Source organism: Aeromicrobium sp. Root236 (assembly GCF_001428805.1).
Lineage (GTDB): Bacteria > Actinomycetota > Actinomycetes > Propionibacteriales > Nocardioidaceae > Aeromicrobium.
In genome coordinates this window covers 1,288,143-1,505,818 of the sequence record NZ_LMIS01000001.1, presented here as the reverse complement: position 1 = coordinate 1,505,818, position 217,676 = coordinate 1,288,143, and the positions used below count along the sequence as shown (strand labels likewise).

At 69.7% G+C, this 217,676-nt stretch carries 232 protein-coding genes, 1 tRNA gene and 1 pseudogene (2 of these 234 cut by a window edge); 113 read left to right on the top strand and 121 right to left on the bottom strand.

What is annotated here, in order from left to right; translation table 11 throughout:
* On the bottom strand, positions 1 to 549 hold the 5' end (the start) of the coding sequence (galK, locus tag ASE12_RS07565) for a galactokinase (RefSeq protein WP_082582146.1). The gene continues 549 nt to the left of window position 1, outside the view; 549 of the gene's 1,098 nt are visible here — the first part of the coding sequence; the start codon lies at positions 547 to 549; its stop codon lies beyond the left edge, outside the window.
* Between the two features lie 35 nt (positions 550 to 584).
* On the opposite strand from galK, the gene trpS reads away from it, so the two are divergent.
* A complete protein-coding gene (gene trpS / locus ASE12_RS07560) occupies positions 585 to 1,607 on the top strand; it encodes a tryptophan--tRNA ligase (protein WP_157412844.1) in 1,023 nt (340 codons plus the stop codon).
* Positions 1,604 to 2,131: a 2'-5' RNA ligase family protein gene (locus ASE12_RS07555; RefSeq protein ID WP_056398922.1), complete on the top strand. Its 528-nt coding sequence runs from the start codon at positions 1,604 to 1,606 to the stop codon at positions 2,129 to 2,131. Before trpS ends, ASE12_RS07555 begins: the two co-directional genes overlap by 4 nt.
* Positions 2,132 to 2,137: 6 nt before the next feature.
* Here ASE12_RS07555 and ASE12_RS07550 read toward each other — a convergent pair whose 3' ends face one another.
* Together ASE12_RS07550 and ASE12_RS07545 are read right to left on the bottom strand one after the other, a co-directional pair.
* Complete coding sequence (locus ASE12_RS07550; RefSeq protein ID WP_056398919.1) at positions 2,138 to 2,800, bottom strand: hypothetical protein; 663 nt, start codon at positions 2,798 to 2,800, stop codon at positions 2,138 to 2,140.
* Between the two features lie 31 nt (positions 2,801 to 2,831).
* Entirely contained in the window at positions 2,832 to 3,737 is a 906-nt protein-coding gene (locus ASE12_RS07545) for a LysR family transcriptional regulator (protein ID WP_056404634.1), read from the bottom strand.
* An 81-nt stretch (positions 3,738 to 3,818) separates the two neighbouring features.
* Between ASE12_RS07545 and ASE12_RS07540 the strand changes: the two genes are divergently transcribed.
* The 6 genes from ASE12_RS07540 (at position 3,819) to ASE12_RS07515 (ending at position 10,836) form a co-directional block, all read left to right on the top strand.
* Positions 3,819 to 4,634 carry a hypothetical protein gene (locus ASE12_RS07540; protein ID WP_200954981.1) on the top strand — a complete coding sequence of 272 codons (816 nt, stop codon included), beginning with the start codon at positions 3,819 to 3,821 and terminating at the stop codon, positions 4,632 to 4,634.
* Positions 4,635 to 4,661: 27 nt separating this feature from the next.
* A complete protein-coding gene (locus ASE12_RS07535) occupies positions 4,662 to 6,554 on the top strand; it encodes a fumarate reductase/succinate dehydrogenase flavoprotein subunit (protein ID WP_056398914.1) in 1,893 nt (630 codons plus the stop codon).
* Entirely contained in the window at positions 6,555 to 7,316 is a 762-nt protein-coding gene (locus tag ASE12_RS07530; protein ID WP_056398911.1) for a succinate dehydrogenase/fumarate reductase iron-sulfur subunit, read from the top strand.
* A 169-nt stretch (positions 7,317 to 7,485) separates the two neighbouring features.
* Positions 7,486 to 8,142, top strand: a complete 657-nt coding sequence (locus ASE12_RS07525) for a succinate dehydrogenase cytochrome b subunit (RefSeq protein WP_056398910.1) — start codon at positions 7,486 to 7,488, stop codon at positions 8,140 to 8,142.
* 1 nt (position 8,143) lies between these two features.
* Positions 8,144 to 10,093, top strand: a complete 1,950-nt coding sequence (locus ASE12_RS07520) for a fumarate reductase/succinate dehydrogenase flavoprotein subunit (protein ID WP_056398907.1) — start codon at positions 8,144 to 8,146, stop codon at positions 10,091 to 10,093.
* Positions 10,090 to 10,836: a succinate dehydrogenase/fumarate reductase iron-sulfur subunit gene (locus ASE12_RS07515; RefSeq protein WP_056398905.1), complete on the top strand. Its 747-nt coding sequence runs from the start codon at positions 10,090 to 10,092 to the stop codon at positions 10,834 to 10,836. Before ASE12_RS07520 ends, ASE12_RS07515 begins: the two co-directional genes overlap by 4 nt.
* A 66-nt stretch (positions 10,837 to 10,902) precedes the next feature.
* On the opposite strand, the gene ASE12_RS07510 is transcribed toward ASE12_RS07515, so the two are convergent.
* From ASE12_RS07510 to ASE12_RS07495, 4 genes are all read right to left on the bottom strand, one after another.
* Positions 10,903 to 11,409 (bottom strand): hypothetical protein, encoded by a 507-nt coding sequence (locus tag ASE12_RS07510; protein WP_056398903.1) that lies wholly within the window; start codon positions 11,407 to 11,409, stop codon positions 10,903 to 10,905.
* Entirely contained in the window at positions 11,406 to 12,404 is a 999-nt protein-coding gene (locus ASE12_RS07505; RefSeq protein ID WP_056398902.1) for a hypothetical protein, read from the bottom strand. Before ASE12_RS07505 ends, ASE12_RS07510 begins: the two co-directional genes overlap by 4 nt.
* Before the next feature lie 75 nt (positions 12,405 to 12,479).
* Entirely contained in the window at positions 12,480 to 13,118 is a 639-nt protein-coding gene (locus ASE12_RS07500; protein WP_056398899.1) for a response regulator transcription factor, read from the bottom strand.
* Positions 13,115 to 14,338, bottom strand: coding sequence for a sensor histidine kinase (locus tag ASE12_RS07495; RefSeq protein ID WP_056398898.1), 1,224 nt, complete (start codon positions 14,336 to 14,338; stop codon positions 13,115 to 13,117). Before ASE12_RS07495 ends, ASE12_RS07500 begins: the two co-directional genes overlap by 4 nt.
* A gap of 92 nt (positions 14,339 to 14,430) precedes the next feature.
* On the opposite strand from ASE12_RS07495, the gene ASE12_RS07490 reads away from it, so the two are divergent.
* On the top strand, positions 14,431 to 14,841 hold the full coding sequence (locus tag ASE12_RS07490; RefSeq protein ID WP_056398895.1) for a MarR family winged helix-turn-helix transcriptional regulator: 411 nt from the start codon (positions 14,431 to 14,433) through the stop codon (positions 14,839 to 14,841).
* A 79-nt stretch (positions 14,842 to 14,920) separates the two neighbouring features.
* Positions 14,921 to 16,213 carry an MFS transporter gene (locus ASE12_RS07485; RefSeq protein ID WP_056398893.1) on the top strand — a complete coding sequence of 431 codons (1,293 nt, stop codon included), beginning with the start codon at positions 14,921 to 14,923 and terminating at the stop codon, positions 16,211 to 16,213.
* Between the two features lie 3 nt (positions 16,214 to 16,216).
* Here ASE12_RS07485 and ASE12_RS07480 read toward each other — a convergent pair whose 3' ends face one another.
* Positions 16,217 to 16,525, bottom strand: a complete 309-nt coding sequence (locus tag ASE12_RS07480; protein WP_056398891.1) for a hypothetical protein — start codon at positions 16,523 to 16,525, stop codon at positions 16,217 to 16,219.
* 82 nt (positions 16,526 to 16,607) lie between these two features.
* On the opposite strand from ASE12_RS07480, the gene ASE12_RS07475 reads away from it, so the two are divergent.
* From ASE12_RS07475 to ASE12_RS07430, 10 genes are all read left to right on the top strand, one after another.
* Entirely contained in the window at positions 16,608 to 17,774 is a 1,167-nt protein-coding gene (locus tag ASE12_RS07475; RefSeq protein ID WP_056398888.1) for an amidohydrolase, read from the top strand.
* Positions 17,775 to 17,921: 147 nt separating this feature from the next.
* Entirely contained in the window at positions 17,922 to 19,001 is a 1,080-nt protein-coding gene (locus tag ASE12_RS07470; protein ID WP_235508866.1) for a BMP family protein, read from the top strand.
* A gap of 109 nt (positions 19,002 to 19,110) precedes the next feature.
* Positions 19,111 to 20,622, top strand: coding sequence for an ABC transporter ATP-binding protein (locus ASE12_RS07465; RefSeq protein ID WP_235508865.1), 1,512 nt, complete (start codon positions 19,111 to 19,113; stop codon positions 20,620 to 20,622).
* Positions 20,619 to 21,707, top strand: a complete 1,089-nt coding sequence (locus tag ASE12_RS07460; protein ID WP_056398879.1) for an ABC transporter permease — start codon at positions 20,619 to 20,621, stop codon at positions 21,705 to 21,707. The genes ASE12_RS07465 and ASE12_RS07460 overlap by 4 nt, the downstream gene beginning before the upstream one ends.
* Positions 21,704 to 22,945 carry an ABC transporter permease gene (locus ASE12_RS07455; protein WP_056398878.1) on the top strand — a complete coding sequence of 414 codons (1,242 nt, stop codon included), beginning with the start codon at positions 21,704 to 21,706 and terminating at the stop codon, positions 22,943 to 22,945. The genes ASE12_RS07460 and ASE12_RS07455 overlap by 4 nt, the downstream gene beginning before the upstream one ends.
* A gap of 5 nt (positions 22,946 to 22,950) precedes the next feature.
* On the top strand, positions 22,951 to 23,364 hold the full coding sequence (locus ASE12_RS07450; RefSeq protein ID WP_369797242.1) for a cytidine deaminase: 414 nt from the start codon (positions 22,951 to 22,953) through the stop codon (positions 23,362 to 23,364).
* Positions 23,361 to 24,578, top strand: a complete 1,218-nt coding sequence (locus tag ASE12_RS07445) for a cytochrome P450 (RefSeq protein ID WP_056398877.1) — start codon at positions 23,361 to 23,363, stop codon at positions 24,576 to 24,578. Before ASE12_RS07450 ends, ASE12_RS07445 begins: the two co-directional genes overlap by 4 nt.
* Positions 24,575 to 25,858 (top strand): thymidine phosphorylase, encoded by a 1,284-nt coding sequence (locus ASE12_RS07440; protein WP_056398876.1) that lies wholly within the window; start codon positions 24,575 to 24,577, stop codon positions 25,856 to 25,858. Before ASE12_RS07445 ends, ASE12_RS07440 begins: the two co-directional genes overlap by 4 nt.
* A gap of 10 nt (positions 25,859 to 25,868) precedes the next feature.
* On the top strand, positions 25,869 to 26,324 hold the full coding sequence (locus tag ASE12_RS07435) for a MaoC family dehydratase (RefSeq protein WP_056398874.1): 456 nt from the start codon (positions 25,869 to 25,871) through the stop codon (positions 26,322 to 26,324).
* 12 nt (positions 26,325 to 26,336) lie between these two features.
* Positions 26,337 to 27,419 carry an adenosine deaminase gene (locus ASE12_RS07430; protein ID WP_056398872.1) on the top strand — a complete coding sequence of 361 codons (1,083 nt, stop codon included), beginning with the start codon at positions 26,337 to 26,339 and terminating at the stop codon, positions 27,417 to 27,419.
* Positions 27,420 to 27,491: 72 nt separating this feature from the next.
* On the opposite strand, the gene ASE12_RS07425 is transcribed toward ASE12_RS07430, so the two are convergent.
* From ASE12_RS07425 to ASE12_RS07405, 5 genes are all read right to left on the bottom strand, one after another.
* Positions 27,492 to 28,547 carry a 2-oxoacid:ferredoxin oxidoreductase subunit beta gene (locus ASE12_RS07425; RefSeq protein ID WP_056398869.1) on the bottom strand — a complete coding sequence of 352 codons (1,056 nt, stop codon included), beginning with the start codon at positions 28,545 to 28,547 and terminating at the stop codon, positions 27,492 to 27,494.
* A complete protein-coding gene (locus tag ASE12_RS07420) occupies positions 28,544 to 30,400 on the bottom strand; it encodes a 2-oxoacid:acceptor oxidoreductase subunit alpha (RefSeq protein ID WP_056398867.1) in 1,857 nt (618 codons plus the stop codon). The genes ASE12_RS07425 and ASE12_RS07420 overlap by 4 nt, the downstream gene beginning before the upstream one ends.
* A gap of 156 nt (positions 30,401 to 30,556) precedes the next feature.
* A complete protein-coding gene (gene lon, locus ASE12_RS07415; RefSeq protein WP_056398865.1) occupies positions 30,557 to 32,887 on the bottom strand; it encodes an endopeptidase La in 2,331 nt (776 codons plus the stop codon).
* 96 nt (positions 32,888 to 32,983) lie between these two features.
* Positions 32,984 to 33,340: a cupin domain-containing protein gene (locus ASE12_RS07410; protein ID WP_056398862.1), complete on the bottom strand. Its 357-nt coding sequence runs from the start codon at positions 33,338 to 33,340 to the stop codon at positions 32,984 to 32,986.
* 148 nt (positions 33,341 to 33,488) lie between these two features.
* Positions 33,489 to 34,751: a choice-of-anchor P family protein gene (locus ASE12_RS07405; protein WP_157412843.1), complete on the bottom strand. Its 1,263-nt coding sequence runs from the start codon at positions 34,749 to 34,751 to the stop codon at positions 33,489 to 33,491.
* Positions 34,752 to 34,943: 192 nt separating this feature from the next.
* Here ASE12_RS07405 and ASE12_RS07400 point away from each other — a divergent pair, with 192 nt between their 5' ends.
* Positions 34,944 to 37,118, top strand: coding sequence for a thiamine pyrophosphate-dependent enzyme (locus ASE12_RS07400; protein ID WP_056398857.1), 2,175 nt, complete (start codon positions 34,944 to 34,946; stop codon positions 37,116 to 37,118).
* Here the strand turns inward: ASE12_RS07400 and ASE12_RS07395 are convergent.
* The 5 genes from ASE12_RS07395 to ASE12_RS07375 form a co-directional block, all read right to left on the bottom strand.
* The gene (locus ASE12_RS07395) at positions 37,115 to 37,882 is read right to left on the bottom strand and encodes a class I SAM-dependent methyltransferase (RefSeq protein ID WP_056398856.1); all 768 of its coding nucleotides are present in this window, start codon (positions 37,880 to 37,882) and stop codon (positions 37,115 to 37,117) included. The genes ASE12_RS07400 and ASE12_RS07395 overlap by 4 nt on opposite strands.
* Positions 37,883 to 37,913: 31 nt before the next feature.
* Complete coding sequence (locus ASE12_RS07390) at positions 37,914 to 38,453, bottom strand: DUF488 family protein (RefSeq protein WP_056398855.1); 540 nt, start codon at positions 38,451 to 38,453, stop codon at positions 37,914 to 37,916.
* Between the two features lie 79 nt (positions 38,454 to 38,532).
* The gene (locus ASE12_RS07385; protein ID WP_056398854.1) at positions 38,533 to 39,501 is read right to left on the bottom strand and encodes a hypothetical protein; all 969 of its coding nucleotides are present in this window, start codon (positions 39,499 to 39,501) and stop codon (positions 38,533 to 38,535) included.
* Between the two features lie 47 nt (positions 39,502 to 39,548).
* Positions 39,549 to 40,064, bottom strand: coding sequence for an RNA polymerase sigma factor (locus ASE12_RS07380; protein WP_056398853.1), 516 nt, complete (start codon positions 40,062 to 40,064; stop codon positions 39,549 to 39,551).
* Between the two features lie 154 nt (positions 40,065 to 40,218).
* Entirely contained in the window at positions 40,219 to 40,791 is a 573-nt protein-coding gene (locus tag ASE12_RS07375; protein WP_056398852.1) for a uridine kinase, read from the bottom strand.
* 89 nt (positions 40,792 to 40,880) lie between these two features.
* Here ASE12_RS07375 and ASE12_RS07370 point away from each other — a divergent pair, with 89 nt between their 5' ends.
* Positions 40,881 to 42,398, top strand: coding sequence for a hypothetical protein (locus tag ASE12_RS07370; protein WP_162255471.1), 1,518 nt, complete (start codon positions 40,881 to 40,883; stop codon positions 42,396 to 42,398).
* Here the strand turns inward: ASE12_RS07370 and ASE12_RS07365 are convergent.
* Genes ASE12_RS07365 through deoC form a run of 3 tightly spaced genes read right to left on the bottom strand, consistent with a single transcriptional unit; the run spans position 42,395 to position 45,635 of the window.
* Positions 42,395 to 43,258 (bottom strand): aldehyde dehydrogenase family protein, encoded by an 864-nt coding sequence (locus ASE12_RS07365; RefSeq protein ID WP_056398850.1) that lies wholly within the window; start codon positions 43,256 to 43,258, stop codon positions 42,395 to 42,397. The genes ASE12_RS07370 and ASE12_RS07365 overlap by 4 nt on opposite strands.
* The gene (locus ASE12_RS07360) at positions 43,255 to 44,697 is read right to left on the bottom strand and encodes an aldehyde dehydrogenase family protein (protein WP_056398849.1); all 1,443 of its coding nucleotides are present in this window, start codon (positions 44,695 to 44,697) and stop codon (positions 43,255 to 43,257) included. Before ASE12_RS07360 ends, ASE12_RS07365 begins: the two co-directional genes overlap by 4 nt.
* A 5-nt stretch (positions 44,698 to 44,702) precedes the next feature.
* On the bottom strand, positions 44,703 to 45,635 hold the full coding sequence (gene deoC, locus ASE12_RS07355) for a deoxyribose-phosphate aldolase (RefSeq protein ID WP_056398847.1): 933 nt from the start codon (positions 45,633 to 45,635) through the stop codon (positions 44,703 to 44,705).
* Between the two features lie 287 nt (positions 45,636 to 45,922).
* Here deoC and ASE12_RS07350 point away from each other — a divergent pair, with 287 nt between their 5' ends.
* Complete coding sequence (locus ASE12_RS07350) at positions 45,923 to 48,709, top strand: 5'-nucleotidase C-terminal domain-containing protein (protein ID WP_082582143.1); 2,787 nt, start codon at positions 45,923 to 45,925, stop codon at positions 48,707 to 48,709.
* 78 nt (positions 48,710 to 48,787) lie between these two features.
* The gene (locus ASE12_RS07345; protein WP_056398845.1) at positions 48,788 to 52,135 is read left to right on the top strand and encodes an ExeM/NucH family extracellular endonuclease; all 3,348 of its coding nucleotides are present in this window, start codon (positions 48,788 to 48,790) and stop codon (positions 52,133 to 52,135) included.
* Positions 52,136 to 52,143: 8 nt separating this feature from the next.
* Here the strand turns inward: ASE12_RS07345 and ASE12_RS07340 are convergent, their stop codons facing one another.
* The gene (locus ASE12_RS07340) at positions 52,144 to 53,079 is read right to left on the bottom strand and encodes an AraC family transcriptional regulator (RefSeq protein ID WP_056398844.1); all 936 of its coding nucleotides are present in this window, start codon (positions 53,077 to 53,079) and stop codon (positions 52,144 to 52,146) included.
* 80 nt (positions 53,080 to 53,159) lie between these two features.
* Here ASE12_RS07340 and ASE12_RS07335 point away from each other — a divergent pair, with 80 nt between their 5' ends.
* Positions 53,160 to 53,615, top strand: coding sequence for a DUF1772 domain-containing protein (locus ASE12_RS07335; RefSeq protein WP_235508864.1), 456 nt, complete (start codon positions 53,160 to 53,162; stop codon positions 53,613 to 53,615).
* A 3-nt stretch (positions 53,616 to 53,618) separates the two neighbouring features.
* Here ASE12_RS07335 and ASE12_RS07330 read toward each other — a convergent pair whose 3' ends face one another.
* The 4 genes from ASE12_RS07330 to ASE12_RS07315 all read right to left on the bottom strand — a co-directional run bounded on the left by ASE12_RS07330 (position 53,619) and on the right by ASE12_RS07315 (position 57,534).
* Positions 53,619 to 54,155 (bottom strand): hypothetical protein, encoded by a 537-nt coding sequence (locus ASE12_RS07330; RefSeq protein WP_056398842.1) that lies wholly within the window; start codon positions 54,153 to 54,155, stop codon positions 53,619 to 53,621.
* Positions 54,156 to 54,333: 178 nt separating this feature from the next.
* Complete coding sequence (locus ASE12_RS07325) at positions 54,334 to 55,953, bottom strand: phospho-sugar mutase (RefSeq protein ID WP_056398840.1); 1,620 nt, start codon at positions 55,951 to 55,953, stop codon at positions 54,334 to 54,336.
* Positions 55,954 to 55,963: 10 nt separating this feature from the next.
* The gene (locus tag ASE12_RS07320) at positions 55,964 to 56,743 is read right to left on the bottom strand and encodes an NAD(P)-dependent oxidoreductase (protein WP_056398836.1); all 780 of its coding nucleotides are present in this window, start codon (positions 56,741 to 56,743) and stop codon (positions 55,964 to 55,966) included.
* Positions 56,743 to 57,534: a purine-nucleoside phosphorylase gene (locus ASE12_RS07315; protein ID WP_056398834.1), complete on the bottom strand. Its 792-nt coding sequence runs from the start codon at positions 57,532 to 57,534 to the stop codon at positions 56,743 to 56,745. The genes ASE12_RS07320 and ASE12_RS07315 overlap by 1 nt, the downstream gene beginning before the upstream one ends.
* Before the next feature lie 96 nt (positions 57,535 to 57,630).
* Between ASE12_RS07315 and ASE12_RS07310 the strand changes: the two genes are divergently transcribed.
* The 4 genes from ASE12_RS07310 (at position 57,631) to ASE12_RS07295 (ending at position 63,901) form a co-directional block, all read left to right on the top strand.
* Positions 57,631 to 59,001 (top strand): NAD(P)H-quinone dehydrogenase, encoded by a 1,371-nt coding sequence (locus ASE12_RS07310; RefSeq protein WP_056404626.1) that lies wholly within the window; start codon positions 57,631 to 57,633, stop codon positions 58,999 to 59,001.
* A gap of 160 nt (positions 59,002 to 59,161) precedes the next feature.
* Positions 59,162 to 61,807: a SpoIID/LytB domain-containing protein gene (locus tag ASE12_RS19725; RefSeq protein ID WP_082582142.1), complete on the top strand. Its 2,646-nt coding sequence runs from the start codon at positions 59,162 to 59,164 to the stop codon at positions 61,805 to 61,807.
* Between the two features lie 40 nt (positions 61,808 to 61,847).
* A complete protein-coding gene (locus tag ASE12_RS07300; protein ID WP_056398833.1) occupies positions 61,848 to 63,482 on the top strand; it encodes an N-acetylmuramoyl-L-alanine amidase in 1,635 nt (544 codons plus the stop codon).
* 44 nt (positions 63,483 to 63,526) lie between these two features.
* Positions 63,527 to 63,901, top strand: coding sequence for a hypothetical protein (locus ASE12_RS07295; protein WP_056398830.1), 375 nt, complete (start codon positions 63,527 to 63,529; stop codon positions 63,899 to 63,901).
* 3 nt (positions 63,902 to 63,904) lie between these two features.
* Here ASE12_RS07295 and ASE12_RS07290 read toward each other — a convergent pair whose 3' ends face one another.
* A complete protein-coding gene (locus ASE12_RS07290) occupies positions 63,905 to 65,674 on the bottom strand; it encodes a biotin carboxylase N-terminal domain-containing protein (protein WP_082582141.1) in 1,770 nt (589 codons plus the stop codon).
* Between the two features lie 145 nt (positions 65,675 to 65,819).
* Between ASE12_RS07290 and ASE12_RS07285 the strand changes: the two genes are divergently transcribed.
* Complete coding sequence (locus tag ASE12_RS07285; RefSeq protein ID WP_056398827.1) at positions 65,820 to 66,986, top strand: acyl-CoA dehydrogenase family protein; 1,167 nt, start codon at positions 65,820 to 65,822, stop codon at positions 66,984 to 66,986.
* 21 nt (positions 66,987 to 67,007) lie between these two features.
* Complete coding sequence (locus tag ASE12_RS07280; RefSeq protein ID WP_056398824.1) at positions 67,008 to 67,976, top strand: serine/threonine-protein kinase; 969 nt, start codon at positions 67,008 to 67,010, stop codon at positions 67,974 to 67,976.
* Here ASE12_RS07280 and ASE12_RS07275 read toward each other — a convergent pair.
* A complete protein-coding gene (locus ASE12_RS07275; RefSeq protein WP_056398820.1) occupies positions 67,973 to 69,883 on the bottom strand; it encodes a VWA domain-containing protein in 1,911 nt (636 codons plus the stop codon). The genes ASE12_RS07280 and ASE12_RS07275 overlap by 4 nt on opposite strands.
* A 114-nt stretch (positions 69,884 to 69,997) precedes the next feature.
* Between ASE12_RS07275 and ASE12_RS07270 the strand changes: the two genes are divergently transcribed.
* The 3 genes from ASE12_RS07270 to ASE12_RS07260 are packed head-to-tail and all read left to right on the top strand — an operon-like array spanning position 69,998 to position 72,266.
* On the top strand, positions 69,998 to 70,489 hold the full coding sequence (locus ASE12_RS07270; RefSeq protein ID WP_056398816.1) for a transcriptional regulator: 492 nt from the start codon (positions 69,998 to 70,000) through the stop codon (positions 70,487 to 70,489).
* 56 nt (positions 70,490 to 70,545) lie between these two features.
* Positions 70,546 to 71,214 carry a hypothetical protein gene (locus ASE12_RS07265; RefSeq protein ID WP_056398813.1) on the top strand — a complete coding sequence of 223 codons (669 nt, stop codon included), beginning with the start codon at positions 70,546 to 70,548 and terminating at the stop codon, positions 71,212 to 71,214.
* The gene (locus ASE12_RS07260) at positions 71,214 to 72,266 is read left to right on the top strand and encodes a hypothetical protein (protein ID WP_056398810.1); all 1,053 of its coding nucleotides are present in this window, start codon (positions 71,214 to 71,216) and stop codon (positions 72,264 to 72,266) included. The genes ASE12_RS07265 and ASE12_RS07260 overlap by 1 nt, the downstream gene beginning before the upstream one ends.
* Positions 72,267 to 72,324: 58 nt before the next feature.
* On the opposite strand, the gene ASE12_RS07255 is transcribed toward ASE12_RS07260, so the two are convergent.
* Genes ASE12_RS07255 through ASE12_RS07235 form a run of 5 tightly spaced genes read right to left on the bottom strand, consistent with a single transcriptional unit; the run spans position 72,325 to position 75,692 of the window.
* Positions 72,325 to 72,546 (bottom strand): hypothetical protein, encoded by a 222-nt coding sequence (locus ASE12_RS07255; protein WP_056398807.1) that lies wholly within the window; start codon positions 72,544 to 72,546, stop codon positions 72,325 to 72,327.
* A gap of 44 nt (positions 72,547 to 72,590) precedes the next feature.
* Positions 72,591 to 73,184 (bottom strand): nucleoside triphosphate pyrophosphatase, encoded by a 594-nt coding sequence (locus ASE12_RS07250; RefSeq protein WP_056398804.1) that lies wholly within the window; start codon positions 73,182 to 73,184, stop codon positions 72,591 to 72,593.
* Positions 73,181 to 73,846, bottom strand: coding sequence for a hypothetical protein (locus ASE12_RS07245; RefSeq protein ID WP_157412842.1), 666 nt, complete (start codon positions 73,844 to 73,846; stop codon positions 73,181 to 73,183). Before ASE12_RS07245 ends, ASE12_RS07250 begins: the two co-directional genes overlap by 4 nt.
* 2 nt (positions 73,847 to 73,848) lie before the next feature.
* Positions 73,849 to 74,103 carry an acyl-CoA carboxylase subunit epsilon gene (locus tag ASE12_RS07240; protein ID WP_200954979.1) on the bottom strand — a complete coding sequence of 85 codons (255 nt, stop codon included), beginning with the start codon at positions 74,101 to 74,103 and terminating at the stop codon, positions 73,849 to 73,851.
* A complete protein-coding gene (locus ASE12_RS07235; RefSeq protein ID WP_200954978.1) occupies positions 74,100 to 75,692 on the bottom strand; it encodes an acyl-CoA carboxylase subunit beta in 1,593 nt (530 codons plus the stop codon). Before ASE12_RS07235 ends, ASE12_RS07240 begins: the two co-directional genes overlap by 4 nt.
* A gap of 51 nt (positions 75,693 to 75,743) precedes the next feature.
* Between ASE12_RS07235 and ASE12_RS07230 the strand changes: the two genes are divergently transcribed.
* The 5 genes from ASE12_RS07230 to purE are packed head-to-tail and all read left to right on the top strand — an operon-like array spanning position 75,744 to position 79,709.
* Complete coding sequence (locus ASE12_RS07230; protein WP_056404616.1) at positions 75,744 to 76,553, top strand: biotin--[acetyl-CoA-carboxylase] ligase; 810 nt, start codon at positions 75,744 to 75,746, stop codon at positions 76,551 to 76,553.
* A 13-nt stretch (positions 76,554 to 76,566) separates the two neighbouring features.
* The gene (locus tag ASE12_RS07225) at positions 76,567 to 77,079 is read left to right on the top strand and encodes a PH domain-containing protein (protein ID WP_082582140.1); all 513 of its coding nucleotides are present in this window, start codon (positions 76,567 to 76,569) and stop codon (positions 77,077 to 77,079) included.
* Positions 77,066 to 78,055: an adenylate/guanylate cyclase domain-containing protein gene (locus tag ASE12_RS07220; RefSeq protein WP_056398796.1), complete on the top strand. Its 990-nt coding sequence runs from the start codon at positions 77,066 to 77,068 to the stop codon at positions 78,053 to 78,055. Before ASE12_RS07225 ends, ASE12_RS07220 begins: the two co-directional genes overlap by 14 nt.
* A gap of 9 nt (positions 78,056 to 78,064) precedes the next feature.
* Entirely contained in the window at positions 78,065 to 79,201 is a 1,137-nt protein-coding gene (locus ASE12_RS07215) for a 5-(carboxyamino)imidazole ribonucleotide synthase (RefSeq protein ID WP_082582139.1), read from the top strand.
* Entirely contained in the window at positions 79,194 to 79,709 is a 516-nt protein-coding gene (purE, locus tag ASE12_RS07210) for a 5-(carboxyamino)imidazole ribonucleotide mutase (RefSeq protein ID WP_056398793.1), read from the top strand. Before ASE12_RS07215 ends, purE begins: the two co-directional genes overlap by 8 nt.
* Before the next feature lie 3 nt (positions 79,710 to 79,712).
* On the opposite strand, the gene ASE12_RS07205 is transcribed toward purE, so the two are convergent.
* Both ASE12_RS07205 and ASE12_RS07200 read right to left on the bottom strand, forming a co-directional pair.
* On the bottom strand, positions 79,713 to 80,333 hold the full coding sequence (locus tag ASE12_RS07205) for a pyridoxamine 5'-phosphate oxidase family protein (RefSeq protein ID WP_056398790.1): 621 nt from the start codon (positions 80,331 to 80,333) through the stop codon (positions 79,713 to 79,715).
* 10 nt (positions 80,334 to 80,343) lie between these two features.
* Positions 80,344 to 80,937: a hypothetical protein gene (locus tag ASE12_RS07200; RefSeq protein WP_056398787.1), complete on the bottom strand. Its 594-nt coding sequence runs from the start codon at positions 80,935 to 80,937 to the stop codon at positions 80,344 to 80,346.
* Between the two features lie 102 nt (positions 80,938 to 81,039).
* On the opposite strand from ASE12_RS07200, the gene ASE12_RS07195 reads away from it, so the two are divergent.
* Both ASE12_RS07195 and ASE12_RS07190 read left to right on the top strand, forming a co-directional pair.
* Positions 81,040 to 82,191, top strand: a complete 1,152-nt coding sequence (locus ASE12_RS07195) for an acyl-CoA dehydrogenase family protein (protein WP_056398784.1) — start codon at positions 81,040 to 81,042, stop codon at positions 82,189 to 82,191.
* A gap of 32 nt (positions 82,192 to 82,223) precedes the next feature.
* Entirely contained in the window at positions 82,224 to 83,855 is a 1,632-nt protein-coding gene (locus tag ASE12_RS07190) for a helix-turn-helix transcriptional regulator (RefSeq protein ID WP_056398782.1), read from the top strand.
* Here the strand turns inward: ASE12_RS07190 and ASE12_RS07185 are convergent.
* Both ASE12_RS07185 and ASE12_RS07180 read right to left on the bottom strand, forming a co-directional pair.
* Positions 83,811 to 84,380 (bottom strand): hypothetical protein, encoded by a 570-nt coding sequence (locus ASE12_RS07185; RefSeq protein WP_056398777.1) that lies wholly within the window; start codon positions 84,378 to 84,380, stop codon positions 83,811 to 83,813. The two genes, ASE12_RS07190 and ASE12_RS07185, sit on opposite strands and share 45 nt — an antisense overlap.
* A 30-nt stretch (positions 84,381 to 84,410) precedes the next feature.
* Entirely contained in the window at positions 84,411 to 84,884 is a 474-nt protein-coding gene (locus tag ASE12_RS07180; RefSeq protein WP_056398774.1) for a hypothetical protein, read from the bottom strand.
* 93 nt (positions 84,885 to 84,977) lie between these two features.
* On the opposite strand from ASE12_RS07180, the gene ASE12_RS07175 reads away from it, so the two are divergent.
* On the top strand, positions 84,978 to 85,877 hold the full coding sequence (locus tag ASE12_RS07175; protein ID WP_235508863.1) for an aminoglycoside phosphotransferase family protein: 900 nt from the start codon (positions 84,978 to 84,980) through the stop codon (positions 85,875 to 85,877).
* Here the strand turns inward: ASE12_RS07175 and ASE12_RS07170 are convergent.
* A complete protein-coding gene (locus ASE12_RS07170) occupies positions 85,874 to 86,461 on the bottom strand; it encodes a TetR/AcrR family transcriptional regulator (protein WP_056404610.1) in 588 nt (195 codons plus the stop codon). The two genes, ASE12_RS07175 and ASE12_RS07170, sit on opposite strands and share 4 nt — an antisense overlap.
* Positions 86,462 to 86,518: 57 nt before the next feature.
* On the opposite strand from ASE12_RS07170, the gene ASE12_RS07165 reads away from it, so the two are divergent.
* From ASE12_RS07165 to ASE12_RS07150, 4 genes are read left to right on the top strand one after another with little or no spacing between them, the layout of a single operon-like run.
* The gene (locus ASE12_RS07165) at positions 86,519 to 87,016 is read left to right on the top strand and encodes a DUF2867 domain-containing protein (protein ID WP_056398771.1); all 498 of its coding nucleotides are present in this window, start codon (positions 86,519 to 86,521) and stop codon (positions 87,014 to 87,016) included.
* Positions 87,017 to 87,044: 28 nt separating this feature from the next.
* Complete coding sequence (locus ASE12_RS07160) at positions 87,045 to 87,716, top strand: VOC family protein (RefSeq protein ID WP_056398769.1); 672 nt, start codon at positions 87,045 to 87,047, stop codon at positions 87,714 to 87,716.
* Positions 87,717 to 87,753: 37 nt separating this feature from the next.
* The gene (dapE, locus tag ASE12_RS07155; protein ID WP_056398766.1) at positions 87,754 to 88,815 is read left to right on the top strand and encodes a succinyl-diaminopimelate desuccinylase; all 1,062 of its coding nucleotides are present in this window, start codon (positions 87,754 to 87,756) and stop codon (positions 88,813 to 88,815) included.
* Positions 88,812 to 89,549: a TIGR00730 family Rossman fold protein gene (locus ASE12_RS07150; RefSeq protein WP_235508862.1), complete on the top strand. Its 738-nt coding sequence runs from the start codon at positions 88,812 to 88,814 to the stop codon at positions 89,547 to 89,549. Before dapE ends, ASE12_RS07150 begins: the two co-directional genes overlap by 4 nt.
* A 73-nt stretch (positions 89,550 to 89,622) precedes the next feature.
* On the opposite strand, the gene ASE12_RS07145 is transcribed toward ASE12_RS07150, so the two are convergent.
* From ASE12_RS07145 to folP, 4 genes are all read right to left on the bottom strand, one after another.
* Positions 89,623 to 90,822 carry an ABC transporter permease gene (locus ASE12_RS07145; RefSeq protein WP_056398762.1) on the bottom strand — a complete coding sequence of 400 codons (1,200 nt, stop codon included), beginning with the start codon at positions 90,820 to 90,822 and terminating at the stop codon, positions 89,623 to 89,625.
* A gap of 76 nt (positions 90,823 to 90,898) precedes the next feature.
* Positions 90,899 to 91,597: an ABC transporter ATP-binding protein gene (locus ASE12_RS07140; RefSeq protein WP_056398759.1), complete on the bottom strand. Its 699-nt coding sequence runs from the start codon at positions 91,595 to 91,597 to the stop codon at positions 90,899 to 90,901.
* Positions 91,597 to 92,613 (bottom strand): efflux RND transporter periplasmic adaptor subunit, encoded by a 1,017-nt coding sequence (locus tag ASE12_RS07135; protein ID WP_056398756.1) that lies wholly within the window; start codon positions 92,611 to 92,613, stop codon positions 91,597 to 91,599. Before ASE12_RS07135 ends, ASE12_RS07140 begins: the two co-directional genes overlap by 1 nt.
* 138 nt (positions 92,614 to 92,751) lie before the next feature.
* Positions 92,752 to 93,564: a dihydropteroate synthase gene (gene folP / locus ASE12_RS07130; RefSeq protein ID WP_056398750.1), complete on the bottom strand. Its 813-nt coding sequence runs from the start codon at positions 93,562 to 93,564 to the stop codon at positions 92,752 to 92,754.
* Between the two features lie 76 nt (positions 93,565 to 93,640).
* On the opposite strand from folP, the gene ASE12_RS07125 reads away from it, so the two are divergent.
* Positions 93,641 to 94,207: a DNA-3-methyladenine glycosylase I gene (locus ASE12_RS07125; protein ID WP_304439347.1), complete on the top strand. Its 567-nt coding sequence runs from the start codon at positions 93,641 to 93,643 to the stop codon at positions 94,205 to 94,207.
* A 45-nt stretch (positions 94,208 to 94,252) separates the two neighbouring features.
* Positions 94,253 to 94,846: a hypothetical protein gene (locus tag ASE12_RS07120; protein WP_157412841.1), complete on the top strand. Its 594-nt coding sequence runs from the start codon at positions 94,253 to 94,255 to the stop codon at positions 94,844 to 94,846.
* On the opposite strand, the gene ASE12_RS07115 is transcribed toward ASE12_RS07120, so the two are convergent.
* Positions 94,843 to 95,643 (bottom strand): enoyl-CoA hydratase-related protein, encoded by an 801-nt coding sequence (locus ASE12_RS07115; protein WP_056398742.1) that lies wholly within the window; start codon positions 95,641 to 95,643, stop codon positions 94,843 to 94,845. The genes ASE12_RS07120 and ASE12_RS07115 overlap by 4 nt on opposite strands.
* A 108-nt stretch (positions 95,644 to 95,751) precedes the next feature.
* Here ASE12_RS07115 and ASE12_RS19720 point away from each other — a divergent pair, with 108 nt between their 5' ends.
* The 3 genes from ASE12_RS19720 to ASE12_RS07105 are packed head-to-tail and all read left to right on the top strand — an operon-like array spanning position 95,752 to position 96,791.
* Positions 95,752 to 95,913: a DUF3117 domain-containing protein gene (locus ASE12_RS19720; RefSeq protein WP_082530405.1), complete on the top strand. Its 162-nt coding sequence runs from the start codon at positions 95,752 to 95,754 to the stop codon at positions 95,911 to 95,913.
* Positions 95,913 to 96,275: a hypothetical protein gene (locus ASE12_RS07110; RefSeq protein ID WP_056398740.1), complete on the top strand. Its 363-nt coding sequence runs from the start codon at positions 95,913 to 95,915 to the stop codon at positions 96,273 to 96,275. Before ASE12_RS19720 ends, ASE12_RS07110 begins: the two co-directional genes overlap by 1 nt.
* A gap of 9 nt (positions 96,276 to 96,284) precedes the next feature.
* Complete coding sequence (locus tag ASE12_RS07105; protein ID WP_157412840.1) at positions 96,285 to 96,791, top strand: hypothetical protein; 507 nt, start codon at positions 96,285 to 96,287, stop codon at positions 96,789 to 96,791.
* On the opposite strand, the gene ASE12_RS07100 is transcribed toward ASE12_RS07105, so the two are convergent.
* On the bottom strand, positions 96,788 to 97,444 hold the full coding sequence (locus tag ASE12_RS07100; RefSeq protein WP_235508861.1) for an O-methyltransferase: 657 nt from the start codon (positions 97,442 to 97,444) through the stop codon (positions 96,788 to 96,790). The genes ASE12_RS07105 and ASE12_RS07100 overlap by 4 nt on opposite strands.
* A 122-nt stretch (positions 97,445 to 97,566) precedes the next feature.
* On the opposite strand from ASE12_RS07100, the gene sigE reads away from it, so the two are divergent.
* Both sigE and ASE12_RS07090 read left to right on the top strand, forming a co-directional pair.
* On the top strand, positions 97,567 to 98,133 hold the full coding sequence (gene sigE, locus ASE12_RS07095) for an RNA polymerase sigma factor SigE (RefSeq protein ID WP_056398736.1): 567 nt from the start codon (positions 97,567 to 97,569) through the stop codon (positions 98,131 to 98,133).
* Entirely contained in the window at positions 98,133 to 98,975 is an 843-nt protein-coding gene (locus tag ASE12_RS07090; RefSeq protein ID WP_056398733.1) for an anti-sigma factor, read from the top strand. The genes sigE and ASE12_RS07090 overlap by 1 nt, the downstream gene beginning before the upstream one ends.
* 79 nt (positions 98,976 to 99,054) lie before the next feature.
* On the opposite strand, the gene ASE12_RS07085 is transcribed toward ASE12_RS07090, so the two are convergent.
* Genes ASE12_RS07085 through ASE12_RS07070 form a run of 4 tightly spaced genes read right to left on the bottom strand, consistent with a single transcriptional unit; the run spans position 99,055 to position 101,844 of the window.
* Positions 99,055 to 99,372: a sec-independent translocase gene (locus ASE12_RS07085; RefSeq protein WP_056398730.1), complete on the bottom strand. Its 318-nt coding sequence runs from the start codon at positions 99,370 to 99,372 to the stop codon at positions 99,055 to 99,057.
* Between the two features lie 9 nt (positions 99,373 to 99,381).
* Complete coding sequence (locus tag ASE12_RS07080; protein WP_056398727.1) at positions 99,382 to 100,521, bottom strand: Mrp/NBP35 family ATP-binding protein; 1,140 nt, start codon at positions 100,519 to 100,521, stop codon at positions 99,382 to 99,384.
* 58 nt (positions 100,522 to 100,579) lie between these two features.
* Positions 100,580 to 101,515 (bottom strand): TIGR01777 family oxidoreductase, encoded by a 936-nt coding sequence (locus ASE12_RS07075; RefSeq protein WP_056398724.1) that lies wholly within the window; start codon positions 101,513 to 101,515, stop codon positions 100,580 to 100,582.
* 59 nt (positions 101,516 to 101,574) lie between these two features.
* Positions 101,575 to 101,844, bottom strand: a complete 270-nt coding sequence (locus ASE12_RS07070) for a Fe-S cluster assembly protein HesB (protein WP_235508965.1) — start codon at positions 101,842 to 101,844, stop codon at positions 101,575 to 101,577.
* A 102-nt stretch (positions 101,845 to 101,946) separates the two neighbouring features.
* Here ASE12_RS07070 and ASE12_RS07065 point away from each other — a divergent pair, with 102 nt between their 5' ends.
* Together ASE12_RS07065 and ASE12_RS07060 are read left to right on the top strand one after the other, a co-directional pair.
* Complete coding sequence (locus tag ASE12_RS07065) at positions 101,947 to 103,629, top strand: ABC-F family ATP-binding cassette domain-containing protein (protein ID WP_056398720.1); 1,683 nt, start codon at positions 101,947 to 101,949, stop codon at positions 103,627 to 103,629.
* A 60-nt stretch (positions 103,630 to 103,689) separates the two neighbouring features.
* Positions 103,690 to 104,139: a hypothetical protein gene (locus ASE12_RS07060; RefSeq protein WP_056398717.1), complete on the top strand. Its 450-nt coding sequence runs from the start codon at positions 103,690 to 103,692 to the stop codon at positions 104,137 to 104,139.
* 6 nt (positions 104,140 to 104,145) lie between these two features.
* On the opposite strand, the gene ASE12_RS07055 is transcribed toward ASE12_RS07060, so the two are convergent.
* Genes ASE12_RS07055 through ASE12_RS07030 form a run of 6 tightly spaced genes read right to left on the bottom strand, consistent with a single transcriptional unit; the run spans position 104,146 to position 110,304 of the window.
* Positions 104,146 to 104,646: a DUF1003 domain-containing protein gene (locus ASE12_RS07055; protein WP_056398713.1), complete on the bottom strand. Its 501-nt coding sequence runs from the start codon at positions 104,644 to 104,646 to the stop codon at positions 104,146 to 104,148.
* Positions 104,639 to 105,919, bottom strand: coding sequence for a magnesium transporter MgtE N-terminal domain-containing protein (locus ASE12_RS07050; RefSeq protein WP_056398711.1), 1,281 nt, complete (start codon positions 105,917 to 105,919; stop codon positions 104,639 to 104,641). Before ASE12_RS07050 ends, ASE12_RS07055 begins: the two co-directional genes overlap by 8 nt.
* A 59-nt stretch (positions 105,920 to 105,978) precedes the next feature.
* Positions 105,979 to 106,401: a DUF1810 domain-containing protein gene (locus tag ASE12_RS07045; RefSeq protein ID WP_056398707.1), complete on the bottom strand. Its 423-nt coding sequence runs from the start codon at positions 106,399 to 106,401 to the stop codon at positions 105,979 to 105,981.
* Entirely contained in the window at positions 106,398 to 108,758 is a 2,361-nt protein-coding gene (locus tag ASE12_RS07040; RefSeq protein ID WP_056398703.1) for an FdhF/YdeP family oxidoreductase, read from the bottom strand. The genes ASE12_RS07045 and ASE12_RS07040 overlap by 4 nt, the downstream gene beginning before the upstream one ends.
* A 47-nt stretch (positions 108,759 to 108,805) precedes the next feature.
* Positions 108,806 to 109,243 carry a hypothetical protein gene (locus ASE12_RS07035; RefSeq protein ID WP_056398700.1) on the bottom strand — a complete coding sequence of 146 codons (438 nt, stop codon included), beginning with the start codon at positions 109,241 to 109,243 and terminating at the stop codon, positions 108,806 to 108,808.
* 5 nt (positions 109,244 to 109,248) lie between these two features.
* Positions 109,249 to 110,304 (bottom strand): alpha/beta hydrolase, encoded by a 1,056-nt coding sequence (locus ASE12_RS07030; RefSeq protein ID WP_056398698.1) that lies wholly within the window; start codon positions 110,302 to 110,304, stop codon positions 109,249 to 109,251.
* Between the two features lie 156 nt (positions 110,305 to 110,460).
* Here ASE12_RS07030 and ASE12_RS07025 point away from each other — a divergent pair, with 156 nt between their 5' ends.
* Positions 110,461 to 111,816, top strand: a complete 1,356-nt coding sequence (locus ASE12_RS07025; protein ID WP_235508860.1) for a wax ester/triacylglycerol synthase family O-acyltransferase — start codon at positions 110,461 to 110,463, stop codon at positions 111,814 to 111,816.
* A gap of 60 nt (positions 111,817 to 111,876) precedes the next feature.
* On the opposite strand, the gene ASE12_RS07020 is transcribed toward ASE12_RS07025, so the two are convergent.
* On the bottom strand, positions 111,877 to 112,350 hold the full coding sequence (locus ASE12_RS07020; RefSeq protein ID WP_056398693.1) for a nuclear transport factor 2 family protein: 474 nt from the start codon (positions 112,348 to 112,350) through the stop codon (positions 111,877 to 111,879).
* 82 nt (positions 112,351 to 112,432) lie between these two features.
* Between ASE12_RS07020 and ASE12_RS07015 the strand changes: the two genes are divergently transcribed.
* Together ASE12_RS07015 and ASE12_RS07010 are read left to right on the top strand one after the other, a co-directional pair.
* Positions 112,433 to 112,849, top strand: coding sequence for a DUF6234 family protein (locus tag ASE12_RS07015; RefSeq protein WP_056398691.1), 417 nt, complete (start codon positions 112,433 to 112,435; stop codon positions 112,847 to 112,849).
* A 231-nt stretch (positions 112,850 to 113,080) separates the two neighbouring features.
* Positions 113,081 to 113,386 carry a hypothetical protein gene (locus tag ASE12_RS07010; RefSeq protein ID WP_056398689.1) on the top strand — a complete coding sequence of 102 codons (306 nt, stop codon included), beginning with the start codon at positions 113,081 to 113,083 and terminating at the stop codon, positions 113,384 to 113,386.
* A 27-nt stretch (positions 113,387 to 113,413) separates the two neighbouring features.
* On the opposite strand, the gene ASE12_RS07005 is transcribed toward ASE12_RS07010, so the two are convergent.
* Positions 113,414 to 113,599 carry a hypothetical protein gene (locus ASE12_RS07005; protein ID WP_056398686.1) on the bottom strand — a complete coding sequence of 62 codons (186 nt, stop codon included), beginning with the start codon at positions 113,597 to 113,599 and terminating at the stop codon, positions 113,414 to 113,416.
* A gap of 56 nt (positions 113,600 to 113,655) precedes the next feature.
* Here ASE12_RS07005 and ASE12_RS07000 point away from each other — a divergent pair, with 56 nt between their 5' ends.
* The 6 genes from ASE12_RS07000 to ASE12_RS06975 all read left to right on the top strand — a co-directional run bounded on the left by ASE12_RS07000 (position 113,656) and on the right by ASE12_RS06975 (position 118,755).
* The gene (locus ASE12_RS07000; RefSeq protein ID WP_056398682.1) at positions 113,656 to 114,528 is read left to right on the top strand and encodes a DMT family transporter; all 873 of its coding nucleotides are present in this window, start codon (positions 113,656 to 113,658) and stop codon (positions 114,526 to 114,528) included.
* Positions 114,529 to 114,632: 104 nt separating this feature from the next.
* A complete protein-coding gene (locus ASE12_RS06995; protein WP_056398680.1) occupies positions 114,633 to 115,823 on the top strand; it encodes an acyl-CoA dehydrogenase family protein in 1,191 nt (396 codons plus the stop codon).
* Positions 115,824 to 115,832: 9 nt separating this feature from the next.
* Entirely contained in the window at positions 115,833 to 116,312 is a 480-nt protein-coding gene (locus ASE12_RS06990) for a general stress protein (protein WP_056398677.1), read from the top strand.
* Positions 116,309 to 117,346: a MaoC family dehydratase gene (locus ASE12_RS06985; RefSeq protein ID WP_056398673.1), complete on the top strand. Its 1,038-nt coding sequence runs from the start codon at positions 116,309 to 116,311 to the stop codon at positions 117,344 to 117,346. The genes ASE12_RS06990 and ASE12_RS06985 overlap by 4 nt, the downstream gene beginning before the upstream one ends.
* Positions 117,333 to 117,917 carry a histidine phosphatase family protein gene (locus tag ASE12_RS06980; RefSeq protein WP_235508859.1) on the top strand — a complete coding sequence of 195 codons (585 nt, stop codon included), beginning with the start codon at positions 117,333 to 117,335 and terminating at the stop codon, positions 117,915 to 117,917. The genes ASE12_RS06985 and ASE12_RS06980 overlap by 14 nt, the downstream gene beginning before the upstream one ends.
* A 13-nt stretch (positions 117,918 to 117,930) precedes the next feature.
* Positions 117,931 to 118,755 carry a PHP domain-containing protein gene (locus ASE12_RS06975; protein WP_056398667.1) on the top strand — a complete coding sequence of 275 codons (825 nt, stop codon included), beginning with the start codon at positions 117,931 to 117,933 and terminating at the stop codon, positions 118,753 to 118,755.
* A gap of 77 nt (positions 118,756 to 118,832) precedes the next feature.
* Here the strand turns inward: ASE12_RS06975 and ASE12_RS06970 are convergent, their stop codons facing one another.
* The 4 genes from ASE12_RS06970 to ASE12_RS06955 are packed head-to-tail and all read right to left on the bottom strand — an operon-like array spanning position 118,833 to position 121,738.
* Positions 118,833 to 119,531: an FAD-binding oxidoreductase gene (locus tag ASE12_RS06970; RefSeq protein WP_082582135.1), complete on the bottom strand. Its 699-nt coding sequence runs from the start codon at positions 119,529 to 119,531 to the stop codon at positions 118,833 to 118,835.
* Complete coding sequence (locus ASE12_RS06965; RefSeq protein ID WP_056398664.1) at positions 119,528 to 120,142, bottom strand: sulfite oxidase-like oxidoreductase; 615 nt, start codon at positions 120,140 to 120,142, stop codon at positions 119,528 to 119,530. The genes ASE12_RS06970 and ASE12_RS06965 overlap by 4 nt, the downstream gene beginning before the upstream one ends.
* Complete coding sequence (locus ASE12_RS06960; protein ID WP_082582134.1) at positions 120,142 to 120,978, bottom strand: alpha/beta fold hydrolase; 837 nt, start codon at positions 120,976 to 120,978, stop codon at positions 120,142 to 120,144. Before ASE12_RS06960 ends, ASE12_RS06965 begins: the two co-directional genes overlap by 1 nt.
* A 1-nt stretch (position 120,979) precedes the next feature.
* Positions 120,980 to 121,738, bottom strand: a complete 759-nt coding sequence (locus ASE12_RS06955; RefSeq protein WP_056398658.1) for an SDR family oxidoreductase — start codon at positions 121,736 to 121,738, stop codon at positions 120,980 to 120,982.
* Positions 121,739 to 121,799: 61 nt separating this feature from the next.
* Between ASE12_RS06955 and ASE12_RS06950 the strand changes: the two genes are divergently transcribed.
* Entirely contained in the window at positions 121,800 to 122,576 is a 777-nt protein-coding gene (locus ASE12_RS06950; protein ID WP_056398655.1) for a ParA family protein, read from the top strand.
* Between the two features lie 17 nt (positions 122,577 to 122,593).
* Here ASE12_RS06950 and ASE12_RS06945 read toward each other — a convergent pair whose 3' ends face one another.
* Entirely contained in the window at positions 122,594 to 124,048 is a 1,455-nt protein-coding gene (locus tag ASE12_RS06945) for an MFS transporter (protein ID WP_056398652.1), read from the bottom strand.
* A gap of 114 nt (positions 124,049 to 124,162) precedes the next feature.
* Positions 124,163 to 124,825: a PadR family transcriptional regulator gene (locus tag ASE12_RS06940; protein ID WP_056398650.1), complete on the bottom strand. Its 663-nt coding sequence runs from the start codon at positions 124,823 to 124,825 to the stop codon at positions 124,163 to 124,165.
* A gap of 100 nt (positions 124,826 to 124,925) precedes the next feature.
* Between ASE12_RS06940 and ASE12_RS06935 the strand changes: the two genes are divergently transcribed.
* On the top strand, positions 124,926 to 125,597 hold the full coding sequence (locus ASE12_RS06935) for a L,D-transpeptidase (RefSeq protein ID WP_157412839.1): 672 nt from the start codon (positions 124,926 to 124,928) through the stop codon (positions 125,595 to 125,597).
* 75 nt (positions 125,598 to 125,672) lie between these two features.
* Here ASE12_RS06935 and ASE12_RS06930 read toward each other — a convergent pair whose 3' ends face one another.
* Positions 125,673 to 127,091, bottom strand: coding sequence for a DEAD/DEAH box helicase (locus ASE12_RS06930; protein ID WP_056398645.1), 1,419 nt, complete (start codon positions 127,089 to 127,091; stop codon positions 125,673 to 125,675).
* 113 nt (positions 127,092 to 127,204) lie between these two features.
* On the opposite strand from ASE12_RS06930, the gene ASE12_RS06925 reads away from it, so the two are divergent.
* Positions 127,205 to 127,903, top strand: coding sequence for a ferritin-like fold-containing protein (locus ASE12_RS06925; protein WP_056398641.1), 699 nt, complete (start codon positions 127,205 to 127,207; stop codon positions 127,901 to 127,903).
* Positions 127,904 to 128,030: 127 nt separating this feature from the next.
* Here ASE12_RS06925 and ASE12_RS06920 read toward each other — a convergent pair whose 3' ends face one another.
* From ASE12_RS06920 to ASE12_RS06895, 6 genes are read right to left on the bottom strand one after another with little or no spacing between them, the layout of a single operon-like run.
* On the bottom strand, positions 128,031 to 129,260 hold the full coding sequence (locus ASE12_RS06920; protein ID WP_056398639.1) for an RNA polymerase sigma factor: 1,230 nt from the start codon (positions 129,258 to 129,260) through the stop codon (positions 128,031 to 128,033).
* A gap of 4 nt (positions 129,261 to 129,264) precedes the next feature.
* Positions 129,265 to 129,609 (bottom strand): YciI family protein, encoded by a 345-nt coding sequence (locus tag ASE12_RS06915; protein WP_056398636.1) that lies wholly within the window; start codon positions 129,607 to 129,609, stop codon positions 129,265 to 129,267.
* A 53-nt stretch (positions 129,610 to 129,662) separates the two neighbouring features.
* Positions 129,663 to 130,199, bottom strand: a complete 537-nt coding sequence (locus tag ASE12_RS06910; protein WP_056398634.1) for a GrpB family protein — start codon at positions 130,197 to 130,199, stop codon at positions 129,663 to 129,665.
* Between the two features lie 3 nt (positions 130,200 to 130,202).
* A complete protein-coding gene (locus ASE12_RS06905; protein WP_056398632.1) occupies positions 130,203 to 130,565 on the bottom strand; it encodes a hypothetical protein in 363 nt (120 codons plus the stop codon).
* Positions 130,566 to 130,575: 10 nt separating this feature from the next.
* Entirely contained in the window at positions 130,576 to 130,836 is a 261-nt protein-coding gene (locus ASE12_RS06900; RefSeq protein ID WP_235508858.1) for a DUF3107 domain-containing protein, read from the bottom strand.
* Positions 130,833 to 131,483 (bottom strand): TetR/AcrR family transcriptional regulator, encoded by a 651-nt coding sequence (locus tag ASE12_RS06895; RefSeq protein WP_056404603.1) that lies wholly within the window; start codon positions 131,481 to 131,483, stop codon positions 130,833 to 130,835. The genes ASE12_RS06900 and ASE12_RS06895 overlap by 4 nt, the downstream gene beginning before the upstream one ends.
* A 127-nt stretch (positions 131,484 to 131,610) precedes the next feature.
* Here ASE12_RS06895 and moeZ point away from each other — a divergent pair, with 127 nt between their 5' ends.
* From moeZ to ASE12_RS06875, 4 genes are all read left to right on the top strand, one after another.
* Positions 131,611 to 132,783, top strand: coding sequence for an adenylyltransferase/sulfurtransferase MoeZ (gene moeZ, locus ASE12_RS06890; RefSeq protein WP_056398631.1), 1,173 nt, complete (start codon positions 131,611 to 131,613; stop codon positions 132,781 to 132,783).
* A 122-nt stretch (positions 132,784 to 132,905) separates the two neighbouring features.
* Positions 132,906 to 133,202 carry an MGMT family protein gene (locus tag ASE12_RS06885; protein WP_056398629.1) on the top strand — a complete coding sequence of 99 codons (297 nt, stop codon included), beginning with the start codon at positions 132,906 to 132,908 and terminating at the stop codon, positions 133,200 to 133,202.
* 29 nt (positions 133,203 to 133,231) lie between these two features.
* The gene (locus tag ASE12_RS06880; RefSeq protein WP_056398628.1) at positions 133,232 to 136,429 is read left to right on the top strand and encodes an ATP-dependent DNA helicase; all 3,198 of its coding nucleotides are present in this window, start codon (positions 133,232 to 133,234) and stop codon (positions 136,427 to 136,429) included.
* On the top strand, positions 136,426 to 139,596 hold the full coding sequence (locus tag ASE12_RS06875; RefSeq protein WP_056398626.1) for an ATP-dependent DNA helicase: 3,171 nt from the start codon (positions 136,426 to 136,428) through the stop codon (positions 139,594 to 139,596). The genes ASE12_RS06880 and ASE12_RS06875 overlap by 4 nt, the downstream gene beginning before the upstream one ends.
* Here ASE12_RS06875 and ASE12_RS06870 read toward each other — a convergent pair.
* Positions 139,593 to 140,258 carry a TMEM175 family protein gene (locus ASE12_RS06870; protein ID WP_056398622.1) on the bottom strand — a complete coding sequence of 222 codons (666 nt, stop codon included), beginning with the start codon at positions 140,256 to 140,258 and terminating at the stop codon, positions 139,593 to 139,595. The genes ASE12_RS06875 and ASE12_RS06870 overlap by 4 nt on opposite strands.
* 60 nt (positions 140,259 to 140,318) lie before the next feature.
* Between ASE12_RS06870 and nudC the strand changes: the two genes are divergently transcribed.
* The gene (gene nudC, locus ASE12_RS06865; protein WP_056398619.1) at positions 140,319 to 141,176 is read left to right on the top strand and encodes an NAD(+) diphosphatase; all 858 of its coding nucleotides are present in this window, start codon (positions 140,319 to 140,321) and stop codon (positions 141,174 to 141,176) included.
* Here the strand turns inward: nudC and ASE12_RS06860 are convergent.
* Positions 141,173 to 141,421, bottom strand: a complete 249-nt coding sequence (locus ASE12_RS06860) for a mycoredoxin (RefSeq protein ID WP_056398616.1) — start codon at positions 141,419 to 141,421, stop codon at positions 141,173 to 141,175. The genes nudC and ASE12_RS06860 overlap by 4 nt on opposite strands.
* 75 nt (positions 141,422 to 141,496) lie before the next feature.
* On the opposite strand from ASE12_RS06860, the gene ASE12_RS06855 reads away from it, so the two are divergent.
* On the top strand, positions 141,497 to 143,542 hold the full coding sequence (locus ASE12_RS06855) for an ATP-dependent DNA helicase UvrD2 (protein ID WP_056398613.1): 2,046 nt from the start codon (positions 141,497 to 141,499) through the stop codon (positions 143,540 to 143,542).
* On the opposite strand, the gene ASE12_RS06850 is transcribed toward ASE12_RS06855, so the two are convergent.
* Complete coding sequence (locus tag ASE12_RS06850) at positions 143,539 to 144,885, bottom strand: ABC1 kinase family protein (protein WP_369797171.1); 1,347 nt, start codon at positions 144,883 to 144,885, stop codon at positions 143,539 to 143,541. The genes ASE12_RS06855 and ASE12_RS06850 overlap by 4 nt on opposite strands.
* 91 nt (positions 144,886 to 144,976) lie before the next feature.
* On the opposite strand from ASE12_RS06850, the gene ASE12_RS06845 reads away from it, so the two are divergent.
* Positions 144,977 to 145,729, top strand: coding sequence for an SDR family NAD(P)-dependent oxidoreductase (locus tag ASE12_RS06845; RefSeq protein ID WP_056398606.1), 753 nt, complete (start codon positions 144,977 to 144,979; stop codon positions 145,727 to 145,729).
* Between the two features lie 2 nt (positions 145,730 to 145,731).
* On the opposite strand, the gene ASE12_RS06840 is transcribed toward ASE12_RS06845, so the two are convergent.
* Both ASE12_RS06840 and ASE12_RS20500 read right to left on the bottom strand, forming a co-directional pair.
* Positions 145,732 to 146,619 (bottom strand): hypothetical protein, encoded by an 888-nt coding sequence (locus ASE12_RS06840; RefSeq protein ID WP_157412838.1) that lies wholly within the window; start codon positions 146,617 to 146,619, stop codon positions 145,732 to 145,734.
* A gap of 189 nt (positions 146,620 to 146,808) precedes the next feature.
* Positions 146,809 to 146,967, bottom strand: coding sequence for a DUF5679 domain-containing protein (locus ASE12_RS20500; protein WP_200935378.1), 159 nt, complete (start codon positions 146,965 to 146,967; stop codon positions 146,809 to 146,811).
* Positions 146,968 to 147,409: 442 nt separating this feature from the next.
* Here ASE12_RS20500 and ASE12_RS06835 point away from each other — a divergent pair, with 442 nt between their 5' ends.
* Positions 147,410 to 147,910 carry a M48 family metallopeptidase gene (locus ASE12_RS06835; protein WP_056398600.1) on the top strand — a complete coding sequence of 167 codons (501 nt, stop codon included), beginning with the start codon at positions 147,410 to 147,412 and terminating at the stop codon, positions 147,908 to 147,910.
* On the opposite strand, the gene ASE12_RS06830 is transcribed toward ASE12_RS06835, so the two are convergent.
* The gene (locus ASE12_RS06830) at positions 147,861 to 148,412 is read right to left on the bottom strand and encodes an NUDIX hydrolase (RefSeq protein WP_056398598.1); all 552 of its coding nucleotides are present in this window, start codon (positions 148,410 to 148,412) and stop codon (positions 147,861 to 147,863) included. The genes ASE12_RS06835 and ASE12_RS06830 overlap by 50 nt on opposite strands.
* Positions 148,409 to 149,725, bottom strand: coding sequence for a zinc-dependent metalloprotease (locus tag ASE12_RS06825; protein WP_056398595.1), 1,317 nt, complete (start codon positions 149,723 to 149,725; stop codon positions 148,409 to 148,411). Before ASE12_RS06825 ends, ASE12_RS06830 begins: the two co-directional genes overlap by 4 nt.
* Before the next feature lie 67 nt (positions 149,726 to 149,792).
* Between ASE12_RS06825 and ASE12_RS06820 the strand changes: the two genes are divergently transcribed.
* From ASE12_RS06820 to ASE12_RS06800, 5 genes are all read left to right on the top strand, one after another.
* Positions 149,793 to 150,254: a molybdenum cofactor biosynthesis protein MoaE gene (locus tag ASE12_RS06820; protein ID WP_056398592.1), complete on the top strand. Its 462-nt coding sequence runs from the start codon at positions 149,793 to 149,795 to the stop codon at positions 150,252 to 150,254.
* A 9-nt stretch (positions 150,255 to 150,263) separates the two neighbouring features.
* Positions 150,264 to 151,334, top strand: a complete 1,071-nt coding sequence (locus tag ASE12_RS06815) for a PDZ domain-containing protein (protein ID WP_235508856.1) — start codon at positions 150,264 to 150,266, stop codon at positions 151,332 to 151,334.
* The gene (locus ASE12_RS06810) at positions 151,325 to 151,834 is read left to right on the top strand and encodes a PPA1309 family protein (protein WP_200954977.1); all 510 of its coding nucleotides are present in this window, start codon (positions 151,325 to 151,327) and stop codon (positions 151,832 to 151,834) included. The genes ASE12_RS06815 and ASE12_RS06810 overlap by 10 nt, the downstream gene beginning before the upstream one ends.
* Before the next feature lie 29 nt (positions 151,835 to 151,863).
* On the top strand, positions 151,864 to 154,782 hold the full coding sequence (locus ASE12_RS06805; protein ID WP_056398589.1) for a UPF0182 family protein: 2,919 nt from the start codon (positions 151,864 to 151,866) through the stop codon (positions 154,780 to 154,782).
* A 57-nt stretch (positions 154,783 to 154,839) separates the two neighbouring features.
* Positions 154,840 to 154,916 (top strand) — tRNA-Met (locus tag ASE12_RS06800).
* Positions 154,917 to 154,964: 48 nt separating this feature from the next.
* On the opposite strand, the gene ASE12_RS06795 is transcribed toward ASE12_RS06800, so the two are convergent.
* The 4 genes from ASE12_RS06795 to ASE12_RS06780 all read right to left on the bottom strand — a co-directional run bounded on the left by ASE12_RS06795 (position 154,965) and on the right by ASE12_RS06780 (position 159,672).
* Complete coding sequence (locus ASE12_RS06795; RefSeq protein WP_056398586.1) at positions 154,965 to 155,609, bottom strand: response regulator transcription factor; 645 nt, start codon at positions 155,607 to 155,609, stop codon at positions 154,965 to 154,967.
* Positions 155,606 to 156,781 carry a sensor histidine kinase gene (locus ASE12_RS06790; RefSeq protein WP_235508855.1) on the bottom strand — a complete coding sequence of 392 codons (1,176 nt, stop codon included), beginning with the start codon at positions 156,779 to 156,781 and terminating at the stop codon, positions 155,606 to 155,608. Before ASE12_RS06790 ends, ASE12_RS06795 begins: the two co-directional genes overlap by 4 nt.
* 3 nt (positions 156,782 to 156,784) lie before the next feature.
* Entirely contained in the window at positions 156,785 to 158,899 is a 2,115-nt protein-coding gene (locus ASE12_RS06785; RefSeq protein WP_056398585.1) for an MMPL family transporter, read from the bottom strand.
* A 185-nt stretch (positions 158,900 to 159,084) separates the two neighbouring features.
* Entirely contained in the window at positions 159,085 to 159,672 is a 588-nt protein-coding gene (locus tag ASE12_RS06780; protein ID WP_056398583.1) for a TetR/AcrR family transcriptional regulator, read from the bottom strand.
* A gap of 75 nt (positions 159,673 to 159,747) precedes the next feature.
* Here ASE12_RS06780 and ASE12_RS06775 point away from each other — a divergent pair, with 75 nt between their 5' ends.
* The 4 genes from ASE12_RS06775 (at position 159,748) to ASE12_RS06760 (ending at position 163,196) form a co-directional block, all read left to right on the top strand.
* Positions 159,748 to 160,407, top strand: coding sequence for an FMN-dependent NADH-azoreductase (locus ASE12_RS06775; protein WP_056398580.1), 660 nt, complete (start codon positions 159,748 to 159,750; stop codon positions 160,405 to 160,407).
* Positions 160,404 to 160,733: a multidrug efflux SMR transporter gene (locus ASE12_RS06770; protein ID WP_056398576.1), complete on the top strand. Its 330-nt coding sequence runs from the start codon at positions 160,404 to 160,406 to the stop codon at positions 160,731 to 160,733. Before ASE12_RS06775 ends, ASE12_RS06770 begins: the two co-directional genes overlap by 4 nt.
* Positions 160,734 to 160,824: 91 nt before the next feature.
* Positions 160,825 to 162,015 carry an epoxide hydrolase family protein gene (locus tag ASE12_RS06765; RefSeq protein ID WP_056404594.1) on the top strand — a complete coding sequence of 397 codons (1,191 nt, stop codon included), beginning with the start codon at positions 160,825 to 160,827 and terminating at the stop codon, positions 162,013 to 162,015.
* Complete coding sequence (locus ASE12_RS06760) at positions 162,012 to 163,196, top strand: epoxide hydrolase family protein (RefSeq protein ID WP_056398574.1); 1,185 nt, start codon at positions 162,012 to 162,014, stop codon at positions 163,194 to 163,196. Before ASE12_RS06765 ends, ASE12_RS06760 begins: the two co-directional genes overlap by 4 nt.
* A 58-nt stretch (positions 163,197 to 163,254) precedes the next feature.
* Here the strand turns inward: ASE12_RS06760 and ASE12_RS06755 are convergent, their stop codons facing one another.
* The 4 genes from ASE12_RS06755 to ASE12_RS06740 form a co-directional block, all read right to left on the bottom strand.
* Entirely contained in the window at positions 163,255 to 163,776 is a 522-nt protein-coding gene (locus tag ASE12_RS06755) for a hypothetical protein (RefSeq protein WP_056398571.1), read from the bottom strand.
* Positions 163,777 to 163,960: 184 nt separating this feature from the next.
* Positions 163,961 to 165,430: an MFS transporter gene (locus ASE12_RS06750; RefSeq protein WP_082582127.1), complete on the bottom strand. Its 1,470-nt coding sequence runs from the start codon at positions 165,428 to 165,430 to the stop codon at positions 163,961 to 163,963.
* On the bottom strand, positions 165,423 to 166,070 hold the full coding sequence (locus tag ASE12_RS06745; RefSeq protein ID WP_056398564.1) for a TetR/AcrR family transcriptional regulator: 648 nt from the start codon (positions 166,068 to 166,070) through the stop codon (positions 165,423 to 165,425). The genes ASE12_RS06750 and ASE12_RS06745 overlap by 8 nt, the downstream gene beginning before the upstream one ends.
* Before the next feature lie 45 nt (positions 166,071 to 166,115).
* Complete coding sequence (locus tag ASE12_RS06740) at positions 166,116 to 166,667, bottom strand: hypothetical protein (RefSeq protein WP_056398560.1); 552 nt, start codon at positions 166,665 to 166,667, stop codon at positions 166,116 to 166,118.
* Between the two features lie 112 nt (positions 166,668 to 166,779).
* On the opposite strand from ASE12_RS06740, the gene ASE12_RS06735 reads away from it, so the two are divergent.
* Together ASE12_RS06735 and ASE12_RS06730 are read left to right on the top strand one after the other, a co-directional pair.
* Positions 166,780 to 167,343: a TetR/AcrR family transcriptional regulator gene (locus ASE12_RS06735; RefSeq protein WP_056398557.1), complete on the top strand. Its 564-nt coding sequence runs from the start codon at positions 166,780 to 166,782 to the stop codon at positions 167,341 to 167,343.
* Between the two features lie 35 nt (positions 167,344 to 167,378).
* A complete protein-coding gene (locus ASE12_RS06730; protein ID WP_056398554.1) occupies positions 167,379 to 167,720 on the top strand; it encodes a DUF1801 domain-containing protein in 342 nt (113 codons plus the stop codon).
* Positions 167,721 to 167,723: 3 nt separating this feature from the next.
* On the opposite strand, the gene ASE12_RS06725 is transcribed toward ASE12_RS06730, so the two are convergent.
* Both ASE12_RS06725 and ASE12_RS06720 read right to left on the bottom strand, forming a co-directional pair.
* Positions 167,724 to 168,107, bottom strand: a complete 384-nt coding sequence (locus ASE12_RS06725) for a VOC family protein (protein ID WP_056398551.1) — start codon at positions 168,105 to 168,107, stop codon at positions 167,724 to 167,726.
* A 52-nt stretch (positions 168,108 to 168,159) separates the two neighbouring features.
* Positions 168,160 to 168,918, bottom strand: coding sequence for an endonuclease/exonuclease/phosphatase family protein (locus ASE12_RS06720; protein ID WP_056398550.1), 759 nt, complete (start codon positions 168,916 to 168,918; stop codon positions 168,160 to 168,162).
* A gap of 60 nt (positions 168,919 to 168,978) precedes the next feature.
* Between ASE12_RS06720 and ASE12_RS06715 the strand changes: the two genes are divergently transcribed.
* Positions 168,979 to 169,545, top strand: a complete 567-nt coding sequence (locus tag ASE12_RS06715; RefSeq protein WP_235508854.1) for a hypothetical protein — start codon at positions 168,979 to 168,981, stop codon at positions 169,543 to 169,545.
* Here the strand turns inward: ASE12_RS06715 and ASE12_RS06710 are convergent.
* Positions 169,542 to 170,036, bottom strand: coding sequence for a nitroreductase family deazaflavin-dependent oxidoreductase (locus tag ASE12_RS06710; protein ID WP_056398547.1), 495 nt, complete (start codon positions 170,034 to 170,036; stop codon positions 169,542 to 169,544). The two genes, ASE12_RS06715 and ASE12_RS06710, sit on opposite strands and share 4 nt — an antisense overlap.
* 1 nt (position 170,037) lies before the next feature.
* Complete coding sequence (locus ASE12_RS06705; protein ID WP_056398543.1) at positions 170,038 to 170,541, bottom strand: pyridoxamine 5'-phosphate oxidase family protein; 504 nt, start codon at positions 170,539 to 170,541, stop codon at positions 170,038 to 170,040.
* A gap of 101 nt (positions 170,542 to 170,642) precedes the next feature.
* On the opposite strand from ASE12_RS06705, the gene ASE12_RS06700 reads away from it, so the two are divergent.
* The 3 genes from ASE12_RS06700 (at position 170,643) to ASE12_RS06690 (ending at position 172,577) form a co-directional block, all read left to right on the top strand.
* The gene (locus ASE12_RS06700) at positions 170,643 to 170,984 is read left to right on the top strand and encodes a DUF2200 domain-containing protein (protein WP_056398541.1); all 342 of its coding nucleotides are present in this window, start codon (positions 170,643 to 170,645) and stop codon (positions 170,982 to 170,984) included.
* Between the two features lie 85 nt (positions 170,985 to 171,069).
* Complete coding sequence (locus ASE12_RS06695; RefSeq protein WP_056398538.1) at positions 171,070 to 172,101, top strand: Gfo/Idh/MocA family protein; 1,032 nt, start codon at positions 171,070 to 171,072, stop codon at positions 172,099 to 172,101.
* Positions 172,098 to 172,577, top strand: a complete 480-nt coding sequence (locus ASE12_RS06690; RefSeq protein ID WP_056398534.1) for a heme-degrading domain-containing protein — start codon at positions 172,098 to 172,100, stop codon at positions 172,575 to 172,577. Before ASE12_RS06695 ends, ASE12_RS06690 begins: the two co-directional genes overlap by 4 nt.
* Here ASE12_RS06690 and ASE12_RS06685 read toward each other — a convergent pair.
* The gene (locus ASE12_RS06685; RefSeq protein WP_082582443.1) at positions 172,564 to 173,217 is read right to left on the bottom strand and encodes a TetR/AcrR family transcriptional regulator; all 654 of its coding nucleotides are present in this window, start codon (positions 173,215 to 173,217) and stop codon (positions 172,564 to 172,566) included. The genes ASE12_RS06690 and ASE12_RS06685 overlap by 14 nt on opposite strands.
* Positions 173,218 to 173,274: 57 nt before the next feature.
* Between ASE12_RS06685 and ASE12_RS06680 the strand changes: the two genes are divergently transcribed.
* Genes ASE12_RS06680 through ASE12_RS06665 form a run of 4 tightly spaced genes read left to right on the top strand, consistent with a single transcriptional unit; the run spans position 173,275 to position 177,557 of the window.
* A complete protein-coding gene (locus ASE12_RS06680) occupies positions 173,275 to 173,958 on the top strand; it encodes a class II aldolase/adducin family protein (protein ID WP_056398528.1) in 684 nt (227 codons plus the stop codon).
* Positions 173,955 to 174,899 carry a carbohydrate kinase family protein gene (locus tag ASE12_RS06675; protein ID WP_235508853.1) on the top strand — a complete coding sequence of 315 codons (945 nt, stop codon included), beginning with the start codon at positions 173,955 to 173,957 and terminating at the stop codon, positions 174,897 to 174,899. Before ASE12_RS06680 ends, ASE12_RS06675 begins: the two co-directional genes overlap by 4 nt.
* A 37-nt stretch (positions 174,900 to 174,936) precedes the next feature.
* A complete protein-coding gene (locus tag ASE12_RS06670) occupies positions 174,937 to 176,445 on the top strand; it encodes an NAD(P)/FAD-dependent oxidoreductase (protein ID WP_082582126.1) in 1,509 nt (502 codons plus the stop codon).
* Positions 176,445 to 177,557 carry an SMP-30/gluconolactonase/LRE family protein gene (locus ASE12_RS06665; protein ID WP_056398525.1) on the top strand — a complete coding sequence of 371 codons (1,113 nt, stop codon included), beginning with the start codon at positions 176,445 to 176,447 and terminating at the stop codon, positions 177,555 to 177,557. The genes ASE12_RS06670 and ASE12_RS06665 overlap by 1 nt, the downstream gene beginning before the upstream one ends.
* A gap of 55 nt (positions 177,558 to 177,612) precedes the next feature.
* Here ASE12_RS06665 and ASE12_RS06660 read toward each other — a convergent pair whose 3' ends face one another.
* Together ASE12_RS06660 and ASE12_RS06655 are read right to left on the bottom strand one after the other, a co-directional pair.
* The gene (locus ASE12_RS06660; protein WP_056398522.1) at positions 177,613 to 178,428 is read right to left on the bottom strand and encodes an ABC transporter permease; all 816 of its coding nucleotides are present in this window, start codon (positions 178,426 to 178,428) and stop codon (positions 177,613 to 177,615) included.
* A complete protein-coding gene (locus tag ASE12_RS06655) occupies positions 178,425 to 179,348 on the bottom strand; it encodes an ABC transporter ATP-binding protein (protein WP_056398520.1) in 924 nt (307 codons plus the stop codon). The genes ASE12_RS06660 and ASE12_RS06655 overlap by 4 nt, the downstream gene beginning before the upstream one ends.
* A gap of 158 nt (positions 179,349 to 179,506) precedes the next feature.
* On the opposite strand from ASE12_RS06655, the gene ASE12_RS06650 reads away from it, so the two are divergent.
* Positions 179,507 to 180,112: a glyoxalase gene (locus ASE12_RS06650; protein WP_056398518.1), complete on the top strand. Its 606-nt coding sequence runs from the start codon at positions 179,507 to 179,509 to the stop codon at positions 180,110 to 180,112.
* Positions 180,113 to 180,156: 44 nt separating this feature from the next.
* On the opposite strand, the gene ASE12_RS06645 is transcribed toward ASE12_RS06650, so the two are convergent.
* The 3 genes from ASE12_RS06645 to ASE12_RS06635 are packed head-to-tail and all read right to left on the bottom strand — an operon-like array spanning position 180,157 to position 182,202.
* Complete coding sequence (locus tag ASE12_RS06645) at positions 180,157 to 180,927, bottom strand: SCO1664 family protein (protein ID WP_200954976.1); 771 nt, start codon at positions 180,925 to 180,927, stop codon at positions 180,157 to 180,159.
* Positions 180,924 to 181,484, bottom strand: a complete 561-nt coding sequence (locus ASE12_RS06640; RefSeq protein WP_056398515.1) for a DUF3090 domain-containing protein — start codon at positions 181,482 to 181,484, stop codon at positions 180,924 to 180,926. Before ASE12_RS06640 ends, ASE12_RS06645 begins: the two co-directional genes overlap by 4 nt.
* 10 nt (positions 181,485 to 181,494) lie before the next feature.
* The gene (locus ASE12_RS06635; protein ID WP_056398511.1) at positions 181,495 to 182,202 is read right to left on the bottom strand and encodes a histidine phosphatase family protein; all 708 of its coding nucleotides are present in this window, start codon (positions 182,200 to 182,202) and stop codon (positions 181,495 to 181,497) included.
* 116 nt (positions 182,203 to 182,318) lie between these two features.
* Between ASE12_RS06635 and ASE12_RS06630 the strand changes: the two genes are divergently transcribed.
* Entirely contained in the window at positions 182,319 to 183,089 is a 771-nt protein-coding gene (locus tag ASE12_RS06630) for a phosphatase PAP2 family protein (RefSeq protein ID WP_162255470.1), read from the top strand.
* Here ASE12_RS06630 and ASE12_RS06625 read toward each other — a convergent pair.
* Positions 183,086 to 183,646, bottom strand: a complete 561-nt coding sequence (locus ASE12_RS06625; RefSeq protein ID WP_056398508.1) for an ABATE domain-containing protein — start codon at positions 183,644 to 183,646, stop codon at positions 183,086 to 183,088. The genes ASE12_RS06630 and ASE12_RS06625 overlap by 4 nt on opposite strands.
* Positions 183,647 to 183,780: 134 nt before the next feature.
* Between ASE12_RS06625 and ASE12_RS20345 the strand changes: the two genes are divergently transcribed.
* Both ASE12_RS20345 and ASE12_RS20340 read left to right on the top strand, forming a co-directional pair.
* A complete protein-coding gene (locus tag ASE12_RS20345) occupies positions 183,781 to 184,215 on the top strand; it encodes a VOC family protein (RefSeq protein WP_235508852.1) in 435 nt (144 codons plus the stop codon).
* Positions 184,212 to 184,508, top strand: coding sequence for a hypothetical protein (locus ASE12_RS20340; protein WP_056398502.1), 297 nt, complete (start codon positions 184,212 to 184,214; stop codon positions 184,506 to 184,508). Before ASE12_RS20345 ends, ASE12_RS20340 begins: the two co-directional genes overlap by 4 nt.
* Before the next feature lie 4 nt (positions 184,509 to 184,512).
* Here the strand turns inward: ASE12_RS20340 and ASE12_RS06610 are convergent, their stop codons facing one another.
* Both ASE12_RS06610 and ASE12_RS20665 read right to left on the bottom strand, forming a co-directional pair.
* Entirely contained in the window at positions 184,513 to 184,884 is a 372-nt protein-coding gene (locus ASE12_RS06610) for a hypothetical protein (RefSeq protein ID WP_157412837.1), read from the bottom strand.
* A gap of 72 nt (positions 184,885 to 184,956) precedes the next feature.
* Positions 184,957 to 185,079, bottom strand: coding sequence for a hypothetical protein (locus tag ASE12_RS20665; protein ID WP_255355461.1), 123 nt, complete (start codon positions 185,077 to 185,079; stop codon positions 184,957 to 184,959).
* A gap of 95 nt (positions 185,080 to 185,174) precedes the next feature.
* On the opposite strand from ASE12_RS20665, the gene ASE12_RS06605 reads away from it, so the two are divergent.
* The 3 genes from ASE12_RS06605 to ASE12_RS06595 are packed head-to-tail and all read left to right on the top strand — an operon-like array spanning position 185,175 to position 188,310.
* Positions 185,175 to 185,618, top strand: a complete 444-nt coding sequence (locus ASE12_RS06605; protein WP_056398496.1) for a MarR family winged helix-turn-helix transcriptional regulator — start codon at positions 185,175 to 185,177, stop codon at positions 185,616 to 185,618.
* On the top strand, positions 185,611 to 186,591 hold the full coding sequence (locus ASE12_RS06600; protein ID WP_056398493.1) for a zinc-binding alcohol dehydrogenase family protein: 981 nt from the start codon (positions 185,611 to 185,613) through the stop codon (positions 186,589 to 186,591). Before ASE12_RS06605 ends, ASE12_RS06600 begins: the two co-directional genes overlap by 8 nt.
* A 42-nt stretch (positions 186,592 to 186,633) precedes the next feature.
* A complete protein-coding gene (locus tag ASE12_RS06595) occupies positions 186,634 to 188,310 on the top strand; it encodes an FAD-dependent oxidoreductase (protein WP_056398488.1) in 1,677 nt (558 codons plus the stop codon).
* Here ASE12_RS06595 and ASE12_RS06590 read toward each other — a convergent pair whose 3' ends face one another.
* Both ASE12_RS06590 and ASE12_RS06585 read right to left on the bottom strand, forming a co-directional pair.
* Positions 188,311 to 188,817 (bottom strand): DoxX family protein, encoded by a 507-nt coding sequence (locus tag ASE12_RS06590; protein WP_056398486.1) that lies wholly within the window; start codon positions 188,815 to 188,817, stop codon positions 188,311 to 188,313.
* A gap of 30 nt (positions 188,818 to 188,847) precedes the next feature.
* Positions 188,848 to 189,543 carry a pyrimidine reductase family protein gene (locus ASE12_RS06585; protein ID WP_056398485.1) on the bottom strand — a complete coding sequence of 232 codons (696 nt, stop codon included), beginning with the start codon at positions 189,541 to 189,543 and terminating at the stop codon, positions 188,848 to 188,850.
* 51 nt (positions 189,544 to 189,594) lie between these two features.
* Here ASE12_RS06585 and ASE12_RS06580 point away from each other — a divergent pair, with 51 nt between their 5' ends.
* Positions 189,595 to 190,536: an endonuclease/exonuclease/phosphatase family protein gene (locus ASE12_RS06580; protein ID WP_056398483.1), complete on the top strand. Its 942-nt coding sequence runs from the start codon at positions 189,595 to 189,597 to the stop codon at positions 190,534 to 190,536.
* A 19-nt stretch (positions 190,537 to 190,555) separates the two neighbouring features.
* The gene (locus tag ASE12_RS06575; RefSeq protein ID WP_056398480.1) at positions 190,556 to 190,894 is read left to right on the top strand and encodes a UBP-type zinc finger domain-containing protein; all 339 of its coding nucleotides are present in this window, start codon (positions 190,556 to 190,558) and stop codon (positions 190,892 to 190,894) included.
* Here the strand turns inward: ASE12_RS06575 and ASE12_RS20005 are convergent.
* Positions 190,891 to 191,067, bottom strand: a complete 177-nt coding sequence (locus ASE12_RS20005) for a hypothetical protein (RefSeq protein ID WP_157412836.1) — start codon at positions 191,065 to 191,067, stop codon at positions 190,891 to 190,893. The two genes, ASE12_RS06575 and ASE12_RS20005, sit on opposite strands and share 4 nt — an antisense overlap.
* A gap of 94 nt (positions 191,068 to 191,161) precedes the next feature.
* Between ASE12_RS20005 and ASE12_RS06570 the strand changes: the two genes are divergently transcribed.
* Positions 191,162 to 191,488, top strand: coding sequence for a nuclear transport factor 2 family protein (locus ASE12_RS06570; RefSeq protein WP_056398477.1), 327 nt, complete (start codon positions 191,162 to 191,164; stop codon positions 191,486 to 191,488).
* A 1-nt stretch (position 191,489) separates the two neighbouring features.
* Here the strand turns inward: ASE12_RS06570 and ASE12_RS06565 are convergent, their stop codons facing one another.
* Both ASE12_RS06565 and ASE12_RS06560 read right to left on the bottom strand, forming a co-directional pair.
* Positions 191,490 to 193,097: a Na+/H+ antiporter gene (locus tag ASE12_RS06565; protein WP_056398473.1), complete on the bottom strand. Its 1,608-nt coding sequence runs from the start codon at positions 193,095 to 193,097 to the stop codon at positions 191,490 to 191,492.
* Between the two features lie 21 nt (positions 193,098 to 193,118).
* Entirely contained in the window at positions 193,119 to 193,538 is a 420-nt protein-coding gene (locus ASE12_RS06560; RefSeq protein ID WP_157412835.1) for a hypothetical protein, read from the bottom strand.
* Positions 193,539 to 193,567: 29 nt separating this feature from the next.
* Here ASE12_RS06560 and ASE12_RS20755 point away from each other — a divergent pair.
* Positions 193,568 to 194,434, top strand: a pseudogene (locus ASE12_RS20755) (GNAT family N-acetyltransferase); the annotation flags it as partial.
* Between the two features lie 78 nt (positions 194,435 to 194,512).
* Here ASE12_RS20755 and ykgO read toward each other — a convergent pair.
* The 9 genes from ykgO to ASE12_RS06515 all read right to left on the bottom strand — a co-directional run bounded on the left by ykgO (position 194,513) and on the right by ASE12_RS06515 (position 201,736).
* Positions 194,513 to 194,635, bottom strand: coding sequence for a type B 50S ribosomal protein L36 (ykgO, locus tag ASE12_RS20205; RefSeq protein ID WP_149689133.1), 123 nt, complete (start codon positions 194,633 to 194,635; stop codon positions 194,513 to 194,515).
* 59 nt (positions 194,636 to 194,694) lie between these two features.
* The gene (gene arfB, locus ASE12_RS06550; RefSeq protein WP_056398462.1) at positions 194,695 to 195,105 is read right to left on the bottom strand and encodes an alternative ribosome rescue aminoacyl-tRNA hydrolase ArfB; all 411 of its coding nucleotides are present in this window, start codon (positions 195,103 to 195,105) and stop codon (positions 194,695 to 194,697) included.
* Positions 195,095 to 195,709: a PadR family transcriptional regulator gene (locus ASE12_RS06545; RefSeq protein ID WP_056208275.1), complete on the bottom strand. Its 615-nt coding sequence runs from the start codon at positions 195,707 to 195,709 to the stop codon at positions 195,095 to 195,097. The genes arfB and ASE12_RS06545 overlap by 11 nt, the downstream gene beginning before the upstream one ends.
* A 156-nt stretch (positions 195,710 to 195,865) precedes the next feature.
* Entirely contained in the window at positions 195,866 to 196,297 is a 432-nt protein-coding gene (locus ASE12_RS06540; protein WP_056398460.1) for a CBS domain-containing protein, read from the bottom strand.
* A gap of 76 nt (positions 196,298 to 196,373) precedes the next feature.
* Positions 196,374 to 197,285, bottom strand: a complete 912-nt coding sequence (locus ASE12_RS06535) for an inositol monophosphatase family protein (RefSeq protein ID WP_056398458.1) — start codon at positions 197,283 to 197,285, stop codon at positions 196,374 to 196,376.
* A gap of 49 nt (positions 197,286 to 197,334) precedes the next feature.
* Positions 197,335 to 198,321, bottom strand: coding sequence for a ribosome small subunit-dependent GTPase A (rsgA, locus tag ASE12_RS06530; RefSeq protein WP_056398456.1), 987 nt, complete (start codon positions 198,319 to 198,321; stop codon positions 197,335 to 197,337).
* Between the two features lie 10 nt (positions 198,322 to 198,331).
* Positions 198,332 to 199,609, bottom strand: coding sequence for a 3-phosphoshikimate 1-carboxyvinyltransferase (gene aroA, locus ASE12_RS06525; protein WP_056398453.1), 1,278 nt, complete (start codon positions 199,607 to 199,609; stop codon positions 198,332 to 198,334).
* Between the two features lie 19 nt (positions 199,610 to 199,628).
* Positions 199,629 to 200,114 (bottom strand): DoxX family protein, encoded by a 486-nt coding sequence (locus tag ASE12_RS06520; protein WP_056398450.1) that lies wholly within the window; start codon positions 200,112 to 200,114, stop codon positions 199,629 to 199,631.
* 41 nt (positions 200,115 to 200,155) lie between these two features.
* The gene (locus tag ASE12_RS06515) at positions 200,156 to 201,736 is read right to left on the bottom strand and encodes a sigma-70 family RNA polymerase sigma factor (protein ID WP_056398448.1); all 1,581 of its coding nucleotides are present in this window, start codon (positions 201,734 to 201,736) and stop codon (positions 200,156 to 200,158) included.
* 123 nt (positions 201,737 to 201,859) lie between these two features.
* Here ASE12_RS06515 and ASE12_RS06510 point away from each other — a divergent pair, with 123 nt between their 5' ends.
* The 4 genes from ASE12_RS06510 to rsrA all read left to right on the top strand — a co-directional run bounded on the left by ASE12_RS06510 (position 201,860) and on the right by rsrA (position 204,301).
* Entirely contained in the window at positions 201,860 to 202,513 is a 654-nt protein-coding gene (locus tag ASE12_RS06510) for a hypothetical protein (protein ID WP_056398444.1), read from the top strand.
* Between the two features lie 35 nt (positions 202,514 to 202,548).
* The gene (locus ASE12_RS06505) at positions 202,549 to 203,280 is read left to right on the top strand and encodes an SOS response-associated peptidase (RefSeq protein WP_056398442.1); all 732 of its coding nucleotides are present in this window, start codon (positions 202,549 to 202,551) and stop codon (positions 203,278 to 203,280) included.
* A gap of 122 nt (positions 203,281 to 203,402) precedes the next feature.
* Positions 203,403 to 204,032 (top strand): sigma-70 family RNA polymerase sigma factor, encoded by a 630-nt coding sequence (locus ASE12_RS06500; RefSeq protein WP_056398441.1) that lies wholly within the window; start codon positions 203,403 to 203,405, stop codon positions 204,030 to 204,032.
* Positions 204,029 to 204,301, top strand: coding sequence for a mycothiol system anti-sigma-R factor (gene rsrA / locus ASE12_RS06495; protein WP_056398439.1), 273 nt, complete (start codon positions 204,029 to 204,031; stop codon positions 204,299 to 204,301). The genes ASE12_RS06500 and rsrA overlap by 4 nt, the downstream gene beginning before the upstream one ends.
* A gap of 53 nt (positions 204,302 to 204,354) precedes the next feature.
* Here rsrA and ASE12_RS20750 read toward each other — a convergent pair whose 3' ends face one another.
* The 5 genes from ASE12_RS20750 to ASE12_RS06475 are packed head-to-tail and all read right to left on the bottom strand — an operon-like array spanning position 204,355 to position 207,959.
* Positions 204,355 to 204,429 carry a 50S ribosomal protein bL37 gene (locus tag ASE12_RS20750; protein ID WP_369797015.1) on the bottom strand — a complete coding sequence of 25 codons (75 nt, stop codon included), beginning with the start codon at positions 204,427 to 204,429 and terminating at the stop codon, positions 204,355 to 204,357.
* A gap of 26 nt (positions 204,430 to 204,455) precedes the next feature.
* Positions 204,456 to 204,827, bottom strand: a complete 372-nt coding sequence (locus ASE12_RS06490) for a thioesterase family protein (protein WP_056398437.1) — start codon at positions 204,825 to 204,827, stop codon at positions 204,456 to 204,458.
* Between the two features lie 20 nt (positions 204,828 to 204,847).
* Positions 204,848 to 205,348, bottom strand: a complete 501-nt coding sequence (locus tag ASE12_RS06485; RefSeq protein WP_200954975.1) for a GNAT family N-acetyltransferase — start codon at positions 205,346 to 205,348, stop codon at positions 204,848 to 204,850.
* A gap of 1 nt (position 205,349) precedes the next feature.
* Positions 205,350 to 207,020 carry an acetolactate synthase gene (locus tag ASE12_RS06480; protein WP_056398431.1) on the bottom strand — a complete coding sequence of 557 codons (1,671 nt, stop codon included), beginning with the start codon at positions 207,018 to 207,020 and terminating at the stop codon, positions 205,350 to 205,352.
* A 21-nt stretch (positions 207,021 to 207,041) separates the two neighbouring features.
* On the bottom strand, positions 207,042 to 207,959 hold the full coding sequence (locus tag ASE12_RS06475; protein WP_235508851.1) for a DUF2785 domain-containing protein: 918 nt from the start codon (positions 207,957 to 207,959) through the stop codon (positions 207,042 to 207,044).
* Between the two features lie 39 nt (positions 207,960 to 207,998).
* Between ASE12_RS06475 and ASE12_RS06470 the strand changes: the two genes are divergently transcribed.
* Positions 207,999 to 209,453, top strand: coding sequence for a sensor histidine kinase (locus tag ASE12_RS06470; RefSeq protein WP_056398427.1), 1,455 nt, complete (start codon positions 207,999 to 208,001; stop codon positions 209,451 to 209,453).
* Positions 209,454 to 209,514: 61 nt separating this feature from the next.
* On the opposite strand, the gene ASE12_RS19710 is transcribed toward ASE12_RS06470, so the two are convergent.
* Entirely contained in the window at positions 209,515 to 209,766 is a 252-nt protein-coding gene (locus ASE12_RS19710) for a WhiB family transcriptional regulator (RefSeq protein ID WP_082530375.1), read from the bottom strand.
* A gap of 157 nt (positions 209,767 to 209,923) precedes the next feature.
* On the opposite strand from ASE12_RS19710, the gene ASE12_RS06465 reads away from it, so the two are divergent.
* From ASE12_RS06465 to ASE12_RS06455, 3 genes are all read left to right on the top strand, one after another.
* Positions 209,924 to 210,319 carry a hypothetical protein gene (locus tag ASE12_RS06465; protein ID WP_056398424.1) on the top strand — a complete coding sequence of 132 codons (396 nt, stop codon included), beginning with the start codon at positions 209,924 to 209,926 and terminating at the stop codon, positions 210,317 to 210,319.
* Positions 210,320 to 210,447: 128 nt separating this feature from the next.
* Positions 210,448 to 211,647: an NADP-dependent malic enzyme gene (locus tag ASE12_RS06460; protein ID WP_056398421.1), complete on the top strand. Its 1,200-nt coding sequence runs from the start codon at positions 210,448 to 210,450 to the stop codon at positions 211,645 to 211,647.
* A 22-nt stretch (positions 211,648 to 211,669) separates the two neighbouring features.
* Positions 211,670 to 212,638 (top strand): zinc-binding dehydrogenase, encoded by a 969-nt coding sequence (locus tag ASE12_RS06455; RefSeq protein ID WP_056398419.1) that lies wholly within the window; start codon positions 211,670 to 211,672, stop codon positions 212,636 to 212,638.
* A 79-nt stretch (positions 212,639 to 212,717) separates the two neighbouring features.
* Here ASE12_RS06455 and ASE12_RS06450 read toward each other — a convergent pair whose 3' ends face one another.
* The 4 genes from ASE12_RS06450 to ASE12_RS06440 all read right to left on the bottom strand — a co-directional run.
* Complete coding sequence (locus tag ASE12_RS06450; protein ID WP_056398416.1) at positions 212,718 to 213,446, bottom strand: AAA family ATPase; 729 nt, start codon at positions 213,444 to 213,446, stop codon at positions 212,718 to 212,720.
* Between the two features lie 31 nt (positions 213,447 to 213,477).
* Positions 213,478 to 213,654 carry a DUF6104 family protein gene (locus tag ASE12_RS20335; RefSeq protein WP_200935367.1) on the bottom strand — a complete coding sequence of 59 codons (177 nt, stop codon included), beginning with the start codon at positions 213,652 to 213,654 and terminating at the stop codon, positions 213,478 to 213,480.
* A gap of 3 nt (positions 213,655 to 213,657) precedes the next feature.
* Positions 213,658 to 217,422 carry a multifunctional oxoglutarate decarboxylase/oxoglutarate dehydrogenase thiamine pyrophosphate-binding subunit/dihydrolipoyllysine-residue succinyltransferase subunit gene (locus ASE12_RS06445; protein WP_235508850.1) on the bottom strand — a complete coding sequence of 1,255 codons (3,765 nt, stop codon included), beginning with the start codon at positions 217,420 to 217,422 and terminating at the stop codon, positions 213,658 to 213,660.
* Between the two features lie 228 nt (positions 217,423 to 217,650).
* Positions 217,651 to 217,676 carry the final stretch of a winged helix DNA-binding domain-containing protein gene (locus ASE12_RS06440; RefSeq protein WP_056398410.1) on the bottom strand. 1,021 nt of this gene lie beyond the right edge of the window, so only the last 26 of its 1,047 coding nucleotides appear in the window; its start codon lies beyond the right edge, outside the window; its stop codon occupies positions 217,651 to 217,653.

Sequence of the window (217,676 nt, the reverse complement as noted above, 5' to 3'; positions counted from 1 at the left end):
GACGGTCTCGGTGGTCGGCGGCGACTGGGCGGTGTCCATCAGCACCGCGTGCCCGGCCTCGCCGTAGAGCACCGCGAGCTGGTCCATGAGCCCGACGGGTGCGCCGACGAAGTCGTGCTCGGCGCGCTGCGCCAGGAGCGCCAGGTCGGTGCGGCCGAGGCCGTAGCCGTGCAGCTCGTTGAGCGCCGACGCGATGCCGCAGGTCAGCGCCGCCGACGACGACATGCCGGCGCCCGACGGGATGCGGGACTCGACGACGATGTCGGCGCCCTCGAAGCGATGCCCCGACGACATGAAGCTCCAGACGATTCCGGCGGCGTACACGGCCCAGCCGTCGAGGTCGCCGGGCTGCACGCCGGTGCCGAACGTGACCTTGGACGAGCCCGGCAGGTCGGACCACAGGTTGACCGTCTCGTCGTCGCGAGGCCGCACCTTGATCGTCAGTGAGCGGTCGATCGCCATCGGCAGGACGGGTCCGCCGTTGTAGTCGAGGTGCTCGCCAATCAGGTTCACTCGTCCGGGCACATCCCACCGGCGCACGTCTGTCACGCCCCGACCCTACGACGTACGTGGTGGCTGGCAGAATGCCGTCCATGTCCGCTGACCGTCGCCCCCGAGTCCTGTCCGGCGCCCAGCCGACCGCCGACTCGTACCATCTCGGCAACTACTTCGGCGCGTTCAAGCAGTGGGTCGCCCTCCAGGACGAGTTCGAGGCGTTCTACTTCATCCCCGACCTGCACGCGATCACGATCGAGTACGACCCGGCCGCGCTGCGCGAACGCACCTACATCGCCGCCGCGCAGCTGCTCGCCGCCGGCGTCGACCCGCAGCGCAGCGCGCTGTTCGCGCAGAGCCACGTGCCCGAGCACGCGCAGCTCGCCTGGGTGCTCAGCGGCATCACGGGCTTCGGCGAGGCGAGCCGCATGACGCAGTTCAAGGACAAGACCGTCAAGGGCGGCTCCGACTCCGCGAGCGTCGGCCTGTTCACCTATCCGATCCTCATGGCGGCCGACATCCTCGTCTACCAGGCCGACAGCGTCCCGGTCGGCGAGGACCAGCGGCAGCACGTCGAGCTGACCCGCGACCTCGCGCAGCGGTTCAACCACCGCTTCGGCGAGACGTTCACGGTGCCCAAGCCGCACATCGTCAAGGGCGTCTCGAAGATCTACGACCTGCAGGAACCGACCAACAAGATGAGCAAGTCGCAGTCGTCGCCCAACGGAGTGATCGACCTGCTCGACGACCCCAAGAAGGCCGCCAAGAAGATCCGCTCGGCGATCACCGACTCCGGCAGTGACATCCGCTTCGACGTCGCTGAGAAGCCCGGCATCTCCAACCTGCTGACGATCTACTCGGCGCTGACGGGCCAGTCGATCGACGAGATCGTCGCGCAGTACGAGGGCCAGCAGTACGGCGCCTTCAAGGTCGCGCTGGCGCAGATCGTGTCCGACTTCGTCGAGCCCTTCGGTGCGCGGACCCGGGAGCTCCTGAGCGATCGCGGCGAGCTCGACCGCATCCTCGCCAAGGGTGCCGAGCGTGCGCGCGAGGTCGCGTCGGTCACGCTCGACCTCGTCTACGACCGTTCCGGATTCGTGCGTCCGGTATGACCACGGACCGCCTCACGATCGGGATCGCGATCCCGGTGCCGGAGCCGTACGGCAGCCAGCTGCGCTCGATGCGAGCCGCCTTCGGTGACCCGATGGCCGAGACCGTGCCGAGCCACGTGACCCTGATCCCACCGGTCGACTACGCCCCGGACGAGCTCGATGACGTCTACGCAGCGCTTCGGCGTGCGTCGGCGACGATGCCGCCGTTCCCCATGCGGCTGCGGGGCACCGGCACGTTCCGTCCGGTGTCACCGGTCGTGTTCGTCGCGGTGAGCCAGGGCATCTCCTACACCGAGATGCTGGCCAAGTGCGTCCGTCGGGCACTCGACGCCCCCGAGCCGGAGTTCCCGTTCCACCCGCACGTCACGATCGCGCACAATCTCGACGACGCGAGCCTCGACCGGGCGTACGACGAGCTCAGCTCGTTCGAGTGCCAGTTCTCGGTCGACGAGTTCGCCCTCTACCATCACGACGACGTCGCGGGCTGGGTCCCGCAGCACACCTTCGCGCTCGGCCCCTCGTAGTCGCTGTCAGCTCGCGTCGTCCAGTGCGTCGAGCCGATCGAGCATCGTCTGCACCTTCTGCTCGAGCTTGTCCCGCGGCGGCCGGTCGTTGAACGCCAAGGTCGTGATCGCGACGACGTTCCGGCCGGTCCTGACGGTCACCAGGTCGAGGTTCATCGTGACGCCCTGGACGGTCCCGGTCGCCTGGAACGCGGCGGCCTCGTCGCCGAGGTCGGTGACCTCGGCCGGCGTGACCTCGACCTCGACGCTCGGGGTGCCGGATCCTCCGAGGGTGAACGCGTGGCAGGCGGAGATGTCCTTGAGGTGGGCACGCCACTCCTTGGTCGCCTTGGCGCTGCTGCCGTACGACTCGACGGTGTCGTCCATCGACGCCTGGTCGGCCCGGGAGAATGACGACTCGACGCTGGTCGGCGCCTTGTCGCCCGGGCCGTTCGCCAGTGCAGAGCACGACGGGTCGCCCTTGGTGATCGTGATGGCGGCGTCCGAGTCGTCGACGGGCACGGCCTTCCAGTCCGACTCGAAGTCGCCGATCGTGAGCAGCGCCTTCTGCGCCTGCACCTTCGACAGGGGAGCTGATGCGGCCGGCCCGTCAGATCCGCTGTCGCTGCCACCGCCACATGCGGACAGGGCGACGAGGGTGCCGATGCAGACGAGGCGGCGCATGCGCATCCCGGGAGCCTAGACCCGCCGGGCGCCCGTGTCAGACGATTCCGAGGTCCTCGGAGACGACGGTCTTGAGGTGCTTGAGCAGCTCGGACTTGAACGCGCGGGCGGCGAGCGGCAGCGCCTCGGTGCTGCGGTGCGCGAGGGCGATGACGCGCTCGAGCGAGGGACTGTCGAGCTGCGTGGCCTTGAGGTGCGGACGGGTCGTCAGCACCATGCTCGGCACCACGGCGTGACCGAGACCGGCCTGCACGAACCTGAGCACGGCGCTCATCTCGCCGCCCTCGACCGAGAGCTTCGGCTCGAAGCCCGCATCGGCGCAGGCGCCGAGCGTCACCTCGCGCAAGTCGTAGCCCTCGCGGAACATCACGAGGGGCAGGTCCTCGAGGTCGCGGATCTCGAGGCGGTCGGGGAGGTCCGCGTCGGCCGGGCTCGCCAGCACCAGGCGTTCGCGCAGGATCGGTGTCGTCTGGATGTCGGGATCGGCGTTGTGCAGCGGGACGATCAGCAGCGCGACATCGAGCCGGCCGTCGGCGAGCTCGCGGGTCAGCACGCGCGACCCGGCCTCCTGCACCTCGAGCTCGATGTCGGGGTAGGAGGCGTGGAACTCCTTGAGCGCCTCGGGCAGCAGCCCCTCGCACAGCGACGGCGTGGCCCCCATGCGTACGCGCCCGCGGCGCAGCGTCGCGACCTCGCGCACGGTGCGCTCGGCGCTCTCGCTGTCGATCAGGATGCGCTGGGCGTGCGGCAGCAGGGCCTCGCCGGCGCTGGTGAGCTCGATCGCGCCGCGGTTGCGGACGAACAGCGGCGTGCCCAGCGAGTTCTCGAGCACGCGGATCTGCTTGGAGAGGCTGGGCTGGGAGACCCCGGTCAGCTCGGCGGCGCGGGTGAAATGGCGCGTGCGGGCCACGGCGACGAAGTACGCGAGCTGCTGGATCTGCACGTCCGCCACGATAGTCGACGGCTATGAAAGGCGACCTCACAATGACTTGGCGGATGGGTACGCCGCCCTTACTGTGTGACGGTGGCCACACTGCGAACCACTTCGTCTCCGGAAGCCGGCGCGGGCCGGGCTGCGATCGCCGCCCGCACCCTGCGCACCGATCGCTGGTGGATCCCACCGCTGACGACCGCGGTCGGGCTGATCGCCTGGATCACGTACGCGACCGTGCGGGTGTTCCAGCAGAAGGACTACTTCGTCGGCGACTACAACTACCTGACGCCGTTCTACTCGCCGTGCATCTCCAACGGCTGCGTCCCGGAGTCCTCGCACTTCGGCACGTTCCTGCCTGATGTCTGGTGGCTGCCGTACGCCGCACTGACGCTGCCGTTCCTGCTGCTGTTCCGGATGACCTGCTACTACTACCGCAAGGCCTACTACCGGGCGTTCTGGTTCTCGCCGCCGGCCTGCGCGGTCGCCGAGCCCCACGCGAAGTACACCGGCGAGACCCGGTTCCCGCTGATCGGGCAGAACCTGCACCGCTACTTCTTCTACGCCGCGGTGCTGATCTCGCTGATCAACACCTACGACGCGATCAAGGCGTTCGAGACCGGTGACGGCGAGCTCGGCATCGGCCTGGGCAACCTCGTGCTGCTGGGCAACGTCGTCGCGCTGTGGGCCTACACCGCCTCGTGCCACTCGTGCCGCAGCATCATCGGCGGCCGGCTCAACCACTTCTCCCAGCACCCCGTGCGCTACAAGCTCTGGGGCTGGGTCACGCGGCTCAACGGCAAGCACATGCAGCTCGCGTGGCTGACGCTCGGCACCCTGGCCGTGACCGACTTCTACATCATGGCCGTCTCGGCGGGCTGGTTCTCCGACCCCCGCATCATCAACTGACACCCAACAGACCGAGAAGGGTCGTGCATGACCGAGATCGAACGACTGTCGTACGACGTCATCGTCATCGGAGCCGGTGGCGCCGGCCTGAGGGCGGCGATCGAGGCGCGCGAGCAGGGCAAGAAGACCGCGATCATCAGCAAGTCGCTGTTCGGCAAGGCCCACACCGTGATGGCCGAGGGCGGCTGTGCCGCGTCGATGGGCAACGTCAACGACAAGGACAACTGGATGGTGCACTTCGGTGACACCATGCGGGGCGGCAAGTTCCTCAACAACTGGCGCATGGCCGAGCTGCACGCCAAGGAGGCACCCGACCGCGTCTGGGAGCTCGAGACCTACGGCGCGGTGTTCGACCGTACGCCCGACGGCAAGATCAGCCAGCGCAACTTCGGCGGCCACACCTATCCGCGACTCGCGCACGTCGGCGACCGCACGGGCCTCGAGCTGATCCGCACGCTCCAGCAGAAGATCGTGTCGCTGCAGCAGGAGGACTTCGCCGCGACGGGTGACTACGAGGCCAGGATCAAGGTCTTCGCCGAGTGCACCGTCACCGACCTCACGAAGGACGGCGACCGGATCTCCGGCGCGCTGGCCTACTGGCGCGAGTCCGGCCGCCACCTCGTCTTCGAGGCGCCGGCGATCATCCTCGCGACCGGCGGCATCGGCAAGTCGTTCAAGGTCACCAGCAACTCCTGGGAGTACACCGGCGACGGTCACGCGCTCGCCCTGCGGGCCGGCGCGTCGCTCATCAACATGGAGTTCATCCAGTTCCACCCCACGGGCATGGTCTGGCCGCCGTCGGTCAAGGGCATCCTCGTCACCGAGTCCGTACGCGGTGACGGTGGCGTGCTGACCAACTCCGAGGGCAAGCGGTTCATGTTCGACTACATCCCGGACGTGTTCAAGGCGCAGTACGCGACGACCGAGGAGGAGGCGGATCGCTGGTACACCGATGCCGACAACAACCGTCGTCCTCCCGAGCTGCTGCCCCGTGACGAGGTCGCCCGCGCGATCAACTCCGAGGTCAAGGCCGGCCGCGGCACCCCGCACGGCGGTGTCTACCTCGACGTGTCGAGCCGGCTCAAGGCCGAGGTCATCGTCAAGAAGCTGCCGTCGATGCACCACCAGTTCAAGGAGCTCGCGGACGTCGACATCACCAAGGAGCCGATGGAGGTCGGTCCCACGTGCCACTACGTCATGGGTGGCGTCGAGGTCGATCCCGACACCGGCGCGGCCTCGGTCGCCGGACTGTTCGCGGCGGGCGAGTGCTCGGGTGGCATGCACGGCTCAAACCGGCTCGGCGGCAACTCGCTGTCGGACCTGCTGGTGTTCGGCCGCAGGGCCGGGGCCGGCGCAGCGCAGTACGTCGACTCGCTCGGCGCGCAGCGGCCGGCGATCAGCGACGACGACGTCCAGGTCGCGGCCCGCCGGTCCGTCGCCGCATTCGGTGACGGCGGGCAGGACGGGTCGGAGAATCCCTACACGCTGCACCAGGAGCTCCAGCAGACCATGAACGACCTGGTCGGCATCATCCGCAAGGAGGAGGAGATCCAGGAGGCGCTCGACAAGCTCGAGGGCCTCAAGGCGCGCGGCGAGCACGTCGTGGTCGAGGGTCACCGCCAGTTCAACCCCGGCTGGCACCTCGCGCTCGACCTGCGCAACATGCTGCTGGTCAGCGAGTGCGTCGCCAAGGCGGCGATCCTGCGCACCGAGAGCCGCGGGGGTCACACGCGCGACGACTACCCGACGATGGACCCCGAGTGGCGCCACGTCCTGCTGGTCTGCACGCTCAACGACGACGGCACGATCGACGTCGAGCGCAAGGAGCAGATCCCGGTGCGCGAGGACCTGCTCGACCTGTTCGAGAGCGATGAGCTCGGCAAGTACTTCACCACGGCAGAGCTGGGCGGAAGGATCTAGATGGGCAACCAGGAGCGCTTCCGCGTGTGGCGCGGCGACGACGAGGGCGGCGACTTCGCCGACTACGACGTCGAGGTCAATGAAGGTGAGGTCGTCCTCGACATCATCCATCGCATCCAGGCGACGCAGGCCCCGGATCTCGCGGTCCGCTGGAACTGCAAGGCCGGCAAGTGCGGCTCGTGCAGTGCCGAGATCAACGGCCGTCCGCGTCTGCTGTGCATGACGCGCATGTCGACGCTGCCTCCGGGTGAGCCGATCGTGGTCACTCCGATGCGTACGTTCCCGGTCATCCGCGACCTCGTCACCGACGTGTCGTTCAACTACGAGAAGGCCCGCGAGGTGCGGGCGTTCGTGCCGCCCGAGGGCGTCGCACCCGGCGACTACCGCATGCAGCAGGTCGACGTCGAGCGGTCGCAGGAGTTCCGCAAGTGCATCGAGTGCTTCCTGTGCCAGGACACGTGCCACGTGCTGCGCGACCACGAGGAGAACAAGCCCGCGTTCGCCGGGCCACGCTTCCTCATGCGGGTCGCCGAGCTCGACATGCACCCGCTCGACGCGGCGGCCGAGCAGGGCCTCAACCGCAAGGAGGCCGCGCAGGACGAGCACGGCCTGGGCTACTGCAACATCACCAAGTGCTGCACCGAGGTCTGCCCCGAGCACATCAAGATCACCGACAACGCGCTGATCCCGCTCAAGGAGCGCGTCGTCGACCTCAAGTTCGACCCGTTGATCCGGCGCAAGAAGCGCGCAGCGAAGGGCTGACCCCGTAGGGCATGGCGAATCGCGGGTCCATAGCCGATGGCTATGAACCCTTCCCTCACTATGCCTTTGCGGAAGTGCGCAACCGGTCCTAGGCTGGCGAGTTGTGGCGACTACCCAACTGAGCAAGCGACCGTCGGCCCGTAGGTCCACCGTCGCGCAGAAATACGCGATGGCGGTGTCCGGCCTCATCATGGTGGCCTACCTGCTGGCGCACATGTACGGCAACCTCAAGGCGTTCGCGGGGCCGGACTCGTTCAACGAGTACGCGCACCACCTGCGCACGATGCTGACGCCGATCCTGCCGCGCGAAGGCCTGCTGTGGATCATCCGCGTCGTGCTGCTGGCCGCGGTCATCATCCACGCCTACACGGCGATCAACCTGTGGCGGCGCAACAAGAAGGCGGCCGGCTACGTCGGCGCCAAGCGCTACCAGACCAAGCAGAACAAGACCGGCATCCAGCGGAGCTATGCCTCGTTCACGATGCGCTGGGGCGGCGTGACGATCGCGCTCTTCATCGTCTTCCACATCCTCAACCTGACGACCAACGACATCCATCCCGGCGGTGCCGCGGACACGCCCTACGGCAAGCTGCACAACAGCTTCCAGCACTTCTGGGTCCTGCTGGCCTACACCGTCGCGATGATCGCCGTCGGCTTCCACCTGTGGCACGGCTTCTGGAGCGCGCTGACGACGCTCGGCCAGAACTACAGCGCCAAGCGGCGCGACTCGTTCTGGAACTCGGCGGCGATCGTCATCGCCGCGCTCATCACGATCGGCTTCCTCGCGCCGCCGTTCGCCATCTACTTCTTCGGCTTGGGAGGCTGACATGACCACGAACGTCTCCGAACAGTTCCACGCCGTCGGCGAGGACATCCACGACACCAAGGCGCCTGCGGGCCCGATCGAGCGTCGGTGGGACGAGCGCAAGTTCAGCACCAAGCTCGTCAACCCGGCCAACCGCCGCAAGCTCAGCGTCATCGTCGTCGGCACCGGCCTCGCGGGTGCCTCCGCAGCCGCTACGCTCGGCGAGGCCGGCTACCAGGTCAAGAGCTTCTGCTACCAGGACAGCCCGCGTCGGGCGCACTCGATCGCCGCACAGGGCGGCATCAACGCGGCCAAGAACTACCGCAACGACGGCGACAGCATCTACCGGCTGTTCTACGACACGGTCAAGGGCGGCGACTTCCGCGCCCGCGAGTCCAACGTCTACCGCCTCGCCCAGGTGTCGGTGAACATCATCGACCAGTGCGTCGCACAGGGCGTCCCGTTCGCGCGTGAGTACGGCGGACTGCTCGACAACCGCTCGTTCGGTGGCGTGCAGGTGTCCCGTACGTTCTACGCCCGCGGCCAGACCGGCCAGCAGCTGCTGATCGGCGCCTACCAGGCGCTCGAGCGCCAGATCGCCGCCGGCACCGTCGAGATGAACACCCGGCACGAGATGCTCGAGCTCATCATGATCGACGGCAAGGCCCGCGGCATCATCGTCCGCGACATGGTCAGCGGCGAGATCGAGACGCACACCGCCGACGCCGTCGTGCTGGCCACGGGTGGCTACGGCAACGTGTTCTTCCTGTCGACCAACGCGATGGGTTGCAACGTCACCGCCACGTGGCGCGCGCACCGCAAGGGCGCCTACTTCGCGAACCCCTGCTACACGCAGATCCACCCGACCTGCATCCCGGTCAGCGGCGACTACCAGTCCAAGCTCACCTTGATGTCGGAGTCGCTGCGCAACGACGGCCGGATCTGGGTGCCCAAGAAGGCCGGCGACGACCGCGCCCCCAGCGACATCCCCGAGGACGAGCGCGACTACTACCTCGAGCGCATCTACCCGGCGTTCGGCAACCTGGTGCCGCGCGACATCGCCTCGCGCGCCGCCAAGTACCAGTGCGACGCCGGCAAGGGCGTCGGCCCCGGAGGACTGGGCGTCTACCTCGACTTCGCCGACGCGATCGCGCGCCTCGGCCGCCACGAGGTCGAGGCCAAGTACGGCAACCTCTTCGACATGTACGCGCAGATCACCGGCGAGAACCCGTACGAGCAGCCGATGCGCATCTACCCCGCGGTGCACTACACGATGGGCGGCCTGTGGGTCGACTACGACCTGCAGAGCAACCTCGAGGGCCTGTTCGTCGCCGGTGAGGCCAACTTCTCCGAGCACGGCGCCAACCGCCTCGGTGCCTCCGCCCTGATGCAGGGACTGGCCGACGGCTACTTCGTCCTGCCCTACACGATCGCCAACTACCTGGCCGACGGCCCGTACGAGAAGATCGACGACTCGCACCCCGAGGTCGTCGCCGCTCGCACGGCGGTCGAGGAGCGGATCGAGAAGTTCCTGTCGATCAACGGCACCCGCACGGTGGACTCGTTCCACAAGGAGCTGGGCCAGATCATGTGGGACTACTGCGGCATGGAGCGGACCGAGGAGGGCCTGATCAAGGCCATCAGCATGATCCGCGACCTCAAGGCCGACTTCTGGTCCAACGTCAAGGTCACCGGCGTCAACGAGGAGCTCAACCAGACCCTCGAGCGCGCCGGCCGCGTCGCCGACTTCTTCGAGCTCGGCGAGCTCATGTGCATCGACGCGCTCAACCGCCGCGAGTCGTGCGGTGGGCACTTCCGCGCCGAGAGCCAGACCGAGGACGGCGAGGCGCTGCGTCACGACGACGAGTTCGCGTACGTCTCGGCGTGGGAGTTCGGCGACGAGCAGCCCATGCTGCACAAGGAACCGCTGGAGTACGAGTACGTCGAGATGAAGTCCAGGAGCTACAAGTGAACATCACCGTCAGGGTGTGGCGTCAGAAGAACGCCGACGACAAGGGCCGGATGGTCACCTACGGCGTCGAGAACGTCAGCGAGCACATGTCGTTCCTCGAGATGCTCGACGTCCTCAACGAGCAGCTCACGCTGTCCGGCGACGACCCCATCGCGTTCGACCACGACTGCCGTGAGGGCATCTGTGGCATGTGCGGCGTCGTGATCAACGGCATCGCGCACGGCCCCGAGGTCACCACGACGTGCCAGCTGCACATGCGCAGCTTCGAGGACGGCGCCGTCATCGACGTCGAGCCGTGGCGTGCGGGCGCGTTCCCGGTCGTCAAGGACCTCGTCGTCGACCGTTCGGCGTTCGACCGGATCATCCAGGCCGGTGGCTACATCAGCGCGCCGACCGGTTCGGCCCCCGACGCGCACGCCGTGCCCGTCCCCAAGGACGACGCCGACCACGCGTTCGACGCGGCGACCTGCATCGGCTGTGGCGCGTGCGTCGCGGCGTGCCCCAACGGCTCGGCGATGCTGTTCACGGCCGCCAAGATCACGCACCTCGGCCTGCTGCCCCAGGGTCAGCCCGAGCGCGAGTCGCGGGTCATCGGCATGGTGGAGCAGCACGACCACGAGGGCTTCGGCAGCTGCACCAACATCGGCGAGTGCACGTCGGCGTGCCCCAAGGGCATCCCGCTCGACACGATCGCGCAGCTCAACCGCGATCTGCTCGGCGCCCTGGCGCACGGCAAGGCCTGATCCCACCTTTCGAAGCGTTGCGCAGGTTCTCCACGCCGGGAACCTGCGCAACGCTTCAAAACTCGGCTACCGGCGCCGTGCCTGCGGCGCGCGCCGGCGGCGCAGGTAGGCGACGGCCACCACCGCCAGCAGGGGGCCCCAGAGGAGCAGGGGCAGGTAGCAGAGGGTCACGATGACCGCCTGCGGGCCGTTGAAGTAGTCGTAGAACTCGCTGCCCGCCATGCCCCAGAAGACCCACGTCCAGAGCGCGGTCAGGACCGTGGCGCCGGTGATGGCCGGGACGAACGCGGCCAGAGGTCGTACGGGCCGGCCGCCGATCAACGGGATCCAGCGAGGCGCGACCTCGCCCCATGGCTGGACGAGACCGAGGGTCATCAGGGCCGCGCCCTCCGACACCAGCGTCAGCGAGACGATGTAGACCCGCATCCAGAAGCCGCCGACGTCGGCATTGGTCATCGGCAACCCGACGACGAGCGCGATGCGCCAGAGGCCGGACGGCAGGGTGAGGAGCGGTACGAGGTGCGCGATGCGGCGGGTCCGGGCCTCGCGTGGCCTGGTGTCAACGACTGTCATGCGTCCAGCCTGCTCATTCGCGGCGCTTCGCCCATCCCTCGCGGGAGCGATCCTGATCCCCCGCGGGAGCGGGTCCGCCGGTGGTACGCGATCGCGGCGACGCCCAGCGCCGCACCCCACACCAGGTACGCCGGGACGGCGACCCAGAAGAACGTCTCCGGCAGGTCCATCCGGCCATCCGGAGGGAACGGGTTGCGGCCGTGGAGCCGCTCGACGACCATCTGGCCGAGCATCACGCCGAAGTAGGTGACGATCATGACGGAGACTCCGGCACCGGGCCAGAGCACCAGTCGCCGAGGCACCCGCCGTCCGGCGAGCCCCACGACCCAGCGCGGCCACACCATCCCCCACGAGTGCACGAGCGCGAGCGGCAGGAGCGTCCCGGCGAGGACGAAGCAGCCCTCGAAGGCCATGCCCGACAGCGGCGACTCGTCGAACCCCACGACCGCTTGGGCACCGATCCGGGTGAGGCAGCCGGCCATCGAGACGTACGCCGCGACGTAGGCCCACCGTGGCGTGCGGTCCAGAGGTGTCATCGCCGCCTGCACGCGGTCGAGGCCGCGCTGGCGGATGCCGGACTGCTGCCGGAACGACCTGGCGGCGAGCGCGAGCAGCACCCCGCCAGACGCGCAGGCGACACGGCTGACCGCGCCAAGCGGGTAGCGGTCGATGCCCATGCCCGGGAACACGTTGCCGACCAGGTCGAGGACGAGCATCACCGAGGCGGCGACCAGGGCGACGGCCACGATCCCTGCACCGACCAGCACGGGAACCGCCTCCCGGCGACCCGGCCGCAGCATCGCGCCTGCCAGCGCAGCGGCGGCGCCACAGAGCGCGACGCTCCACCACCCGGTGAACACCACCAGGTCCGTGCCGATCGCCGAGACGTGCGACGGCAGGCCGTCGAGCTGCCAGTACGTACGCACGGCGCCGTAGCTCAGAGCCCACACCAGCGTGGTGCGAGCCAGGATGTTGTGCTGTTCGGTGGGTGACATGTCTCCACCGTCCTCGGGCAGGCGGCGTCCGCCATCGCTCGCACGAGGGAGCTCGCTGGCGCGCTCGGGGGAGATTCAGCGGGTCGCGATGAACCCCGTCTCGTACGCCTCGATGACCGCCTGGAGCCGGTCCCGGACCCCCAGCTTGGCCAGCACGTTGCTGACGTGGGTCTTGACGGTCTCGACCGTGACGAACAGGGCTGCGGCGATCTCGGCGTTGCTCGCGCCTTGGGCGACGAGGCGCAGGACCTCCTCCTCGCGCTCGGTCAGCGACCACGTCCGGGACCGCGGCGTGCTGAGGTGGCTCCCGGCCATCGACCGGATCGCCGCCGGGAAGAGCAGCGACTCGCCGCGGGCCACGACGCGGATCGCCTCGACGACCTGCTCGGGCCCGGCACGCTTGAGCAGGAACCCGCTCGCGCCGGCGCGCAGGGCGTCGTAGACGTACTCGTCGTTCTCGAACGTCGTGACGACCAGCACGTGCGGCGGCTCGTCGAACGCCGCGAGCAGCAGCTCGGTGGCCCGGATGCCGTCGATGCGCGGCATGCGCACGTCCATCAGCACGACGTCCGGCCGGTGCCGGCGTGCCAGTGGCACGACCTCGGTGCCGTCGACGGCCTCACCGACGACCTCGAGATCGGGCTCGGCGTCGATCACGGCAGCGAGTCCGCGCCGGATCAGCGGCTCGTCGTCGACGACCAGGACCGTCGTCATGCGTCCACCCGCATCGTCACGTCGAGCTCCCACCGGCCGTCGACCTCGCGTGCCTCGATCCCGCCGCCGTACGACCTGGCCCGCTCGGCCATCCATCGCAGGCCTCGGCCGCCGGAGGGCCGGGGAGCCGCAGGCGCCGCAGGCACGGGGTTCGAGACGTGCAGACGTACGACGCCGTCCTCGACCGTGACGCGCAGCGACACCGGGACCGGGCCGGCATGCCGCAGGGCATTGCCGAGGGCCTCCTGCACGACCATGAACGCGTCGCTCGACAACGGTTCGGGCAACGAGGCGACCGGGCCGGCGAGCTCGGTGTCGATCACCAGGCCGGCCGCGGCGCTCTGGCTGACCAACGAGTCGATGTCGGCCAGCGTCCTGCGGCGGCCCGGTGGTCCTTCGTCGCGCAGCGTCGCGAGGGCGCCGTCGAGGTCGGCCAGTGCCTGGCTCGCCGCCGCCTCCACCGCGGCGAGGGAGTCGCGGGCGAACTCCGGATCCGCGTCGAGCAGCTTGCGGGCGGCGCCGGCCTGCACGGCGACGACGCTGAGGGCGTGCCCGACCGAGTCGTGCAGGTCGCGCGCCAGGCGGTTGCGCTCCGACAGCTCACCGGTGACCCGTTCCATCTCAGCCAGGCGTGCCATCGACGACCGCCCGAGAAGTCGCGGCGCCACCCATGACATCAGGGCGCCGAGGGCGGCGGTGCCGTACGCGAACCCGACCAGGCAGCCGATCCCCAGGAGCGCCATGACCGGCCGTGACTGCCCCTGCCACGCCGCGTCGCCGCCCAGGTCGACGATCCCGATCGCGCCGAGCAGGAACGTCACGCCACTGGGCAGCACGATGAGCGTCGCGACGCCCACGAGACCTCCGGACACCAGGTGCAGGGCGAAGAACGCACCCGCCCGCACCCGGTCGGCTCCGCTGACGGACGACGGGATCAGCTCGGCGACCAGGGGACCGCGCAGCAGCTGCTTCGCCGCAACGACCTCGAGCTGCCGGACCGCCTCGAGCATCGCCGTCAACGCGATGGCGCCCGCCATCAGCGCGAGTCCGCCGGCGACAGCGGCCGTGACGGCTGCGGCTCCGTCGCCCCAGACGAGCATCGTGGGGTAGACACCGACGACGAGGTAAGGGGTGAAGACGGCAGCGCCGAGGACCAGGTAGACCCAGCGGCGCCACGTGCTCGACCCGAGGGGCCGCAGGACGATACGAGCCGGATTCACCCTTCGATGTTGCCACGCGGCAGGCCGCGTGAGATCCCCTGAGCGGGGGATATCCATTTTGGTTAGCATAGGTAATGAGGTATGCTAAGGATATGCCCACCGACTCACACCAGCTCGCTCGGTCGGTGGCCCGTCTCAACCGTCGCCTCCGCCAGGAGCGCCAGACGGACCTGACGCCGACGCAGCTCTCGGTCCTCGGCTCGATCCTCAAGCTCGGGCCGTCCACCCCGAGCGCGATCGCCGCCTACGAGAGGGTTCAACCGCCCTCCATCACCCGCACCATCACGTGCCTCGTCGACGAGGGCCTCGCGATCCGCGAGCCGCACCCCGATGACGGCCGCCAGGTGCTCATCTCGGTGTCCGACAAGGGCGATGCCGTGCTGGCCGAGGAGCGGCTGCGCCGCGACGAGTGGCTCGCGCAGCGCCTCGCCGAGCTCACGACCGCCGAGCGCAAGACCTTGAGGGAGGCGACCGCACTGCTGGAACGGTTGGCCGCGAGTTGACCACCCCACGAAGCCGCGGTCTGCGCCCGTTGAGCCTGTCGAAACGTGCTTTCGACAGGCTCAAGGACCGGAGTGTCCGATGAGCCCCACGTTCCGGGCCCTGTCGATCCGCAACTACCGCATCTATGCGATGGGCGCCCTCGTCTCCAACATCGGCACCTGGATGCAGCGCGTCGCGCAGGACTGGCTGATCCTGCAGCTGACCCACAGCGGCACGGCGCTCGGCATCACGACCGGGCTCCAGCTGTTGCCCGTCCTGCTCTTCTCGCCGATCGCCGGTGTCGTCGCAGACCGGGTGCCCAAGCGCACGGTCCTGCGGTTCACCCAGACCGCCATGGCCGTTCCTGCGGCGGTCCTCGGCGGCCTGGCGATCGCCGGGGTGGTCCAGGCGTGGCACGTCTACGTCCTGGCGTTCGTGTTCGGCATCGGCACGGCGTTCGACGCGCCGGCCCGCCAGTCGTTCGTCGTCGAGATCGTCGGCAAGGACGACCTTGCCAACGCCGTCGGCCTCAACTCCGCGTCGTTCAACTCCGCACGCATGATCGGTCCGGCCCTCGCCGGCGTCCTGATCGCCGCGCTCGGCTCGGGTGTCCGAGCCACCGGTTGGGTCATCCTGGCCAACGCGATCAGCTACGTCGCGGTCCTCGTCTCGCTGCAGCTCCTCGACGGGAGCCGCCTGCGGCCGTCGCCGGTCACCGGCACGCGCAAGGGCGCCGTCCGTGACGGGGTGCGATACGTACGATCGCGCCCGGATCTCATCCTGATCCTGACCTGCGTGTTCTTCGTCGGTACGTTCGGCATGAACTTCCAGATGACGAGTGCGCTGATGGCGACCGAGGTCTTCCACAAGGGTGCGGGGGAGTACGGCATCCTCGCGTCGATCATGGCGGTCGGCTCGCTGATCGGATCGCTCCTCGCGGCGCGGCGGTCGCGCCCCCGTCTGGCGTTCGTCGTGCTGGCCGGGGCTGCGTTCTCGATCGTCGAGATCGTCTCAGGACTGATGCCCGGCTACGGCTCGTTCGCCGCGGTCCTGCCTCTCCTGGGGCTGTGCGCCCTGACCATGATCACCTCGGCCAACGCGATGATGCAGATGACGACGAGCGCCGTGATGCGCGGCCGGGTCGCGGCGCTCTACCTCATGATCTTCATGGGCGGCACGCCGCTCGGCGCTCCCCTGATCGGCTGGGTCGGCGAGGAGTTCGGCGCCCGCTGGATGCTGATCGGCGGCGGCGCGGTCTCGCTGCTCGGCATCGCCGCCGGAACGCTGTGGTACCTGCACAAGCAGGACATCCACCGCCCGGAGCTCGAGACGTTCGCACGGGACATGCGCTGGACCGTGCGACGTCCCGTCCGGACCGCCTCCACGCCCTAGGGCTCAGAGGTGCTTGAGCACCTCGGCGCGAGCGGTCGCCAGCTCGGCGGCCGTGATCGTGCCCTTCGCGTGGAGCGCGTCGAGGTCGGCGAGCCGCTGCTCGACCGGCTTCTCGGACGCGAGTGCCTTGCTGTTGATCAGGGTCGTCATCGCCTCGGTCTCCATCGTCAGCGGGTTGACGCCCGCGTCGGAGGCCTTCTTCCAGTTCATGACCGTCAGCACGATGCCGCCGACGAGCACGAGGACCATGAGGACCGGAACGATCGTGAACATGGCGTCGAACGCTGAGTCGCCTGGGAAGCCGTCATCCATGCCGGCACCCTATCGGGCCTCCCCGGCGTCCATCCGCAGGCGGAGTGCCGGGGAGCCGGCGAATCAGCGATATCCTGAGCAGATGTCCTTGTCCGACGCACTCGCGCGATCCATCGATGTGGTCACGCCCGACCTCATCGAGGTGCGGCGTGAGCTGCACGCCTATCCCGAGCTCTCGTGGCACGAGGAGCGTACGACCGACCTGGTCGCGACGTGGATGGACAAGAGCGGCATCTCCTACGAACGCTTCGAGGGCACCGGGCTGATGGCCGAGATCGGCCCCGACGGCGGGCCGATCGTCGCGCTGCGCGCCGACCTCGACGGGCTGCCGGTGGTCGACACGTCCCAGGACCCGTGGAAGTCGAGCGTCCCGGGTGTCTCGCACTCGTGCGGCCACGACGTCCACGTCGCCGCGATGCTGGGGGCCGCCGTCGCGCTGGCCCAGGCCGACGCCGACCAGAAGCTTCCCGTGCGCGTACGCCTGATCTTCCAGCCCGCCGAGGAGGTCATGCCCGGCGGCGCGCTCAAGCTGCTGGCTGCCGGCGCCCTGCGCGGGGTCTCGCGGATCTTCGCGCTGCACTGCGACCCGTCGCTCGACGTCGGCCACGTCGGACTGCGCGAAGGCCCGATCACGGGCGCCTCCGACCACATCCACGTGCAGCTCAGCGGCCGCGGCGGACACACGTCCCGCCCGCACCTGACGGAGGACCTCACCTACGCCCTCGGCAGCCTGCTGACGCAGCTGCCCGCCGTGCTGTCCCGCCGATTCGATCCCCGCGCCGGCGCGAGCATGGTGTGGGGCCAGATCCACTCCGGCAACGCCGCCAACGTCATCCCGTCGACGGGCGAGCTCAGCGGCACCCTCCGCATGCTCGACGCCGCCGCCTGGCACCAGGCCGAGCACCTCGTACGCGGCCTGATCAGCGACATCATCGAGCCCTTCGGGGTCAGCGCCGACGTGACCTACACGCGCGGCGTCCCTCCGGTGGTCAACGACTTCGGCGCCACCGAGATCATGCGCCGTGCCGTCACCGAGGCGATCGGTCCCAGTGGCGTCGCCTCGACCGCGCAGAGCCTCGGCGGCGAGGACTTCGCCTGGTACGTCGAGGCCGTGCCCGGTGCGATGGGCCGGCTTGGCACCCGCACGCCCGACGGTCCGACGTACGACCTGCACCAGGGCAACCTGCGCATCGACGAGCGCGCGATCGCGATCGGCGCCAAGGTCCTCGCCTGCGCCGCGGTGTCCTGACCTCGCAGCCCTCGTCGGTGGCAGGTTACGAATCGGTATCAACTGCGCTGAATGTCGTCTTGTCGCTCCCCTGAGGACCCGTCGGGAACTAGGGTCTGAGGACGTGCCGGGCTCCCGGCTCCGTATCGAGGAGGAATTTTGCGTCGATTGACGAAGCTTTCCGCCGTCGCTGCCGTTGCCGCGCTCGCTCTTGCGGGCTGTGGGAGCAGCGACAGTGGCGGCAGTGACGGCGGCGGCAAGCCCGCCGCCAGCAAGGATGTCTGCAAGACGGCCAAGGGCGATGGACCGAAGATCGGTCTCGCCTACGACGTCGGCGGACGCGGCGACCAGTCGTTCAACGACTCGGCGTACGTCGGCCTCAAGAAGGCTGTCGACGAGTTCGACGCGACCTGCATCGAGGGTGAGGCGTCCGACGGTGAGGCCGAGTCCGCTCGTGAGGACCGCCTGCGCAACTTCGCCGAGAACGGCGCCACCGCGATCATCGGTGTCGGCTTCGCCTACAGCGAGTCGGTCAACAAGGTCGCACCTGACTTCCCCGACGTCCACTTCGGCGTGATCGACGGTTTCGATCCGGACAAGGACGCCAACGACAACGTCGCCTACCTCGGTTTCGCCGAGGAGCAGGGCTCCTACCTCGTCGGCGTGGCCGCTGCCGAGAAGAGCAAGAGCGGCACGATCGGCTTCGTCGGTGGCGTTCACAACGACCTCATCAAGAAGTTCGAGGCCGGCTACACCGCTGGTGCCAAGGCCGCCAAGCCCGGTATCAAGGTCGAGGTCTCCTACATCCAGGAGTCCGATCTCAAGGGCTTCGGCGATCCGGCCGGTGGCAAGGCCGCCGCGACGGGCGAGTTCGACAAGGGCGCTGACGTGGTCTACCACGCTGCTGGTGGCTCGGGCTCCGGTGTCTTCGACGCCGCGGTCGAGGCCGGCGACGGCAAGTGGGCGATCGGTGTCGACTCCGACCAGTACCTCACGGCGACCAAGACGCAGCAGCCGCACATCCTGACGTCGATGCTCAAGCGCGTCGACACCGCGACGTACGACTTCATCAAGTCAGTCGACGGTGGCAAGCCGCTGACGAGCTACCAGACGTACGACCTGAAGGCGGACGGCGTCGGCTACTCGACGTCAGGTGGCTTCGTGGACGACATCTCCTCTGACATCGACGGCTACAAGGCCAAGATCATCAGCGGTGAGATCAAGGTCCCGACGGTTCCCGGGAAGTAGCAGGACAAACCAGTAACCACGAGCCTGGGCTGGCGCGGTAGCGTTCAGCCCAGGCTCGTGCCCTTTTGTGTCGAGCCAGTGCATGTTGAATGTTGCGGGAGGAGTGTCCGTGCCATCTGAAGTGGATGCGGTGAAGCTGCGAGGGATCGGCAAACGGTTCCCCGGTGTGATCGCCAACCATGACGTCGACGTGACGATCCGCTCGGGCACGGTTCACGCCCTGATCGGCGAGAACGGCGCCGGCAAGTCGACGCTGATGAAGATCCTCTACGGGGTCCAGAGGCCCGACGAGGGCACGATCGAGATCGACGGCGCCGAGGTCACCCTGCGGACGCCGACCGACGCGATCGCGCATGGCGTCGGCATGGTGTTCCAGCACTTCATGCTCGCCGACAACCTGACCGTGCTCGAGAACATGGTGCTCGGCGCCGAGAAGCTGCACGGCATCGGTGACGACGCCCGGTCCGAGATCCGCCGCATCTCCGACCGCTTCGGCTTCGACCTGGAGCCCGACGTGCTGGTCGAACGGCTCGGCGTGGCCGCCCGGCAACGGCTCGAGATCGCCAAGGTCCTCTACCGGGGCGCCAAGATCATCATCCTCGACGAGCCGACCGCGGTCCTCGTGCCGCAGGAGGTCGACGCGTTGTTCGCCAACCTGCGCGAGCTGCGCAGTGCCGGCAACTCCGTGTTGTTCATCTCGCACAAGCTCGACGAGGTCCTCGCGATCGCCGATGACATCACCGTCATGCGTCGTGGCACGACTGTCGGCACGGCCGACCCCAAGACCGCGACCAAGCGCCAGCTCGCCGAGCTGATGGTCGGGTCCGAGCTGCCGTCGCCGGAGACCGAGGAGTCGACCGTCACCGACACCGTCGAGCTCGAGCTCCATGACGTGACGCTGACCGACGACTTCGGCCGCGACGTGCTGAGCGACATCTCGCTGACGATCCACCGCGGTGAGATCCTGGGCATCGCCGGCGTCGAGGGCAATGGCCAGTCCGAGCTCGTCGAGGCCATCATGGGCATGCACATCCCCACGGCCGGGCGCATCACGTTGAGTGGCGAAGACGTCACGCACTGGCACACGCGCAAGCTCCGTGAGGCCGGCATCGCCTACATCCCCGAGGACCGGCACCGGCACGGCCTGCTCCTGGACTCTCCCCTCTGGGAGAACCGCATCCTCGGCCACCAGACCGAGGCGCCCAACGTCAAGGGACCGTGGATCAACCGTTCCGGTGCCCGCAAGGACACGACGCGGATCATGGCGGACTACGACGTGCGCGCGCCGGGCATCGACACGCTGGCCCGGGCCCTGTCCGGCGGCAACCAGCAGAAGCTCATCGTGGGCCGCGAGATGAGCGGCAACCCCAAGCTCCTGATCGCCTCTCACCCGACCCGCGGCGTCGACGTCGGCGCGCAGGCTGCGATCTGGGGCCACATCAAGCAGGCCCGTCGTGCGGGTCTCGCCGTGCTGCTGATCTCGGCCGACCTCGACGAGCTGATCGGCCTGTCCGACACGATCCAGGTGATCCTGCGCGGCCGGTTCGTCGGCACGTTCGAGCCGTCCACCGTGACGCCGCAGGATCTCGGCGCCGCCATGACCGGAGGGGAGGCGGCATGAACGCCGTTCAGCTGCGCAGGATCGGGATGGCGCTGCTGGCTCCGGCCATCGCGATCGCCGTCTCGGTGCTGGTCACCACGATCGTCATCGCCGCTGTCGGCAGCTCGCCGGGCGACTTCTGGTCGGCGATGTTCAGCGACCCGACGCCGCGCCTGCGGGTCAACATCGTCAACCAGACCGCGATGATCTACACCTCCGCGGTGGCTGCCGCGATCGGCTTCCGCATGGGGTTGTTCAACATCGGCATCGAGGGGCAGTACCTCATGGCCTCGTTCGCGGCCGCGTCGTTCGCCGGGGCTGCCTACCTGGGTGGCTTCGCCAACGTGGCGGTCTCGATCATCATCGCCATGGCTGTCGGCGCCGCGTGGGCCGGGATCGCCGGCATCCTCCGGACGACCCGCGGGGTGAGCGAGGTCATCTCGACGATCATGCTCAACGCGATCGCGGTGACCTTGGTCGGCTATCTCGTCGACCGGCACGGCGTGCACGAGGGCAACACCGTGCACACCAAGACGATCGAGAGCGGCAGCATGGTCAAGGGCTTCACGCCCTACGAGGCCAGGGACGGGCAGATCTGGGCCCTGTCGATCCTGGCCGTGCTCGTCGGCGTCGGCTTCTGGGTGCTGCTCAACAAGACCCGCTTCGGCTTCGACCTGCGCGCCAGCGGGCAGTCGCAGACCGCAGCCCTCGCCTCGGGCGTCAACCCCAAGCGCATGATCGTGGTCTCGATGATGCTGTCGGGCGGCGTCGCCGGCCTGATCTGGCTGCCGGCGCTGTTCGGCGCGGCCGGGTCGTACGGCACGTCCTACCAGTCCCAGCTCGGTTTCACTGGGATCGCCGTGGCGCTGCTGGGCCGCAACCGACCACTCGGCATGCTGTTCGGCGCGGTCCTGTTCGCGTTCTTGTCGGCGCAGTCCAACACGCTGACGTTCGGCACCGACGTCTCGCCGAGCATCGTGCAGATCACCCAGGGCGTCGCGGTCCTCGCGGTCGTGGTGAGCTACGAGGTGGTCCGCCGATGGCGCGCCCGGCTCGAGCAGCGCGTCGTGGCCCAGGAGCTCGGCACCGTGGAGGCGACGGCATGACCACGACCCAGACGACGACACAGCCCGGCCTGCTCGCCCGATTGACCAAGAACTGGTTCTACCTCTCGCTGGTCGGCATCGCGGTGGTGTCCCTCGTGCGCATCGTGACCGACACCAACGACCTCGACTCGACCGGCACGATCCGCGCCGCGATCATCGCGACGTGCCCGATCCTCATGGCGGCGCTCGGCGGCCTGTGGGCGGAGCGTTCCGGCGTCGTCAACATCGGCCTCGAGGGCCAGATGATCCTCGGCACCTGGGGCGCGGCGTTCTTCACCTACCACTACGGCCCCTGGGTCGGCATCCTCGGTGCTGCGTTGCTAGGGCTCATCGGCGGACTGCTGCACGCGGTGGCGACCGTGACGTTCGGCGTCGACCACATCGTGTCCGGTGTGGCGATCAACCTGATCGGCGCCGGTGCGGCGACCTACCTGGCCGAGGCGATCTTCCCCGACTACGAGGGCGGCGGCCCCCGCCAGCTTGTCGGGCTGGACGCGCCCACGAACATCACGATCCCCGGCATCTCCGACGCCGCGGGCAGCGTGGCCGACCACCACTGGTTCTTCGTCTCGGACGTCGCGTCGATGGTCGAGGCGCTCACGACCAACATCTCGTCGCTCAGCCTGGTCATCTTCGGCCTGGTCGTCGCGTCCGCCCTGATTCTCTGGCGTACGTCGTTCGGCCTGCGGCTCCGCTCGTGTGGTGAGAACCCGCAGGCCGCCGAGACGCTCGGCGTCAACGTCTACCTCTACAAGTACATCGCCGTGCTGGTGTCCGGCGCGCTCGCCGGGATCGGCGGCGGCTTCCTCGCCCTGGTCTCCTCCAGCGGCTACAGCGCGAGCCAGACCGGAGGTCGCGGCTACATCGGCCTCGCCGCGATGATCTTCGGCAACTGGCGTCCGGGCGGGCTGCTCATGGGTGCCTTGACGTTCGGCTACACCGACTCGCTCCGCCTGCGTGACACCGATGCGGTGCACGCGCTGCTGCTGCTCGTCGCCCTGGCGCTGCTCCTGATCGCGGCGCTGCGAGTGGTGCGCGGGCAGGTCAACGGCGCGATCATCATGGGCGTCGCCGGCGCCGCGGTGCTGGCCTGGTTCCTGCTGACCGACTCGGTCCCGCGCGAGTTCACGGTCATGACGCCGTACGTCACGACCTTGTTCGTCCTGGCGCTCGGCGCTCAACGGCTGCGAATGCCCGCGGCCGACGGCCAGCCCTATCGCAAGGGAAGTGCGGGATAGTGGCGTTGGGAATTTCGGGTCCGGACGACCCGATCGACTGGGACTCGCTGGCGAAGTACGCGACCGAGGTCATGGGACGCGCCTACGCGCCCTACTCCGAGTTCAAGGTCGGGGTGGCCGGGCTCGTCGACGACGGGCGGGTCGTGCTGGGCTGCAACGTCGAGAACGCGGCCTACGGGGTCGGGCTCTGCGCCGAGTGCGGCATGGTGTCGGCACTGCACGCGACCGGTGGTGGGCGGTTGATCGCGGTGGCATGCGTGGATGCCAAGGGGGCCGCTCTGATGCCGTGTGGACGCTGCCGCCAGCTCCTGTGGGAGAACGGCGGGCCGGACATGCAGCTCATGACGCCGAGCGGGGTCAAGACCATGACCGAAGTGCTCCCGGACGCCTTCGGGGCCGACGACCTGGACCAGCGTTGACGCGTTACGCGGTCCAGCTCGACCCCGGCAACCCCGACTTCCTGCACGATCCCTACCCGGTGCTCGCCGCGCTGCGGGCGACCGGCCCGGTGCTGTGGCACGAGCCGATGGGCGTCTGGCTCGCGACGACCCACGAGGCCGTGAGCCAGGTCCTGCGCAACCGTGCGTTCGGCCGGCTCTGGACCGACTGGGAGCCGGCGGCGGAGATGGAGCCGTTCAACGCGCTCCACCGCAACCAGATGATGGAGAACGAACCCCCCGAGCACACGCGTCTGCGACGGCTCGTCGCCTCCGCATTCGGCCGTGGCCACGTCGAACGCATGAGGTCTCGAATCCAAGACCTGGCCACGGAGATGGTGGATGGGTTGTTCGGGCCCGGCGACGGCGAACGATCTCCCCAGCAGGTGGACATCCTCAGTCGCTACGCCGAGCCGATGCCGGTCTACGTCATCGCCGACCTGTTGGGCGTACCTCGGGAGGACCACGTACGCCTGCGTGCCTGGTCGCAGGCCATCGTCCACATGTACGAGCCCAACGTCGACGAGACGACGAGGGGCGAGGCGATCGCAGCGAGCACGGCGTTCTCCGACTACGTACGCGCCGTGGTCGCCGAGCGGCGAACGAACCTCGGCGACGACCTGATCAGCGACCTGATCACCGCGCGCGACGAGGGGTCCAAGCTGACCGACGACGAGCTCGTCGCCTCGGTCGTCCTGCTGCTCAACGCCGGCCACGAGGCCTCGGTCAACGTGTTCGGCAACGGCATCCACGCGCTGCTGAGCCATCGCGACCAGCTGGCCCGGGTGACCTCAGGCGACGTGTCGGTCGAGATCGCGCTCGAGGAGCTCATCCGGTTCGACGCGCCCCTGCAGCTGTTCGAGCGTACGGCCACCGCCGACGTCGAGGTATGCGGCGAGACGATCAAGGCCGGGCAGAAGGTCGCCTGCCTGATGGGCTCGGCCAACCGTGACGCCGAAGCGTTCACCGACGCGGACACGTTCGACGTGGGCCGCGATCCCAACCCCCATGTCGGCTTCGGCATGGGCCTGCACTTCTGCCTCGGAGCACCGCTCGCCCGGCTCGAGCTGCAGATCAGCCTGAAGACACTGCTCGACCGCTTCCCCGCTCTCACGCTGGCGGGCGAGGCGCCGCGCCGCCCGACGTGGGTGCTGCGCGGCTTCGAGCGCATCGACGTCCTAGGAGGACACGCATGACCGAACCCTTCGACGCCGTTGAGGTGATTGCGGCGAAGCGCGACAAGCACGAGCTCGACGATGCCCAGATCGACTGGGTCGTCGACGCCTACACCCGCGGCGTCGTCGCCGACGAGCAGATGTCGGCGCTCGCGATGGCGATCCTGCTCAACGGCATGAACCGCCGCGAGATCAGCCGCTGGACCCGCGCGATGATCGACAGCGGCGAGCGCATGGACTTCTCGTCGCTGTCGTGGAAGACCGCCGACAAGCACTCGACCGGCGGGGTCGGCGACAAGATCACCCTGCCGCTCGCGCCGCTCGTCGCCGCGTGCGGCATCGCCGTGCCGCAGCTGTCCGGCCGCGGGCTGGGCCACACCGGCGGCACGCTCGACAAGCTCGAGGCGATCCCCGGCTGGCGGGCCGCGCTGACCAACGACGAGATGATGGCGCAGCTCGAGGACGTCGGCGCCGTCATCTGCGCCGCCGGTCCTGGCCTCGCGCCGGCCGACAAGAAGCTGTACGCGCTGCGGGACGTCACCGGCACGGTCGAGGCCATCCCGCTGATCGCCAGCTCGATCATGAGCAAGAAGATCGCCGAGGGCACGGGCGCCCTGGTGCTCGACGTCAAGGTCGGCTCGGGCGCCTTCATGAAGACCGAGCCCATGGCGCGCGAGCTGGCCGAGACCATGGTCGCGCTGGGCAACGACGCGGGCGTCACGACGGTCGCGCTGCTCACCGACATGTCGACCCCGCTCGGGCTGACCGCCGGCAACGCGTGCGAGGTCGCCGAGTCCGTCGAGGTGCTCGCAGGCGGCGGCCCGACCGACGTCGTCGAGCTGACCGTCGAGCTGGCGCGCGAGATGCTCGCCGCCGCAGGCAAGGACGACGTCGATCCTGCGGACGTGCTCGCCAAGGGTCGGGCGATGGACGTGTGGAAGCGGATGATCTCGGCCCAGGGCGGCGATCCCGACGCCGCGCTGCCCACGCCCAAGGAGACGCACGTCATCAGCGCGCCGGCCTCGGGCACGCTGACCCGCCTCGACGCCCTCAGCGTCGGTGTGGCCGCCTGGCGGCTCGGTGCGGGCCGGTCCCGCCCGGGCGAGCAGGTGCAGGCCGCAGCGGGCGTCGTGATGCACGCCAAGCCCGGCGACCAGGTCACCGCCGGCCAGCCCCTGCTGACCTTGCAGACGGACACGCCTGAGCGGTTCGACCGCGCGGTTGCCGCCCTCGAGGGCGGGTACGACATCGGAGCAGGCCAGGTCGACGCGTCGTCGGTCGTCATCGACCGCATTCGTTAGGTTGTGAAGCATGCGCATCTTGAACAACAGCAAGGAGATCGCGGCCGCCGCCGGGCAGGAACTCGGCGTCAGCGAGTGGGTCGCGATCACGCAGGAGCGGATCGATCTGTTCGCGGACGCGACGGGTGATCGTCAGTGGATCCACGTCGATCCCGAGCGGGCCGCAGACGGGCCCTTCGGTGCCACCGTGGCCCACGGCTACCTCACGCTGTCGATGCTGCCGTTCCTCGGAGCGCAGGTCTACGCCTTCGCCGGCAACGTCGCCCGCGTCAACTACGGCCTCAACAAGGTGCGTTTCGTCTCGCCCGTGCTCGTCGGCTCCAAGGTGCGCAACCGGGTCGAGCTGCTCGAGGTCGAGGAGATCGAGAAGGGTCAGCGCGCGACGCTGCAGCACACCGTCGAGATCAAGGGCAAGGACAAGCCGGCCTGCGTGGCGGAGACCGTCGTCCTGCTCATGGCGTCATGACACGATGACCCTGTGAGCGCCACTTCCGAACAGATCGCCAAGGCCCCCAAGGTCGCCCTCCACGAGCACCTCGACGGGGGTGTCCGACCGGCGACGATCGTCGAGATCGCCGACGAGATCGGCCATGACCTGCCCGCCGATGACGCCGCGTCCCTCGGCGCGTGGTTCGAGGAGGCGTCGAGCTCCGGCTCGCTGGAGCGTTACCTCGAGACGTTCATCCACACGGTCGCGGTGATGCAGCGACCTGAGGACCTCGCCCGGGTCGCCCGTGAGGCAGTCGTCGACCTGGCCGCCGACGGCGTCGTCTATGCCGAGCTCCGTTGGGCCCCCGAGCAGCACCTGTCGGCGGGCCTCTCGCTGCCCGAGACCGTCGAGGCCGTGCAGGAGGGCATCGTCAAGGGCCAGGAGGAGGCCGCGGGCCTCGGCCATCCGATCGTCGTGGGGCAGCTCCTGACCGCGATGCGACATGCCAAGCGCGGCATGGAGATCGCAGAGATCGCCGTGGAGTACCGCGATCGCGGCGTCGCCGGCTTCGACATCGCCGGCGCCGAGGACGGGTTCCCGCCGATCCTGCACCTCGAGGCGTTCGAGTACCTCCGCCGCGAGAACGCGCACTTCACGATCCACGCCGGCGAGGCGTTCGGGCTGCCGTCGATCTGGCAGGCCATCCAGCGGTGTGGTGCGGAGCGCCTCGGCCACGGCGTACGCATCGTCGACGACATCGACTTCGACGCGCCCGGCGGGCCGACGCTCGGGCGACTCGCGGCCTACATCCGCGATCGCCGCATCCCGCTCGAGATGTGCCCGTCGTCCAACCTGCAGACGCACGCGGTGCCCAACATGCGCTCGATCGCCGATCACCCGATCGGCAAGCTCAAGGACCTCGGCTTCCGCGTCACGGTCAACTGCGACAACCGGCTCATGAGCGGTACGTCGATGAGCCGCGAGTTCCAGCTGCTCGTCGATGCGTTCGGCTACGACATCGCCGACCTGCGGTGGTTCACGATCAACGCGATGAAGAGCGCGTTCCTGCCGTTCGACCAGCGACTCGCGATCATCAACGACGTCATCAAGCCGCAGTACGCCGCACTCTGACCTCCGCGATTTGTGAGGTTGGAGGCGCTACGGCGCGTCTGAAGGGCCTGAAACTCCACACTTCGCGGAGGTTCAGGCCACGGTCCAGGCGTCGGGGCCGTCGAGCAGGTCCTGCAGCGAGGGCGGATCGCCGGCGAGCACGGCCTGCTCGCGGCTGAGGTCGTCGTACGTCGGCCGCTCGACCTGGCGGAACACGCCGATCGGCGCCCGGTGGACGACGCCGCTGTCGGTGATGCGCGACAGGGCGAACGCCGTGGTGGCGTCCTCCGCGTGCGCGTCATGCACCAGCACGTCGCCGGTGTTGGAGTCGTCGATCTCGACCACGTCGACGCCGCCGCCGGGCGTACGGACGACGCCGAGCCGGCCGTCGGCGCCGAACCGGATCGGCTCGCCGTGCACGAGGGGGATGATGGCGTCGTCGCGCGTCTCGGGGTCCTTGATCGCGTCGAACGCGCCGTCGTTGAAGATCGGGCAGTTCTGGTAGATCTCGACGAGCGACGTCCCGCGGTGCCGGGCAGCTGCCGACAGCACCGCCGTGAGGTGCTTGCGGTCGGAGTCGATCGTGCGGGCGACGAACGTCGCCTCGGCGCCGAGCGCGAGTGACAGCGGGTTGAGCGGGGCGTCGATCGAGCCGAACGGCGTCGACTTGGTGACCTTGCCGGGCTCGGACGTGGGGGAGTACTGGCCCTTGGTCAGCCCGTAGATGCGGTTGTTGAACAGCAGGATCGTCATGTTGACGTTGCGCCGCAGTGCGTGGATCAGGTGGTTGCCACCGATCGACAACGCGTCGCCGTCGCCCGTGACGACCCACACGCTGAGGTCGGCCCGGGTCGTCGCGATGCCGGTCGCGATCGCGGGCGCGCGACCGTGGATCGAGTGCAGGCCGTAGGTGTCGAGGTAGTAGGGGAACCGCGCGGCGCAGCCGATGCCGGAGATGAAGACGATGTTCTCGCGGCGCAGTCCCAGCTCGGGCATGAAGCCCTGCACGGCGGCGAGGATCGCGTAGTCGCCGCAGCCCGGGCACCAGCGGACCTCCTGGTCCGACGCGAAGTCCTTGCGGGTCTGCGGCTCGTCGGCAGTGGGTACGCCCTCAAGCCCCAGCCCGGGCATGCCGAGATCGGTGGTCATTCGCCCTCCTTGATGCACAGCTCGATGAAGTGCTGGCCGAGCTCGGCGGCACCGAACGGCATGCCGCGCACGGCGTTGTAGCCCTCCGCGTCGACGAGGTACTTGGCGCGCAACAGGCTGCGGAGCTGGCCGAGGTTCATCTCGGGCACGATGACCCGGTCGTACGCCGCCAGCACCTCTCCGAGGTTGGCCGGGAACGGGTTGAGGTGGCGCAGGTGGGCCTGCGCGATGCGGTGCCCCGCGACGCGGGCACGGCGGCAGCCGGCGCCGATCGGGCCGTAGGTCGATCCCCAGCCGATCACGAGGATCTTGGCGTGGCCGTCGGGGTCGTCGACCTCGACCTCGGGGATCGTCGCGGCGATGCCGTCGACCTTGGCCTGCCGGAGGCGCACCATGTGGTCGTGGTTGGCCGGGTCGTAGGAGATGTCACCGGTGCCGTCGGCCTTCTCGAGCCCGCCGATGCGGTGCTCGAGGCCGGCGACGCCGGGTGGCGCCCAGGGGCGGGCGAGCGTCTGCGGGTCGCGGGCGTACGGCAGGAACGCCGTGTCCGGGTCGGACGTGGCGAAGCCGGGCTCGATCCGCGGCAGTGACTCGACGTCGGGCAGGCTCCACGGCTCCGACCCGTTGGCGAGATAGCCGTCGGACAGCAGGATCACCGGGGTCCGGTAGGTGACCGCGATCCGGGCCGCCTCGATCGCGGCGTCGAAGCAGTCGGCGGGGGACTGCGGGGCGATGACCGGCACGGGGGCCTCGCCGTTGCGGCCGTTCATCGCCTGCAGGAGGTCTGACTGCTCGGTCTTGGTCGGCAGTCCCGTGGACGGCCCGCCGCGCTGCACGTCGATGATCACGAGTGGGACCTCGAGCATGACGCCGAGGCCGATCGTCTCGCCCTTGAGCGCGAGTCCCGGGCCCGAGGTCGTGGTGACGCCCAACGACCCGGCGAAGCTCGCGCCGAGGGCTGCGCCGACGCCGGCGATCTCGTCCTCGGCCTGGAACGTCGTGACGCCGAACGCCTTGTGCTTGGACAGCTCGTGGAGGATGTCCGACGCTGGGGTGATGGGGTAGGCGCCGAGGAACACCTGCAGGCCCGACAGCTGGCCCGCGGCGACGATGCCGTACGACAGCGCGGTGTTGCCGGTGATGTTGCGGTAGCGGCCGGACGGGATCACGGCGGGCTTGATGACGTAGGAGACCGCGAACGACTCGGTCGTCTCGCCGTAGTTGTAGCCCGTGCGCAGGGCCGCGACGTTGGCGTCGCGGACAGCCGGCGAGCCGGCGAACTTCTTGTCGAGGAACGCGATGCTGCCGTCGATCGACCGGCCGAACATCCAACTGACCAGCCCGAGGGCGAACATGTTCTTGGCCCGCGACGCGTCCTTGCGCGACAGGCCGAACTCCTCGACGGCGCCGACCGTCAGGCCGGTCAGGTCGATCGCGTGAAGCTGGTAGTCGCTCAGCGAACCGTCCTCGAGCGGGTTGGACTCGTAGCCGACGCGCTTGAGGTTGCGGTCGGTGAACTCGTGCGCGTCGACGATCGCCGTGCCGCCGGCCTGCAGGTCGCCGATGTTGGCCTTGAGCGCGGCGGGATTCATGGCGACCAGGACGTCGGGGTGGTCGCCGGGCGTCAGGATGTCGTAGTCGGCGAAGTGGATCTGGAACGACGAGACGCCGGGAAGGGTGCCAGCGGGTGCGCGGATCTCGGCGGGGAAGTTGGGCAGGGTCGACAGGTCGTTGCCGAAGTCGGCGGTCTCCTGCGTGAACCGGTCACCGGTCAGCTGCATGCCGTCGCCGGAGTCACCGGCAAAACGTATGACGACACGCGTGAGCTCTTCGGTCGACTTCGACGCCGTCATCGCCACCTGCCTTTGTGTGCTCTACAACACACCGTACCCACAACGTGGGCACCATATGGCCGTTGGGTCGATCAAAACGAGAACGTGTTCTAGATGCGAACGGTCCTTGAGCTTGCCGGAAGAACGTTCTCGACAAGCTCAAGGACCGAGGGGCCGCTAGGCGGCGACGGTCGCGCTGACCTCGGCCACCGGCTCGAGCGCCAGCGCCAGGATCTCCGCGACGTCGGCCACCGGGCGCACGTCGAGCTCGGCCAGGACGTCCTCGGGGACGTCGACGAGGTCGACCTCGTTGCGCGCCGGGATGAACACCGTCTTGAGCCCGGCTCGCTGGGCGGCCATGAGCTTCTGCTTGACGCCGCCGATCGGCAGCACGCGGCCGTTGAGGGTGACCTCGCCGGTCATGCCGACATCGGCCCGTACGTTGCGGCCGAGCGCCAGGGACGTCAGCGCCGTGACCATCGTGACGCCCGCGGACGGGCCGTCCTTGGGCACCGCGCCGGCCGGCACGTGCAGGTGGATCGCCCGCTCGAGCGTCGCCGAGTCGATGCCGATCGCGTCGGCGTGCGAACGTACGTAGGACAGCGCGATCTGCGCCGACTCCTTCATGACCTCACCCAGCTGACCCGTGATCGCGAGGCTGCGGTCACCGTCGTACGCGCTGGCCTCGATGAACAGCACGTCGCCGCCCAGGCCGGTCACTGCAAGTCCGGTGGAGACGCCCGGCACCGCCGTGCGCTCCTCCGACTCCGGCGTGAACCTGGGCCGGCCGACGTAGTCGACGAGGGTCTTCTCGTCGACGACGACCGGCTTGGCGACGTCGGGGTCGGTCAGCTTGGTCGTGACCTTGCGGAACACCTTGGCGAGCAGCCGCTCCATCTGGCGCACGCCGGCCTCACGCGTGTAGGACGCGGCGATCTCGCGCAGTGCACCGTCCGTGATCTCGACCTCGTCGGTCGTGAGGGCGGCCCGCTCGAGCTGCCGCGGGGCCAGGTACGTCCGAGCGATCGCGACCTTGTCGTCCTCGGTATAGCCGTCGAGCTGCACGAGCTCCATGCGGTCCAGCAGCGGCTGTGGGATCTGCTCGATGACGTTGGCGGTCGCCAGGAACAGCACGTCCGACAGGTCCAGGTCGAGGTCGAGGTAGTGGTCGCGGAACGTGTGGTTCTGCGCCGGGTCGAGCACCTCGAGCAACGCCGCCGCGGGATCGCCGCGGTAGTCGGCGCCGACCTTGTCGATCTCGTCGAGCAGCACGACGGGGTTCATCGAGCCCGCCTCGCCGATCGCGCGGACCAGGCGGCCCGGCAGCGCGCCGACGTACGTACGACGGTGGCCACGGATCTCGGCCTCGTCGCGGACGCCTCCGAGGGCGACGCGGACGAAGTTGCGGCCGAGGGCACGCGCGACGCTCTCACCGAGCGAGGTCTTGCCGACGCCGGGAGGCCCGACGAGCGCCATGACGGCACCCGATCCGCGGCCGCCCACGACCTCGAGGCCACGCTCGCTGCGGCGGGCGCGTACGGCGAGGTACTCCACGATGCGGTCCTTGACGTCGTCGAGGCCGTGGTGGTCAGCGTCGAGCACCTCACGGGCGCCCTTGATGTCGGCGTTGTCCTCGGTCTTGACGCCCCAGGGGAGCTCCAGGACCGTGTCGAGCCACGTGCGGATGTAGCCGGACTCGGGGTTCTGGTCGCTGCCGCGCTCGAGCTTGCCCACTTCTCGGAGGGCGGCCTTGCGGACGTCCTCGGGGAGATCGGCCTCCTCGACCCGGGCGCGGTAGTCCTGCGTGCCCTCCGGCTCGTCGTCGCCGAGCTCCTTGCGGATCGCGGCGAGCTGCTGACGCAGCACGAACTCACGCTGGTTCTTGTCGATGCTCTCCTGGACCGACTCGGAGATCTTCTCGTTGACCTCGCTCTCGGCGAGGTAGGAGCGGGCCCACTCGATCAGCAGGGTGAGGCGCAGCTCGACCTCGGGGGTCTCGAGGAGCTCGCGCTTCTGCTCGAGGTCGAGGTACGACGCGTAGCCCGCGGTGTCCGCGAGCGCGCCGGGGTCGGTGAGGCGCTGGACCGAGTCGATGACCTGCCACGCGTTGCGCTTCTGCAGGATCGTCACGAGCAGGCCCTTGTAGTCGCCGGCCAGCTCGCGTACGTGCTCGGTGATCGGCTCGTCGTCGATCAGCTCGGCCTCGACCCAGAGCGCGGCGCCCGGGCCGGTCACGCCGCCCTGGATGTGCGCGCGCTGCTCGGCCTGGATCACGGCGCCGGGCCCGCCGCCGGGGAGGCGGCCCACCTGCTGGATCGTCGCGATCACGCCGTGCGTGGCGTAGCGGTCCTCGAGGCGGGGGGCGACCAGGAGCCGGTCGTCGTTGCTGGTGCGGGCTGCGTCGACGGCCGCGCGGGCCGCGTCGTCGAGCTCGATGGGAACGACCATGCCGGGCAGGACGACGACGTCCTCGAGGGCCAGCACGGGGAACTTCTGCAGGTTGCTCACGGGTCTCTCCTCAGAGTTGAGTCTGATGGGCTCAACTGTGCGGAGGGCGTCCTCATTCCGCCGACAGGCCCGTGTTCGCTGTCGGCGGACCGGGGGTCAGTCGGCGACGGCGTACGCCGCGACGCCGGTGTCCACCAGGACGCACGGCTCGTCGCCGACGGTCCACGCGTCGTGACCAGGCTCGATCACCACGACGTCCCCCGGGCCCACCGTGAGCTCGGTCCCGTCGTCGGATCGCACCGTCATCTGCCCGGACAGGCAGAACCCCGTGTGCCGGGTCTGGCACGAGTCGGTGCCGGCGATCGGCTTGACGTCCTCGGACCATCGCCAACCGGGCTCGAAGACGCCACGGCCCATCGTGAAGCCTTCCAGCGTGATGACGTCCAGATGTCCGTGGGCCTTGAACGGGCGGGTCTCGTGCGGGTTGTCGATGTTGCGCGTCGAGGTGGTCATGAGGCTGCTCCTGATGGTCGATCCTTCGTGGCAGAAGGCCCCTGTCCCGATCATGCGCCTCGTTCGCGTCCGTGGGAAGGGGTGCATGGCACGGACCCGGACAGCGCAAGAGCCCGGCCCCCGAGGGCCGGGCTCCTGTGCTGGTGACTCAGTAGGTCAGTGAACCAGCCACGCCGACGTAGATCTCAGCGCCGGCCTTCAGGCCGCTCCTGGGGGACAGGAGGGTGATGTGCAGGCCGACCACCTGGGCGCCGATCGAGCTGTACGTCTGCTCGTTCACGACGACCTTGACGACGTTCGGCACGTTGATCACGGTGTTCGGCTGGGCCGACAACGTGATCGGCTTGCCGCCGATGACCAGGTTGACGATGTCGGACGACGCGGTGTTGATGCGTTGTCCCGGTCCGGTCTTCTGCGACCTGGCCTTGACCGAGACCGCCTTGGCCTTGATCAAGCCGTTCAACACGTTCACACCGGCGATCTCGTTGGTGTGGGTGACGTCGGCCGTCGTCGGGGTGCTGACGGAGTTGGCCGACGACTGGATCGCGCCGATGATCAGGACGAGGGGTACGTTGACCGCCGCCGTCTTGTTGTAGATCGTGTAGCCGTAGGTGCTGCCCGGAGGCGTCGCGACCAGGGCGCTCGGTCCTGCGATGACCTTGACGCTCGTGCCGAGGTTGACGCTGGCGTAGGTGCCGTAGCCGTAGCCGCCCACCTGGGTCGAGGTCGTCTCGCTCGGCGCAAGAGTGGAGGTCGTCGGGTTGATGATGATCGTCGTGCCGATCGGCGAGCCCTCGTACGCCTTGAGCAGGGTCACCTTGAGCGCCGAGCCCGTCACGGTGATCTTGCCGCCGACGATGTCGACCTTCTTCTCGTTGAGGATCACCGAGGCGATGCCCGGGAGGTCGACGCCGAAGTTGTTGTCGACGTTCAAGGGGATGTTCTTGCCCTTGATCGCGACGCCGACGAGCTCGGTGTCGCTGTCGCCGCTGAGCACGGTGCCGGTGCGCTTGGCCTGGGTGACGGTGGTCAGGGCGTTGACCTTGATGAGTCCGTTGAGCAGGTCGAGCCCGGCGGTCTTGGCGCTCGAGGTCTGCGTGATGTCGGTGCCGACCTTCTCGACCTTGGTCTCGGTCGACACGGCACCGGCGTTGAGCAGGGTGCCGACGTGGGCCGTGGCCACGCTGTTGGCGTTCTGCTTGGGGTACGTCGTGCCGCTGATGCTCGACGCGGCCGTGGCGTCGGACTCGACGGTGCTGCCGAGCACACGTACGTACGTGCCACCGGCGGCGCCGTAGTAGGCGTACGGGGTGTTGGGATCTGGGTCGGCGGCCTGCGCCGGCAGTGCGGCGAAGGCGACGGCCACCATGGTGGCCGTCGATGCCAGTAGGGCGATGGGACGGCGGGACATGGGGACCTCCGGAGGATCTCTCAGAATTCAGTCCCCCGACTGCCCGCGAAGGTCGCGGCCATATCGAACAACGAGTCACCTAGCCGTTGGTGACGGAGAAATGGGCCCCGTTTGGCGGGAAATTGGGCAAAAGCGTCATTTCGGCAGGTCAGGGCGCGGTCCGGGCGATCTGGGGCCGCGATACGTTGAGCTATGCCCGAGTCGATCGACGATCACGTCGTCCGGCGGTTGCGGGGTTGGTCGGCACCTCACGACGTACGCACGTCCGTCCCGGACCCCGAGAACCTGCTGGCCTACTTCGATGCGCAGCTGCAGAGCCGCCACCTCGACCTGGCGATTCGCTGGCTCCAGACGCAGGGTGAGGCGTTCTACACGATCGGCTCGGCCGGACACGAGAGCAACGCCGCGGTCGCCATGGCGTTGCGCCCGACGGACCCGGCACTGCTGCACTACCGGTCCGGTGGCTTCTATGCCGCCCGTGCCGCCCAGGTGCCCGGGTCGACCGCGATCGACGACGTGCTCAACGGAGCACTCGCCTCGACGAGCGACCCGATCTCCGGAGGTCGGCACAAGGTCTTCGGGCATCCACGGCTGAACGTCATCCCGCAGACCTCGACGATCGGCTCGCACCTGCCCAGGGCGTTCGGCCTCGCGTTTGCCCTCGGCCGGGCTCCTCGCTCCGAGGTCGTCCCGCCGTGGCCGCTCGACTCGGTCGTGGTGTGCAGCTTCGGCGATGCCTCGGCCAACCACTCGACCGCCGTCGGCGCGCTCAACGCCTCGGCATACTGCGCCCACCAGGGCGCGCCACTGCCGATCCTGTACGTCTGCGAGGACAACGGCATCGGCATCAGCACCAAGTCGCCGGCCGGCTGGGTCGAGCGGTCGCTGAGGTCGTGGCCGGCCATCGACTACGTCTCAGCGGACGGCGCCGACCCGGTCGAGCTGCTCGCCTCCGCGACGCGGGTGGCCGACCAGGTGCGATCCGAGCGGCGTCCGGCGATCCTGCACGTGCGCACGGTCCGGTTCATGGGTCATGCGGGCTCCGACGCCGAGATCGCCTACCGGTCGCAGCGTGAGATCGAGGACGACTACGCGCGCGATCCCGTGCTCGCCACGGCCGGAGCGCTGATCGATGCCGGTGTGCTGACCCCGGAGGCCGCGCTCGCGCGCTACGAGGACGCCCGCGCCACCGTGATGCAGCGGGCCAAGGCCTTGGCCGGTGCCCGCCGGCTCGCCGACCCCGAGCTCATCGCCGAGCCGATCACGGCGCGGCGGCCCCGGCAGGACGTCATCGCGACGCCAGAACGACGGCTCGCCGTGTTCGGCAACAGGCTGCCGGAGGACGAGGGCCCGTTGACGCTCGCGCAGAGCGTCAACGCCGCGCTCAAGGACGCGCTCGCGGCGCGTCCGGAGGCACTGGTGTTCGGCGAGGACATCGGCCGCAAGGGCGGCGTCTACGGCGTGACGCGGGGACTCCGCAAGGCGTTCGGGGCCAACCGGGTGTTCGACACCTTGCTCGACGAGCAGACGATCCTCGGCACGGCGCTCGGGTCCGCGCTCGCCGGGTTCCTGCCGATCCCCGAGATCCAGTACCTCGCCTACCTGCACAACGCGGAGGACCAGCTGCGGGGCGAGGCGGCGACCCTGCGCTTCTTCTCCAACGGGAGCTATCAGAACGGCATGGTCGTCCGCGTCGCCGGACTGGCCTACCAGAAGGGCTTCGGCGGGCACTTCCACAACGACAACTCCGTCGCGGTGCTCCGCGACATCCCCGGGCTCGTGCTGGCGGTGCCGAGCCATCCCGCGAGCGCTCCTCAGCTGCTGCGCGAGTGCCTGGCGCTCGCGGGTGAGGGGCGGGTCTGCGTCTACCTCGAGCCGATCGCGCTCTATCACCAGCGCGACCTCGAGGACGGAGACGGCGCCTGGACCGGCACGTACGCGCCACCGGCCGCCTGGCCGGGTGAGGCCACGGCCGAGCTCGGCCGGGTGCGGACCTACGGCGAGGGCCGCGACGTCCTGATGGTGACGTTTGGCAACGGGGTACGCCTGAGCCTGCGCGCCGCCGCGGAGCTGGCCCCGCACGGGATCGGCTGCACCGTGCTCGACCTGCAGTGGCTGTCTCCCTTGCCGCACGAGGAGCTGCTGCGCACGGCGGCCGGCTTCGACCGGGTCGTAGTCGTCGACGAGACCCGGCGCAGCGGTGGGGTCTCGGAGTCGATCATCACGGCACTGGTCGACGGCGGGCACACCGGCCGGATCGTGCGCGTGACCAGCGCCGACAGCTTCATCCCGCTGGGGCCCGCGGCCAACCACGTGCTGCTGTCGGAGGGCCTCATCACCGAGGTCGTCCGGCGGATCGTCGACTAGTCGGGCCGTCGGCCGCTGACCGCGACTGCCCGTGCGGTGAGGGTGAACGCCCCTGCCGGGTTGCCGAGCCGCCGGAAGCAGGCGTCGTGCACGCGGTCGACCTGGTCGGGCGGAAGCCGCGAGACGTACGCGCCGCCGGGACCCACACCGAGCAGGAACGGTGACCAGTAGTCGGCGAAGTCGGCGTACTCCGCGGAGACGACCAACTGCTCCGTGCGGATGTCCGTGAGTCCGGAACGCTGCCACAGGTCTCTGAGCTCGGGCGCGGTGATGTAGTGCATCGCGCTCGACTCGTTGCGTGCACCTGGATCGACGTCCTGCGCGGCCTGCCAGAACGTCATCAGCATCTGCATGCCGGCGGCGTAGTCCCACGTGCAGGCCGCAAGCGTCCCGCCGGGTCGTGCTACCCGGGCCATCTCGGCCACGCCGGCGTCGGCGTCGGGCAGGAAGTTGATCACGAGCTGCGCGACCACTGCGTCGAAGGTCTCGTCGTCCCACGGGAGATCGTCGGCCGGAGCCTGGCGGACGTCAGCAGCAGGTACGCGCCGCCGGCACGCCTCGGCGAACGGTTCGGAGGGGTCCGCCGCTGCGACCCGGGTGACGGCCCCGGCGAGCACCTCGGTCAGGGCGCCGGGACCGCAGCCGACGTCGAGCACCGAGTCGTCCGGCGTCAGACCGGCGAATGCTGTGAAGTCGTGCGCCAGGCGGTTGGAGTAACGGCCCATGTACTGGTCGTAGGAGGTCCTCGAGACGTCGAAGCTCATGGCTGCATTGAGCCACCAGCCGCCGGCCGGGTCAAGGACTGCCGTCCCACACCACGAGGTGGTCGCCGGTCACCCGTGCGCCGTCGGACGGCGGGTGCTCCGTGCGACGGCCGTCGTGCATGAGGTGCCGGACCGGCACGTCGGTGGTCAGCGCCACGACGTCCGCGACGATCCGGCGATGGCACCGCCACCACACGCTCTCGCTGCACATCACCGCGGTGCGATGCTCGGTGATGGACTCCAGCAGCTCGCGGAGCCCGTCCTCGAACTCCGGCGTGCGGGTGTGCTCGGCGTACGCCCGGAAGGCCGCGACCTGCCACCACGGATCGGCGGACGCTCCCGCCGACGAGGTGCGCCGACCGCCGAGGCGCGCGTCCCAGCGATAGCCGATGCCGTCGTCGGCGAGCCGCGCCTCGAGCGGCTCGCGCGCGACTCCGGGGTTGTGCCGGCTGCCGGGGAACCGGCGGATGTCGACCACGAGACCGACCCCGGCCGACAACAACAGCGCGCTGAGCTCGGTGCCGTCGAGTCGTCCGTGCCCGACGGTGAGGAGCTCGGGTCCCTCTGTCATGCGGCCTCCTGCCACCACCATGGCAGAGACGTGCCGGTCGCCCCGAGGGCCGACCGGCACGCCACGCGACTGTCGTCGCTCAGAAGCCCTGCTCGGCCCTGATCTGGCCTGCGAGGCGGGTCCACGAGACCGTCGCGGAGGGCTCGCTCTGCGCGTCGGACGCCACGGCGCCGCGGTCGACGACCCAGCGCAGCCCGGCCTTGGTCGGGTACCAGGTGAGCGGTGACGTCAGGCCCGTCGCCGTGTCGTCCATGCTGAGCGACGCGAGGTCCTCGGGCGTGGCCGGCGCGGGCTCGGTGGCGCGCTGGATAGCCCGCCGCATGATCCGGTCAGCCGCCGGGACGTCGGCGAACAGGTCGCTGGCGTGGACGGTGTGACCCGTGCGCTTGTCGATCACGGCAGCCGTCGACGTGGTCGTCGGCACCGCGCCGCCGAAGTCGTTGACCACGTCGAAGACGATCGACACCGCGTGACCGGCCTGGGCATCGGACCGCACCGTGATGGTCTGGCTGAGCTTGCGCGACGTCAGGCCGAGGTTGCGCAGCTGCTTGCGGTAGGCGTCGACCTCCGCGACGATCTTGGCGTTGGCGGCGTCCATCACCTGCTTCTCGAGCTTCGGTGTGCCGCCCGTGACCACGACGAGCGGATAGGTGCTCGTCGCCTTGGTGCCGCCGTCGATCAGCACGTTGTGCGGGGTGAACGATGCCTTCAGATGCGCATCGCCGCCGGGCCCGCCGTCGAACCTCACGACGTACGCGACGGGGGTGGTGTCGGGGCTCGACCCGCCGGGGATCGATGGCACGCCACCGATCGCGACGGCGAACGCGGCGGCGGTCGCGACCAGCGCGGCGACCGGCAGCGGTCGCACCCAGCGTGAGGAGCCGATGCGGCGTACGGGAGCGAGTCGGTCGCGGCGGGGCTGCGGTTCCGCCAGCGGCGCGTACGCGCGGAGGTCGTCGTGGTCGATCTGCTCGGACCGGGCGGTCAGGGCAGAGGCGAGGAGGTCCTCGAGCTCGCGGTCGGTGAAGCCGGTGTCGGTGGGGGTCATGTCAGTTCTCGTTCCTGGAGTCGTGGGGGAGGGGGAGGGTGTGGCGGTCAGTCATGTGGTCTCGCCGCCAGGGCAGTGCGCAGGGCCGCGAGGCCGCGGCTGTTGCTGGACTTGACCGTGCCGCGGGAGATGCCGAGCGTCTCGGCCACATCGGCCTCGGACAACGACGACCAGTGGCGCAGGACGAGGACCTCGCGCTGGCGCTGCGGCAACGTGCCGAGTGCCTCGATCACCTCGCGGTGCTCCTCGCTCAGCACCGCGGCCTCGTCGGCGCCGGGCGCGGTCGGGCTCAACGGCGGGACGTACGACCGCGCGGTGCGGCGCCGGCGCAGCACCGATCGTGCGGTGTTGACGACGCACGTACGGAGGTAGGCCCGCATGGCGGCCTCCGTCTCGAGCCGGTCCCACGCCTTGGCCACGCCTGCGAACGCGTCCTGGACGACGTCCTCGGCCGTCGCGACGTCGTCGACGAGCAGCATCGCGAGCCGCACCATGTGCAGCCGGTTGGCGCGATAGAGCTCGTCGAGCGTGGGCAGCTCGGCCGGGGGCGGCGCGACTTCCATGCGCAATGGTGGCACTTGGGGCGGGGTTCGTTGCGCGCCGAGCGGTGTCGGCGTGCGGGAACGGAATGTCGGGATGGACACGTGATCCTCATCGGTCGTAGGGATGAACCTTCATCCCTAAAGACGTCTGGAGGCCCCGGAGGTTGCCAGGCTTCTACGGCAGGGCGCGCAGCAGTGCCCGGGCCTCGCCAGGCGTCATCGGCTCGCAGCCGTGCGCGACGGCCTCGGCGACGATGCGGGGCTCGTCCTTGAGCAGCCGCCACCCCCGGCGTACGAGCACCCACGGCGACTTGCGGCCCTCACGCAGGTCGCGGGTGAGGCGCAGGGCGAACGTGATGACCCGGTGACGGCGCAGACAGATCGCGGCGTCGAGGATGCCGGCCTCGCGGCAGGCGTCGACGATGACCGGTGCGAACAGCCCCTCCGCGATGAACCGGCCGCCCGGCGCCGACAGCGTCTGCGTGCCGGTGCGCCGGCTCGCCGCGATGTCGTAGACCGGCACCTCGACCGCGCCCGCGGCACACAGCTCGGCGATCGTGCCGACGGCGTCGACCGAGCTCCACGACGCCGGATCGTCCCAGTCGACGATGCCCAGGCTGGAGCGCGGCATGTAGGGCTCGTCGATGTCGCGGTAGAAGTCGTCGAGGCGCAGCACCGGCCACCCGAGACGTTCAGCCAGGTGAGACTTGCCGGACCCCGAAGGCCCGGCGAGGATGACGACGCCCATGGGGCACCAGCCTAGGCCGTCCCTGAGGGTGACGAACTAGGGTCTAGGCCATGCTCTCGGGGTGGCAGGTACAGGTCAGGTTGGCGACGGTGGGATTCGTCGCCGTCGGAGTGTTCAGTGTGCTTCTGGCGACGCATGCGTGGGACCACTCGGAGGCCGGCGCCTTCGTGGCCTGGTCGACCGTGGCGACGGTCAGCGTCGCGATCGCGGTGCTCGCGCTGCTGCCGGGTCCCTGGCTGCCACGTGTCCTCGGCGTCGGCCTCGTGGTCGTCATCGTCGCGACCCTCATTGCCTGGGCCGGGGTGATCTCGCCGAGGCGTGACGTCTCGAAGGCGTACGACGGCGACAATGTCGGGTGGTCGCGGCTCGTCCCCAAGGACCAGCGCACCGGGGAGGATCGCGACCAGGTCAGCGTCATGACGGCGCTCTCGGACAAGCGAGTCGTCGTCACGCGCGACAAGCACGTGCTGGTGGTCGACCCGCGCAACGGCAGGACGATCAAGGCGTTCACCTCGAGCGCGTCGAGCACCTATGGGCTGGCCGTCGCACGGACGGTGGACGGATTCGTGATCCAGGACAGTCAGCGTCTCGCGTTCTACGACGCCGACGGCGATCCCTTGGGCGTCGTGCACGGCGACGCCCTCGTGGCCCGTGCGCCCGGCACGAGCGTCGTGGTGGATGACTGCGAGACGGGCGAGTGTTCGGCCGTTGCGTTCAACGACGCGGGTGACGAGCTGTGGCGGAGCAAGGGGTACGGACGTCCGGAGACGGTCCGTATCGCCGACGACATGCCGGCATGGCCAGTTGACCAGTTGGCGGTGGTTCCCACTGCCGTGGTGCTGACGCAGGAGGACGACGGGGTGCCGATGGGCGACCCGCGACCGTTCGACGTGCTCGCCGCCGACACCGGCAAGCGCGTGAGGTCGTTCACGGCGACGTACGCCGGGAGTGCCCTCACGCGAACCGGTCAGTCGCGTGTCTTCGCGGTCCAGCCGGATGCCGAGAATCCGGGAGACTGCACGGTGCTCGTCTGGGACGCAACCGAAGCAGTGCGGAGCGACTCCAAGGAGTGCGAGACGCCCGTGGGGGTCACCGGCGGCCACCTCGTCTTCAGCGGAGTGAGCTCATCGCGCATCATCGACCTGTTCGAGCCGCGGGAGTCGAGTGCGATCTCGCCGGCGGCCAAGGACGCCACGGAACGCCCACCGACCCTCACCGACACCGGGGTCGGCGGGACAGCCGTCCTGCGCATGAGGTTCTCCGGACCCACCACGACATGGTCCAGCAAGGTCGTGACCGGCGGAGCGTGGGAGGTCGGCTTCTCGAAGTGGTGGACCTACGCGACCCGCGGCGACGTCACCGGTGCCTGGGTCGGCGAGGCGTCCGTGCTGGTGTCGAGCAAGGTCGTTCGGTTGAACCCGTGGGACGAACCGAGCGAGGACGACCGGGAGATGACCGTGGTCGACATCGCGACCGGCAAGCGCATCGGTCGCCTTCGCGTCGACGCACGAGTCGACAGCTCGGTCGGGCTGCCCGACGGATCGTGGCTCGTGGCTCTCGAGGGCGGCCGGCTGCTGCGAGTCGGCGGGTCCGGCTCCGGCGGCTAGACGCCGATCGGGTGCCAGACCGTCTTGGTCTCGACGAGTCCTTCGAGACGGGCGAGGCTCGGCTCGGCGAGCCAGTCGACCGGCGCTGCCGGTGCCCGCAGCACGCGCTTGAGGTTGTCGGCGGCCGCGACCTCGAGCGACGCGGCGAGCTCAGGGTCGTCGACGCCGGCGAGGTCGAGCGCGTTGACGTCCATGTGCGACGCCAGCCATGGTGCGATCTCGGCGGGCTTGCCGGTCAGGATGTTGACGACGCCGCCCGGCAGGTCGGAGGTGGCCATGCACTCCGAGAGCGTCACGGCCGGCACGGGGTACTTCTCGCTGGCGATCACGACGACGGTGTTGCCCGTGACGATGGCCGGGGCGATGACCGACACGAGCCCGAGCAGCGGGCCGCTCGGCGCCACGGTGGCGACGACGCCGGTGGGCTCGGGCGTCGACAGGTTGAAGAACGGGCCGGACACGGGGTTGCCGTTGCCGAGCACCTGGACGTACTTGTCGGCCCAGCCGGCGTACCAGACGACGCGGTCGATCGCGGCGTCCACGTACGTCGTGGCCTTCTTGTCGTTGAGCCCCTCTGCGGCACGCAGCTGCTCGATGAACTGGTCGCGCCGACCCTCCATGACCTCGGCGAGCCGGTAGACGACCTGGCCGCGGTTGTAGGGCGTACGCGTGGACCAGCCGCCGAACGCCTTGCGGGCGGCGAGCACCGCGTCGCGGGCGTCCTTGCGCGAGGCCAGCGCCATGTTGCCGAGGAAGCCGCCCTTGGCGTCGACGGCCTCGAACGTACGGCCGGACTCCGAGCGGGGGAACGCCCCGCCGATGTAGAGCTTGTGCGTCTTGCGCACGTCGAGCCGAGTCATGCCGACGCTCCCTGCAGGTAGGCGGCGAGGCCGTGGCGCCCGCCCTCGCGGCCGTAGCCCGACTCCTTGTAGCCGCCGAACGGCGACGCGGGGTCGAACTTGTTGAACGTGTTGGCCCAGACGACGCCGGCGCGCAGCTGGTTGGCCATCGACAGGATCCGCGAGCCCTTCTCGGTCCAGACTCCGGCCGACAGCCCGTACGGCGTGTTGTTGGCCTTCTCGACCGCCTCGGCGGGCGTGCGGAACGTCAGGATCGACAGCACCGGACCGAAGATCTCCTCGCGGGCGATGCGATGCGCCTGGGTGACGCCGGTGAAGATCGTCGGCGCGAACCAGAAGCCGCTGTCGGGGATGTCGCACGGTGCGGACCAGCGCTCGGCACCCTCGGCGTCGCCGACGTCGGAGAGCTCCTTGATGCGAGCGAGCTGCTCGGCGGAGTTGATCGCGCCGATGTCGGTGTTCTTGTCGAGCGGGTCGCCGAGTCGCAGCGTCGACATGCGCTGCTTGAGCTTGTCGATGACCTCGTCGTAGACGCTCTCCTGCACCAGCAGGCGCGAGCCCGCGCAGCACACGTGGCCCTGGTTGAAGAAGATGCCGCCGACGATGCCCTCGACCGCCTGGTCGAGCGGGGCGTCGTCGAACACGATGTTGGCGGCCTTGCCGCCGAGCTCGAGCGTGACCTTCTTGGACGTGCCGGCGACCGAGCGCGCGATCGCCTTGCCGACCGCGGTCGAGCCCGTGAACGCGACCTTGTCGACGTCGGGGTGCTCGACGAGGGCCTGACCCGTCGCGCCGGCGCCGGTGATGATGTTGACGACGCCCTGCGGCAGCTCGGCCTGCTGGCACACCTCGGCGAACAGCAGCGCCGTCAGAGGAGTGGTCTCGGCCGGCTTGAGCACCACGGTGTTGCCGGCGGCGAGCGCAGGGGCGATCTTCCAGGCCAGCATCATGATGGGGAAGTTCCAGGGGATGACCTGGCCCGCGACACCGAGCGCCTTGGGGTCGGGGCCCAGGCCGGCGTGGCCCAGCTTGTCGGCCCAGCCGGCGTAGTAGAAGAACCACTGCGACACCAGCGGCAGGTCGACGTCGCGCGACTCCTTGATCGGCTTGCCGTTGTCGAGCGACTCCAGCACGGCGAACTCGCGGCTGCGCTCGGCCATGATGCGGGCGATGCGGTAGAGGTACTTGGCGCGCTCGCTGCCGGGCAGCTTGGACCAGACCTTGTCGTACGCCTGCCGCGCGGCCTTGACCGCCAGGTCGACGTCGTCGGCGGTCGCCTCGGTGACCTCGGCGAGCACCTCCTCGGTCGACGGGCTGATCGACTTGAACGACCCACCCTTGCCGTCGACGAACTCGCCGCCGATGTAGAGGCCGTAGGAGCTCTTGATGTCGACGATCGCGCGCGACTCCGGCGCCGGTGCGTACTCGAATTTCGTCATGGCAATCAGTCCAACGTCACGTAGTCGGGGCCGGAGTAGTGGCCGGTGGCAATCTTCTGGCGCTGCAGCAGCAGGTCGTTGAGGAGCGAGGAGGCGCCGAACCGGAACCAGTCGGGGTCGAGCCAGTCCTCGCCGGCGATCTCGTTGACCATCACGAGGTACTTGATCGCATCCTTGGACGTACGGATGCCGCCGGCGGGCTTGACGCCGACCTGGCGCCCGGTCTCGGCGCGGAAGTCGCGTACGGCCTCGAGCATCACCAGCGTGACCGGCAGGGTCGCGGCGGGCTGCACCTTGCCGGTGCTGGTCTTGATGAAGTCGGCGCCGGCCATCATCGCGAGCCATGACGCCTTGCGGACGTTGTCGTACGTCTGCAGCTCGCCGGTCTCGAAGATGACCTTGAGGTGCGCGTGCGAGCCGTCGGGACGGGCGCACGCCTCCTTGGTCGCGACGATCTCGTCGAAGACCAGCTCGTAGTTGCCGGTCAGGAACGCGCCACGGTCGATGACCATGTCGATCTCGTCGGCGCCGGCCTCGACCGCGTCACGGGTGTCGGCGAGCTTGATGTCGAGCGCGGCACGGCCGGACGGGAACGCCGTGGCGACGCTGGCCACGTTGAGGCCGGAGTCGCCGAGGGTGTCCTTGGCGATCTTGACCATGTCGGGATAGACGCAGACCGCGGCCGCCGACGGGCAGCTCGGGTCGGTGGGGTCGGGGCGCATGGCCTTGTTGGCCAGGGCGCGGACCTTGCCGGGGGTGTCGGCACCCTCGAGCGTCGTCAGGTCGACCATCGAGATCGCGAGGTCGATCGCCCAGGCCTTGGCCGTGGTCTTGATCGACCGGGCGCCGAGTCCGGCGGCGCGGGCCTCGAGCCCGACCTGGTCGACGCCGGGCAACCCGCCGAGGGTCTTGCGCAGGGACGCGGTGGCGCCAGTCACGAATCCTCCTGAAAGCGGTCACGTCGTCGGGACCACTCGTCAAGGTTAGTTCCTGCATGGGCCGTCCGGCGAATGGCGGGAAGCCGCTCGTGAGCCCTTCGACGCGTGAAACGTCTGTTGCAACCCAAACTTCACCGATTCGACACGTTTCGTCTTCGTAAATGCGTTGACAAGGTTTCTCAGCCGGGGTGAGGTGTCCCTACTCCACCTGCTGAGAATCTTCAGATTCCTCTCAGAGGTGATCGTCACGGGGGCGATCACGGTTTCGGGGCTCGAAAGGAACACCTGTGAAGTTCGCTTCTCGCCGTCTTCTTGCGACGGCTACTGCTGCCACGTTGCTGGCCGCTCCACTGCTGGTCAGCACTCCGGCTGACGCAGCAGACGACGTCACCCTCAACCTGATCGGCATCAACGACTTCCACGGTCGCATCGACGCCAACACGGTCAAGTTCGCGGGCACGGTCGAGAAGATCCGCCAGGAGGGCGGCTCCGACAACTCGCTGCTGATCTCCGCGGGCGACAACGTCAGCGCCTCACTGTTCGCCTCCGCGACGCAGGGCGACATCCCCACGATCGACGTGCTCAACGCGCTGCACCTCGACGCCTCGGCCGCCGGCAACCACGAGTTCGACAAGGGCGCCGACGACCTCGTCGGCCGGCTCTCCGACGCCGCCGACTTCCCGTTCCTCGCCGCCAACGTGTTCCGCAACGGCGCCCCGCTCCTGGACAAGTCGGCCACGTTCGACGTCAACGGCGTCTCGGTCGCCGTCGTCGGCGCGGTGACCAAGGAGACGCTGTCGCTGGTGAGCCCCGGCGGCATGACGGGCGTGTCGATCACCGACCCGACCGACGCGATCAACGACACGGTCGCCGAGCTCGAGGCCTCCGCCACCCCGCCCGACGTCATCGTCGCCTCGATCCACGAGGGCGCGCCCGACGGCACCCAGACGTACGCCTACGAAGCGGCGCACAGCGACGTGTTCAAGAAGATCGCCGAGGAGACGTCACCCGACGTCGACGCGATCTTCATGGGCCACACGCACCAGGCCTACACCTACGACGGTCCGATCCCTGGCGAGCCGGGCAAGACGCGACCGATCATCCAGACCGGCAACTACGGCTCCAACGTCGGCAACATCAAGCTGACCGTCGACGGCGACACCGGCGACGTGAAGTCGTACACGCAGGCCAACGTCGCCCGCGTCACGACCGACGACGCGACGCTCGTGCAGACCTACCCCGACGTGGCCACGGTCAAGACCATCACCGACGCCGCGCTGGCGGTCGCCGCCGAGCGCGGCAACCAGGTGGTCGCCACCCAGACCGCTGACATCACGACGGCGTTCGCAGGCGGCAAGCGCGACGACCGGACGAGCGAGTCCACGCTGGGCAACCTGGTGGCGGACGCCCTGCTGTCCGCGGTCGGCAAGACCCCGGCCGGTGCCGACATCGCCGTCACCAACTCCGGCGGCCTGCGTGCGGAGCTGCTCTACGCCGGGTCCACCCCGGCGACCGGCGCCAACGGTGAGATCACGTTCGCCGAGGCCAACGGCGTCCTGCCCTTCGTCAACAACCTCAGCACCACGACCCTGTCGGGTGCGAACTTCAAGAAGGTCCTCGAGCAGCAGTGGCAGCGCGACGTCGACGGCAACGTGCCGACCCGGGCCTACCTGCAGCTCGGCCTGTCCAAGAACGTCCGCTACACGTACGACCCGACGCGGACCGAGGGCGATCGCATCACCTCGATCTGGATCGACGGCGCGCCGATCGACCCGGCCAAGAACTACCGGATCGCGCTTCCCGCGTTCCTGACGACGGGTGGCGACAACTTCCGGGCCTTCACGCTCGGGACGTCGGTCGACAGCGGCCTCGTCGACTACCAGGCGTTCATCGACTATCTGGACGCCAGCTCGCCGGTCTCGCCGGACTTCGCGCGCCGCACGATGGCCGTGACCGGCGTCAAGAGCTCCTACGAGGCGGGTGACTCGGTCGCGGTGACGCTGCCGAAGCTCGACCTCACGTCGCTCGGCAGCCCGGCCAACACCTCGGTCACGGCGAAGCTGAAGTCCGGTGACACCACGACCGAGCTCGGCAGCTTCCCGGTCACCGCAGGCGCGGCGACCGTGGCGTTCGACCTGCCCGCCGGCCTGATCGGCCCGGCGACCCTCGAGGTCGAGGCGGCGCCGACCGGCTCCAAGGCCACCATCCCGCTGACGATCGACAAGGCGTCGTCGACGACCACCGCCACGGCGCCGGCCAAGGCCAAGACCGGGACGACGTTCACGGTCGAGGCGACGGTGGCCTCGGAGTCCGGCGTCACGCCGACCGGGACCGTGACGGTCAAGGACGGCTCGACCGAGCTGGCGTCGGGTCCGCTCGTCAACGGGTCCGCCTCGCTGGAGGTCAACGCGAGCAAGCTCAGCGCCGACGCCCACACGCTCACGGTGTCCTACTCCGGCGACGCGCTGCACGAGGCGTCGACGGGATCGACCGAGCCGATCGAGATCGTCAAGGGCGGATCGGGCTTCGGCGCGGTCGTCGCGACGACCAAGTACGGCACCTCGCCGGTCGTCCAGCTGACGGCCGACCCGGAGGCCTCCGGACTCGTCTACGTGACGTCCGCGGGCCAGCTGGTCGGCATGGGCTTCCTGACCGACGGCGCGGGCACGGTGACGCTGCCCAAGACCGGGTTCAAGCCGGGCACGTACGACCTCAAGGTCTTCTACGCCGGCGACGAGAAGTTCGACCCGACGAGCACGACGGCCACCCTCACGGTCACGAAGGCCGGCAGCAAGGCCACCAAGTCGTACTCGACGGCGAAGGTCGTCAAGAACAAGACCAAGGCCACGGTCAAGGTCAAGGTCAGCGCCACCGGGTTCACGGTGACGTCGGGAACCGTGAAGATCTACCGCGGCACTGCGCTCTACGGCTCCGCGACGGTCAAGAACGGGACGGCGACGGTCACGCTCAAGAAGTTCACGACCTCGGGCACGCAGCGCATGACCGCCAGCTACGGCGGCAACTCGTACGCGCTGCCGTCGACGACGTCCTTCACGATCAAGGTCGTCAAGTAACCAGCGCCTGGTGATCGCCCGGGGACGGCTGCGCGCCGTCCCCGGGCGACTCCGGATCCTTCTCGGAAAGAAGTCCTCATGAAGAAGTCCCTCGTCGCCCGTCTGGGTGTCGGCCTCGCGCTGGCTGCCTCGACCCTCGCGATGCCCAGCACTGCCGACGCCACGCCTGCGGGCGACAACGTCGTGATCAACGAGGTGTACGTCAACGGTGGCAGCACCGGCGCCACCTATGTCACCAAGTTCGTCGAGCTCTACAACCCCACGAGCAAGGCCATCGACGTCAACGGCTGGACGCTCCAGTACCGCACGGCAGCGGGCACGGGCAGCTTCAGCGGCGTGGTGCCGCTGGGCGACCATCACCTCGAGCCCGGTGGGACGCTCCTGATCAGCGGCGGCAGCAACAACCCGCCCGCGGCCGGGGCGGCGCTTCCGACACCGGACGTCGTGGGCACCGCCGCCAACGCCGCAGGAGGTGGAGGCACCTTCGCACTCTCGAAGTCGACTGCGGTGCTGAGCGGTGACCGCGCCACGGTTCTCGCGAACACCAACGTCGTGGACCTCGTCGGTTACGGCACCTCGACGACCAACGAGGGTGCCGCCAAGGCGACGGGCAACACCGTGGCCCTCTCCCTGAACCGCAGCGCCACCGGCGCCGACACCGACGAGAACGGGGCCGACTTCACGGCGGCCGCTCCCACGCCGGTCGCGTGCGGCACGGACTGTGACGGCGGGGGTGTCGATCCCGGTGAGCCCACCGAGGCGACGATCGCCGAGATCCAGGGCACCGGCACCGACAGCCCGCTGGCCGGCAAGAACGTGACGACCGAGGGTGTCGTCACGGCGGTCTACAAGAGCGGCGGCTTCTCCGGCGCCTACATCCAGACGGACGGCACCGGCGGGACCGTCGACCTGTCGACCCACAAGGCCTCGGACGGCATCTTCGTGTTCTCCTCGGCGTTCGCAGCTGCGGTCGACAAGGGCGACCTGGTCCGGGTGACCGGTGGGGTCAGCGAGTTCAGCGGCCTGACCGAGCTGTCGACCACAGCCGGCAGCTTCGAGAAGCTGACCGGGCCGGCCGAGGGCGTCGATCCCGCAGCCGTGTCGTTCCCGCTGACCACGGCGCAGAAGGAGTCGCTCGAGGGCATGCTCCTCGCACCGCAGGGCGACTTCACGATCACCGACAACTACGCGACCAACCAGTACGCCGAGATCGGGCTTGCTCCGGGCACCAAACCGTTCGACACCCCGACCAACGTCGTCGCCCCCGGCACGCCGGCGCTCGCGCTCCAGGCGCAGAACGCCGAGAAGCTCGTCACGCTCGACGACGGGGCCTCGCTCAACTTCTTCTCCGCCGGCAACCAGGGCACCGCGTTGCCGTGGCTGACCCCGGACAACGAGGTGCGGGCCGGTGCGCCGGTCGCGTTCGACGATCCCGTCGTCCTCGACTACCGCAACAACCTGTGGAAGCTTCAGCCGACCCAGCAGCTGGTCGCCGGCGGCGACGAGCCGGTCACGATCGGCAACACGCGCAAGGCGGCGCCCGAGCCGGTCGGCGGTGACCTCAAGCTCGGCACCTTCAACGTCCTCAACTACTTCACGACGACGGCGGCGGACTTCGTGGCGGGCGGTGGCTCCTGCACGTACTACAACGACCGCGAGGGCAACCACATCACGGCCAACACGTGCTCGCCTGACGGCCCGCGCGGTGCGGCTGACGACACCAACCTCGAGCGGCAGCAGGCCAAGATCGTCTCGGCGATCAACACGCTCGACGCCGATGTCGTCTCGTTGGAGGAGATCGAGAACTCCGCCGCGTTCGGCCTCGACCGCGACGACGCCCTGCACCACCTGGTGGCGGCGCTCAACACGGCTGCCGGCTCCGACCGGTGGGCCGCGGTCCCGTCGCCCGCCACGATCCCGGCCAACGGTGAGGACGTCATCCGCACGGCGTTCATCTACCAGCCGGCCAAGGTCGAGACGGTCGGCACGTCCACGGCGCTCGACGACCCGGCGTTCTCCAACGCGCGGGCGCCGCTCGCCCAGGAGTTCCGGCCGGCCGGCGGTGCGGCGTACGAGGACTTCCTCGTGATCGTCAACCACTTCAAGTCCAAGGGCTCCGGATCGGGCGTCGATGCCGACCAGCACGACGGCCAGGGTGCGTCCAACCACGCCCGCACGCTGCAGGCGCACGCGTTGATCGCCTTCGCCGCGGAGCGGGAGGCCGCCGCGAAGACCGATCGGGTGTTCCTCACCGGCGACTTCAACGCGTACAACGAGGAGGACCCGGTCGGCATCATCGAGGCCGGCGGCTTCGTCAACGTGCCACGCGAGCTGACCGACAAGGAGACCTACCAGTTCGACGGCGCGGTCGGCTCGCTCGACCACGTGTTCGCCTCGAGCGAGGCCTACGCCGACGTGACGGGCGCGGACATCTGGAACATCAACTCGTACGAGTCGGTGGCCCGGGAGTACAGCCGCTACAACTACAACGTCACCAACTTCTACAAGCCCAACCCCTACCGGGCGAGCGACCACGACCCGGAGATCGTCGGGTTCAAGACCGCCGAGGCGCCGGGACCGGTCGCCTCGACGACGACGGCGACCGCACCCGCGAAGGCGGCGTACGGCTCGACGTTCCAGGTCGCGGTCAAGGTCGGGGGCGGCGACGTCACGCCGACCGGCACCGTGACGGTCAAGGACGGGTCGAACGTCCTCGCCACCGGCGAGCTCGCCGATGGTGAGGCCTCGTTGGCGATCGACACGACGGAGCTGTCGGTCGATGACCACACGCTGACTGTCTCGTACGGCGGCGACGCCGGGCACGACCCGTCGTCCACCACGGTGGGCGTCGAGGTCGTCAAGGGTGAGCCGGACCTGGCGGCGACCGTTGCGACGACCAAGTACGGCAAGTCGGCGGTCGTCGACGTCACGGCGGAGGCGGGCGTCTCGGGACTCGTCACCGTCACCCAGGGCGGTGCGTTCGCCGGCATGGGATTCCTGATCGACGGGGCAGGCTCGGTCACGTTGGGCAAGACCGCGTTCAAGCCCGGCACGTACGAGCTGACGGTCGCCTACGGCGGCAGCCAGACATACAAGCCGGACACGACCACGGTGCAGCTGACCGTCGTCAAGGGCTCGACGACGATCAAGAAGGGCGCCGTCAGCGGCACGATCGTCAAGGACAAGACCCACGCCCGGGTCCCGTTCACGGTCTCGGGCTCCGGCTTCACGATCGGCTCGGGCACGGTGCGGGTCTATCTCGGCAGCCGGTTCATGGGCACGGCGCCGGTCTTCCGGGGCAAGGCGATCGTGGGGCTCTCGAGGTTCACGACCTCGGGCACCCAGAAGCTGGTCGCGAAGTACAGCGGGACGACCTACGCCGATGCGTCACAGGTGACGTTCACGCTGAAGGTCGCCAAGAGGTAGCCGGTCGCTCAGCCCACCATCGCCCGATGGTGGGCTGGGCTGATCCCGCGGACCCGTTTGAACGCGGTGCTGAGGGCGAACGGGCTGCCGTAGCCGACCTGCCTGGCGACCGCCGCGATCGTCAGGTCGGGCTCTCGGAGCAGGTCGGCGGCGAGGTCGAGCCGCAGGCTCGTGAGGTAGGCCATCGCCGGCTCGCCGAGCACGTTCGAGAAGCGCCGGGCCAGTGCCGCGCGGGACACGCCGACCTCGGCGGCGAGCGACGCCAGCGTCCACGGCCGGGCGACATCGTCCTCGAGGAGACGGAGGGCCGGGCCGAGCACCGGGTCCGAGGCGGCCCGGTGCCAGGCCGGCGCTCGTGAGGCGTCGCGGGTGAACCAGTCCCGCACGGCGGCGATCACGACGAGGTCCAGCAACCGGTCGAGGAAGACCTCCTGCCCGAGCTCGTCGCGCTGCATCTCGGCGCACAGCACGGCGACGAGCTCGCCGTTCCATTCACCCTCACGGAGCACGAACAGCTGGGGGAGGCTGCGCAGGAGCCGCGCGCTGATCGCCCGGGCGCTCTCGTAGGTGCCGGTGACGATCATCGTCGCGCCGTCCGGGTCGTTGCCCCAGGACCTCGTGCCCAGGGTCATGACGTCCTCGAGGCTGTTGCCCTCGGCATCGGTGCAGTGCTGGCCGGGGTTGATGAAGACCTGCGGCTCGGAGTCGGGCAGGTCCGCGACGGTGTAGGGCTCGGGACCACGGGCGACCATGACGTCGCCGGGCCCGAGGCGTACCGGCTCGCCACCCTCCGGCACGACCCAGGCCTCGCCGCGCACGACGATCGCGATCGACAGCGGCGCCTCGTCCTGGATCCGCAGGGACCACGGCGAGGTCATCACGGAGCGCATGAGGAAGGCGCCGTTGGCTCGAGGCCCGTCGAGGAGCCCGCTCAAGGTGTCCATGGGCCCAGCGTAGACGCTCACGTATGCACACGCGCGTCTTGGCCATGGATCGTCTCACCGATCACTGGTGTGATGAAGCCGTGACCAAGACCGCACTCACCACCGCGACCGCCCTCATGGGCCTGTCGGCCGGACTGTTCGCCACCTTCTCGTACGTCGTCATGCCGGGGCTCCGGCGGGCCTCGGACGCCGCTTTCGTCGACACCATGCGCGGCATCAATGTCGCGATCCTCAACCCCGTCTTCGCCCTCACGTTCGGCGGCGCGTTCTTCGTCGGCGTCCTCGCGCTGGTCCTGGGCTGGGGCGATGAGTCCCGGCCCTGGGTCGTCGCCGGCCTCGTCCTCTACGTCATCGGCGCGTACGTCATCACGTTCGCCGTCAACGTGCCGATGAACGACACGCTCGAGGCCGGCAAGGGCAGCGCGGCGTCACTGCGCGAGGCGTTCGAGGACAAGTGGACGATGTGGAACCACGCCCGCTCCGTGCTGACGACGGGTGGCTTCGTCTGCCTCGTCGTCGGCGTGCTCAAGGTCTGACCGTCAGGCCGGCCTGGGCTTGCGGTTGCGCTTGATCGCCACGACGAGCACGATCACGAACGCCGCGATGCCGGTCACCAGGGCCAGGACGCCCCCGACGACGCCGAACAGGACGTACCGGCCGATGCGGGGGTTGTCGGCGTATCCGAGCACCTCGCCCCCGGTGGCCTCGCACTGGACGAGGTGCTTCGACCCCGGCTCGCCCTTGACGATCCCGACCCTGCTCCACGAGAGGCCGCCGTCGGTGATGGTGACCTTCGACGCCGAGCCGGCATCGAGCGTCGACTCACCGGTGTCGACGTCCCTGGCGAGGCAGCTGATGGGGGTGTCCTGCGGCGAGACCCAGATCGCGACGCCTCGGTCGCCGATCGTGACCGTCGTGGAGCTGCCGTCGTCGAACGGAGTCACGGAGTAGCCCGCGACCGCCCGCCCGATCCACACCCCGAGGAGCACGAGGATCGCGGTGGCGACGACCGCCATGACGGTGGCCACGGCGTACCACCCGCGACCGGGACGCTTCGGCGTTGCTGGGACGGACATGCCGAGAGCCTAGGGGCGCCGCCGGCGTCGTGCCGGCGGATTCGGGCAGACGAGCGGTGCGCCCCGACGGTGGGCGGTGAGCTGGTCGCCCTTTGACGGGGCTGATGCACGACTGGCTCACCGCCGCTCGGCGGGATGGGCGACCGGGTCACCGCCGCTCGGTCTGACCACCCGAGACCTAGAGCCCCAGTGCCTCCGAGAGATCCTGCTTGATCCCGGCGATCGCTGCGTCGGCGATCTCGCGCGACGACTCGATCGACTCCTCGACCGGCACGACGACCTCGATGTAGCACTTGAGCTTGGGCTCGGTGCCCGACGGCCGAGCGATGATCCGGGTGTTGCCCTCGAGGCCGAGCCGGATGCCGTCCGTCGGCGGGAGGCCGTGATAGCCGTCGGCCAGGTCGTCGACCGACGTCACGGCGAGACCGCCGAGCGACGACGGGGGAGACGTCCGCAGCGTCTGCATCGCGCGGGCGATGATCGACAGGTCCTCGACGCGTACCGACAGCTGCGACGTCGCGTGCAGCCCGTGCTCGCGATAGATGGCGTCGAGCTGGTCGATCAGCGTACGACCGTCAGCCTTGAGCGCGGCCGCCATCTCGAGCACCGTGATGATCGCCGAGACGCCGTCCTTGTCGCGGGCGATGTCGGGGGCGACGCTGTAGCCGAGCGCCTCCTCGTAGCCGAACACCAGAGTGGGGATCTTGCCGAGCCATTTGAACCCCGTGAGCGTCTGCTCCCACGGCTGCCCATGCGCCGCCGCCTGCCGGCCGAGCAGGTCGGACGAGACGATGGAGGCTGCATAGGTGCCCTGCACGCCCTTGCGCAGCAGGAAGTCGCCGAGCAGCACGCCGACCTGGTCGCCGGTGAGCATCCGGTACGACTCGCCGTCGCGCACGCCCACGGCGCACCGGTCGGCGTCGGGGTCGTTGGCGACGATGATGTCCGCGCCGACCTCGGACGACAGCTTGAGCGCGAGGTCCATCGCACCGGGCTCCTCGGGATTGGGGAACGCGACGGTGGGGAAGTCGGGATCGGGCTCGGCCTGGTCACGTACGACGTGGAGCGCCGGGAAGCCCGCTCGCGACACCGCCTCGACGAGCGTGTCGCGGCCGACGCCGTGCATCGGCGTGTAGACCGCGACGATGTCGCGGGGCCCGTCAGACGGCAGCGCCACCACGGCCTCGACGTACGCCTCGGCGACTTCAGGACCCAGCAGCTCGTACGCCTCGCTGAGGGGCATCTCGTCGACCCGGCCGACGGCGTCGATCGCCGCCGAGATCTCGGCGTCGGCGGGCGGCACGATCTGGCTCGAGTCCTCGAGGTAGACCTTGTAGCCGTTGTCCTGAGGCGGGTTGTGCGACGCGGTGACCATGACGCCGGCGCTGCAGCCGAGGTGCCGGATCGCGAACGCCAGGACGGGGGTCGGCAGGTGCGTGGGCAGCAGGTGGGCGTGGACGCCGGCGCCCTCCATGATCTCGGCGGTGTCGCGGGCGAACACGTCGGAGTTGTGCCGCGCGTCGTAGCCGACGACGACGGACGGCTTGGAGCCGTGCTCCAGGAGGTAGGCCGCGAGGCCGGCCGCGGCCTGCGCGACGATGACCCGGTTCATCCGGTTGGGCCCGGCGCCGAGGGCGCCCCGCAACCCGGCGGTGCCGAACTGCAGCCGCTCCTTGAACCGGTCCTCGAGACCCGCCGTGTCGCCTGCGTCGATGAGGCCCTGCAGCTCCTCGACGGTGCGCGGATCGGGGTCCTGGCTCAGCCACTCGCGGGCACGGGCGAGGAGTTCGTCGGTCATGGGCTTCCCTTCAGAAGGCGGGTGGTAGCTGGAGCTGGCTGACGTGAGGTCCGCCCACGTACGCGTTCTCGGCGTCGTCCCCGGCGCTCGGCACGACGGTGCCGGCGTACGTCTCGGCGTCGTCCTGCGGGTCGTACCCCAAAGCACGGCCCGGACCCAGGTCCCACCAGCCACGCGTGTTGGCGGAGATGCCGTAGAGGACGTGGAAACCCGGCTCGGTGGCTCGGATCGCCGCGTCGGCCATGCGGACGGCGTCGTCGTGCGACAGCCAGGTCGAGAGCTCGCGGACGCTGGTCGGCCGCTCGCGGAACGAGCCGATCCGCATCGCGACCGAGCTGATCTCGCGGCGATCGGCGTAGAGACTGAGCAGCGCCTCGGCGGCAGCCTTCGCGACGCCGTAGTAGGTGTCCGGGCGCGGTCGCGCTTCGACCGTGAGCAGCTCGCCGGACGGGGTGTGCCCGACGGCGTGATTGCTGCTGGCGTACGCCATGCGGCCGACGCCGGCCGCGACCATCGCCTCGAGCAGGCGTCCAGTGCTGTGCACGTGCGACTCCAGGCTCGCGGGCAGCGACGCCTCGCCGGGATTGCCGGCCAGGTGGATCACCGCCTCGACGCCCGACACCGCCTCGGCGGCGACGGTCGGGTCGAGGCAGTCACCCGTGATCCAGCCGAGTGGCAGCGCAGGGCCGTCGACCAGGTCGAGGCCTCGGAGCTCGTGCCCGAGCCCGGGCAGCCCTCGTACGAGCGTGCGGCCGATCGAGCCGGCAGCGCCCGTGACGAGGACCTTCATCAGATCCTCGGCAGCACGTCGCCGAGCAGGGCGCCCATCCGCGTCGCCGCGGCCTTGCCGGCCTCGAGGACCTCTTCGTGGTTGAGCGGCTCCCCGGTCATGCCGGCCGCGGCATTGGTGACCAGCGAGATGCCGAGGATCTCCATGCCGGCGGCCCGGGCCGCGATGGCCTCGAGCGCGGTCGACATGCCGACCAGGTCGCCGCCGATCGTCCTGACCATGCCGATCTCGGCGGGTGTCTCGTAATGGGGGCCGGGCAGCTGGACGTAGACGCCCTCGTCGAGGCTCGGGTCGGCCTCCCGGCACAGTGCGCGCAGCCGCGACGAGTAGAGGTCCGTGAGGTCGACGAAGTTGGCACCCTCGAGCGGCGACGTCGCAGTCATGTTGATGTGGTCGCTGATGAGCACCGGGGTGCCGGGCGCCCACGCCGGGTTGAGCCCGCCACAGCCATTGGTCAGCACGAGCGTCTTGACGCCGGCGGCGGCCGCCGTGCGTACGCCGTGGACGACGGCGGCGACGCCCTTGCCCTCGTAGAAGTGGGTGCGGCCCAGGAAGATCAGCAGTCGCCGGTCACCCAGGCGGACTGAGCGGACGGTGCCGCCGTGCCCGGCCACCGCGGGGGCGCTGAACCCGGGCAGCTCGGCGAGCGGGATCTCGTGCTCGGCGGTGCCCAGCGCGTCGGCCGCCGGCAGCCACCCCGAGCCCATCACCAGGGCGATGTCGTGGTCGGCTCCGCCGGTGCGTTCGCGCAGTGCGTCGGCGGCCTGCTGGGCCAGCTCCTGAGTAGTCACCTGCCGTACATTACGACAGCGCTCGTGGCGCCGATCGGTGGCGACCTGCCCGGCGGCAGGTGGCGACCCGCTCGGCGGCAATGGGAGACTGATCCGGTGACCCATGTGACGATCGTCGGCGGCGGACCGGGTGGATACGAAGCGGCCCTCGTGGCCTCGAGGCTGGGCGCCGAGGTCACCCTCGTCGAGCGCGACGGCCTCGGCGGATCGACCGTCCTGACCGACTGCGTGCCGAGCAAGACGCTCATCGCGACCTCGGACCTGCTGACCGAGGTCGGCACGTCGGCCGAGCTCGGCGTGCAGCTGCCCAAGGACGTACGTGCCGACCTCGCGTCGGTCAACGCCCGGGTCCTGACGCTGGCGCAGGCGCAGTCCGACGACATCGCGCAACGCCTCACGACGAGCAACGTCACGATGATCGACGGCACCGCGACGGTCGAGTCCGCTGGTGTGGTCACGGCGACGACGGCCGACGGCGAGGTGCGCATCGAGACCGACGCGATCCTGCTTGCGACCGGCGCCCACCCGCGCATCAGCCCCGCCGCGCAGCCTGACGGCGAGCGCATCCTGACGTGGGAGCAGGTCTACAACCTCCAGGACCTGCCCGAGCACATGATCGTGGTCGGCTCGGGCGTCACGGGCGCCGAGTTCGCCAGCGCTTACAACGGGCTCGGCGCTGCGGTGACGCTCGTGTCGAGCCGCGACCGGGTGCTGCCGGGCGAGGACATCGATGCCGCCAACGTCATCGAGGCGGTCTTCAAGCGGCGCGGCATGACGGTCATGGGCAACTCGCGCATGGCGTCTGTCGAACGTACGAGCGACGGTGTGCGGGTGACGCTGACCGACGGGCGTACGGTCGACGGCTCACACTGCCTGCTCGCGATCGGCTCGATCCCCAACACCGAGGGCCTCGGCCTCGAAGAGGTCGGCGTCGCACTGAACGACAACGGCTTCGTCCACGTCGACCGGGTGTCCCGCACCAGCGTCCGCGGCATCTACGCCGCCGGCGACGTCACCGGGGTCCTGATGCTCGCCTCCGTCGCGGCCCAGCAGGGACGCATCGCGATGTCCCACCTGCTCGGCGACGCGGTGCACCCCCTCGACCTCGGCAAGGTCGCGAGCAACGTCTTCACGTCGCCCGAGATCGCCACGGTCGGGCTGTCGCAGCAGCAGGTCGACGAGTCCGATCTCCAGATCGACGTCGCGATGCTGCCGCTCGCGTCCAACCCACGCGCCAAGATGCAGGGCGTGCACGACGGCTTCGTCAAGATCTTCGCGCGGCGGGGGATGGGCATCGTCGTCGGCGGTGTCGTCGTGGCGCCGCGGGCCAGCGAGCTGATCCATGCGTTGTCGCTCGCCGTGTCGGCGTCCCTCACGGTCGACCAGGTGGCCGACGCGTTCACGGTCTACCCGTCGCTCTCCGGCTCGGTCGCCGAAGCGGCGCGGCGCCTGCACCGCCTCGGCTGACCGTCGCGGACCAGCCCCTGCAACCGCAGGAATGACACCGTTGTAGTTCGCCGGATCGGCGATTTTCGGTGGAACTTCGGGCAAAACTGTGAGCATAATCGGTCGGAAAACCTCATCAGTCACATGAGTCACACCCGTCACACAGGATCGGACTTCCCCCATGCTTTCCTGGCGTACGGCTCGGCGTACCCCGGGCTTCTCCGTCGCGGTCGTGCTGGTGCTCGGCGCGCTGATGCCGTCGGCCGCCCACGCAGCCGGCACGGAGGTGACGGCCGGAGCGCCCGGCAGGACCGCGGAGTCGCCGAAGGCGCCCAAGGTGGCGGAGCACAAGATCCCGACGCGCGCGGTGCCCAAGGCCGCCAAGCCCCACGTCGACCCCGAGCCGGGCGAACCCGCGCACCCGGGCGCGAACCACGTCGTGGCCGACCTGGTCGACACACGCGTGCACCCGTTCTCGATGTTCGGCGTGACGTGGAAGGGCGGCCTGCCCGCAGCCGACACCGTCGTCGAGGCGCGGTGGCGGACCAAGGGTGCGTGGTCGGCCTGGACCGAGCTCGACGTCGACCTCGCACCGGGTGAGGGCGGCCGGCCCGGCACCGAGGCGCAGTGGGTCGGCTCCGCCGATGCCGCCGACGTCCGCGTGCTCTCCAAGAGCAGTGCCCGTCCCGTCGACCTGTCGCTCACCACGATCGACGCGAGCACGGGCACGACAGACGCCGCGGCCTCATCCGCGACCACACCGACCACGACGAACGACGCCATCACCGCGGCAACCGTCAGCAAGCCGCCGATCATCCTGCGCTCCGCCTGGGGCGCCAGCCCCTCGGACTCGTGCGACAGCCCGCGCTACGGCAAGACGACGCTCGGCGCCGTCATCCACCACACGGCCGGCAGCAACACGTACACGAAGGCGGAGTCCGCGAGCATCGTGCGGGCGACGCAGGCGTACCACATGAAGGCTCGCGACTGGTGCGACATCGGCTACAACTTCCTGGTCGACAAGTACGGCCAGATCTTCGAGGGTCGCGCCGGGGGCATCGACAAGCCGGTCCGCGCCGCGCACTCGGGCAACGACGCGGTGAACCAGGAGACCATGGGCGTCTCGCTGATGGGTACGTACTCGGAGACCGAGCCGTCCGACGCGATGAAGTCCGCCGTGGTCAAGCTCGTCGCCTGGCGCTTCGCGCAGTACAAGATCCCGGCGAAGGGCACGTACTCGCTCGGCGGCAAGACGCTCAACCGGATCGCGGGACACCGCAACGTCGTCAAGACCGAGTGCCCCGGCGCGAAGGCGTACGCCTGGCTGTCGGCGAGCGGGGGACTGCGCGACCGGGTCGCGAGCGCCCTCGCCGGGACCGAGTCTGCGGCCACTGCCACGATCGGTGGTCGCGCCGCGACCAACGTGACCTCGACGGGCTTCGACCTGAGCTGGACGGCCTATCCGGGAGCGACGCGCTACCAGGTCCACGTGTCGACGTCCTCTACCCAGCCCACCACGTGTGGCACGTCCTGCCGGACGATCACGGCGCCGTCGACGGGCACGCCGAAGCTCGCGGTGCGCGACCTGGTGGCCGGCAAGACCTACTACGCATGGGTCCGTGCCATCAGCTCGGCCGGCAAGGCGATCACGGTGTGGCAGTCGACGCCCAAGACCGTCAAGCTGGCGACCGCGGCGACCGGTGACACCGTCACGGTGCCGAGCACGCGCAAGATCTCCCTGACGGGGCACGGGTACGGCCACGGCATCGGGATGAGCCAGTACGGCGCGGAGGGTGCCGCGCGGCAGGGCGTGGCGTACGACAAGATCCTGGCCCACTACTACCCCGGCACGAGGACGGGCTCGAAGACCGGCAACATCCGGGTGCTGATCTCGCAGGACACCAGCGACTCGGTCATCGTGGTCGGCCGCTCGGGCCTGACGTTCCGTGACGTGGCGGCGAAGAAGACGCTGGCGCTGCCCACGACCGCGAACGGCAAGACCATCACCCGCTGGCAGATCGTCCAGGTCGGTGACAACAAGACCAAGTCGGCGCTGCAGTACAAGACCACCGGCGGATATGCGACCTACCGGTCGACACGGTGGACGGGCGACGGCCAGATCGAGGGGCCCGCCTCCAGCTCGATCCTGTCCCTCGTCATGCCGGACGGATCGACCGTGAAGTATCGCGGTGCGCTGCGGTCGGCGGTGCCGTATGCGGGCTCGTGGAGCCGCAACACCGTCAACCTCGTGACGATCGAGAGCTACGTCAAGGGCGTCATCGCCGCCGAGATGCCGGCCAGCTGGCATCGCGAGGCGTTGAAGGCGCAGGCGGTCGCGGCCCGCACCTACGGGGTCCGCAGCATCCTGGCGTCGCGCTACTACGACATCTGCAGCACCACCTCGTGCCAGGTGTACGGAGGGGCGAGCCGGGAGACGACGGCCACGACGGCGGCGGTGACCGCAACGGCCGGCAAGATCCTCACGTACGACGGCAAGCCGGCCTTCACCCAGTTCTCGTCGTCGTCGGGCGGCTACTCCGCGCCGGGCAGCCAGCCGTACCTCAAGGCGGTCAGCGACGCGTGGGACAACTGGTCCGGCAACGCGAACCACACCTGGACCGCGACGGTCGAGGCCGCGAAGATCGAGAAGGCCTACTCGTCGATCGGGACGCTCAAGCAGCTCAAGATCACCAAGCGCAACGGCTACGGCGACTGGGGCGGGCGCGTCACCTCGATCGACCTCGTCGGCTCCGCCAAGACGGTCACGATCTCCGGCGACGCCGCTCGTACGGCTCTCGGACTGAAGTCGAGCTGGTTCAGGTTCTGACGTCTCGAACGTGACAGGTTCGCACGTTAGGGTCGAACCCATGCGTGCTTTCATCTCGGGAACGATCGCAGCACTCGCGGTCATGGCCTCGCTCTCGGCTCCGGCCCAGGCCGACGACACCCAGCTCCAGCCCAAGGCCGAGCCGGTCGATGTCGCCACGACGCGCGTGCCTGCCGTCACCGACACGGTCGCCAAGGCGGCCGAGCGGGCGGACGACGACGCGGCCGACCTGGTCGCACAGCTTCCGGCGCGACGCACCGACGACTTCGGCCTGGTCGGCGTCACGTGGACCCGCGGGTTCGATGACAAGGGCATGACGGTCCAGGTGCGGCTGCGCACGGACGGCGCGTGGTGGGACTGGGAGGAGCTCGACGTCGAGAGCGACGAGGGCGAAGGCGGCCGCGACGGCACCGAGCCGTTGTGGGCCGGGACGGCCGACGGGGTCGCCGTACGCGTGACCAGCCCGACCGGCGAACGTCCCAGTGGGCTGTCGGTCTCCACGATCGACCCGGGCGCGACCCCGGCCACCGCGAGCGCCGACAACGCCTTCTACGACGCTTCGGCCGCCGAGCCGATCGTCCCGGTCGCCGACGGTGCGCCGGCCTACACGCCCAAGCCGGCGATCATCTCCCGTTCGGGGTGGGGCGCCAAGAAGAACACCTACTGCGACGCGCCGCGTGCCGGCAACGAGACCCGCGGTGTCATCGTGCACCACACCGCGGGCTCCAACTCCTACACCAAAGCCCAGTCCGCGGGCATCGTCCGCGCCGTGCAGGCGTATCACATGAACGGCCGTGACTGGTGCGACATCGGCTACAACTTCCTGGTCGACAAGTACGGCCAGATCTTCGAAGGTCGCAACGGCGGCACCACCGTCCCGATCCGTGGCGCACACGCCGGCATCAAGTCGGTCAACACCTACACGATGGGCGTGTCGATGATGGGCACGTTCACGTCCACCGAGCCGACCGCTGCGACCAAGAGCGCGATGGTCAAGCTGATCGGCTGGCGGCTCGGCACGACGTTCCATCCGGCGATCGGCTCCTACGCCATCGGCGGCACCACCTATCAGCGCATCGCCGGGCACCGCGACGTCGTCAGCACGGCCTGTCCCGGCGCGAAGGCGTACGCCTGGCTGTCGGCGTCCGGAGGCCTGCGTGAGCGGGTCGCGGCCTACATCGCGGGCTACAGCAGCTCGATCAAGACGCGCGCGACGTTCCTCGGCCGCGACGTGACGGGGCCGGTGTTCATCGGTGAGACGGTGTTCGTGGGCGGTCGCAAGGCGCGCCTGCAGAAGCTCGACCTCTACGCCTCGACCCTCGGCACGTTCTCGGTGGCCAACTACTTCCGCACGACCTACAACTCGCTCAAGGCGCAGTCGGGCATCCTCGGCATGCCGGCGTCGGAGGCCCAGTCGACGTCCGTGGCGGGCGTCCAGGTGCAGCGCTACGCGCGCGGCAGCATCCATCGGGTCTATCGCAGCAGCCGCTACAACGCGTACGCGCTGTGGCAGGGCATCGACGCGAAGTACCGCGAGCTCGGCGAGTCCGCCGGTGCGCTCGGCCGGCCGACCAAGGGCGAGACGTCGCTGTCGGGCGGCCGGTTCCGGGCCTACTTCGAGCACGGCTACATCACCCGCGGGGCCAAGGGATCGATCGCCGTCACGATGACGTGAGGTCTGCCCGGGTCGCTGACGGCATGTCTGGGATACTCGACCGCATGACGGCCCTTCTCAAGTCGGTGGCGATCTCCGCTGCCGCCAACGCCGCGGCGCTGGCGCTGGCAGCCTGGATCTTCGACCGCTTCAACATCCGGTTCGGCTGGTTCGTCGTCGCGGTGGTCCTGTTCACCGCACTGACCGTCGTGCTGCGAGGGGTCGTGATCAGCACCGTCAACCGGTTCGCCCGTGGCTACACGATCGCCGGGGGACTGGTGCTGACCTGGCTCGGCCTGCTGCTGACCGACCTGGTCGTGCCGGCGAGCGGCTTCGCGATCGAGGGCGTCGGCACGTGGATCGGCGTCACGCTGATCGTCTGGGCCGCCGGGATCGCGTTCGGCGAGGTCGACTCCGCCCCGCCGCCGAAGCGGGCCTGAAGGCTACTCGGCGGTCTTGATCTCGGCGATGACCTCGCCGGAGGTCACGGTCGCGCCGACCTCGATCGACAGTCCGGTCACGACGCCGTCCTTGTGGGCGTTGATGGGCTGCTCCATCTTCATGGCCTCGACCACGACGATCTGGTCGCCCGCCGCGACGGTCTGGCCTTCCTCGACGGTGACCTTGACGACCGTGCCCTGCATGGGTGCGGTCAGCGAGTCGCCGCTGGCTGCGGCACCGGCCGCCTTGCCGCCCTTGCGCTTGGCCTTCTTGGCGCCGCCGCCGGCCGGGACGGCTGATGCGCCGAGGCCTCCGGGCAGCACGACCTCGACGCGCTTGCCGCCGACCTCGACCGTGACGCGCTCGCGCTCGTCCGGCTCCGCGGTCTCGGAGCTGCCCACGTAGGGCTCGAGCTCGTTGACGTAGTCGGTCTCGATCCACGTCGTGTAGACCTCGAAGTTGCCGTCAGCCGCCGTGAACGCCGGGTCGTCGACGACCGAGCGGTGGAACGGGATGACGGTGGGCATGCCGTCGACGACGAACTCGTCGAGTGCGCGGCGGGAGCGCTCGAGCACCTGCTGACGGCTCGTGCCGGTGACGATGAGCTTGGCGACCAGGGAGTCGAACGATCCGGGGATCGTCTCGCCCTCCTCGTAGCCGCCGTCGAGACGGATGCCGGGGCCCGACGGGGGTGCCCACTTGGTCAGGGTGCCGGGGGCCGGCAGGAAGCCGCGGCCGCCGTCCTCGGCGTTGATCCGGAACTCCATCGAGTGGCCGCGGATCTCGGGGTCGTCGTAGCCGAGCTCCTCCCCGGCGGCGATGCGGAACATCTCGCGTACGAGGTCGAGGCCCGTGACCTCCTCGGAGACCGGGTGCTCGACCTGAAGGCGGGTGTTGACCTCGAGGAAGCTGATCGTCCCGTCGCGGGCGACCAGGAACTCGCACGTGCCGGCGCCGATGTATCCGGCCTCCTTGAGGATCGCCTTGGACGAGGCGTAGAGCCGCTCGATCTGGTCGTCGGTCAGGTAGGGGGCGGGCGCCTCCTCGACGAGCTTCTGGTGGCGGCGCTGCAGGGAGCAGTCGCGGGTCGACACGACGACGACGTTGCCGTGCGAGTCGGCGAGGCACTGGGTCTCGACGTGGCGCGGCTTGTCGAGGAACTTCTCGACGAGGCACTCGCCACGGCCGAACGCGCTGATCGCCTCGCGGACCGCGGACTCGTAGAGCTCGGGGATCTCCTCGATCGTGCGGGCGACCTTGAGGCCACGACCGCCGCCGCCGAAGACGGCCTTGATCGCGACGGGCAGGCCGTTCTCCTTGGCGAACGCGACGACCTCGTCGGCGTCCTTGACCGCATCCTTGGTGCCGGGCGCCAGCGGGGCGTCGGCCTTGAGGGCGAGCTGCTTGGCCTTGGCCTTGTCGCCGAGGTTCTCGATGGCGTGCGGGGGCGGGCCGATCCAGATCAGCCCGGCGTCGATGACGGCCTGGGCGAACTCGGCGTTCTCGGCGAGGAAGCCGTAGCCGGGGTGGACGCTGTCGGCGCCGCTGCGCTTGGCGACGGCGAGGATCTTCTCGATCGACAGGTAGGAGTCGCCGGGCGTGGAGCCTTCGAGCGAGTACGCCTCGTCGGCGAGGCGTACGAACACCGCGTCACGGTCGGGCTCGGCGTAGACCGCGACACTGTCGATGCCGGCGTCCTTGCACGCACGGATCACCCGCACGGCGATCTCTCCGCGGTTGGCGATCAGGACCTTGGCCAGGGGCTTGCTCACTGAAGTGTTCTCCTCGATCCGACACGGTTGCCTGCCGCAGTCTAGGGCGTTCGAGGGCCGACGGCCTTATGAGGTTGGTTACGCGGAGGTGCGACCGGGGTGGCCGCGGTGGTTAACGATGGTTAACGGTTGTTAACATGCTGGCATGACTTTCGCCCTGTCCCGTGAGCACGAGACGTTCCGTCAGACCGTTCGCGAGTTCGCCGAGGCCGAGGTCGCCCCGCACGTAGCGGCGTGGGACAAGGACCACCACTTCCCGGTCGACCTCGTCAAGAAGATGGGCAGCCTCGGCCTCTTCGGCCTCACGGCCCCCGACGAGTTCGGCGGTGCCGACGGCGACTTCACGAGCCTGTGCGTCGCCATCGAGGAGCTCGGCCGCGTCGACCAGTCGATCGGCATCACGCTCGAGGCCGCAGTGGGCCTCGGCATCAACCCGATCCTCACGTTCGGCACGCAGGAGCAGAAGGAGCGTTGGCTGCCTGACCTCGTCGCCGGCCAGGCGCTCGCCGGGTTCGGCCTCACCGAGCCCGGTGCGGGCTCCGACGCCAGCGCCACCAAGACCAAGGCCGAGCTCGACGGCGACGAGTGGGTCGTCAACGGCGCCAAGCAGTTCATCACCAACTCCGGGAGCGAGATCACCTCTCTCGTGACGGTCACGGCCCGCACGGGTACGCGGGAGAACGGCTCGCCCGAGCTCTCCACGATCGTCCTGCCGTCCGGCACGCCGGGCTTCATCGTCGAGCCGGCGTACGACAAGCTCGGCTGGCACATCTCCGACACGCACCCGCTGTCGTTCGTCGACGCTCGGGTCCCTGCGGACCACCTGCTGGGCGAGCGCGGCCGGGGATACGCGCAGTTCCTCGCGACGCTCGACGACGGACGCGTCGCGATCGCGGCCCTGGCGGTCGGCTGCATCCAGGCCTGCCTCGACCTCTGCGTCCAGTACGCCGGTGAGCGCACGACGTTCGGTGTGCCGATCGGCACCAAGCAGGGCGTCGCCTTCCAGATCTCCGACCTCGCGGTCATGGCCCAGGCCGGTCGTGCGTTGACCTATCAGGCGGCCGCGCTCAAGGACGCCGGCGCACCCGCCAAGGAGTTCAAGCAGGCTGCGGCGATCGCCAAGCTCTACACGTCGGAGTCGGCGGTGACCGCGACGCGCATCGCGACCCAGGTGTTCGGCGGCTACGGCTTCATGGAGGAGTACCCGGTCGCCCGCTTCTACCGGGACGCCAAGATCCTCGAGATCGGTGAGGGTACGTCCGAGGTCCAGCGCATGCTGATCGCGCGCGGCCTCGGCCTGCCGGTCGAGTAGGGCACCACTAGTCTCGACCGGGTGGGGGAAGTCTTCGCAGGACGCTACGAGCTCGTCGACGTGCTCGGGTCCGGAGGCATGGGCACCGTCTGGCGGGTCTGGGACCTCCGCGACCGTACGTATCGCGCGGCCAAGATGTTGCGGCAGTCCGACAGCTCGTCGTTGCTCCGCTTCGTGCGCGAGACCGCGACACGGGTCGAGCATCCCCACGTGGTCGCACCGACCGGCTGGTCCGCTGAGGACGATCGCGTGCTGTTCGCGATGCCGCTCGTCGGCGGAGGATCAGTCGCCACGTTGCTCGGCGACTACGGTCCGCTGCCTGCCTCGTTCGTACGGACCCTCGTCCTCCAGCTGCTCGACGCGTTGTCAGCCGTGCACGCCGCCGGGATCGTCCACCGCGACATCAAGCCCGCCAACCTGTTGCTGGAGCCGACCGGGACCGGAGAGCCCCACCTGCGGCTCTCCGACTTCGGCATCGCGGCAGCGCTCGACGAGCCCCGGCTGACCCGGGCGTCCGACCTGGTGCACACCCCGGGCTACTCGGCGCCGGAGGTGGCAACCGGGGCCGACCCGGACCCCGTGCAGGATCTCTTCTCCGTCGGCATGGTCATGCAGGAGATGTTGACCGGCGTACGACCGGAGGCCTCCGCACCGCCCGGTCCGGCGAGCGGCGAGCTGGCTGCCGTACGCGCGCGGTTGGTGGCCCTCGACCCGCTCGCCCGCTACGCATCCGCCGCCGAGGCGCGCGAGGCGCTCGCGGCCACCGAGGTGGCTGACCCGGGCGACGACCCGATCGAGGTGTTCAGTCATCTGCCCGAGCTGCCCGCCGGTTGGGGTGCCGACGGGCCGGGGACCGGTGCGGCCCCGAACCGCCAACCCGTGCAGCTCCCACGTGAGCCGATGAGTGCCACGACCCGCCTGTACGTCCTCGCGGGGCTGTTGGCAGCCGCGGGCGTCGCCGCTCTGCTGCTCGCGGCGCTCACGCTCTAGGCCGAGACGCGCGCTCTGCGGAACACGACGAACGCTCCGCCGACCAGGACGACCCCGAGAATGCCGAGCCCGATCGGCAGCACCGGCAAGCCTCCGTCGTCGTCCTTCGCGGTTGCGGAGGCGCGGTCCTGATCGCTCGCGGTCTTGGTCACCTGACCAACCTTCTTGGGTGTTGACGTGTACTTCGGCGCTCCGGTCACGTCGCCGACAACGTTGACGTCGAACGTGATCGGCACCTGGTAGCTGACATTGGTTCGCTTGTCGGTGTCGGTGTGGATCACGATCGCGTACTTCCCGGCGAGCGCAGCTGCCGCGTCGTTCTCGACAGACGAGCCGCCGAGGAACTGCCGATTGTTGTAGCGGATCGGGGCCGTCATCGCCCTGGACTGCAGGTCGGTCTCGTTCGCGAGCTCGGCTCGGTTGTTCGTGATCTCCCCGGCGGAGTCCCTCGGTATGAGCTTGGTGGCGAGTGCCCGCGCCGGCGAGTAGATCTCGGTCGTGACGTAGGGACCGAGTGGTCCGACCTGCTCCTTGAGCGCCCCAGAGAGCTTGGGCAGGTCCACCTGCGACTGCAGGCTCTGTCCCCAGCCGACATCGACAAGGAAGATCTGTGTCTCGCCGGGCACGATCGTGTCCGTGTAGGCACCCGCCTGGATCGTCGGGGCGTTCGCGAAGGATGAGCCACCGATCAGGGCCGTGCGGCTCGTCGCCTTCGCCGGGATCTGGAACACGCCGTCGTCCTGCTTGCTCGGCAACGGAGCGCTCTTGTCGATTGCTGGCTCCTCGATGATGCGGATCTCGACCGGGAGGTCGTTGTTGCCGCCACCGTCGTACTTCTCGTATGTCCAGTCCCAGCCACGACGCACGCGGACCAGCAGGCCGTCGGGCTTGCAGTCGACCTTTGGCTTCGCCTTGTCGTAGCTCCAGCTGACGGACGGCGACAGGAGGCCTACCTGGGCCGCACCCAGATCGAGGGCGGAATCGCGTGCACAGAAGGAACCCGAGTCGGCGACGTCCTTGGCCCGGACGATGTCGACGTTGATCTTGTCATTGCCGCCAAGGGGCTGATTGATCGTCGCCGACACATGGAGGGTTGACGTCGGGTCGAAGTCGCTCAGTCGGTAGAACAGCTCGCGCTTCTTCGAGCCGGCACCGCCGAGGACATCACGCCAATCGCCGGCACTGATCTTCGGCGCCGTCGTCGCCTTCTGGCTGCCGGTGATCTTTCGGCCGATGGACTCGTACGGGCGGGCTGCTCGGGTCGCGAGCGTGTCGAGCGCGCTGACCAGGTCGTCAGCGTCCTGTGCGTCGTAGTAGCTGCCGTTGCCGGAGCCCGCTATGCATTGGAGCTGTTGACGGGCGCTGCCGGAGACGTCGAGCCCGACGACGTCGATGTGCAGCGAGATGCCGTCCTCCGCCAGCTGAGCGGCCACCTTGCACGGATCCGGGGAGCAGGTCGACTCTCCGTCAGAGACGAGCACGATCGTCCGGGACCCGCTCTTTCCGAGATCCTTGCCGGCCTGCTTGAGGGCGTAGCCGGTGGGCGTCTCGCCGTACGGCTTGTATGTCGCGACGGCGTCCTTGAGGTCGGAACGGTTGTCCGTGCCGAGGTCGACGGCTCGCTGCGAGTCTGTGCACGCGCCCTTGTCCTTGGCGGAGAAGACTTTTGCGCCATAGACCCGCAGCCCGACCTCCTGCTGGGCCGGCAGCTTGTCGATGACCGTGCCGAGGGCGTCCTTGGCGGCGGCGATCTTGGTCGTGCTGCCGGACTTCTCCTTCATGGACCCCGAGGAGTCCAGGACCAGCATGAGCTTGCCGGGATCCTCGCCGTCGGCGCTGGCCGGGAGGCTGAGGCCCAGACCGAGCAGGATGATGGTCAATGCGGCAAGGCCGGCCTTGCGGATCATGTGCTTCCCCCGATGTTTGCTAAAGCAAATAGTTCCTCGAGTCTCGTCCACACGATCTGCATATGTCAAGATGAAACTGTTTGCGAAGGCAAATCTCTTGACCTAGGGAGTGACATGGACGGGCGCGAGGCGCAGGCTCAACTCTATGGCGAACCGCTCGGCGACATCCTCAGCCGGTGCGGGAAGGCTCTTGGCCTCAACCAGTCGCGTCTCGCTGAGCTGCTGGGCATCTCGGCGCCCATGCTGTCCCAGCTCGTCAACGCGCACCGGGTCAAGATCGGCAACCCGGTCGCCGCACAGAAGCTGCAGGTCATGCACGACGCGGTCGGTGCCGTGCAGCGCGGCGACCTCGACGTGACGGGGGCGCTCGAACGCATCGCCGCGGTGCGGGGAGGCGGTGACATCCTGACGACCCGCCGCTCCACGAGGGACGAGTCGGCTCTCGACGTGCAGGCGATGTTCCGCAGCGTCGCGTCGGCCTCCGATCATCTTGCGGCTGCCGAGCTGATCGGCGGGCAGCACCCCGAGATCGCCGAGATGCTGCGCACCTATGGCGCCGGCCGGAGCGACGACGCGATCGCGCACTACGTGCGACACCGCGGGTGACGGCCTGAATCGGCAAACTGCCACGTGCCACCCGCCGTACTCCCTAGGGTGTCCGGATGAGTGACACCCAGCGGCTGGCCGACTACCGCGACTACTACTGGTCGCGGGCGCGGCGATCGGCCGCCAACCCGGTGTATCCGGAGACGGCTGCCGCGGAGCGGGCGATGGCCGAGGCCGTCGATGCAGCCTCCTCGATCGAGGACCTGCGTGCGACGGCGATCGAGCTGTCCATGGAGATGGGCCGCGCGCTCGCTCGTGACCAGGCCAACGCCCGGGCTGCGGTGTACGCCGAGACCGCGGAGACCGTACGGGCGCAGGGCCCCGCCGAGGTGCTCGCTAGTCTGGAGACGGCGGCGGATGCCCCGGCGCTCGCGTCGCTGCTTGCTGCGATCGAGCAACGCATGAGCATCGCGGTGACGGTCGACGAGCTGACACGACTGTGGGCCACGTCGCTGACGACATGGGAGAACGTCGAGGTGTGGCGCACCGCCCAGGTCCCGGACCGCTGGAAGGCAGAGCTCGAGACGTACGCGTCCGACGCGGTCGCGACGGCACAGGACTCGTGGTCGCAGGTCGAGGCGGAAGGCCGGCACCACCAGCCCGGTTGGTCCTTCGACCCGGAGGTGGCGCGCGCCGAGCGGCACCGTCGGCTCGTACCGGTCGCCGACGAGGTCTTCGAACGCCGCCTCGCCGAGCACGGTTCGCTCGTACTCGGAGGTCGCTGATGCCCGTCGATCCCACGATGGTGGACGCGATGCTCGGCACGTTCCGGGACCTGCTCGACGGCGTCCGGACGTCCGGGTCGACCGGGCAGGACGTCGGGGAGATGGCGGCTGCCCTCGCGGCGATGGAGGCGCTGGGGCAGGAGCTGAGCGACGTCGGCGAGTTCTCGGCGAAGTTGGCGGGTGGCGGCTACTACCAGCGGTTCACCGACGCGTACACACGAGTCATGACGGCGGCTGCGGGAGGTGGCAGCACCGGCGCGCCGGCGACGACCCCGGACGACGCGACCCTGCTGGCCCAGTCGCTCGAGGCGTACGAGGCCTCGTTGAGCCAGCTGCGCTCGATGACGGGACAGGAGGAGGCGATCGCGGTCCTGGAGCAGCTGCTCGCGCTCGGCCGCTCGGGCGTGACCTACCCGGTGTTCCTCCGCCAGGTCGACGAGGCCGGCCTCAACGAGGCCCTCGGCGGGACGATCACCCCGAGCAGGGAGACGCTCGCGGCAGCCGTCGAGCACTCCAGGTCGACGGGCGACGTCGCCCGTGAGGCGGAGGCGATCGCGTTGCTGGAGCGCCGGGACGCCCTGGCCGCGGCGTCGCCGACCGGCTCGGTCGACCCGTTCACGTTCGACCTGGAGCGGTTCCGCATCGCGGTGCAGCACGCTCCCGCGATCGCGCTGCGCGACGCCGTCGTGCAGCGGCTCCCACGCCTGCTGGATCTCGTCATCGACTGGCTCGACGCGCACACGACCTGGGCTGCGCACGACAGTCGCTTCACCGGCCCGAGTGCCGCCGAGACGCAGCGCCGGATCGAGATGGCGCGCGAGTGCAACCCGGGCTTCTACGCCGTACGCGCGGCGCAGTTCGCCGAGATGTTCGGCCCTTCGCCGTGGTGGCAGCGGCCGGAGCTGGAGCAGGAACGCGCGGCGGAGCGGATCCTCTGGACCGATGCGCGGATGCAGCTGGCCCTTGACGCGATCCCGGCGTGCGTACCCATGGCAACGGCGCCACCGGAGCTCGTGGCCCGCGCCGAGGCATTCGGCCCGAACGCGTTCTAGGTGGTCGGGCCTTGCATGCAGGCGACCGCCCGAGAAGGCCAGAACCGTGCGGGGAGACCTACAGGTTGGTCATCTTGGCGCAGGGGAGAGGTATGTGCTTGACCTCGTCGCCGAAGTCGACCTGAGCCGACTGGGTGCCCTGGAGGCTGACGATGCGGCCGAGACCGAACGTGTCGTGCGAGACTCGGGCCCCGACTTCGTAGACCTCGTCCGCGACCTCCGGCTTCGCCTGGAAGGGACTGGACGGGTGATAGCGGCGTCGCCGCGGTGAAGTTGCCATCGTCTGACCAGTCTCCCACTGTTTGGCAGCAGAGACCAACGGATTCATGTCTTGGGCAGTGACCAGAGGTCGGTCCAGGCGATGCCGAGGTCGCCCACGAGGTCGCGGAGCAGGGGCAACGAGAGCCCGACGACGTTGTGGTGATCGCCCTCGATCCCGGTGATGAAGGCGCCCCCGAGCCCGTCGATCGTGAACGCCCCGGCGACCTGCAACGGTTCGCCGGTCGCGACGTACGCGTCGATCTCGGCGTCGCTGATGTCGGCGAAGTGCACGATCGTCGATGCGGTCTCGACGAACTCCTCCTCGCCCCGACGCACGCAGTGGCCGGAGTGCAGGACACCGCTACGTCCCCGCATGCGGCGCCACCGTCCGGCGGCCTCGACCGGGCCCGCGGGCTTGCCGAAGATCTCGCCCTCGAACGCGAGCACCGAGTCGCACCCGATGACCAGCGCGTCGCCGTCGATCTGTGCCGCGACCGTGCGGCACTTGAGCTGCGCCAGGGCCGCGGCGAGGTTGGCGGCGTCGGTCGAGGTGATGCGCTCCTCGTCGACGCCGGACACGATGACCTCGGGCTCGATTCCGGCCGCCCGCAACGTGGCCAGGCGGGCTGGTGAGGCGGACGCGAGGATGACCCTCATCGCAGCGCTCCCTCGTCATAGCGGGTGCGTACGACCTCGAGACGCGACTCGGCCAGCAGGTCGTGGATCAGGGCGGCCGAACCACCGACTCCGGTCCAGGTGCCCTCGATGTTGGTCGTGACGAACCAGGCGTGGTCGGCGGGCCAGATGAGGTTGGGGCTGTTGATGTCGCGACTGATCGCGTGTCCATAGCTGGCGGCGCCCCACTCCCCGGCGGCGCTGAGAGGCCCACCGAACAGGAGGTAGTCGTGGAGGAACGTGACCTTGGGCCCCTCGAGCACCGAGACCGGGAACGCCGGTGGGATCGGTGGTGGCGGCTTCTCCTTGCCGAAGATCCGGCCGGGCCAGCGCATCGGGCCGCTGAACGCGGTGAGGAAGCCCACGGCCTCGCCGCCGTAGAGCTCGCCGTAGCCGTCCCACAACCCGAAGAAGCAGTCGTCGGCGGCTGTGGTGTGCCGAGCCAGCACCTCGCACAGCGCGTCGAGGAGGTGCTGCTCGAGGTGGCCCTCGTAGCGGTCGTCGCCGGGCCCCATCGGGCTGTGCAGCACCCGGACGTACGACTCGAAGCCCGACGGGCCGAGGTTGGCGCGCAGTGCCGGTGGTGCGTCGTCGCCGACGAACCACTCGGCCGGTGACACGTCGGCCAGCGGGCGCAGCGGCATCGTCAGCCGCCGAAGGCCGACCGGTGCCACAGGTCCGGGCCGACGCGGTGCGGCGTACGAGCCATGCGGGCCGGGTGGCCCCACTGCGACCGGACCTTGGGCTTGGTGCGGGCCGCCGCGTGGGCCGCGGCGGCGTTGCGGGCAGCGACGACCGCAACGAGCGCGGCCAGTTCCTCCGGCGTCAGGTCACCCTTGACGACGCGCAGGATCGGCTTGTGGCTGGTCTCGGCCGGCGACTCAGGCGTCTCGTCGGTCACAGCGGGATGTTCCCGTGCTTCTTGGGCGGCAGCGTCTCGCGCTTGGTCTTGAGCAGGCGCAGGGCCTTGACGACCTCGGCGCGGGTCTGTGCCGGCTCGATGACGGCGTCGACGTAGCCGCGCTCGGCGGCGAGATAGGGGTTGCAGAGCTCGTCCTCGTACGCCGTCATGAGCTCGGCCCGCTTGGCGTCCGGGTCGTCCGCCGCGGCGATCTCCTTGCGGTAGAGGATGCCGACCGCACCCGAGGCGCCGACCACGGCGATCTGGGCTGACGGCCAGGCGATGTTGATGTCAGCGCCGAGGTGCTTGGACCCCATGACGTCGTAGGCGCCGCCGTACGCCTTGCGGGTGATGACCGTGACGAGCGGGACCGTGGCCTCGGCGTACGCGTAGATGAGCTTGGCGCCGCGACGGATGATGCCGTCCCACTCCTGGCCGGTGCCGGGCAGGAACCCGGGCACGTCGACGAACGTGAGGACCGGGATGTTGAACGCGTCGCACGTACGCACGAAGCGCGCCGCCTTCTCCGAGGCGTCGATGTCGAGGCACCCGGCCAGCTGCATCGGCTGGTTGGCGACGACGCCGACGCTGCGGCCCTCGACGCGGCCGTAGCCGATGATGATGTTGGGCGCGAACAGCGGCATGACCTCGAGGAAGTCGCCGTCGTCGAGGATCGACTCGATCACGGTGTGCATGTCGTACGGCTGGTTGGCCGAGTCCGGCACGAGGGTGTTGAGCGCGAGGTCGGTCTCGGTGAGCTCGAGGTCGGCCACCTCGTCGTACGGCTCGGGCTCCTCCATGTTGTTCTGCGGCAGGTAGGAGATGAGCGCCTTGACGTACTCGAGGGCGTCCTCCTCGTCCGCGGCCATGTAGTGCGCGTTGCCGGACTTGGTGTTGTGCGTGCGGGCGCCGCCGAGGTCCTCCATCGAGACGTCCTCGCCGGTGACGGTCTTGATGATGTCGGGACCCGTGATGAACATGTTGGAGGTCTTGTCGACCATCACGACGAAGTCGGTGACCGCGGGGGAGTAGACGTGACCGCCGGCGTTGGTGCCCATGATCAGCGAGATCTGCGGGATGACGCCGGAGGCGTGCACGTTGCGCTTGAAGATCTCGCCGTAGAGGCCGAGCGAGACGACACCCTCCTGGATGCGCGCGCCGGCGCCTTCGTTGATGCCGATGATGGGGCAGCCGGACTTGATCGCCAGGTCCATGACCTTGGTGATCTTCTCGCCGTAGACCTGGCCGAGGCTGCCGCCGAAGATCGAGAAGTCCTGGCTGAACACGCACACCTGGCGGCCGTCGATCGTGCCGTAGCCCGTGATGACGCCGTCGCCGAGCGGTCGGTTCTCCTGCAGGCCGAACGCGGTGCTGCGGTGCCGGGCCAGGGCGTCGAGCTCGACGAACGAGCCCTCGTCGAGGAGCTGCTCGATGCGCTCGCGGGCGCTCTGGCGGCCCTTCTTGTGCTGCTTCTCGGCCGCGCGCTCGGCCATCTCGACCGTGGCTTCCTTCTGGCGTCGCTGGAAGTCCGCGAGCTTGCCGGCGGTCGTGTGGAGCTCGGGGTGGGCTTCGATCTCTTGTTCGGTCACGGGGGTCAGCGTAACGATCAGAGGCTCTGACCGGTATGTGAGTCTGTTCTCATGACTTATCGCGACCTGGACCGACCACCGCTCGACGCCGCTGCCCTGCGTGCCGCCGTCGCCGGGCCGGGCCGGTTCTGGACCGACATCGTCGTCACCCCCGAGACCGGCAGCACGAACGCCGACGTGGCAGCCGCCGCGCGGGCCGGGGCGCCGGAGGGCACGGTGCACACCACTGACCTGCAGACCGCCGGCCGCGGCCGGCTCGACCGGTCGTGGGAGTCGCCGGCCGGCTCGGGCGTCATCGTCTCGGTCCTGCTGCGCCCCGACGGCGTACCGGCGGCGCGGTGGGTCTGGCTGCCCCTCCTCGTCGGCCTGGCGGTCGACGCGACGGTGCACGAGTGCGGCGTCGAGTCCGGGCTCAAGTGGCCCAACGACGTGCTGGTCGACGGCCGCAAGATCGCCGGCATCCTGCTCGAGCGCGTCGACACGCCGCAGGGCTCCGCCGCGATCATCGGCGTGGGACTCAACGTGTCACTGCGCCAGGACGAGCTGCCGGTCGACACTGCCACGTCGTTGGCCCTCGAGGGCGCGACCGAGACCGACCGCACGATCGTCCTGAGAGCCTTCCTCCGCAACCTCGAGGCGCTCTACCGCGCCTGGGCCGCAGCCGGCGGCGACCCCGGCTCGGGCATCCGTGACTCGTACGTCCGGCGGTGCGTCACGTTGGGCACCCGGGTGCGGGTGAGTCTCCCCGACGGCAACGCGCTCGAGGGCCAGGCGACGGGGATCGACGAGCTCGGCCGCCTGTTGGTCGACGGCCAGGCGATCAGCGCGGGTGATATCACCCACGTGCGACCGGCGACGTGAGAAAATTACGGACATGAGCCTCCCCCGCAAGTTGATGATCGACGGCGAACAGGTCATCGCCACGACCCGCACCCACGTCAAGGTGCTGTTCCTGCCCTTCCTGATCCTGCTCGTCGTGGCCGGCGTCGGAGGCTGGGCGATCAGCCAGGTGGGTGACTCCGGCAGCGGCGTCCCGCGCTGGATCGTCGTGGCGGCGATGCTCGTCCTGATCCTGTGGGGCTCGGTGCTGCCGTTCCTCAAGTGGCTCACCTGGACCTACACCCTGACCAACAAGCGCATCGTCGAGCAGAAGGGGCTGCTGACCCGCACGGGTCGCGTCATCCCGCTGAGCCGCATCAACGACGTCGCGTTCGAGAAGAACCTCAACGACCGCATCCTCGGCTGCGGCACGCTGATCATCCACGACGCCAGCGAGCAGGCCGGGCTCGAGCTCAACGACATCCCGCACATCGAGGCGTTCCACCGCACCGTGACCAACCTCGTGTTCGAGAAGCACGACAAGACGGCGACGGATGAGTCGGTCTGAGCTTCGTGACGAGCTCGCCCGCCTGATCCTCGGCGGTGAGCTGACCCTCAGCAGCTCCGAGGTCGCCGACAAGGGCGGGCTGAGCCTCGAGGACGGGCAGCGGCTGTGGCGTGCCCTCGGCTTCCCGGACACCGGCGACGCGATCGCGTACGGCGAGCCCGACGTCGCCGCCGTGGCGACGGTTGCCGCCGCCATCGAGTCGGGCACGCTCGACGAGGAGACGGTCTACCGCATCACCCGGGCCCTCGGCACGACGATGTCGCGGCTCGCCGACTGGCAGGTCTCGACGCTCGTCGACCAGGTCGAGCACGACGTCCAGGGCGGCAAGGCCGCCAGCCGGCTGGGCGCCGCCGTGGGCCTCGCGACGGACGTGGCGCCGGGCTTCGAGCAGCTCATGATCTACGCGTGGCGCCGCCATCTCGCTGCTGCCGCGGCCCGCATCGAAGCCCTCGGGGCCGCTGACGAGGAGCTGCTGTCGACCGTCATGACCGTCGGGTTCGCCGACCTGTCGCGGTTCACCTCGTTGTCCAACGAGCTCGACGACTCGACCTTGGGAGCGCTCGTCGAGAACTTCGAGACCCGTTGCACCGACATCGTCACGGCTCACGGCGGCCGGGTCGTCAAGACCCTCGGCGACGCCGTCCTGTTCGTCATCGGCGACGCCCGCGAGGGCACACGTACGGCGCTCGACCTGGTCTCGCAGATCGCGTCGCGCGACGACATGCCGGACATCCGCGTCGGTCTCGCGACCGGATCCGCGATCAGCCGGCTCGGCGACGTCTTCGGCCCGCCGGTCAACCTCGCCGCGCGGCTGTCGCACGTCGCACGCAGCAACCGGGTGCTGATCGACGCGGCCACTGCGGCGAGCCTCGGCGACGAGTTCGACACCCGCACCCTGCCGCCTCGGCCGCTGCGGGGGTTCGGCAACGTCTCGCCCATCACGGTGAGCGAACGTCGCGGCTTCCGCTCCCGATAGGCTGGGCACGTGCCTTCACCTCAGCTCGCGGTCATCGGTGGTGGCCAGCTGGCTCGCATGATGCAGCAGGCCGCGATCGGCCTCGGCATCCGCATCCGGCTCCTCGCCGAGGCGCCTGACGTCTCGGCCGCCCAGGTCGTCCCCGATCACGTCGTCGGCGACTACACCGACCTCGACACGCTGCGTGCGATCGTGGCTGACGCGCCGGTCGTCACGTTCGACCACGAGCACGTCCCGCCCGAGCACCTGCGGGCCCTCGAGTCCGAGGGCCACGCATGCCGGCCCGGACCACACGCCCTGCTGTACGCCCAGGACAAGGCCGACATGCGGAGGCAGCTCTCCGGCATGGGCATCCCTGCTCCTTCCTGGGTCGCGCTGCCATCTCACGGCGGGCTCGAGGCGCTTGCCGAGTTCGGCTTCCCGGCCGTGGTCAAGACGGCCCGTGGCGGTTACGACGGCAAGGGTGTGTGGGTCGTACGCTCGACGGCCGACGCCGAGGAGGCGTTCGCGTCCGGTCGCCAGCTGCTCGCCGAGGAGCTCATCGACTTCCGGCGCGAGCTGTCCGCTCTCGTCGCCCGCTCGCCCTCCGGCGAGGTGCGCGCCTATCCCGTCGTCGAGTCGCGCCAGGCCGACGGGGTGTGCGCCGAGGTCATCGCCCCGGCCCCTGACCTCGACCCTGCGCTCGACGCCGAAGCCCGTGCGATGGCCGAACGGATCGCGACCGAGCTCGACGTCACCGGCATCCTCGCGGTCGAGCTGTTCGAGACCACCGATGGGCGGCTCCTGGTCAACGAGCTGGCGATGCGCCCGCACAACACGGGGCACTGGTCGATCGACGGAGCCGTCACGAGCCAGTTCGAGAACCACCTCCGCGCCGTGCTCGACCTGCCGCTCGGCGCCACCGATGCGCGTGCACCGTGGTCTGTCATGGTCAACATCCTGGGCGGCGCCGTCGAGGACCTCGAGGCGCAGCGCGCCGTGACCCTCGCCGCCGAGCCCGACGTCAAGATCCACCTCTACGGCAAGTCGGTCAAGGCCGGCCGCAAGGTGGGCCACGTGACGGCGTACGGCTCAGACCTCGACGACGTGCTCGCCCGGGCCCGCCGATCCGCAGCACTGTTCACCACAGGAGTGACCCATGACTGATCAGGCTCGTGTCGGCATCGTGATGGGCTCGGACTCCGACTGGCCGACCATGGAGGCCGCGGCCACGGCGCTCGGCGAGTTCGGCATCGCGTACGAGGCCGACGTCGTCTCGGCGCACCGCATGCCCGACGAGATGCTGGCCTACGGCCGCGAGGCGCATGCCCGCGGCATCGAGGTCATCATCGCCGGCGCCGGGGGAGCGGCCCACCTGCCCGGCATGCTCGCGGCTGTCACGCCGTTGCCGGTCATCGGCGTCCCGGTGGCGCTCAAGCACCTCGACGGCATGGACTCCCTGCTTTCGATCGTCCAGATGCCCGCGGGCGTGCCGGTGGCCACGGTGTCGATCGGCAACGCCCGCAACGCCGGCCTGCTCGCCGTACGCATCCTGGCGACGGGTGACGCGACGCTGACCGAGCGGATGCTCGCGTTCCAGGCCGATCTCGCCGACGTTGCCCGTGCTAAGGGCGAGAAGATCCGCAACCCTTCAGGTGGTCTCGGCTTCCGCTGACGGTCAGCTCGTGTAGAGCTTCTCCGCGTACTTCGGGCCGTAGTAGGCCTCGAGCTCCTCGATCGAGTCGTCGGGCCGCTCGAGGGACTTGGCGATCTGGGCGCGACTCGGCACCTGCTCGGGGTGCCACGTCTCGGGGTCCCAGAGCTTGGACCGCAGGAACGCCTTGGAGCAGTGGAAGAAGATCTGCTCGACGGCGACCTCGAGGATCACGGTCGGCTTGTGACCCTTGACGACCATCTGGTCGGCGTACGGAGCATCGGCCAGCAGCGTCGCCCGGCCGTTGACCCGCAACGTGTCGCCGCGGCCGGGGACGAGGAAGATCAGCCCGACGTGAGGGTTCTGCAGGATGTTGGAGAAGCCGTCGGCGCGCTTGTTGCCGGGTCGCTCGGGGATCGCGAGCGTCGTGTCGTCGACGACGTGGGCGAACCCGGCCGGGTCACCCTTGGGCGAGACGTCGCAGGCGCCGGACGCGTCGGAGGTCGCGACGAGGCACAGCGGCGAGGCCGCGAGCCAGGCGCGGTGCTCGGACAGGAAGACGTCGGAGTCCTTGTCGAGGACGCGTTGCATCGGTTCGCCGAGCAGGTCGCGCAGCTCGGCCTCGTTCGTGATCTCGGTGCGCATGACCAGAAATCTACTCGCGCACGTACGACGTCAGGGTGGTGAGTGTCGGCTTGCCTGGCGCTGACGCGAACCCGAAGCGTACGGGCGGCCGGACCGGAGCGAGCTCGCCCAGCTCCTCGCCCTCCCACGTCGCCCGGGCGTCGACCACGCGGCGGACGTCCGTCGCGGCGTACCACTCGGTGCGGCCGTTGCCTGCTGAGCCGTACGTGCGAACCCCCGGCATGAACCGGGCGGCAACGGGGTCACAGAGCTTGGCCCACGTAGCGGTGCGGCGCAGCGGTGGCGGCACGAGGCCGAGCAGGGGGCCGACCCACAGGCGCCGACCGGGCACGAACCGAAGCTGCAACGACCGGGTGTGGACCGACCACTCCGCGCCTCGTTCCACCGACACCGGCTCGATACGGACCTCGTCGAACGTGTAGGTCGACGCCACGAAGTCGGCGACGGTCTGCCGCGGTGCGATCAGGGTGCGGTGCCCGGCGGCGTCCTCGACCATGACGTCGGCGAACGCGCCGAACGGGCTCACGTCCCAGACGCCCACCACCAGACGTACGCCTGATGACGTCCCGAGGCCGGCGATGTGCCCGGTGAAGGAGCTCGTCATGCCGCCAGTGTGTCCGATGCCACCAGAGGATCGGTCGGAGGCGGTGTCGGCCGGAGGTATCATTACTAGGTCGTCCTACTATCGGGAGTCCACGTGTCCGACATGTTCGTCCTCTCCGAGGAGCACCAAGCCATCCGCGAGGCGGTCCGCGCCGTCGCCGAGGCCAAGATCGCCCCGTTCGCCGCTGATGTCGACGAGCAGGCCCGCTGGCCGCACGAAGCCGCCGAGGCGCTGCTCGCCGCGGACTTCCACGCGCCGCACGTGCCCGAGGCGTACGGCGGAGCGGGAGCCGATGCGCTCGCCACCGTGCTGGTCATCGAGGAGATCGCTCGCGTGGACGTGTCAGCGTCCCTGATCCCCGCGGTCAACAAGCTCGGCTCGCTGCCGCTGATGATCGCCGGCGACGAGCAGCTCAAGAAGAACTACCTCTCGCGTCTGGCCCACGGAGAGGGCTTCTCCTACTGCCTGTCCGAGCCCGAGGCCGGCAGCGACGCCGCCAACCAGAAGACCCGTGCCGTGCGCAGTGGCGACGACTGGGTGCTCAACGGCGTGAAGCGCTGGATCTCCAACGCCGGCGAGTCCGAGTTCTACACGGTCCTGGCGGTCACCGATCCCGAGAAGCGTACGAAGGGCATCTCGGCGTTCGTCGTCGAGAAGTCCGACGAGGGCGTGTCGTTCGGCGCCCCGGAGCGCAAGCTCGGCATCAAGGGCTCGCCGACCCGCGAGGTCTACCTCGACAACGTACGCATCCCCGGCGACCGCATCATCGGCCCGGAGGGCACGGGGTTCGCCACGGCGATGAAGACGCTCGACCACACCCGCGTCACGATCGCCGCGCAGGCCGTCGGCGTCGCCCAAGGGGCACTCGACTACGCGCTCGGCTACGTCCAGGAGCGCAAGCAGTTCGGGCACAAGATCGCCGACTTCCAGGGCCTGCAGTTCATGCTCGCCGACATGGGCATGAAGGTCGAGGCCGCCCGGCAGCTGACGTACGCCGCGGCGGGTCGCTCCGAGCGCGGCGACAAGGACCTGACGTTCTTCGGCGCCGCGGCCAAGGCGTTCGCCTCCGACACCGCGATGCAGGTCACCACCGACGCGGTGCAGCTGCTCGGCGGCTACGGCTTCACCCGCGACTACCCGCTCGAGCGCATGATGCGCGATGCCAAGATCACCCAGATCTACGAGGGCACCAACCAGGTGCAGCGCGTCGTCATGGCCCGCCAGCTCCTCGCGGGAATCCAGTCGACGCTCTGACAGGCGGCACTCCGCGGCACTAGCCTGCCGGGATGGACGACCTGGGCACCGTCGCGCGGGCGCTCGACCTGATGGGCCAGGGCAGGGCGCCGCAGGTGGTGGCCGAGCTCGAAGGGCAGGGCGGGTCGACGGCCCGGTCGATGACCGGCGTGGCGAGCTTCTGGCTGGGCGAGTTCGAGGCGGCCGAGCAGGCAGGTCGCGCCGCTGTCGTGGCGGCCGGCTCCGAGGTCGACCGCTGCCTGGCCCTGGCCGTGGTGGCGCTCGCGGATGCCGGCCTCACCGGGCCGACGCTCTCACCAGCGCTCGATGACGCCGTCGCCGTCCTGGGCCCGTCCAGCGGTGCGTTGGACGACTTCGTCCGCTACCTCGTCGCCGAGGCGGCGTTGACGCAGGCGCGTCTCGGCGTTGCGGCATCGGTGTGGGACGACTCGGTCACCGAGTCGTGGGTGGGGCACTCGTACCGGGCCATGATGCTGGCGACAGGTGCGCGGATCGCGGCGTTCGGTGGTCGTATCGACGAAGCGCAAGGGTCGGCTCGACGGGCCGTGGCGGCTGCCGACAGCGAGCGGGCCCGCCTCCTGACGCTGTCCGTGGCCGGGCTGGTGTCCGGCAACAGCGCTGACGCCATGTCGACCGCCACTCTGGTGGCTGAGATCGAGGCCGCCGGGCTCGCGGCCGACGACCACTTGAGCCGCGGGCTCCACCTGTTGGCGGCCTTTGCCGCGGTGGCGATCGGTGACGTCGCGCAGAGTGCCTCGCTCGTTCTCATCGCCGGCGGCGACGCGGGCCTGTCGCGGTTCACCGTCATCGACCGAGCCCTAGGCCTGGAGCTCCTGGTCGCTGCCGCGGCCGAGCTGGGCGACCGGGACGCCGCCGAGGCGTGGGGCGCGCAGGCGGAGGCTCTCGCGGACCATCCGATCGCCCGCCCGACGATCCAGCGGCTCGAGGCCCGTCTCGCCGAGATGGCCGGCGACCACGAGCGCGCGATCGCGCTGGCGGAGCAAGCGGCCGAGGGCTGCCGGGTGGATGGCCGGAACGTGGAGCTGGCCGAGACGGAGGTCGTCCTGGCGCGGGTCCGCCTCGCCGGCAACGACGTGTCGACGGCGGCTCGCTCGATGCGAGAGCTGGTGGCCGCCAGCGATCGACTCGGGCACCACGCCGTACGCAGGGCAGCCGGCCAGACCCTGGGTCGCGCAGGGCGTCGGCTTCCGCCGGTCATCGGCAACGGCTGGTCCGCGCTCTCGGCCAGGGAGGCCGAGATCGCCACCTTGATCCTGGCGGGTCGGGAGACGACCCAGATCGCCCGGCACCTGTTCATCTCGCCCCACACCGTGCGGGTGCACACGTCGCGAGTCCTCGCAGCGTTCGGTGTCGGCACGCGGCTCCAGCTCCTCGCGAGGGCGGGCGACCCCGCTCAACCTGCGGAGTCGCGCATGGGCGACGTGCTGACGCCGCGGCAGCGTGAGGTCGTTGCGCTCGTCGCCGAGGGGTTGTCGAACGCCCAGGTCGCCGATCGCCTCGACGTCAGCGTGAAGGCGGTCGAGAAGCATGTGTCTGCGGCCCTGCGCCGCTCTGGTGCCCGGTCACGTCTGGACCTGGCCCACGGCTGGGCCGCCGGCTCAGTGGAGCTTGTCGTCGGCGAGGACGAGGAGCTTGCGCCCTAGCTCTTCGAGGGCCGGCTGCTTGAGCCCCTCGGCCTGCTGGATCGTGACCAGGGCGATCACCTTGCCGTCGGTGGTGCCTCCGGCTGTCTGCAGGCTCTCGCCGCCGAAGACGGTCCCGAACGCGAGGAACGCCTTGCTGCCGACCCCGTCGACACTGACGACCTGGGGTGAGTCCATCGCGCCGGACGCGCCGGATTGTGCGCCGTCGAATCCGCCCGTGCCCGGATCGTCCGGGATCGCCGTGATCGAGCCCGAGACGGCGCGTGGGTCCTCCTGCTTGAAGCCGCACCCTCCGCCCGGCTGGGTCTCCGTGGTGACGGTGGCCCCGACGACCGTGCCGAGCTCCTCGGCCGTGAACGCCGTGCAGAGGTCTTCGGGGATCTTCGGTGCCGAGCTCGTGGCGGCTGCGGCGGGCTTGTCGGCCGCCGTGGGCTTGGCGCCATCGCTGCCGGACCCACAGGCGGTGAGCGCGACCAGCATGGTGGCGGCGGCGATGAGCGTACGGGCGGGCAGTGACAGGCGCATGGGTGTCGGTCCTTCGGCGGGTCGGATGGTTCAGGTGGCTTCGATCGGGTTGCTGAGACGGCCCCTGGCCCGCCTCAGCGCCCGATAGAACGTCGCGCGGCTCAGGTGCAGCTCACGCTGGGCAGCGAGATGCCCACCGTGTGGGTCGAGATAGCCACGCACGATCGCGGTGTGCATCAGCACGTCCGCCGCCGAGCTTCCGAACGCCAGGTCGACCCGCTCGCGTACGAGACGACGAGCGGCGTCGGCCCGCACAGGTGCGCTGCCCTCGCCGCCGGCGTACCCGCAGCCGGCCATCCAGTCGTCGTCGTGGAACCGGCGCACGGCTTCGACCAACGAGTCGTCCTGACGAGGCAGGAACGTGCGGATCAGTCCGACGACCTCGTCGGCCGCCGCCTCGATGACGAGCCGGTCCGCACCACTCAAAGGGCCGTCGCTCAGGCGTTGGACGACAAGGTCGTGCAAGCCCGCAGAGGGCTTGAACGCCAGCATGTCGACCGCCATGCAAGCAGGATGACCGCTGGTGGCGCGGCACGTCCGCAGGTTGGGGGTAGGGATGCGGCGTAATGGCCTCCGGCCGCCGCCTAGGCTCGTGGCGTGAGTCTGCTGCCGTTCGACCTGCCGCCGGCATTCCTGGCGGCGGCGACGCGCAGCCCCGAGTGGGCGGCCTGGGTCGACGGCGTCCCGCGCACCGTGCGCGAGCTGCTCGACGAGTGGGACCTGACGGTCGACGGCGAGCCGATGCACGGCTGGACGTCGCTCGTCGTGCCGGTACGCGCCGACGGCCGCGCGGCGGTGCTCAAGGTCGCCTGGCCCCACGAGGAGTGCCAGCACGAGATCCTCGCGCTGCAGCACTGGCACGGCAGGGGAGCGGTGCTGATGCTCCGCGCCGATCCGCGGCGCAACGCGATGCTGCTCGAACGACTGTCGACCCGCGACCTGACGCAGCTCCCCGACGTGGACGCGTGCGAGATCATCGCCGGTCTCTACGGGCAGCTGCACGTCCCTGCTCCGCCGCAGATGCTGACCTTGAGCTCGTACGTCGGCCGCTACACCGATGACCTCGCACGACTGCCGAGGGACGCGCCGATCCCACGCCGGATCGTCGATCAGGCCCTTCACCTCGGCCGTGACCTGGCTGGTGACCCGGCGACGAACGGCACGTTGATCCATGGCGACCTGCACTTCGAGAACGTGCTGGCAGGTGACCGGTCACCGTGGCTCGCGATCGACCCGCAGCCGGTCTCCGGCGACCCGCACTACGAGGTCGACATGCTGCTGTTCAACCGCTGGGACGAGATCGTCGCGTCAGGCGACGTGCGGGAGGCCGTGCGGCGGCGCTTCCACACTGCGGTCGACGTGGCGGGCCTCGACGAGGAGCGGGCCCGCGACTGGGTCATCGTTCGCGAGGTGCACAACGCGATGTGGGCGATCGAGGACGGCGAGACCGAACGGGTCACGACCGCGATCGCCATCATCAAGGCCGTCCAGGACTAGACCTCGGCGAGCGTCTCGACGATGCGGTCGACGTACGCCGTGAACGCCTTGCCCGTGGGCAGCTGACCCGGCGTCGCGTGGGCGAGCTGCGCGTGCCCGAGATAGGCGGCGTACGTCAGCCGTGCCCGGTCCCGTGCGTCTGCGGGCGACAGCCCCTGCTGCGCGAACAGCGACTCGAGCGTCGACATCCGGCGCTCGGTGACCCTCGCCAGGACCGGCGCGACCATCGGGTGGTCGGCGTGCGGCTGCAGCGCCAGCTCGACCGAGCCGGCGCCCGGGGTCCCGACGACGGCCTGCAGCACGAGCCGGAGCAGCAGCCGCAGCCGTTCCTCGTCGTCTTCAGCCTGCTCGACGACGGCGATGACCCCGTCGGTGTCGCGGCGCTCCCACTGGTCGAGCGCGGCGGCGATCAGGTCGTCGCGACCGGTGAAGTGCCAGTAGAAGCTGCCCTTGGTGGCGCCGAGAGTCTTCGCGATCGGCTCGACCGCGACGGCGGCCAGCCCGTGGCGCTCCAAGGCGGTCAGCGCGGCGGCGCTCCAGTCGTCCTTGGTCAGCGAGGCACGCGGGGTCTTGGCAGCAGGCATGTCCATACGCTACCGTATGGATGTCCTCCATACGGGGGCGTATGGAACGGAGTCAGCATGCGGAATCGGTTCGCCTTCGCCCGGGTCGCCGCGGTTCCTGTGCCGGCCACGCCGCTCCTGCAGGACGCGCTGCCGCGCGTCGACTGGTCCGATGCGTACGCCGTGCCGCGACCCGTGGGCAGCTCGTCGGACCCGCAGGACTGGGCCGACGCGGTGTTCCACGCACCACCCGTCTGGGTCGGCGCGCTGCTGCTCGCACGCGAGTCGCTCGTACGCCTCGTGGGCATCGACCGGGCCGGCAGCGGGGCGTTCGACCCCGTCGCACGTACGGACGACGAGGTGCTGCTCGGCATCGACCAGAGCCACCTCGACTTCCGGGCGTCGGTGCTGTGCGAGCCGGACCGGGTCGTCGTGAGCACGGTCGTCCACGTGCACAACCGGCGCGGTCGGGCCTACTCGGCGCTCGTCCGGCGCATCCACCCGGCCGTCGTACGAGCGATGATGCGGCGGGCGGCTGCGCGCGTCCCGACAGGGGGTACGCCGACGGCTCACTGAAGGGAACAGGCTGTGGCAGGCTGAATTCATGCCTCTCGTGACCTACCAAGCACTCTGCATCGACGCCACCGACGTCTCCGCGGTCAAGGACTTCTGGGCCAGCACGCTCGGCTACGAGATCGTCGACCACGACGACGGCGACGCCCACCTCGTGGGCTCCGAGCCTGGTGAGGAGGTGTGGCTCAACACCGTCCCCGAGCCAAGAACCGTCAAGCAGCGCGTGCACGTCGACGTACGCGCCGAGTCGATGGAGCCCTTCGCGGGATTCGAGCGCATCACCAAGGAGGGTGAGTTCCCCTGGACGACGCTGGCGGATCCCGAGGGCGGTGAGTTCTGCGTCTTCACCTACGACGAGCCGCCGGCCAAGAAGTTCAAGTCGACCGTGGTCGACTCGGCCGACCACGTCGCGATCTCCGACTGGTGGGCGGAGGTCATCGGCGGAGACGTGTCGCACGACGACGGCTACTCGCCGCTCGAGAACGTCCCGGGACTGCCGACCGAGGGCTTCGACTTCGTGCCGGTGCCCGAGCCCAAGACAGTCAAGAACCGCATCCACTGGGACGTCAAACTGTTGCCCGGCGTGACCTTGGACGACCTGGTCGCCGCCGGTGCCACGATCCTGACGCCCGCAGGCGAGGTGAAGTGGACCGTCATGGCCGATCCCGAGGGCAACGAGTTCTGCGTCTTCCCGAGCGAGTAACGGCCGGCGGTGCGGTGCCCCGTGGTGGAATGAACCCGTGCCCGCACTCGACCTGAACGCCGACGTCGTCAGCCTCACCGCCGCGCTCGTAGACATCCCGTCCGAGAGCCTCGACGAGGAGGTCATCGCCGACGCGGTCGAGGCGGCGTTGCGGCAGCTGTCGCACCTCGAGGTCGTCCGTGACGGCCACACGATCGTCGCTCGTACGTCACTCGGCCGTCCCGAACGCGTCGTGATCGCGGGGCACCTTGACACGGTGCCAGCCAACGGCAACCTGCCGTCACGGCTGGAGGGCGGGATCCTCCACGGCCTGGGCACCTGCGACATGAAGGGCGGTGTGGCGATCGCCCTGCTGATGGCCGCCCGCGTGCCCGAGCCGGTCCGCGACGTGACCTACGTGTTCTACGACGGTGAGGAGATCGCCGCGGAGCACAACGGCCTCGGCCGCCTCGCCCGCGAGCGGCCCGAGCTCCTCGCCGGCGACTTCGCGATCCTCATGGAGCCCTCCAACGCCGGCGTCGAGGCCGGCTGCCAGGGCACGATGCGAGCCGACATCCGTACGACCGGCGAGCGAGCCCACACGGCTCGTGCGTGGATGGGCAGCAACGCGATCCACGCACTGGCCCCGGTGCTCGACGGCCTCAACGCGTACGTGCCCCGCACCGTCGAGATCGACGGTCTGACGTACCGCGAAGGTCTCAACGCCGTGGCGATCAGCGGCGGCGTGTCCGGCAACGTCGTCCCCGACGAGGCCGTCGTGACGGTCAACTACCGCTTCGCACCGGACCGCAGCGAGGAGCAGGCGCACCAGCACCTGCAGGAGACGTTCGAGGGGTTCGGCCTGACGATCACCGACTCGGCCCCTGGAGCGCTGCCCGGCCTGTCACACCCCGCGGCGGCGGCGTTCGTCGCGGCCGTCGGCGGCGAGGTGCACCCGAAGTTCGGCTGGACCGACGTCGCGCAGTTCACGCTCCTGGGCATCCCCGCGGTCAACTACGGACCCGGTGACCCGACGTACGCCCACAAGGCCGACGAGCACGTACCCGTCGAGCACCTCCACCGGGTGCATGACCGACTCGAGAAATGGTTGACCGCATGACGACTGACAAGCCCCGGCCCGACCATCGCAAGGGTCCCGTGCGCCTGCGGGGTTCGCAGCGACCCACGAGCACGACGGACCAGAGGCTGCTCGACTCCCGTGGGCCGAGCGACTGGGTCCACACCGACCCCTGGCGGGTGCTGCGCATCCAGTCGGAGTTCGTCGAGGGCTTCGGCGCGCTCGCCGAGCTGGGTCCGGCGGTCAGCATCTTCGGCTCGGCGCGCACCAAGCCCGACGACCCGATGTACGAGGCGGGCCGGCAGATCGCCGCGAAGCTGTGCGGCGAGGGCTATGCCGTCATCACCGGCGGCGGCCCCGGCGCGATGGAGGCGGCCAACCGCGGCGCCAGCGAGTGCGGCGGGGTGTCGGTCGGGCTCGGCATCGAGCTGCCGCACGAGCAGGGCATGAACGAGTGGGTCGACCTCGGCATCAACTTCCGCTACTTCTTCGTGCGCAAGACGATGTTCGTCAAGTACGCCCAGGGCTACGTCGTCCTGCCCGGCGGCTTCGGCACGATGGACGAGCTGTTCGAGGCCCTGACCCTGGTGCAGACCCAGAAGATCACGTCGTTCCCGATCGTGCTCTTCGGCACCGAGTACTGGGGCGGGCTGATCGACTGGCTCCGCACGACGATGCTGACCGACGGCAAGATCGGCCAGCCCGACATCGACATGCTGCACCTCACCGACGACGTCGACGAGGCCGTCGCCTGGTTCGTCGCCAAGGACAGCTAGCCACACCCCGCGATGTGTGGTTGCAGGCGTCAAACCGCCCGGGTAGCGCCTCCAGCTTCACACATCGCGGCGGCTAGAACCGGATGGCGTCGATGATCTTGACGCGCACCGCGATGAGGGCGGGAAGCAGTCCGGCGAGGCTGCCGACGACGAGCGACACGACCAGGCCCAGCACCGCCGCCGAGATCGGGAACGGCGGGATGTCGGTCACGTTGGTGATGACGTGATCGGCGATCACCGGGCTGTTGACGATGCCGACCGCAGCGACGACGCCGACGAGCCCGGCCACGAACGTCGCCACGACGCTCTCCATCATGACCGAGAAGAACACCCGTGAGGTGGTCGCGCCGAAGCTGCGGCGGATGCCGATCTCGCGCACCCGCTGCTTGATCGTGACCAGGGCGATGTTGAGCAGGCTCATGGCGCCCAGCAGCAGGATCAGGGCGCTGATGCCGCCCACGACGTACTTGAACGTCTTGAACGACTCGCCGCGATCCGACGAGTCCTGGCGGTTGACCTGAACCTGGAGACCGGGGAGCTGCGACTTGAACTCCTTGACGACCGCCTTGCTCAACGGCTTCGCACCCTTGGGTGGCACCCACATCTGGAAGTTGACGTCGTACATCTGCTGGCTGGCCCCGAACCACCGGTCGTACGCGTCGAAGAGGATGTAGGCCGTCGGCTGGCCGGTCTGGTCGTCCTTGCGCACCTGGCCGATGATCGTCGCCGTGATCGGTGTCTCGCCGCCGAACGTCACGGTGGCCGGCAGCGAGTCGGGGCCGAGCCGCAGCGCCTTCATGAGCCGGGCGTCGACCACCACGGCGGGACTGAGGTTCTGCGCGTCCTTGGCGTCCAGCCACCTGCCCTGCACCGGCACGATGCGCCGCAGGTCGGCGTACGCCACGTCGACGGCGCGCAGCGAGACGTGCCGCGACCCGGTGGGCGCGGCCACCGAGGCGTCGGACTCGCCGATCGCCGAGTGGTAGGTGATGTCGAAGTCGTCCATGACCTTGCTGAACACGCGCCGGGACTCGGCGGGCGGCGGCGGTTCGCCGTTCTCGTTGCTGTAGGCGAAGAGCCCGTACGTCGTGGGGCGGCCGCCCTCGCGCTCGGCCTGCTCGACGAGGGCCTGCTTGGCGATGCTGCTGACCGCGACGGCACAGGTCAGGGCGCAGACCGCGACACCGACGCCGATCAGCGAGAGCAGCACGCGGAGCCGGTGGATGCGGAGCTCCTGCCACGCCTCCGCGATCGCCGCGGCGAGTCCGGTCATGCCGGCACCACCAAGAAGAGCMCACGATACGGCGGCACCGGCATGAGTGCCTGAATGATTCCCTCGCTGCGCTCGGTCATGCCGCCACGTCGACGAGGCTGTGCAGCCGGCCGCCCTCGAGGCGGAACCTCTGACGGGCCATCGCGGCGACGGCGACGTCGTGGGTGATCGTGATGAGCGCCGCCCCGGTCTCGTGCGTGATGCCGTCGAGCAGGCTCATGACCTCGGCGCCGGTCTCCAGGTCGAGCGCTCCCGTGGGCTCGTCGGCCAACACGATCTTGGGGCCTCGGACGATGGCCCGGGCGATGGCGACGCGCTGCTGCTCGCCGCCCGAGAGGCTCTCGGGCATCGAGTCGACCCGCCCGCCCAGTCCCACGCGCTCCAGCATCGTCCCGGCGATCTCGCGGCGCTTCCAGAACACGCTGCCGGGTGCGTACATCAGCGGCGCTGCGACGTTCTCGAGCGCCGTTCGGCCGGGCAGCAGGTTGAACTGCTGGAACACGAACCCGACGTCGCGGCCGCGGATGTGTGCGGCGGCGCGTGCCCGCAGCGTGCGGGTGTCGTGTCCGGCCCACGCGAGCGTGCCGGTCGTCGGACGGTCGAGCAGGCCCAGCAGGTTGAGGAGGGTCGACTTGCCGGTGCCGGAGCGCCCGATGATGCCGATGTGGTCGCCGGTCGAGACCGTGAGGTCGACGCCCGTGAGGATGTGCAGGTCGGTGTCGTCGGGCAGCTTGACGGTCCGCGTGACGTCGGTGAGTCGCAGCAGCTCGGACATCAGCCGACTCCCTGCCCCATGTCTGCGGAGACCTCGTCGGGTGATGCGCCCGGGACGAACTCGAGGATCTCCTCGCCCTCCTTGAGACCCTTGCGGATCTCGACGTTCTGCCCGTCGCTGAGCCCGAGGCGCACGCGGCGCGCGGTCGGCTCGCCGTTCGTGACGACCCAGACCGTGCCGCTGCCGACCAGGCCGCGGACCGCGGTGATCGGCACGACCAGGACGTCCTCGGCGCGCCCGGCGTTGATCGACATCGACATGGTCAGTCCGTCGAAGACGCGTACGTCCTCGGGCACGCGGCACGTGATGCTGGCACCTCCACCACCGTCACCACCCTCGCCCTCAGGTCCGGCGAAGTCGTCGGGGTTGGGCTGTCCGTCGTCGGTCGCACCGCCACCGCTGTCCGTCGTCTCGGTCGTCGGATCACCGATCGTGAGGTCGCCGCACTTGAAGGGCTTGGGGCCGCCCGTGATCGTGACCCGCGCGGACCGGGGCATGTGGAGCAGGCGGTACTGGTCGACCGGCTTGATCGAGCCGGCCGCGCGATAGGTGTCGAGCCGCACCGTCGCCACGGCGTCGCCCTTGGCAACCGGGTCGTCGAGCTCCTTCGCGTACGAGGCGATGCGGCCCGCCTTGGTCGCGAGGACGTTGTAGTAGTGGACCTGGGGCTTCGCCTCGTCCTCGTCGTCGCCGGTCGGTTCCTCGGTCTCCTCGGACTTGATCTGGAAGATCGGCTCGCCGACCTTGACCTTGGCGCCGACCGGGAGGAAGAAGTGGTTGACGACGCCGTCGTGGTCGGCCTTGGCGGTAACCGGGGCGTCGACCTCGATCGTGCCGCGCAGCGTGAGGGTGTTCTCGATCGTGCCGCGGCTCACCCCGGCGTTGCTGACCGGGATCTTGCCGGTCGGCGTCAGGCCGCTGCGGGGCGGCTCGGGATCGTCGTTGCCGAAGGCCATGACCGCCAGGCTGACGGCGATCGTGGCGAAGATCGCCACCCAGGCCACGGGCAGCACCACTTTGCGAAAGACTCTCACCGTTGTCGTTTCCTCGCTGTCGATGCAGGCCGATCAGCCTCCGGAACCTGCATCGTACGTGGTTCGTGACACCCATGACTCGAACTGGTGGAACGTGTTCCGTGTCGCCGGTCGGCAGGGTCAGGCGAGGCCCCGCCGGGCGACTGCCGGCGGGCGGTCGCCGCGGATCGAGGCGACCACGTCGAGGACCTGTCGCGTCTCGGCCACGTTGTGGGCGCGGAACACCCGTGCACCCAGCCACGCCGAGACCGCCGTGGCGGCGAGCGTGCCGGGCAGGCGGTGGTCCTTGTCGACGTCCAGCGTCTCGCCGATGAAGTCCTTGTTGGACACCGCCACCAGCACCGGCCATCCCGTCGCGACGAGCTCGTCGAGCCTGCGGGTGAGCTCGAGGCTGTGCCGGGTGTTCTTGCCGAAGTCGTGCGTGGGGTCGATCAGGATCCCGTCCGGGCGCACGCCGGCGTCGAGCGCACGCTCGGCCAGGGTCGTGACGGTCGAGATGACGTCGGCGACCACGTCGTCGTACGCCGAGCGGTGCGGGTCGGTGCGGGGGCCGATGCCGCCGGTGTGGCTGCACACCAGTCCGGCGCCGTGCTGCGCGGCGACCGCGGCGAGCTCGGGATCGTGGCCCGACCAGGTGTCGTTGACCAGGTCGGCGCCGAGGCCGCACAGCTCGTCGGCGACCTCGCTGCGCCACGTGTCGACGCTGATCACGAGGTCGGGGAAGCGCGACCGCGCCTCAGCCACGAAGTCGGCCGTGCGGCGGAGCTCCTCCTCGGCGTCGACATCGGGCCCATAGCCGGCGCGTACGCCTCCGACGTCGACGAGGTCGGCGCCGTCGCGCACGGCCTCGCCCAGACGTACGAGCGCGGGCTCGAGGTCGAACGTCGAGCCGTTGTCGTAGAACGAGTCGGGCGTGCGGTTGATGATCGCCATCAGTGCGTGCTCGCCGGGCCCGAACGTCCTCGTGCCCAGTCGCAGAGTGTCGGGGGCGGGTGGCAGAGTCACACTCGTGAGCGTAACGACCGATGCCGACCTCGTCGTGCGATGCCCGTGGGGCAATGATCCGGCGATGATCGCCTATCACGACGACGAGTGGGGCCGTGAGCTGCGCGGCGACCGCGAGCTGTTCGAACGTCTCTCGCTCGAGGCGTTCCAGTCCGGCCTGTCGTGGGCGATCATCCTGCGCAAGCGCGACAACTTCCGCGCGGCGTTCGCAGGCTTCGACCCCGAGGCTGTCGCCGCGTTCGGAGATGCCGATGTCGCCCGGCTGCTCGACGACGCCGGCATCGTGCGCAACCGGCTCAAGATCGAGGCCACCATCAGCAACGCCCGCACGCTGGTCGAGCTCGACGAGTCGTTCAGCGACCTGCTGTGGTCGTTCGCGCCGCCGCCGGCACCCGCGCCCACGTCCTACGCCGACGTGCCGGCCACCACCCTCGAGTCGATCGCGATGGCCAAGGCGCTCAAGCGCAAGGGCTTCCGGTTCTTCGGTCCCACCACGGCCTACGCGCTGATGCAGGCCACGGGCATGGTCAACGACCACCTCGCAGACTGTGTTGCCCGCACGCGTCCCTAGGCGTGCCTCCCCGATTTCGACGGCCTGGCGGCTTACCATCCGGACATGGCCTCATCGCGGAAAAACCCCCGGTCCCGCAGGGCGGTCGGCGCTGCCGCGCTGCTGATCTCGGCTGCCCTCGTGGCAGCTGCCGGCATCGTGGTGTCGACCGTGCCGGTGCTCATCGCGGCGACCGTCTATGCCGTCGTGACGGGCGCCTTGTCGGCCCGACTGCTCGCCAACGAGCTCGCCGACCGCCGTCGCGCATGGGCCCTCGAGCGTGCGGTCATCGTCGACGACAACCGCCGCGCTGCCGTGTCCCGGTCGCGTGAGCACATCGAGTTCGCCAACCAGATGGGCTCACGGCTCAGGCTGCGCGACGCCCAGCTCGCAGAGCTCCGCGACTCGCTGGTGACCTACGAGATCGACCTCGCCAAGGCGCGCGAACGCCTGTCGGAGGAACGCGCCCGCGTCGAGGCGCTCGAGGCCGACGCCACCTCGGCGAAGTCCGACCTCGAGTCGGCCAAGCTCGACCTCGCTCGTGCGCTCGACGCCCTCGCCGAGAGCGAGAGTGCCGAGCTGGACGCCCGGGCCCAGGTCCTGGCCTGGGAGGAAGCAGCGTCGGAGCAGGAGCGCCGACAGCACGACCGCTCCGCCTAGCGGCCGGTGAAGGTCGGCTTCTCCTTGGCGAGGAACGCCTGCACGGCGGCCACGTGATCCGCCGACGCTCCGGTCAGAGCCATCTTCTGGCCCTCGTGCTCGAGTGACGCCGGCAGGTCGTGGGTCGCCGAGAACGCCAGCGAGCGCTTGATCGCGCCGAGGGCCAGGGTCGGTCCGTCCGCGAGGGAGCGGGCGAGCGCAGCCACCTCGCCGTCGAACTCCTCGTCGTCGATGACCTTGGTGACCAGGCCCAGGGCGTACGCCTCGTCGGCCGGGATCGTCCGCGGCTGCATCAGCAGCTCGGTCGCCTTGCCGAACCCGACGAGCCGGGGGAGCGTCCACGACGATCCGGTGTCGCACGAGAGCGCGATGCCGGCGAACGCCAGGTTGAAGCCGGCTGAACGACGTACGAGCCGGAAGTCCGCGGCGAACGCCAGTGACGCGCCGGCGCCGGCGGCGACGCCGTTGACGGCGGCGATGACCGGCTTGGGCATCGTCGCGATCGCGGTGACCGTGGGGTTGTAGTGCTCGGCGACCGTGGTGCCCAGCGAGGCGTTGGCATCCTGCAGGTCGGCGACGTGCTCCTTGAGGTCCTGGCCGACGCAGAACGCCCGTCCCGTGCCGGTCAGGACGACGCAGCGCACGTCGCTGTCGGCTGCCGCGGCGTGCAGCGAATCGCGGAGCGCGACCTTGGTGGCGAGTGTCAGGCTGTTCATCCCTTCGGGCCGGTTGAGCGTCACCGTGCCCACGCCGTCGGCCACCTCGTAGGTGACAGGTGGTGCGCTGGGGTCGGTCATCTGAGCCTCCTGGTGGTACTGCGGTCGAACGTCCTCCGGCCATAGGCGATAATAGGAGGCACGCTTCCTGCCGTAGCGGTGGGAGCTCCAAGATCGAGAGGGGAACTGATGGCCGCCATGAAGCCACGGACCGGAGACGGCCCGATGGAGGTCACCAAGGAAGGGCGCTGCATCGTCATGCGCGTCCCGCTCGAGGGCGGCGGACGTCTCGTCGTCGAGCTCAACAACGAGGAAGCAGCCACGTTGGGCGACCAGCTCAAAGCCGTCTGATGTACGGGCTGACCGTTCGCTGGTCACTGGCCGACGCACCCAAGGGCACGCTCAAGGCCCTGCGAAGCTACGTCGAGGACGAGTCCTTCGCGAAGTTCGCGGCCCTCGACGGCCTGCGCTTCAAGACCTGGCGCGCCCGCAAGGGTGAGTGGTTCGAGGGCAGCTACGTCTTCGTGTCCGACGCGGCGCGGTCGGCCTTCCAGGAGTCGTTCGAGAAGGCCGCCGCCGACTCCGCCGGGTCCAAGATCATCGGCAGCGCACCGATCACGATCGAGCCCTACGAGGTGGTCGCGGTCGTACGCGGCCCCGCCGGCTTCCGCTCGTCAGCCAGCTTCGAGCACGACAAGCGCGACGACGACTGAGGCGCGTCGGTGGAACCCCAGACAGGTGACCCCCGGCCTCCGTTGCGCGAGGTGCGCTTCACGACGAAGCGTGACGCGAAGGCAGCAAGGTCGGCCGGCCTGGAGACATCCTTGGGCGGCCTCGTCGTCGCGGCACTGCCGATCTTCGTCTCGATGCCGTGGTGGGCAAATCCTCTGGTCGTCCTGGGCGGTGTCCTGATGCTGGCCTTCGCCGCTCACCTGCGGTGGACCGAGCCGGAGAGCGCCGCCGACACCGCACGTCTCGAGAGTGAGGGCGTCGCGGTGCGGGCGCAGATCGCGGACGTGGAGGACCTGCCTGACGTGGGCGTCCTGCACCGCATCGCACTCCACATACGCACTGACGGACTCGGCCCGTTCGAGGTCACCCACGTGTGCTCCAACACGGCGTGCCAGGACGCGGTCGCTCGGCACCGGCGGGGCCAGCCGGCTTCGCTAGCGGTGCTCGTGTCCCCGGAGGCCGGGGAGTGGATGGTCTCGCACCGACGCGCTGGCTAGGTGAGCAGCTGCGCGGCCAGCAGGCCGTCGCCGAGCGGCAGCAGCACGCTGCGGAGCCGCTCGTCGTTGCGGACCCGCTGCACGACGTCGCGGATCGCGGACGTCTCGGGGTCCCGCTGCGCGGGGTCGGCGACCCGGTCGTGCCACAGGGCGTTGTCGAACACGATGATGCCGCCGGGACGGACGAGCCGCATGGCCTGGTCGAGGTACTCGCCGTACTCGACCTTGTCGCCGTCGAGGAAGACGACGTCGTAGCCTGCATCGGTCAGCCGCGGCATGACGTCGAGGCCGGCGCCGGCGATCAGCCGGAAGCGTTGCGGGGCGTAGCCGGCCTCGGTGAACGTCTCGCGGGCGAGCCGCTGGTGCTCCGCCTCGAGGTCGACCGAGGTCAGGACGCCGTCAGGCTGCATGCCGCGCAGGAGCCACAGCCCGGACACGCCGGTGCCCGTCCCGATCTCGGCGACCGACTTGGCCTGCACCACCGAGGCGAGGAACGACAGCGCTGCACCGCCTCCGGGGCCGACCGGGATGACTCCGACGTCGTCCGACCGGCGCCGCGCAGCGACGAGGTGGTCGTCCTCGCTCAGGAAGTCCTCGGCGTACGCCAGGCTGGCTGCGGTGGTGATGGTCGGCTCCTCGGTCGTGGTGGTCAAGGTCAGACTATCCGCGTGAGCGCCGTTGGCTGCGGAGGCTCAACCATGTGATGCGTCGGGAATCTGGGGAACAGTCAGGCTTTTCCATGCGTTCTCTCAGGTACGGGGTGTTCGATCAATTCATGAAGGTAGACGACGTGACCACGGCAACGCTCAACTGGGACGACATCGTCGCGGAGCACTCCGCGCGGGTCTACAGGCTTGCCTACCGCCTGACCGGCAACCGCCAGGACGCCGAGGACCTGACGCAGGACGTCTTCATCCGGGTGTTCAAGTCGCTCGACACCTACGAGCCGGGCAACTTCCCGGGCTGGCTGCACCGCATCACGACCAACCTCTTCCTCGACCGCGTGCGCCGCAAGTCGCGCCTGCGCATGGACGGCTTCTACGAGGGTGCGGAGGAGAAGCTCCTGAGCTCTGAGGTGCTGCCCGAGTCAGCGGTCCACGACGCCAACTTCGACCCCGACATCGAGCTGGCCCTCGCGTCGTTGTCCGACGAGTTCCGCGTCGCGGTCGTGCTGTGCGACATCGAGGGCCTGTCCTACGAGGAGATCTCTGACGTGCTGGGCGTGAAGCTCGGCACCGTCCGTTCCCGCATCCACCGTGGTCGCACCCAGCTGCGCGAGACCCTGGCGCACCGTGCACCCCGCAAGGGCCGGACCCGATTCGTGGGCCCGGTCGGGATCTGATGGCTCATCTGGGTGCCGACGTCGCGGCGTTCGTGGACGGACAGCTGTCCGACACCGCGACGCGCGAGGCGCTCACCCACCTGCAGTCGTGCGATGACTGCGCCAAGGCCGTACGTCAGCAGCGCCTGCTGAAGTCCCGCATGTCGACCGTCGCGGCCCCTGAACCGCCGCCCGGCCTCCTGGCGTCGCTGTCGAGCCTGGCCGCCGCCCCTCCCGCGAATGACAGCTGGTGGGTCCGCGTGCGCCGCTCGGTCCCCTTCCGCGCCGGCGTCGTCCTGGTCAGCGCCTCGGTGGCGGTCGTCATGACCGCGTACGCCGTGGGTGGCGGCGACCAGCGCATCGGCGACGAGGTCGCTCCGCCGTTCAACCAGTACGCCGCCGACTTCTACGGCTCGACCGCGGTGCCGGCCGGTCACGTCATCGAGGACGCGACCATGACCGAGCTCGACGGCTCCGGCTGGCCGTGCCTCACGACGCTCGCCGGCGACATGCACCGGGTCTCCGGATCCTTCGCCGACCATGAAGAGGTCGTGGCCCTGAGCTACTCCAACGGCAGTCGCAAGCTCAACCTGTTCGAGCAGAACGGGTCGCTCGACCGCGACAGCCTCAACGACTTCGAGCAGACCCAGATGGGCGGCTCCGAGGTCTGGGTCCGCGAGGGGGAGCCGATGCTCGTGACGTGGGACGACGACGGCGTCGTCTACACGATCGTGACCGACGCGGACCGCCGCCGGGTCGAGCAGGCGGTGTCCCAGCTGCCGCGCGGCTCGCGCGACGAGACGCCGACAGAGCGCGTACGTGACGGGCTCGACCGCATGACCGCCTGGCTCGACGCCGCCTAGCCACGGAGATCTGGATTCGCGTGCACCACGCAGGTGATCGGCGTGGTGCACCAGGATCCAAATCTCGGGGACCCAGCGGCTAGGTCGACTCGGAGTCGAACGGCGGGGTCTCGCCGGGCCGCAGGATCCGCTGCTCCTTGGTCGGAGACGGTGTCGTGTCGTCGCCGAGGAAGTTCTTGCGCACGATCTCGCGGGGGTCGAGGTCGCGGAGGTTGAGGTCGGAGAAGTCCTCGCCCATCTCGCGGCCCAGGTCGTTCTTGGCGTTCTCGGCCATCTGGCGGAGCGTACGCACGAAGCCACCGGCCTGCTTGGCGATCTCGGGCAGTTTGTCGGGGCCGAACACGAGCAGGGCCACGACGAGGATGACGCCGATCTCGGGCAGCCCCATGCCGAACATGTGCGGCGCCTACAGCCTTCCGGCAGGGGCGAGACCCAGCTGCATGCCGGCCAGGCCGCGGGAACGCCCGCTCAGCTGGTCGGCAGCGCCCTGGAGCACCTTGGCGGCCTCGGAATCGGGGTCGGTCTCGACGATCGGGTCGCCGGCGTCGCCACCTTCGCGAAGGGTCTGGTCGAGCGGCACCTGGCCGAGCATCGGCACGTCGTAGCCGAACCGGCCGCTGAGCGTCTCGGCGACCTTGGCGGCGCCGCCGGACCCGAAGATCTCCATGCGCTCACCGCCGGGGACCTGGAGGTAGGACATGTTCTCGATGACGCCGACGACGCGCTGGTGCATCATCGAGGCCATCGTGCCGGCGCGCTCGGCCACGTCGGCGGCAGCGGGCTGCGGTGTCGTGACGACGACGACCTCGGCGTTGGGCAGGTGCTGGCCGAGGCTGATCGCCACGTCGCCCGTGCCCGGGGGCAGGTCGAGCAGCAGGGCGTCGAGGTCGCCCCAGTAGACGTCGCTGAGCATCTGCACGAGAGCGCGGTCGAGCATCGGCCCGCGCCAGGCGACGACCTGGTCCTTGCGGGGCTTGAGCATGCCGATGCTGATGACCTTCATGCCCTTGACCGGGACCGGCATGATCATGTCCTCGACCTGGGTCGGCTTGAGGTCGCCGACGCCGAGCATGTCGGGGATCGAATGTCCGTAGATGTCGGCGTCGATGATGCCGACCTTGAGGCCGCGCTTGGCCATCGCGAGCGCGAGGTTGACCGTGACGGTGGACTTGCCGACGCCGCCCTTGCCCGATGCGATCGCGAAGACCTTGGTCAGCGATCCCGGCTGGGCGAACGGGATCTCCTTCTCGGTGCGTCCGCCGCGGAGCAGCTCCTGCATGCTCTTGCGCTGCTCGTCGGTCATGACGCCCATGTCGACGACGACCGCGTGCGCGGGCGCGACGGTGGCGATCGCGGCGGTGATGTCGCGGTTGAGCGTGTCCTTGAGGGGGCAGCCTGAGACGGTCAGCAGGAGCCGTACGGTGATCTGCGATTCCTCGATCGTGATGCCGTCGACCATCCCGAGCTCGGTGATGGGTCGCTTGATCTCAGGGTCGTTGACCTTGCTGAGGGCTTCACGGACTTGCTCTTCGGTGACCACTGCCATGCCTCCATCGTACGGGGGCGGTCCTGCGGGAACGGCTGAGTGTGACCTAATCAGCCCGTCAGCCCAGTGCGACGGGCAGCAGGCCGCGGGGCGTGCGCCCGGCGATCTCGTCGAGGGCGAGGGTCAGCGAGGGGTACGCGAAGTCGAAGCCGGACTCACGAAGCACCCGGGAGTCGATCCAGCGGCTCTTGAGGACGAGCTCCGGCTCCGTGCGGATGACGCGTGCGCCGGCCTCGAGGGCCCAGGCCGGCAGCGGCACGCCCCGACGGCGACCGAGCGCCTCGCGGACGTGCCCCATCATCTCGGCGTTCGTCACGACGTCGGGAGCCGCGACGTTGACCGGGCCGATGACGTCGGGGTGCTCGAAGGCGTACGTGATGGCGGCGACGACGTCGTCGACATGGACCCAGCTGAACTTCTGGTCCCCGTCACCCATCGGCCCGCCGAAGCCCATCCGGGCGAGGTTGATGAACGGGTTGAGGGCTCCGCCGCCGGCTCCGAGGACGATCGACATCCGCAGCGCGACCTTGCGTACGGGAGTCGGCGCCGAGAACCGCTCGTGCTCCCACGCGCGGGCGACGGCGACCGAGAACCCGGTGCCGAGCTCGCTGGTCACCTCGTCCATCGGCCGGTCGCGGGCGTCGCGATAGATCGTGCCGGTGCTCGAGTTGACCCACAGCTGCGGTGGCCGGGCGGTGGTCGCCAGGGCGCGGCCGAGCGCGGCTGTGGTCTCGGTGCGCGACGCGAAGATCGCGTCCGCGTTGCGCTTGGTGTAGCGGCAGCTCACCGAGCGGCCCGCGAAGTTGACCAGCAGGTCCGCGCCGTCGAGGACGGCGGTCAGGCTCGCGGGATCGTCCCACGTCGCGTCGCTGGTCGCGCTGCGGCCGATCGTCCGTACGTCGACCCCGCGGTCGACCAGGGTGCGGACGAGGTGTTGGCCGATGTAGCCGGAGGCGCCGGCGACGACGGCGGTCTGCAGGTCTGAGTGGCTCATGCGCCCACCCTAGACCGTTATTTGAACATGTTCAATTCCGCTCCGGGGTGGGTGCCAGATCAGCCCTGCTCGCCGACGGCGAACTGCACCGAGCCGTCAGCGCCGACCTGCGCGTCGAGCACCTTGTCATCCAGCACGGCGGCCGCGCCGGCGTCGAGGAAGACCCGGGCGCCGTTCTCCTCGACGACCTGGTCACCGGGCTGGGACTCCGCGGTGGGGGTCAGGGTGAGCGCCTCGTCGGCGCCTTGGCTGATCCGGAGACCGGCCTGTTCCTCGGTCACGTTCTGTTCGACGATCTTCTGGACCACATCTGCTGCGGCATCGGTCATCGTGAGCACGTGCTTCTCCCGTTCAGTAGGTGATTGGGTGAATCACCCACTCTTGCTCGCGCGAGGTGCCGCTTCAAGTCGGAGGGCTGCGAGGATGTGGGGGTGGGACACCTCGACCTCAACTCCATCAGCTTCACGCTGTCCGACGGCCGACCCCTGCTCGACGAGGTCAGCCTGAGGGTCGGCGAGGGCATGAAGGTCGCCCTGATCGGCCCCAACGGCAGTGGCAAGACGACCCTGACCCGCATCGCGACGGGCGACCTCGAACCGCACGAGGGTGCCGTCACGATCTCCGGCGGTCTCGGCGTGATGCGGCAGTTCGTCGGCTCGGTGCGGGACGAGTCGACGGTCCGCGACCTGCTGGTCTCCGTCGCACCGCCAGCCGTCCGCAAGGCGGCAGCGGAGGTGGACCGCATGGAGCTGCTCATGATGGAGCACGACGACGAGCGCACCCAGATGACGTACGCGCAGGCGCTCGTCGACTGGGGTGACGCCGGTGGTTACGAGCACGAGGCGATGTGGGACATGTGCACGGTCTCGGCTCTCGGGGTGCCGTTCCAGAAGGCGCAGTGGCGTCAGGTCACGACCCTGTCGGGTGGCGAGCAGAAGCGGCTCGTGCTCGAGGCGCTGCTGCGCGGGCCCGAGCAGGTGCTGCTGCTCGACGAGCCGGACAACTACCTCGACGTGCCGGCCAAGCGCTGGCTCGAGAACGAGCTCGTCGAGTCGCCCAAGACCGTGCTGTTCGTGAGCCACGACCGTGAGCTCATCGAGCGGGTCGCCCAACGCATCGCGACGCTGGAGCCCGGCGCGGCCGGCAGCTCGCTGTGGGTGCACCCGGGACGCTTCTCGACGTACCTGCAGGCGCGCATCGACCGCAACGCCAAGCTCGAGGAGCGGCGGCTGCGCTGGGACGAGGAACGCGCCAAGCTCAAGGCGCTCGTCGTGATGTACCGGGCCAAGGCGGCCTACAACGCCGACATGGCCTCACGGCTGCAGGCGGCGGTGACGCGGCTCGAGCGGTTCGAGCGCGAAGGACCGCCCGAGGCCGTCCCGATCGCCCAGAACCTGCGGATGCGGCTCGACGGCGGGCGTACGGCCAAGCGTGCCGTGGTCGCGGAGCAGGTCGAGCTGACCGGGCTGATGAAGCCGTTCGACCTGGAGATCTGGTTCGGCGAGCGCGTCGCGGTGCTCGGCAGCAACGGCTCGGGCAAGTCGCACTTCCTGCGCCTGCTCGCGGGCGGCGGCTCCCGGCCCGACATCGAGCACGAGCCGGTCGGCGACGTCATCCCGCCGCCGGTCGACCACACCGGCATGGCCAGGCTGGGCTCGCGCGTACGCCCCGGCTGGTTCGCGCAGACCCACGAGCACCCCTCGCTGCTCGGCCGTACGCTCCTGGAGATCCTGCACCACGGTGACGGGCACCGTAAGGGCATGGGCCACGAGGGAGCGGCCAAGGCGCTCGACCGCTACGGGCTCGCCAAGGCCGGCGACCAGGTCTTCGAGCAGCTCTCGGGCGGTCAACAGGCGCGATTCCAGATCCTGCTGCTCGAGCTGTCGAATGCGACGCTCCTGTTGCTCGACGAGCCGACCGACAACCTCGACCTGCACTCGGCCGAGGCACTCGAGCAGGCGTTGTCGACGTTCGAGGGCACCGTCGTCGCGGTGACCCACGACCGCTGGTTCGCGCGAGGCTTCGACCGGTTCCTGGTGTTCGGCGCCGACGGTCGGGTCTACGAGTCCGACGAACCGGTCTGGGACGAGACGCGTGTCGCCCGCAACCGGTGAAACCGTCCGCAGGGTGGCGGGACTCGGGCATGATGATCGCAACGAGCGAGAGGTGACGTCGTGGTGTTCGGCGCGGGTCTGTCCGAGATCCTGATCCTGCTGGCGCTGGCGGGGATCGCGGTCCTGATCCTGCTGCCCGGCAGCGGTTCGACGTACGACGTGGCCGACGAGACGATCGTCCGCGGCGTCTCGCTGGAGACCGCCGACCAGGTGCTGTTCCGCGAGCTCAGCGAGGTTCGCGGGATGACGCTCGTCGAGGCCCACGCGGGCAGCTACACGCTCCAGCGCGAGTCCCGCCCCGGCTGGGCGTACGTCGTGGCGATCTTCCTGTTCCCCCTCGGTCTGGTGTTCCTGCTGATGAAGCAGGAGCAGCGGATCCAGGTCAGCCTCTCGGCCCATGAGTCGGGCTGCCGCCTGCGGGTCGTCGGAAGGGCGCGTCGTCGCGACATCGACCATGTCGCGTCGTGCATCAGCCGGGTGCTGCCCGTGCCGTCGCTGTTCACCTACTGACGCGGGTCAGTCCTTGGACTCGTCCTCGGCGTCGCGCTCGTCGAGGTCGGCCATCAGACCGCGCAGCTCGCCACGGATGAAGTCGCGGGTGGCCACCTCGCCGAGTCCGAGCCGCAGGCTGGCGACCTCGCGGGCGAGGAACTCCATGTCGGCGTTGGCCTGTGCGGTGGCGTCGCGGTCCTGCTCCTGCGTGACGCGGTCGCGGGCCTCCTGACGGTTCTGGGCGAGCAGGATCAGCGGCGCGGCGTAGGACGCCTGCAGCGACAGGATCAGCGTCAGGAAGATGAACGGGTAGTCGTCCCAGCGGTGCCGGTCGGGCCCGTAGGGCATGTTCCAGCCGATCCAGACCACGACGAAGACCGTCATCCACGCGATGAACGTGGCGGTGCCGAGGAAGCGGGCGGTCGACTCCGCGAACCGGCCGAAGCGCTCCGGGTCGGGCTCGCGGCGGGAGCGGAACGAACGGCGTACGGAACGCGGCTGGTCGAGGCGGGCGCGGTCAGCCATGCGTGACCACCTCCGAGCCCGCCCCGGGATCAGGCTGAGCGTCGTCCTGTTCTCGCCAGCCCTCAGGCAGCAGGTGGTCGAGCACGTCGTCGATGGTCACCGCCCCGAGCAGGTGGAAGTTCTCGTCGACGACCGGCAGCGCGACCATGTTGTAGGCGGCGAGCAGGTTGGCCACGTGCTCGAGAGACGCCTCGGGGCGCGGCCAGTCGATGTCGTTGTCGACGATCGCGCTGACCAGCGTGGACGGCGGCTCGCGCAGCAGAGCCTGGAAGTGCACGATGCCGAGGAACTTGCCGGTCGGCGTCTCGAGCGGCGGCCGGCACACGTAGACCATCGACGCGAGCGCCGGGATCAGGTCGGGGTTGCGGATGCGGGCCAGGGCGTCGGCGATCGTCGCGTCAGGCGGCAGCACGACGGGCTCGGTGGTCATCATGCCGCCGGCGGTGCGCTCCTCGTAGGTCAGCAGCCGGCGTACGTCCTCGGCGTCGTCGGGCTCCATCAGCGTCAGCAGCGCCTCGGCGGTGGCCGGAGGCAGCTCGCCGAGGAGGTCGGCGGCGTCGTCGGGGTCCATCTCTGTGAGCACGTCCGAGGCACGCTCGGGATCGAGCACGCCGAGGATCTCGACCTGGTCCTTCTCGGGCAGCTCCTCGAGCACGTCGGCGAGGCGCTCGTCGTCGAGCTCGGTGACGACCTCCATCCGGCGCTTGGGCGCCAGGTCGCGCAAGGCGTTGGCGAGGTCGGCCGCCCGCATCTCGTCCATCGTGGCGAGCAGGTGGGTCGCGCCCTGGCCGGCCTCCTCGGTGGTGAGGCCCTTGACCTGGTCCCACTCGAGCACCTGGTGCGGACCGCGGCGGCCGAACCGCTTGCCGCCGCCCTGGACGGCGACGTCGCTGACGTACCAGTCGCGGCGGGGATCCTGCTCCATCGCGAGGTCGTAGACCGTGCCCGACGAGCCGTCAGGCAGCGTCACCGTGCGGTCGAACAGCTCGTGGATCGCGAGGGTCTCGGTGCGGCGCTGCACGAACTTGCGGACGTTGAGGACGCCTGTCGTGATGATCTGGCCCGAGTCGAGCGACGTCACGCGGGTGATCGGCAGGAACACCCGGCGCCGGCCGAGCACCTCGACGACCAGACCCAGCACGCGAGGACGCTGGCGCGCGGAGCGTACGGCGACGACGACGTCGCGGAGCTTGCCGACCTGGTCGCCCGCGGGGTCGAAGACCGCCTGGCCCACGATGCGGGACAGGAAGATGCGTCCGGGCGTTGCGCTCACGCTCGAACTCTACCGTCGAGCCCTGCCCCGATCGTGGGACGTCAGCATGGCGGAGCGGTTCAGAGCAGGCGGAGCGTCGCGGGGTCGAGCTCGCCGCCGAAGTGCGTGGCCAGCAGCGCGTCGACCGCGGGGCCCTGCGGTCCGGCCTGGGCGAACAGCGTCAGCGAGGAGTGCAGCTTCTGCGCGTCGACCGGGCCGAGCACGTCGGTCATCGAGACCTCGCCCAGGGACACCAACGCCTCGCAGCACTCGTCGTAGCGCGGGCCGAGCACGGGGTGGCTGCCGTACGCCCGTGCCTCGTCGACGCCCGAGAGGGCGTATCGCACCGCCGTCTCGCTGCGGCCCAGCCCGGCGACCTGCGGGAAGACGAACCACATCCAGTGGCTCGTCTTGCGGCCGGCGCGCAGCTCGGCGAGCGCGCGGTCGTACGTGCCGCCGCCCTGCGCGTCGACGAACCGCTGGAGGTCGTAGGGGTCGGTCACGAGAGGTGCCGGGGCTGGCGGTCGGTCTTGTGCGAGTCGTCGGCGCCCACGTCGTCCTGCGCGGCACCCGCGTTGGCCTCGTCCTGGGTGGGGTGCGGCTCGAGGCGCACCATGACGGACTTGGACGTCGGCTGGTTGCTGCCGGTCGCCGTCGAGTCGAGCGGCACCAGAGGATTGGTCTCGGGGTAGTAGGCCGCCGCTGATCCGCGGGGCGTGTCGTACGAGACGATGCGGAACCGCTTGGCGACCCGCTTGACGTCGTCACCGTCCCAGCGCGAGACCAGGTCGACGAGATCGCCGTCGGCGAAGCCCTGCGCCGCGATGTCGTCGGGATGGACGAACACCACGCGGCGGCCGTCCTCGATGCCGCGATAGCGGTCGCTCAGGCCGTAGATCGTGGTGTTGAACTGGTCGTGGCTGCGCAGGGTCTGGAGCACCAGGTGCCCGTCCGGGACGTGCAGCAGCTCGATCGGCGACGGCACGAACTCGGCCTTGCCGCTCTTGGTGTCGAACGTACGGGAGTCGCGCGGGGGGTGCGGCAGCACGAAGCCGCCGGGGCGGTCGACGTTGTGCGTGTAGGACTCGCAGCCCGGCACGACTCGCGAGATGTGGTGCCGGATGAGGTTGTGGTCGATCGCCATCGCGGACCAGTCGATCCCGTGCCGTCGGCCGACCGTCGCCTCGGCGAGGCCGGCGATGATCGTGACCTCGGAGCGTACGTGCGGGCTGACCGGCGGGAGCACCCCGCGCGACGCGTGCACGGCCGACATCGAGTCCTCGACCGTGACGAACTGCTCGCCCGCCGCCGTCACCAGCTTCTCGGTGCGGCCCATGGTCGGGAGGATCAGGGCGGTGTCACCGCACTCGAGGTGCGAGCGGTTGAGCTTGGTCGACACCTGGACCGTCATGGCGGCACTGCTCAGAGCCTTGGCGGTGACCTCGGTGTCAGGGGCGGCCTGCACGAAGTTGCCGCCGAGGCCCATGAAGAACGTCGCCTTGCCGTCGCGGAGCGCGCGGATGGCGTCGACGGTGTCGAGGCCGTGCTCGCGAGGCGGGTCGAACCCGAACTCGGCCTGCAGGGCGTCGAGGAAGTGGTCGGGGACCCGCTCCCAGATGCCCATCGTGCGGTCGCCCTGCACGTTGGAGTGACCGCGTACGGGACACAGCCCGGCGCCGCGCTTGCCGATGTCGCCGCGGGCCAACGCCAGGTTGGCGACCTCGCGGATCGTCGCGACGGCGTTGCGGTGCTGCGTGAGCCCCATCGCCCAGCAGTAGATCGTGGCGTCCGAGGCCCGGATGAGCTCCGCAGCCTCGGTGATCTGGGCGCGCGTGAGGCCGGTGGCCGACTCGACGACGTCCCAGTCGACGGCGCGTACGTGCTCGGCCCACGCCTCGAATCCGTGGGTGTGGCGGTCGACGAACTCGTGGTCGACGGCGTCCCACTCCAGCAGGAGCGAGCCGATCGCCTGGAACAGGGCGAGGTCGCCGTTGATCTTGATCGGCAGGTGCAGGTCGGCGATGTCGGTGCCCTTGCCCACGACCCCACGAGGCTTCTGCGGGTTGCGGAAGTTGACGAGCCCGGCCTCGCGCAGCGGGTTGATCGCGATGATCTTCGCACCGCGACGCTTGGCGATCTCGAGCGCGGACAGCATGCGCGGGTGGTTGGTGCCCGGGTTCTGACCGGCGATCACGATGCACTCGGCGTCGTAGATGTCGCGCAGGCTGACGCTGCCCTTGCCGATCCCGATCGACTCGGTCAGCGCCGTGCCGCTGGACTCGTGGCACATGTTGGAGCAGTCGGGCATGTTGTTGGTGCCGTACGCGCGGATGAACAGCTGGTAGAGGAAAGCCGCCTCGTTGGACGCCCGGCCCGAGGTGTAGAAGATCGCCTCGTCGGGGGAGGCCAGCGAGTTGAGCTGGTCGCCGATGAGGCGCAATGCCTCCTCCCAGCCGATCTCCTCGTAGTGCGTGCCTCCGGGTCGCTTGACCATGGGGTGCGTGATGCGGCCCTGCTGGCCCAGCCAGTACTCGTCGTGGGCCGACAGGTCGGCGATGCTGTGCCGCGCGAAGAAAGCCGGATCGGCCCGTTCCTTGGTGGCCTCCTCGGCGACCGCCTTGGCACCGTTCTCGCAGAACTCCGCGGTGTGCCGGTTCTCGGGGTCGGGATCCGGCCACGCGCAGCTCATGCAGTCGAAGCCGTCGGCCTGGTTGAGCTTGAGCAGCGTCCTGGCGGTCGTGCGGAGGCCCATGTGCGACAGCGAACGCTGCAGCGACACGCGTACGCCGGTCACTCCCGCTGCAGTGCGCTTGGGGTCGTGGACCTCGAGCTCGTCCTCGTGGATCGTGTTGTCCGCCATGTCGGCTCTCCTCGCCTCTTTGCTTCGCGCTACCCGTATGCGCGGTCTCAACGCGTCAAATGGGGCGACGTGTGCCGGATCGTGGTGGCGATCTGGTCCGGCAGCGATATCTCGTCGGTCGGCACGAGGCGCACCACCACGGACTCGATCGCCCATCGCTCGATCGCGTGGTCGCCGTCAGCGAGGTTGAGGCGGCCGGCCTTGAGGGCGGTCGTGACCGCCTCCCAGTGCTCGGAGCCGGGCGCGACGACCTCGACGGTGGCCTTGACCTCGGCGACCAAGGCCCGCGTCGACTTGCTGCGCAGGCTCAGGATCACGGTCTGGTGCCGTTCGATGTCGGGCAGCGGCTGCTCGGACCCGCCCGCGACGACGCACACGGCGTCGCCGACCCATTCGTGCCACACCGCGCGCGTGTGTCCGGCGTACGAGATCCAGAGCAGTCCGGACTTCTTGGCGAGCTCGGCGACGAGGTCGGTGCGGTTCACACGGTTCAGCGTACGGCTGCGCGGCGGCGGCGCGAGGGCGCTGCGGTTGCCGGTGCGGCGACCGGGGCGGTGCCGGTGGCCTCGCGCTCGGCCAGGGCCTGGACGAACGTACCGATCTCCTCGATCGCCGTGCGCGCCTCGGGAACCCATGAAGCGGCGGCCTGGAACACGTGGACCTGGCGGTCCCACACCTGCAGGTCGCAGGGCACGCCGGCCGAGACGAGGCGGTTGGCCATGAGCTCGGCATCGGCCATCAGCACCTCGTTGGAGCCGATGTGGATCAGCGCGGGCGGCATGTCGGCGAGCGGCATGTTGACCGGGTCGACGCGGTGGCCGGAGATGCCACGACGGGTGTCCATGCGCAGCGACACGTCGGTGAGCTTGGCGACGGCGTTCATCGGGAACGTCTCGCAGCGGTTGGCGTTGCGATGTCCCTTCTTGCCTGCGGGGTCGAAGTCGAGCAGCGGCGAGATCGCGACGACGCCGGCCGGCTGGCCCCACCCCTTGTCCATGACTGCACGGGCGACGCTGAACGCCAGGTAGCCGCCGGCGGAGTCACCGGCGATCGTGATCTCCTCCGGCGCGTAGCCCTGCTCCAGCAGCCACCGGAACCCGTCGACGCCGTCGGCGACCGACTCGGTGATCGGCTCGTACGGCATCTGCCGGTAGCCGACGTTGAGCACGGGCTGCTTGGCGGCGTACGAGATGCGGGAGACAAGGCGGCGGTGCGTGTTGAGCCCGCAGGTGATGAACGCGCCGCCGTGGAAGTAGAGGATCGCGCCGCGGTTGCCGCCGTGGATGTCGGAGACGCCCTTGGCCTGCAGCCACTCGCTGCCGCAGTCGGCGAGGTCGACGGTGCGCCACATCGTGCCCTCGTGCACCGGCAGCAGCCGGGCGACCTGTTCGACCACGTTGGGCGGGAACACGTCGAACGGCAGCCGCGCCCACGCGCCGAGCAGGGGGCGTACGGTGTGGCGCAGCCCGAAGCCGAGAACACGGGACTGGATGCTCGCTCCGCGGAAGAACTGCGGTTGGGCGGCCAGCGACAGATGCGGAGCCATCGGAATCCCTTCAGACTGTGATGCAACAGCGGGTTACCCCGCTGGAGCGGTGAACAGTCGTTAACGAATACTTCACGCAAAGTGACTTGCGCCACATGTGATCGTTAGCGTACTGCCAGTACGTCCAACTTTTCGTGAGGATTGCCGATGTCGTTCATGCCACCCACGGATTCGATGTTCCTGCTGGCGGAGAACCGGGACCATCCGATGCATGTCGGCGGCCTGCAGCTGTTCGTCCCGCCCGAGGGCGCAGGGCCCGAATACGTGCGCGACATGCTCGACGCGTTCCGGCAGACCGACAACATCTCGCCCCTGTTCCGCAAGCGCCCGGGTGAGCCCGTCGGCACGCGCTGGAAGAGCGACGAGACGATCGACTACGACCACCACGTGCGTCACTCGGCCGTGCCCAGCCCCGGGCGGATCCGCGAGCTGCTGCAGCTGACGTCCCGGTGGCACGGCTCATTGCTCGACCGGAGGCGGCCGCTCTGGGAGGCGCACGTCGTCGAAGGCCTGCAGGACGGCCGGATCGCGGTCTACACCAAGGTGCATCACGCGATGGTCGACGGCGTCTCGGCGCTACGGCTGATGCAGCGGTCGCTGAGCGAGGACCCCGACGCGCAGGACTGCCTGCCGCCGTGGGCGCTGCCCGCTCGCAAGCCGTCGGGCGACAAGCGCGGCTTCGACCCGATGGCCCTCGTGCGTACGGGAGCGGGCGCTGCGGGTGACATCGCCGGGCTGCTGCCGGCCGGGCTCAAGATCGCCAACCAGATCATCCGCGAGGGTGACATCACGCTGCCACGGGCACCCAAGACGATCCTCAACGGCTCGATCGGCGGTGCCCGGCGATTCGCCGCCCAGTCGTGGGAGATCGAGCGCATCCAGCGGGTCGCCAAGTCCTCGGCGACGACCCTCAACGATGTCGTGCTCGCGATGGTGTCGGGTGCGCTGCGGGACTACCTGCTCGAGCAGCACGCCCTGCCCGACGAGCCGATGACCGCGATGGTGCCGGTGTCGCTGTCACTGCGGGCCGAGTCGGCCGGCAAGGACACCGGGACCGGCAACGCGACCGGGGCGATCATCGTCAATCTGGCGACGGACCGCGAGCAGGGCGCGACCCGCCTGGAAGAGATCTCGTACTCCTCGCGGCAGGCCAAGAAGATCCTCAGCGACCTCACGCCGACCCAGATCCTGGCGTTCTCGGCACTGCAGATGCTGCCGCTCGCCCTGACGCCGATCCCCGGATTCGTGAAGTACACCAACCCGCCGTTCAACGTCGTCGTCTCCAACGTCCCGGGGCCCAAGAACGACATGTACTTCAACGGCTCGCGGCTCGACGGGATGTATCCGGTGTCGATCGTCACCGACGGCCTCGCGCTCAACATCACGCTGACGAGTCGTGCGGGCTACCTCGACTTCGGCCTCATCGGCTGCCGCCGATCGGTCCCTCACCTGCAGCGACTGCTCACCCACCTCGAGACGGCACTGGCCGAGCTCGAGAAGGCCTGGGGCTGATCGCTGCAGCTCGCTGCAGCGACTGCTCACCCACCTCGAGACGGCACTGGCCGGTTGATCTCAACCTTGGGTTGCCCAGCGGTTGGCCAGCAGCTGGTGGCTGGGCGTGTCGTCGAGGGACTCCATCGACTCGTAGATCCGCTCGTACGACGTCTCGGCGATCCGCCATCCGTCCGCCTCGCGCCGATAGCGGTCGCGGTAGTAGCCGGCGCCGCGGATCAGCATCTTGAAGTCGGTCGCGATGACGGTGTCCTCGAACCCCCACGACCCTTCGGCGGTGTCACCGTCGACGTCGATCTCCGGGTGGTGAGCCACGTGCACCGTGATGATGCCGTTGGACAGCTTCTCGCTCATGAACCCGACGATCGCGTCACGGCCCTCGAGCGCGTCGAGCTCGCCGTACACCTTGGTGCCGTAGCGGCCGACGGCATCAGCGGTGAACGTGTCGGCGAACTCGTCCCAGAGCTTGAGGTCGAGCGACCGGAAGTAGCGGTACTTCAGCCGGCGAATGTCTTCGAGCGCTTCCAGGTCCATCCCGGAAGCATCCCAGCGCCCGTGCGCGAAAACAAGAACCCGTTCTAGTTCTGCCGCTTTCCTCACGCCTTAGGGTGTGCAGATGTCATCAGCCGCGGGGGAGACGGTCGACTCCCGATCGCGCCTGCTCCGCGCCGGCTGGGGCGGAGCGCTCGCGGCCGGCGCTGCCCTCGCGTTGGCGCTCGTCTATCAGCAGATCGACGTCTACTTCACGATCGGCGGTGACTCCGTCGTCCCGACACACGCGGAGAAAGCCAGGTACGTGTGGACCGCCACGGCCGGCCTTTCGGCCGTGGTGCTGAGCCTCGTGCTCGCCTTGATCGTCCCGAGCGGCCGCCGGGCCTGGTGGAGCGCGGCCGGCATCGTCGTCATGGTGATCGTGGCAGGGGTGTTCGCCGTGCCGCACGACCGATGGCGCCCGGAAGCGCCGACCTACGAGCCACCGACCAGCTACACGCCCTGCTACAGCGGCAGCCAGGACTGCGGCGCAGGAGGCTGAGTCCTGGGCTCCGCTGTCAGGCGGCGTATCGCACGTGGACGAGGAATGTGGCGAGGTCGTGTTCGGCGTCGGAGGGTGCGTGGTTGACACGTTGTTTCTGCGATCACCGGCGAAACCCCGGTCGCAAGGGCCGAACGCGGCGCCATCCGGTTCATGCCACCTGTGCCGCGCCGGCCGCGCTGACAGAATGCTCGGAACGAAGAATGGAGCGCTTTCGTGCGGCGACGCTGGATGGATTCATGGCTGGGAATCGACCCACTGGTTCCCGGCTCCCGCATACGCAACAAGGTCTTCTATGACCAGCGTTTGGGCTGCAGCTCCACGTACGCCAACGTGGTGGCCGCGGCACTCTTCCTGCTCTGTGTGCCCGTGGTGACGCTCGTCGTCGTGCTCAGGGACATCCGGCCTGGCGAGGCTCCGTGGTGGTTGATGATCGTCCCGGTCGTGTCCCTCGCCATCTGCGCACTCGACGTGCTCGGAACAACGCTCCTGGTCCGGAGGCTCAAGCGAAGGCAGGACCAGTCGGAGCTCTCCTAGGTCCGCACATCACGGGGGCCCCCGGACCTACAGCACCAGCAGGAGGACCCCGGCGATCAGGGCGACGTCGCCGGCGACCATCATCGGGAGGCCGTTGCCGCGGGCGACCTCGCCGGGGGCGAGCACCTGGCGGCGGGACGCGACGAATCGCAGGACGCCGAGCACCGAGGCGACGGCACCGAGGGCGATGAGGCAGATGGCGAGGGCAGTCATGGCGACATGGTGGCACGGGCCGACCGGTCGGGCAGGCATACCGGCAGACTGACCGGGTGAACGCCTTCCTCGCCATCGTCGCGATCCTGGGCGTCTCGGCGTCGGGGCCGCTGATGGCGGGGGCGAACGCTCCGGCGCTGGCGATCGGGTTCTGGCGCAACGCGCTCGGCACGGCTGCCGTCGCACCGTTCGCCGCGCGGACGATCCGGCGCGAGCTGACCGGCCTGGGCCGCGAGGGCTGGTACGCCACGGCGTTCGCGGGCGTGATGCTGGCGGTGCACTTCGCGACCTGGGTCAGCGCGCTCAAGATGACGTCGGTCGCGGCCGCCACGGCGATGGTCAGCATGCAGGTCGTGTTCGTCGTCGTGATCGACCTGCTGCGCGGCACCCGCACGCCACCCGCAGTCGTCGCCGGGGTCTCGATCGCGGTCGTCGGCGTGTTGGTCATCACCGGCGTCGACTTCTCGCTGTCGGCGCGAGCCGTCGCGGGCGACCTGCTGGCGCTGGTCGGCGGGTTGACCGCGGCGCTCTACCTGATGGCCGGCAGCCGGGTGCGCGAGACCGTGTCGACGACGTCCTACACCGTCGTCTGCTACAGCATCTGCGCCGTCACTCTGGCGGTGTCGTGCCTCGTCGCGCAGGTCGAGATGATCGACTTCTCGGGCCGCACGTGGCTGGCGATCGTCGGTGTCACGATCTGCGCGCAGCTCCTCGGGCACTCGGTGCTCAACCACCTGCTGGCGGTCATGAGTCCCGGCCTGATCTCGCTCCTGCTGCTGTTCGAGGTGCCGGGCGCGGCGATCCTGGCCGGCATCTTCCTCGACCAGACGCCCCCGGCCGGCGTGTACGTCGGGCTCGCACTGATCCTCGCCGGACTGGTCGTCGTGGTCGTACGCCGCCCGCCGCCAGAGGAAGTCCTGCCCGACTAAGTTAACGGTGGGTAACGAACGTCACCCCTCGCAGCGGACGACAGACGATTGGCCCGTCGGTACAGTCAGCAGGTCAACGCCGGCAACATTTGAGGAGCCCCGCGATGGGTCGTCTTGTCCGTACCGAAGGCCTGACCGAGATCCAGGAAGAGATCCTGAAGACGGTCCGTCAGTTCGTCGAGAAGGAGATCATTCCGGTCGCGACGGAGCTGGAGCACAAGGACGAGTACCCCACCGACATCGTCGAGGGTCTCAAGGAGCTGGGCATCTTCGGGATCATGATCCCCGAGGAGTACGGCGGACTCGGCGAGTCGCTGCTGACGTACGCACTGGTGGTCGAGGAGATCGCCCGCGGCTGGATGAGCGTGTCGGGCGTCATCAACACGCACTTCATCCTGGCCTACCTGCTCCGCCAGCACGGCACGGACGAGCAGAAGCAGAAGTACCTGCCCAAGATGGCCACGGGCGAGGTCCGTGGTGCGTTCTCCATGTCCGAGCCTGCGCTCGGCTCCGACGTCGCGGCGATCAAGACCAAGGCGACCAAGACCGACGACGGCTACGAGATCACCGGCCAGAAGATGTGGCTGACCAACGGCGGCTCGTCCAACCTCGTCGCAGTGCTGTGCAAGACCGACGAGGGCGACGACAGCGTCTACAAGAACATGACGACGTTCCTGGTCGAGAAGGAGCCGGGCTTCGGCGAGACGGCTCAGGGCGTCACGATCCCGGGCAAGATCGAGAAGATGGGCTACAAGGGCATCGACACGACCGAGATGATCCTGGAGAAGCACAAGATCTCGGCCGACCAGGTCCTCGGCGGCAAGCCCGGCCAGGGCTTCTACCAGATGATGGACGGCGTCGAGGTCGGCCGCGTCAACGTCGGCGCCCGTGCCGTCGGCATCGCCAACCGGGCGTTCGAGCTCGGCATCGCGTACGCCCAGCAGCGCGAGACATTCGGCAAGCCCATCGCCCAGCACCAGGCGATCCTGTTCCGCCTGGCCGAGATGGCGACCAAGGTCGAGGCGTCGCACGCGATGGTCGTGCGCGCGGCACGCGGCAAGGACTCCGGTGAGCGCAACGACGTCGAGGCCGGCATGGCCAAGATGCTCGCCGCCGAGTACTGCAACGAGGTGGTGCAGGACTCGTTCCGCATCCACGGCGGCTACGGTTACTCCAAGGAGTACGAGATCGAACGCCTCTACCGCGAGGCCGCGTTCATGCTCATCGGTGAGGGCACCTCCGACATCCAGAAGATGATCATCGGCCGCAGCCTTCTCAAGGACTACAAGCTCTAGGAGCAAGCCATGGCAGAGATCTTCTCGCTCGAGTACCCGCAGTCGCTCGGCGTGTTCGACAAGTACGCCGACGCGCAAAAGGCCGTCGACTACCTCTCGGACAACGAGTTCCCGGTCGAGAACGTGCTGATCGTCGGCACGGAGCTCAAGCAGGTCGAGCGCGTGACGGGCCGTCTGACGTGGGGCCGCGTGCTGATGGCCGGCGCCGGATCGGGCCTGTGGCTGGGCCTGTTCGTGGGCATCGTGGTCTCGGCGTTCTCCGAGGGCAGCAGCTTCTTGGCCACCGTTGCGGGGTGCGCCGTCATCGGCATCGTCTTCAGCGTGGTGTTCGCGGCCCTCGGCTACGGAGCCACCCGCGGCCAGCGCGACTTCAGCTCGGTGCAGAAGGTCGTGGCGACCAAGTACGAGGTGCTCGTCGAGCACAAGTTCCTCGCCCAAGGCCAGGAGCTGCTCGCAAAGCTGCCCGGCCGCGACCCGTTCGCCGTATGACGACGAAGACCAATCCCGGCAACTTCTTCGAGGACTTCGAGGTCGGCCAGGTCCTCCGGCACGCGACTCCGCGCACCGTCACCGAGGGCGATCGCGCGGCGTACGGTGCGATCTACCCGACCCGCTTCGCAGTGCCCTCGTCGGCGGAGTTCGCCGCTTCGGTCGGCCTGAGCCCGGCTCCCGTCGAGGAGCTCATCGCGTTCCACATCGCGTTCGGCAAGACGGTCCCCGACGTCTCGCTCAACGCCGTGGCCAACCTCGGCTATGCCGAGTGCCGCTTCCATCGCTCGGTCGTGCCTGGCGACACGATCGCGACGCAGTCGGAGGTCATCGGCCTCAAGCAGAACTCCAACGGCAAGACCGGGGTCGTCTACGTACGTTCGACGGCCACCAACCAGCGCGACGAGGTCGTGCTCGACTGGGCGCGTTGGGTCATGGTGCACAAACGTCATCTCGAGGCGCCCGCGCCCGAGACCGTGGTGCCGGACCTCGCGCCGGCCGTCGCTGCCGCCGACCTGGTGGTGCCGGCCGGGCTCGACTTCACGACGTACGACTTCGAGGCCGCGGGGGAGTCGCACCGCTTCGGCGACTACGAGGTCGGCGAGAAGATCGACCACGTCGACGGTGTCACGCTCACCGATCCGGAGCACATGCTCGCGACGCGGCTGTGGCAGAACACCGCCAAGGTGCACTTCAACACCGAGGCGCGGCCCGACGGCAACCGGCTCGTCTACGGCGGCCATGTGATCTCGCTGGCCCGCGCGCTGTCGTTCAACGGCCTCGCCAACGCGCAGCTCATCGCGGCGATCAACGCCGGCGCGCACGTGTCACCGGCCTTCGCCGGCGACACGGTCTATGCGTGGTCCGAGGTGCTCGACAAGGCCGACACAGCGGCACCGGGCGTCGGCGCGCTGCGCCTGCGGCTCGTGGCGACGAAGGGCCGTGACGAGTCCATGACCCTGCGGGGTGAGGACCAGAAGTACGCACCCGGTGTGCTGCTCGACCTGGATGTCTGGGCCCTTGTCCCGCACTGACGAGGTCGAGGACCAGCTCTGGCTGGTGCGCCACGGCGAGACGGAGTGGAGCCGCAGCGGCCAGCACACGTCCACGACCGACCTGCCGCTGACCGACAAGGGCGAGGCCGCTGCTCGTACGCTCGTGGGCCCGCTGTCCGGCATCGACTTCGTGCACGTCATGTCGAGCCCGCGCCGGCGCGCGATCCACACCGCCGAGCTGGCCGGATTCGCCGACCCGGAGGTCGACGAGGACCTCGCCGAGTGGGCGTACGGCGACTACGAGGGGCTGACGACCGCCGAGATCCGCAAGACCGTCCCGGACTGGAGCGTCTGGACGCACCCGTCGCCCGGCGGGGAGACCGCCGAGCAGGTGGCCGAGCGCCTCGACCGCGTCGTGGCGCGGGCACGCGCGGCCGACGGCAAGACCCTCGTCTTCGCGCACGGGCACTCCCTGCGCGCGCTTGCCGCACGCTGGCTGGGTCTCGACGTGTCCGAAGGACGGCTGTTCGCGCTCGACACCTCGACGATCTCCGTGCTCGGCGTCGACCGCGGCACTCAGGTCGTACGCCAGTGGAACTGCCTGCCCTGAGTAGCCTGACCTCGTGAAGATCGACCTCCACACCCACAGCGACCGTTCCGACGGCACCGACACCCCGACCCAGCTCGTCGAGAACGCCAAGGCGGCCGGCCTCGACGTCGTCGCCATCACGGATCACGACTCCACCGAGGGGTGGAAGGAGGCCGACAAGGCCGCCAAGCGGGTCGGCATCACGCTGGTCCACGGCATCGAGATCTCGACCAAGCTCGGCGGCAAGAGCGTGCACCTCCTGGGCTACGGGTTCGATCCCAAGGACAAGCCCCTCCTGCGCGAGCTCCGCAAGGTCATCGACGGCCGCAACTCCCGCCTGCCGGCGACCCTCGAGCGGCTGCGGGGCCTCGGCATCGACATCACCGCCCACGACGTACGCGTGAGGTCGACGAACGCCGCGGCGACGGGGCGCCCGCACGTCGCGGACGCGCTGATCGACCTCGGCGTCGTGCAGGACCGCAACGAGGCGTTCGAGCGCTACCTCAAGCCCGGCCGGCCCGCGTACGTCGACCGCTACGCCGCGGACCTGCCCACCGCGATCGGACTGCTCAAGGCTGCCGGCGGCAAGGCCGTCCTGGCCCACCCGTGGTCACGAGGCAGCCACCGGGTGCTGACCCGCGACCGGATCGGCACGCTCAAGGAGCAGGGCCTCGACGGGCTCGAGGTCGACCACAACGACCACGGCGCGGAGGATCGCGCCGCCCTGCGGCAGATCGCCCGCGACCTCGGCCTCGTGCGTACGGGCTCCAGCGACTATCACGGCACCGGCAAGATCGACTTCCCGCTGGGCCGCAACCTCACCGAGCCCGAGCAGTACCGCCGCCTCTTCGGCCTCTAGCCCGCCGAGATGTGGATCGAGATGCACCACCGATCGCCCCGCAGTGGTGCATTGGGATCCACATCTCGGAGCGGGGTCTAGCCCGTGGCGCCGAACTGCTCGACCCGCACGATGTCGCTGGGCACGCCGGCCTCGCCGAGGCTGCGGCCGACGAAGCTGACGAACCCGGCCGAGCCGCAGACGTACGCCCGCTCGATGCCCTTGGACAGCTCGGCCAGCTCGTCGGGATAGATGTGCGCGGCGACGCGATCGCCGTGGTTCTCCCGGGTCAGCGCGATGAACGCGCCGAACTCCTCGAGCTCCTCGATGTAGGGCAGCCGCTCGCGGGTCTGGGCCGAGGCGACGATCGTCAGGTGCGACGCGGTGCCCATGCGGCGGGCGTAGCGGAGCATCGAGATGAACGGCACGACGCCGGAGCCGCCGGCGACGCACAACGACGGGACCTCGCCGCCCCACACGAACCAGCGGCCGATCGGACCACGCAGCTCGAGCTCGTCGCCCGCCTCGACGACGTCGTGCAGGAACCCCGACACCTCACCGCGGGGCAGGCACTCCACCATCAGCTCGATCAGCGGGTCGGCGGGGTCCGACGCCAGGGAGTAGGACCGCTGGGCGGTGTAGCCGTCAGGCGCGCGCAGGCGTACGACGTAGTGCTGGCCGGGCACGTGGTCGTGCCGGTCGGCGACCTCGATCCGGAGCCGGACGTACGTCTCGCCGAACCGCTCGACCTCGCGGACCGTTCCGGTCGTCCACGAGCTCGCGATGGCTTCGGTCATGCGTCGCCCTGGTAGCGCTGCTCCAGCCACGGGTCGCCGCGGTCGTGGTAGCCGTTGCGCTCCCAGAAGCCCTGCTCGTCGTGGTCCATCAGCTCGATACGGGTGATCCACTTGGCCGACTTCCAGAAGTACAGGTGCGGCACGAGCAGGCGTACGGGACCGCCGTGCTCCGGCGCGAGCGGCTTGCCGTCGAACTCCCAGACGATCCACGCCTTGCCGCCGGTGATGTCGTCGAGCGGCAGGTTGGTGTTGTACCCCGTCGTCGAGGTCGCCATGACGTGCGTGGCCTCGGGCTTCGGCTTCGCGATCTCGAGCAACGCGTCGACGCTGACGCCGGCGAACGTGGTGTCGAACTTGGTCCACGTCGTCACGCAGTGGATGTCGCCGAAGTAGGACGACGAGGGCAGTGCATGGATGCCACGCCAGTCCCACGTCGTCGGCTTCTCGACGAGGCCGTCGACCGTCATGGTCCACGTCTCAAGGTCGATCGTCGGGGTGAGCTCGGCGGTGAGCACCGGCCAGGTGGCGCCGGTGTCGTACTGGCCGGGTGGCAGCCGGGTGTCGCCGCCGCGACGGGCACCGCCGGTGAATCCACGGGTGAAGTTGGCCATCAGGTGTTCTCCTTCAGGAACGGCAACCAGGCATCGAGCAGCGCTTGAGGATTCTCGACGGCGGGGGAGTGGGCGGCGCCCTCGACGACGTGGACGTCGGTGCCGAGCCGCCCGGCCATCGCCGCCTGGACGTCATGGGGCCACGCGTCGTCGTCGGCGCCTCGCCCGACCCAGAAGGGCAAGCCGGTCGCGGCGACCTCGTCGATGATGTCGGGCGCGTCGATCAGGTGCTGGGTGATCGCCTTGAGCGACGCCGGGGCGTTGGAGGTGAAGCGCTTGTCGAGGAACTCCGCGATGTCCGGTGCCAGCGTGGGATCGGAGGGCAGCGCTGCGCGGATCTCCGCAAGCGTCATGACGCCGAGCGCCTGCACGAGCGGGGTGAGCGGTGGCCGGCCCGGAGTCTCGCCGAGGGCGCCCGGGCCGGTGCAGAGCAGGCTCAGGCTGTGCCACGCGGACGGGTCGGCGACGGCGGCCTGCTGCGCGACGAGGCCGCCGAACGAGTGCCCGAGGAGGTGCGAACGGGCGGCGTCGGAGGCCATGCCCCTGAGCGCCAGGGCATCCGCGGCGAAGCCGTCCAGCGTGTAGTCGTCGTCGGGAGCGCCGGGCGTCTCGTACTGGCCACGTTGGTCGTATGCCGTGGCGTTGAACCCCGCGGCGGCCAGCAACGGCAGGAAGGCGGTGAAGTCCTCCTTGGAGCCGGTCCAGCCCGGGACCAGCAGGACGTGCCCGACGGCCCCGTCCGTGCGTACGGTGTGCGCTGCGAAGTTGCCGCGGCCGGTCTCGATCGTGACCGCGTGCACCCCCGGCGGGAGCACCAACGACCGTGGAGTGCTCATGTCACCGGCCGCGCTTCGCGATCCGCGTGACGAGCCCCTTCGGCATGTACTGCGCCAGCGCGGCCAGCACCTTGTAGCGGAAGGACGGGATCGACACGGACTTGCCCTTGTCGAGGTCCTTGAGCGACGTCGTGACGACCTTGTCGGCCTTGAGCCACATCCACTTCGGCACGCCAGAGACGTCCATCTCGCCGCGCTGGTGGAACTCCGTGCGGACGAAGCCGGGGCAGAGGGCCTGGACCGAGATGTTGACGTCGGCGTAGTGGATGTCGGCCCACTGCGACAGGTTGAGGAGCCAGGCCTTGTGGGCGGAGTAGACGCCGCGAGGGGTGAACGCCGCGACGCTCGAGACGTTGATGATCTGCCCACCGCCGCGGCCGGCCATGGTCTTGATCGCCGCGTCCATGAGGTGCATCGGCGCGCGCACGAGGAGGTCCAGCTGACGGTCCTCGTCGCTGATGTCGGTCGTGCCGAACCACCCGGCCAACGAGGCCCCCGCGTTGTTGACCAGCAGGTCGACCGGTCGGGTCGTGTCGGTGAGCTTGTTGACGGTCGCACGTACGCCCTCGGTGGTCGACAGGTCGGCCGTCACGACGTCGACCTCGACGCGGTGCTTGCTGCGCATCTGCGTCGCAAGGGCCTCCAGGCGCTCGGTCGTCCGGGCCACGATCACGAGGTCGTAGCCGCGCCGGGCCAGCTCCTTGGCGAACGCGTTGCCGATTCCTGAGGTTGCCCCGGTCACCAGCGCGCGACGTGTCATGGAGCAAGCATGCCAAACGCCTCAGCGCGCGAACGGCGAGGTCAGGCGACGTGATGACACAATGGCGACCGTGACGACGACTATCGCAGTGGCGAACCAGAAGGGTGGCGTCGCCAAGACCACGACAGTGGTGTCGCTCGGCGCCGCGCTGACCGAGCTCAAGCAGCGGGTCCTGCTCGTCGACGTGGATCCGCAGGGCAGCCTGACGTTCTCGCTCGGCATCGATCCCGAGGACCTCGACGTCACGGTCGCGGAGGTCCTGCTGGGCACCCGGCAGGCCGAGGACGCGATCGTCATCACCGACGACGGCATGCACCTGCTGCCGGCCAACATCACGCTGACCCAGGCCGAGGAGAGCCTCCTCGGCCGCACGGGCCGGGAGCAGCGCCTCCGGGTCGCGCTCGACAAGGTCGCCGACGACTACGACTGGATCCTGATCGACTGCCCGCCGACGCTCGGCATCCTCACGGTCGGCGCGCTGTCGGCGGCACAGAAGGTGCTGATCCCGCTGCAGGCCGAGACCCTGTCACACCGAGGCGTCGGTCAGCTGCTCGACACGATCCACGACGTACGCCAGTTCATCAACCCGTCGCTCGAGATCATGGGCGTCCTGCCCACGATGTACGACGGCCGCACCAAGCACGCGCAGAACGTGCTCGCGGCGATCCGAGAGACGTACGAGCTGCCGGTCGTGACGCCGCCGATCCCCAAGACGATCCGGTTCGCCGAGGCACCCGCGATCGGCCGCTCGGTGCTCTCCACCGCGCGGACGCACAAGGGCGCCGAGGCCTACCGCCAGGTTGCCGCCGGCATGCTCGCCGGCAACAAGAAGAAGTAGGTCCCGACGCCCAGGCGTCAGACCGCCTCGAGCAGCTCCGCCTGCTCGCGGGCGTGCCGCTGCACGGCCTTGCGATCAGGCAGGAACACCGTCGCGGCCGCCGACAGCAGGTAGCCGCCGGCTGCCCACCACGACGCCTCGACGAACCCGTCCCGCAGTCCGGCCTCGGTGAACGCGTCGCCGACGACGTGGAAGAACACCGCGCCGACGATCGCGATGCCGAGCGCGGAGCCGAGCTGCTGGAACGTGCTGTAGGTGCCGGATGCGGCACCGGCGTCGTCGGTCGACACCGTCGCGAGGGCGATGTCGATCAGCGGGACGACGAGCATGCCGAGGCCGGTCCCGGCCACCAGCAACGGCGGCGTGCCGTCCCACGCCCCGAACCCGGCGCCCTGGTCGGACACGACCCGGGCCAGCCACACGATCCCGGCAGCCTGGAGGACCGCGCCGGCGAACAGCACGATCTTGCCCAGCTTGAGGCCGAGCGGAGCCGAGATGCCGACGCCGATGAACGCGCCGAGGCTGAACGGCAGCAGCACCAGACCGGCGTGGACGGCGCTGAACCCGAGGCCGCTCTGGACGTAGATCACGAGGGTCAGGGCGAAGCCGGCCATGGCCGCCGAGCAGGCCGCCTGGGTCACGAGGCCCGCCGCGAAGCCGCGGTTGCCGAACAGGTGCATCGGCAGCAACGAGGACTGTGTGAGCCGTTCGGTACGTCGCTGGTTGGCGACGAACGCGGCGAGGACGACCGCAGCGCCGGCGAACATCGCCCAGATCCACAGCGGCCAGCCCTGCTCGCGGCCCTCGATCAGCGGGAAGACCAGCAGGAACACGCCGATCGTGGCGAGCACGAAGCCGGGCAGGTCGAGGCGGGTCGCCCGCTCCGACACGGTGTTGGGGACGTACCTGAGGGCCAGTGCGATCAGGACGATGCCGACCGGGATGTTGATGAGGAAGATGCTGCGCCAGCCGACGCCGAACGCGTCGTGCGTGATGAGCCAGCCGCCGAGCAGGGGACCGACCACAGCGGCGGTGCCGGAGACCGCGCCGACGATGCCGAAGACGTTCGCACGCTCCTTGGGGGCGTACATGACCTGGACCGTCGACAGCAGCTGCGGCACCATCATCGCCGCGAAGCCACCCTGCACGATGCGGGCGACGACAAGCGTGTCGCCGTTGCCCGAGAGGCACGCCGCGAGCGACGCGAGGGTGAACCCGGCGACGCCGAAGACGAAGACGCGTTGGCGGCCGAAGATGTCGCCGAGACGACCGCCCGTGATCAACAGGACCGCGAACGCCAGGGTGTAGCCGCCCAGGATCCACTCCAGGTGGGCCGGGCTCGCGTCGAGGTCTGAGCGGATGGCCGGCAGGGCGACGTTGACGATCGTCACGTCGAGCAGGTCCATGAACGCGGCGAACATCAGGACGGTCGTCGCGATGGCGCGCTTGGTGGATGGGACAGGGGTGTTCACAGTGTCTCCTTGTGGGTGAGAGACGCTCGCTACCCTGTGCTTGGGGCCGGGGTCGCTTGCGACTCGGTTTCCGATCCCCGGTCGATGCCAGTCGGCCGGGGATCACTGAAATCTCTAGGGGTCGATGCCGAGCAGGTGCCCGAACTCCTCCATGAGCTTGGCGGTGGCCTCCTCGCCGGAGTGCCCTGCGGCGCGCAGCTCGTGGATGCGGCGCCACATCTCGAGACCGCCGAGCCGGTCGTGCTCGATGTCGTCGACGAGCTTCTCGACGAATGTGATCTCCGCCCGGCGCAGCGCCTCGGAGTAGTCGCCCTCGACCATGAAGAGCTCGGGGAACCCCTCGGGAAGGTGCGCCCGCACGCCGTCGTACTGGTTGCTGTCCAAGCGCAGGGCCCGGAGTCGCAGCTTGAGCAGCTCGAGGGCCTCGTCCGGCGGGAGGGCGCCCATCAGGGAGAGGGCGGCCTCGAAGTCGGTGAACTGTGGTGTCGGGTCGCGCAGCATCTCGCTGAGCCACTCCCGCATCGCCGTCGCGCCCTCGTCGGTCAGCTCGTAGACGGTGCGCTCGGGGCGGTTGCCCTCCCGAAGGGTCTCGCGCGCGGCGATCAGTCCCTTCTTGCGCAGCGACTCGACGACGGCGTAGAGCGACCCGTAGTTGAGCCGGATGCTCTCCTCTTTGCTGCGTTGGCGCAGTGTCGAGGACATCTCGTACGGGTGCATGGGCTTCTCGAAGAGCAGCGTCAGCACCGCCAGGGACAAGGCGTTGGCTGGTCGCTTCATGACTCTCCTCAGTAGTACTCGTATGCGAATACTCTAACTAGAGTAATCTGGGTTTGGCAAGTCTCCGGAGTAGCGAGGAGATGCCGATTAGGATGTGAGCGTGTCCAAGCACCGCGCCTCCCATCGCATGGTCCGCCGTCGCGGCCGCGTGGGTGTGCTCGGTCTCGCGATCGGCGTCACGATGGCCGTCGGCGGAGCTGCCGTCGGCATCCTGCCGCAGCTCAAGCCCGATCCTGCTGCCAGGGACGCGCTGGCCTCCGCGCCGACCGCGATCGAGACTGCGAAGGTCGACACCGTCGTGATCCCGACACCGGCGCCCAAGCGTCGTGCTGCGGCCGCCAGCGTCACCGAGGTCGCCGACGTGCCCAAGGTGCCGGCGGGCTCCGGCACGGGCCGGCGCATCGTGTTCGACCAGAGCGACCAGCGGGTCTGGCTCGTCGACGACGGCAGCAAGGTCGCGCGCACCTACCTCGTCTCGGGCAGTCGTTTCGACAACCTGCAGCCGGGGTCCTACACCGTGCAGTCCAAGTCGCGGCACGCCGGCGCGTTCGACGGCAGCGGCTCGATGGAGTACTTCGTACGCTTCGCCACCGGCTACAGCGAGCCGATCGGCTTCCACTCGGTGCCCAAGGACAACTCGGGCAAGCTCGAGCAGACCAAGGCGCAGCTCGGCACGCCGCTGTCGGCCGGGTGCGTACGCCAGTGGCTGCCCGACGCCATCGCGCTGTGGGACTTCGCGCCCGTGGGCACGAAGGTCGTCGTCACCGCGTAACCACCAAGGTCCTTGAGCCTGTCGAGAGGACGTGCCTCCGACGAGCCCAAGGACCCAGTGGTCGCTGGAGTGGAGCTAGTCCGTCTTGGCGACGGGAGCACCGCCGCGCGAACGCGTGCGGTTGCGGTTGCGACGAGGACGCTGGGCGCCGTCGCTCTTCTCGCCGCCTGATGACTGCTGAGCCTTGGCCTCGCCGCCGCGTCCGCCGCGGTCTCCGCCGCTGCGCTCGCCGCCACGCCCGCCACGGTCTCCACCGCTGCGACCGCGTCCGCCGCCGCGCCCGTCGTCCTTCTTGGGCTCACGCGGCGACGGGTCCTTGATGCGACCCTTGACGCCACGGTCGATGCCGAGGTCGTGGAACAAGTGGTCCGACGTCGAGTAGGTCTCCTGCGGCTCGTCGAACGGCAGGCCCAGGGCGGAGTTGATGAGCTTCCAGCGCGTGATGTCGGCCCAGTCGACGAACGTCACGGCGATGCCTGAGGCGCCGGCGCGACCCGTGCGGCCGATGCGGTGGACGTACGTCTTGTCGTCCTCGGGGCAGTTGTAGTTGATGACGTGCGTGATGCCGGCGACGTCGATGCCACGGGCGGCGACGTCGGTCGCGACGAGGATGTTGATCTTGCCCTCGCGGAAGCGCGTCAGCGCCTTCTCGCGGGCCGGCTGAGCCATGTCGCCGTGCAGCGGCGACGCGGGGAAGCCGCGGTCGATCAGCTCGTCGGCGACCCGCTGCGCGGTGCGCTTGGTGCGGGTGAAGACCAGCACCTTGCCGACGTCGTCGGCCTGCAGGATGCGGCCGACGATCTCGGCCTTGTCCATCTCGTGCGCCTGCCAGACGAACTGGGCCGTGGCGGGCACCATCTGGGTGTCCTCGCCGGACTCCGCGCGGATGTTCATGGGGTGGCGCATGTGCTTGCGCGCCAGCCCGACGATCGCACCCGGCATGGTGGCCGAGAACAGCATCGTCTGGCGGGTCTCGGGCGTCTTGGCCAGCAGCGACTCGACGTCGGGCAGGAAGCCCAGGTCGAGCATCTCGTCGGCCTCGTCGAGGACGAGCGACTTGACGTGCGACAGGTCGAGCGCACCGCGGTTGGCGAGGTCGAGCAGACGGCCGGGCGTACCGACGACGATGTCGACGCCCGCCTTGAGCGCGTCGAGCTGCGACTCGTAGGGGACGCCGCCGTAGATCGTCAGGTTGCGGGTGCCGCGCTTCTTGGACGCGATCTCGATGTCGCTGGCGACCTGGATCGCGAGCTCACGCGTGGGGGCGACGATCAGGGCCTGCGGCTTGCCGGCGACGATCTGGTCGTAGTCGGCGTCGTGCGGCGCGACCGTGCGCTGGATGACGGGGATGCCGAACGCCAGCGTCTTGCCGGTGCCGGTGCGCGCCTGGCCGATAAGATCGGTGCCCATGAGGGCGACGCCGAGCGTCATCTCCTGGATCGGGAAAGCTTCTTGGATGCCGACGTCACTCAGTGCGTCGGCGATCTCGGGCATGACGCCCAGATCTTTGAACGTAGTCAGGGTCTTCTCGAATTCTTGAGACTCGTGGGATTTCAGGGTCCAGTCTATCGTCTGGCGCGGCCGGCCTTCCCGCTACGCTGCGAGGCATGGCTTCCAAGAACGATCCGCCGCCCTCCACGTTGGACGATCCGGTCTACCGGACGGGGGTGATCGAGCTGCTGGGCATCCTCGCGTACGGCGAGATCAGCGCCTGTGAACGCCTCGCCGAGGACGCCAAGATGGCGCCGGACCTCAAGACCAAGGTCGAGATCGCGGCAATGGCGACGGCCGAGTTCGGGCACTTCGAGAAGCTGCGCGACCGGCTCGTCCAGCTCGGCGAGGACCCGTACGAGGCGATGCAGGAGTTCGCGACGATCTTCGAGCGGTTCCACCGCCAGACGACGCCGTCGGACTGGCTCGAAGGGCTCGTCAAGGCGTACGTCGGCGACGGCCTGGCGGCCGACTTCTATCGCGAGATCGCGGCCTACCTCGACCCCGAGACCCGGTCGCTCGTGCTCGACACGTTGAGCGGCACGGGCCACTCCGACTTCGTCGTCGACGCCGTGCGCGGTGCGATCGACGAGGACCCGCGAGTCGGCGGGCGGCTCGCCCTGTGGGGCCGGCGGCTGATGGGCGAGGCGCTCAGCCAGGCGCAGACCGTCGTCGCCGAGCGCGATGCGCTGAGCACCGTGCTGGTCGGCGGCGTCGACCATCCCGGCATGGACCTGGCCGGCATCGGCCGGATGTTCACCCGGCTCACCGAGGCCCACGCCGCCCGCATGGAGAAGCTGGGGCTCGCCGCCTGACTGCTGAGCGGTGACCTGGTCGCCCATCGAACGGTTGAGCGGTGAGTGGGTCGCCTTTCAAGCAGCGAGAAAGGCGACCAGGTCACCGCCCCAGGACGTGAAAGGCGACCAGGTCACCGCCCGAGGCTCAGGAACGCCTGAGCTCCGCGGCGCGCTGCTCGAGCTGACGGCGCTCCTGTTCGGTCGGCGCGAGGTCGATCGCCCGCTCGACGGCGATCAGCGCCTCCTCCTGCAGCCCTGCGCGGCTCAGCAGGTCACCACGTGCGGCGGCGACGAGGTAGTGCCCGGCCAGTCGCGAGTCCTCCGCCGCCGACTCCAACGCCGCGAGTCCGGCGAGTGCGCCGTCGCTCATCCCGACGGCCACCGCCCGGTTGAGCGCGATCACCGGCGAGTCGGCGATGCCGAGCAGCTCGTCGTACAGCGCGACGATCGCGGGCCAGTCCGTCCGGTCCGCCGACCGCGCCGTCGCGTGCACCGCGGCGATGTCGGCCTGCACGGCATACGGACCCCGCACGGTCCAGCGGCGACGGAGCAACGCGAGGGCCTCCTCGATCTCGTCGTGGTGCCAGAGCGAACGGTCCTGGTGCTCGAGCGTCACCCGCTCGCCGTCGACCTCGCGGGCATCGCGCCGCGAGTGTTGCAGCAGCATCAGCGCCAGCAGCGCGCGCGTCTCGTCAGAGTCCGGCAGCAGCGCGACGAGCAGCCGGCCGAGCCGGATGGCCTCGTCGGCGAGGGAGCGGACGCTTGTCGCATACCCCTCGGTGAAGACGAGATAGACGACCGCCAGCACGCCGTCGATGCGCTCGGCGAGGTCATCGGTCGGTACGCGGTAGGGGATCCCGGCGTGCGCGATCTTGTTCTTGGCGCGCAGGAGCCGCTGCCCCATCGTGGCCTCCGTGGTGAGGAACGCCCGGCCGATCGCCTCGGTCGGCAGCCCTGAGACGACCTTGAGCGTCAGCGCCACCCGGGCCTCGAGCGCGAGAGCGGGGTGGCAGCACGTGAAGACCAGTCTGAGCCGGTCGTCACCCATCGGCGACGGATCGGCGTAGTCGTCGGTCAGCTCCTCGATCGCGGCCGCCTCCGCCAGCTTGCCCCGTTCGACCTGCACCCGTCGCAGCACGTCGATGGCGCGCCGTCGAGCCGTCGCGGTCAGCCACGCGGCGGGGTTGGCCGGTATGCCGTCACGCGGCCAGGTCAACAGCGCCCGCTCCGCAGCGTCGGACACCACGTCCTCGGCGAGGTCCCAGTCACCGGTCGTACGGATGAGGGAGGCGACGATCCGCAGCCGTTGCTCCGCCAACGCGTCGGCGAGGGCGCGACCGACGTCCTCGCCGGTCACGCCCCCGCCGGCCGGCATGTGCTCAGGCCTCGTCGAACGGCCAGAACGGCCGCAGCTCGATCGTCCCGGCAGCAACCATCGGGTGCGTCGCCGCGATCGCGATGGCCTCGTCGAGGTCGTCGCACTCGAGGACGTCGAAGCCGGCGATCCACTCGCGGCTCTCGGTGAACGGCCCGTCCGTGACGAGCAGCTCACCACCACGGCGGCGGACGGTCGTGGCGGCCTCCGGCGGGCGGAGTCGTTCACCGATCACCCGTTTGCCGGCCGCGTCGTTCCTGGAGACCCAGTCCTCGACCTCGTCAACGGCTGGGTCGGCCGGCCGGTCTGCGGCCTCAGGATCACTGACGACCATCATCAAGTACTTCATGCCTGCTCCTTCGTCGGATTCATCGTCGTACATGAGCACGACGAACGGGACCCCTAGGAATCCGACAGGATCTGCTCGACGACCGTGGATTTCTCGTCGGCGTAGTCCTGGACGTGCTCCCAGTGCTGGCCCGCGAGGCGTTGCTTGGTCGCGAGATAGCGCTCGAACGACGCCGGGTCGGTGCGTAGGCGGTCGCGGAACGTGATCATGCGGTCGTGCTCGGGGGAGCCGGCGGTGAAGACGTGCAGGTTGACCCGGGGGTCGTCCAGCCGCAGGAGCCGATGCTCGTGCCAGCCGGGCTCGCGGAGGTGCAGCACGTAGCCGAGCTGCTCGAGCGCCGGCACGTACGCCTGCTCGTCGGCGCTGTCCACGACGAGCAGGTTGATGTCGATGATCGGCTTGGCCGGCAGCCCCGGCACCGAGGTCGAGCCGACGTGCTCGACCGCCGTGGCGACGGGGCCCAGCGCCGTGCGGATGCCGGTCGCGAGGCCCTCGAACGTCGCGGGCCACTGCGGGTCGTACTCGCGCAGCTCGATCGTGCCGTCGACGCGCGTGGGTGGCAGGAGGTACTCGGTGGCGTCGTCGGCCATCGCCTAGCCCTCGAGCAGGACGCCGGACTGGCGGAACGCCGCCACGAGCTCGTCGACGACGCCGTTGAACTGCTTGACCGCCTTGGCTCGCCCCATGAGGCCGCCGGACATGCCGACGGACGGACGGGTCAGCCGGACGACGGTGCCGGCATCGATCGCGTGCAGCGCCAGGCCGACCTGCAGGTGCGGCGCGAACCCGCCCAGCAGGAGCTGCTTGCCCCGAGTGCCCTTCTCAGCGGTGCCCGACCACTCGTCGTGCCACGTGACGGCGAACCCGCGGCTCTCCAGCGCCTGGACGACGGAGGCCCGAGCGCGTGTCGGGTCGCCGGTGACCGGGATCTCCCGGGTGTCGACGGGTTCGGCCATCGGGATCGACCTACTTCGCAGCGGCGGTGACGGCTTCGCTCGCGGCGAGACCGAAACCGACCTTGCGGCCGAGGTCTGACGTGAAGTCGAGGTAGGCGACCTTGCTGGCTGGGACCGCGACCGTACGACCCTTGGTGTCGGTCAGGGTGAACACGGCGTCGTCCTTCATCGCCGTCTCCAGTGCCTTGAGCACGGCGTCGGGTGTCGACTCGGTTGCCACCGACAGCTCACGGGCGGCGTGCTGCACGCCGATCTTGACCTCCACGGTCACTCATCTCCTTTGATGTCATCTTCGTTGCGGGGGAATCCGCCGATGCCGCGCCAGGCGAGGCCGGCGACGAGCTGGACGGCTTCGCTGCGGGTCAGGCTCGAGTCCTGCGAGAGCCAGTTGCGGGCGCCGACATGACCCATGCCCACGAGGCTGACGGCCAGCAGGTGCGACGCGGCGACCGGCAGGCCGGTGTCCTCGCGGATGACCTCGGCGATCGCGGCGGCAGAGTCCTCGATGACGCGGTCGATCTGCTCGCGTACGGACGGGTCGCTCGTGAGGTCGGACTCGAACACGAGCCGGAACGCGGCGCCCTGGTCGGCGACGTAGTCGTACCAGAGCTCCATCGTCGCCTGGACGCGCTTGCGGTTGTCGGACGTCGACGCGAGAGCGGTCTTGACGCCGTCGATCACGGTGTCGCACGACGTCTCGAGCAGCGCGAGGTAGAGATCGAGCTTGCCGGGGAAGTGCTGGTAGAGCACGGGCTTGGAGACGCCCGCGCGCTCGGCGATCTCATCCATCGACGCGGAGTGGTAGCCCTGCTCGACGAACACCTCGAGCGCGACCTCCAGCAGCTGAGCGCGGCGCGCGGTGCGCGGCAGGCGGCTCGTGCGCGGACGCAGCGGGGTGGTTTCGGTCACGAGCCCCAGCGTAGTCGGTCGTGCCCGACATCCGGACGCCCGCCGGGGGCGTTGGCCGTACGGGGAACAATGGAGCGTGCGGGCGGTGTTATGCCGCCAGAACCGTTTGCAGCTCAGCAAGCACAGAGGAGAACCCGTGGTCGCCCCACTCGTGGAACCCGCCGACGAACTGACCATCGACGAGGTACGCCGCTACAGCCGGCACCTCATCATCCCCGACGTCGGGATGACGGGTCAGAAGCGGCTCAAGAACGCCAAGGTCCTCGTGATCGGCGCCGGCGGCCTCGGCAGCCCGGCGCTGCTCTACCTCGCCGCCGCGGGCGTGGGCACGCTCGGCATCATCGATGACGACGTCGTCGACGAGTCCAACCTGCAGCGCCAGGTCATCCACGGGCAGTCCGACATCGACAAGCCCAAGGTCGACTCGGCTGCGGAGTCGGTCGCGGAGATCAACCCGTACGTCAACGTGATCAAGCACCACGTGCGGCTCGACACCGACAACGTGCTGGAGATCTTCGCCGACTACGACCTGATCCTCGACGGCACCGACAACTTCGCGACGCGCTACCTCGTCAACGACGCTGCGGTGCTGCTCAACAAGCCGTACGTGTGGGGCTCGATCTACCGGTTCGAGGGCCAGGTGTCGGTGTTCTGGGCGCAGGAGGGGCCGCAGTACCGCGACCTCTACCCCGAGCCGCCGCCGCCGGGCATGGTCCCGTCGTGCGCCGAGGGCGGCGTGCTGGGCGTGCTGTGCGCGTCGATCGGCTCGATCATGGTGACCGAGGCGATCAAGCTGATCACCGGCATCGGCGACCCGCTGATCGGCCGGCTGATGGTGTACGACGCGCTCGAGATGCGCTACTCGACGCTCAACATCCGCCGCGACCCGACCGGCCAGCCGATCACCGGGCTGATGGACGACTACGAGGCGTTCTGCGGCGCGATCAGCGAGGAGGCTGCGGACGCGGCCGCCGACTCGACGATCTCGGTGACGACGCTCGACGGCTGGCTCAAGGAGCGCAACGACGGCGGGCGCGACTTCGTGCTGGTCGACGTACGCGAGCCGGGTGAGTACGAGATCAACAAGATCCCGGGCTCGATCCTGATCCCCAAGGGCGAGTTCCTCAACGGCAACGCGCTGGAGCAGCTGCCCGACGACAAGCAGATCGTCCTGCACTGCAAGTCCGGCGTACGTTCGGCCGAGGCGCTCGCGGTGCTCAAGGGTGCCGGCTACAAGGACTCCGTGCACGTGGGCGGCGGCGTCGTCGCCTGGGTCAACCAGATCGACCCCAGCCAGCCCTCGTACTGACCTCCGCTCTCGATGGGCCTGGGGGTCCCCCCACGAGCTCTGCGAGTTGGGCCTGACGTTTCTGTTGCGACACGCCGTGCCGCACCAGCGGAAACGTCAGGCTCAGCGCGTAGGAAAGCCCTATGGATCGTGAGTTCGTCGAGCGGGTGCTCGACCTCGTGGAGCGGATCCCGGTCGGCCGGGCCGTCTCGTACGGCGCGATCGCCGAGCACCTCGCCGCCGGCTACGGTCCGCGCTACGTCGGACGGGTCATGGCGATGGAGGGCCAGGCCGTGCCGTGGTGGCGCGTCGTCCGCGCCGACGGGGCGATGGCTCCGCCGCTGATGCCCGAGGCGCAGCTGCACTGGCTCGAGGAGAGCACACCCGTACGCAACGGCCGGGTCGACATGAAGAACGCCCTGTGGGACTTCGCCGACTGAGTGTCATCCCCGTCTGGTGAGATGGGGGCATGCCTGAGTACGTCCTGCAGCGGCCGAGCGCCGCGTCGAGCACCCCGCCGGTGCTCGACGAGAGCCAGCAGGCCGTGCTCGACCACTTCTCCTCCGGCGGCGGCCCGCTGCAGGTCCTGGCCGGGCCGGGTGCGGGCAAGACCACGGCGCTCGTCGAGCTGGTCGTCGACCGGGTCGAGAACGGCGGTCTGAGCCCCGACCAGATCCTGGTCCTCACGTTCAGCCGCAAGGCCGCACAGGAGATCCGGTCGCGGATCGCACGGCGCCTCGCCCGCACCACCAGCACGACGCCGGCGATGACCTTCCACGCGTTCTGCTACGCCCTCCTGCGGGCCGAGCAGTCGCCGACCGACTTCGCCAACCCGATCCGCCTGCTCAGTGCGCCTGAGAACGACGCCATGATCTCCGAGGTCCTGGCAGGCGTCGACGCCGAGCAGTGGCCCGCCGTCCTGCGGCCGGCGCTGCGCACCCGGGGGCTGGCCTCCGAGCTGCGTTCGCTCATCGCCTCGGCCCGCGCGCTGGGCATGGACGATGCCGACCTGGCCCAGGTGGCCAACCGCACCGATCGCGACGACTGGAAGTCGGCCGCCCGGTTCTTCGACGAGGTCACCGCCGTGGCGGCGCTGGCCAACACGATCGACCACACCGACCTGATCTTCGCGGTGGTCAACGCCCTCAAGGATCCCGAGGTACGCGACCGGTGGCGGGCCAAGCTCGCCCTGGTCGTGGTCGACGAATATCAAGACACCGACCCGCTCCAGGTCGAGCTCCTGCAGGCGCTGGCTGGCGACGGTCGTGACCTCGTGGTCGTGGGCGACCCCTACCAGTCGATCTACGGCTTCCGCGGTGCCGACGTGCGCGGCATCGTCGAGTTCCCTGACGCGTTCGCCACTGCCGCCGGCCCGGCGCCACGGCTGACCCTCGCCTACACCAATCGCTACGGCGACAACATCGCCGCGGCCGTGAGGTCGATCGTCGACAACAAGGGCGCCCTCGGCGCTGTCGACGGATCGGCCTACGCCGCCCTGCGCAACCCCACCAGCAAGGTCGACGACCCGGGCATCGTCGACGTGCGGACGTTCTCCACGCCGACGGCGGAGGCTGAGCACATCGCGCTGATGCTCCGCGAGGCCCACCTGCACGACCACGTCCCGTGGCGTGACATGGCGGTCCTCGTCCGGTCCGGTGCCCATCTGACCCGGATGCAGCGCGCGATGGTCGCCTCCAGCGTGCCGGTCGAGGTGGCCGGCGACGAGCTCCCGCTGGCGGTCGAGCCGGCCGTACGCACGCTGCTGTCCGCTCTGCACGCCGCCGACTCGTTGAGCCGCGGCGAGACGCTCACCCCCGATGTGGCCCACGCGCTGCTGACCGGCCCGCTGGGGCACCTCGACGCAGCCGGCGTCCGGCGCCTCGGTCGTACGCTCCGCAAGGCCGATGCCGCCGACGGCCAGACGCCCAGGGCGTCCCGGATCCTCATCGCCGAGGCGCTGGGCGACCCGACGCATCTGGCCACGTTGGAGGTGCAGGGGCCGCCGGCCCGTGCCGTCGAGGCCGCGACCAGGCTCAGCGAGCTGCTCCTCAAGGCGGCTGAGCAGATCAAGGACGGCGACCCGGCCGAGCAGGTGCTGTGGACGGTGTGGGACGGCACGAGGTGGCCCGCACGGTTGCAGACAGAGGCCGAGGGCGACGGCGACGGCAGTGCCCGGGCCAATCACGACCTCGACGCGGTGTGCGCGCTGTTCGCCGAGGCGGCCCGCGCCGAGGAGCGCGAGGCGCACCGCTCCGTGGCCGAGGTGGCCCGTGCCCTCGAGGCCCAGCAGATCCCCGCGAGCTCGATCGCCCAGAGCGGCGACTCGGGCGATGCGGTGCAGCTCATGACCGCGCACCGGTCCAAGGGACTCGAGTGGCCGCTGGTGGTGGTGGCGGGCGTGCAGGACGGCGAGTGGCCGGACCTGCGGGCACGCGGCAGCCTGCTGCAGGGCGACCGGCTCTCACCCGATGGCGTCCTGCCTCCGCCGTCGCCCTGGACCGCGGCGGCGGAGGAGCGGCGCCTGTTCTACGTGGCGTGCAGCCGGGCCCGGTCCCGGCTCGTCGTCACGGCGGTCGCCAGCGGATCCGACGAGGGAGACCAGCCCTCGCGGTTCGTCGGCGAGCTGCACGCGCACCTCCTCGGCGCGGCCGTCCGTACGCTCCCGGAGGCGGAGCCGCGCCCCCGCCGCTCCCTGTCGCTGCGTGGTGCGATCGCCGAGCTGCGCCGCATCGGCGAGTCCACCGATGACGAGGCCGTCCGCGCCCGGGTCGCCGCCCAGCTGGCCCGGCTCGCCGAGCACCCCTCCGGTCGCTCCGCGCACCCCGACCGCTGGTGGGGCCTGGCCGAGCGCACCACCAACGACGAACCGGTGCGTGACCCGGCCGAGGCGTTGCGGCTGTCCGGCAGCCAGATGAACACGCTCACCAAGTGCGCCCTGCAGTGGTTCGCCGGGCACGAGGCCAAGGGCGACCGGGGCACCTCGGCAGCGCAGGGATTCGGGTCCATCGTCCACGCCCTGGCGGCCGAAGCGGTTCGCAGCGGCGTCGAGCCCGATGTGGCCGAGCTGTCGGCACACCTCGATGCGGTGTGGGACGCGCTGGGTCTCGCGCCGTGGATCAGCGTCCGGGAGCGGCGCGAGGCGGTCGAGGCGCTCGAGAAGTTCGCCCAGTGGCACCGGGCCAACCCGCGCGAGGTGCTCGCCGTCGAGCACCCCTTCGACGTCACGATCGACATCGACGGCCGCGGGGCCAGGTTCATCGGTTCGATGGACCGCGTCGAGCGCGACGACGACGGCATCCACGTCGTGGACTTCAAGACCTCCAAGACCCCCATGACCGCCAAGGACGCGGCCGTCAACGCTCAGCTGGGTGTCTATCAGCTGGCCGTCGATGCCGGCGCCCTCGACGAGCTCGCTCCGGGTGACGGTCCGGCCGGCGCCGAGCTCGTCTACCTGCGCACCAGCACCAAGTCAGCCGCGACTCGCACCCAGCCCGGCGCCCCTGAGGGCACGACGACTGCCCGCGAGCAGGTCACCGAGGCGGTCCGCCTGATCGATGCCGAGGAGTTCGCCGCGACGGTCGGTGGGGCATGCGGCTACTGCGCGTTCAAGCGCATCTGCCCGGCACACGACGAAGGCGCGTCGATCCTCATCGAGGAGAAGCCATGACTGCGGCCCTGGTGCGCGACGAGCAGCACCTCAGCGAGATCCTCGACCGCCAGTTCTCGCGCGCCCAGCTCGACGCGATCACGCTCGGGCTGGACGCGCCGAGCTCGATCATCGCCGGCGCCGGCTCCGGCAAGACCACGGTGATGGCGGCCCGGGTGGTCTGGCTCGTCGGGCACCTCGGCATACCGCCAGAGCGCATCCTCGGCCTGACGTTCACCAACAAGGCGGCCGCCGAGCTGGGCCAGCGCATCCGGGCCAGCCTCGAGCTGTTGGGCGTCGACCACGCCGAAGCAGGCTGGGGTGAGGTCACGGCGTCGACCTATCACGCCTTCGCGGGCACCCTCATCGCCGAGCACGGGCTGCGCCTGGGCGTCGAGCCCGACCTGCGCGTCGTCACCGACGCGTCCCGGTTCCAGCGCTTCGCCCGTGCGATCGAGTCCTACGAGGGATCGCTCGACCTCGTCACGACCTACATCCCGCGACTCGTGCCCGACGCGATGAAGCTCGACTCGGAGCTCTCCGAGCACCTCGTCACCCCGGCGGCTCTGAGGGCCTACGACGAGGCCGTGATGGCCTGCGACGACTGGGGCCAGTCGGGCCACAAGGTCGTCGCACTGGCCGCGGCCACCGCGCGCAAGCGGTCCGAGCTCAGCCGGCTCGTCGACGCCTACCGCGCGGCCAAGCTCGCCGACGGCGTCATGGACTTCTCCGACCAGATGGCCTGGGGCGCCGAGCTCGCCAGGCTGCAGGCCGTACGCGACTCCATGCTTGAGAAGTACGACGTCGTCCTGCTCGACGAGTACCAGGACACGTCCGTCGCCCAGCGTGACCTGCTGGTGGGGCTGTTCGCCGGACTCCCGGTGACTGCGGTCGGCGATCCCGCTCAAGGCATCTACGGGTGGCGAGGGGCGGCAACCGGCAACCTCGAGGACTTCCTCGACGACTTCGCGATCGAGGGCGTGCCGGGCCGGCGCTTGACGTTGCGGCAGACCTATCGGTGCCGGCCCGAGATCATCGGTGCCGCCAACCACATCATCTCGGCGTTCTACGAGGACGCCAGGATCACCAAGAGCGTCGAGCCGCTGGTCTCCGGCAAGGAGCCGGGTGGCCGCGTCGAGGTCGCACTGCACTCGACGGTGTCCCAGGAGATCAGCGCCATGGTGCGCCAGATCGAGCAGATCCGCGACGAGGGCGTCGTCCCGTTGCGCAGCGTGGCGATCCTGGTGCGCGTCGCGGCCGAGAACGGCGAGATCGTCAAGGCGTTGCGCGACTCACACATCCCGTTCGAGATCGTCGGCCTGCAGGGTCTGCTCGCGCAGCCCGAGGTGCGGGACGTGGTGTCGCTGCTCGAGGTCGTCGACGACGTGACCGCCAACCCGGCGACCCTGCGGCTCCTCACTGGACCGCGCTGGAACATCGGCCCGCGCGACCTCGCACTGCTGGGCCGGCGCGCCTCGCAGCTGAGCCGGTCGGTCAGCCGCGACGACGAGTCCGAGCCCTCCTTGGCGGCCGACCTGGCGCACGCGGTCGAAGGCACGGACCCGACCGAGATCGTCGCTCTGGCCGATGCCCTGGAGGACCTCGGCGACCTGCCCTACTCCGACGCCGCCCGAGCTCGGTTCGCCGAGCTGTCCGGCATCATCACCTCGGTGCGCCGGCACAGTAGTGAGCCGCTGATCGACCTGGCGCGACGTGCCGTCCGGATGCTCGACCTCGACATCGAGCTCGAGGCCGGCGACGTCGAGGGTGCCGGCGACAACCTCGCCCTGTTCCTCGACGCGGTGGCGACCTATTCCGAGAGCGATCGCTACGCCTCGCTCGCGGGCCTGCTGTCCTACTTCAACGCCGAGGAGGTCTACAACCAGGGCATGGAGGTGTTCACCCCGTCCGAGGCCGAATCCGTCAAGCTCCTGACGATCCACCGGGCCAAGGGGCTGGAGTGGAACACCGTCTTCGTCCCGTTCATGTCCGCGACCGTGTTCCCCACGGGACAGGGCCGCGCCAACTGGATCACGACCGCGTCGGCCGTGCCGACCGCCTTGCGTGGGGACCGGTCGAGCCTGCCTCAGCTGGCCGATCGTCCGGAGGACTGGACCGACGACTCCCGCAACGTCCACGACGCTCGCAACAAGGAGCTGGGACACATGGAGGAGCGGCGCCTGGCCTACGTCGCCTACACCCGCGCCGAGGAACGTCTGGTGCTGTCGGGACACTGGTGGGGTCGCACCCAGATCAAGCCGCGCGGCCCGTCGGAGTTCCTGATCGCGACCCGTCAGTGGCTGATCGACAACGGTGCGGACGCGACGGTCTGGGCGCCCCAACCCGCTCCCGGCGCCACCAATCCGCACCTCGACACCGTGCAGCGCTCCGACTGGCCGACGGCTCCGCCGGTCCTGGCGCGCCGTCAGGCGCTGGCCTCGGCCGTCCGCGACACGCTCGAGCGCCCCGATCGGCCCGCGTACGACGTGGCCCTGTTGCCCGTCGACCGCCTCGACGAGCTGTGCGCCGACGTCGACCTGCTGCTCGCCGAGGCCGATGCCATGGCTGCGCAGCAACGTGTCGTGACCTTGCCCGGCTCGGTCTCGACCACCTCGATGCTCGGCCTGGCCGACGACGAGGCATCGTTCGCGCGTGAGCTGGCCCGCCCCATGCCGCGCCGCCCGTCACCTGCTGCGCGGTTCGGCACCCGCTTCCATGCGTGGGTCGAGGCGCACTACGGCCAGCAGGTGCTGCTCGACCCCGCGGAGCTGCCGGGACAGGGCGACGTGGACCTCAACTCCGACGCGGAGCTCGACGAGGTCATCAAGCTGTTCAGCGAGGGCGAGTACGGACAACGCGATCCCTTCGCCATCGAGGCGCCGTTCTCGATCGTCCTGGCAGGTCAGCAGGTCATCGGGCGCATCGACGCGGTGTTCGCCACCACGGCCGAGGACGGCCGCACCCGCTTCGAGGTGGTCGACTGGAAGACCAACAAGAAGCCGACGGCCGACCCGTTGCAGCTGTCGATCTACCGGCTGGCGTGGGCCGAGCTCAACGGCGTCGCGCCCGAGGACGTCACCGGGGCCTTCTACTACGTACGTCTGGGCAGGACGGTGCGCTACGAGGCCGACCAGCTGCTCGACAGGGCCGCTCTCGAGGCCCTGCTCCGTGGCAGCGACCCCGCCTAGCCGTTGACCGGAGTCAGGTCGGCGCCGCCGGGTTGCCACCGGCGGGCGAGCGCGGACACGGGGATCAGGAGGAGCCAGCTGTACATCGCCGCTTCGGGCCAGCCCAGCAGCGCGATGCCGATCGAGAGGGCGAACACGGCGGGGTCGACGGCGATCGTCAGCACACCGAACCGATAGGCCCCGCGGTCGACCGTGACGTTGAGCCGGCCCCTCCGGCACACGTACATCCAGGTCGCCAGCTGCACGAGGCCCATCGCGGTCACCGTCGAGGCGTACAGCACGACCGCCGGCACCGTGGAGCCGTACTCGCTGAGCACCGACGTCGGGAACGGCAGGAACGCGATGACGAACAGCAGGGCGAGGTTGAGCCGGATCAGCCCACTGTCCACGCCGTCGATGATCTCGAAACGGCGATGGTGCCCGATCCAGGCGGCGGCGATCACGATGAAGCTCAAGGCGTACGCGAAGAGCTCCGGCGTGAGGTCGCGCAGCGCCGCCCCGACCTCGGAGGGCTCGACGTCGGGCAGCCTGATGTTGAGCACCAGGAGGGTCATGGCGATCGCGAACACCGCGTCGCTGAAGAACTCGACCCGTTCACTCGGCCGCGCGGCGCTGAACAGCCGGGCGTAGCGGGTGCGGGCGTTGGCGGGTGCGTCGCTCATTCGGCCGAGCCTAGCGACGCCGCGACGAGCTCGAGCGGAGGCTCGGACTAGCGTAGAGGCGTGGACTTTGCCTTCGACCGTACCCAGCACGACCGCGCGGGTCATCTGCGCAAGGACGACGCGTGGCGCACCCCGGACGTACGCGTCATGGTGATCGGCGGTGAGCACGTCGCGACCGCCGGCACCGGCATCCGGTGGCTCAGCCTTGACGAGGCACCCGACGGCGAGTGGATCTTCCTCGGCATCAAGGACGGCGTCCGTTATGCGGCGGTCATGGTCGACCGGGTGCCCGACGCGCTGGCGCCGGTGAGCCTCCGCACGCTCGGCCCGACGATGGCGCCCGACGAGGCATCCCTCGGCGTCCATGCCGTCGGCATCGCGCGGTGGCACGAGTACCACCGGTTCTGCGCCAACTGTGGCCAGCCGACCAACCCGGCCGAGGCCGGACATGTGCGCATCTGCCCGGCGTGCGGCACGCACCACTTCCCGCGCACCGATCCCGCGGTCATCATGCTGATCACCGACGGCGACGACCGAGCGTTGCTGGGCCGCGGCCAGCAGTGGCCGGAGGGCCGGTTCTCGACCCTGGCCGGCTTCGTCGAGCCGGGGGAGTCGCTCGACGACGCCGTACGCCGTGAGGTGCTCGAGGAGGTCGGCATCCAGGTCGGCGAGGTCACCTATGCCGGCAGCCAGCCGTGGCCGTTCCCGTCAAGCCTGATGCTGGGGTTCTTCGGTCAGGCGCTGACGTCGGACATCACGATCGACGAGAACGAGATCGCCGAGGCGCGGTGGTTCACCCGTGACGACGTCACGCAGATGACGGCGGCCAGCGAGATGCTGCTGCCGCCCAACGTGTCGATCTCGAGGTGGCTCCTCCAGAAGTGGCACGGAGGGACGATCAGCGGCCGTTGGTCCTAGCTTGCTGCGGCGAGCTGTGCCTTGACCTGGGCGACGGACGGGTTGGTCAGCGCCGTGCCGTCCGAGAAGACCAGCGTGGGGACGGTCTGGTTGCCGTTGTTGGCCTGCTCGACGATGAACGCGGCCTCGGGCACCTGCTCGATGTCGACCTCGTCGAAGGCGATGCCTTCGCGCTTGAGCTGGCCCTTGAGCCGGTGGCAGTACCCGCACCAGGGGGTGGAGTACATCGTGAACGTGCCCGACATGGAGTGTCTCCTTCGACGACTAGTCTTGATTGTCTCAACATCATTGCCACTTCAACCATTCCATGAGGAGCTTGCGTGCCCAGTGCCGACGACCTGTTGACGGGGCTCGATCCTGAGCAGCGTGAGGTCGCCCAGGCGCTGAGGGGGCCCGTCAGCGTGGTCGCGGGTGCCGGCACGGGCAAGACCCGGGCGATCACGCACCGCATGGCCTACGGCGTGGCGACGGGCGTCTACAAGCCCACCGAGGTGCTCGCGGTGACGTTCACGACCCGCGCCGCGGGCGAGATGCGCACCCGGCTGCGCCAGCTCGGCGCCGACGGCGTCCAGGCACGCACGTTCCACTCAGCCGCACTGCGGCAGGCCCGCTACTTCTGGCCCCAGGTCTACGGCGGCGAGTTCCCCGAGGTCACGGCCTCCAAGTTCGCGCTGGTCGCCGAGGCCGCGCGACGCCTCGGCATTCGCACCGACACCCCGTTGCTGCGCGACCTGTCGTCAGAGATCGAGTGGGCCAAGGTCTCCAACATCCGCCCCGCCGCCTATGCGGCAGCGGCAGGTCCCGCGCGCCGCGAGGTCGCCGACCTCGACCATCCCACGGTCGGCAACATCATGACGGCCTACGAGGACGTCAAGCGCGATCGCGGCCGCATCGACATGGAGGACATCCTCCTGATCACCGCGGCGATCCTCGCCGACGACGAGCGCATCGCGGCCCAGGTCCGCCAGCAATATCGCTGGTTCGTGGTCGACGAGTTCCAGGACGTCAACCCGCTCCAGTCGACGCTGCTCGAGCTGTGGCTCGGCGGCCGCAACGACATCTGCGTCGTCGGCGACCCGCGCCAGACGATCTACTCGTTCGCGGGCGCATCGCCGGAGATCCTCAGCTCGTTCGGCCGCCGCCACGAGGGTGCCCAGCGCATCGAGCTCGTCCGCAACTACCGGTCGACGCCCCAGATCGTCGCCGCGGCCAACGCGGTCTTCAGCCGCACCAACGGCACCGACGGCGTACGCCTGCAGTCCCAGCAGGAGCCGGGTGATCCGGTGACCTACATCGGCTTCCCCGACGAGCAGGCCGAGGCTGCCGCCGTCGCGAGTGAGATCGCCCTGCTCCACCGGCGAGGCGTCTCCTACAAGGAGATGGCGATCCTGTTCCGGATCAACGCCCAGTCCGAGGCGTTCGAGGAGGCGCTCGGCGAGCACGGCATCCCCTACGTCCTGCGCGGGGTCGAGGGATTCTTCCGCCGGGCTGAGGTACGCCAGGCCGTCACGCTGCTGCGCGGTGCCGCTCGCGGCGGTGAGGGCGGTGGCGAGCTGGTCCAGGAGGTGCGGGCGATCTTCGCCGCGATGGGCCACACCGACGAGCCGCCGACCGGAGCCGGCGCCGTACGCGATCGGTGGGAGTCGCTCCACGCGATCGTGTCGATGGCCGCAGAGCTCGTCGAGTCCGACCCCGCAGCCGACCTCACCGCGCTCGTCGCCGACCTCGATCGCCGCGCCGACCAGGCTCACGCCCCCGCGGCCGACGGCGTCACGCTGGCGACGTTGCACTCGGCCAAGGGCCTGGAGTGGGACGCCGTGTTCTGCGTCGGCATGCACGAGGGCATGATGCCCAGCGTCCACGCCGACACCCCTGCGGCCGTCGAGGAGGAGCGCCGGCTGTTCTACGTCGGCCTCACCCGCGCGCGGCACGACCTGATGATCTCCTGGGCGGTGACCCGCAACCGCGGTGGCCGCGGCAACCGCCGGCCCACTCGCTTCCTCGACCCGCTGCTGCCGGCCGACCACGAGGCCCGGCAGACCGCGCGCCAGCCGCGCGAGCGCAAGGTGGCCAAGTGCCGCGTGTGCAACACCGTCCTGGCGGTCGCCGACCGCAAGCGCGGGCGCTGCGAGGACTGCCCGGCGACCTACGACGAAGAGCTCTACGAGCAGCTCCGAGCGTGGCGCACCGAGCAGGCGACCGAGCAGGGCAAGCCGGCCTACGTGATCTTCACCGACGCGACCCTCCAGTCGATCGCCGAGGTCAAGCCCGCCGACCCCGACGCGCTCGCCAAGGTGCCCGGCATCGGCCCGGCCAAGCTCGAGAAGTACGCCGAGTCGGTGCTGGAGCTGATCCGGTCGCGCTAGGCGTCAGCAAACCCCGGGAGGGACTCCTCGAGGATGGCGCGGAACGGGGCAGTGGCGCCGAGCTGGCTGAGCACACCGATGCCACCGATCCACACGCGATGGATCAAGAGGTACTGCGGCGGCAGGTTGATCTTCATCGCCGTACCCATGCCCTCCGATGTCAGTGCGCTCACCCGCAAGGTCTGCGCCCGCATCCACTCGCGGCTGAACGTGAACCGCTCGACGCTGGCCGGCTCGACGAACGGGCCGATGTAGCGGGCGATCGTGTCGGCGTCGAGGTCGGTGGTGCGCTTGAGGAAGCCCTCGTCGCGCAGTCCCTCGAGGACCAGGTCGTAGTCGCCGGCGACCGCGTGGCGCAGCAGCCGGCCGACGGGCTCGGGCAGCCCGTCCGGGAGCCGAGCCACGGCGCCGTAGTCGACGACACCGAGCCGGCCGTCAGGCATGACGCGGAAGTTGCCGGGGTGCGGATCGGCGTGGAGCATGCCGGTGCGCATCGGCCCCGCGAACAGGAACCTGACGTACGCCTCGCCGTACCGGTCGCGCTCCTCCTGCGTGCCCTCCGTGATGACCTGCGCCAACGAGTGATCGCTCTCGAGCCAGGTCGAGACGAGGGCGCGCTCGGTGTAGGCCAGCACGTCCGGCACGACGATCTCGGGATCACCCGCGAACTCGGCAGCGAACATGCTCTGCGCGCCGGCCTCCAGGTTGTAGTCGAGCTCCTCGGCGACCCGGTCCTGGAGCTCCTGCACCAGCGGCTTGACGTCGAGCGCCGGTGCCAGGGTGCCGAAGAGCCGCGCGAGTCGGGCGATCTGCTTGAGGTCGGCGGTCAGCGCCTTGGCGGCTCCCGGATATTGCAGCTTGACCGCCACGTCCTGGCCGTCGGCCCACACCGCGCGGTGCACCTGGCCGATCGAGGCGGAGGCGGCCGGCTTGTCCTCGAACGAGGTGAACTGTTGCCGCCAGTCGGCGCCGAACTCCTCGGCCATCACGCGGTGCACCGTGTCGGGCGGCATGGGCGGTGCGGAGTCCTGCAGCTTGACGAGCGTCTCGCGGTAGGGCCCGATGAGCTCCTCGGGCAGCGCGGCCTCGAAGATGCTCATGGCCTGGCCGAACTTCATCGCGCCGCCCTTGAGCTGGCCGAGCACCGAGAAGATCTGGTCGGCCGTACGCCGCTGCACCTCGTTGAGCACGACGTTCGCCGGCGCGCCGACCATGCGCTTGCCGAGACCCAGCGTCGTACGCCCGGCGAAGCCGACGGGGAGCGAGGCGAGGCGAGCGGTGCGCATGAACGCACTACCGGTCAGCGGCCGGCCCTTCGGGTCATCAGCTGGCTTGTTCGGCACACCCCTAGGGTAGTCGGGCGGGCGCATTCAGTCGGCTGAACGGCCGCGCCACCATCGCCGGTGGGCGGCGAGACTCGGGAGGTCGCAGGGAATGGAATTCGTGGATCAGGTGGCGCTGGTCACCGGTGGCGGATCGGGAATCGGCCGGGCTGCGGCCGTGGCGCTCGCCGCCCAAGGAGCGACCGTCGTGGTCGCCGGCCGACGTGCCGCGTCGCTCGACGAGACCGTGGCGGCCGTCGAGGCGGCCGGCGGGACCGCCTATGCGCATCGTGCCGACGTGACGGTCGCGGACGAGGTGGCGGACCTGATCAGCGCGACCGTGACGCGGCACGGCCGTCTCGACATCGCGTTCAACAACGCCGGGATCCTGGCCGCCGCACCGTTGGCCGATCTCGACCCGGTCGACTGGGACCGGCTCGTCGCGGTCAACCTGACGGGCGTCTTCCTGGCGATGAAGCACGAGATCGCCCACATGCGCAGCGCCGGCGGCGGCGTCATCGTCAACACGGCGTCCAACATCGGCGCCCACCAGCGGCGCGCCGGCATGGCGGGCTACGTCGCCACGAAGGCAGCGGTCAGTGCGCTGACCCGTGGTGCGGCGCTCGACCACATCGGCGACGGCGTGCGGATCAACGCGATCAGCCCGGGACCGACCGAGACGACGATGTCGTTGCGGCCGGGGGAGTCCGAGGCCGACCGTGCGCGCCGCCTCGCCGAGGTCAACCCGTCCGGCCGCGCGGCCACCGTCGACGAGATCGTCGCGGCGGTGCTGTGGCTGTGCTCGCCGCGCTCGTCGTACGTCGTGGGGCACGACCTGGTGGTCGACGGCGGCGCCACGGCCTGAGCTCAGGCGGCCCTGAGCAGGTCGCACGTGCACGCGTGGTGGAACGCCAGCGGCCAGCTGTCGCGCTCGTCGTGGGCCGGTCCGACGACCAGGCACCGGCCGAACGTGCGGCTCGTGCGGCCGTCAGCATGGGCCAGCACCTCGACGGCGACCTCGAGGGCGGCGGCGTGGGTCGTCACCGCGTCGACGGCCGGCGGAGTCATGGTGGCGCTGTGCCGGCCGAGCTGGTGCACCAGAGCCGGCCAGGCGCGGTCCCAGTCGGCCCGGTGCAGGTCGTGGCACGAGACGCACGGCGTGCGCCCGGGACGTACGAGCGGACCGATCCGCACGCGGTCCTCGTCGATCACGACGGGCAGGTGGTCGATGCCGAGGCGTACGGGCTGCTCGAACACGGTGCGCGCCGGCTCGCCGCACGAGGCGATGACCAGCAGGTCGGGATCCTCAGGCGCGAACTGGCTGATCCCGGAGTCGACGAGGGCGGACTGGACGATCTCGGTCAGCCGCCGGCTCCCGGCATCAGCGTGGAGCGCGATCCCGTACGCCTGCCGGTGGCGCAACCGGGCCGGGTCGTCACCGCCGAAGTCGGCGTGCCGGGCCTCCGCGTCGAGGCCCCGGAGGTGGGCCGCGCTCCAGCGCGTGGCGTCGTACACGACGCCGGCGGATCGGAGCTCGGCGAGGATCTCGGGGACCGGCGCCGTGAGCTCGGGGATCATCGTGCCGGCGATCGCGGCCAGCCGGTCGACGTCACGGGCCCCGTCGAGGAGGCGCAGCAGCTCGAGGAGTCCCGGGCGGTCGGCGATCACGATGCCGGGGGAGGTGCCGACCTGCAGGTGCGTGGCGTCGCGGCGCAGGAGCGGTGCGCCGGGTCGAAGCGCAGGTCGGAAGGCCATGTCGTCAGGGTGACGCCTCGGCGTTCGCGTGACGAACGAGTCGTCCACAAGGTAGGCGATCGCTCAACCTGCCTGCACGCTCGCTCGCTCGCAGAGCTCGCTCGGTGCAGACAGAGGTGCGGAGGACCCGACGGTGTCGGATCCTCCGCAAAACTCGGGGAAGTGCGGGGCCCGGACCCCGCGGGTGGTTCAGGCCTTACCGAGGATCCGGTTCAGCTTGGTACCACAGACCGGGCAGACGCCCTTGGCCATACGAGTGCCCTTGTCACTGACGTGGACCTCTCCGGACGCCTCGCGCTTTTCCTTGCACTTGACGCAGTAGAACTCGCCACTCCATGTTTCCGACATTGCGGCCTCCTTGCCGATGTGGTGCTAGTCACGTTCAGCGTACGCGTGGGAGGGCCGTTTCACGCTCAGCTGAGCGTAAAGGCGTTCGGCGCGTCGGAATGCTGAAATCGCAGGTCCAACCCCGCGTGAATCAGCCGGGACGAAGAAGAGGCTCCCGACGGAGCTTGCCTTCCCCTTGCGAGCTCCGTCGGGAGCCTCGAATGCGGTTCACGCTAGGGCCGCGAGAGGCTCCCGGCAACCGGTTTCGCCCAACCGTTGTCCACGCCTGTGGATAACAGTGGGGACAAGTTGTGGGGAACGCCGAGGGGGCATGTGGACGGCGCGGTGTACAACCTGTGTGTCCACCGCCTCACAGTCGCGAATCTGCCTGTGTGACCAGCCGGTTTGCCGGGCAGGCGTTGTGGACGGACAAAAGGTCGGCTCCAGCCGATAGGTTTCGGGCATGGGAGAGGTCGAGATCCGGCGCAGCGCGCGGCGCAAGCGCACGGTGCGCGCCTACCGCGAGGGCGACAAGACGATCGTCCTGATGCCGGCGCACCTCTCCAAGGCCGAGGAGGAGCGCCACGTGCGCAGCCTCGTCGAGCGCCTCGACCGCCGGGAGCAACGCGTACGTCCGAGCGACGACGACCTCCGGGCGCGCGCCACCCAGCTGTCGACCAGGTGGCTCGACGGTCGCGCGGTCCCGCTGTCGGTGCGCTGGGTGTCCAACCAGAACAGCCGCTGGGGCTCCTGCACCAGCGCCGACCGCAGCATCCGGCTGTCCGACCGGCTCAAGGGCATGCCCGAGTGGGTCGTCGACTACGTGCTCCTGCACGAGCTGGCGCACCTCATCGAGCCCAACCACAGCAAGCAGTTCTGGGCGCTCGTCGACGCCTATCCCGAGACGGCGAGGGCTAAGGCGTTCCTCGAAGGCGTGTCCTGGCAGCAGCGATCAGCGCCCTGACCGACGCGTCGGTCTCGGTCGGCAACGCGTCGACGCTGAACCACGCCAGGTCGTCCGACTCGTCGCTGATGACGTGCTGCGCCCCGACAGGTGCGACGGCGACGTACTGCACGTCGAGGTGATGGGCCGGTCGCACCGGTCCGCACGGCACCTCGTGCCGGGACAGCAGCACGGGCACCGGGTCGATCACGAGGTCGACGATCCCGCTCTCCTCGCGACCCTCCCGCAACGCGGCGTCGGCAAGGGTCGCGTCGTCGGGCTCGCAGTGCCCGCCGGTCTGCAGCCACCGCTTGATGATGCGGTGCAAGGTCAGCAGGACGCGCTGGTGATCGGCCGAGAAGATGATCGCGCTGGCCGTGAGGTGATCGGGATGGCACTCCCGGCTCATGGCGTCGGCGTACGCCTCGGTGTGCGCGACGTACAGCTCACGCAACTGCTCCTGCCCGGCGTCGGGCGCGCGCCAGCCGCTCAGCACGCCGTGCGCGTCGTGGCGCAGCGTCACTCGCGCGGGCTGTCCGGACCGGCGTCGGGGCCGTCAGCCCCGTCGCCCGGATCGCTGTCGAGCAGCTCGCCCAGAGCCGCGTCGAAGTCGTCGTCGCTCTGCGTGCGGTGCTCGCCCTGCGCGAAGCCGAGCGGATCGTCGAGGTCGGCCGCGGACGGCATCAGGTCGGGGTGGCTCCACACGGCATCGCGGGCGTCGGCGCCCTGACGGTCGCGCAGCGCCGCCCACAGCGTGGTGGCCTCGCGCAGCTTGCGCGGACGCAGCTCCAGGCCGACGAGGGACGCGAACGTCTGCTCGGCCGGGCCGCCGGCAGCACGGCGGCGGCGCATCGCCTCGGCGAGCGGCCCGGCAGCCGGCATGCGGTCCTTGGTCGCCTGGGTGACGATCTCGTCGACCCAGCCCTCGATGAACGCGAGCAGCGTCTCGAGCCGGTCGAGGGCTCGCTGCTGCTCCGGGGTGCGCTCAGGCTCGAACAGGCCGCCGGCCAGCGCCTCCTGGATCTCCTCGGGGCGTGACGGGTCGAGGCCCTGCAGCTGCGACTCGATCGCGCTGACGTCGATGCGGGTGCCGCGACCGAACTCCTCGATCGCGCCGACGAGTGCCGGGCGGAGCCAGGGGGAGTGGTGGAACAGGCGGTGGTGGGCGCACTCGCGCAGCACGATGTACAGCAGCACGTCCGAGGCCGGGTGCTCGAGGCCCTCACCGAACGCCTCGACGCCGGACGGGAGCACCGCGGCGATCCGCTCGGGGCCGAGCGGGATGCCGATCTCGGTCGATGACACGACCTCGCCGGCGAGCCCGCCCAGGGCCTGGCCGACCTGCTGGCCGAACATCGCGCCACCGGCCTGCGTCAGCATGCCCATCAGCGGCCCGGCCATCGCCTTGGCCTCCTCGGGGAGTGCCTCACCCATCGCCTTGACGACGTGGGCGGCGATCGGCTCGACGAGCTGCTGCCAGGTGTCGGACGTCGCCTCGATCCACTCCGCGCGACTCCACGCCGTCGCGGTGGTCGCACCGACGGGGATCGACGTGACGGTGTCGAGCCACGACTCGGCGAGCTGGGCGGCATCGTCGACCGCGCCCTGCTGGGCCGAGTTGGGCGTGGGGTCCGGCCCGGCCGCGGCGACGGTGTGCCGCGCGACATCCTTGGCCAGGTCGAAGTTGACGCTGCCTTCGTGCGGCGCGAACATCTTCTGCATCTGGCCCATGATCTGGTTCATGTCCATCTGGCCCCCGGAGAACGCGCCGAACAGCTGCTCCATGGGCGTGCCCTTGAAGGGGTTGTCGGGCTCTTCGTTCTCGTTCTCGGCCATACGTCAACAGTAGCGACCGGATGCGCCGATCCCACGGGATCGATGTTCGCTTTACGATGAATCCGACATGACTGCCGTACGCCTCCTCGACATCCGCGACGCACCGCTGAGCCTCGACGAGGTGTACGCCGCGGTGACCGATCCGGCGGCGGGCGGCATCTGCGTGTTCATCGGCACGGTGCGCGACCACGACGAAGGCCATGAGGTCTCGGCACTCGGCTACTCGTCCCATCCGACGGCGCTCGCCAGGCTGCGTGACGTCGCCGAGCGCATCGCCACCGAGTGCGACGTCGTGGGCCTCGCCGGCGTGCATCGGGTCGGCGACCTGGCGATCGGTGACCTCGCGGTCGTCGTCGCGGCGTCGGCGGCCCACCGCGCCCAGGCGTTCGAGGCGTGCCGCAGGCTGATCGACGAGCTCAAGACCGACGTGCCGGTGTGGAAGCACCAGACGTACACGTCCGGCGACGCCGCATGGGTGGGCTCGCCGGACGCCCCGGCCGCAGGCCCGCCGGTTGCCGGGACTGACTAGGCTCACGGTGTGTCCGACCCGTCGAAGCTGAGCGCGCGCTACACGACGCTGGTCGTGGCGGCGATCTCCCTGATCGTGCTGACGTGCGTGGCGTTCATCGTGCCGGTGCCGTACGTCGAGCTCAGGCCCGGACCCGTGCGCGACACGTTGAGCACGGTCAAGGGTGGCCAGCCGATGTTCACGTTCGGCGCCAAGGTCAAGACCTATCCGACGACGGGATCGCTCTACTTCACCACGGTGCGGGTGCCCCCGCCGGACGCGAAGATGTCGCTCGCCGCGGCCCTCACCGCATACGTCCAGTCCGACCACGCCGTGATCCCCAAGGACCTGATCTACCCCGAGAACGAGACCGCCGAGCAGTCGGATGCCGAGTCCGCCGCCCAGATGACCGGCTCCCAGGACTCCTCACGGGTGGCCGCGCTGCGAGCCGCCGGCTACAAGATCACCGGTCGGCCCTCAGTCGTCCAGGTCGTCAAGGGCGGTGCCGCCTTCGGCAAGCTCGTGGTCGGTGACGTGTTCCTCGACGTCGACGGCAAGAAGGTCTCGAACCCCGACCAGGTCGTCAAGGCCGTCGGCACGCACAAGCCCGGCGAGGCCGTACGCCTGACCGTCGAGCGCCGCAAGAAGCCCGTGAACGTGTCGATCGTGACCCGCGCGGACCCCAAGGACAAGTCGGTCCCGCGCGTCGGCATCTCGATCGGCGTCACGTACGACGGGCCCGACGTCAACAACAACGTCGGCACCGACGTCGGCGGGCCCAGCGCCGGCACGATGTTCGCCCTCGCGATCTACGACAAGCTGACGCCCGGCTCGCTCACCGGCGGCAAGAAGGTCGCCGGCACGGGTGAGATCACCCCGGACGGCACGGTCGCTCCCATCGGGGGGATCCGGCAGAAGATGGCCGGTGCCGCCAAGGCGCAGGTGACGATCTTCCTGGTCCCCGCAGCCAACTGCGCCGAGGCCGCCGATGGCGACGACCACGGGCTCAAGCTCGTCAAGATCTCGAACCTCAAGGGCGCCATCTCGTCGCTCGAGGCGCTCGCCAAGAACCCCGACGCCAAGGTGCCGTCATGCAGCTGATGCCGGACTCGCCGCTGCGCCAGGCCGCGCTCGAGGTCGAGTCGCACGTCGCCGCCGAGGGCTGGGACCAGCCGCCGCGGCTGTTCGCCCTCGTGCCGACCGCCGACCTCATCGCCAAGGAGCCGGGACTCGCCGACCAGCTGTCGGACGACCCGGCGAGCATGACGCCGGTCGAGCAGGAGCTGCCGGGCGACCGCGAGCTGGAGGACCTGCTCACCGAGATCGAGTGGCCCGATGCCGTCATCGGCTGCGCTGCTGTCGTCGAGCGCATCATGCTGCCGCCCGAGGCTGAAGCCGCCCTGCCCGACGACCCGGACGAGCTGCTCGCCGTCGTCGCGGCCCACCCCGATCGCCGCGAGGTGCGGCTCGTCGCCGCCGTCGTCCGTGACGGCGGGGCGCACAGCGCCGTACGCGCCAGAGAACCCCGTGATGCCGAGCTGCTGGAGGGTCCCGACCTCGTGCCGGGACTGATCGAACACCTCCGCCGCACTCTGGCATAGAGTCTTGTCACCCCGTCACCAGGAGCCACGTGAGCGACATCTTCGGAACCCCCCGCCCTCGCCGGGAGCCTCGGCGCGGTCCTGACCGTCGCCAGCGCGTGCTGGTTCCCACGCTCATCACGCTGGCCCTGCTGCTGTTCCTGGGCTCGATCTTCACGAGCGTGTGGACCGATCGTCTGTGGTTCAAGTCGGTCGGCTACAGCGACGTGTTCCGCAGCGTGCTGTTCACGCGGGTCGCGCTGTTCCTCATCCTGGGCCTGATCTTCGGGCTGTTCGTGATCGGCAACCTCTACGTCGCCTATCGCACGCGTCCCGACGCGGCGCCGATGCGCCGCGACGACCCGGCCTATCGCTACCGCCTCGCGCTGACCCCGCTGCTGCGCCCCATCGCGATCGGTTTCGGCCTCGTGCTCACCGGCTTCGCGGGTTCTGTCGCCGCAGCCCACTGGGACACCTACAAGATGTGGCGCAACAGCACGTCGTTCGGCACCAAGGACGCGCAGTTCCACAAGGACGCCAGCTTCTACGTCTTCGAGTACCCGTGGTGGCGGTTCCTGACGTCGTACTCCTTCGCGCTGATCGTCATCACGGTCCTGGCGGTGCTGTTCCTCAACTACGTCTACGGCGGCATCCGCATCGCCGGCCGTGGCCCCAAGCTGACCCGTGCCGCTCAGGTGCACCTCTCGGTCCTCGTCGGACTCGGCGTGCTGCTGCGCGCGGTGTCCTACTACCTCGACCGTTTCGGCCAGGTGATCGCGTCGGGCGGGCTGGTCGACGGCGTCACCTACACCGACGACCACGCGCGCATCCCGGCCAAGAACATCCTCATCGCCGTCGCGATCGTGTGCGCGCTGCTGTTCTTCGCCGCGATCTTCATCCGCTCGTGGGCGCTCCCCGCGATCGGCCTGGGCCTCCTCGCGCTGACGTCGATCCTGATCGGCGCGATCTGGCCGGCCGTCATGCAGGGCTTCCAGGTCAAGCCCTCGGAGCCCGACAAGGAAGCGCCCTACATCGCCCGAAACATCGCGGCGACCCGCGAGGCGTACGACGTGGCCGACGTCCAGGTGGAGACCTATACCGCCAAGACCACGCTCACCCCGGCCGAGCTCGCCGCATCGGCGGAGTCGCGGGTCAGCACCCGGCTCCTCGACCCGACGCTGATCTCGGACGCGTTCGAGCAGCTGCAGCAGGTCCGCGGCTACTACGCCGTGCCGACGACACTCGACGTCGATCGCTACCGCATCGGTGCCGACCAGCAGCCGCAGGACGTCATCATCGCGGCGCGCGAGCTCAAGCTCTCGGGTCTCCAGCAGAGCCAGCGCAACTGGACCAACGACCACACGGTCTACACGCACGGCTACGGCATCGTGGCTGCGCGCGGCAACCAGCGCGGTCCCAACGGCGAGCCGGTGTTCGTCGCCAAGGACATCCCGCAGACCGGTGAGATCGAGACCACGACCCCGCCGCGCATCTACTTCGGCGAGCAGTCCCCGAGCTACTCGATCGTCGGCCGCCCCAAGGGCGCCACACCGATCGAGGTCGACACCCCGCGCGGCGGCACGGCGACCAACAAGGCGACCAAGGCCAACGCGACCCAGAACACGTACGACGGCAAGGGCGGTGTGCCGATCGGCAACGCGTTCAACAAGCTGCTGTACGCCTTCAAGTTCGCCGAGCCCAACATCTTCCTGTCCAACCGCGTCAACTCCGAGTCCAAGATCCTCTACGACCGCGAGCCGCGTGACCGGGTCAAGAAGGTCGCGCCGTGGTTGACGGTCGACGGCGACTCCTACCCGGCCGTCGTCAACGGCCGCGTGGTCTGGATCGTCGACGGCTACACGACCAGCAACTCGTACCCCTACTCCGAGCACCGTTCGCTGCGCGAGGCCACGGCCGACACGCTCACGACCAGCAACTCGCAGACCGCGTTGCCGACCGACCAGGTCAACTACATGCGCAACTCGGTCAAGGCGGTCGTCGATGCGTACGACGGCACGGTCAAGCTCTACCAGTGGGACACCAAGGATCCCGTCCTCAAGACGTGGATGAAGGTGTTCCCCGACGTGGTGGAGCCCAAGAGCAAGATCAGCAACGGGCTGCTCGAGCACCTGCGCTACCCGGTCGACCTGTTCAAGGTGCAGCGCGACGTGCTGCAGCGCTACCACGTGACCGACCCGCAGGCGTTCTACAACGACGACCAGCGCTGGAAGGTGCCCGAGGACCCGACGGCCCCGACCGGGTCCAACGCCCTGCAGCCGCCCTACTACCTGTCGACCGCGCGGCCCGGCGAGGACACCCCGAAGTTCTCGGTGACCAGCGTCTACCTGCCCAACAGCCGGCAGAACCTCGCGTCGTTCGTGTCCGTCAACTCCGAGGCGACCGACACCGAGAACTACGGCAAGATGCAGATCCTGCAGCTGTCGAGCGGCAGCCAGATCGACGGTCCGAGCCAGATCGCCAACAAGCTGCAGACCGACAACGGGGTGACCCAGGCCCTGTTGCCGTTCAAGCAGGCCGGCACCGACATCCAGTACGGCAACCTGTTGACCGTCCCGGTCGGCGGCGGACTGCTCTACGTCCAACCGGTCTACATCAAGCGGCAGGCGGCCGAGGGCACCTACCCGGTGCTCCAGTACGTCCTCGCGTCGTTCGGCACCGATGTCGGTTTCGGCAAGACGCTCGACGAGGCGTTGCGCGTCGCACTGGGCCTCGAGGAGGGGTCGACGCCGGACGACCCGGGCACGACGACGCCCACGCCCGAGGACAACACCCCGGGATCGACGACGGCCGCGGCGCTGCTCGACGACGCGGCGAAGCTCTACGACGAGGCCCAGAAGGCGCTCAAGGACGGCGACCTCGCGACGTACCAGTCCAAGATCAACCAGATGGGCCAGAAGATCGAGGACGCCCAGCAGGCCGTCAAGGACGAGGGCGCCAAGAAGAAGTAGGGAAGGGGACCCCGGATTTGATCCGTGGGTCCCTGACCCGTAAAGTGGAGCAGGCGACGCGGGGTGGAGCAGCTCGGTAGCTCGCTGGGCTCATAACCCAGAGGTCACAGGTTCAAATCCTGTCCCCGCTACCAATCGAAGGCCCGGACCAACAGGTCCGGGCCTTCGTCATGTACTGGCGGTCAGAGCAGTCCGGCTTCGTAGGCGGCGATCACGAGCTGGACGCGGTCGCGCGCGCCCAGCTTCGCGAGGATGCGGCCCACATGAGTCTTGGCGGTCAGCGGACTGAGGACCAGCTCGTCGGCGATCTCCTGGTTGCTTCGACCCGCGGCGACAAGGAGCAGCACCTCGCGTTCCCGTGCCGTCAGGCTTGCCAGCCTTTCGGGCGCCGTCGCGTCCGGGCGGCTCAGCGCTCGGGTGATGACCGCCTTGGTCGCGCCGGGCGACAGCAGCGATGCCCCAGTCGCGACCGTGCGGATGGCGTCCAGCAGGGCGTCCGGGCGGGTGTCCTTGGGCAGGAACCCACATGCACCCGCGCGAAGACCCTGCATCACGTTGGCGTCTGTCTCGAACGTGGTCAGGATCAGCACCTTGCTGCCGCTTGATCCGTCGTCGGCGACGATCTGCCGTGTGGCCTCGATGCCGTCGGTGTGGGGCATCCTGATGTCCATCAGGACGACGTCGGGGCGCAGGTCCCGGAACAGCGCCACCGCCTCGTCGCCGGTCCCCGCCTCCCCGACAACCTCCATGTCAGCAGCGGAGCTGACCAGCAAGGCGAACGCCCCGCGCACCAGGGCCTGGTCGTCGGCGAGCAGGACCCTGATCACGACGGCTCCCGCCAGGCCCCCGGCAACGGCAGGTTGGCCCAAACTTCGAATCCTCCGGATTCCACCGGCCCGGCGGACAGCTCACCGCCGACGGCCTGCGCCCGCCCTGTCATCCCGACGATGCCGAAGCCCGGTGACGTCACGGCCGAGCTCGTGCGCGCGGGGCCGTGATCGAGGACCCCGATCCGGAGGCGGTCGTCGTCTTGGTCGAGGCGGACCGTCGCCTGCTTGGCCATCGAGTGTCGAACGACGTTGGTGAGCGACTCCTGGATGATCCGATAGGCCACGACGGACACCGCGGCCGGTACGTCTCCCGGCACGCCGTCGGCCTCCACGTCGACCCGGAGGTCGGTCGCCTCCGCCATCTCCACGAGACGCTGCAGCTCGCCGAGGTGGGGCGCCGGCTCGGTCGGCTCGGCATCGCCTCGGTGCAGCACGTCCAGAACCGCGCGCAGCTCATGGAGGGTGGCCCGGCTCGTGTCCGACAGGTCGTGCAGGGTCTTGGACAGCTCACCCAGGGACGCATCGTCGTTCTGCGGCAGCTGGTCGATCAGGTGCGCAGCGACCGACGCCTGGACGTTCGCGACCGTGAGTCCGTGCGCCAGGACGTCGTGCAGCTCCCGAGCGATCACGACCCGCTCCTCGGAGACTCGTCGCTCGACCTCGTCGGCGCGCTCCAGCTCGAGCCGCGCGGTGACGGCAGCTGTCCAGTTCTGGTAGAAGCGGACCGCCAGCCCGGCGAAGAAGGCCATGAACAGCCAGCCGACGCCGAGAAGGGCGTCGTCGGGTGCTCCCGACGCCTCGTCGGCCACGACGGGAACAGTGGCCGCCGCCACCGCCACCAGGACGGCGACGGCCCGCCGCTGCGGCTCGCTGTAGCGCGCCACCGTGAATGCCGCCACCAGCGAGGCGGGCATCGTGGCCTCGTGGGGAAAGTCGAGGAGGTGGTACGGAATCGACACGGCCAGGACCGCAAGAAGGGCGGGGATCGGCCAGCGCCGCCGTGCCAGCAGCGGCACTGACATCGCGGCAAGGAGCACGATGGCCAACAGATCCACGCGTCGCTCGCCGTCGAAGTCGACCGACTCCAGCGTCAGCGCGACGACGATGCCGAGCACGAACGACCCCGCCGCCAGCAGCCAATCGGCCGCCGGCGGACGGAGCACCATCATCGTTCACCCACGGTCATCGGCCCGGTCCTGTTCTGCACGCCAGAGCTTGCTGGGCCACCATATCCGCGAACTCAGCGACATCGTCAGCGCTGGAACCACGACGGACCGCACCAGCAAGGTGTCGATGAGCACCCCGACAGCCACCAGGATCCCGATCTCGACGAGCATGACGAGCGGCAGCGAGGCGAGCACCGCGAACGTCGCCGCCAGCACGACGCCTGCCGAGGTGATCACGCCACCGGTCGTCGCGAGACCATGCTTCGTGCCCTCGACAGTGCCGTGCCGGACGGCCTCCTCCCGCACCCGGGTCATCAAGAAGATGTTGTAGTCGACACCGAGCGCGACCAGGAAGAGGAACCCGATCAGGGGCACTGACGACTCCAGCCCCGCGAACCCGAGCACGTGGTCGAAGATCAGGTTGCACAGTCCAAGGGCTCCGAAGTACGACACCACGACGGTGGCGACCAGCACCAGCGGAGCCACGACGGCCCGTAGCAGCAACCCGAGGATGGCGAGCACGACCAGCAGGATCAGTGGCATCACCAGATTGCGGTCGCTCTGGTTGGTCTCGGCCTCGTCGAGCTTCTCGGCACTCGGACCGCCCACCAGCGCGTCCCCACCCGCGACCTCTCGTAGGTTCGTCCGAAGTTGCTTGATCGTTGCCGTCTCACCCGCGCTCTCTGGCGAGTTGACCGGGGTCGCCGAGATCTCCACCCAGTCGTCGCTGGCCCGGCCGATCTTGGCGCTGTCCACCCCTGGCGTACGTTCGACGGCCGCCAGGACGTCACGGCTGTGGTCCGGACGGCTCATCACGGTCAGCGGCTGACCGCCCTGATCGGGGTAGCGCGCGTCGATCAGCTTCGCCCCGGTCACCGACTCGGGTGTCGAACGGGCGAACTGGTCGAGCTGGGGAAGGGCGCTGTTGACGCCAACGGTGCCCAGCGCGAGACCGCACAGGACCACCAGCGGCACGACCCAGCCGACGAGGCGGCGACGGGCGACCAGCTCGCCGAGCCGAGCCCATCGCGACGCGGAGACGCGTACATCAGCACCGAGTCGCGGCACGAACGGCCAGAAGATGCGGCGGCCGAGCAACACCAGCAGGGCCGGGAAGAGCGTCAGCATGACGAGCAATGCGGCCCCGATGCCCGCGGCACCGACCGGTCCGAGACTGCTGATGCTGTTGAGGTCTGCGGCCAGCAGGCACAACAGGCCGGCGACCACGGTCGCCGCGGACGCGAGGATGGCCGGACCTGCGGCGCGCAGTGCCGCCAGCATGGCGTCGATCGCTCGCTCGTGGCGGTGCAGCTCTTCTCGGTAGCGAGACACGAGGAGCAAGGCGTAGTCGGTGCCCGCGCCGAAGACCAGGACGATCAGCAGCGCCGAGCTCATGCTCGTGATGGTGAAACCGAAGACTTGTGTCAGTGCGTAGACGGCACCCATCGACGTGATCGCCGCGACCCCGACCGAGGCGAGTGGGACCAGCCACAGCAGCGGGCTGCGGTACGTCAGGATCAGCAGGAGCGCGACCACGACGGCCGTGGCGAGCAGCAGTCTCGAGTCCACGGCGTCGAAGACCTCGTCCATGTCGGCCCCGAGTGCGGTCGGACCGGTGACGTACACGTCCAGACCGTCGGGCTGGTCGGCGAGCACCTGACGCGCGTCAGTGGTGGCGTCGGCCTCCTCGGCGACCGCATCACCCTCGAGCGACAGCGTGTACATCAGGGCCGTCCCGTCGTCGGACCGAACGATCTCGGACGGTGCGCCGGCATCGGCGCCGAAACGATCCGCCAGCGCGGACTGACCACGTACGACCGCGTCCCGGTCGCCCGGTCGGAGGCCCCCGGGTCGTTCGGACACGACCACCAGCAGGCCGTTCTCGCCGCCGGGGAGATCGGCCTCGGCCTGGAGCACCTTGGTCGACTGGGCGCTGGCCGGCAGGTAGTCGGCCTGGCCATCGCGGGTCACGGAGTCGAGCTTGCCGGCGAGCGAGAGACCGCCCACCACCAGCCCGACCCACACGGCCACCATCAGCCAGGGCAGCAGGGTCTTGGTACGGGATCTCTTCGGTCTTGGATCGGCACCGCTGTGGTCCGGTGCTCTCAGGTCAGTGGTCATGACAATCACGCTGTCAGCCCTGGAGGGGCGACGCGTCTGGCCACGGTAGGCACTTCGGCGTACTCCTCGAGGAGTACGGCGGACAGCTGCTGGAGGCGGCCAGGACCAACGTCTCGCGGTCTTTGAGTCAGCGCTGACAGGCGAGCTGGGTGGTCATGCTGCCGCCAACATGATTCACGGGCGGCCTACCCCAGCAGTCGCGCCGCCACGCTCCGGAGCGACTCGGCGATCTGCTCGGCGGTGAGCCCGGCGGCCCTGGCGTGGAGGAACACGTCGGGCGCCAGAGGCGCGAGGATCGCGTCAGGGAGGAAAGGGTCCTCCACGCCGGCTTCATCGACGAGGTTCGACACGTGCAGGCGCCAGAACCGGAACGCACCCGTGGTGAAGCGAGCCCCCCCGATCTCTGAGCCGAGGACGAGGTGGGCGTGCTGCTCGAGGAGGGCGACCATGCCGTCGTAGAACGCCGCCAGCCGTTCGGCGGGCGGCGAGCCCGGGCCCAGCGGCGGTGGACCGCTGATGATGCGGCCCTGGAGGACTCGTTCGTGCTCATCGAGGAGCGCTTCGGCCAGCTCGCCGATCGAGGGGAAGCGGCGATAGAGCGTCCCCTTGCCGACCTCCGCGCGACGGGCGACGTCCTCCATCGTGACGGTTCGAGGATCCCGCTCCGCGAACAGGGCTTCGGCCGCCGCGAGGACGCGCGCGCGGTTGCGCTGTGCGTCGACGCGCAGGGGCGGGGGCTCGTCGGCGCGGGGAACGTCGGGAGATGTGGGCACGTCGGCACCCTACCAAGTGGACGGAGCGTCCTGATGGGAATAGCATTCGGACGTACCGTCCATTTAAGGAGACCCATGAACCTGCTCCACCTCGATGCGAGCGCGCGCCCCCAGTCCGTCTCCCGGGAGCTGGGCGCCGAGTTCGCCGCTGCGTACCGGGAGTCCGACCCGACCACGTCGTACGTCCACCGCGACCTCTCGCGGGATCCCGTGCCGCACATCGACGCCGCGTGGACCGAGATCTGCGACACGTTAATGTGCGAGGGCATCACCGACCTTCATCGCCTCCACGAGGGGGCGCGTACGCCCGCACAGCTCAAGGCGTGGTCGGTGGTGCAGCCGTTGCTCGATGAGGTCATCGCCGCTGACGTCATCCTCATCGGAACCCCGATGTACAACTTCTCCGTCCCGTCGGCCCTCAAGGCGTGGATCGACCAGGTCACCTTTCCAAGGATGTCGCTCGCCGACCGGAGGCTCGTGGTGGTGGGGGCCCGCGGCGGTGACTATCGACCCGGCGCGCCGCGCGCCCCGTTCGACCACCAGGTGTCCTACCTGCGCGACTTCTTCGCCGGGCACTTCGCGGTCAGCGATGCCACGTTCATCGTCGCCGAGCTGGCCAACGCGCGCGTGGATCCGCACCTGCGCGAGCGATTGGCCGAGCACGAGCAGTCGGTGGCGGAGACGATCGAGGCGGCTCGCGACGTCGCGCGAGTCATGGCTGGTGGGCGACCGTGACGGGCTGGTGGTGGCTCCTGCTCGCCGGACTCCTGGAGATCGCGTGGTCGCAGAGCATCCGACCGACGCAGAACTTCACCGCTCCCTGGCCCACGGTGGTGTGCTTCGTCCTCGGCGCCTCCTCGGTGTACGTCCTGACGCTCGCCATGAGGTCGGTGCCGGTCGGCACCGCGTACGCCGTGTTCACCGGCATCGGTGCGACCGGCGCGATCGGACTGGGAATCGTCCGCAGCCATGACCCGGTCACCCCGGCTCGACTCGGCGCCCTCTCGCTGATCGTCGTCGGCGTGCTCCTGGCCCGGTTGACTGACTCCGGTGCTCAATGACCGCCGCGCCGTCAGTGGGCGGCACCGACGAATGATGCGGACGTGACGGGGCACGCCGGCGGTGCTGACCGACCAGGTGAAGGATGAACACATGGCAACGTTGAGGAGCTTCACGATCGACGTCCCCGACGCCGAGCTGGAGGATCTGCGGCGCCGGCTGGCCGACACTCGGTGGCCGGACCCCGAGCCGGTGGGCGACTGGTCGCAGGGCGTACCGCTCGACTTCGTCCGGGACCTCACGGCGCACTGGCTGGAACGGTACGACTGGCGCGAGACCGAACGCCGTCTCAACACCCGCGCCCAGCTCGTCGCGAGCGTGCAGGACGTCGACATCCACCTGCTGCACGTCGAGTCCCGCCATCCCGAGGCCATCCCACTCGTCATGACGCACGGCTGGCCGGGATCGGTCGTGGAGTTCGAGGCGTTGATCGACCCCTTGGTGGATCCCACGTCCCACGGGGGAGCCGCGACCGACGCCTTCCACGTCGTCCTGCCGAGCCTTCCTGGCTACGGATTCAGCGGCAAGCCAGCCGAGCCCGGATGGGGCATCGACCGCATCGCGGACGCCTGGGCGGAGATCATGGCTGCGCTCGGCTACGAGCGGTTCGCGGCCCAGGGGAGCGACTGGGGCACCAGCGTCACCACCAGGCTCGCCCAGCGGGCGACCGATCGTGTCATCGGGATCCATGTGGTCCCGCCACTGGTGCCGCCCGACCCCGAGACGTTCGACGACCTCACCGACGCCGAGGCTTCGGTCATCGACGAGATGAACGGTGGCGAGTGGGAGGAAGGCTATGCGGTCCAGCACTCCACCAAGCCGCAGACCCTGGGGTACGGGCTGGTCGACTCGCCGGTCGGGCTGCTGGCCTGGATCGCCGAGAAGATCGTCGACTGGACCGACCACGAGGGTGACGTCTACTCGGTCCTGTCGAAGGACCAGATCCTCGACAACGTCATGTTCTACTGGCTCAACCGGGCCGGCGCATCGTCGGCGCGGCTCTACTGGGAGAGCTTCAAGGAGGTGCGGCGCTGGTTCACCAGCTCCGACGACGACTGGTTCGCCAGCGGCGCCGGCGATCGGGTCGCCGTCCCGACCGCCGCGTCGATCTTCCCGGGCGAGGCGCCCCGCCCGTCCAGGCGTTGGGCGGAGAAGAGATTCGTGAACATCACGCACTGGAACGAGCCCGCGCGAGGCGGTCACTTCGCCGCCTGGGAGCGGCCGGAGCTGATGATCCGCGAGATCCGTGCCGCCTTCGCCGATCGACGAAAGGACAACCCGTGAGCCGTGATGCCGAGGACCGGAAGCTTCCGTCGACCGATGTGGAGGAGTTCCGGCCCGTGGTGGACGACGACGTCGTCGACGACCTGGTCGCGCGGCTCCGGCACGTGAAGCTCCCCGCCGTACGAGCATTCGACGACTGGGCGATGGGCACGCCGGTCTCCTTCGCGAGCGACCTGGTGCACTCCTGGGCGACGGAGTTCGACTTCGACGACCACCGCACGCGGCTCCAGGCACTGCCGCACTTCCGCGTACGCATCGAGGGTGCCTGGACCCATTTCCTGCACGCGCGCAGCCCGCACCCGGAGGCCCGGCCCATCATCATCACGCACGGCTGGCCGAGCTCCTTCCTCGAGATGGTGCCGCTGCTGGACCGGCTCACCCGGCCCGAGGAGCACGGCGGCCGCCGGGAGGACGCCTTCCACGTCGTGGTGCCGTCGATGCCGGGCTTCGCCTACTCGGACGCGCTCGAGAGCATTCCGGAGCTGACTGCGGCGTCCATCGCGGACCGGTGGCGGAGCCTGATGTCCTCTCTCGGCTACGACTCGTTCTGGGCCTCCGGCACGGACATCGGTGCTCGGGTGACCGCATGGCTCGCCGTCCGGCACCACGATGCTGTGCTCGGCGCCCATGTGAGCACCAACGCCTTGACCCCCACACGTACGCCGGGGGTTCACGACGGCACCCTCAGCGAGGAGGAGGAGAGCTGGCTCCGACGTATGGCCGAGTGGTCCGAGTCCGAGGGGGCGTACCACCACCTGCAGGGCACCAAGCCGCTCACCGTGGCACTCGCCTGCGCGGACTCGCCGCTGGCCCTCGCCGCGTGGGTCTCGGAGAAGTGGCACGACTGGAGCACGCTCGACCTGACGTCGCCGGCCACGCGCACCGACCTGCTCTCGCTGCTCACGCTGTACTGGACGACCGGTTCGTTCGGGTCGTCCGTGCTTCACTACTACGCCCACGACCTGCCGCCGGGGCCTCGACCCACACGAGCGATGCGGTCCGCCCCGCTGTCGGTCTATGCCAGCCGGGACGAGATCGGAGGCACGCCGCCCCGGTCAATCGCTGACCGCCAGTACCACCACCCCCGGTGGTCGGTCCTCCCCCGCGGTGGGCACTTCGTGGCGCTCGAGGAGCCGGACCTGCTGGTCGCCGACATCCGCGCCTTCGCTCGACAGTCCTAGTGACGATGCCGACTAGTCCTACGGGATGGGCCGTTCCGGGCTGGACCGGCCGAGACCCTCATCGATGGCCGCTGCGGACGCGCTCCATCGTGTACGAGAAGGCGAACCCGCCGTCGACGGGTCCCTCCTCGCCGAACGCGGTGACGTTGTCGAACACGCAGATCTGGACGAGCGCGGGGCCGGCGTGCAGCCGGCGCACCTTGGCGACGAACCCGGGCTGCGGCTTGAGGACCAGCGTCTGCGTGTGGCGAGCGCCGTCGCAGCGCAAGGCGTTCGGGCCGGCGTCCGACTTCCAGTTCGTGCTGTAGAACGTGTCGGCCGATGCGCTGGTCGAGCCTTCCTCGGTGTTGACGTGCGGACCCTGCTTGACTCCGACGTACAGGTGCGAGAGCGGCGCATCCGCGCTCGTGGTGCAGCTGTAGCGGATCTTGACGGTCGTGGCGCCGGGACCGGCGACGAGATGGCCGGCGAAGTCGGCGGAGGGTGGTGGAGGCGCAACATCGGCCGTGGCTGCTGTCGCGCTCAACGAGAGGGCGGCGGCAGCCAGTGCGGCGGCGGGGGCCCAGCGATGTGTCGTCATTCTGTTTCCTCAGTGCGGATGAGTCGACGGTAATTCGTATGCGTGAGAGTCGAAATAGCCCGAAATGACCGGGACGCTGACCCAGGCGGATGGCACCCAGCCGCATGCCGACGCGCCCAAAGACCCGTAAATCGACAACAGCTGGGACCGGAGAGAACCGGTCCCAGCTGTCAGCGAGCGCTGGCTACTCCGCCATGGCCGGGGCCGCTGCCGGAGTCGGCGGGGCCACCTTGTTGACCCGGATGAGTGCCAAGGACGCGATGAGCGCCAGGGCCGTCACGACGATCGCCGCCTCGAAGGCGTGGTGCTGTCCGGCGACGAAGATGTCGGACTGACCTGCGGCCGTACGCGCCTGGGCGCCGATCTCGCGAGCGCGATCGGCCGAGGCGTGAGCGAAGACCGTGCCGAAGACGGCGAGGCCGATGGCGCCGCCGACCTGCTGGCCGGTGTTGAGCAGAGCCGAGGCGAGGCCCGTCTCGTGCGGAGCGACGCCGTTGACCGCCGTCATGGTCAGGGGCACGAAGCTGCAGCCCATGCCCACGCCGAGCAGCAGGATCGAGCCCAGGAACGGCCAGTAGCTGCTGTGGGCGTCGAGCTGCGTGAACGAGATCATCGCCAGGATCGCGAGGATCGGGCCGACCGTGAGGAACGGGCGGATGCCGATCGTCGGGATGAGGCGCCGGACCACCACGATCGACATGAACATGATCGTCGCGGGCATCGGGAGGAAGCCGACACCGGTGTGGAACGGGCTCCAGCCGTGGACGTTCTGCTGGTACTGCGCGAGGAAGTAGAACGTCGTGAAGAGCGCGCCGGCGAGGAACAGCATGATCAGGTAGGCGCCGGTGCGGTTGCGGTCGGCGAAGATCCGGAACGGCATGAGCGGGTGCGTCGAGTTCTGCTCGATGATCACGAACGCGACCAGCAGGGCCGCCGCGATCGCGAGGGTGACGACCGTCGTGGTGGAGCCCCAGCCGTCGCTGGCCGCCTTGGTCAGGCCGTAGACCAGCGTCGACATGCCCGCGGTCACCGAGATCGCGCCCGGCAGGTCGAGCTTGGTGCCGGCGCCCTGCGACTCGTTGAGCACGCGCGGGGCGAGGAAGAGCACGATCGCACCGATCGGGGCGTTGATGAACAGGGCCCAGCGCCAGCTGGCGTAGTCCGTGAGCACGCCGCCGAGCAGCAGTCCGAGCGCGCCGCCCGATGCGGCCATCGCCGCGAACACGCCGAACGCGCGAGCGCGGGCCGCCGGCTCGGTGAACGTCGTGGCCAGCAGGGCCAGGGCGGTCGGAGCGGCGATCGCTCCGCCGGCACCCTGGGCAGCGCGGGCGATGATCAGCATCGCCTCGCTGTTGGCGAACCCGCCGAGGAGCGACGCCGCGGAGAAGAGCGCGATGCCGATCATGAACATGCGTCGACGGCCGAACAGGTCGCCCGTGCGCCCGCCGAACAACAGGAGCCCGCCGAAGGCGAGGGAGTACGCGGTGACGACCCACGTGAGGTTGTCGAGCGAGAAGTTGAGATCGTCGCGGATGCTGGGAAGTGCGACGTTCACGACGGTGGCGTCGAGCACGACCATGAGCTGCGCGACGCAGATCACGGCGAGTGCGAGCGCCCCGTTGCGGGTCGCTGTCGAGGGTGGTGCTTCAGTCATGGGAGGTCTCCGAGTCTGTGGTCGTGAGGGGTTGTGCGGGGCGGCCGAGCACGGGAAGCAGCACGCTCCGCACGATTTGTTCGGCGTACGTGCGCCCAGCCGGCTGGCCGGTGGTGAGGGCTCGCTGGAGCATGAGGGAGGGCAGGAGGCTCGCCGCCATCTCGATGTCGATGTCGGGGCCGAGCTCCCCGCGTGCCTTGGCGCGTTCGAGCATCGCGCTGATGCGCGCAATGCGCGGCTCGGTGAACCGGGCCCTGAACGCCTCGAGCAGCTCGGGCTCACGGGGGAGCGCCGAGCAGATGCTCACCATCACTTGGAACAGCCGCTGCGAGCGGGGGCTGCAGGAGACCGCGACCATCAGCTCGATGTCGCCGTCCAATGAGCCCGTGTCGATCGTGTCGATCGACGGCTTGAGCGTGGCCATCGCGTCGACGACCAGCTCGGCCTTGCTGCCCCAGCGGCGATAGACCGTCGCCTTGCCGACGCCCGCGGCGCTGGCGACGTTCTCCATCGAGACGCGGTCGTAGCCGTCCCGGATCAGGAGATCGATCGCCGCGTCGATGATGGCGTCGTCGCGGCTCGGGTCACGGGGTCGTCCACGGCGAGGTTCTTCCGTCGCGACGAGATCGTTGGCAGGCACGGCGAAAAGCCTACCACGAAACGGAACGAGTCCGTATCGTAAGTGTTAGACCTTCTGAGCGTTGCGACGCAGCAGGATCGACGACACGAGGAAGAAGAGGGCGCCGAGGAGTGCGTAACCGCCGAGGGCGCTGAGGGACGGGTCGTCCTGGGATGCCATCGCTGCGAAGCTGCCACCGGCGAGCGCCGAGATCGCGCCGCTGACGATCATCGGCACCTGGCCGCCCAGTGAGCGGCGCCGGAGTGCGACGACCAGCTGGGCGATGCCGGCGACGATCGCCCAGGCGCCCCACACGCGCAGCACGGCCGGGATGCCGGATGCGGCCGCGAGACCGAGAGCAACGGCTGCGGCGGCGCTCACGGCGGCATTGACCAGGAGCGCCGACCGCGGCGTGGACGAGCCGGACAGTCGTGCATCAGCCGCGGTGGCGACGAGGTCGTAGACGGGGTAGAGCACGAGCAGCGTGCCGACGAACGGGTTGATCTCGGACGCGGCGATCAGGACGACGACCGCCCAGCTGAGTGCGAAGGCGAACCGAGCCGCGTACAGGCGGCTGAGTGCGGGCGCGGTGGACGACGGGGTGGTGGGGGCGGTCATGGCTTTCCTCGAATGAAGTAGAACGATCTGTCTAGTTGAGTGAAGCGGAGAACGCCGCACAAGTCAAGACCGATCGTTCTGTCTCTGTGCCGGTCGCGGCTATCATGGTTGTATGAGTGCCCCAGCCGTGAAGGTCTCCAAGGCGCGCGCCAAGCTGCTCGACACGGCGACGCGGCTCTTCTACACCGAGGGCGTCAACACGGTCGGGATCGATCGGGTGATCGCCGAGGCCGGCGTCACCCGGGCGACGCTCTACCGGCACTTCCCGAGCAAGCAGCAGCTCGTCACGACCTACGTCGAGGAGGCGGACCGGGCGATCAGGGAGCAGGTCGCCGAGCTGACCAGCAGCGACCTGTCGCCAGCCGACGCCCTGCGCGCCATCGCGAACAACATCGCCGACGGCATCCGGTCTCCGCACTTCCGGGGCTGCGCCTTCCTCAATGCTGCTGCCGAGTTCCCCGACCCCGCCGATCCGGTCCACCAGGCGGTCCTGGCGCACCGAGCATGGTTCCTCGCGCTGGTCCTGGAGCTCTTCGCGGCGCTCGGCGGCGACTCGGAGGATGCGGCACGGAGATTCGTGATGCTGCGTGACGGCGCCATGGTCGCCGGCTGCCTCACGGACCCCGACGGCGTCTCCCGCACCTTCCTGCAGGGCGTCGATGCACTCCTGCCCTGAGCGAATACGGTCGCTGCTTCGATACAGTCGCGGTCATGGCGAATGACTGGCGCAGCGACACCGTCGACTCGATCCGAGGCTTGATCAACGAGGCGGCCCCGGACGTCGTCGAGGAGGCCAAGTGGCGCAAGGCCTCGAACCCCGACGGCGTGCCCACGTTCTCGCGGTCGGGCCTGATCTGCACCGTGGAGACCTACAAGGACAAGGTCAAGGTGACGTTCGCCAAGGGCGCGTCGCTCGAGGACCCGTCCGGCCTGTTCAACGCGAGCCTCGACGCCGGGACTCGGCGGGCGATCGACACCCAGGAGTCCGACGGCCTCGACGACGCGGCGTTCATCGAGCTCGTACGTCAGGCAGTCGCGCTCAACGAGGGCTGAGGCTCACGCTGCCGGTGGCTCCCACAGCTCGACCGGGTTGCCCTCAGGATCGTGGATGCGCGCGAAGCGTCCGGTCTCCGGCGAGTCCCAGTCGGCCTGCGTCGTCACGGCGACACCGGCGGTTCTCAGGGTCTCGAGCAGCGCGTCGAGATCGCTGACCCGAAGGTTGAGCATGACCTGCTTCTCTGCGACCCAGTAGTCGGTGTCGGCGTCGAAGGGCGCGAACACCACTGGACCTCCTTGCGCCTTCCAGGTCCATTCCTCGGGTTCACCGGTGCCCGGCGCGGCCTGCCCGGCACCGATCCCGAGGTGCTCGCGGTACCACTCGCCGAGTGCCTCCGGGTCGTGTGCGCGGAAGAAGATCCCGCCGATTCCGAGTACGGGCATGGTCGCTCCGATCGTCTGGCCACCTTGCGGAGGCGCGACGAGCGTAACCGGCTCAGGTCACGTCGACGACCAGAGCGCGGTGGTCCGAGATCGGGAGCCGGCGCGCCTCGGCGTTGACGACGGTCCAGCGGCCGTCGGTCAGGACATGGTCGAGCTGCTCCCGAGGGGCGTCGGACGGGAAGGTCGGCGCGTCGATCAAGCCCCGCATGCCCGTGATGGCGGTCGCGCGGTCGGACGTCATGTTGAGGTCGCCCATCAGCACGAGGTCGTCTCCCGTCCGGTCCAGCGACCTGACGAGGGACCGCAGCTGCCGGCCGCCCCACCACGGCACGAACGAGAGATGCGTGTTGGCCACCGTCAGCGGGCCGCTGGGGGTGTCGACGAGGGCGGCGACCGCGACCCGCGGCTCGTCCCGCACCATCGTGGGCATCCGGCTGCCGCGGAACCACATGGGCACGCGAGCGTGCAGGGTCGGTAGCCGGATCACCTCCCACGCAGCGACGGGGAAGCGACTGAGCAGGGCGATCCCGTACGCCGCTGAGTCCGGTTGCTCGCGCCCGGTCGCGGCGATCCACGTGGCACCGGGACTGCCGCTCAGGGCTGCCACGAAGCGGTGGTCGACGGCGCCCATGGCGTCCGCGGCGGCGGCGGTCAGATCGGTGCGCCCCGACCTCGGTTGGTTGCGGTCGACCTCTTGCAGCGCGAGGACATCGGCATCGAGCGACGCGATGGCGTCCCGGAAGACCCCGAGCTCGACCTGGTCGTCCGACGCCGTACGCCCGTTGAGGATGTTGAAGGTGGCCAGTCGCATCGATGAGGACGTACCCGCCGCGCGGGACATGACACGTCGCGAGGCGGGTACACCAGCGGCGTGACGGACGACAACGATTCAGGCCGGGACCTGCGAGAAGCGCTCAAGCTGGTGGCGGTGAACCTCAAGGAGAGCGGCATCCCGTTCGCGTTGGCCGGTGGCTACGCCGTGTGGGCACGCGGTGGACCGGAGCCCGACCACGACGTCGACTTCGTGGTCGCCGAGGACGACGCGGCCAAGGCCGCCGCGATGCTGGCGGAGCGCGGGCTCGACGTCGTGGAGCCCCCGGAGGACTGGCTGTTCAAGGTGTACGTCGGTGAGTCCCTGGTGGACGTGCTGTTCCAGACCAACGGTGAATCGGTGACCCGGGAGTCGCTGATGCAGGTGGAGGAGCTCGAGGTCGAGTCGGTGGCGATGCCGGTGCTGTCGGCCACGGAGCTGCTGGGTCAGAAGCTGAACGCCCTGGAGGAGCACGCGTGCGACTTCGGCCGGCAGCTGCCGGTGGCCCGCGCCGTACGCGAGCAGGTCGACTGGGACGAGGTCCGGGCAGCGACTGCGGACAACCCGTTCGCCGCCGCGTTCCTCTACCTGCTGGAGCGCCTGGCCGTCATCGAGCCGGCCGGCTAGCGCGGCTCGAGCACGACGACCGGGATCTCGCGGTCGGCCCAGGTCGCGTACTTCGCGAAGTCGGCATAGAGGTCGAGCAGCTTGGGCCACAGCTCGGCCCGCTCCTCGGGCGTCGCCACGCGGGCTCGTACGGGGCGGGCCTTTTGCCTCGACAGCCTGACCTGGGTGTCGGGATGCGCGACCAGGTTGCCGTACCACTGCGGGTTCTTCGGGAGACCGCCCTGCGAAGCGACGATCACGAGGTTGGGACCGTCCTCGAGGTAGAGCAACGGTGCCGTGAACTGCTTGCCGGACTTCCGGCCGACGTGGTCGAGCAGCAGGATCCTCACCGGCTTCCGGAACGCCGCACCGACGCGCCACTTCGACCCCAGCCAGCCGTTGGTCAGCTTGAACGCCGCCACCTGGGCCTTGGAGCCGTACTTGATCAGTTTGCCGGTCAGGGACGAGTCGAGGCCGCTGGGCCGTTCGTCCGGCATCGAGAAGCGGCCCATGTCAGCCGCCCTCCGCGGGCGCGGTCGTGCCGCCGAGAGGGATGGGGTCGAGGCCGAGCTTGCGGTGGTCCCACGACCGGGTGCGCTCGACGTCGAAGCGCACCGCGACCCGCTTGTGCAGCATGAGCTCGACGAGCGGCTGCATCTCCTCGGTGTAGGGCCCGTTGTAGCGCTCCCACACGTTGACCCCCACCGCCCACAACGCCTCCGGATCGTCGACGATCGTGCAGCGCCCTTCGAGGGAGACCCCGCGGAGCGTGTCGTACGTCAGGCCGTCCTCGACGAGCACCGTCGCCCGCGGGTCGCGCCCGATGTTGACGGCCTTCTGCGCCTTGGCCTTGGTCTCGAACCAGATGACTCCGTCGATCACGGCGAACCACATCGCCACGGCGTGGGGATGCCCCGTACGCCCGAGGGTGACGAAGGTGGCGGTCCGCCGGGACGGGATGAAGTCGGCGATCTCCTCGGCCGTCATCTCGACCTGGGAGCGCTGGTTGATGCCCATGGGACTCCGTTTCCCCAGCCTTTGCGGCCGGTCAGGCGTCGTGCCTGACCGGCATCATGCCATGAGTGCGCGGGCCCGGCAGGTGGGTAGCATCGCAGCACATGAGCCGCATCTTCACGGTCAGCTTCGCCGCGGTCTACCCGCTCTACGTGGCCAAGGTCGAGAAGAAAGGGCGTACGAAGGCCGAGCTCGACCAGGTGATCGCGTGGCTGACGGGCTTCGACGAGGCGCAGCTTGCCGCCCACCTGGACGCCGGGACGTCGTTCGAGGACTTCTTCGCTGACGCGCGGCTCAACCCGGGTGTCGACCTGATCACCGGGATCGTGTGCGGGGTGCGCGTCGAGGAGATCGACGACCCGCTGATGCAGAAGATCCGCTACCTCGACAAGCTCGTGGACGAGCTGGCCAAGGGCAAGGCGATGGACAAGATCCTGCGCTCCTGACGCCGAAGGAACGCTGGTGGGACCGGCCGGATGCCGTGCTGCTTCAATTGTCAGGACATGACTCGACGCAAGGAGCGGTGATCGCATGGACCCGGTCAAGATCGGACTGGTCGGCTACGGCTTCGGCGGGCGGTACTTCCACGCCCCGCTGATCGCCTCGGCACCGGGATGTGAGTTCGTGGGCGTGGTCACCGCGTCGGATGAGCGCCGAGCACTCGTAGCCGAGGACCATCCAGGTCTTGCCGTGTTCGACTCGCTCGAGGACCTGGCTGCGTCCGGCGCCGAGGCGGTCAGCATCTCGACCCCCGCCGGCACGCACTCGGAGCTCACGGACGAGGCGATCGCGCTCGGCCTGTCGGTCGTCTGCGACAAGCCCTTCGCGCTCGACCCCGCGGCCGCTCGCCGTTCGGTGGAGCTCGCCGCGGCGAGCGGCGTGACGCTGAGCCCCTACCAGAACCGTCGATGGGACTCGGACTTCCTGACGGTGCGGTCGCTCGTCGACGACGGGACGCTCGGCGAGGTGCGCAGGTTCGAGTCGAGGTTCGAGCGGTATGCCCCGGAGAACGGCCCCGGAGCCTCCGGTGGTGGCACGCTCCTCGACTTCGGCGCCCACCTCGTCGACCAGGCGCTCGTGCTGCTCGGCCCCGTGGAGTCCGTGTACGCCGAGTCGCGGACCCGCGAGAACGGCCTCGACGACGACGTCTTCGTCGCGCTGCGCCACAGCTCCGGAGCCGTCTCGCACCTGTGGGGCAGCTGGACCCAGTACGCCTCCGGCCCTCGGCTCCGCGTCACCGGCACCGAGGCGTCCGTCGTCATCACGACGGGCGACACGCAGGAGGAGGCCCTGGTCGCCGGCGCGAGCCCCGCGACCAGCGACGCCTGGGGCGCCGAGGCCGCGTCCGACCTCGACCGGGTCTTCACCGCCGACGGCTCCGCCCCGGTCGCCCTCGAGCGCGGCGCGTGGGACACCTACTACCCGACGTTCGCCAAGGCCGTACGCGGTGAGGGTGCGCCGCCGGTCGAGGCTGCCGACGCGGTGGCGACGGCCGACGTGCTCGAGGCGGCTCGCCTCAGCGCCCAGAGCCACACGACCGTACGTCCGGGAGCGGGCGTGTGACCGGCAGCGAGCTGCTCGACGAGCTCGAGGCGCAGGAGTCGCGCCTGGTCTTCGACCGGTTCGACGAGCAGGTCGCCTGGCAGGTTGGCGTCGCCCTGCGTGAGGCCGGCCTGGCCGCCGGCCTGCCGATCGCGATCTCGATCCGGCGCAACGGGCAGGAGCTCTTCCACGCCGCGCTGCCGGGGGCCTCGGCCGACAACGACGGTTGGCTCGCCCGCAAGAGCGCGGTCGTCGACCGCTACGGCCGCTCGTCGCTGCGGGTCGGCGAGGAGTTCCGCGTCAACGGAGGGTCGTTCGACGAGGACTCGAGGCTCGACACCCAGCTGTTCGCCGCGCACGGGGGAGCGTTCCCGGTCCTCGTGCGCGGGACGGGGTGCGTCGGCAGCATCGCGGTCTCGGGACTGCCGCAGCTCGAGGACCACCGGCTCGTCGTCGAGACCCTCGAAGCCGTGCTGGAGCAGCTCAAGCAGGCGTGAACCGCTCGTTGATGCTGGCGACGTAGCTGCGCAGCATCGTCTTGGCCTCCGCCATCAACGCTGAGTCACCGGAGTCGCTGGTGCGGAACGCCTCCTGCGTGATGGCGTCCGAGGCGAGCATCGCCGCGTGGCACACCGTGGCCAGCTCGGGAGCGTCGCTCGCGATGTCCTGGGCGACGAGGATGTGGCGCAGGCCCTGGGCCATGACGCGCTTGTGTGCGCGATCAGCGACGCGCAGGTTCTCCGACAGCAAGCCGCCGAACCAGATCGCCCGCAGGCTGGCGTCGGTGCGGTAGAGGTCGGTGTAGACGTCGAACAGCATGCCGACCGGGTCGGCCCACTTCTCAGTGCGTGACTGCTCGACCAGGGCGTCCATGAGTGACTCGAAACGGGCCAGGCAGCGGGCCGCGAGCGCGTCGAACAGCGCCTCCTTGTCGGGGAAGTAGCGGTAGATCGTGCCCACGGCGATGCCGGCCTCGGCGGCGACCCGTGTCGTCGTCACGGCGTTCGCGCCACCGCGGGACAGCAGGCGATCGGCGGCGTCGACGGCCTGCTCGATCTTGGCCTGGCTGCGCAGCTGCTGCGGTGCGTTGCGCAGGCGCGACTGCCAACCGGGGTCTGTGGCCACGGGAGCGCTCATCGACATCTCCGAACTCAAACTAGTGAACATGAATTCATCTTCATGTATCTTACACGGATGCAGAGCACCCCGGAGGTGGACGAGCGGCGCGCCGAGATCGCCGCCGCCTGCCGCCGGCTCGCCGATGACGGCCTCGTCATCGGCACGGCGGGCAACGTCAGTGCCCGCGTCGGCGACCTCGTTGCCATCACCGCCACGGGTGCGGCGTTCGAGTCGATGACGGCCGAGCAGGTCTCGGTCGTCGACCTCGCCGGCCAGGTCGTGCATGGGGACCTGGCGCCGACCTCCGAGCTCGAGCTCCACCTCGGCATCTATCGCGACTTCACCGCCGGCGCCGTCGTGCACACGCATGCTCCGATGGCCACGGCCGTCGGCTGCGTCGTGGACGTGCTGCCCTGCGTCCATTACCAGATGCTGCTGCTCGGCGGCGACGTCCGCGTCGCTCCCTACGCCACGTTCGGCACCCCTGAGCTCGCTGTACACGTGCACGCCGCGCTGCAGGGGCGTACGGCCGCGTTGATGGCCAACCACGGCGCCGTCACGCACGCCGGCGATCTGGCCAAGGCGGTCGAGCTCGCGCTCCTGCTCGAGTGGGCGTGCACCGTCTACTGGCGCGCCGCGGCGATCGGCACGCCGCGCGCCCTCGACAGCGACGCCCAGGCTGCCGTCATCGAGGCAGCCCTCCAACGCGGCTACGGCACCAGCCGCCCGGCCCACGACAACGACAAGGACACCGCATGACCGACAACGACATGACCGTGATCGCGATGGGCGTGCACGTCCTCGACGTGCTGGTCCGCCCCGTCGAGGAGATCCCCGAGGGGCAGGGCGGCCAGCTGGTCGACCAGATCAAGATGACGGCGGCAGGCTCGGCCGGCGGCACGGCGCTCACGCTGGCCAAGCTCGGAGCCACGGTCCACAGCGCTGGCGCGATCGGCACCGACCCCATCGGCGACCTCCTGCTGACGCTGCTGCAGCGCGACGGTGTCGACACCTCGCTCCTCGTACGCCGTGACGGCGAGCAGACCTCGTCCAGCGTGCTGCCGATCCGCCCCGACGGCTCCCGCCCGGCGTTCCACGTCGTTGGTGCCAACGGCACGTACGGCCCGGACGACGCGCCCTGGGACGCCATCGCGTCGGCGACCCACCTGCACCTCGGCGGCCCGGAGTTCATGGGCGGCGAGGCAGCGGCCAAGATCCTCGCGTTCGCGCAGGAGCACGGCGTCGTCACGTCGGCCGACTTCCTGGCGCCCGGCGAGCCAGGACTGCTCGACTGGATCGCGCCGGCGCTGCCGCACCTCGACTACGTGCTGCCCAACGACGAGCAGGTCCTGGGATTCACCGACACCACTGATCTCGCCGAAGGCTGCCGCAAGCTGATCGAGCTCGGCGCCGGCTGCGTCGCCGCGACGGCCGGTGCCGACGGCGCCCTCGTGGTCGACGGCGCGTCGGAGACCCGGGTCCCGGCCTTCGCCGTGGAGGTCGTCGACACGACTGGTTGCGGCGACGCGTTCTCCGCCGGCTTCCTTCGCGGGCTGTCCCTCGGCCGTACGCCCGTCGAGGCGGCGACCCTCGGCTGTGCCACGGCCGGCCTCGTCGCCGGCGGGCTCGGCAGCGATCACGGCGACTTCGACCTCGCCGCAGCCCTCGAGCTCACGCACGGCGAGCTCGCCACCAGCTGACCCTCACCCCTCACTCCCGAGCAGACAGGCCCACCGCATGACTGACGACATCACTCCCAGCAGCGCGGGCGCGCCCAGCCGGCGCACGGTCCTCCGCGGGCTGACGATCGGCGGCATGGTCGCCGCGTCGGGCATCAAGCTCGGATCAGGGGCGGAGGCCGCGACAACCGAGGGCACGTTGCCCACCTCGGTCGACGTCGTGGTGGTCGGCGGCGGGCTCTCCGGGCTCGTCGCGGCGCGCAAGGTCAAGGCCGCCGGCAAGTCCGTGCTCGTGCTCGAGGCGCGCGACCGGGTCGGCGGGCGCGTCCTCAACCACACGTTGTCGGGCGGCTCGGTCATCGAGGTCGGTGGAGCGTTCGTGGGCCCGACGCAGGACCACATCCTCAAGCTGGCCAAGGAGGTCGGCGCGACGACGTTCAAGGAGTACGTCGCCGGCAAGAACGTCTACTCCGCCAGCGGTCAGCCGCCCAAGAAGTTCACCGGCACGGTGCCGCCGGACATCCTGATCCTGGCCGACGCGGCGATCCTGCAGGCGCGCATCGACTCGATGGCCGCCGAGACGCCGATCGACGCGCCGTGGACCCGCAAGGACGCGCACACGCTCGACAGCATCTCGGTCGACACGTGGCTGCGGCAGAACTCGGTGCTGCCGCAGGTGCGCCGGCTGTTCCTCAGCTACCTGCAGCCGACGTTCGGGTCCGACGGCCTCGACGTCTCGATGCTGTTCTTCCTCTGGTACATCGCCGGTGCCGGCAACGAGCAGAACGTCGGGACGTTCGAGCGTTCGTCGGCCACCGCCGGCGGCGCGCAGGACTCGCGGTTCGTCCTCGGCAGCCAGATCGTCCCGCTGCGGCTCGCCGCCAAGCTCGGCAAGGCCGTCGCGCTCAACGCCCCGGTCCGCAAGATCACCCAGAGCACCGGATACGTGACGGTCAAGAGCGACCGCGGCACGGTGCGGGCCAAGCGGGTCATCGTCGCGTGCCCGCCGCCGCTGGTGCTCGGCATCGAGTGGTCGCCGCAGCTCCCGCCCCGCCGGCGGCAGCTCCTGCAGCGGATGCCCATGGGCGCGCTGATGAAGTGCGACGCGGTCTACGCCAAGCCGTTCTGGCGCGACAACGGCCTGTCGGGCTACGGCTTGTCCGACAGCGGTGCGGTCCGCGTCTGCTTCGACAACAGCCCGGCGGACGGGTCGGTCGGCGTCATGCTGGCGTTCGTCGGCGGCTCCAACTGGAACACGTACGGCAACCTGTCGCTCGCCGAGCGGCGCAAGGCGGTCCTCGAGGGGTTCGCGAAGCTGCTCGGGCCCGAGGCGCTCAACCCGATCGAGTACACCGAGCACGACTGGACCCACGAGCCGTGGTCGACGGGCGGGCCGGTCGCCGTCCAGGTGCCCGGAGCACTGACGGCGTACGGCGACACGATCCGCACGCCGTTCCGCCGCGTGCACTGGGCGGGCACCGAGACGTCGACGTACTGGGCCGGCTTCATGGACGGGGCGGTGCGCGCCGGCGAGCGGGCGTCGCACGAAGTGCTGGAGCTGCTCTGATGCCGGCCGTCAGACGACGCCTGCTGGTCGGGCTGGCAGCCGCGCTGGTCGCTCTCGCCGTGGCGGCGCCCCAGGTCTCGGCCGAGACGTCGCGGCCGCGGTGGGACACCCGTGTCTTCGCCAAGGTCGGCAGTCCCGGCTATCCGGCCAACGTCTACGCCCACCCGAACGGCAAGATCTACGCCGGCACCTACTCCAACCTGCTCGGCGACTCGATCCGCTCCAAGGTCTTCGAGTGGTCCGCAGGCGGCAGGTTGCTGCGCACGTGGACCGTGCCCGGCCAGGACCTCGCCGAGTCGCACGGCGTGCAGGTCTCGATCAGCGACGCGAAGGGCCGCCTCGTCCTGCTGGAGAAGTCGACGTCCCGGATCCTGCGGCTCAACCTCAGCACCGGCAGCTTCACGACGTACGCCAAGCTGCCCGACCTGCCGGTCTGCTCCAAGGCCCCGGCCGGTGCCGCCTGCAGCCCCAACCTCATCGACCACGCCGGCGTCCCCAACTACTCTGTCTGGGGACCCAAGGGCGAGCTGTACGTCACGGACTTCGCACAGGCGGTCATCTGGCGCGTCCCGCCAGGCGGCGGCACGCCCAAGCCCTGGTTCACCGACAAGCGGCTCGACGGACTGGAGTTCGGCACCGCCGGCATCGCCCTGTCGCCGCAGCGCAACGCGCTGTACGTCATGCAGCAGACGTCGCTCGGGCTCGGTGAGCTGAGTGTCGGGTCGGGCAAGCTCTACAAGCTGCCGATCACCAGCACGGGCCGCCCCGGCACGCTGACGAAGATCTGGACGAGTCGCCTCGCCGAGCTGCCGGACGGCTTCAGCTTCGCCAAGTCCGGCCGGATCTACGTCGGCAACGCCGGCCTGATGCAGCAGCTCGTCGTGCTCGACGGGAAGGGCAAGGAGGTCGAGCGCTTCCCCAAGGTCCCGCTGCTCGGCGACAACGGCTCGCCGATCGCGTTCGACGGGCCGTCCAACGCGACGTTCGTGGGCAACCGGATCCTGGTCGCCAACCAGGCGCCGCTCGGCGCGACGGCGCACCACGCGATCCTCGACGTCAACGTGGGGGAGCCCGGGGTCAAGATTTACATCCCGGCCGGCGCCGGATCCTGACGACGTACGTCGAAGCGCCCCTGACCGCGATGGTCAGGGGCGCTTCGTCGGGTGGCTACTTGACCTCGGACCGCATCAACGACCAGAGACCGAACGCCAGGGGTGCGACGAGCCAGACGACACCGGTGACGGCGAGGTTGGCCCACTGCTCACCGTTCAACGAGCCGTTGAACAGTGCGCCCTGGGCGTAGTTGAAGTCGACCCACGGCTGCAGGTTGGCGAACCAGTCCTGCGTCGCCGCCAGCACCTCGGTGATCGCCGTCAGGGCGAACGAGTACACGAAGTAGGCGACGATCGCTGCCGATGAGCTGCGGATCACGACACCGAGCATGAAGCCGACGAGCATGCCCAGGACCTGGGCGAGCACGATGTTCGCCAGGTCGACGAAGCCGGCGTCCCACACGGGGCTGATGCCGAGGATCGCCGAGCCGACAAGGGTGCCGACCACGCCGATCGCCATGGCCAGCAGCATCGACACGACGCTGATGCCGACGGTCACGCCGGCCTTGGCCGCGATGACCTTGCTGCGGTTGGGCACGAGCGTGAACGAGGTGAGCCCGCTGCGCTGGCTCCACTCGCTGGTCACCGACAGCACCGCGACCATCGGCAGGATGATCGCCATCGGGAAGCCGATCGCCGTGGCGAACGTCGAGTAGGTGAGCTCGGAGTCCGGGGCCCACAGCAGCACCGCGATGGTGGCCAGCAGGGAGGCGATGCCGATGCTGGCCATCAACCAGAAGCCGGCCCGCGTGTTGAAGCACTTGCGGAGCTCGACGGACAGGAGTCGCGTGAACGGGATGGGTGCCGGTTCACGTCGTTCGGCCTGCGCGACGGTGGCGGTGCCGGGGGTCGCGGCGGTGATCGTGCTCATGCTGCTGCTCCTTCGGTGACGGTCTCGCGCTGGGTGTCTGAGGTGAGCTCGAGGAACATCTCCTCGAGCCCGGCGCCCTCGGCGGGGCGCAGCTCGAGGAGCAGGACGCGTGCCTCGAGGGCGACGCGGCCGACGACGTCGGTGTCGGCCTCGACCCGGAGGACGTCGTCGCCGCCGGTCGCCGCGCTCTTGGAGAACGGCACGCCGCTGACGGTCAACGCCTGCGCGAGAGCCGTGACGTCGGGCGTACGCACGAGGGTGCCCGCGGTGGCGAGCAGGTCGGACTTGGCGCCCTGGGCGACGATCCGACCGTTGCCGATGACGACCAGGTCGTCCGCGACGACCTCGATCTCGTGCAGCAGGTGCGACGACAGCAGGACGGTCGCGCCCTGGTTGGCGTAGCCGCGGAGCAGGTCGCGCATCCAGCGGATGCCGGCGGGGTCGAGACCGTTGGCGGGCTCGTCGAGGATCAGGACCTCGGGCTGGCCGAGCAGCGCGGTGGCGATGCCGAGCCGCTGGCGCATGCCGAGGGAGTAGTCGCGCACCCGGCGATCCGCCTCGCTCGGGGTGAGGCTGACCAGGTCGATCATCTCGTCGACGCGCGACTTGGGCAGGCCCATCGTGCGCTGGGCGACGGTGAGGATCTCGCGGCCCGTACGGCCGGCGTGCTGGGCCGACGCGTCGAGCAGGACGCCGACCTCGAGGCCCGGGTTGGGCAGGTCGCGGAACTGGCGGCCGCAGACGGTGACGTGGCCCGAGGTGGCGGGCGTGAGGCCGACCATGACGCGCATCGTGGTGGACTTGCCGGCGCCGTTGGGGCCGAGGAAGCCCGTGACCCGGCCGGGCCGGGCGGTGAACGTGACGTCGTCGACGGCCGTGAAGCCGCCGTACGTCTTGGTGAGGGAATCGACTGTGATCATGGGGTCAACTGTCGGTGCGAGGGGCCCTCCGGCACATCGGGGAAACCGCGACTCGCAGCCCCCACGCACCCCTGAGGTCACCCTGAGGGGTGCCCTGAGTCGCAGACGATCAGGAATCGAGAAGCGCCCGACGGGCGTGCGCACCTAGCGTGATTCGCATGACAACCATCGACAACATCACGCTCGAGGTGGCCGATCCCACGGCCGCCGCCACGTTCTACGACACCGCCTTCGGGCTCGGCTCCCGCGTGCAGCTGCGCGCGTCAGACGCGCCGACCGACGGGTTCCGGGGATTCACGATGTCCCTGCTGGTGTCCCAGCCCGCCAACGCCAACGCGCTGGCCGACGCCGCCGTCGCAGCCGGTGCCTCGGTGCTCAAGGCACCCGCCAAGTCCTTCTGGGGCTACGGCGGTGTCGTGCAGGCACCCGACGGGACGATCTGGAAGATCGCGTCGTCGTCCAAGAAGGACTCCGGCCCGGCCACGCGCGACATCGACGACGTCGTGCTCCTGCTCGGTGTCGACGACGTCAAGGCGACCAAGCAGTTCTACGTCGACAAGGGCCTGAGCGTCGGCAAGAGCTACGGCAGCAAGTACGTCGAGCTGGAGACCGCCCCGATCAAGCTCGCGCTCTACGGGCGCGCTGCGCTGGCCAAGGACGCCGGGGTGCCGACTGCGGGGTCGGGCTCACACCGGTTCGCGATCGGCGGCGACGCCGGATCGTTCACCGACCCCGACGGGTTCACCTGGGAAGCGGCTCGCTGATGTGCCACCCGGGACGGGCCCGCGCCCTGCTCGAGGAGCTCGCGTCAGAACGGCGGCCAGGGGATCGCGGGCATGTCACCGCGGGGGGCGGGGAACTGGCCCTTGCGCAGCAGGGCGTCACAGCGGCCGGCGAGCACGGCGATCTCGGCATCGGTGAGGAGCGCCGCGAGCGTCTCGCCGAGGTCGCCGGTCAGCGCTGAGCGTACGCGCGTGACGCCGTCGAGCTCCTCGGCCGTGAGGTCCTGGCCGAGCCAGCCCCACAGCACCGTGCGCAGCTTGTGGTCGGTGTGGAACGTGAGGCCGTGGTCGACGCCGTGCCGGCGGCCGTCGGCCATCTCGAGGACGTGGCCGCCCTTGCGGTCGGCGTTGTTGACGACGATGTCGAACACCGCCATGCGGCGCAGCGCGGCGGAGTCCTCGTGGATCAGCGACACCGGCCGGTCGCGCTCGTCGAGGCCGTCGAACACGTGGCACCAGCCCTGCTCGGGCATGCCGTCGGTCGCGACGAGCGTGACGGCCTCCTGCGCAGGGTCGGTGTCCTGCCACAGCTGCACCATCCCAGGGCCGAGCGGGCCGTCGCGGAGCCAGGTGGGCGGTGCGATGTTCCAGCCGAACGCCTCCGACACGGCGTAGGCCGCGACCTCACGGTGCGCGAGGTTGCCGTCGGGGAAGTCCCACAGCGGACGCTCGCCGGCGATCGGCTTGTAGACGACGCTGACGTCGCCGATGCTCGCGAGGAACGTGGCGTTGGAGGCCGACAGGATCCGGCTCGACAGCTCGAGGTCGCCCTCGACGAGCTCGGCCGCGATCGTCACCGGAACCCGTCGGGCAGCTCGCAGATGTGGTCGTCGGAGTCCATGGGCAGCCGGCACAACGGGCAGATCGGCCGGCCGGCGCCGACGACCTCCCGGGTCCGCTTGGCGAACGCGCGGGCCGTGCCGACCGGGATGCGTACGAGGAACGCCTCCTCCGGCTCGACCTCGATGACCTCGACGTCCTCGAGCTCGTCGACGTCGACCTCGATGATGGGGAACGCCTCGATGACGATCTGGGCGGTGGTGGGGTCCCAGCCGAGGCTCATGACGCCGGCGCGGAACTGCTCCTCGATCGGCTGCTCCAGCGGCTCGTTGTCGACGAGGCCCTCAGGGGTCAGCGCCGGCACGCTGTAGGGGTTGCCGTCCGTCGCCATGAGCTCGTCGAGGACCTCCTCCACGCGCTCGGCGAGGGCTGCGGACTGGTCCTTCTCGAGCGAGACGCTGACCATCCGCGAGCCCGCGCGGGCCTGCATGAAGAACGTACGCGACCCGGGCTCCCCGACGGTCCCGATCACGAACCGATCGGGCCAGTCGAATCCGTGGACGATGGGTGGCATGTAGCCAATGTTAGGAGCGAGCCCGAGGCGAGTCCTCAGGGCCTGCTCCGCCACCGACCGTGGCATCGTCCGTTGCGGGCTTCGCGGCGAGCCATGCGAGGTCGCCGCTGTCGGAGTTGATGGTGACGACGTCGGGACGGGCAGCCCCGAAGCGTACGACCGACACCGATGCCGGGTTGACGTTGAGGCGCTGGAACAGGTCGAGGTGCATGCCGAGGGCGTCGGCGAGGATCGACTTGATGATGTCGCCGTGACTGACCGCCGCCCACACCGCGCCGGGGCCGTGCTCGGCCTCGATCGCCGCGTCGTGCCGGCGGATGGCCGCGACAGCGCGGGACTGCATGGCCCCGAGCGACTCGCCACCGGGGAACACCGCGGCGGATGGCTGCGTCTGCACGACCGACCAGAGGTCCTCCTTGGACAGGTCCGCGAGCGCGCGGCCCTGCCAGTCGCCGTAGTCGCACTCGGTGATCGCCTCGTCGACCGATTCCGTGGGGGCGCCGGTCTGGTGCTTCATGATCGCGTCCGCCGTCTGGCGGCAGCGCTCCAAGGGGCTGGAGACGACCGCGACCAGCGGCAACGTGCTCAGCCGTTCGCCCGTGCGTACGGACTGGTCGATGCCGACCGCGTCGAGCTCGACGCCGGCAGTGCGGCCGGCCAGCACTCCGCTGGCATTCGCGGTCGTACGCCCGTGCCGCACCAGGATGACTGTGGCCATGCCACCGAGCGTAGAGGGTCGAGCGTGAGGCGGTGGGCCGCTGCCAGACGTCCGCGAGCTCCGTCCGGGCGCATGGATAGGCTGGCGCTGACTGCCGGGTGAAGGGATGCGCGCGAGTGAAGTGGCTGGGTCCGTCGTCCGGTGGGCCGGGACTGGCGGCGCCGGCTGACGTCCCGCAGCCGCGTCGGGCGCATGGCGTGCTCGTCACCGCGGGCCAGATTGCGCTGATCGTGGGGCTCTGGCTGTTCTACCTGCTGTGCCGTCACGTGTTCGAGGGCTCCGAGCACGTCGCCCGCGCCCACGCCGACGACGTCTGGTCGTTGGAACGCACGTTGCGGCTGCCCAGCGAGGCGCGTCTGCAGGACTGGGTGCTCCACTCCGACACTGCGATCCGCCTCGTCAACGGGATCTATCGCTACGTGCACTTCCCGGCGATGTTCTGCACGCTCGGCCTGCTGTACGTCCGGCGGCCCGATGTCTATCGCTGGTTCCGCAACGTCCTGATCCTGACGACCGGCCTCGCGCTGGTGGGGCACATCCTCTATCCGCTCTCACCGCCGCGCCTCGAGCCGGGCTTCGGCATGGCCGACACGGGGCTCGAGTTCGGCCAGAGCACGTACGCGGGGAAGCCCGGCACCGGATTCACCAACCAGCTCGCCGCGATGCCGTCGATGCACGTCGCGTGGGCGGCGCTCATCGCGTTCACGGTCGTCCTGTGCCTGCGCACGCCGTGGCGCTGGCTCGCGCCGCTCTACGCCGTGCTGATCCTGCTGGTGGTCGTGGTGACCGGCAACCACTACTGGCTCGACGGCATCGTGGGCCTGGCGCTCCTCGCGGTCGCGATGGTGGTGTTCCGGCCGCCGCGGCCCGCGGCCGTACGCGCCTAGCGTGCGGTGGCGAGCCGCTCGTCGCGCTTGCGGGCGCGGTAGGCGGCGGCCTTCATCTTGTTGCCGCAGGTCTCCATCGCGCACCACTCGCGGCGGCCACCGCGTGAGGTGTCGAGGTAGGTCTGGGTGCACCCCGGGCGCGAGCACTCCTTGAGCAAGGCGGCATCCGGGCCGCCGAGGATCGCAATGGCGTCGCGCGCCACGGTCGACAGCGCCTGCGCCGGGGTGGCCTCGGTGCGACGACCGCCGCGGGTCAGCTGCGGCACGACCGACGGCTTGCGCGCCGCGTCGTTGACGACCTCGAGAGCAGCCTTGGCGTACGTCTTGCCGGCCATGCGCGCGCTCACGAGGTCATAGATCGCCTCCCGCAGTGCCATCGCTGCCGTGACGTCGGCCGGCCGTGACGTGGTGGGCGCGTCGACGATGCCGGACTCGGCGAACCAGGAGTCCAGCCGGGCAGGGGAGGTCAGCATCTCGATCGGTGACTCGTCGCGGCGTGCACGGAGCGAGCCGACGAAGTCCAGCGAGATGTTGCCGCACGGGAATGCATGGTCCATGTCACCAGTCTGACAGGTGACGCAAGGAACACCAAACCGGCTTGACCGGTGACGCACGGCGTGCCAAAGTCGTAACCAGTCAGACCGGTGACGGACGGAATCCGCCAGAGAGGCAAGGAGCAGGAATCATGGACATGAAGCTCGAAGTGGTGGTCGTACCCGTCTCGGACGTGGACCGCGCCAAGGAGTTCTACGCATCGCTGGGTTGGCGCGAGGACGCCGACTTCTCCGCGGAGGACGGCTTGCGAGTCGTCCAGTTCACCCCGCCGGGGTCCGAGGCCTCGGTCATCTTCGGTGACCGCCTCACGTCGGCAGAGCCGGGATCGGTCCGTGGCCTGCACCTGATCGTGTCCGACATCGAAGCGGCGCGTGACGAGCTCGCTGGCCGGGGCATCGAGGCCGAGATCTTCCACGACGGTGGTGGCGTCTTCCACCACGCCGGGACCGAGAGCCGCGTGCCGGGGCCCCATCCCGACCGGGCGGACTACGGCTCGTTCGCCGCCTTCAGCGACCCTGACGGCAACGAGTGGGTCGTCCAAGAGGTCAAGACCCGGGCGCCGGGGCGATGAGCAGCATGCTGACCGAGACGATCGTGCTGGACGCGCTCGAACGAGCTGCGGCAGCGCACGGTGTGCACGAGGCCGAGGAGCTGGGCGGCGTCTACGACGAGGAGTGGTCCAGCTGGTACGCCGCGCACATGGCTGATGCGCTGGCGGAGCACGGCCTCGACGCCGAGGTGCTCAGGACTGCGCTGGAGCAGGCCGCGGCCGCCCACGCGGCGCACGAGGCAGAGACCGGCGCGAAGGATGGCGACTGGCCACGGTGGTACGCGGCGTACATGACGCCGCTTCTGACCCGCTGAGCGGCTAGAGGCCCAGCAGGAACTCGAGCAGGCTCTTCTTGCGAGGAGTGGGCGTCGGCGACGGCGTGGGCTGCGTCGTGGGCGACGGCTTGGCGGTCGTCTTGGTCGGCTTGGGCTTCGCGACGGGCTTGGGCGCCTGGGTGGCCGGGTCCGTGGCCTCGGGTGACGGAGTCGTCTTGTCGGGGCTCGGCTTGGGCTTGGGCTTCGGGGCCGGATCGCGGCGGGCGACGATCGGGGCGTCGTTGCCGGCCTTCGGCACCGTGGCGATGCGATCGGCGGCCGCAGTGTCGCTGCGGGTGAAGGTCAACACGGTCGCGGTCGCGATCGTGGTCACGACGGCGGTCATGGCGACCTTGTGGGTCTTGTTCATCCGCATGGGAAAGTGCTCCTGGTGCTGGGTGCCTGGGCTCGTGGGAGTGGTTCGCCGGGGCAACGCTCGGCAGACAGCCTATCGGTCGTCCTGCTCCTGGACCGAATCGTCCGGTGCCTGGGACTCCTGGTGCGCCAGGGCGGTGCACACGTCGAGGTGTGCCGCGCCGAAGGCGAGATCAGCAAGCCTGCGTCGGTTCATGGGTGCCTCCCACAATAGATTCCATGGAATGTATGTGCTAGCGTAGCAAACATGCTTCCAAGGAATATACTTACGTGGAATGTTGGTACGGCTGCATGACCGATCTCGACACGGTCTTCACCGACCTCGTCCGCTATCAGATCGGGCTCTGGAACGCCGTCGACGCGAGGCTTCGAGCCGATCACGACCTGCAGCTCAGCCACTTCGAGCCGCTGCAGATCATCGCGAGCCGGCAGGGCTGCCGGGTGTTCGACATCGCCGAGGAGATGGTCATCTCGGTCGGCGGCACCAGCAAGCTCGTCGATCGTCTCGAGGCGGCCGGCCACGTGCGCCGCACGGCCAACCCGTACGACCGCAGGTCCTCGATCATCGAGATCACCCCGGCCGGAAAACGACTGCTGTCCAAGGCCACGGTGACGTACGAGGACGAGCTCCAGATCCGCTTGGGGTCGTTGATCCCCGCGGGCGAGCGCGAGCAGCTGGCATCCATCCTCGCCACGTTGCGAGCCGCGACTGCCAAGGCGGGCGACGATGACTGAGACGATGCGCGCGGTCGTCCTGGACGCGCCGGGACCGCCCGAAGCGCTGGTGATCCGTGACCTGCCGGTGCCGACCCCGCAGCCCGGCTGGGTCCTCATCGAGGTCAAGGCGTTCGGTCTCAACCGCTCAGAGCTGCACACCCGCCTCGGCCTGGCCGAGGGCGTCACGTTCCCACGGGTCATCGGCATCGAGGCCACCGGCGTCGTGGCCGCCTGTCCCGGAGGCGAGTTCGAGCCGGGCCAGCAGGTCGTGACGATGATGGGCGGCATGGGCCGGCAGATCGATGGCGGCTATGCGGAGTACACCTGCGTGCGGGCCGAGCACGTGATCGCATTCAGCAGCGGGCTCGAGTGGGCGACGCTGGGTGCGGTGCCCGAGATGCTCCAGACGGCGTACGGCTCGCTGACCGTCGGGCTCGACGCGCAGCCCGGCCAGAGCATCCTGATTCGGGGCGGCACCTCGTCGGTCGGGATGGCGACGGCGATCCTGGCCAAGCAGCGCGGCATGACGGTGTTCGCGACGACTCGCGACCCGGCCCGAGCGGCGTCGTTGACCGCGATCGGCGTCGACCACGTCCTCGTCGACGACGGCGATGTCTCCGCGCAGGTGCGTGCGATCGCACCGGCCGGAGTCGACACGGCGCTCGAGCTCGTCGGCACGCCGACGCTGCCCGACACGCTGCGGTGCGTCCGGGTGCACGGCGTCGTGTGCTTCACGGGGATGCTGTCGAACGAGTGGATCGTCCGTGACTTCTACCCGATCGGCTACCTGCCGCAGGGTGTGCGGCTCACGGCCTACTCGGGTGAGGCGGGTGACCTGCCGGCTGGGGTCCTGCAGGACTACCTCGACGTGGTCGCCGCGGGACGGGCCCAGGTCCCGCTCGACCGGGCGTACGCCTTCGACGAGATCGTCGACGCGCACCGCGCCCTCGAGCACGGGCACGGCAGCGGCAAGCTCGTCGTGACGGTCTGACCGCGGCGCCGCGAGTTCGGCCGGTCGGGTAGTTTCACGCCCATGACGGAGTCCACCCCCGGCAACCCCGTGATCCTCGTGGTCGCCGCCTCGCCCGAGCACCACGCGATCCTGGCCGACGAGTTCGCCAGCCGCTACGCCCGCGACTACGACCTCCATGTCGTCCAGGGCGGCGCCGAGGCGTACGAGCTGAAGCACTACCTGATGTCCGAGGGGCGGCAGATCGCGCTGATCGCGGTCGACCACTCCCTCGAGGGCGGCGCGCTGCCGATGCTCGACAAGCTTCGCGTGGCCTCGCCGGCCAGCCGGCGGGTCGCGCTGGTGCCGGTGTCGGGCTTCGCCGAGGCGTTGGACGAGCTCCGGCCGGCGTTGGGTCAGGGCCGCCTCGACACCTACCTGATCATCCCGCAGGGCGCGCGCGACGAGGAGTTCCACACCGCGATCTCGGAGTACCTCTCGGACTGGAGCTGGTCGTCCACGGCGCCGGTGGTCGCCGGCGTGCGCATCGTCGACGACGGCACACAGACGGCGGTGCCGGCGATCCGTGACTTCCTCGACCGCATGGGCATCGCGTACGAGCGCCTGCATCCCGACACCGACGAGGGGCGGCAGCTGATCGCGTCGGTCGACGGCGAGGCGGTGCTGCCGATCGTCGAGACGTTCAGCCGTGGACTGGTGAACGGTGCGACGGAACGCTCGGTCGCCGCGGCGTTCTACGGCACGCCGACCGAGCTCGGGGATGACTTCGTAGCCGACCTGCTGATCGTCGGTGGTGGCCCGGCCGGGCTGGCGGCGGCCGTGTACGGCGCGTCCGAGGGGCTCAGCACCGTCGTGCTGGAGTCGGACGCGATCGGCGGTCAGGCCGGCACGAGCTCGATGATCCGCAACTACCTCGGCTTCCCGCGCGGCGTCTCCGGCATGCGTCTGGCGCTGCGGGCCCGGGTGCAGGCGACTCGCTTCGGTGCGCGGCTCTACACCGGCCGCGCGGTCACCGCCCTGCGCGTCGGGGACGTGCACGAGGTCGACTTCGACGGCGGCACGCTGCGCGCCCGTACGGTGCTCGTGGCCTGCGGCGTGACCTACCGGCGGCTCGGGGTGCCCTCGCTCGAGGAGCTCGAGGGCCGCGGCGTGCACTACGGCGCCGCGACCAGCGTGGCGCGAGACATGCAGGGCCGCGACGTCTACATCGTCGGCGGCGGCAACTCGGCCGGTCAGGCCGCGCTGCACCTCGCCCGCTTCGCCAACAGCGTCACGATCGTCGTGCGCCGGCAGAGCCTCGAGGAAACCATGTCGGCCTACCTCATCAACGAGATCGCGACGCACAAGCGGATCTCACTGCGCACCGGTGCCCACGTCGTCGACGGTGGCGGTGAGGGCCGGCTGGAGTGGATCTGCCTCGAGACCTCCGACGGGGTCATCGACCGGCTGTCGGCCGACGGGCTGTTCCTGCTGCTGGGCGCTGACCCGGGGTGCAGCTGGCTGCCGCCCGAGGTGGTCCAGGATGACCGCGGCTTCGTCCTCACGGGCCGCGAGATCCCCATGGATCGCTGGGTCAACGGCCGCCCGCCCGCGCCGCTGGAGACGACGGCACCGGGCATCTTCGCCGCCGGCGACGTCAGGTCGGGCTCGATGAAGCGCGTCGCCTCGGCGAGCGGCGAGGGCGCGGCGTCGGTGTCGCAGGTGCACGGGCACCTCGCCCCGACGGCGCCGGTGAGCTGATCAGTCGGACGTACGGGACGGTCGCCAGCTCGTGACGAGCATGCCGGCGGCGCCGAGGATGCCCGCAGCCGCGGCGCCGAGGCCGATCGCGACGCCGTCGAGGTCGAGGTCCAGGGCGTGGTCGAGCGAGGCCTGTCCGCCGCCGAGCACCGCCAGGGCGGTCAGCGCGAACGCGATCGTCATGACGTACTCGTAGCCCTCGCCCTCGCGGAAGATGAAGAACCCGTTCTTGCGGTGCACCGTCATGAACGCCACGGTCATGATGCCGACGCCCGCTGCCGCGGCGAATGGCACGAGGAAGCCGACGAGCAGCGCGGCGCCCGCCGCCAGCTCGAGGTAGGAGCTCACGGCGGCGTGCACCTTGGCGGGGCGCAGGCCGATGCTCTCGAACCAGCCGGCGGTGCCCTTGAGGCCGCCGGGGCCGAAGCCGTGGTTCCAGCCGTGCGCCATGAGCGTGACGCCAATCGCGAGCCGGAGGATCAGGGACGCGGTGTCGAGCTCGTTCATCGGACTCCTTGGGTACGTGCGACGGACAGCCTACGGGTGGCGGACGCGGACCCACCTGGTCAGCAGGCCGCCGTCGGCCTCGATCGCATGGCCGAGGGTCATGTCGTGGTGCACCAGGTCGTGGCCGTGCGCGATGCGTGGCGCGTCGCCGGCGGCGAGGATCGGGGCGATCGTCAGGCACAGCTCGTCGACGAGGTCGAGCTGGACCAGCTCGCCGTGCAGGCTGGGGCCGCCCTCGCACAGCACCCGGTTCCAGCCCCGGGAGGCGAACTCGGTGAGGACCGCGGTCCAGTCGATCTCGCCGTCCCCGGCCTGGATGACCTCGACGGTCTCGCGCAGCGCCGCGACTGCGCCGGAGTCAGCGTCGGCCGTCGTCACGACCGCGATGCCGGGACGTACGAGCGCCGGCGGGATGCCGAGACTGCGGCTCACCAGGACCATCGTGGGGACGGGTGACAGGCCGAGTCGCGCGCGCAGGCCGGTGTCGACGTCGAAGTCGGCATAGGCCTCGTCGCGCGCGGTGCCGGCGCCGACCACGATGACGTCGGCGAGCGAGCGGAGCAGCCCGAACACCTGGGTGTCGGCCTCTCCGCCGAGCGTGCCGGAGGTGCCGTCCTGGCCGGTCGCCGCCCCGTCGAGGGTCGTGACGAAGTTCGTCCGCACCCAGGGCCGGTCGCCGGCCGGATAGGCGTAGAGGCGTTCGAGCTCATCGGCGTCGAGGGTCATGCCTGAACCCTAAACGCCCCCGGCCGCCCGTCGCTTGTGCTGTCATGAGACATGAGCCCGGTCCCTGCCGCGATCACCAAGGAGATCGCCGGCCTCCGCAAGGCCGTACGCGCGACGGTGCCGGACCGGACGGGCGCCAACCTGCTGATCGGCAGCTGGAACCTCCGCGCGTTCGGCGACCTGACGCCGAAGTGGAGCGCGGGGCCCAAGGACTCGCCCAAGCGTGACTGGCGATCGGTGGCAATGATCGCCGAGATCGTCTCCCACTTCGACGTCTTCGCGGTGCAGGAGGTGCGGCGGAGCACGACGGCGCTGCGGTTCCTGATGGAGCGACTGGGCCTGTCGTGGCGGTTCATCACGTCGGACGTGACCGAGGGCGACGCCGGCAACGGTGAGCGCCTGACGTTCCTGTACGACTCCGCGCGCGTCCAGCCGTCGGGCCTCGTGGGCGAGATCGTGCTGCCCGATGCCGTCGACAAGTCCGCGACGCAGTTCGCCCGGTCGCCGTACGCGGCGAGCTTCACGACGCGTGGCGTCGAGTTCATCCTCACCACGGTGCACATCATCTGGGGCAAGAACGCGGCCGCCCGGGTGCCGGAGCTGTCGGCGTTCGCGGCGTGGATGCGCGCATGGGCCGATCGTACGGACGACTGGAACCAGAACCTGCTGGTGCTCGGCGACTTCAACATCGACCGGTTGGACGACCCGCTCTACCAGGCGTTCATCTCGACAGGGCTGTTCACGCCCGGCGACCTCAGCGCGGTGCCACGGACGATCTTCGACGACGACAAGTCGAAGCACTTCTACGACCAGATCGCGTGGTTCTGGGACACCGACAGTCCCGTGCTGGCCGACATCCTCACGGGCCTGAGCTATGCCAGCGCCGGGTCGGTCGACTTCGTGCCGCACGTGTTCACGGGGCTGAGCAAGAACGAGCTGTCGTGGCGCATCTCGGACCACTTCCCGCTGTGGGTCGAGTTCCACCTCGACTGAGTCGTCATAGGCTGGTGACATGGAAGCCATCAACGTCTCGCAGCCCCCGTCGGGCGACGGGTGTGCGGAGTGCCTCGAGGCCGGCGGCTGGTGGGTGCACCTGCGCCGCTGTGCCGCGTGCGGCCACGTCGGCTGCTGCGACACCTCGCCGATGCAGCACGGCACGAAGCACTTCCAGGAGACGGGTCACCCGGTCATGCAGTCGTACGAGCCGGGCGAGGACTGGTTCTGGGACTTCCGCACCGAGGAGGCGCTGGACGGCCCTGAGCTCGCACCGCCGCACCACCATCCGGCTGACCAGCCGGTGCCGGGACCGGCAGGTGCCGTCCCGGTCGACTGGCGTTCGCAGCTCAACTAGTCGGTCGGCTCGGTCTCCGGCTCGGGCTCCGGCGCGCCGCCAGGGCCTGGGTCGCCGCCCGGCAGCACCTCGGGGAACGCCGGGTCCGGCAGATCGGGTTGCGAGGGCTTGCTCGGCTCGTCCTCACCGGGTCCGGTCGGCTCCTGGGCGGGTTCGGGTGGGGCAACGCTCATGCTTCCTCCTTGGGACGCGTGACCAGGGCGTACCCGCGACAGTCCGGCCCAATCGCTGGCACGATGAGCCTGCAGACGTACGGACGGAGATCCCATGACGAGCGACTCGCTCCCGCAGGCGGTGGCCGACTTCTTCGCGGCGACCAACACCAATGACCGCGACCGGTTCCTCGCCGCGTTCGCCGACGACGCCGTGCTCGACGACTGGGGCCACGTGTACGCCGGCAAGGACGCGATCGCGGGCTGGAACGAGACCGACAACATGGGTGTCTCGAGCCACATCGACGTGCTCGACGTCAATCAGCGCGACGGGTCGTACGTCGTGTCGATCCAGGTGACCGGCGACGGCTACAACGGCGGCGGCTCGATGACGTTCACCCTCGATGGCGACCGGATCTCCCGCGTCGTCATCGCGGGCTGAGTCACTCCGGGCCGCGCAGGCCGCCGTCGCGGGCGTCGCGCGTCAGTCGCAGGCTGCGCTCCTCGCTGTCGAGCACGGACTCGAGGCGCAGGTAGATCGCGCCGTCGATCTGCTGCTCGTCGCGCAGCGTCGTGAGGGCGTCGCGCTGGGCGCCGATCAGGTCGAGCCGCAGGTCCGTCTCGAAGTCGAGGAAGTCGCGCACGGTGGCGGCGCGCCCCTCGTCGTCGGGCGCCGGGACCGTCGCACGCTGCTTCTCGAGGGAGTGGCGGATGTTGTCGATCACCTTCTGCTGGTGCGGCGTCTCCGCAGAGGCCTCGTCGAGCCGGTCCAGCGAGACGGCGATCAACGCGTGACGGGCCAGGTCGTGCTCGCGCGCGGCCGCGTCGTCGGGGTCGTAGCGGGCCCAGCGGATGACGCGCGGCAGCGTCATGCCCTGCACGACGAGCGTCAGCAGCACCGTGCCGCCGGTCACGAAGATGATGAAGTCGCGCTCGAGGAACGGTTGACCTGCGTCGGTCCTCAGCGGCACGGCCAGCGCTGCGGCGAGCGAGATGCCGCCGCGTACGCCGGCCCACATCGTCGGCACGCGACGCCGGTTGTCGACCCGGCGGGCACGCTGCGACGGGCGCCGGTCGATCGTGCGGATCAGGAACGTGGCGGTGTAGGACCAGACGACCCGGCTCAGCACGACTGCAAGGGTCGCGACGGCCACCGCCAGGATGCCGTCGCGCAGGGTGTGGGACTCCAGCGCCTCGGTGGCCTTGGGCAGCTCGATGCCGACGAGCACGAACAGCGCGGCGTTGAGCAGGTAGGACGTGAGGCCCCAGAACGAGTAGGTCCGCAGCCTGCTCTCGGCCGAGATGAGCCGCGGGGCGTAGCGCGCCACGGTGAGGCCGCAGACCACCACCGCGAGGACGCCCGACACGTGGAGCTCCTCCGCCGGCAGGAATGCGATGAACGGCGTCGCGACGCTCAGCACCGTGCCCAGCATGGGGTCGTGGAGGTAGCGGCGTACGAGGATCACGATCCCCGCCACGGCGACGCCGATCGCGATGCCGCCGGCGTACGAGAGGACGAGGTCGAGCCAGATGCTGCCCCAGTGCACCCGCTCTCCGCCGACGGCGACGTCGACGGCCGCGGCGACCAGCACGAGGGCGGTCCCGTCGTTGATGAGGCTCTCGGCGCGGAGCATCGTCATGAAGCGACGGGGCAGCATGTAGGCGATCGCAGCCACCGCCGCGGCGTCGGTCGGCGCCAGCACCGCGCCGATGATGAACGCCGTCGGCCAGTCGGTGTCGTTGAACTCGTGCAGCGCCCAGGCGACGACCGGTGTCGTGAACAGCACGAGCCCCACGGCCAGCAGCACGATGACCCGCAGGTTGGCGCGCACCTCGCGCAACGACGTCGTGAGCGCCTCCCAGTAGAGCAGGGCGGGCAGGACGATCGTGAGGATCAGCTCAGGCGCGAGCTCGACGTCCTTGACGTGCGGGACGAGGCCGATGGCGAGGCCGCCGAGCAGCAGGATCGGTGGCTCGACCAGGCCGAAGCGGCGGCACAGCGCGCCGAGGACGAGGATCGCGACCAGGACCACGACGAGGGGCTCGAGCACGGCACCATCGTTCCAGATCGGTCAGACCGCTGCGCCCGAAAGCAGCGCGTCGCGGCGGGCCCAGGCCCAGCGCAGGGCGGTGACCGAGAACGCCAGCGTGATGAGGTTGATGGCGGCCTCGATGATGCCGCCCGCGCCCTCCGTGTAGATGCCGTTCTCGAGGTCGTACAGGACGTCCATGCCGAACAGGTACATGCCGGCCGAGCCCGCGGCGATGAGCCAGAGCAGCGCCGTGGGGGAGCGGCGGTTGAGCGCCATGAGGGCGAGCACACAGGTCAGGCCCAGCCACGCGTCCGCCAGCGGGAAGGCGTTCTCGAACTCGACGTACGCCTGGGAGGTGTCGCTCTCGATCCACGAGCGATGGGTGAACCAGATGCTCCAATAGGCGACGTCGATCACGATGGCGACGACGAGCATGATCCGGACGCCGCGAACAGTCATGCCGGTCAGCGTAGGCCGTGATTGATTGAATGGACGGCATGTTTCCCGAAGGCCTCACGACCCGTCCCCTGGCCATGTCCGATGCTGCCGCGGCGGCCGACCTGATCGGCACGTACGAACGGCACTTCGTCGGCGAGACGTTCATCGACGAGGCCGACGTCGTGGGCATGTGGTCGACGCCGGGCATCGACCTCGACGTCGACTCGCTCGCCGTGTTCGAGGGTGAGGTCCTGATCGCCGGCGCGCTGGTCGACGACCGCCACCACCTGGTCGTCGACGTGCTGCCGTCGCACGTCGGCATGGGACTCGGCACAGCTTTGGCGGAGTGGGTCGAGCACCGGGCGCGGACGCGCGGGCTGGCGTACGGCGAGCAGCAGACCGCGGCCTCGGACGATGCGGCCGCGACGCTGCTGACCGGTCGCGGGTACGAAAGGGCCTATCGGGACTGGGTCCTGCGCATGGACCCCGGCACCGAGCTCGCGCACCGCGACCTGCCGCCGGACGTCACGATCGGCCCGTTCGAGGAGGCCGACGCCCGGGCGGTGCACGCGGTCATCGAGGATGCATTCGAGGAGTGGGAGGGTCGCATCCGGCGCTCGTACGACGACTGGCGCGTCCTGATGCTCGACCGGGAGGGCGCCGACCCGTTGCACTTCCGGGTCGCGAAGGCCGGCGCCGAGGTCGTGGGCGCCGCGATCGTGCACGACAGCGGCAGGACGACGTGGATACCGCAGCTCGCGGTGCGAGCGGATCGTCGCGGTGAGGGGATCGCCCAGGAGCTCCTGGCGCAGGCGTTCGCGGCGGGCCGCGATCGTGGCTGCGCCACCGGCGAGCTCGCCACCTCGGGCCTCACGGGGGCGCTGGGGCTCTACGAGCGACTCGGCATGCGGGTGGTCGCGGAGTTCCAGACCTGGCGTCTGGACCTCCAGACGTACGAACGGCGCCCTCCGAGGAGGGCGCCGTCCGGTTGCTGCCTAGCCCTGGCGGGCCTTGAGGCGGGGGTTGTTCTTGTTGATGACGAACGTGCGGCCGCGGCGGCGTACGACCTGCGAGCCGGGCTGGTCCTTGAGGGACCTGAGCGAGTTGCGGACCTTCATGTCTGATCCTTTCGTGGCGTGAGCATCACGCACACATGACAACGATTGTCAGGTAGCGGCTATTCCCACGATCCCGAACGGCCCTGCTTGATCGAGCTCCGGCGCTTCTTGGCGTCGAGCCGGCGCTCCTTGGAGGCGCGGCTCGGACGCGTGGCCCGGCGCGGCTTGGGCGGCACGATCGCCTGGGAGACGAGGTCCTCCAGGCGTACGCGGGCGGCCTCGCGGTTGCGGTGCTGCGAGCGGTACTGCGACGACACCACCGTGATCGTCCCGCCGACCAGCCGGTTGCTCAGCCGCTGGGCGGCGAGCTCCTTCTGGGCGGGGGAGAGCGCGGTGGTGTCGGTGAGCGACCAGATCAGCTCGACGCGGGTGTCGGTCGTGTTGACGTGCTGGCCGCCGGCGCCCGACGACCGAGAGAACCGCCAGGTCATCTCGCTCTCGGGCAGGGACAGGCGTCCGTTATGACTCATCGTCCGCAAGTATGCGGTACATGGCCTTCCGGGCGTCGTCGACCACGGCCTGGGCCTTCTCGCGCTGCTCGGGTGTGCCGGCCTGCGCGACCTGCTTCCAGGCGTTGATGAATCCCTTGAGGCCGTGCGCGAAGTCGCGCAGGTCGTGGGCGGGGTCGCCCTTGGCGTCCTCCCACGGCGTGCCGAGCTGCTCACGGTTCTCCTCGACGTACGCGGTGCCCTCGTCGGTCAGCGTCGCGGTCTTGCGACCCTCGACGCGCTCGAACGTGATGAGTCCTTCGTCCTCGAGCTGCTGGAGCACGGGATAGATCGAGCCGGGGCTGGGGGTCCAGCTGCCGTTCGACCGTTCGCCGATCTCCTGGATCAGCTGGTAGCCGTGCTGCGGCTGCTCGCTGAGTAGCAGGAGCGCGGCGGCGCGGACGTCGCCGCCTCGTCCGCCACGTCGGCGACCACGGGGGCGGCCGGGACCGCCGAAGCCGGGGCCGAAGCCGAACTCGCGGCCGAAGCCGGGTCCGAAGTCACGACCGAAGTCGCGCTCGGGGTGGTTCCTGCCGCGGCGGCGATCTGCCGGGCGGCGCTGTTCTGAGAAGTCATTGCTTCGCATGGGGGTGTCCCACTTTCTCTTGCTCTCGATCGACCACCGATCGGTTGTCGATATCTAAACGATATATCGCTAACCGATCGAATGCAAGCACCGGTTTCCGGGAACGCGAAAATGCCCGGCCTCCGAAGGGGGACCGGGCAGGCGCTGGGGCTCGGATCAGCCGCCGGCGACGTAGTTGTTGAGCTGGTCGCGCTCGAACTCGAGCTGCTCCATGCGGTACTTGACCGCGTCGCCGATGCTGACGACGCCGACGATGACGTCGTCGGCGATCACCGGGATGTGCCGGACGCGGTGCTCGGTCATGACCGACATGAGGTCGCCGAACGAGTCGTCGGGCCCACACAGCTGGACGTCGGTCGTCATGATCTCCGAGACCGGCATGTTGCGCGGGTTCTCGACCGTACGGAGCTTGCGCACGATGTCACGCTCGGACACGATCCCGAGCATGGCCTTGCCGTCGTCACTCACGATCAGCGCGCCGACGTTGAGCTCGGCGAGCTGGTCCAGCAGCTGCTGGACCGTGGAGTCGGGGGTGATGGTGTAGACAGCATCGCTTCCCTTGGAAGCCAGGACATCGCTCACGCGCATACGGGACACACTCCTCAGGTCGTTCTTCGCAGCGTAGCCCCGGTTCGCTCCTGAGGGCGAGATTCTGTCGCCACGGTCAGGGCGCGTCCTCGACGTGCTCGCGGGTGAAGTCGAAGCTGCGTACGTTGTCGGGCTCCGGCTCGGGCTCGGGCTCGTCGGTCCACGACTGGTCGGGCGGCCCTTGGTCGGGGAAGTGCCCGAGGTAGGCCATCGCGGAGTCGTGGAGCCTGCCGTTGGTCGCGAGCGCGTTGTCGCCCCACGGTCCGGGCTGCCCCGCGAGGCTCGTGAACGTCCCGCCGGCCTCGCGGACGACGATGTCGAGCGCGGCCATGTCCCACACCTTGAGCTCGGGCTCGGCGGCGATGTCGACGGCTCCTTCGGCGAGGAGCATGTAGGACCAGAAGTCGCCGTAGGCGCGGGTGCGCCAGCAGCGCCGGAGCAGGGCGGCGAACGCGTCGCCCTTGCCGATCGCGTCCCAGCCGCCCAACGAGGCGTAGGAGACCGAGGCGCTGTCGAGGTCGGAGACCTGCGAGACCCGGATCTCGCGTGATGCCATGAGCGACTTGCCGGTGTAGGCGCCGGTGCCCTTGCTGGCCCACCAGCGACGGCCCAGAGCGGGTGCCGAGACGCAGCCGGCGACGATCTCGCCGTCCTCCTCGAGCGCGATCAGCGTCGCCCAGACCGGCACGCCACGGACGAAGTTGGAGGTGCCGTCGATCGGGTCGATGATCCAGCGGCGGCCGCCGGGTCCGGACGTGCCCTCGACCTCGCCGTTCTCCTCGCCGAGCACGATGTCGCGCGTGCGCGCCGACTTGAGGGTGCGCCGGATCGCGGCTTCGACAGCCTCGTCGGACTCGGTCACGTAGGTCATGTCCGGCTTGGTGTCGACCTGCAGATCGATCGCGCCGAAGCGGTCCATCGAGAGGTTGTCGGCGTTGTCGGCGAGCACGTGAGCGAGGCGCAGATCGTCGTTGTACGAGTGAGCCATGGCCCTCAGAGTACGGCTTTCACACCCGAAAACCGTGTCCGGCATGCGCCTAGTAGTCGTCCTTCTGGTTCATGCTCGCGAGGATGCGGCGGAACGACTCGACGCGTTCGGGTGCCAGGGTCCCGTCGGCGACCGCGAGATCGAGGGCGCACTCGGGCTCGGTCGCCGAGTGCAGGCAGCCACGGGGACAGTCACGGGTGACGTCCTGGAGGTCGGGGAACGCCTTGATCAGGTCGTCGACTTCGACGTGCGCGAGTCCGAACGACCGGATGCCGGGGGTGTCGATGATCCAGCCGCCGAACGGCAGCTCGAGGCTGATCGCGGACGTCGAGGTGTGACGGCCGCGGCCGGTCACGGCGTTGACGTAGCTCACCGAGCGGTTGGCGTCCGGCACCAGGGCGTTCACCAAAGTCGACTTGCCCACGCCGCTGTGCCCGACGAGCACGCTGACCCGGTCGCGCAGCGCATCACGGATGCCGTCGAGGTCGCCGTCGCGGCGGGTGACGACCACGCGTACGCCCAGGGGCTCGAACATCGCCACGATCTCGTCGGGGGAGCCGAGGTCGGACTTGGTCAGGCAGACCAACGGCTCCATGCCGGCGTCGAACGCCGCGACGAGGCAGCGGTCGATCAGGCCCGCTCGCGGCGGCGGATCGGCGAGGGCGGCGACGATCACGAGCTGGTCGGCGTTGGCGACGATGATGCGCTCGATCGGGTCGTCGTCGTCGGCGGTGCGCCGCAGGACGGTGCGGCGCGGGGTGACCTCGACGATGCGGGCGAGCGAGCCGTCGGCGCCACTGACGTCACCGACGACCCGGACCTCGTCGCCCACCACGACACCCTTGCGGCCGAGGTTGCGCGACTTCATCGCGGTCACGGTCCTGCCGTCATCGTCGAGGGTGACGGTGTAGCGGCCGCGGTCGATCGTCACGACCCGCGCGGTGTCGGCGTCGTCGTAGTTGGGGCGGATCTTGGTGCGCGGCTTGGTGTGCCGGCGCGGCCGCTCGAACTGCGCGTGCTCGTCCTGCTCCCTCATGTCACGGCGCTCATGTCATCAGGCGTTCCCAGACCGGGGCGAAGTTGGGGTAGGTCTTGACCGTCGTCACGACGTTCTCGACGAACAGGTCCGGCGTGCGCAGGCCGAGCACGACGCCCGCGTGCGCCATGCGGTGGTCGTCGTACGTCCGGAACGTCTCGCCGTGCAGCGGGCGGGGCCGGATCAGCAGCCCGTCGGCGAGCTCCTCGGCATCGCCGCCGAGGCGGTTGATCTCGGTCACGAGCGCCTTGAGCCGGTCGGTCTCGTGCCCCCGCAGGTGGGCCACGCCGACGAGGGTCGACGGACGCTCGGCCAGGGCTGCGATGGCCGCGATGACCGGGGTCAGCTCGCCGACGTCGTGCAGGTCGAGCTCGACCCCGTTGAGGGCGGGCCCGGCGGAGAAGACCAGGTCGGCGCCGTCCTGCTCGACTGTGCCGCCGAAGGCCGGGACGATCGTGCGCCACGCGTCGCCGGCCTGGTCGGTGTCGGCGGGCCAGTTGCGGATGCGGACCCGGCCACCGGTCACGAGCGCGGCACCGATGAAGACGCCGGCGTTGGACAGGTCGGGCTCGATCTCGACGTCGAGCGCGCTGATCGGCCCCGGGTGCACGTGCCACCGGTTGGGCTCGTCGGTGTCGACGCGTACGCCCCGGCGGCGCAGCTCGGCGACCGTCATGTCGATGTGCGGCATGGACGGCAGGGTCGCACCGGTGTGCCGGAGGTCGAGACCCTTGTCGAAGCGGGCGCCGGCCAGCAGCAGCGCCGAGACGAACTGGCTGGACGACGACGCGTCGACCTCGAGCGCGCCACCGGCGACACCTCCGGTGCCGTGGACCGTGAACGGCAGGGCTCCGCGGCCGTCGTCGTCGACCTGGACGCCGAGGTCGCGCAGCGTCGCGATCGTCGTCGCCATCGGGCGTACGCGGGCGTGCTCGTCACCGTCGAACGTCACCGGTGCGGAGCCGAGCGCGGCGATGAGCGGGACGAAGCGCATCACAGTGCCGGCCAGCCCGCAGTCGACCGTGGCCGGCTCGGTGCGGTCCCACGCGGACGGCGTGATCGTCCAGGTGATGCCGTCGCGCTCGATCGTCGCGCCGAGGGTCGTGAGGGCGCCCAGCATCAGGGTCGTGTCGCGCGACCCGAGCGGCCGGGTCAGCACCGACGGACCGTCAGCCAGCGCCGCAAGGATCAGCACGCGGTTGGTCAGCGACTTGGAGCCGGGGACCAGCACCTCGCCGTCGAAGGGCGTGTCGCGGTAGGGCGCGAGCCAGGGCAGCGGGGCAGTCATCGCCCCCAGCCTATCGGCGTCAGCCGCGCAGGTGGTCGAGCTGGTCGTGCACGGAGGCGGCGGCCTGGTTGACCTTGTCCTTCGCGCGGCGGCCGATGAACTTCTTGTGCGGGTCGGGGTCGAGCGTCGCCATCAGCAGCCCACCGGCCATCGAGACGTTCTTGAGGAAGTGGATGCGCTGGTTGGCGCGCGCACCGGGGTCGCTCTCGTTCCAATAGGGGTGACCGACGACCGTCGTGGCCGGCATCGTGGCGGCCAGGCCGAGCGCGGCGAGCCGGGGGAAGCGACCGGTCGCGAGCGCGAGACCGCCGAGCAGCTGTGCGGCGGCGTTGACGCGTACGAGGTTGGCTCCGTCGACCGGCAGCTCCGGCGCGAACTTCTTGATGAGGTCAGCCGTCGGCTGCGCCTTGGTGGCGCGCGGGCCCGGAGCCTTGAGCGCCGTGGCTCCGCCGTAGATGAACATCGAGGCGAGCATCGGACGGGCAACGGTGCGCAGGAGGGTCATGCCTCATTCATACCCGAACGCCCCGGACAGGCAAGTCCGGGTCAGCTCAACGGCCAGAGTCCCGGGCGGAACGTCGCGGTGTTGTTGCCGGGCACCGGGTCGCCGGGCGCCGAGACGGTGATCGTGCCACCGGAGTGGATGAGGTTGCGCGACCGGGCGACGAACGTCGCGCCCTGGCCGGCCGCCGGCCGCGACGTGCAGGTCAGGGTGCGCAGCGACTGGTTGGGCACCGCCGCGCCGCAGCTCCAGCCCGGGCTGGTGACGCCGCCGAAGTGGACACTGCGGCGGAACGCGAGGGTGATCGTGACGGTCTCGACGGCCGCGCGGCCGCTGTTGGCGGCGCTGATGTCGACCGAGATCTGCCGCTGCAGCAAGGGCAGGAGCGTGTTGGAGACGCGTACGGACGCGATCGCGTAGTCCGTCGGAACGATCGGCTCGACCGTCGGGCTCGGCTTCGGCTCCGGTGCGCGTTCGTCAGCCGCCGTCCCGGGGTCGGCCGGCGCGACAGCGGCCGGAGCCACGCTCGGAGGTGCGGTCGTCGGCGCTGCCGTCGGGGTCGGCTTCGCGACCGGCTTCGTCTTCGCCGCCTTGGTCCTGGTCGGCGAGGGCGTCGGGGAGGGCTTCGGCGTCGAGCTGCTGGCCACAGGGGCCGACGCGGCAGGCGGGTCGTCGGAGCCACCGCGCGAGCTCGTCACCGCGACGGTGCCGGCCGCGGCGACGGCGACCACGACGGCTGCGGCGACCATGCCCTGGGTGCCGGCACCGGCGACGGCGTTGCCTGCGGCCTTGACCGGGGCGAGCGCCGACTCCACGACCGCGCCGACACCGGTCGCCGCGGCGCCGGCCGTGACGTAGCCGGCAGCGGCGGCGCCGAGGACGGCCGGGCCGAGGATGCCGGAGAGGTTGGAGTTGATCTCCGCGAGCTCGAGGTAGAGCCCGGTGCAGCGGCTGCACTCGTCGAGGTGCGCCTCGACGCGGGCCGAGTCGCGTGCGGAGAGGCCCCTGCGGACGTACGAGCCGAGCATCCCGGTCGTCGTGCGGCAGCTCGCGTGCAGGCTGGGAGCGAGGTGGCTCTGCAGGTAGGCCTGGCGCAGGCCCTCCCGTGCGCGGTAGGCGAGAGCGGAGACGCTGTTGGGGCTCATGCCGAGCAGCGGGGCGATGTCGGCGGGCTTCTGGCCTTCGACGTCGAGGTGCCACAGCACGAGCTGCCACCGCTCGGGGAGCGAGGCGAACGCAGCAGCGGCCGCGCCCTGCTCGAAGCGCATCTCGGCGGGGTCGACGAACGCGACGGCGCGGTCCAGCTCGGCGTCATTGTCGGTCGTACGTACGCGCTTCTGGCGACGGCCGCGGTCGACGTGCAGCCGGCGGATCGCGGTCAGGAGGTAGGCGCGGAAGAACTCGTCGGGTCCCTTGCCGTCCTGCAGCAGGGCCAGCACGCGGGTGAACGACTCGGCGACCAGGTCGTCGGCGTCGGGGCCGGGCACCAGCTGTGAGGCGAGGCGGTTCGCGGCGTCGCGGTGGCGGTCGAACAGCTCGCCGTACGCCTCGGTGTCGCCGCCGCGCACGGCAGCGATGAGCCGGGCGTCGCTCGCCTCGACGCGTGTGGTGCTGGTGTCCGACACGGTGTCCCTCCCACGTGCACAACGACCCAGACGTGGAGCGGTCACGAATTGCTCGCCGGAACCGCGTCATGGCAGCGGCCCTCGTACGTCTCATGGTTGTCCGAACGGCGAAAGGAGTGCCTCATGTTCAGCTCGGGACTGGATGATGTGCTCCTCGCCGATGCGGTACGCGACGGCCGCCCGGATGTCGCTGACGTTGCACTCGAGGTGGGAGCGAGTGCAGCGCGGCTCGGCGTCCCGCTCCACGAGGTCATGGACCACGTGGAGCGGGCTTATGCCGGCAAGCCGCCATCGTTCGAGGCAACCCGGGCGGCCGTCTTGGCATGGGCCGACGAGGCGCTGGTCCTGCACGCCGACATCTCGTGCGAGGACCCGCTGACGTCGCTGGCCACGACGCCGTACGTACGCTCGCGCCTCGCCGAGATCTACCGTGGCGCCGAGCGCGACGGCCACGACGTGGCACACCGGACGGCTCTCGTGGTCGTCGAGCTGCCGCGCGGACATGCCGGGCACGAGCTCGAGCAGTCCCTCAGGGCGCTCGACGTCGCCGAGGCCATGCGAGCGGTGTTCGCCGGCGACGAGACCGTGGCCCGCGTGTCGCCCCGCCGGTTCGCCGCTCTGGTCGGCCGCGAGCGTGCCGACTTCCTGACGCTCAGCATGCTGCGCATCCTGCTCGAACGCGCCCTCGGTGACGACGCCCGGCCGCGGCTGTGGGTCGAGGAGCTGCCGCCCTCGTCCGACGGCGTCGCCAGGGTGCTGGCCGGCCTGTCCGAGTAGCCCACGGTGTCGGTGGCAGCGCCTAGGCTGGAGGCATGTGCGGGCGCTATGCAACCACCCAGACCTCGGCATCGCTCAACCAGGCGTTCGAGGTCGATCTCGCCAACTCGTTCGTCGAGCTCGAGGCCGACTACAACATGGCGCCCACCAAGCTCGCGCCGCTGATCATCGGGCGCCGGCCCGAGGAGCTGTCCGCCGACGCTCCGCCCCAGCGGGAGCTCATGACGGCGCGCTGGGGCCTCATCCCGAGCTGGGCCAAGGACCCGTCGATCGGCAACCGCATGATCAACGCGCGCTCGGAGACCGCCGCCGAGAAGCCCGCCTTCAAGAAGGCGTTCGCCAGGCGTCGCGGTCTCGTCCCGGCCGACGGCTACTACGAGTGGTACGCCGGAGAGGCCCGCGAGGGTGAGCGCAAGCCCAAGAAGCAGCCGTTCTACATCACCCCCAAGGACCACTCGGTGCTCGCGATGGCCGGGCTCTACGAGTTCTGGAAGGACCCGGCGACCGACGAGTGGGTCACGAGCTACACGATCCTCACCACGAGCGCCGAGGACGACATGGGGCACATCCACGACCGCATGCCGTTGTTCCTCGAGCCCGACGCGTTCGACGCGTGGCTCGACCCGGCCCCCAAGCCCCAGGACCAGCTGCTCGAGCTGCTGATCCCGGCCGCGCCGGGCCGCCTCGACGCGTTCCCGGTGTCGACCGAGGTCAACAACGTCGCCAACAACGGTCCCGACCTGATCAAGCCGCTGCCCCCGGAATAGCGGGTGCCTCCGGACGGTTGAACACCGCAGGAGGTTCGATGCTGACATACGCAGATCACGGGCTTGAGAGGTCGATCACGCCCCTCAGCAAGCCAGTAGTGCCCGGAGTAGGCTGGGAGGCGATGACCGTCACCGGCGAAACCCCTGAAAGCGCCGACCAGCGCGACACCGAGACCTCGGAGCAGCAGCAGGCGCGCTTCGAGGCCGACGCCCTGCCATTCCTGGACCAGCTCTACTCGGCCGCGCTGCGCATGACGCGCAGCCCGCACGACGCCGAGGACCTCGTCCAGGAGACCTACGCCAAGGCGTTCAGCGCGTTCCACCAGTTCAAGCCCGGCACCAACCTCAAGGCCTGGCTCTACCGCATCCTGACCAACACCTACATCAACTCGTACCGCAAGAAGCAGCGCCAGCCGCAGCAGATCACGGACGAGATCGAGGACTGGCAGATCGCCCGCGCCGAGTCGCACGGGTCGAGCGGGCTCAAGTCGGCCGAGATGGAGGCGCTGGAGCACCTCCCCGACAGCGACGTCAAGGACGCGCTCCAGGCGCTGCCCGAGGACTTCCGCTACGCGGTCTACCTCGCCGACGTCGAAGGTTTCCCCTACAAGGAGATCGCCGAGATCATGGACACCCCGATCGGCACCGTGATGTCGCGGTTGCACCGCGGCCGTCGGATGCTGCGCGAGATGTTGGCCGACTACGCCCGCGATCGCGGCATGGCTGTCACGGGAGCGGGTGACAAGTCATGACGGATCCGTGCGAAGGGCCTGACTGCGAGAAGGCACTCGAGAACCTCTACCTGTTCATCGACCAGGAGATCGACACCGCGAGCTGCGCCGAGATCCAGGCGCACATCGACGGGTGCAGCGACTGCCTGAGCGAGTACGACCTCGAGCGGGTCGTGAAGTCACTCGTGTCGCGGTCGTGCTCCGAGGTGGCGCCCGAGCCCCTGCGCGAGAAGGTGCTGTTCTCGATCCGCAAGGTGCACATCGAGATCACCGAGCAGCGGTCGACCTAGTCGCTCGCCCCAAACGAAGAAATCCCCGTCCGATGGACGGGGATTTCTTGTTGTCACGCGTTGGGGCGCTTGCCGTGGTTGGCGCCCTTCTTGCGACGCGCACGACGCTTGCGGCCGGTCTTGCCCATGATGATCCTCCTCGGAAGTCGAGGTCTCAGTCTCCCACAGGCGCGATCCGCGCCAGAAATCGCTCCCGGTCCACGATGACCCGACGGATCTCGCCGGTCGCCAGCAACGTGCCGCCGGCGTCGTGGGCCGCGACCTGAAAACGTACGAGCCGGCCGTCGGTGTGGACGACGGTCGCGGTCGCGGTGACCTCGGCGCCGACCGGGCTGGCGGCCAGGTGCTCCAGGTCGACGCGGGTCCCCACGCTGGTCTGCGCCGGTTCGAGCTCGAGCGCCGCGCACGTCGCCTCTTCGCACCAGGCCAGCACGCGCGGCGTGCCGAGCACGTCGAGGTCTCCGCTGCCGAGCGCACGTGCGGTGTCGGCGGCCGAGACGACGTGGGTGATCGATGCGGTGTCCATGGCGCCACGCTAGTCGTGCGTCAGAGGCTGAGCGAGAACGCCCAGAGGTTGACGCCGGGGTCGGGGGACCAGTCCAGCTCGGGCCGGCGGCCGAACCCGAGCCGGCCGTAGAGCCGGTGGGCGGGCGCCATCTCCTTGAGCGAGAACAGCAGGACCTCGGTGAGCCCGGCAGCGCGTGCGCGGTCGAGGCAGTCCTCGACGAGCGCGCGACCGATGCCGCGGCCGCGCGCCTCGGGAGCGATCGACAGCGTGCGGAACTCGCCCTGATGTGGCTCCTTGGCGAGCTGGGCGTCCGCCGAGCCGTAGGGGCACCACGTGACCGTGCCGACCAGGTCGTCACCGTCGACGGCCACCAGCAGCGTGCTGTTGCGCGCGCGGGACGCCGCGTCGGCGAGCCACCCGGCGTACGCGTCGTCGAACGTGCCGTCAGGGAATGTGAGGTAGCCGTCGAAGTCGTAGCCCGCGACGGTCAGGGCGCCCACGGCTTCGTACTCACCTTCCTGGGCTGGGCGGATCAGCACCTCAGATGCCGGTGGTGTTGCGCGGATAGGCGGCGTTGACGTCCGTCATGACGTTGACGAGATAGGGGACACCGGAGGCGAACGCGCGGTCGAGGGCCGGGCCGATCTCCTTGGGGTCGGTCACCATCTCGCCGCCACCCCCGAGCGCTGTGACGACCTGGTCGTAGCGGGTCTGAGGTGCGAGGTCGGCCGCGACGTCGTAGCCGTAGAGCCACTGCATCGGACCCTTCTCCAGCCCCCACGCCGAGTTGTTGCCGACGACCATGACGACCGGGAGGTTGTGGCGCACGAGGCTGTCGACGTCCATCAGCGACATGCCGGCCGCGCCGTCGCCGTAGAGCAGCACGACCTGGCTCGACGGGCGGGCGATGCGGGCGGCCATCGCCGCGCCCATGCCGGCACCGAGGCAGCCGTACGGTCCGGGGTCGAGCCAGCCGCCCGGGCGCTTGGGCTCGACGAACTTGCCGGCGAACGACACGAAGTCGCCGCCGTCGCCGATCACGACGGCGTCGTCGGCGAGACGGGGGAGCAGCTCGCCGTAGATGCGGGCCGGGTGGATGGGGTCGGCCTCGGCCGTCAGCAGCTCGTTGTCGCGCTGCGTGGCCGCGGCGACCTCGGCCTGCAGGCTGCCGATCCACGACGACCAGTCGGGTCGACGGCCGTGCTGCGACGGCGCGGTCAGCGAGTCGAGCAGACCGGTGAACACCAAGGTCAAGTCACCGCTCGCCGAACCCGCGAGCTCGGCATGGGTCGAGAGCTGCCCAGGGGAGTCGGCGATGTGCACCGTGCGCGCCGGGGTCGCGCCCTCCTTGCCGCCGAAGATGCCGTAGCCGAGGCGGAAGTCCAACGGCGTGCCGACGACGATCACGAGATCGGCCTGGTTGAACGACGTCGAGCGCGCCTTGGTGACGAGCTGGGGGTGGCCGCCGGGCACGATGCCGCGGCCCATGCCGTTGGCGATCACCGGGATGCCGGTCTCCTCGACGAAGTGCAGCGCCGCGACCTCGGCCCGGTCGGCCCAGACGTCCGTGCCGAGGATCAGCACCGGACGCGCCGACTGCCGGATGAGCTCGGCGATCTGCGCGAGGGCGTCGGCGTCGGGCTCGATGGGTGCGGTCTGGTTGCCGGTCGACGGTGTCGTGACCGTGGTGCTGTTGAAGAACTCGTCCATCGGCACGTCGACGAACGTCGGTCCGCGGTGGGAGGACCCGGCAAGGGTGAACGCCTCGTCCATCGCCGGGGCGATGTCGTCGACCGTCATCGCGGTCGTCGCGGACTTGGAGATCGACTCGATGATCGGCGGCTGGTCGAGCTCCTGCAGGCTGCCCGAACCCCATCGGTTGTTGGGCGCGCGCCCGCCGACGACCACTAGCGGTGATCCGGAGAAGCTGGCCTGCGCGATCGGGCTCACGCCGTTGGTCACGCCGGGTCCGGCGGTCAGCACGGCCAGGCCGGGCGTACGCGTCAGCTTGCCGATCGCCTCGGCGGCGAACACGGCCGTGGGCTCGTGGCGTACGTCGATGATCGGCATCGCCGGCTCGGCCTTGACCGCGGCGTCGTACATCGGGAACACGTGCGCTCCCGACAGCGTGAACATCGTCTCGACGCCGTGCGCGCGGGCCACGTCGACGGCGTGGACTCCGCCGTGACCTTCTCGGGGCTCAGAACTCATGTGACGCAGGTTACTGGAGCGTCAAGCGAGTGGCCGGGCCCTGGTGGTCGGCCGGTAGAGCCACGGGCTCTCGGCGCGGATCTGGTCGAGCACGGCCAGCAGCAGGTCGGCGCGGTGCGCTGGCTGCTCGGCGAACAGCTCGGCGTCGGCGCGCAGGTCGTCGCGGCCCTGCACGCCGAGCGCGAGCTGCAGGTGCAGAGCGCGCAGGAACGACGAGGTGTTGCGGACGCTGGGCGACGGCCACTCGGCCTCGAGGTGGCCGCGCGTGCGGGGCGGCTTGATGCCGGCACCGAGCCGGGCGAGCCACGGCTCCACGATGCTCGGGTCGAGCTCGTTGCGGTGCAGGAGGGTCATGACGGCGTACGCCAGCCGGTCGTCCTCGCCGTGCCGCCAGATGTAGGCGGTGGGGGTCAGCACGCGGTCGGCGATGACATCGAGGAGCACCGTCAGCTCGAGCCGGCCGAAGTGCCGTGACCGTGCGAGGGCGGCCAGCAGGTCGGCGCCGTGGGCGATCGAGTTGGCCCAGCCCTGCTCCGGGACCCAGCCGCGATGGTCCTGCTCGCGGACGTACCAGGCCGTCGCCCGGTCGCCCCAGTCCAGCACCGAGGCCGCCGACATGAGGTGCTCGTTGTTGTCGCGGCCGATGATCTCGGCGAGCATCAGGGCGCTGTAGGAGCGGCGCAGCACCGAGACGTCGCCGTCGTGGCCGAGGCCGTAGCGCAGCCCGGGAGCGATCCCGTCGCCCAGCCCGGACAGCAGCTCGTCGTAGACGCCGCGGGTGATCCAGGTCGTGAGCAGGGGATAGGCGAGGTCCTCGCGCCAGCGGGGGTTCGAGTGGCCCAGCATCTCGACGAGCTCGACGGTGCACTCGTCGAGGCTGCGGTCGCCGGGTACGTTCATGCCGTTCTGCATCACGGTTTGCCAGTACGCCTCAGACACTCACACATCGTGCCACGTCTGCGCGGTTACGCTGACGGGGTGCCCTCGCTGGACGACATCACGCGCTTCCAGACGTCGCTGAGCTCCGACGACGTCGCGTGGCTGCACGCGCTGGTGACGGACTGGCAGATCATCGCCGACCTGTCGTTCGCCGATCTCGTGCTGTGGGTGCCCGATGCCGAGGCCAAGGGCCTGTGGGCCGGCGCGCAGATCCGGCCGACCACGGGACCCACGACGCTGTTCGAGGACGTCGCCGGCACGTTCATGCCGTCGGGGCGGATCGACGAGCTCGAGGAGGCCCTGCGCACGGGCGAGATCGTCGCCGAGCGGATCGTGGAGCTGCCCGACGGCCGCCGCATCCGGGTCGAGCTGATCCCGGTGACGCACGAGGGTCGTACGCTCGCGGTGATCTCGCGGCGCAGCGCCGAGTCCGGCATCCGCACCGCCAGCACGCTCGAGGCGGCGTACTTCGAGGCGGCCGGCGAGCTCGCCGAGATGATCCGTCGCGGGGAGTTCCCGCTGCCGGGGAGCCGTTCCGAGGTCGCCGACTCGCTGCGGGTCGGCGACGGCTTCGTGCGCACGAACGCCGCAGGGACGGTCCGGTACGCCAGCCCCAACGCGATGTCGGCCTACCGCAGGCTGGGGCTCGTCGGCGACCTCGTCGGCACCCAGCTCGGGCACGTCACGTCCGGCCTCGTCGATCGCCGGCCGACGGACCGGGGTGCCAGGGGCATCCTCGGCGGCGACGCCAGCACCGAGGCCGAGATCGAGAACGCCTCGGCGTCGCTGCTCCTGCGCGTCATCCCGCTGCGCTCCGACGGCCACCGCAGCGGCTCGCTGATCCTGCTGCGCGACGTCACCGAGCTGAGGCTGCGTGAGCGCGAGCTCGTCTCCAAGGAGGCGACGATCCGCGAGATCCACCACCGGGTCAAGAACAACCTGCAGACCGTGGCCGCCCTCCTTCGCCTGCAGGGGCGCCGGACGGAGATCCCCGAGGCACGCGCAGCACTCGACGACGCGGTCCGCAGGGTCGGGTCGATCGCCCTCGTCCACGAGACCCTCAGCCAGTCGTTCGACGACAACGTCGCCTTCGACGAGATCGCCGACCGCCTGCTCCGCACCGTGCTTGACGTCGCCGAGGAGACCTCGGGCGCCGGCCGGATCAGTGCGGACCGCATCGGTTCGTTCGGCCTGCTGCCCGGCGCCGTGGCGACGCCGCTCGCGATGGTGCTGACCGAGCTGATCCAGAACGCGTCGGCGCACGCGTTCGGCGAGGAGGGCGGCACCCTGACGCTCGCGGTCAACCGGATCCGCGACCGCGTACGCCTGCGGGTCAGCGACGACGGGCGTGGCCTGCCGGCCGACTTCGACCCGGCGAGCAGCCTCGGGCTGTCGATCGTCACGACGCTCGTCGAGGGCGAGCTGCACGGCTCGCTGGCGTTCGAGCCGCGCTTCGGCGGCGGCACGACCGTCGCCATCTCGCTCAGCGTCTAGGTGGACGGGATGCAAAGAACCCCGCGGCCGAGGCCACGGGGTTCACCGATACGTGCGTACGTCAGGCAGTACGAATACGTGCCCGAGCATTGCGGCGCTTCAGCGTACGACGTTCGTCTTCGCTCAAGCCTCCCCACACACCGTGGTCCTGTCCGGACTCGAGTGCCCATTGCAGGCACTGCTCGCGGACATCACAGCGGCGGCATACGACCTTGGCCTCTTCGATCTGCAAGATGGCGGGACCCGTGTTGCCGATGGGGAAGAAGAGCTCAGGGTCCTCATCGAGGCATGCAGACTTGTGACGCCAATCCATGTGGACACTCCTTCCCGTTCGGTTTTGCTCCCTGGGCAGGCCTGTTTGACCTGTGACCAAGGCGTTGACCTCCATGTTTTCAACATTTCAACTGCATTACAAGGGCAATGCCCTGCGCGAATTGTCGGATGAGTCACACGCTCCCTAGGCTGGGGACGTGAGCGCTCACGAACGGCCGGTCGGTACGGCCCGAAACCTCCTCCTGCTGGCCGCCGCGATCGTCCTCGCCGAGGCCGTCACCTGCGTCGTGCTGGCCGTGCTCGGCGTCGCCGATCTCGACGGCGACAGCGTCGGCACCGGCATCGGGGTGTCGGTGATCCTGGTCGTCTACGGAGGATTCCAGGCATGGGCGGCCTGGCGTCTGACGCTGGGTGAGGTGTGGGCCCGCAGCCCCCTCGTGGTGACCCAGATCATCCAGCTCATCATCGCGTTCAACCTCGCCGACATCCCGGGCTGGATCCCGGTTCTGGTGGGCGCCGCGGCCGCGGTCACGCTGGGCTGCCTCCTCGCCCCGCCGGTGACCCGGGCACTCGGTGGTGACCAGCCCGTATGAGAGACTGACAGCCGGGCACAACCCGTGTGACCTCGCTGTTGCGGGCGTCACCCCGCGGCTCACTTGCCGCGCCGGCGACCTGATCGGTCCCGATGAGAACGTACGGAACGTCCCGAGGGATTCCCACCATGGTTGCCACTGACATCGACTTGCACACCGACACGCCTGACCCCGACGACCCGATCTTCGCGCTGCATCGCGGCGGCAAGATGGCGATCGCGGCGACGGTGCCCCTGCGCAACGCGCAGGATCTCGCGATGTCCTACACGCCCGGCGTCGCCAAGGTCTGCGAGGCGATCGCCGCCGACCCGGCCCTGGCCCACGACTACACCTGGGTCTCCAACACCGTCGCGGTGATCACCGACGGCACCGCGGTGCTGGGCCTCGGCGACATCGGCCCGGCCGCCTCCATGCCCGTCATGGAGGGCAAGGCCGTGCTGTTCAAGCAGTTCGGCGGCGTCGACGCGATCCCGGTCGCCCTCGACACGACCGACGTCGACGAGATCGTCGAGACGATCATCCGGCTCGCGCCGACATTCGGCGGCATCAACCTCGAGGACATCTCCAGCCCTCGCTGCTTCGAGATCGAGCGCCGGCTGATCGAGCGGCTCGAGATCCCGGTCTTCCACGACGACCAGCACGGCACCGCCGTCGTGACGCTGGCGGCGCTGATCAATGCCGTACGCGTGACGGACCGCGAGCTCGACGACGTCAAGGTCGTGATCTCCGGTGCCGGTGCGGCCGGCGTCGCGATCATGAAGATCCTCCAGACCGCGGGCGTCCGCAAGATCGCCGTCGTCGACCGCTCGGGTGTCATCCACCCGGGCCGCGAGGGCCTCGACGTGGTCAAGGCCGGCATCGCCGAGGCGACGGCTCCATGGGCGAGGCCCGGGACCATCGACGACGCCCTCGACGGCGCCGACGTCTTCATCGGGGTCTCCGGTGGCACGATCCCCGAGGCGGCGGTGGCCTCGATGGCGCCCGACTCGATCGTCTTCGCGATGGCCAACCCCAACCCCGAAGTGCATCCCGACATCGCGCACAAGTACGCGCGCATCGTGGCGACCGGGCGCTCGGACTTCCCCAACCAGATCAACAACGTGCTGGTGTTCCCCGGCATCTTCCGCGGTGCCCTCGACGTACGCGCGACGCGGATCTCCGAGGGCATGAAGCTCGCGGCCGCCAACGCGATCGCAGATCTCGTGGGCGACGACCTCAGTGAGACGTACGTCATCCCGTCACCGTTCGATCCGCGGGTAGCCTCTGCCGTGGCACGAGCCGTCACGGAAACCGCGCGCCGCGAGGGCCTGGCTCGCCGCCCGTACTGATCAACCTCAGACCAGGAGCCGCATGTTCGCCGTCTACGCAGGCACGATCGATCCCAAGGACCCGTTGAGCGGACTCGTCGTGGGTGAGCGACCCGACCCGGAGGTGCCCGACGGCTGGACCACCGTGACGGTCAAGGCTGCCTCGATCAATCACCACGACGTGTGGAGCCTGCGCGGCGTCGGACTGCGCGAAGAGTCCCTGCCGATGATCCTCGGCTGCGACGCCGCAGGCTACGACGAGGACGGCAACGAGGTCGTGGTGCACGCCGTGATCAGCGATCCGTCGTGGCGGGGTGACGAGACGCTCGACCCCAAGCGGTCCCTGCTGTCGGAGCGTCACCAGGGCACGTTCGCCGAGAAGGTCGCGGTGCCCACGCGCAACGTCGTCGCGAAGCCGGCGGGACTGTCGTTCGCCGAGGCGGCGTGCCTGCCGACGGCGTGGCTGACGGCCTACCGGATGCTGTTCACCCAGTCGGGCCTGCAGCAGGGCGACACGGTGCTCGTGCAGGGTGCCGGCGGTGGGGTGGCGACCGCGGCGATCACGCTGGCGCGGGCTGCCGGGTTCCGCGTCTATGCGACGAGCCGTGACGAGGACAAGCGGGACAAGGCGCTCGAGATCGGCGCGCACGAGGTATTCGAGTCCGGTGCGCGGCTGCCCAGCAAGGTCGACGCCGTGATCGAGACCGTCGGCGCGGCGACCTGGTCGCACTCGGTCAAGTCGATGCGGCCCGGCGGCACGATCGTCATCGCCGGCGCGACGTCGGGCGATGCCCCGTCGCACGCCGAGCTGACCCGCATCTTCTTCCAGCAGATGCGTGTCCACGGCTCCACGATGGGCACCCGCGACGAGCTGCACCGGCTCGCGCAGTTCATGGACGTCACCGGCACGCGTCCGCTGATCGACCGGGTGATCCCGATGGCCGATGCAGCCGACGGTCTCGCCTCGGTCATCGACGGCAGCGTCTTCGGCAAGATCGTCCTGACCCTCTAGTCCCCGTCCCCCGAGATCTGGCCGCGAATCCACGTGCGCCGGCGTCCGCGACGTGGATCCGCGGCCAGATCTCGGTGCGTCAGTCGTCGGCGAGGGTGTGGCGGAGGTAGCGCATCGGGGCGTCGAGGTACGCCTTCCAGTGCCTGACGAGCTCGAGGTCCTCCCAGGCGGCCTCGCGCAGTCCCCAGTCGCCGACCTCGAGGATGTGCGCGCCGGGCATCGACGCGAGCACGGGGGAGTGCGTCGCGCAGAGCACTTGGCCGCCCGCCTCGGCGATGTCGTGCAGCACGCGGATCAGCGTCAGGGTCGAGCGGAACGACAGCGCCGCCTCGGGCTCGTCGAGGCAGTAGAAGCTGGGCGAGTCGAACTTGCGGTTGAGCACCTCGAGGAACGACTCCCCGTGGCTCATCGCGTGGTAGTCGGTGTCGTTCGGGCCGCCGTACTCGTCCATGTAGGTGTACCAGCCGTGCATCGTCTCCGCGCGCAGGAAGAATCCCCACGTGCCGGAGCCGATGCCCCTCTGGACCATGAGCGCCCGATGGAGCGGTGACTCGCTGGACCGGGTCACGTGCTTGCCGTGGGCACTGCCGCCTTCGGGGGACAGCCCGTACGCGACGGCGATCGCCTCGACGAGGGTCGACTTGCCGGAGCCGTTCTCGCCGACGAGGAACGTGACGCCCGGGGCGAGGTCGATGCCGTCGGCGAGCAGCTGGGCCACGGCCGGGATGGTGGCCGGCCACTCGCCGGCCGGCATGCCGGCCTCGGGATCACGCGAGACGCGTACGACGGGAGGCTGGTCGAAGTCCACCGTCGTACTGTCTCAGAGCCCGGTGACGTTCCTACTCGTCATCGTCGTCGAGGCGCGCCAGCCAAGTGGCCAGGCGCTCGACGGGGACCTCGAACTCGGGGTTGAGGTCGACGAACTCGACGAGCCGCTCGGCGAGCCAGGCGAAGGTGACCTCCTCGTCACCTCGCCGGCTCTGGAGCTCCTCGATGCCGCGATCCGTGAAGTACATGCGTCAGCTGAAGGCCTGCTGCATCAGCGCGGCCTGCTCCTCGACGTGCCGGTTGTGCGAACCGACCGACGGTGCCGAGGACTCCGGGCGCGACACCCGCAGCAGCGGGAGACCGTCGAACTCACCGCTGAAGTGCAGCGCGACGTGCGGCCACGGACCCTGGTTGGCCGGCTCGTCCTGCACCCAGCGCACCTCGCGGGCGTTGACGAACTGGCCGACCGCGGCGTTGAGCTCCGACGTGGGACGCGGGTAGAGCTGCTCGAGGCGGACGATCGCGGTGCGGGACTGACCCGACTCGCGCTTCTCGCGCTCGGCGAACAGGTCCCAGGCGATCTTGCCGGAGCAGACCAGGACGCGCTCGACCTTGGACGCCTCGACCGAGTCGTCGCCGATGACCGGCCGGAACTTGCCCGACGTGAAGTCCTCGGGCTGCGAGGCAGCGGCCTTGCTGCGCAGCATCGACTTCGGCGTGAAGACGATCAGCGGACGGTGCTGGCTCTCGAGGTTCTGCCGGCGCAGCAGGTGGAAGTACGACGCGGGGGTCGACGGCTGGGCGAGCGTCATGGCGTCGTTGGCGCACAGCTCGAGGAACCGCTCGATCCGGGCCGACGTGTGGTCGGGTCCCTGGCCCTCGTGGCCGTGCGGCAGGAGCAGCACGACGCCGGACTTCTGGCCCCACTTGCTCTCACCGGCTGAGATGTACTCGTCGATCACGGACTGGGCGCCGTTGACGAAGTCGCCGAACTGCGCCTCCCAGATCGTGAGAGCCTCGGGCCGGGCGACGGAGTAGCCGTACTCGAAGCCGAGCGCGGCGTACTCGCTCAGCAGCGAGTCGTAGATGTAGAACGTGGCCTGGTCGTCGCCGATGTTGGCCAGCGGCGTCCACTCGTTGGCGTTGACCCGGTCGATGATCGTGGCGAACCGCGACGAGAACGTGCCACGACGCGAGTCCTGGCCGGCAAGGCGTACGGGCCGCCCGTCGAGCAGCAACGAGCCGAGCGCGAGGATCTCGCCGGTGCCCCAGTCGATCGGGCCGGCGCTGATGGACTGCGCGCGGCGCTGCAGCTGCGGCAGCACCTTGGGGTGGACCGTGAAGCCCTCGGGGACGTTGGTGTAGGCGTCGGCGATCGCCTTCATGGTCTCGGGCGTGACCGCCGTGACGAGCTCGCCGGCGTGCTCGGGCTTGTCGGGGTAGTCCGGGGTGCGCGAGTAGCCGGGATCCGTCGAGGTCTCCTTGACCTCCGCGAAGTTGCGCTCGAGCTGGGCCTGGTAGTCGCTGAGCGCTGCCTCGGCCTCCTCCAGCGTGATGTCGCCACGTCCGACCAGTGCCTCGGTGTAGAGCTTGCGCACCGACTTCTTGGCGTTGATCGTGTCGTACATCAGCGGCTGGGTGAAGCTCGGGTCGTCACCCTCGTTGTGACCGCGGCGGCGGTAGCAGACCAGGTCGATGACGATGTCCTTGTGGAACGTCCGGCGGTACTCGTAGGCCAGGTGCGCCACGCGGATGCACGCCTCGGGGTCGTCGCCGTTGACGTGGAAGACCGGCGCCTGGATCATGCGGGCGACGTCGGTGCAGTAGGTCGAGGAGCGGGACGACGACGGTGCCGTCGTGAAGCCCACCTGGTTGTTGACGATCAGGTGGATCGTGCCGCCGGTGCGGTAGCCGCGCAGCTGCGAGAGGTTGAGCGTCTCGGCCACGACGCCCTGGCCCGCGAACGCGGCGTCGCCGTGCACGAGGACCGGCAGGACGGGGTAGTCGGCACCGCGGTTGAGGCGGTCCTGCTTGGCGCGGGCAATGCCCTCGAGGACCGGGTCAACGACCTCGAGGTGCGACGGGTTGGCCGCCACCGAGACCTTGATCTTGTCGCCGGTGCCTGAGGTGAACTCACCCTCGACGCCGAGGTGGTACTTGACGTCGCCGGAGCCCTGCACGGTGCGCGGGTCGATGTTGCCCTCGAACTCGCGGAACACCGAACCGGCGTGCTTGCCGGCGATGTTGACCAGCACGTTGAGCCGGCCACGGTGGGCCATGCCGATGCAGACCTCGTCGAGGCTGTCGGCTGCGGCCGCCTCGCAGATCTCGTCGAGCACGGGGATCGTCGTCTCACCGCCCTCGAGGCTGAAGCGCTTCTGGCCGACGAACTTGGTCTGCAGGAACGTCTCGAAGGCCTCGGCCTGGTTGAGCTTCTGCAGGATGCGCAGCTGCTCCTCACGCGGAGGCTTGGTGTGCGGGCGCTCGATGCGCTCCTGGAACCAGGCCCGCTCGTCGGGGTCCTGGATGTGCATGTACTCCAGGCCGATCGTGCGGGCGTAGGAGTCGCGCAGGATGCCGAGGATCTCGCGCAGCTTCATGAAGCGCTTGTCGGTCTTGAACGATCCCGTGGCGAACTCGCGGTCGAGGTCCCACAGCGTCAGGCCGTGCGACGCCGTGTCGAGGTCGGCGTGGCTGCGCGGCCGGTTGTCGAGCGGGTTGGTGTCGGCCATCAGGTGGCCCCGCACGCGGAACGCGTGGATCAGCTCGAGGACGCGAGCCTGCTTGTGCACCTCGTCGTCGTGGCTGACCGCGATGTCCTGGGCCCAGCGGATGGGCTCGTAGGGGATCTTGAGCGCGCGGAAGATCTCGTCGTAGAAGTTCTCCTCGCCGAGCAGCAGCGCGTGGATCTTCTTGAGGAACTCGCCGGACTGCGCACCCTGGATGACGCGGTGGTCGTAGGTCGACGTCAGCGTCATCATCTTGGAGATCGCCATCTGTGCGAGCGTGTGCTCGCTGGCGCCCTGGAACTCCGGCGGGTACTCCATCGAGCCGACGCCGATGATGACGCCCTGGCCCTGCATCAGGCGGGGGATCGAGTGGTTGGTGCCGATGCCACCGGGGTTGGTCAGGCTGACGGTCGTGCCCTGGAAGTCGGTGACCTCGAGCTTGCCGTCGCGCGCCTTGCGGACCATCGACTCGTACGCCGCCCAGAACTCGGCGAAGCCCATCGTCTCGGCGGCCTTGATCGAGGGGACGAGCAGCGTGCGCGAGCCGTCGGGCTTCTTGAGGTCGATCGCGAGGCCGAAGTTGATGTGCTCGGGCTTGAGCTGGTTGGGCTTGCCGTCGACGACCTGGAAGCCCGTGTTCATCTCGGGCATCGCCTTGAGCGCCTTGACGATCGCCCACCCAATGAGGTGGGTGAACGACACCTTGCCGCCGCGTGCACGGGCGAGGTGGTTGTTGATCACGATGCGGTTGTCGAACAGCAGCTTGACCGGCACGGAGCGCACGCTGGTCGCGGTCGGCACCGCGAGGCTGGCGTCCATGTTGGCGACGGTGCGGGCGGCGGCGCCACGCAGCACGACGTTCTCGACCTCGCCGGGCCCGTTCTTGGGCGCGTCGGCGGCGCTGCCGTTGGGGGTGGCCACGGTCGTGGCGCGAGAGGTCGGGGCGTCGATCACCGGCGGGGTGGGAGCCGGCGGATCGATGTGCGCGGGTGCGGCCACCTGGCTCTGGGCCGGGGTGACGGTCGCCGGCTCGGTCTTGGGTGCCGGGGGCGTCGACGACGTGGGTGCCGTGGGAGCCGGACTCGGTGCGGCGGTCTCGGCCGGTGCGGCCGGCTGCTCGGCGGGCTTGGCGGCGGCCGGGGCCTGCGTCGCCGTGGTGCCGGCCACGCCGTTGGGGGAGCTGCCGTTGCCGGACCCGTTGGCCAGGGCCGCGCCATCACCGGTCTGGAAGAACGTCACCCAGGTGGCGTCGACCGAAGCAGGGTCTTGGCGGAATCGCTCGTACATCTCTTCGACGAGCCACTGGTTCGTGCCGAAATCAGGGGTTGAATGGTCTTGTGAGGACTCGGCCACAGCCTCGATCGCCTCTTCCGAATTGTGTGCTGGCGCGCGTGCGAAAACTACCGTTAACAGGGTAACGCGACGGTCCATCCGCCTGCAGGCAGGTTCGCCCCGGAATTCCCGCGATCTTCAGGCTGGGGCCCTGCGACGTGGCGGACATCACGTGCCGCCGCATCAGTCGGCGATGACGAGCTCGGGCT

What these genes read in the sequence shown, in the direction of transcription:
- trpS (WP_157412844.1), top strand. Translation starts at nt 585, where the DNA reads ATGCCGTCCATGTCCGCTGACCGTCGCCCCCGAGTCCTGTCCGGCGCC.
- ASE12_RS07555 (WP_056398922.1), top strand. Translation starts at nt 1,604, where the DNA reads ATGACCACGGACCGCCTCACGATCGGGATCGCGATCCCGGTGCCGGAG.
- ASE12_RS07550 (WP_056398919.1), bottom strand. Translation starts at nt 2,800, where the DNA reads ATGCGCATGCGCCGCCTCGTCTGCATCGGCACCCTCGTCGCCCTGTCC.
- ASE12_RS07535 (WP_056398914.1), top strand. Translation starts at nt 4,662, where the DNA reads ATGACCGAGATCGAACGACTGTCGTACGACGTCATCGTCATCGGAGCC.
- ASE12_RS07530 (WP_056398911.1), top strand. Translation starts at nt 6,555, where the DNA reads ATGGGCAACCAGGAGCGCTTCCGCGTGTGGCGCGGCGACGACGAGGGC.
- ASE12_RS07525 (WP_056398910.1), top strand. Translation starts at nt 7,486, where the DNA reads ATGGCGGTGTCCGGCCTCATCATGGTGGCCTACCTGCTGGCGCACATG.
- ASE12_RS07520 (WP_056398907.1), top strand. Translation starts at nt 8,144, where the DNA reads ATGACCACGAACGTCTCCGAACAGTTCCACGCCGTCGGCGAGGACATC.
- ASE12_RS07510 (WP_056398903.1), bottom strand. Translation starts at nt 11,409, where the DNA reads ATGACAGTCGTTGACACCAGGCCACGCGAGGCCCGGACCCGCCGCATC.
- ASE12_RS07505 (WP_056398902.1), bottom strand. Translation starts at nt 12,404, where the DNA reads ATGTCACCCACCGAACAGCACAACATCCTGGCTCGCACCACGCTGGTG.
- ASE12_RS07500 (WP_056398899.1), bottom strand. Translation starts at nt 13,118, where the DNA reads ATGACGACGGTCCTGGTCGTCGACGACGAGCCGCTGATCCGGCGCGGA.
- ASE12_RS07490 (WP_056398895.1), top strand. Translation starts at nt 14,431, where the DNA reads ATGCCCACCGACTCACACCAGCTCGCTCGGTCGGTGGCCCGTCTCAAC.
- ASE12_RS07485 (WP_056398893.1), top strand. Translation starts at nt 14,921, where the DNA reads ATGAGCCCCACGTTCCGGGCCCTGTCGATCCGCAACTACCGCATCTAT.
- ASE12_RS07480 (WP_056398891.1), bottom strand. Translation starts at nt 16,525, where the DNA reads ATGGATGACGGCTTCCCAGGCGACTCAGCGTTCGACGCCATGTTCACG.
- ASE12_RS07475 (WP_056398888.1), top strand. Translation starts at nt 16,608, where the DNA reads ATGTCCTTGTCCGACGCACTCGCGCGATCCATCGATGTGGTCACGCCC.
- ASE12_RS07460 (WP_056398879.1), top strand. Translation starts at nt 20,619, where the DNA reads ATGAACGCCGTTCAGCTGCGCAGGATCGGGATGGCGCTGCTGGCTCCG.
- ASE12_RS07455 (WP_056398878.1), top strand. Translation starts at nt 21,704, where the DNA reads ATGACCACGACCCAGACGACGACACAGCCCGGCCTGCTCGCCCGATTG.
- ASE12_RS07440 (WP_056398876.1), top strand. Translation starts at nt 24,575, where the DNA reads ATGACCGAACCCTTCGACGCCGTTGAGGTGATTGCGGCGAAGCGCGAC.
- ASE12_RS07435 (WP_056398874.1), top strand. Translation starts at nt 25,869, where the DNA reads ATGCGCATCTTGAACAACAGCAAGGAGATCGCGGCCGCCGCCGGGCAG.
- ASE12_RS07425 (WP_056398869.1), bottom strand. Translation starts at nt 28,547, where the DNA reads ATGACCACCGATCTCGGCATGCCCGGGCTGGGGCTTGAGGGCGTACCC.
- ASE12_RS07420 (WP_056398867.1), bottom strand. Translation starts at nt 30,400, where the DNA reads ATGACGGCGTCGAAGTCGACCGAAGAGCTCACGCGTGTCGTCATACGT.
- ASE12_RS07410 (WP_056398862.1), bottom strand. Translation starts at nt 33,340, where the DNA reads ATGACCACCTCGACGCGCAACATCGACAACCCGCACGAGACCCGCCCG.
- ASE12_RS07405 (WP_157412843.1), bottom strand. Translation starts at nt 34,751, where the DNA reads ATGTCCCGCCGTCCCATCGCCCTACTGGCATCGACGGCCACCATGGTG.
- ASE12_RS07400 (WP_056398857.1), top strand. Translation starts at nt 34,944, where the DNA reads ATGCCCGAGTCGATCGACGATCACGTCGTCCGGCGGTTGCGGGGTTGG.
- ASE12_RS07395 (WP_056398856.1), bottom strand. Translation starts at nt 37,882, where the DNA reads ATGAGCTTCGACGTCTCGAGGACCTCCTACGACCAGTACATGGGCCGT.
- ASE12_RS07390 (WP_056398855.1), bottom strand. Translation starts at nt 38,453, where the DNA reads ATGACAGAGGGACCCGAGCTCCTCACCGTCGGGCACGGACGACTCGAC.
- ASE12_RS07385 (WP_056398854.1), bottom strand. Translation starts at nt 39,501, where the DNA reads ATGACCCCCACCGACACCGGCTTCACCGACCGCGAGCTCGAGGACCTC.
- ASE12_RS07380 (WP_056398853.1), bottom strand. Translation starts at nt 40,064, where the DNA reads ATGGAAGTCGCGCCGCCCCCGGCCGAGCTGCCCACGCTCGACGAGCTC.
- ASE12_RS07375 (WP_056398852.1), bottom strand. Translation starts at nt 40,791, where the DNA reads ATGGGCGTCGTCATCCTCGCCGGGCCTTCGGGGTCCGGCAAGTCTCAC.
- ASE12_RS07365 (WP_056398850.1), bottom strand. Translation starts at nt 43,258, where the DNA reads ATGACTCGGCTCGACGTGCGCAAGACGCACAAGCTCTACATCGGCGGG.
- ASE12_RS07360 (WP_056398849.1), bottom strand. Translation starts at nt 44,697, where the DNA reads ATGACGAAATTCGAGTACGCACCGGCGCCGGAGTCGCGCGCGATCGTC.
- ASE12_RS07345 (WP_056398845.1), top strand. Translation starts at nt 48,788, where the DNA reads ATGAAGAAGTCCCTCGTCGCCCGTCTGGGTGTCGGCCTCGCGCTGGCT.
- ASE12_RS07340 (WP_056398844.1), bottom strand. Translation starts at nt 53,079, where the DNA reads ATGGACACCTTGAGCGGGCTCCTCGACGGGCCTCGAGCCAACGGCGCC.
- ASE12_RS07330 (WP_056398842.1), bottom strand. Translation starts at nt 54,155, where the DNA reads ATGTCCGTCCCAGCAACGCCGAAGCGTCCCGGTCGCGGGTGGTACGCC.
- ASE12_RS07325 (WP_056398840.1), bottom strand. Translation starts at nt 55,953, where the DNA reads ATGACCGACGAACTCCTCGCCCGTGCCCGCGAGTGGCTGAGCCAGGAC.
- ASE12_RS07320 (WP_056398836.1), bottom strand. Translation starts at nt 56,743, where the DNA reads ATGAAGGTCCTCGTCACGGGCGCTGCCGGCTCGATCGGCCGCACGCTC.
- ASE12_RS19725 (WP_082582142.1), top strand. Translation starts at nt 59,162, where the DNA reads ATGCTTTCCTGGCGTACGGCTCGGCGTACCCCGGGCTTCTCCGTCGCG.
- ASE12_RS07300 (WP_056398833.1), top strand. Translation starts at nt 61,848, where the DNA reads ATGCGTGCTTTCATCTCGGGAACGATCGCAGCACTCGCGGTCATGGCC.
- ASE12_RS07295 (WP_056398830.1), top strand. Translation starts at nt 63,527, where the DNA reads ATGACGGCCCTTCTCAAGTCGGTGGCGATCTCCGCTGCCGCCAACGCC.
- ASE12_RS07285 (WP_056398827.1), top strand. Translation starts at nt 65,820, where the DNA reads ATGACTTTCGCCCTGTCCCGTGAGCACGAGACGTTCCGTCAGACCGTT.
- ASE12_RS07275 (WP_056398820.1), bottom strand. Translation starts at nt 69,883, where the DNA reads ATGATCCGCAAGGCCGGCCTTGCCGCATTGACCATCATCCTGCTCGGT.
- ASE12_RS07270 (WP_056398816.1), top strand. Translation starts at nt 69,998, where the DNA reads ATGGACGGGCGCGAGGCGCAGGCTCAACTCTATGGCGAACCGCTCGGC.
- ASE12_RS07265 (WP_056398813.1), top strand. Translation starts at nt 70,546, where the DNA reads ATGAGTGACACCCAGCGGCTGGCCGACTACCGCGACTACTACTGGTCG.
- ASE12_RS07260 (WP_056398810.1), top strand. Translation starts at nt 71,214, where the DNA reads ATGCCCGTCGATCCCACGATGGTGGACGCGATGCTCGGCACGTTCCGG.
- ASE12_RS07255 (WP_056398807.1), bottom strand. Translation starts at nt 72,546, where the DNA reads ATGGCAACTTCACCGCGGCGACGCCGCTATCACCCGTCCAGTCCCTTC.
- ASE12_RS07250 (WP_056398804.1), bottom strand. Translation starts at nt 73,184, where the DNA reads ATGAGGGTCATCCTCGCGTCCGCCTCACCAGCCCGCCTGGCCACGTTG.
- ASE12_RS07245 (WP_157412842.1), bottom strand. Translation starts at nt 73,846, where the DNA reads ATGCCGCTGCGCCCGCTGGCCGACGTGTCACCGGCCGAGTGGTTCGTC.
- ASE12_RS07230 (WP_056404616.1), top strand. Translation starts at nt 75,744, where the DNA reads ATGACTTATCGCGACCTGGACCGACCACCGCTCGACGCCGCTGCCCTG.
- ASE12_RS07225 (WP_082582140.1), top strand. Translation starts at nt 76,567, where the DNA reads ATGAGCCTCCCCCGCAAGTTGATGATCGACGGCGAACAGGTCATCGCC.
- ASE12_RS07220 (WP_056398796.1), top strand. Translation starts at nt 77,066, where the DNA reads ATGAGTCGGTCTGAGCTTCGTGACGAGCTCGCCCGCCTGATCCTCGGC.
- purE (WP_056398793.1), top strand. Translation starts at nt 79,194, where the DNA reads ATGACTGATCAGGCTCGTGTCGGCATCGTGATGGGCTCGGACTCCGAC.
- ASE12_RS07205 (WP_056398790.1), bottom strand. Translation starts at nt 80,333, where the DNA reads ATGCGCACCGAGATCACGAACGAGGCCGAGCTGCGCGACCTGCTCGGC.
- ASE12_RS07200 (WP_056398787.1), bottom strand. Translation starts at nt 80,937, where the DNA reads ATGACGAGCTCCTTCACCGGGCACATCGCCGGCCTCGGGACGTCATCA.
- ASE12_RS07195 (WP_056398784.1), top strand. Translation starts at nt 81,040, where the DNA reads ATGTTCGTCCTCTCCGAGGAGCACCAAGCCATCCGCGAGGCGGTCCGC.
- ASE12_RS07190 (WP_056398782.1), top strand. Translation starts at nt 82,224, where the DNA reads ATGGACGACCTGGGCACCGTCGCGCGGGCGCTCGACCTGATGGGCCAG.
- ASE12_RS07185 (WP_056398777.1), bottom strand. Translation starts at nt 84,380, where the DNA reads ATGCGCCTGTCACTGCCCGCCCGTACGCTCATCGCCGCCGCCACCATG.
- ASE12_RS07180 (WP_056398774.1), bottom strand. Translation starts at nt 84,884, where the DNA reads ATGGCGGTCGACATGCTGGCGTTCAAGCCCTCTGCGGGCTTGCACGAC.
- ASE12_RS07170 (WP_056404610.1), bottom strand. Translation starts at nt 86,461, where the DNA reads ATGCCTGCTGCCAAGACCCCGCGTGCCTCGCTGACCAAGGACGACTGG.
- ASE12_RS07165 (WP_056398771.1), top strand. Translation starts at nt 86,519, where the DNA reads ATGCGGAATCGGTTCGCCTTCGCCCGGGTCGCCGCGGTTCCTGTGCCG.
- ASE12_RS07160 (WP_056398769.1), top strand. Translation starts at nt 87,045, where the DNA reads ATGCCTCTCGTGACCTACCAAGCACTCTGCATCGACGCCACCGACGTC.
- ASE12_RS07150 (WP_235508862.1), top strand. Translation starts at nt 88,812, where the DNA reads ATGACGACTGACAAGCCCCGGCCCGACCATCGCAAGGGTCCCGTGCGC.
- ASE12_RS07145 (WP_056398762.1), bottom strand. Translation starts at nt 90,822, where the DNA reads ATGACCGGACTCGCCGCGGCGATCGCGGAGGCGTGGCAGGAGCTCCGC.
- ASE12_RS07140 (WP_056398759.1), bottom strand. Translation starts at nt 91,597, where the DNA reads ATGTCCGAGCTGCTGCGACTCACCGACGTCACGCGGACCGTCAAGCTG.
- folP (WP_056398750.1), bottom strand. Translation starts at nt 93,564, where the DNA reads ATGGCGATCATCAACCGCACGCCCGACTCGTTCTACGACAACGGCTCG.
- ASE12_RS07120 (WP_157412841.1), top strand. Translation starts at nt 94,253, where the DNA reads ATGGCCTCATCGCGGAAAAACCCCCGGTCCCGCAGGGCGGTCGGCGCT.
- ASE12_RS07115 (WP_056398742.1), bottom strand. Translation starts at nt 95,643, where the DNA reads ATGACCGACCCCAGCGCACCACCTGTCACCTACGAGGTGGCCGACGGC.
- ASE12_RS19720 (WP_082530405.1), top strand. Translation starts at nt 95,752, where the DNA reads ATGGCCGCCATGAAGCCACGGACCGGAGACGGCCCGATGGAGGTCACC.
- ASE12_RS07110 (WP_056398740.1), top strand. Translation starts at nt 95,913, where the DNA reads ATGTACGGGCTGACCGTTCGCTGGTCACTGGCCGACGCACCCAAGGGC.
- sigE (WP_056398736.1), top strand. Translation starts at nt 97,567, where the DNA reads ATGAAGGTAGACGACGTGACCACGGCAACGCTCAACTGGGACGACATC.
- ASE12_RS07090 (WP_056398733.1), top strand. Translation starts at nt 98,133, where the DNA reads ATGGCTCATCTGGGTGCCGACGTCGCGGCGTTCGTGGACGGACAGCTG.
- ASE12_RS07085 (WP_056398730.1), bottom strand. Translation starts at nt 99,372, where the DNA reads ATGTTCGGCATGGGGCTGCCCGAGATCGGCGTCATCCTCGTCGTGGCC.
- ASE12_RS07080 (WP_056398727.1), bottom strand. Translation starts at nt 100,521, where the DNA reads ATGGCAGTGGTCACCGAAGAGCAAGTCCGTGAAGCCCTCAGCAAGGTC.
- ASE12_RS07075 (WP_056398724.1), bottom strand. Translation starts at nt 101,515, where the DNA reads ATGAGCCACTCAGACCTGCAGACCGCCGTCGTCGCCGGCGCCTCCGGC.
- ASE12_RS07070 (WP_235508965.1), bottom strand. Translation starts at nt 101,844, where the DNA reads ATGACCGATGCCGCAGCAGATGTGGTCCAGAAGATCGTCGAACAGAAC.
- ASE12_RS07055 (WP_056398713.1), bottom strand. Translation starts at nt 104,646, where the DNA reads ATGGCTGACCGCGCCCGCCTCGACCAGCCGCGTTCCGTACGCCGTTCG.
- ASE12_RS07040 (WP_056398703.1), bottom strand. Translation starts at nt 108,758, where the DNA reads ATGGCGGACAACACGATCCACGAGGACGAGCTCGAGGTCCACGACCCC.
- ASE12_RS07030 (WP_056398698.1), bottom strand. Translation starts at nt 110,304, where the DNA reads ATGGCTCCGCATCTGTCGCTGGCCGCCCAACCGCAGTTCTTCCGCGGA.
- ASE12_RS07025 (WP_235508860.1), top strand. Translation starts at nt 110,461, where the DNA reads ATGCCACCCACGGATTCGATGTTCCTGCTGGCGGAGAACCGGGACCAT.
- ASE12_RS07020 (WP_056398693.1), bottom strand. Translation starts at nt 112,350, where the DNA reads ATGGACCTGGAAGCGCTCGAAGACATTCGCCGGCTGAAGTACCGCTAC.
- ASE12_RS07015 (WP_056398691.1), top strand. Translation starts at nt 112,433, where the DNA reads ATGTCATCAGCCGCGGGGGAGACGGTCGACTCCCGATCGCGCCTGCTC.
- ASE12_RS07010 (WP_056398689.1), top strand. Translation starts at nt 113,081, where the DNA reads ATGGATTCATGGCTGGGAATCGACCCACTGGTTCCCGGCTCCCGCATA.
- ASE12_RS07005 (WP_056398686.1), bottom strand. Translation starts at nt 113,599, where the DNA reads ATGACTGCCCTCGCCATCTGCCTCATCGCCCTCGGTGCCGTCGCCTCG.
- ASE12_RS06995 (WP_056398680.1), top strand. Translation starts at nt 114,633, where the DNA reads ATGGGTCGTCTTGTCCGTACCGAAGGCCTGACCGAGATCCAGGAAGAG.
- ASE12_RS06990 (WP_056398677.1), top strand. Translation starts at nt 115,833, where the DNA reads ATGGCAGAGATCTTCTCGCTCGAGTACCCGCAGTCGCTCGGCGTGTTC.
- ASE12_RS06985 (WP_056398673.1), top strand. Translation starts at nt 116,309, where the DNA reads ATGACGACGAAGACCAATCCCGGCAACTTCTTCGAGGACTTCGAGGTC.
- ASE12_RS06970 (WP_082582135.1), bottom strand. Translation starts at nt 119,531, where the DNA reads ATGACCGAAGCCATCGCGAGCTCGTGGACGACCGGAACGGTCCGCGAG.
- ASE12_RS06965 (WP_056398664.1), bottom strand. Translation starts at nt 120,142, where the DNA reads ATGGCCAACTTCACCCGTGGATTCACCGGCGGTGCCCGTCGCGGCGGC.
- ASE12_RS06960 (WP_082582134.1), bottom strand. Translation starts at nt 120,978, where the DNA reads ATGAGCACTCCACGGTCGTTGGTGCTCCCGCCGGGGGTGCACGCGGTC.
- ASE12_RS06955 (WP_056398658.1), bottom strand. Translation starts at nt 121,738, where the DNA reads ATGACACGTCGCGCGCTGGTGACCGGGGCAACCTCAGGAATCGGCAAC.
- ASE12_RS06950 (WP_056398655.1), top strand. Translation starts at nt 121,800, where the DNA reads ATGGCGACCGTGACGACGACTATCGCAGTGGCGAACCAGAAGGGTGGC.
- ASE12_RS06940 (WP_056398650.1), bottom strand. Translation starts at nt 124,825, where the DNA reads ATGAAGCGACCAGCCAACGCCTTGTCCCTGGCGGTGCTGACGCTGCTC.
- ASE12_RS06930 (WP_056398645.1), bottom strand. Translation starts at nt 127,091, where the DNA reads ATGCCCGAGATCGCCGACGCACTGAGTGACGTCGGCATCCAAGAAGCT.
- ASE12_RS06925 (WP_056398641.1), top strand. Translation starts at nt 127,205, where the DNA reads ATGGCTTCCAAGAACGATCCGCCGCCCTCCACGTTGGACGATCCGGTC.
- ASE12_RS06920 (WP_056398639.1), bottom strand. Translation starts at nt 129,260, where the DNA reads ATGCCGGCCGGCGGGGGCGTGACCGGCGAGGACGTCGGTCGCGCCCTC.
- ASE12_RS06915 (WP_056398636.1), bottom strand. Translation starts at nt 129,609, where the DNA reads ATGAAGTACTTGATGATGGTCGTCAGTGATCCTGAGGCCGCAGACCGG.
- ASE12_RS06910 (WP_056398634.1), bottom strand. Translation starts at nt 130,199, where the DNA reads ATGGCCGACGACGCCACCGAGTACCTCCTGCCACCCACGCGCGTCGAC.
- ASE12_RS06905 (WP_056398632.1), bottom strand. Translation starts at nt 130,565, where the DNA reads ATGGCCGAACCCGTCGACACCCGGGAGATCCCGGTCACCGGCGACCCG.
- ASE12_RS06885 (WP_056398629.1), top strand. Translation starts at nt 132,906, where the DNA reads ATGGATCGTGAGTTCGTCGAGCGGGTGCTCGACCTCGTGGAGCGGATC.
- ASE12_RS06880 (WP_056398628.1), top strand. Translation starts at nt 133,232, where the DNA reads ATGCCTGAGTACGTCCTGCAGCGGCCGAGCGCCGCGTCGAGCACCCCG.
- ASE12_RS06875 (WP_056398626.1), top strand. Translation starts at nt 136,426, where the DNA reads ATGACTGCGGCCCTGGTGCGCGACGAGCAGCACCTCAGCGAGATCCTC.
- ASE12_RS06870 (WP_056398622.1), bottom strand. Translation starts at nt 140,258, where the DNA reads ATGAGCGACGCACCCGCCAACGCCCGCACCCGCTACGCCCGGCTGTTC.
- ASE12_RS06860 (WP_056398616.1), bottom strand. Translation starts at nt 141,421, where the DNA reads ATGTCGGGCACGTTCACGATGTACTCCACCCCCTGGTGCGGGTACTGC.
- ASE12_RS06845 (WP_056398606.1), top strand. Translation starts at nt 144,977, where the DNA reads ATGGAATTCGTGGATCAGGTGGCGCTGGTCACCGGTGGCGGATCGGGA.
- ASE12_RS06840 (WP_157412838.1), bottom strand. Translation starts at nt 146,619, where the DNA reads ATGGCCTTCCGACCTGCGCTTCGACCCGGCGCACCGCTCCTGCGCCGC.
- ASE12_RS20500 (WP_200935378.1), bottom strand. Translation starts at nt 146,967, where the DNA reads ATGTCGGAAACATGGAGTGGCGAGTTCTACTGCGTCAAGTGCAAGGAA.
- ASE12_RS06835 (WP_056398600.1), top strand. Translation starts at nt 147,410, where the DNA reads ATGGGAGAGGTCGAGATCCGGCGCAGCGCGCGGCGCAAGCGCACGGTG.
- ASE12_RS06825 (WP_056398595.1), bottom strand. Translation starts at nt 149,725, where the DNA reads ATGGCCGAGAACGAGAACGAAGAGCCCGACAACCCCTTCAAGGGCACG.
- ASE12_RS06820 (WP_056398592.1), top strand. Translation starts at nt 149,793, where the DNA reads ATGACTGCCGTACGCCTCCTCGACATCCGCGACGCACCGCTGAGCCTC.
- ASE12_RS06810 (WP_200954977.1), top strand. Translation starts at nt 151,325, where the DNA reads ATGCAGCTGATGCCGGACTCGCCGCTGCGCCAGGCCGCGCTCGAGGTC.
- ASE12_RS06790 (WP_235508855.1), bottom strand. Translation starts at nt 156,781, where the DNA reads ATGATGGTGCTCCGTCCGCCGGCGGCCGATTGGCTGCTGGCGGCGGGG.
- ASE12_RS06785 (WP_056398585.1), bottom strand. Translation starts at nt 158,899, where the DNA reads ATGACCACTGACCTGAGAGCACCGGACCACAGCGGTGCCGATCCAAGA.
- ASE12_RS06775 (WP_056398580.1), top strand. Translation starts at nt 159,748, where the DNA reads ATGAACCTGCTCCACCTCGATGCGAGCGCGCGCCCCCAGTCCGTCTCC.
- ASE12_RS06765 (WP_056404594.1), top strand. Translation starts at nt 160,825, where the DNA reads ATGGCAACGTTGAGGAGCTTCACGATCGACGTCCCCGACGCCGAGCTG.
- ASE12_RS06755 (WP_056398571.1), bottom strand. Translation starts at nt 163,776, where the DNA reads ATGACGACACATCGCTGGGCCCCCGCCGCCGCACTGGCTGCCGCCGCC.
- ASE12_RS06750 (WP_082582127.1), bottom strand. Translation starts at nt 165,430, where the DNA reads ATGACTGAAGCACCACCCTCGACAGCGACCCGCAACGGGGCGCTCGCA.
- ASE12_RS06740 (WP_056398560.1), bottom strand. Translation starts at nt 166,667, where the DNA reads ATGACCGCCCCCACCACCCCGTCGTCCACCGCGCCCGCACTCAGCCGC.
- ASE12_RS06735 (WP_056398557.1), top strand. Translation starts at nt 166,780, where the DNA reads ATGAGTGCCCCAGCCGTGAAGGTCTCCAAGGCGCGCGCCAAGCTGCTC.
- ASE12_RS06730 (WP_056398554.1), top strand. Translation starts at nt 167,379, where the DNA reads ATGGCGAATGACTGGCGCAGCGACACCGTCGACTCGATCCGAGGCTTG.
- ASE12_RS06725 (WP_056398551.1), bottom strand. Translation starts at nt 168,107, where the DNA reads ATGCCCGTACTCGGAATCGGCGGGATCTTCTTCCGCGCACACGACCCG.
- ASE12_RS06720 (WP_056398550.1), bottom strand. Translation starts at nt 168,918, where the DNA reads ATGCGACTGGCCACCTTCAACATCCTCAACGGGCGTACGGCGTCGGAC.
- ASE12_RS06710 (WP_056398547.1), bottom strand. Translation starts at nt 170,036, where the DNA reads ATGGGCCGCTTCTCGATGCCGGACGAACGGCCCAGCGGCCTCGACTCG.
- ASE12_RS06705 (WP_056398543.1), bottom strand. Translation starts at nt 170,541, where the DNA reads ATGGGCATCAACCAGCGCTCCCAGGTCGAGATGACGGCCGAGGAGATC.
- ASE12_RS06700 (WP_056398541.1), top strand. Translation starts at nt 170,643, where the DNA reads ATGAGCCGCATCTTCACGGTCAGCTTCGCCGCGGTCTACCCGCTCTAC.
- ASE12_RS06695 (WP_056398538.1), top strand. Translation starts at nt 171,070, where the DNA reads ATGGACCCGGTCAAGATCGGACTGGTCGGCTACGGCTTCGGCGGGCGG.
- ASE12_RS06685 (WP_082582443.1), bottom strand. Translation starts at nt 173,217, where the DNA reads ATGAGCGCTCCCGTGGCCACAGACCCCGGTTGGCAGTCGCGCCTGCGC.
- ASE12_RS06680 (WP_056398528.1), top strand. Translation starts at nt 173,275, where the DNA reads ATGCAGAGCACCCCGGAGGTGGACGAGCGGCGCGCCGAGATCGCCGCC.
- ASE12_RS06675 (WP_235508853.1), top strand. Translation starts at nt 173,955, where the DNA reads ATGACCGACAACGACATGACCGTGATCGCGATGGGCGTGCACGTCCTC.
- ASE12_RS06670 (WP_082582126.1), top strand. Translation starts at nt 174,937, where the DNA reads ATGACTGACGACATCACTCCCAGCAGCGCGGGCGCGCCCAGCCGGCGC.
- ASE12_RS06665 (WP_056398525.1), top strand. Translation starts at nt 176,445, where the DNA reads ATGCCGGCCGTCAGACGACGCCTGCTGGTCGGGCTGGCAGCCGCGCTG.
- ASE12_RS06660 (WP_056398522.1), bottom strand. Translation starts at nt 178,428, where the DNA reads ATGAGCACGATCACCGCCGCGACCCCCGGCACCGCCACCGTCGCGCAG.
- ASE12_RS06655 (WP_056398520.1), bottom strand. Translation starts at nt 179,348, where the DNA reads ATGATCACAGTCGATTCCCTCACCAAGACGTACGGCGGCTTCACGGCC.
- ASE12_RS06650 (WP_056398518.1), top strand. Translation starts at nt 179,507, where the DNA reads ATGACAACCATCGACAACATCACGCTCGAGGTGGCCGATCCCACGGCC.
- ASE12_RS06640 (WP_056398515.1), bottom strand. Translation starts at nt 181,484, where the DNA reads ATGCCACCCATCGTCCACGGATTCGACTGGCCCGATCGGTTCGTGATC.
- ASE12_RS06635 (WP_056398511.1), bottom strand. Translation starts at nt 182,202, where the DNA reads ATGGCCACAGTCATCCTGGTGCGGCACGGGCGTACGACCGCGAATGCC.
- ASE12_RS06625 (WP_056398508.1), bottom strand. Translation starts at nt 183,646, where the DNA reads ATGGACCATGCATTCCCGTGCGGCAACATCTCGCTGGACTTCGTCGGC.
- ASE12_RS20345 (WP_235508852.1), top strand. Translation starts at nt 183,781, where the DNA reads ATGAAGCTCGAAGTGGTGGTCGTACCCGTCTCGGACGTGGACCGCGCC.
- ASE12_RS20340 (WP_056398502.1), top strand. Translation starts at nt 184,212, where the DNA reads ATGAGCAGCATGCTGACCGAGACGATCGTGCTGGACGCGCTCGAACGA.
- ASE12_RS06610 (WP_157412837.1), bottom strand. Translation starts at nt 184,884, where the DNA reads ATGCGGATGAACAAGACCCACAAGGTCGCCATGACCGCCGTCGTGACC.
- ASE12_RS20665 (WP_255355461.1), bottom strand. Translation starts at nt 185,079, where the DNA reads ATGAACCGACGCAGGCTTGCTGATCTCGCCTTCGGCGCGGCACACCTC.
- ASE12_RS06605 (WP_056398496.1), top strand. Translation starts at nt 185,175, where the DNA reads ATGACCGATCTCGACACGGTCTTCACCGACCTCGTCCGCTATCAGATC.
- ASE12_RS06600 (WP_056398493.1), top strand. Translation starts at nt 185,611, where the DNA reads ATGACTGAGACGATGCGCGCGGTCGTCCTGGACGCGCCGGGACCGCCC.
- ASE12_RS06595 (WP_056398488.1), top strand. Translation starts at nt 186,634, where the DNA reads ATGACGGAGTCCACCCCCGGCAACCCCGTGATCCTCGTGGTCGCCGCC.
- ASE12_RS06590 (WP_056398486.1), bottom strand. Translation starts at nt 188,817, where the DNA reads ATGAACGAGCTCGACACCGCGTCCCTGATCCTCCGGCTCGCGATTGGC.
- ASE12_RS06585 (WP_056398485.1), bottom strand. Translation starts at nt 189,543, where the DNA reads ATGACCCTCGACGCCGATGAGCTCGAACGCCTCTACGCCTATCCGGCC.
- ASE12_RS06580 (WP_056398483.1), top strand. Translation starts at nt 189,595, where the DNA reads ATGAGCCCGGTCCCTGCCGCGATCACCAAGGAGATCGCCGGCCTCCGC.
- ASE12_RS06575 (WP_056398480.1), top strand. Translation starts at nt 190,556, where the DNA reads ATGGAAGCCATCAACGTCTCGCAGCCCCCGTCGGGCGACGGGTGTGCG.
- ASE12_RS20005 (WP_157412836.1), bottom strand. Translation starts at nt 191,067, where the DNA reads ATGAGCGTTGCCCCACCCGAACCCGCCCAGGAGCCGACCGGACCCGGT.
- ASE12_RS06570 (WP_056398477.1), top strand. Translation starts at nt 191,162, where the DNA reads ATGACGAGCGACTCGCTCCCGCAGGCGGTGGCCGACTTCTTCGCGGCG.
- ASE12_RS06560 (WP_157412835.1), bottom strand. Translation starts at nt 193,538, where the DNA reads ATGACTGTTCGCGGCGTCCGGATCATGCTCGTCGTCGCCATCGTGATC.
- ykgO (WP_149689133.1), bottom strand. Translation starts at nt 194,635, where the DNA reads ATGAAGGTCCGCAACTCGCTCAGGTCCCTCAAGGACCAGCCCGGCTCG.
- arfB (WP_056398462.1), bottom strand. Translation starts at nt 195,105, where the DNA reads ATGAGTCATAACGGACGCCTGTCCCTGCCCGAGAGCGAGATGACCTGG.
- ASE12_RS06545 (WP_056208275.1), bottom strand. Translation starts at nt 195,709, where the DNA reads ATGCGAAGCAATGACTTCTCAGAACAGCGCCGCCCGGCAGATCGCCGC.
- ASE12_RS06540 (WP_056398460.1), bottom strand. Translation starts at nt 196,297, where the DNA reads ATGCGCGTGAGCGATGTCCTGGCTTCCAAGGGAAGCGATGCTGTCTAC.
- ASE12_RS06535 (WP_056398458.1), bottom strand. Translation starts at nt 197,285, where the DNA reads ATGGCTCACTCGTACAACGACGATCTGCGCCTCGCTCACGTGCTCGCC.
- rsgA (WP_056398456.1), bottom strand. Translation starts at nt 198,321, where the DNA reads ATGAGGGAGCAGGACGAGCACGCGCAGTTCGAGCGGCCGCGCCGGCAC.
- aroA (WP_056398453.1), bottom strand. Translation starts at nt 199,609, where the DNA reads ATGACTGCCCCGCTGCCCTGGCTCGCGCCCTACCGCGACACGCCCTTC.
- ASE12_RS06520 (WP_056398450.1), bottom strand. Translation starts at nt 200,114, where the DNA reads ATGACCCTCCTGCGCACCGTTGCCCGTCCGATGCTCGCCTCGATGTTC.
- ASE12_RS06510 (WP_056398444.1), top strand. Translation starts at nt 201,860, where the DNA reads ATGTTCAGCTCGGGACTGGATGATGTGCTCCTCGCCGATGCGGTACGC.
- ASE12_RS06505 (WP_056398442.1), top strand. Translation starts at nt 202,549, where the DNA reads ATGTGCGGGCGCTATGCAACCACCCAGACCTCGGCATCGCTCAACCAG.
- ASE12_RS06500 (WP_056398441.1), top strand. Translation starts at nt 203,403, where the DNA reads ATGACCGTCACCGGCGAAACCCCTGAAAGCGCCGACCAGCGCGACACC.
- rsrA (WP_056398439.1), top strand. Translation starts at nt 204,029, where the DNA reads ATGACGGATCCGTGCGAAGGGCCTGACTGCGAGAAGGCACTCGAGAAC.
- ASE12_RS06490 (WP_056398437.1), bottom strand. Translation starts at nt 204,827, where the DNA reads ATGGACACCGCATCGATCACCCACGTCGTCTCGGCCGCCGACACCGCA.
- ASE12_RS06480 (WP_056398431.1), bottom strand. Translation starts at nt 207,020, where the DNA reads ATGAGTTCTGAGCCCCGAGAAGGTCACGGCGGAGTCCACGCCGTCGAC.
- ASE12_RS19710 (WP_082530375.1), bottom strand. Translation starts at nt 209,766, where the DNA reads ATGGATTGGCGTCACAAGTCTGCATGCCTCGATGAGGACCCTGAGCTC.
- ASE12_RS06460 (WP_056398421.1), top strand. Translation starts at nt 210,448, where the DNA reads ATGGTTGCCACTGACATCGACTTGCACACCGACACGCCTGACCCCGAC.
- ASE12_RS06455 (WP_056398419.1), top strand. Translation starts at nt 211,670, where the DNA reads ATGTTCGCCGTCTACGCAGGCACGATCGATCCCAAGGACCCGTTGAGC.
- ASE12_RS20335 (WP_200935367.1), bottom strand. Translation starts at nt 213,654, where the DNA reads ATGTACTTCACGGATCGCGGCATCGAGGAGCTCCAGAGCCGGCGAGGT.
- ASE12_RS06445 (WP_235508850.1), bottom strand. Translation starts at nt 217,422, where the DNA reads ATGTACGAGCGATTCCGCCAAGACCCTGCTTCGGTCGACGCCACCTGG.